The 225307-nt window shown below is 72.2% G+C and carries 181 protein-coding genes and 7 pseudogenes; 95 read left to right on the plus strand and 93 right to left on the minus strand.

Annotated features, from left to right (window positions below; genetic code table 11):
- The first annotated feature begins 232 nt into the window (after window positions 1-232).
- Complete coding sequence (locus tag ACOTKD_RS02600) at window positions 233-772, plus strand: secondary thiamine-phosphate synthase enzyme YjbQ (RefSeq protein ID WP_424887164.1); 540 nt, start codon at window positions 233-235, stop codon at window positions 770-772.
- Window positions 773-800: 28 nt separating this feature from the next.
- Here the strand turns inward: ACOTKD_RS02600 and ACOTKD_RS02605 are convergent, their stop codons facing one another.
- From ACOTKD_RS02605 to ACOTKD_RS02615, 3 genes are read right to left on the minus strand one after another with little or no spacing between them, the layout of a single operon-like run.
- Window positions 801-2114, minus strand: a complete 1314-nt coding sequence (locus ACOTKD_RS02605) for an MFS transporter (protein ID WP_424887165.1) — start codon at window positions 2112-2114, stop codon at window positions 801-803.
- Window positions 2111-2557, minus strand: coding sequence for a nitroreductase/quinone reductase family protein (locus ACOTKD_RS02610; protein ID WP_424887167.1), 447 nt, complete (start codon window positions 2555-2557; stop codon window positions 2111-2113). The genes ACOTKD_RS02605 and ACOTKD_RS02610 overlap by 4 nt, the downstream gene beginning before the upstream one ends.
- A gap of 46 nt (window positions 2558-2603) precedes the next feature.
- Window positions 2604-3143, minus strand: a complete 540-nt coding sequence (locus ACOTKD_RS02615) for a VOC family protein (RefSeq protein WP_424887168.1) — start codon at window positions 3141-3143, stop codon at window positions 2604-2606.
- 310 nt (window positions 3144-3453) lie between these two features.
- Here ACOTKD_RS02615 and ACOTKD_RS02620 point away from each other — a divergent pair, with 310 nt between their 5' ends.
- The 8 genes from ACOTKD_RS02620 to ACOTKD_RS02655 all read left to right on the plus strand — a co-directional run bounded on the left by ACOTKD_RS02620 (window position 3454) and on the right by ACOTKD_RS02655 (window position 14009).
- Complete coding sequence (locus tag ACOTKD_RS02620; RefSeq protein ID WP_424887169.1) at window positions 3454-5103, plus strand: FAD-binding protein; 1650 nt, start codon at window positions 3454-3456, stop codon at window positions 5101-5103.
- Between the two features lie 126 nt (window positions 5104-5229).
- Window positions 5230-6180, plus strand: coding sequence for an aldo/keto reductase (locus tag ACOTKD_RS02625; RefSeq protein WP_424887170.1), 951 nt, complete (start codon window positions 5230-5232; stop codon window positions 6178-6180).
- A gap of 134 nt (window positions 6181-6314) precedes the next feature.
- On the plus strand, window positions 6315-7556 hold the full coding sequence (locus ACOTKD_RS02630) for a sedoheptulose 7-phosphate cyclase (RefSeq protein WP_424887171.1): 1242 nt from the start codon (window positions 6315-6317) through the stop codon (window positions 7554-7556).
- A complete protein-coding gene (locus ACOTKD_RS02635) occupies window positions 7553-9886 on the plus strand; it encodes an ROK family protein (protein ID WP_424887173.1) in 2334 nt (777 codons plus the stop codon). Before ACOTKD_RS02630 ends, ACOTKD_RS02635 begins: the two co-directional genes overlap by 4 nt.
- Window positions 9883-10725: a sugar phosphate isomerase/epimerase family protein gene (locus ACOTKD_RS02640; protein ID WP_424887174.1), complete on the plus strand. Its 843-nt coding sequence runs from the start codon at window positions 9883-9885 to the stop codon at window positions 10723-10725. Before ACOTKD_RS02635 ends, ACOTKD_RS02640 begins: the two co-directional genes overlap by 4 nt.
- Window positions 10722-11414 (plus strand): HAD-IA family hydrolase, encoded by a 693-nt coding sequence (locus tag ACOTKD_RS02645; RefSeq protein ID WP_424887175.1) that lies wholly within the window; start codon window positions 10722-10724, stop codon window positions 11412-11414. Before ACOTKD_RS02640 ends, ACOTKD_RS02645 begins: the two co-directional genes overlap by 4 nt.
- The gene (locus ACOTKD_RS02650; protein ID WP_424887177.1) at window positions 11411-12601 is read left to right on the plus strand and encodes a serine hydrolase domain-containing protein; all 1191 of its coding nucleotides are present in this window, start codon (window positions 11411-11413) and stop codon (window positions 12599-12601) included. Before ACOTKD_RS02645 ends, ACOTKD_RS02650 begins: the two co-directional genes overlap by 4 nt.
- 187 nt (window positions 12602-12788) lie before the next feature.
- On the plus strand, window positions 12789-14009 hold the full coding sequence (locus tag ACOTKD_RS02655) for an MFS transporter (protein WP_424887178.1): 1221 nt from the start codon (window positions 12789-12791) through the stop codon (window positions 14007-14009).
- A gap of 32 nt (window positions 14010-14041) precedes the next feature.
- On the opposite strand, the gene ACOTKD_RS02660 is transcribed toward ACOTKD_RS02655, so the two are convergent.
- Window positions 14042-14701: a TetR/AcrR family transcriptional regulator gene (locus ACOTKD_RS02660; RefSeq protein ID WP_424887179.1), complete on the minus strand. Its 660-nt coding sequence runs from the start codon at window positions 14699-14701 to the stop codon at window positions 14042-14044.
- A gap of 100 nt (window positions 14702-14801) precedes the next feature.
- Between ACOTKD_RS02660 and ACOTKD_RS02665 the strand changes: the two genes are divergently transcribed.
- The gene (locus ACOTKD_RS02665; RefSeq protein ID WP_424887180.1) at window positions 14802-15731 is read left to right on the plus strand and encodes a zinc-binding dehydrogenase; all 930 of its coding nucleotides are present in this window, start codon (window positions 14802-14804) and stop codon (window positions 15729-15731) included.
- 245 nt (window positions 15732-15976) lie between these two features.
- Here ACOTKD_RS02665 and ACOTKD_RS02670 read toward each other — a convergent pair whose 3' ends face one another.
- Window positions 15977-19348, minus strand: coding sequence for a hypothetical protein (locus ACOTKD_RS02670; RefSeq protein ID WP_424887181.1), 3372 nt, complete (start codon window positions 19346-19348; stop codon window positions 15977-15979).
- Window positions 19349-19744: 396 nt separating this feature from the next.
- Between ACOTKD_RS02670 and ACOTKD_RS02675 the strand changes: the two genes are divergently transcribed.
- Together ACOTKD_RS02675 and ACOTKD_RS02680 are read left to right on the plus strand one after the other, a co-directional pair.
- Window positions 19745-20254 carry a hypothetical protein gene (locus ACOTKD_RS02675; protein ID WP_424887182.1) on the plus strand — a complete coding sequence of 170 codons (510 nt, stop codon included), beginning with the start codon at window positions 19745-19747 and terminating at the stop codon, window positions 20252-20254.
- Window positions 20255-20292: 38 nt separating this feature from the next.
- Window positions 20293-22488 (plus strand): trypsin-like serine protease, encoded by a 2196-nt coding sequence (locus ACOTKD_RS02680; RefSeq protein WP_424887183.1) that lies wholly within the window; start codon window positions 20293-20295, stop codon window positions 22486-22488.
- Window positions 22489-22601: 113 nt separating this feature from the next.
- Here ACOTKD_RS02680 and ACOTKD_RS02685 read toward each other — a convergent pair whose 3' ends face one another.
- The gene (locus tag ACOTKD_RS02685; protein ID WP_424887184.1) at window positions 22602-23036 is read right to left on the minus strand and encodes an ArsI/CadI family heavy metal resistance metalloenzyme; all 435 of its coding nucleotides are present in this window, start codon (window positions 23034-23036) and stop codon (window positions 22602-22604) included.
- A gap of 79 nt (window positions 23037-23115) precedes the next feature.
- Between ACOTKD_RS02685 and ACOTKD_RS02690 the strand changes: the two genes are divergently transcribed.
- From ACOTKD_RS02690 to ACOTKD_RS02700, 3 genes are read left to right on the plus strand one after another with little or no spacing between them, the layout of a single operon-like run.
- Window positions 23116-23511, plus strand: coding sequence for an ArsR/SmtB family transcription factor (locus ACOTKD_RS02690; RefSeq protein WP_424887185.1), 396 nt, complete (start codon window positions 23116-23118; stop codon window positions 23509-23511).
- Window positions 23508-24608 (plus strand): ACR3 family arsenite efflux transporter, encoded by a 1101-nt coding sequence (gene arsB, locus ACOTKD_RS02695; RefSeq protein WP_424887186.1) that lies wholly within the window; start codon window positions 23508-23510, stop codon window positions 24606-24608. Before ACOTKD_RS02690 ends, arsB begins: the two co-directional genes overlap by 4 nt.
- Window positions 24601-25014 (plus strand): arsenate reductase ArsC, encoded by a 414-nt coding sequence (locus tag ACOTKD_RS02700; protein ID WP_424887187.1) that lies wholly within the window; start codon window positions 24601-24603, stop codon window positions 25012-25014. Before arsB ends, ACOTKD_RS02700 begins: the two co-directional genes overlap by 8 nt.
- Window positions 25015-25062: 48 nt before the next feature.
- Here the strand turns inward: ACOTKD_RS02700 and ACOTKD_RS02705 are convergent, their stop codons facing one another.
- The gene (locus tag ACOTKD_RS02705; RefSeq protein ID WP_424887188.1) at window positions 25063-25878 is read right to left on the minus strand and encodes an SDR family NAD(P)-dependent oxidoreductase; all 816 of its coding nucleotides are present in this window, start codon (window positions 25876-25878) and stop codon (window positions 25063-25065) included.
- 443 nt (window positions 25879-26321) lie between these two features.
- On the opposite strand from ACOTKD_RS02705, the gene ACOTKD_RS02710 reads away from it, so the two are divergent.
- Complete coding sequence (locus ACOTKD_RS02710) at window positions 26322-27185, plus strand: alpha/beta hydrolase (protein ID WP_424887189.1); 864 nt, start codon at window positions 26322-26324, stop codon at window positions 27183-27185.
- Window positions 27186-27324: 139 nt separating this feature from the next.
- Here the strand turns inward: ACOTKD_RS02710 and ACOTKD_RS02715 are convergent, their stop codons facing one another.
- A complete protein-coding gene (locus ACOTKD_RS02715; protein WP_424887190.1) occupies window positions 27325-28536 on the minus strand; it encodes a pyridoxal phosphate-dependent aminotransferase in 1212 nt (403 codons plus the stop codon).
- 138 nt (window positions 28537-28674) lie between these two features.
- Here ACOTKD_RS02715 and ACOTKD_RS02720 point away from each other — a divergent pair, with 138 nt between their 5' ends.
- Window positions 28675-29328, plus strand: a complete 654-nt coding sequence (locus ACOTKD_RS02720) for a winged helix-turn-helix transcriptional regulator (RefSeq protein ID WP_424887191.1) — start codon at window positions 28675-28677, stop codon at window positions 29326-29328.
- A 68-nt stretch (window positions 29329-29396) separates the two neighbouring features.
- Here ACOTKD_RS02720 and ACOTKD_RS02725 read toward each other — a convergent pair whose 3' ends face one another.
- Both ACOTKD_RS02725 and ACOTKD_RS02730 read right to left on the minus strand, forming a co-directional pair.
- On the minus strand, window positions 29397-30434 hold the full coding sequence (locus ACOTKD_RS02725) for a D-alanine--D-alanine ligase family protein (RefSeq protein ID WP_424887192.1): 1038 nt from the start codon (window positions 30432-30434) through the stop codon (window positions 29397-29399).
- Between the two features lie 333 nt (window positions 30435-30767).
- Window positions 30768-31241 carry an OsmC family protein gene (locus tag ACOTKD_RS02730; RefSeq protein WP_424887193.1) on the minus strand — a complete coding sequence of 158 codons (474 nt, stop codon included), beginning with the start codon at window positions 31239-31241 and terminating at the stop codon, window positions 30768-30770.
- Between the two features lie 81 nt (window positions 31242-31322).
- Here ACOTKD_RS02730 and ACOTKD_RS02735 point away from each other — a divergent pair, with 81 nt between their 5' ends.
- The 3 genes from ACOTKD_RS02735 (at window position 31323) to ACOTKD_RS02745 (ending at window position 33709) form a co-directional block, all read left to right on the plus strand.
- Complete coding sequence (locus ACOTKD_RS02735) at window positions 31323-32000, plus strand: class I SAM-dependent DNA methyltransferase (protein WP_424887194.1); 678 nt, start codon at window positions 31323-31325, stop codon at window positions 31998-32000.
- 93 nt (window positions 32001-32093) lie between these two features.
- The gene (locus ACOTKD_RS02740; RefSeq protein WP_424887195.1) at window positions 32094-32699 is read left to right on the plus strand and encodes a TetR/AcrR family transcriptional regulator; all 606 of its coding nucleotides are present in this window, start codon (window positions 32094-32096) and stop codon (window positions 32697-32699) included.
- A gap of 56 nt (window positions 32700-32755) precedes the next feature.
- On the plus strand, window positions 32756-33709 hold the full coding sequence (locus ACOTKD_RS02745) for a DMT family transporter (protein WP_424887375.1): 954 nt from the start codon (window positions 32756-32758) through the stop codon (window positions 33707-33709).
- Between the two features lie 34 nt (window positions 33710-33743).
- Here the strand turns inward: ACOTKD_RS02745 and ACOTKD_RS02750 are convergent, their stop codons facing one another.
- Window positions 33744-34475 carry a TetR/AcrR family transcriptional regulator gene (locus ACOTKD_RS02750; protein WP_424887196.1) on the minus strand — a complete coding sequence of 244 codons (732 nt, stop codon included), beginning with the start codon at window positions 34473-34475 and terminating at the stop codon, window positions 33744-33746.
- 95 nt (window positions 34476-34570) lie between these two features.
- Between ACOTKD_RS02750 and ACOTKD_RS02755 the strand changes: the two genes are divergently transcribed.
- The 4 genes from ACOTKD_RS02755 to ACOTKD_RS02770 all read left to right on the plus strand — a co-directional run bounded on the left by ACOTKD_RS02755 (window position 34571) and on the right by ACOTKD_RS02770 (window position 37473).
- A complete protein-coding gene (locus tag ACOTKD_RS02755; RefSeq protein WP_424887197.1) occupies window positions 34571-34924 on the plus strand; it encodes a darcynin family protein in 354 nt (117 codons plus the stop codon).
- Window positions 34921-35349 carry a hypothetical protein gene (locus ACOTKD_RS02760; RefSeq protein ID WP_424887198.1) on the plus strand — a complete coding sequence of 143 codons (429 nt, stop codon included), beginning with the start codon at window positions 34921-34923 and terminating at the stop codon, window positions 35347-35349. Before ACOTKD_RS02755 ends, ACOTKD_RS02760 begins: the two co-directional genes overlap by 4 nt.
- Window positions 35350-35360: 11 nt before the next feature.
- A complete protein-coding gene (locus tag ACOTKD_RS02765) occupies window positions 35361-36902 on the plus strand; it encodes a multicopper oxidase family protein (protein ID WP_424887199.1) in 1542 nt (513 codons plus the stop codon).
- 181 nt (window positions 36903-37083) lie between these two features.
- On the plus strand, window positions 37084-37473 hold the full coding sequence (locus ACOTKD_RS02770; RefSeq protein WP_424887200.1) for a hypothetical protein: 390 nt from the start codon (window positions 37084-37086) through the stop codon (window positions 37471-37473).
- A gap of 63 nt (window positions 37474-37536) precedes the next feature.
- On the opposite strand, the pseudogene ACOTKD_RS02775 reads toward ACOTKD_RS02770, so the two are convergent.
- Window positions 37537-37838: pseudogene (locus ACOTKD_RS02775) on the minus strand (response regulator transcription factor); the annotation flags it as partial.
- A gap of 215 nt (window positions 37839-38053) precedes the next feature.
- On the opposite strand from ACOTKD_RS02775, the gene ACOTKD_RS02780 reads away from it, so the two are divergent.
- The 3 genes from ACOTKD_RS02780 to ACOTKD_RS02790 all read left to right on the plus strand — a co-directional run bounded on the left by ACOTKD_RS02780 (window position 38054) and on the right by ACOTKD_RS02790 (window position 42545).
- Entirely contained in the window at window positions 38054-38185 is a 132-nt protein-coding gene (locus ACOTKD_RS02780) for a class III lanthipeptide (protein WP_302858809.1), read from the plus strand.
- Window positions 38186-38298: 113 nt separating this feature from the next.
- Window positions 38299-40995, plus strand: a complete 2697-nt coding sequence (lanKC, locus tag ACOTKD_RS02785; RefSeq protein WP_424887201.1) for a class III lanthionine synthetase LanKC — start codon at window positions 38299-38301, stop codon at window positions 40993-40995.
- Window positions 40992-42545 (plus strand): ATP-binding cassette domain-containing protein, encoded by a 1554-nt coding sequence (locus ACOTKD_RS02790; RefSeq protein WP_424887202.1) that lies wholly within the window; start codon window positions 40992-40994, stop codon window positions 42543-42545. Before lanKC ends, ACOTKD_RS02790 begins: the two co-directional genes overlap by 4 nt.
- Window positions 42546-42572: 27 nt before the next feature.
- Here the strand turns inward: ACOTKD_RS02790 and ACOTKD_RS02795 are convergent, their stop codons facing one another.
- The 3 genes from ACOTKD_RS02795 to ACOTKD_RS02805 all read right to left on the minus strand — a co-directional run bounded on the left by ACOTKD_RS02795 (window position 42573) and on the right by ACOTKD_RS02805 (window position 47597).
- The gene (locus ACOTKD_RS02795; RefSeq protein ID WP_424887203.1) at window positions 42573-45674 is read right to left on the minus strand and encodes an AAA family ATPase; all 3102 of its coding nucleotides are present in this window, start codon (window positions 45672-45674) and stop codon (window positions 42573-42575) included.
- 124 nt (window positions 45675-45798) lie between these two features.
- A complete protein-coding gene (locus tag ACOTKD_RS02800; protein ID WP_424887204.1) occupies window positions 45799-46482 on the minus strand; it encodes a response regulator in 684 nt (227 codons plus the stop codon).
- Entirely contained in the window at window positions 46470-47597 is a 1128-nt protein-coding gene (locus tag ACOTKD_RS02805) for a sensor histidine kinase (protein WP_424887205.1), read from the minus strand. Before ACOTKD_RS02805 ends, ACOTKD_RS02800 begins: the two co-directional genes overlap by 13 nt.
- A 530-nt stretch (window positions 47598-48127) precedes the next feature.
- On the opposite strand from ACOTKD_RS02805, the gene rsgA reads away from it, so the two are divergent.
- A complete protein-coding gene (gene rsgA, locus ACOTKD_RS02810) occupies window positions 48128-49180 on the plus strand; it encodes a ribosome small subunit-dependent GTPase A (protein ID WP_424887206.1) in 1053 nt (350 codons plus the stop codon).
- Between the two features lie 171 nt (window positions 49181-49351).
- Window positions 49352-51322, plus strand: a complete 1971-nt coding sequence (locus ACOTKD_RS02815) for an amino acid permease (protein WP_424887207.1) — start codon at window positions 49352-49354, stop codon at window positions 51320-51322.
- An 87-nt stretch (window positions 51323-51409) separates the two neighbouring features.
- On the opposite strand, the pseudogene ACOTKD_RS02820 reads toward ACOTKD_RS02815, so the two are convergent.
- Window positions 51410-51856: pseudogene (locus tag ACOTKD_RS02820) on the minus strand (inositol monophosphatase family protein); the annotation flags it as partial.
- Between the two features lie 122 nt (window positions 51857-51978).
- On the opposite strand from ACOTKD_RS02820, the gene ACOTKD_RS02825 reads away from it, so the two are divergent.
- Window positions 51979-52152, plus strand: a complete 174-nt coding sequence (locus ACOTKD_RS02825; protein WP_424887208.1) for a CsbD family protein — start codon at window positions 51979-51981, stop codon at window positions 52150-52152.
- A gap of 188 nt (window positions 52153-52340) precedes the next feature.
- Here the strand turns inward: ACOTKD_RS02825 and ACOTKD_RS02830 are convergent, their stop codons facing one another.
- The gene (locus ACOTKD_RS02830) at window positions 52341-52871 is read right to left on the minus strand and encodes a hypothetical protein (protein WP_424887209.1); all 531 of its coding nucleotides are present in this window, start codon (window positions 52869-52871) and stop codon (window positions 52341-52343) included.
- Between the two features lie 403 nt (window positions 52872-53274).
- Here ACOTKD_RS02830 and ACOTKD_RS02835 point away from each other — a divergent pair, with 403 nt between their 5' ends.
- Together ACOTKD_RS02835 and ACOTKD_RS02840 are read left to right on the plus strand one after the other, a co-directional pair.
- Window positions 53275-53682: a peptidase inhibitor family I36 protein gene (locus ACOTKD_RS02835; protein ID WP_424887210.1), complete on the plus strand. Its 408-nt coding sequence runs from the start codon at window positions 53275-53277 to the stop codon at window positions 53680-53682.
- A gap of 77 nt (window positions 53683-53759) precedes the next feature.
- Window positions 53760-54488, plus strand: coding sequence for a DUF2625 domain-containing protein (locus ACOTKD_RS02840; RefSeq protein ID WP_424887211.1), 729 nt, complete (start codon window positions 53760-53762; stop codon window positions 54486-54488).
- 596 nt (window positions 54489-55084) lie between these two features.
- On the opposite strand, the gene ACOTKD_RS02845 is transcribed toward ACOTKD_RS02840, so the two are convergent.
- The 4 genes from ACOTKD_RS02845 to ACOTKD_RS02860 all read right to left on the minus strand — a co-directional run bounded on the left by ACOTKD_RS02845 (window position 55085) and on the right by ACOTKD_RS02860 (window position 59452).
- Window positions 55085-55501, minus strand: coding sequence for a VOC family protein (locus ACOTKD_RS02845; RefSeq protein WP_424887212.1), 417 nt, complete (start codon window positions 55499-55501; stop codon window positions 55085-55087).
- 78 nt (window positions 55502-55579) lie between these two features.
- On the minus strand, window positions 55580-56032 hold the full coding sequence (locus tag ACOTKD_RS02850) for an iron chaperone (protein ID WP_424887213.1): 453 nt from the start codon (window positions 56030-56032) through the stop codon (window positions 55580-55582).
- A gap of 132 nt (window positions 56033-56164) precedes the next feature.
- Window positions 56165-58504, minus strand: coding sequence for an Orn/Lys/Arg decarboxylase N-terminal domain-containing protein (locus tag ACOTKD_RS02855; RefSeq protein ID WP_424887214.1), 2340 nt, complete (start codon window positions 58502-58504; stop codon window positions 56165-56167).
- Window positions 58505-59218: 714 nt separating this feature from the next.
- Window positions 59219-59452 carry a hypothetical protein gene (locus ACOTKD_RS02860; protein ID WP_424887215.1) on the minus strand — a complete coding sequence of 78 codons (234 nt, stop codon included), beginning with the start codon at window positions 59450-59452 and terminating at the stop codon, window positions 59219-59221.
- 421 nt (window positions 59453-59873) lie between these two features.
- On the opposite strand from ACOTKD_RS02860, the gene ACOTKD_RS02865 reads away from it, so the two are divergent.
- The gene (locus tag ACOTKD_RS02865; protein ID WP_424887216.1) at window positions 59874-60635 is read left to right on the plus strand and encodes a class I SAM-dependent methyltransferase; all 762 of its coding nucleotides are present in this window, start codon (window positions 59874-59876) and stop codon (window positions 60633-60635) included.
- Between the two features lie 95 nt (window positions 60636-60730).
- Here ACOTKD_RS02865 and ACOTKD_RS02870 read toward each other — a convergent pair whose 3' ends face one another.
- The 3 genes from ACOTKD_RS02870 to ACOTKD_RS02880 all read right to left on the minus strand — a co-directional run bounded on the left by ACOTKD_RS02870 (window position 60731) and on the right by ACOTKD_RS02880 (window position 63248).
- Complete coding sequence (locus tag ACOTKD_RS02870; protein ID WP_424887217.1) at window positions 60731-61717, minus strand: aldo/keto reductase; 987 nt, start codon at window positions 61715-61717, stop codon at window positions 60731-60733.
- 134 nt (window positions 61718-61851) lie between these two features.
- A complete protein-coding gene (locus ACOTKD_RS02875; protein WP_424887218.1) occupies window positions 61852-62334 on the minus strand; it encodes a TetR/AcrR family transcriptional regulator C-terminal ligand-binding domain-containing protein in 483 nt (160 codons plus the stop codon).
- Window positions 62335-62336: 2 nt separating this feature from the next.
- Window positions 62337-63248, minus strand: a complete 912-nt coding sequence (locus tag ACOTKD_RS02880) for a LysR family transcriptional regulator (RefSeq protein WP_424887219.1) — start codon at window positions 63246-63248, stop codon at window positions 62337-62339.
- 135 nt (window positions 63249-63383) lie between these two features.
- On the opposite strand from ACOTKD_RS02880, the gene ACOTKD_RS02885 reads away from it, so the two are divergent.
- Complete coding sequence (locus ACOTKD_RS02885; RefSeq protein ID WP_424887220.1) at window positions 63384-64421, plus strand: YncE family protein; 1038 nt, start codon at window positions 63384-63386, stop codon at window positions 64419-64421.
- A 103-nt stretch (window positions 64422-64524) separates the two neighbouring features.
- Here the strand turns inward: ACOTKD_RS02885 and ACOTKD_RS02890 are convergent, their stop codons facing one another.
- Window positions 64525-65475, minus strand: coding sequence for an RNA polymerase sigma-70 factor (locus tag ACOTKD_RS02890; RefSeq protein WP_424887221.1), 951 nt, complete (start codon window positions 65473-65475; stop codon window positions 64525-64527).
- Between the two features lie 175 nt (window positions 65476-65650).
- On the opposite strand from ACOTKD_RS02890, the gene ACOTKD_RS02895 reads away from it, so the two are divergent.
- From ACOTKD_RS02895 to ACOTKD_RS02910, 4 genes are all read left to right on the plus strand, one after another.
- Entirely contained in the window at window positions 65651-66136 is a 486-nt protein-coding gene (locus ACOTKD_RS02895; protein WP_424887222.1) for a carboxymuconolactone decarboxylase family protein, read from the plus strand.
- A gap of 160 nt (window positions 66137-66296) precedes the next feature.
- Window positions 66297-67157 (plus strand): YwqG family protein, encoded by an 861-nt coding sequence (locus ACOTKD_RS02900; protein WP_424887223.1) that lies wholly within the window; start codon window positions 66297-66299, stop codon window positions 67155-67157.
- 297 nt (window positions 67158-67454) lie between these two features.
- Entirely contained in the window at window positions 67455-67928 is a 474-nt protein-coding gene (locus tag ACOTKD_RS02905; RefSeq protein ID WP_424887376.1) for a VOC family protein, read from the plus strand.
- Window positions 67929-68234: 306 nt separating this feature from the next.
- Window positions 68235-68609: a hypothetical protein gene (locus ACOTKD_RS02910; protein WP_424887224.1), complete on the plus strand. Its 375-nt coding sequence runs from the start codon at window positions 68235-68237 to the stop codon at window positions 68607-68609.
- Here the strand turns inward: ACOTKD_RS02910 and pip are convergent.
- The 4 genes and pseudogenes from pip to ACOTKD_RS02930 all read right to left on the minus strand — a co-directional run.
- Entirely contained in the window at window positions 68498-69601 is a 1104-nt protein-coding gene (gene pip, locus ACOTKD_RS02915) for a prolyl aminopeptidase (protein WP_424887225.1), read from the minus strand. The genes ACOTKD_RS02910 and pip overlap by 112 nt on opposite strands.
- Window positions 69602-69691: 90 nt before the next feature.
- On the minus strand, window positions 69692-70072 hold the full coding sequence (locus ACOTKD_RS02920) for a type II toxin-antitoxin system death-on-curing family toxin (protein ID WP_424887226.1): 381 nt from the start codon (window positions 70070-70072) through the stop codon (window positions 69692-69694).
- Window positions 70069-70644, minus strand: a complete 576-nt coding sequence (locus tag ACOTKD_RS02925) for an N-acetyltransferase family protein (RefSeq protein WP_424887227.1) — start codon at window positions 70642-70644, stop codon at window positions 70069-70071. The genes ACOTKD_RS02920 and ACOTKD_RS02925 overlap by 4 nt, the downstream gene beginning before the upstream one ends.
- A 59-nt stretch (window positions 70645-70703) precedes the next feature.
- Window positions 70704-70859, minus strand: a pseudogene (locus ACOTKD_RS02930) (helix-turn-helix domain-containing protein); the annotation flags it as partial.
- Window position 70860: 1 nt separating this feature from the next.
- On the opposite strand from ACOTKD_RS02930, the gene ACOTKD_RS02935 reads away from it, so the two are divergent.
- Window positions 70861-71034 (plus strand): hypothetical protein, encoded by a 174-nt coding sequence (locus ACOTKD_RS02935; RefSeq protein WP_424887228.1) that lies wholly within the window; start codon window positions 70861-70863, stop codon window positions 71032-71034.
- A gap of 341 nt (window positions 71035-71375) precedes the next feature.
- Here ACOTKD_RS02935 and ACOTKD_RS02940 read toward each other — a convergent pair whose 3' ends face one another.
- The 8 genes and pseudogenes from ACOTKD_RS02940 to ACOTKD_RS02975 form a co-directional block, all read right to left on the minus strand.
- A complete protein-coding gene (locus ACOTKD_RS02940) occupies window positions 71376-72197 on the minus strand; it encodes a lipase family protein (protein WP_424887229.1) in 822 nt (273 codons plus the stop codon).
- 132 nt (window positions 72198-72329) lie between these two features.
- A complete protein-coding gene (locus tag ACOTKD_RS02945; protein WP_424887230.1) occupies window positions 72330-73535 on the minus strand; it encodes a serine hydrolase domain-containing protein in 1206 nt (401 codons plus the stop codon).
- 302 nt (window positions 73536-73837) lie between these two features.
- Window positions 73838-74563, minus strand: coding sequence for a sterol desaturase family protein (locus ACOTKD_RS02950; protein ID WP_424887231.1), 726 nt, complete (start codon window positions 74561-74563; stop codon window positions 73838-73840).
- Window positions 74564-74566: 3 nt separating this feature from the next.
- Window positions 74567-75778 (minus strand): aminotransferase class I/II-fold pyridoxal phosphate-dependent enzyme, encoded by a 1212-nt coding sequence (locus tag ACOTKD_RS02955; protein ID WP_424887232.1) that lies wholly within the window; start codon window positions 75776-75778, stop codon window positions 74567-74569.
- Window positions 75775-76074 carry an acyl carrier protein gene (locus ACOTKD_RS02960; RefSeq protein ID WP_424887233.1) on the minus strand — a complete coding sequence of 100 codons (300 nt, stop codon included), beginning with the start codon at window positions 76072-76074 and terminating at the stop codon, window positions 75775-75777. Before ACOTKD_RS02960 ends, ACOTKD_RS02955 begins: the two co-directional genes overlap by 4 nt.
- A 297-nt stretch (window positions 76075-76371) precedes the next feature.
- A pseudogene (locus ACOTKD_RS02965) lies at window positions 76372-77123 on the minus strand (SDR family NAD(P)-dependent oxidoreductase).
- A 153-nt stretch (window positions 77124-77276) separates the two neighbouring features.
- The gene (locus ACOTKD_RS02970) at window positions 77277-77762 is read right to left on the minus strand and encodes a hypothetical protein (RefSeq protein ID WP_424887234.1); all 486 of its coding nucleotides are present in this window, start codon (window positions 77760-77762) and stop codon (window positions 77277-77279) included.
- Window positions 77750-78055, minus strand: a complete 306-nt coding sequence (locus tag ACOTKD_RS02975) for a hypothetical protein (RefSeq protein ID WP_424887235.1) — start codon at window positions 78053-78055, stop codon at window positions 77750-77752. The genes ACOTKD_RS02970 and ACOTKD_RS02975 overlap by 13 nt, the downstream gene beginning before the upstream one ends.
- Window positions 78056-78206: 151 nt before the next feature.
- Between ACOTKD_RS02975 and ACOTKD_RS02980 the strand changes: the two genes are divergently transcribed.
- Complete coding sequence (locus ACOTKD_RS02980) at window positions 78207-78443, plus strand: hypothetical protein (RefSeq protein WP_424887236.1); 237 nt, start codon at window positions 78207-78209, stop codon at window positions 78441-78443.
- A complete protein-coding gene (locus ACOTKD_RS02985; RefSeq protein ID WP_424887377.1) occupies window positions 78443-78865 on the plus strand; it encodes a phosphatase PAP2 family protein in 423 nt (140 codons plus the stop codon). The genes ACOTKD_RS02980 and ACOTKD_RS02985 overlap by 1 nt, the downstream gene beginning before the upstream one ends.
- Window positions 78866-78998: 133 nt before the next feature.
- On the opposite strand, the gene ACOTKD_RS02990 is transcribed toward ACOTKD_RS02985, so the two are convergent.
- Window positions 78999-79304, minus strand: a complete 306-nt coding sequence (locus ACOTKD_RS02990; RefSeq protein WP_424887237.1) for a hypothetical protein — start codon at window positions 79302-79304, stop codon at window positions 78999-79001.
- 455 nt (window positions 79305-79759) lie between these two features.
- Here ACOTKD_RS02990 and ACOTKD_RS02995 point away from each other — a divergent pair, with 455 nt between their 5' ends.
- Window positions 79760-80818 carry a hypothetical protein gene (locus tag ACOTKD_RS02995; RefSeq protein WP_424887238.1) on the plus strand — a complete coding sequence of 353 codons (1059 nt, stop codon included), beginning with the start codon at window positions 79760-79762 and terminating at the stop codon, window positions 80816-80818.
- A 40-nt stretch (window positions 80819-80858) separates the two neighbouring features.
- Here the strand turns inward: ACOTKD_RS02995 and ACOTKD_RS03000 are convergent, their stop codons facing one another.
- Together ACOTKD_RS03000 and ACOTKD_RS03005 are read right to left on the minus strand one after the other, a co-directional pair.
- A complete protein-coding gene (locus ACOTKD_RS03000; RefSeq protein WP_424887239.1) occupies window positions 80859-81731 on the minus strand; it encodes an NAD(P)H-binding protein in 873 nt (290 codons plus the stop codon).
- Window positions 81728-82114, minus strand: a complete 387-nt coding sequence (locus ACOTKD_RS03005) for a nuclear transport factor 2 family protein (RefSeq protein WP_424887378.1) — start codon at window positions 82112-82114, stop codon at window positions 81728-81730. The genes ACOTKD_RS03000 and ACOTKD_RS03005 overlap by 4 nt, the downstream gene beginning before the upstream one ends.
- 188 nt (window positions 82115-82302) lie before the next feature.
- Between ACOTKD_RS03005 and ACOTKD_RS03010 the strand changes: the two genes are divergently transcribed.
- Window positions 82303-82911: a TetR/AcrR family transcriptional regulator gene (locus ACOTKD_RS03010; RefSeq protein WP_424887240.1), complete on the plus strand. Its 609-nt coding sequence runs from the start codon at window positions 82303-82305 to the stop codon at window positions 82909-82911.
- A gap of 113 nt (window positions 82912-83024) precedes the next feature.
- The gene (locus tag ACOTKD_RS03015) at window positions 83025-83468 is read left to right on the plus strand and encodes an RpiB/LacA/LacB family sugar-phosphate isomerase (protein ID WP_424887379.1); all 444 of its coding nucleotides are present in this window, start codon (window positions 83025-83027) and stop codon (window positions 83466-83468) included.
- A gap of 42 nt (window positions 83469-83510) precedes the next feature.
- Here ACOTKD_RS03015 and ACOTKD_RS03020 read toward each other — a convergent pair whose 3' ends face one another.
- Window positions 83511-83984, minus strand: a complete 474-nt coding sequence (locus tag ACOTKD_RS03020; RefSeq protein WP_424887241.1) for a flavodoxin family protein — start codon at window positions 83982-83984, stop codon at window positions 83511-83513.
- A gap of 169 nt (window positions 83985-84153) precedes the next feature.
- Window positions 84154-84588, minus strand: coding sequence for a nuclear transport factor 2 family protein (locus ACOTKD_RS03025; protein WP_424887242.1), 435 nt, complete (start codon window positions 84586-84588; stop codon window positions 84154-84156).
- Window positions 84589-84774: 186 nt separating this feature from the next.
- On the opposite strand from ACOTKD_RS03025, the gene ACOTKD_RS03030 reads away from it, so the two are divergent.
- Window positions 84775-85539, plus strand: coding sequence for a hypothetical protein (locus tag ACOTKD_RS03030; RefSeq protein WP_424887243.1), 765 nt, complete (start codon window positions 84775-84777; stop codon window positions 85537-85539).
- A gap of 135 nt (window positions 85540-85674) precedes the next feature.
- Window positions 85675-86046 (plus strand): cupin domain-containing protein, encoded by a 372-nt coding sequence (locus tag ACOTKD_RS03035; RefSeq protein WP_424887244.1) that lies wholly within the window; start codon window positions 85675-85677, stop codon window positions 86044-86046.
- 139 nt (window positions 86047-86185) lie between these two features.
- Here ACOTKD_RS03035 and ACOTKD_RS03040 read toward each other — a convergent pair whose 3' ends face one another.
- Both ACOTKD_RS03040 and ACOTKD_RS03045 read right to left on the minus strand, forming a co-directional pair.
- Complete coding sequence (locus ACOTKD_RS03040; protein ID WP_424887245.1) at window positions 86186-86794, minus strand: hypothetical protein; 609 nt, start codon at window positions 86792-86794, stop codon at window positions 86186-86188.
- Window positions 86795-86904: 110 nt separating this feature from the next.
- The gene (locus ACOTKD_RS03045) at window positions 86905-87792 is read right to left on the minus strand and encodes a LysR family transcriptional regulator (RefSeq protein WP_424887246.1); all 888 of its coding nucleotides are present in this window, start codon (window positions 87790-87792) and stop codon (window positions 86905-86907) included.
- Window positions 87793-87870: 78 nt separating this feature from the next.
- On the opposite strand from ACOTKD_RS03045, the gene ACOTKD_RS03050 reads away from it, so the two are divergent.
- Window positions 87871-89160, plus strand: a complete 1290-nt coding sequence (locus tag ACOTKD_RS03050) for an MFS transporter (protein ID WP_424887247.1) — start codon at window positions 87871-87873, stop codon at window positions 89158-89160.
- Between the two features lie 74 nt (window positions 89161-89234).
- Here the strand turns inward: ACOTKD_RS03050 and ACOTKD_RS03055 are convergent, their stop codons facing one another.
- The 3 genes from ACOTKD_RS03055 to ACOTKD_RS03065 form a co-directional block, all read right to left on the minus strand.
- A complete protein-coding gene (locus tag ACOTKD_RS03055) occupies window positions 89235-89447 on the minus strand; it encodes a hypothetical protein (RefSeq protein ID WP_424887248.1) in 213 nt (70 codons plus the stop codon).
- A gap of 232 nt (window positions 89448-89679) precedes the next feature.
- Window positions 89680-90189 (minus strand): metallophosphoesterase family protein, encoded by a 510-nt coding sequence (locus tag ACOTKD_RS03060; RefSeq protein WP_424887249.1) that lies wholly within the window; start codon window positions 90187-90189, stop codon window positions 89680-89682.
- A gap of 45 nt (window positions 90190-90234) precedes the next feature.
- Window positions 90235-91203, minus strand: a complete 969-nt coding sequence (locus ACOTKD_RS03065) for a MerR family transcriptional regulator (protein WP_424887250.1) — start codon at window positions 91201-91203, stop codon at window positions 90235-90237.
- 302 nt (window positions 91204-91505) lie between these two features.
- Here ACOTKD_RS03065 and ACOTKD_RS03070 point away from each other — a divergent pair, with 302 nt between their 5' ends.
- From ACOTKD_RS03070 to ACOTKD_RS03085, 4 genes and pseudogenes are all read left to right on the plus strand, one after another.
- Window positions 91506-92186 carry a class I SAM-dependent methyltransferase gene (locus ACOTKD_RS03070; protein ID WP_424887251.1) on the plus strand — a complete coding sequence of 227 codons (681 nt, stop codon included), beginning with the start codon at window positions 91506-91508 and terminating at the stop codon, window positions 92184-92186.
- Between the two features lie 208 nt (window positions 92187-92394).
- On the plus strand, window positions 92395-93270 hold the full coding sequence (locus ACOTKD_RS03075) for a DUF692 domain-containing protein (protein ID WP_424887252.1): 876 nt from the start codon (window positions 92395-92397) through the stop codon (window positions 93268-93270).
- A gap of 114 nt (window positions 93271-93384) precedes the next feature.
- Entirely contained in the window at window positions 93385-94386 is a 1002-nt protein-coding gene (locus tag ACOTKD_RS03080; RefSeq protein WP_424887253.1) for a TIGR04222 domain-containing membrane protein, read from the plus strand.
- A gap of 66 nt (window positions 94387-94452) precedes the next feature.
- A pseudogene (locus tag ACOTKD_RS03085) lies at window positions 94453-95486 on the plus strand (cytochrome P450 family protein).
- 58 nt (window positions 95487-95544) lie between these two features.
- On the opposite strand, the gene ACOTKD_RS03090 reads toward ACOTKD_RS03085, so the two are convergent.
- The 4 genes from ACOTKD_RS03090 to ACOTKD_RS03105 all read right to left on the minus strand — a co-directional run bounded on the left by ACOTKD_RS03090 (window position 95545) and on the right by ACOTKD_RS03105 (window position 98885).
- Window positions 95545-96084: an N-acetyltransferase family protein gene (locus ACOTKD_RS03090; protein WP_424887254.1), complete on the minus strand. Its 540-nt coding sequence runs from the start codon at window positions 96082-96084 to the stop codon at window positions 95545-95547.
- Window positions 96081-96698, minus strand: coding sequence for a DUF1707 SHOCT-like domain-containing protein (locus tag ACOTKD_RS03095; protein WP_424887255.1), 618 nt, complete (start codon window positions 96696-96698; stop codon window positions 96081-96083). Before ACOTKD_RS03095 ends, ACOTKD_RS03090 begins: the two co-directional genes overlap by 4 nt.
- A 72-nt stretch (window positions 96699-96770) precedes the next feature.
- Complete coding sequence (locus tag ACOTKD_RS03100; protein ID WP_424887256.1) at window positions 96771-97538, minus strand: DUF4232 domain-containing protein; 768 nt, start codon at window positions 97536-97538, stop codon at window positions 96771-96773.
- 333 nt (window positions 97539-97871) lie between these two features.
- Window positions 97872-98885, minus strand: coding sequence for a winged helix-turn-helix transcriptional regulator (locus ACOTKD_RS03105; protein WP_424887257.1), 1014 nt, complete (start codon window positions 98883-98885; stop codon window positions 97872-97874).
- Window positions 98886-99034: 149 nt separating this feature from the next.
- Here ACOTKD_RS03105 and ACOTKD_RS03110 point away from each other — a divergent pair, with 149 nt between their 5' ends.
- On the plus strand, window positions 99035-101089 hold the full coding sequence (locus ACOTKD_RS03110) for a serine/threonine-protein kinase (RefSeq protein ID WP_424887258.1): 2055 nt from the start codon (window positions 99035-99037) through the stop codon (window positions 101087-101089).
- Window positions 101090-101197: 108 nt separating this feature from the next.
- Window positions 101198-101512: a hypothetical protein gene (locus ACOTKD_RS03115; RefSeq protein WP_424887259.1), complete on the plus strand. Its 315-nt coding sequence runs from the start codon at window positions 101198-101200 to the stop codon at window positions 101510-101512.
- A gap of 115 nt (window positions 101513-101627) precedes the next feature.
- Here the strand turns inward: ACOTKD_RS03115 and ACOTKD_RS03120 are convergent, their stop codons facing one another.
- Both ACOTKD_RS03120 and ACOTKD_RS03125 read right to left on the minus strand, forming a co-directional pair.
- Entirely contained in the window at window positions 101628-102233 is a 606-nt protein-coding gene (locus ACOTKD_RS03120; RefSeq protein WP_424887260.1) for a CAP domain-containing protein, read from the minus strand.
- A 152-nt stretch (window positions 102234-102385) separates the two neighbouring features.
- Window positions 102386-102781, minus strand: a complete 396-nt coding sequence (locus tag ACOTKD_RS03125; RefSeq protein ID WP_424887261.1) for a cupin domain-containing protein — start codon at window positions 102779-102781, stop codon at window positions 102386-102388.
- A gap of 52 nt (window positions 102782-102833) precedes the next feature.
- On the opposite strand from ACOTKD_RS03125, the gene ACOTKD_RS03130 reads away from it, so the two are divergent.
- Window positions 102834-103859 (plus strand): GlxA family transcriptional regulator, encoded by a 1026-nt coding sequence (locus ACOTKD_RS03130; RefSeq protein ID WP_424887262.1) that lies wholly within the window; start codon window positions 102834-102836, stop codon window positions 103857-103859.
- A gap of 81 nt (window positions 103860-103940) precedes the next feature.
- Window positions 103941-105017: a class I SAM-dependent methyltransferase gene (locus ACOTKD_RS03135; protein WP_424887263.1), complete on the plus strand. Its 1077-nt coding sequence runs from the start codon at window positions 103941-103943 to the stop codon at window positions 105015-105017.
- A gap of 93 nt (window positions 105018-105110) precedes the next feature.
- On the opposite strand, the pseudogene ACOTKD_RS03140 reads toward ACOTKD_RS03135, so the two are convergent.
- The 7 genes and pseudogenes from ACOTKD_RS03140 to ACOTKD_RS03170 form a co-directional block, all read right to left on the minus strand.
- Window positions 105111-106187, minus strand: a pseudogene (locus ACOTKD_RS03140) (glycosyltransferase); the annotation flags it as partial.
- Window positions 106184-106999: an alpha/beta fold hydrolase gene (locus ACOTKD_RS03145; protein ID WP_424887264.1), complete on the minus strand. Its 816-nt coding sequence runs from the start codon at window positions 106997-106999 to the stop codon at window positions 106184-106186. The pseudogene ACOTKD_RS03140 and the gene ACOTKD_RS03145, both read right to left, overlap by 4 nt.
- Window positions 106996-107292, minus strand: a complete 297-nt coding sequence (locus ACOTKD_RS03150) for an acyl carrier protein (RefSeq protein ID WP_424887265.1) — start codon at window positions 107290-107292, stop codon at window positions 106996-106998. The genes ACOTKD_RS03145 and ACOTKD_RS03150 overlap by 4 nt, the downstream gene beginning before the upstream one ends.
- Complete coding sequence (locus ACOTKD_RS03155; protein WP_424887266.1) at window positions 107289-111740, minus strand: beta-ketoacyl synthase N-terminal-like domain-containing protein; 4452 nt, start codon at window positions 111738-111740, stop codon at window positions 107289-107291. Before ACOTKD_RS03155 ends, ACOTKD_RS03150 begins: the two co-directional genes overlap by 4 nt.
- Window positions 111737-118975 carry an SDR family NAD(P)-dependent oxidoreductase gene (locus ACOTKD_RS03160; protein ID WP_424887267.1) on the minus strand — a complete coding sequence of 2413 codons (7239 nt, stop codon included), beginning with the start codon at window positions 118973-118975 and terminating at the stop codon, window positions 111737-111739. Before ACOTKD_RS03160 ends, ACOTKD_RS03155 begins: the two co-directional genes overlap by 4 nt.
- A 128-nt stretch (window positions 118976-119103) precedes the next feature.
- Window positions 119104-119493 (minus strand): cupin domain-containing protein, encoded by a 390-nt coding sequence (locus ACOTKD_RS03165; RefSeq protein WP_424887268.1) that lies wholly within the window; start codon window positions 119491-119493, stop codon window positions 119104-119106.
- Between the two features lie 225 nt (window positions 119494-119718).
- Window positions 119719-120438: an NADPH-dependent F420 reductase gene (locus tag ACOTKD_RS03170; RefSeq protein ID WP_424887269.1), complete on the minus strand. Its 720-nt coding sequence runs from the start codon at window positions 120436-120438 to the stop codon at window positions 119719-119721.
- A gap of 92 nt (window positions 120439-120530) precedes the next feature.
- Between ACOTKD_RS03170 and ACOTKD_RS03175 the strand changes: the two genes are divergently transcribed.
- Window positions 120531-121520, plus strand: coding sequence for a helix-turn-helix transcriptional regulator (locus ACOTKD_RS03175; RefSeq protein WP_424887270.1), 990 nt, complete (start codon window positions 120531-120533; stop codon window positions 121518-121520).
- An 11-nt stretch (window positions 121521-121531) separates the two neighbouring features.
- On the opposite strand, the gene ACOTKD_RS03180 is transcribed toward ACOTKD_RS03175, so the two are convergent.
- The 7 genes from ACOTKD_RS03180 to ACOTKD_RS03210 all read right to left on the minus strand — a co-directional run bounded on the left by ACOTKD_RS03180 (window position 121532) and on the right by ACOTKD_RS03210 (window position 139581).
- Entirely contained in the window at window positions 121532-122785 is a 1254-nt protein-coding gene (locus tag ACOTKD_RS03180) for a hypothetical protein (RefSeq protein ID WP_424887271.1), read from the minus strand.
- Window positions 122786-122908: 123 nt separating this feature from the next.
- Window positions 122909-123088 (minus strand): hypothetical protein, encoded by a 180-nt coding sequence (locus ACOTKD_RS03185; protein WP_424887272.1) that lies wholly within the window; start codon window positions 123086-123088, stop codon window positions 122909-122911.
- Between the two features lie 148 nt (window positions 123089-123236).
- Complete coding sequence (locus tag ACOTKD_RS03190) at window positions 123237-129653, minus strand: beta-ketoacyl synthase N-terminal-like domain-containing protein (RefSeq protein ID WP_424887273.1); 6417 nt, start codon at window positions 129651-129653, stop codon at window positions 123237-123239.
- A complete protein-coding gene (locus ACOTKD_RS03195; RefSeq protein ID WP_424887274.1) occupies window positions 129637-135978 on the minus strand; it encodes an SDR family oxidoreductase in 6342 nt (2113 codons plus the stop codon). The genes ACOTKD_RS03190 and ACOTKD_RS03195 overlap by 17 nt, the downstream gene beginning before the upstream one ends.
- 159 nt (window positions 135979-136137) lie before the next feature.
- Complete coding sequence (locus ACOTKD_RS03200; RefSeq protein ID WP_424887275.1) at window positions 136138-137808, minus strand: PfaD family polyunsaturated fatty acid/polyketide biosynthesis protein; 1671 nt, start codon at window positions 137806-137808, stop codon at window positions 136138-136140.
- A 19-nt stretch (window positions 137809-137827) separates the two neighbouring features.
- Window positions 137828-139126 carry a cytochrome P450 gene (locus ACOTKD_RS03205; RefSeq protein WP_424887276.1) on the minus strand — a complete coding sequence of 433 codons (1299 nt, stop codon included), beginning with the start codon at window positions 139124-139126 and terminating at the stop codon, window positions 137828-137830.
- A 221-nt stretch (window positions 139127-139347) separates the two neighbouring features.
- Window positions 139348-139581, minus strand: coding sequence for a chaplin (locus tag ACOTKD_RS03210; RefSeq protein ID WP_424887277.1), 234 nt, complete (start codon window positions 139579-139581; stop codon window positions 139348-139350).
- A gap of 263 nt (window positions 139582-139844) precedes the next feature.
- Between ACOTKD_RS03210 and ACOTKD_RS03215 the strand changes: the two genes are divergently transcribed.
- From ACOTKD_RS03215 to ACOTKD_RS03225, 3 genes are all read left to right on the plus strand, one after another.
- Complete coding sequence (locus ACOTKD_RS03215; RefSeq protein ID WP_424887278.1) at window positions 139845-140834, plus strand: ornithine cyclodeaminase family protein; 990 nt, start codon at window positions 139845-139847, stop codon at window positions 140832-140834.
- A gap of 324 nt (window positions 140835-141158) precedes the next feature.
- Window positions 141159-141314, plus strand: a complete 156-nt coding sequence (locus ACOTKD_RS03220) for a DUF6131 family protein (RefSeq protein ID WP_189382487.1) — start codon at window positions 141159-141161, stop codon at window positions 141312-141314.
- 82 nt (window positions 141315-141396) lie between these two features.
- Window positions 141397-141705, plus strand: a complete 309-nt coding sequence (locus ACOTKD_RS03225; protein ID WP_424887279.1) for a hypothetical protein — start codon at window positions 141397-141399, stop codon at window positions 141703-141705.
- A gap of 248 nt (window positions 141706-141953) precedes the next feature.
- Here the strand turns inward: ACOTKD_RS03225 and ACOTKD_RS03230 are convergent, their stop codons facing one another.
- Window positions 141954-142850 carry a LysR substrate-binding domain-containing protein gene (locus ACOTKD_RS03230; protein ID WP_424887280.1) on the minus strand — a complete coding sequence of 299 codons (897 nt, stop codon included), beginning with the start codon at window positions 142848-142850 and terminating at the stop codon, window positions 141954-141956.
- Between the two features lie 174 nt (window positions 142851-143024).
- Between ACOTKD_RS03230 and ACOTKD_RS03235 the strand changes: the two genes are divergently transcribed.
- The 4 genes from ACOTKD_RS03235 (at window position 143025) to ACOTKD_RS03250 (ending at window position 147153) form a co-directional block, all read left to right on the plus strand.
- Window positions 143025-143762, plus strand: coding sequence for an acetoacetate decarboxylase (locus ACOTKD_RS03235; protein ID WP_424887281.1), 738 nt, complete (start codon window positions 143025-143027; stop codon window positions 143760-143762).
- Between the two features lie 18 nt (window positions 143763-143780).
- Window positions 143781-144965 carry a 3-hydroxyacyl-CoA dehydrogenase NAD-binding domain-containing protein gene (locus ACOTKD_RS03240; protein ID WP_424887282.1) on the plus strand — a complete coding sequence of 395 codons (1185 nt, stop codon included), beginning with the start codon at window positions 143781-143783 and terminating at the stop codon, window positions 144963-144965.
- Window positions 144962-146455, plus strand: a complete 1494-nt coding sequence (locus ACOTKD_RS03245; protein ID WP_424887283.1) for a CoA transferase — start codon at window positions 144962-144964, stop codon at window positions 146453-146455. The genes ACOTKD_RS03240 and ACOTKD_RS03245 overlap by 4 nt, the downstream gene beginning before the upstream one ends.
- Before the next feature lie 128 nt (window positions 146456-146583).
- A complete protein-coding gene (locus tag ACOTKD_RS03250) occupies window positions 146584-147153 on the plus strand; it encodes a pyridoxamine 5'-phosphate oxidase family protein (RefSeq protein ID WP_424887284.1) in 570 nt (189 codons plus the stop codon).
- On the opposite strand, the gene ACOTKD_RS03255 is transcribed toward ACOTKD_RS03250, so the two are convergent.
- Complete coding sequence (locus tag ACOTKD_RS03255; RefSeq protein WP_424887285.1) at window positions 147143-147895, minus strand: hypothetical protein; 753 nt, start codon at window positions 147893-147895, stop codon at window positions 147143-147145. The genes ACOTKD_RS03250 and ACOTKD_RS03255 overlap by 11 nt on opposite strands.
- A 182-nt stretch (window positions 147896-148077) precedes the next feature.
- Between ACOTKD_RS03255 and ACOTKD_RS03260 the strand changes: the two genes are divergently transcribed.
- From ACOTKD_RS03260 to ACOTKD_RS03270, 3 genes are all read left to right on the plus strand, one after another.
- Window positions 148078-148953, plus strand: a complete 876-nt coding sequence (locus ACOTKD_RS03260; protein ID WP_424887286.1) for an NAD(P)H-binding protein — start codon at window positions 148078-148080, stop codon at window positions 148951-148953.
- 107 nt (window positions 148954-149060) lie between these two features.
- A complete protein-coding gene (gene nadE / locus ACOTKD_RS03265; RefSeq protein WP_424887287.1) occupies window positions 149061-149894 on the plus strand; it encodes an ammonia-dependent NAD(+) synthetase in 834 nt (277 codons plus the stop codon).
- Window positions 149895-150409: 515 nt separating this feature from the next.
- Complete coding sequence (locus ACOTKD_RS03270) at window positions 150410-152584, plus strand: hypothetical protein (RefSeq protein ID WP_424887288.1); 2175 nt, start codon at window positions 150410-150412, stop codon at window positions 152582-152584.
- A gap of 171 nt (window positions 152585-152755) precedes the next feature.
- Here ACOTKD_RS03270 and ACOTKD_RS03275 read toward each other — a convergent pair whose 3' ends face one another.
- Entirely contained in the window at window positions 152756-153835 is a 1080-nt protein-coding gene (locus ACOTKD_RS03275; RefSeq protein ID WP_424887289.1) for a hypothetical protein, read from the minus strand.
- Window positions 153836-154084: 249 nt separating this feature from the next.
- Between ACOTKD_RS03275 and ACOTKD_RS03280 the strand changes: the two genes are divergently transcribed.
- Window positions 154085-155032 (plus strand): CAP domain-containing protein, encoded by a 948-nt coding sequence (locus ACOTKD_RS03280; protein WP_424887290.1) that lies wholly within the window; start codon window positions 154085-154087, stop codon window positions 155030-155032.
- 457 nt (window positions 155033-155489) lie between these two features.
- On the opposite strand, the gene ACOTKD_RS03285 is transcribed toward ACOTKD_RS03280, so the two are convergent.
- Window positions 155490-156899, minus strand: a complete 1410-nt coding sequence (locus ACOTKD_RS03285; RefSeq protein WP_424887291.1) for a serine hydrolase domain-containing protein — start codon at window positions 156897-156899, stop codon at window positions 155490-155492.
- Window positions 156900-157060: 161 nt separating this feature from the next.
- On the opposite strand from ACOTKD_RS03285, the gene ACOTKD_RS03290 reads away from it, so the two are divergent.
- Complete coding sequence (locus tag ACOTKD_RS03290) at window positions 157061-157762, plus strand: TetR/AcrR family transcriptional regulator (protein WP_424887292.1); 702 nt, start codon at window positions 157061-157063, stop codon at window positions 157760-157762.
- Here the strand turns inward: ACOTKD_RS03290 and ACOTKD_RS03295 are convergent.
- Window positions 157752-159146 carry a hypothetical protein gene (locus tag ACOTKD_RS03295; RefSeq protein ID WP_424887293.1) on the minus strand — a complete coding sequence of 465 codons (1395 nt, stop codon included), beginning with the start codon at window positions 159144-159146 and terminating at the stop codon, window positions 157752-157754. The two genes, ACOTKD_RS03290 and ACOTKD_RS03295, sit on opposite strands and share 11 nt — an antisense overlap.
- 22 nt (window positions 159147-159168) lie before the next feature.
- Entirely contained in the window at window positions 159169-159429 is a 261-nt protein-coding gene (locus tag ACOTKD_RS03300) for a hypothetical protein (RefSeq protein WP_424887294.1), read from the minus strand.
- A 344-nt stretch (window positions 159430-159773) separates the two neighbouring features.
- Between ACOTKD_RS03300 and ACOTKD_RS03305 the strand changes: the two genes are divergently transcribed.
- On the plus strand, window positions 159774-160202 hold the full coding sequence (locus tag ACOTKD_RS03305; protein ID WP_424887295.1) for a hypothetical protein: 429 nt from the start codon (window positions 159774-159776) through the stop codon (window positions 160200-160202).
- Window positions 160203-160276: 74 nt separating this feature from the next.
- Here ACOTKD_RS03305 and ACOTKD_RS03310 read toward each other — a convergent pair whose 3' ends face one another.
- Together ACOTKD_RS03310 and ACOTKD_RS03315 are read right to left on the minus strand one after the other, a co-directional pair.
- Window positions 160277-160750: a hypothetical protein gene (locus ACOTKD_RS03310; protein WP_424887296.1), complete on the minus strand. Its 474-nt coding sequence runs from the start codon at window positions 160748-160750 to the stop codon at window positions 160277-160279.
- A gap of 118 nt (window positions 160751-160868) precedes the next feature.
- A complete protein-coding gene (locus ACOTKD_RS03315) occupies window positions 160869-161369 on the minus strand; it encodes a MepB family protein (protein WP_424887297.1) in 501 nt (166 codons plus the stop codon).
- A gap of 287 nt (window positions 161370-161656) precedes the next feature.
- On the opposite strand from ACOTKD_RS03315, the gene ACOTKD_RS03320 reads away from it, so the two are divergent.
- Window positions 161657-162778 (plus strand): hypothetical protein, encoded by a 1122-nt coding sequence (locus tag ACOTKD_RS03320; RefSeq protein ID WP_424887298.1) that lies wholly within the window; start codon window positions 161657-161659, stop codon window positions 162776-162778.
- 298 nt (window positions 162779-163076) lie between these two features.
- Here the strand turns inward: ACOTKD_RS03320 and ACOTKD_RS03325 are convergent, their stop codons facing one another.
- Together ACOTKD_RS03325 and ACOTKD_RS03330 are read right to left on the minus strand one after the other, a co-directional pair.
- The gene (locus ACOTKD_RS03325) at window positions 163077-163313 is read right to left on the minus strand and encodes a hypothetical protein (protein WP_424887299.1); all 237 of its coding nucleotides are present in this window, start codon (window positions 163311-163313) and stop codon (window positions 163077-163079) included.
- Window positions 163314-163552: 239 nt separating this feature from the next.
- A complete protein-coding gene (locus ACOTKD_RS03330; protein ID WP_424887300.1) occupies window positions 163553-164224 on the minus strand; it encodes a MerR family transcriptional regulator in 672 nt (223 codons plus the stop codon).
- 134 nt (window positions 164225-164358) lie between these two features.
- On the opposite strand from ACOTKD_RS03330, the gene ACOTKD_RS03335 reads away from it, so the two are divergent.
- Window positions 164359-165663 carry a YhgE/Pip domain-containing protein gene (locus ACOTKD_RS03335; protein ID WP_424887301.1) on the plus strand — a complete coding sequence of 435 codons (1305 nt, stop codon included), beginning with the start codon at window positions 164359-164361 and terminating at the stop codon, window positions 165661-165663.
- Window positions 165664-165832: 169 nt separating this feature from the next.
- Here ACOTKD_RS03335 and ACOTKD_RS03340 read toward each other — a convergent pair whose 3' ends face one another.
- Both ACOTKD_RS03340 and ACOTKD_RS03345 read right to left on the minus strand, forming a co-directional pair.
- Window positions 165833-166381, minus strand: a complete 549-nt coding sequence (locus tag ACOTKD_RS03340; protein WP_424887302.1) for a hypothetical protein — start codon at window positions 166379-166381, stop codon at window positions 165833-165835.
- Between the two features lie 127 nt (window positions 166382-166508).
- The gene (locus ACOTKD_RS03345; RefSeq protein WP_424887303.1) at window positions 166509-167009 is read right to left on the minus strand and encodes a DUF6314 family protein; all 501 of its coding nucleotides are present in this window, start codon (window positions 167007-167009) and stop codon (window positions 166509-166511) included.
- A 283-nt stretch (window positions 167010-167292) separates the two neighbouring features.
- Between ACOTKD_RS03345 and ACOTKD_RS03350 the strand changes: the two genes are divergently transcribed.
- The 6 genes from ACOTKD_RS03350 (at window position 167293) to ACOTKD_RS03375 (ending at window position 177256) form a co-directional block, all read left to right on the plus strand.
- Entirely contained in the window at window positions 167293-168522 is a 1230-nt protein-coding gene (locus tag ACOTKD_RS03350) for a glycosyltransferase (protein WP_424887304.1), read from the plus strand.
- Window positions 168523-168662: 140 nt separating this feature from the next.
- Window positions 168663-170834 (plus strand): RNA polymerase recycling motor ATPase HelR, encoded by a 2172-nt coding sequence (gene helR / locus ACOTKD_RS03355; protein ID WP_424887380.1) that lies wholly within the window; start codon window positions 168663-168665, stop codon window positions 170832-170834.
- A gap of 419 nt (window positions 170835-171253) precedes the next feature.
- Complete coding sequence (locus ACOTKD_RS03360) at window positions 171254-172945, plus strand: sensor histidine kinase (protein WP_424887305.1); 1692 nt, start codon at window positions 171254-171256, stop codon at window positions 172943-172945.
- Window positions 172942-173619 carry a response regulator gene (locus ACOTKD_RS03365; protein WP_424887306.1) on the plus strand — a complete coding sequence of 226 codons (678 nt, stop codon included), beginning with the start codon at window positions 172942-172944 and terminating at the stop codon, window positions 173617-173619. Before ACOTKD_RS03360 ends, ACOTKD_RS03365 begins: the two co-directional genes overlap by 4 nt.
- Before the next feature lie 224 nt (window positions 173620-173843).
- Window positions 173844-174620, plus strand: coding sequence for an ABC transporter ATP-binding protein (locus ACOTKD_RS03370; RefSeq protein WP_424887307.1), 777 nt, complete (start codon window positions 173844-173846; stop codon window positions 174618-174620).
- Between the two features lie 68 nt (window positions 174621-174688).
- On the plus strand, window positions 174689-177256 hold the full coding sequence (locus ACOTKD_RS03375) for an ABC transporter permease (RefSeq protein WP_424887308.1): 2568 nt from the start codon (window positions 174689-174691) through the stop codon (window positions 177254-177256).
- An 89-nt stretch (window positions 177257-177345) separates the two neighbouring features.
- On the opposite strand, the gene ACOTKD_RS03380 is transcribed toward ACOTKD_RS03375, so the two are convergent.
- From ACOTKD_RS03380 to ACOTKD_RS03395, 4 genes are all read right to left on the minus strand, one after another.
- Window positions 177346-178347, minus strand: a complete 1002-nt coding sequence (locus ACOTKD_RS03380; protein ID WP_424887309.1) for an alpha/beta hydrolase — start codon at window positions 178345-178347, stop codon at window positions 177346-177348.
- A 52-nt stretch (window positions 178348-178399) separates the two neighbouring features.
- Window positions 178400-179371 carry an LGFP repeat-containing protein gene (locus ACOTKD_RS03385; RefSeq protein ID WP_424887310.1) on the minus strand — a complete coding sequence of 324 codons (972 nt, stop codon included), beginning with the start codon at window positions 179369-179371 and terminating at the stop codon, window positions 178400-178402.
- 256 nt (window positions 179372-179627) lie between these two features.
- Window positions 179628-181214, minus strand: a complete 1587-nt coding sequence (locus ACOTKD_RS03390) for a serine/threonine-protein kinase (protein ID WP_424887311.1) — start codon at window positions 181212-181214, stop codon at window positions 179628-179630.
- 51 nt (window positions 181215-181265) lie between these two features.
- Window positions 181266-182072 carry a serine/threonine protein kinase gene (locus ACOTKD_RS03395; RefSeq protein WP_424887312.1) on the minus strand — a complete coding sequence of 269 codons (807 nt, stop codon included), beginning with the start codon at window positions 182070-182072 and terminating at the stop codon, window positions 181266-181268.
- Window positions 182073-182384: 312 nt separating this feature from the next.
- On the opposite strand from ACOTKD_RS03395, the gene ACOTKD_RS03400 reads away from it, so the two are divergent.
- Together ACOTKD_RS03400 and ACOTKD_RS03405 are read left to right on the plus strand one after the other, a co-directional pair.
- A complete protein-coding gene (locus tag ACOTKD_RS03400) occupies window positions 182385-183878 on the plus strand; it encodes a peptidoglycan DD-metalloendopeptidase family protein (RefSeq protein ID WP_424887381.1) in 1494 nt (497 codons plus the stop codon).
- 456 nt (window positions 183879-184334) lie between these two features.
- Window positions 184335-184820 (plus strand): DUF5709 domain-containing protein, encoded by a 486-nt coding sequence (locus tag ACOTKD_RS03405; protein ID WP_424887313.1) that lies wholly within the window; start codon window positions 184335-184337, stop codon window positions 184818-184820.
- 133 nt (window positions 184821-184953) lie between these two features.
- Here the strand turns inward: ACOTKD_RS03405 and ACOTKD_RS03410 are convergent, their stop codons facing one another.
- Window positions 184954-185919, minus strand: coding sequence for a carbohydrate kinase family protein (locus tag ACOTKD_RS03410; protein WP_424887314.1), 966 nt, complete (start codon window positions 185917-185919; stop codon window positions 184954-184956).
- 568 nt (window positions 185920-186487) lie between these two features.
- Here ACOTKD_RS03410 and ACOTKD_RS03415 point away from each other — a divergent pair.
- Window positions 186488-186928: a hypothetical protein gene (locus tag ACOTKD_RS03415; RefSeq protein WP_424887315.1), complete on the plus strand. Its 441-nt coding sequence runs from the start codon at window positions 186488-186490 to the stop codon at window positions 186926-186928.
- 211 nt (window positions 186929-187139) lie between these two features.
- On the opposite strand, the gene ACOTKD_RS03420 is transcribed toward ACOTKD_RS03415, so the two are convergent.
- Window positions 187140-188825 carry a purine-cytosine permease family protein gene (locus tag ACOTKD_RS03420; protein ID WP_424887316.1) on the minus strand — a complete coding sequence of 562 codons (1686 nt, stop codon included), beginning with the start codon at window positions 188823-188825 and terminating at the stop codon, window positions 187140-187142.
- A gap of 239 nt (window positions 188826-189064) precedes the next feature.
- On the opposite strand from ACOTKD_RS03420, the gene ACOTKD_RS03425 reads away from it, so the two are divergent.
- The 3 genes from ACOTKD_RS03425 (at window position 189065) to ACOTKD_RS03435 (ending at window position 191431) form a co-directional block, all read left to right on the plus strand.
- Window positions 189065-190057 (plus strand): GlxA family transcriptional regulator, encoded by a 993-nt coding sequence (locus ACOTKD_RS03425; protein WP_424887317.1) that lies wholly within the window; start codon window positions 189065-189067, stop codon window positions 190055-190057.
- A 92-nt stretch (window positions 190058-190149) separates the two neighbouring features.
- Window positions 190150-190773, plus strand: a complete 624-nt coding sequence (locus tag ACOTKD_RS03430; RefSeq protein WP_424887318.1) for an isochorismatase family protein — start codon at window positions 190150-190152, stop codon at window positions 190771-190773.
- A gap of 196 nt (window positions 190774-190969) precedes the next feature.
- On the plus strand, window positions 190970-191431 hold the full coding sequence (locus ACOTKD_RS03435) for a hypothetical protein (RefSeq protein WP_424887319.1): 462 nt from the start codon (window positions 190970-190972) through the stop codon (window positions 191429-191431).
- Window positions 191432-191513: 82 nt separating this feature from the next.
- Here ACOTKD_RS03435 and ACOTKD_RS03440 read toward each other — a convergent pair whose 3' ends face one another.
- Window positions 191514-191834 (minus strand): hypothetical protein, encoded by a 321-nt coding sequence (locus ACOTKD_RS03440; protein WP_424887382.1) that lies wholly within the window; start codon window positions 191832-191834, stop codon window positions 191514-191516.
- A gap of 336 nt (window positions 191835-192170) precedes the next feature.
- A complete protein-coding gene (locus ACOTKD_RS03445; protein WP_424887320.1) occupies window positions 192171-193460 on the minus strand; it encodes a hypothetical protein in 1290 nt (429 codons plus the stop codon).
- A gap of 409 nt (window positions 193461-193869) precedes the next feature.
- Here ACOTKD_RS03445 and ACOTKD_RS03450 point away from each other — a divergent pair, with 409 nt between their 5' ends.
- The 6 genes from ACOTKD_RS03450 (at window position 193870) to ACOTKD_RS03475 (ending at window position 203173) form a co-directional block, all read left to right on the plus strand.
- Window positions 193870-194805 carry a hypothetical protein gene (locus ACOTKD_RS03450; protein ID WP_424887321.1) on the plus strand — a complete coding sequence of 312 codons (936 nt, stop codon included), beginning with the start codon at window positions 193870-193872 and terminating at the stop codon, window positions 194803-194805.
- 61 nt (window positions 194806-194866) lie between these two features.
- Window positions 194867-195235 (plus strand): hypothetical protein, encoded by a 369-nt coding sequence (locus tag ACOTKD_RS03455; RefSeq protein ID WP_424887322.1) that lies wholly within the window; start codon window positions 194867-194869, stop codon window positions 195233-195235.
- 49 nt (window positions 195236-195284) lie between these two features.
- A complete protein-coding gene (locus tag ACOTKD_RS03460; RefSeq protein WP_424887323.1) occupies window positions 195285-196604 on the plus strand; it encodes a hypothetical protein in 1320 nt (439 codons plus the stop codon).
- 3 nt (window positions 196605-196607) lie between these two features.
- Window positions 196608-197639, plus strand: a complete 1032-nt coding sequence (locus ACOTKD_RS03465; protein ID WP_424887324.1) for a polyprenyl synthetase family protein — start codon at window positions 196608-196610, stop codon at window positions 197637-197639.
- A 65-nt stretch (window positions 197640-197704) separates the two neighbouring features.
- Window positions 197705-199378, plus strand: coding sequence for a hypothetical protein (locus tag ACOTKD_RS03470; RefSeq protein WP_424887325.1), 1674 nt, complete (start codon window positions 197705-197707; stop codon window positions 199376-199378).
- A gap of 105 nt (window positions 199379-199483) precedes the next feature.
- A complete protein-coding gene (locus ACOTKD_RS03475) occupies window positions 199484-203173 on the plus strand; it encodes a hypothetical protein (RefSeq protein WP_424887326.1) in 3690 nt (1229 codons plus the stop codon).
- On the opposite strand, the gene ACOTKD_RS03480 is transcribed toward ACOTKD_RS03475, so the two are convergent.
- Complete coding sequence (locus ACOTKD_RS03480; protein WP_424887327.1) at window positions 203170-203793, minus strand: pyridoxamine 5'-phosphate oxidase family protein; 624 nt, start codon at window positions 203791-203793, stop codon at window positions 203170-203172. The two genes, ACOTKD_RS03475 and ACOTKD_RS03480, sit on opposite strands and share 4 nt — an antisense overlap.
- 37 nt (window positions 203794-203830) lie before the next feature.
- The gene (locus tag ACOTKD_RS03485; protein WP_424887328.1) at window positions 203831-204919 is read right to left on the minus strand and encodes a globin domain-containing protein; all 1089 of its coding nucleotides are present in this window, start codon (window positions 204917-204919) and stop codon (window positions 203831-203833) included.
- A 501-nt stretch (window positions 204920-205420) separates the two neighbouring features.
- Between ACOTKD_RS03485 and ACOTKD_RS03490 the strand changes: the two genes are divergently transcribed.
- From ACOTKD_RS03490 to ACOTKD_RS03500, 3 genes are all read left to right on the plus strand, one after another.
- Entirely contained in the window at window positions 205421-206305 is an 885-nt protein-coding gene (locus ACOTKD_RS03490; RefSeq protein ID WP_424887329.1) for a LysR family transcriptional regulator, read from the plus strand.
- Between the two features lie 88 nt (window positions 206306-206393).
- Window positions 206394-207947: an AMP-binding protein gene (locus ACOTKD_RS03495; protein ID WP_424887330.1), complete on the plus strand. Its 1554-nt coding sequence runs from the start codon at window positions 206394-206396 to the stop codon at window positions 207945-207947.
- 117 nt (window positions 207948-208064) lie between these two features.
- Window positions 208065-209648 carry a GMC oxidoreductase gene (locus tag ACOTKD_RS03500; RefSeq protein WP_424887331.1) on the plus strand — a complete coding sequence of 528 codons (1584 nt, stop codon included), beginning with the start codon at window positions 208065-208067 and terminating at the stop codon, window positions 209646-209648.
- A gap of 38 nt (window positions 209649-209686) precedes the next feature.
- On the opposite strand, the gene rox is transcribed toward ACOTKD_RS03500, so the two are convergent.
- Complete coding sequence (rox, locus tag ACOTKD_RS03505) at window positions 209687-211114, minus strand: rifampin monooxygenase (protein ID WP_424887332.1); 1428 nt, start codon at window positions 211112-211114, stop codon at window positions 209687-209689.
- 110 nt (window positions 211115-211224) lie between these two features.
- Window positions 211225-211542 (minus strand): annotated as a pseudogene (locus tag ACOTKD_RS03510) (AraC family transcriptional regulator); the annotation flags it as partial.
- Window positions 211543-211787: 245 nt separating this feature from the next.
- On the opposite strand from ACOTKD_RS03510, the gene ACOTKD_RS03515 reads away from it, so the two are divergent.
- A complete protein-coding gene (locus ACOTKD_RS03515; RefSeq protein ID WP_424887333.1) occupies window positions 211788-212438 on the plus strand; it encodes a CatB-related O-acetyltransferase in 651 nt (216 codons plus the stop codon).
- A 40-nt stretch (window positions 212439-212478) separates the two neighbouring features.
- Here the strand turns inward: ACOTKD_RS03515 and ACOTKD_RS03520 are convergent, their stop codons facing one another.
- The gene (locus tag ACOTKD_RS03520) at window positions 212479-213216 is read right to left on the minus strand and encodes an SDR family oxidoreductase (protein ID WP_424887334.1); all 738 of its coding nucleotides are present in this window, start codon (window positions 213214-213216) and stop codon (window positions 212479-212481) included.
- Between the two features lie 154 nt (window positions 213217-213370).
- Here ACOTKD_RS03520 and ACOTKD_RS03525 point away from each other — a divergent pair, with 154 nt between their 5' ends.
- On the plus strand, window positions 213371-214183 hold the full coding sequence (locus ACOTKD_RS03525) for a helix-turn-helix transcriptional regulator (RefSeq protein ID WP_424887335.1): 813 nt from the start codon (window positions 213371-213373) through the stop codon (window positions 214181-214183).
- Between the two features lie 24 nt (window positions 214184-214207).
- Here ACOTKD_RS03525 and ACOTKD_RS03530 read toward each other — a convergent pair whose 3' ends face one another.
- Window positions 214208-214405: a hypothetical protein gene (locus ACOTKD_RS03530; protein WP_424887336.1), complete on the minus strand. Its 198-nt coding sequence runs from the start codon at window positions 214403-214405 to the stop codon at window positions 214208-214210.
- A gap of 593 nt (window positions 214406-214998) precedes the next feature.
- Between ACOTKD_RS03530 and ACOTKD_RS03535 the strand changes: the two genes are divergently transcribed.
- The coding region (locus ACOTKD_RS03535) for an amino acid adenylation domain-containing protein (protein ID WP_424887337.1) at window positions 214999-225307 on the plus strand (10309 nt) is incomplete at its 3' end.

The following is a 225307-nucleotide window of genomic DNA, read 5'->3' on the forward strand; positions in this document are numbered from 1 at the left end:
CGGCCGCGCGGGGGGGGGCCGGCGCCTGGTTTTTGTGGCTGGCCCGCCCCCCGCCACGGCGGCTTTTGGCCCTTCTACCGGCCCGGACGTGTTCTTGCCGGCCCGGACGCGCCCGAAGCGGCACGGGCTCTGACGCATGGCCGGATCGAGCTCTGCTCCCAACCCGGACGGGCTGCCACGGTAGCTCGTAGGAGCACCGTCCGACCGTCCGCCCCGAGTGCTGGAGGAGCTCATGACGACTGCCGCGCAACCGTGCGTCAAGGTCCATGACCGCGAGGTGCTGCCGGCGGGCAGTTCGATCGCGCTGTCGGCCAGGCTGCGGGTCACGATCGACGAAGCGGAGAGCGTCGTCGATCTCACCGGCCGACTGCACGATCTGGTCGCGGAACCCGGCGTGCGCGAGGGCACCCTGCAGGTGTACTGCGGGCACACGACGTGCGGCCTGGTCATCAACGAGAACGACCCCGGCCTGCACCAGGACGTCCAGGCCCTGCTGGAGCGGCTGGCCCCGCACAGCAGCACCCACTGCTACGCCCACGACAAACACCGCACTCCCGGCGAGCGGCAGCTCCACGGCAGCGAACGGGACAACGGCCACTCCCACGCCCGCGCCCAGCTCGCCACCCACCCCGAACTCAACATCCCCATCACGGCGGGAGCCCTCTACCTCGGCCGCTGGCAAGCAGTGATGCTCGCCGAGTTCGACGGCCCCCGCACCCGCGAACTGCTCGTGCGCGTCCACGACGCCGCCCCGCGCCCTCCGGCCGTCTGACCGGCGTGCTCGCGCGGCATCCGCGATTTCACTCTCGAAGCCCGGCCGGCGGTGCGGGCCGCAGGAAGCGGGTGGCCCAGGACGCGGGGACGGCGAGCGCGCAGATCACCAGGGCGACGACGGGTACGGCCCCCGCGCCGTGGCTCGCCATGACGCTTCCGCCGATCGCAGCGCCCGCCGCGATCCCCGCGTTGCCCGCCGACGCGCCGAGTGTCGCCGCGAGGTTCCCGCCCGGTCCCGCGAGGGTGATGATCCGCAGCTGCAGCGGGGGCACCAGGCCGAAGCCCACCACTCCCCAGACCGTCAGCGCCACTGCCGCGGCCACGGGTGCGCCGCCGGCGACGCTCAGCAGTCCCAGGGCCGGCACCAGCACCACGTTGCCCACCAGGAGCGTGGTCGCCGCGGCGCGGTCCGCGAACCAGCCGCCGCCGAACGTGCCGACGACGCTGGCCGCGCCGAAGACCAGCAGGAAGAAGCTGAGCATGCCGCCGGAGATTCCGGTGACGTCCTCCAGGTACGGGGCGAGGTAGGTGAAGGCCGTGAACTGTCCGCTCAGCACGACGAGTTCCACCGCGAGCAGGGCGAGCACCCGGGGCGCCAGCGCGAAGCGCACCTGGGCACGGGTGTCGCCGGAGGCCGCCCCCTCGGCCGGCCGCACGACGGCGAGCACCGCCACCAGGACGGCGGCGGCGAGCACGGCGACCGCCGTGAACGTCGCGCGCCAGCCGTAGGCCTGGCCCAGCAGCGTGCCCAGCGGCACGCCCACGACCGTGGAGGCGGCGATGCCGCCGAAGATCATGGAGACGGCCCGGCCGCGCCGCTCGGGCGGCACCAGGCCGGTGGCCACGGCGGACGCCACGCCCACGTACAGGCCGTGCACGGAACCGGTGAGCAGCCGGGCGGCCACGAGGAGGCCCATGCCCTGCGCGAGGACGGCGATGACGTTGCCCGCGACGTAGGCGGCCAGCGAGGCGCACAGCATTGGCCGCCGGCGCAGGCGGATCGTCGCCAAGGTCAGCAGGGGGCCTCCGGCACAGATGCCCAGGGCGTAGGCGGTGACGAGCAGTCCGGCCCTGCCTGCGGAAACTCCCAGGTCGTCGGCCACGACGTTCAGCACGCCGACGATGACGAGTTCAGCCGTGCCCACGGCGAAGGCGCCCAGGGCCAGCACGGCGAGGGCAGCGCGGCTCCGCCGGGTCCCGGCCGTGCCGCCCGCAGCGCCGCCACCTGTCCTGACGGCGTCCGTAGCCGCGGTGTCCGGAGTCACGGTGTCCGGAGTCACGGTGTCCGGAGTCACGGTGTTCGCGCTCGCGCTGTTCGTGGTCGCGCTGTCCTGGGTCATGATGATCGCACCAGCCCGATGACGGGGATGGCCCGCGTCGTCCGCTCGCGGTAGTGGGCGAAGCCGGGGTCCTGGGCCGTCTGGCGCCGCCAGAGCTCCTCGTGCTCGCTCTCCTCGGCCGGTACGGGCCGCACGGCGAAACGATCCGTGACCGCGGCCGTACCCGCGGCCGTACCGACCTCGACGACGGCCTTCCCCGCCGCCATGAGGTTGCGGTACCAGGCGGGCGCGGCCGGGGCGCCGCCGTTGGCCGCGAAGACCACCAGGCGCTCCCCGTCGGCGAGGTAGACCAGGGGTGTCGTGCGCTCCAGGCCGCTGCGCACGCCCACGGTCGTGAGCAGGAGCAGGGGGATGTCCCCGAAGTCCGCTACCCGGCCGCCGGTCGCCCGGAACTCCTCGATGACGCGCAGGTTGAAGGGGTTGCTGTTGATGGCGTCGGTCATGTCCGTGTGCCCTCTGTTCGTTCCGGTTGTCGTTCGGCCGGTGCTGTCAGGTGGTGCGCCACGGAATCCGGGGCAGGTAGAGCCGCGCGTCCGTCGTGGTCTCGTACGGCATGCCCGCGGGCATGTTGATCAGCTCCATGTGCAGGCCCCAGGGCGTCGTGAAGTACACCCAGCGGTCGCCCGCGATGGGGCCGTCCTCGATGGTCTCCGGCTCGCCGAGGATCGTGACGCCGGGCTGTTCCCGCAGGTATGCGACGGCCTTGTCCACGTCCTCGACGTAGACGGCGAAGTGGTGCCCGCCCCAGTCGCTGTTGCGGGGCAGCGAACGGTTCTGGTCCGGTGCCGTGTAGGCGAAGAGTTCGAGGTTGGTGACCGGGCCGAGCCGGAGCATCGCGATGTGCGCCGAGGCCCCGGGGTGGACGCCGAGCTTCCGGCGCATCCAGTCGCCGTCCGGGTCCTCCACCGGGCCCAGCCGGTAGACGAGTTCGGCCCCGATCACGTCGACGAAGAAGTCGACGGCCTGCTGGAGGTCGGGGACGGTGTACGCGATGTGGTGAACGGCGCGGGCGCCGGGGATTCCGCTCATGGTCCTCAACGCATTCTCGTGCGACGGGTAGAGGTGGGGGTTCAGCGCAGCGCACGCGGCGGGGCCGGGGCGAGGCCGTACCGGGCAGTCCGTCACGTCGGCCCGGAGCCGGCCCGGAAAGGGCCGATCACCTGACACATTCCCGCCGCGGCCGTGGGTCCGCCGGCCCGGTCCGTGCTGCGCTACGAGGGTCCGCCGGACCGGATCCGCTCCGACGGCGACCCACGAACCACGAACCACGAACGATGAACCACGAACTACGAACCACATGAACGACGACACACCACGGGGGTTTCTGTTGGCTACTGAGATGATCCGGAGGCGCAGCGTCCTCGGCGCGGGAGCCGGTGCGGCCCTGGCCGCGGCCGCGGGCGCGACGCTCGGGACCGCCGTACCGGCCCGCGCCGAGGGCGGCGAGGACACCGCCGCCCTCGGGGGTGTCACGGTCACCGCGAAGGACCCGCGGTACAAGGACCTGCGGTCCGGGATGAACCAGCGCTGGGCCGCCAGCCCCGAGTACATCGTGCTGCCCAGGAGGACGGCGGACGTCGTCGCCGCGGTCCACGAGGCGGTCGCCAAGGGCAAGCGCATCACCGTGACCAGCGGAGGCCACTGCTTCGAGGACTTCGTCTTCAATCCCGACGTCGCGGTCATCCTCAACCTCTCCCTGATGAACTCCGTGACGTTCGACCGGAAGATGCAGGCGTTCTGCGTCGAGGCCGGCGCCGCGCTCCTGGACGTCTACGAGGCCCTCTACTCCGGGTGGGGCGTCGTCATACCCGCCGGCATCTGCCACTCCGTCGGCGTCGGCGGACACGTCACCGGCGGCGGTTTCGGTCTGCTCTCCCGGCAGCACGGCCTGGTGATCGACCACCTGCACGCGGTGGAGGTCGTGGTCGTCGACGCGCAGGGCAGCGCCCGCAGCGTCGTGGCGACCCGCCACCCCAAGGACCCGAACCACGACCTGTTCTGGGCGCACGCGGGCGGCGGTGGCGGGAACTTCGGAGTCGTCACCAAGTGCTGGTTCCGCACCCCGGGCGCGAGCGGCGGCGATCCGCGCGGACTGCTGCCGAACCCTCCGGCCGAGGTCTTCGCCACGAACGTCAGCTGGCCCTGGTCGAAGGTCACCAAGGACGGCTTCTCGAAGCTCCTCGCGTACTACGCGCAGTGGCTGGAGCGGACGAACACCCCGGGCACCACCCGGTCCGCGCTGTTCCCCTGGATGCTGCTCAACCACCGCGAGTCGGGGAGCATGGGCGTCATCATCCAGCTCGACGCGACCCTGCCCGGCGCGGCGCAGGTCCTGTCCGACTACCTGGCGGGCCTCAACGACGCGCTGGGGGTGGGCTGGTCGCCGGTCAAGCGCGCGGGCGTGGTCGACTCCGAGTACTCGGTGACCCAGCGGCTCCCCTGGCTGCGGGCCACCCGGTGGATCGGTTCGCTCTCGCCCACGCAGACGGACCCGACGATGCGGGGCAAGCACAAGTCGGCGCACCTGAAGAAGCCGATGCCCCAGGCCCACGTGGACGCCATCTACGAGCACCTGACCGGTGTGCCGAGCCCGGGCCCGTACGCGGGCGTGAACCTCTCGCCGGAGGGGGGGAAGATCGGCTCGGTGTCGCCCACGGCCACCGCCGTCGCCCAGCGCGATTCGATCATCAAGCTCGAGTTCGAGACCTACTGGCACGACCAGCGGGACGACGACAAGAACGTCGCGTGGCTCAGGAAGACCTACTCCGCGGTCTACGCGGACACCGGCGGCGTTCCCGTGCCCAACTCCGTCACGGACGGGTGCTACATCAACTACCCCGACGCCGACCTCAACGACCCTCGGTACAACCGCTCCACGACGCCCTGGCACGACCTCTACTACAAGGGCAACTACAAGCGCCTGCAGGAAGTCAAGCGGGCCTGGGACCCGAGGAACGTCTTCCACCACCGCCAGTCGGTCCAGCCCTGATCGCAGGGGCGGCGCCCGGCCGGCGATCGTCGGACGAACCGTCGGACGACGACCGCCGGCCGGGCGAGACGGACAGCCGAGACAGACAACGGACAGCTCAGACTGAGACAGACAGGAGAACCGCGTATGCGCACCACCACTTTGGGGAAGAACGGCCCGGTCGTCGGCCGGATCGGCCTCGGCACGATGGGCATGTCCTTCGGCTACGACCCGCACGGCTGGGACGACGAGGCCTCCACCCGGGTCATCCGCCGCGCCCTCGACCTCGGGGTCAACCTCATCGACACGGCCGACGCGTACGGGCCGTTCACGAATGAGGAGCTGGTCGGCCGCGCGCTGGCCGGACGGCGCGACGACGTGGTGCTCTCCACCAAGGGCGGCCTGGTCGTCGACGAGAACGGGCTCGGCCTCAACGGCCGTCCGGAGTACCTGAGGGCCGCCGTCGACGCGAGCCTCGCCCGCCTGGGCACCGACCACGTCGACCTGTACTTCCTGCACCGCGTCGACCCGCAGGTGCCGCTGGAGGAGAGCTGGGGGGCGCTCGGCGAGGCCGTGGCCCAGGGCAAGATCCGGGCCCTCGGGCTCTCGGCGGTCTCCCTGGAGCAGGTCCGGCGCGCACAGGAAGTGCACCCCGTCGCCGCCGTCGAGTCGGAGGCGTCGCTGTTCACGCGGGACGCGTTCGACGAGGTGCTGCCGTACTGCACCGCGCACGGCATCGCCTTCCTGCCCTTCTCGCCGCTCGGCCGCGGACTGCTGACCGGCGCCTTCACCAAGCCCTCCGACCTGCCGAAGGACGACTGGCGCAGCACCCAGCCCCGCTTCACCGAAGAGGCCATGGCCGCCAACAAGGCCATCGTCGACTCCGTACGCGCCATCGCCGACCGGCACCGGGCCACCCCCGCACAGGTCGCCCTGGCCTGGCTGCTGGCCAAGGGCGAGCACGTCATCCCGATCCCCGGCACCAAGAGCCTGCGCTACCTGGAGCAGAACGCCGGCGGCGCGGACCTGACGCTGACGGCGGAAGAGGTCGCCGAGCTGGACGCGCTGCCCGCCCCGGTGGGCGCGCCCGAGGCCTGAACCCGGCCGTGTCCCCGTCGTCGTGCTCCGTCCGCCTGCCGCGCGGGCGGAGCACGGCCGCGCCGCCCCCTCGCCCCGTCTCGTGTGTGTCCTGCGCCTGCGCCCCTGTCCCGACGTCTCACTGGAGGAGACGTATGTCCAGCGAAGCCGCTGCCACCGCGGCCATCCCCTCCGCCCCCTTCGACATGCCTCGTCCCCCCGGCCTCAGCTGGTACGTACAGGCACACCACCACGTGGGATACGAGGTCAACATCACCCGCAACCTCCTGTCGCCCTCCAACCCCACCCTCGCCCGCGCCTGCGGCGGCGACGGCCGGCCCGGCACCCGCTGCCTGGTCGTCGTCGACAGCACCGTCGACGGCCTGTACGGCGCGCGGCTGCGGGACTACTTCGCCGCCAAGGGCATCGAGCCCCACTGGCTGACCGTCCCCGGCGACGAGGACTCCAAGGACCTCGACCACGTGGTGCGGGTCACCGAGGCCATGACCGACATGGGGATCCTGCGGCGCACGGAGAAGGTCGTCGCCGTCGGCGGGGGCGTGCTCCTCGACGTCGTCGGCATGGCCGCCAGCCTCTACCGCCGCGGCGTCCCCTACATCCGGGTGCCCACCACCCTGCTGGGCCAGGTCGACGCGGGCGTGGGCGTCAAGACGGGTGTCAACCAGGACCGGCACAAGAACCGGCTCGGCACCTACTTCGCCCCGCAGACCGCCCTCATCGACACCGCGTTCCTGCGCACGATCGATCCGCGGCACGTCGCCAACGGCCTCGCCGAGATCATCAAGATGGCCCTCGTCAAGGACGCCGTGCTGTTCGGCCTGCTCGAACGGACCGCCGCCGGCCTGACCCCGGACGTGCTGGCCGACTGCGCACCCGCCGTCGGCGAGATGATCTCCCGGGCCATCGCCGGCATGCTGGACGAACTCGAACCCAACCTGTGGGAGTCCGTCCTCGAACGGTCGGTGGACTACGGGCACACCTTCAGCCCTTCGCTGGAGCTGCGCGCGGACCCGCCGCTGCTGCACGGCGAGGCGGTCGCCGTCGACATGGCCGTCTGCCTGGCCCTGGCGCACAACCGCGGGCTTCTCACCCGGGCCGACGCCGACCGCGGACTGGCCCTGCTGCGCGCCACGGGCCTGCCCGTCACCGACCCGGTGTTCACCGCCGACCTTCTGGAGAGCGCGCTGCGCGACGCGGTCAAGCACCGCGACGGGCTGCAGCGGGTGCCGCTCACCGACGCCATCGGCTCCGTGGTGTTCGTCAACGACATCACCCGCGACGAGCTCGGGCGTGCGCTGTCCTACGTCCACTCCTACGCCGAACGCGCGGCGGCCCCCGGCGCCGCCGCCCTGTCCACCCTCAGCGGTGCGCCATGAGCCTCGACTTCGCCCGGCTGGCCGGCCGGCTGCACAGCCGCGGGAGCGGGACGCTCACGGTGATGGACGTGGGCGGCACCCACGTGCGCACGGCCCGGTGGTCCCCGGACGGCGGGCTGTCCGACGTCACCGACCAGCCCTCCCCCAGCCGGCTGCTCAACCCCGCCGCATCCGTCGCCGAGCTCCAGCGCCGCATGGTCGGTGTCCTGTGCGACGCCGTGCCGGCCGGACCCGGAGCCGTCGCGGGCGTGTCCTTCGGCGCGGCCCTGTGCCACCGCCGGGGACTGGTGTACGCCTCCGCACCCCTGTGGGGCGATCACAGCCGCCCGTTCGAGCTCAAGGAGGAACTCCTGGCCCGGCGGCCCGACGTCGAGTGGCACGTCGTCAACGACGTCACGGCCGCGCTGCTGCACCTGGCGTGGTCCCCGCAAAGCGCCGGCCGCCGCAAGATGCTGCTGATGACCATCAGTTCCGGCATCGCCTGCCGGACCATCGACTGCCGCCGCGCGGTCATCCCGACCGACGGCTGGGGCCTGCAGGGCGAGGTCGGCCACCTGCCGGCCACCGCGCGCCTCGCCGGCGAGCCCGTCGAACTGCCCTGCGCGTGCGGGACGACCGGGCACCTCGCCGCGTACGCGTCGGGACCGGGGATCCGGCGCATGGCGGAGGTCCTCGAAGAACGCGTGCCGGTGCGCTGGAAGCGCTCGCGGCTGGCCCGTGAACTCGCCTCGGGGCAGGACTTCGAGGAGGCCTTCGGGACGGCTCTGGACGCCTACGACCCGGTGGCCCACGAGCTGCTGACCGCGGTGACCGAGCCGGTGGCCGCCGTCCTGCGCACCGCCCTGTGCCTGGACCCGGAGATCGACCAGCTCGCCCTGACGGGCGGCGTCGCCCAGGCGCTGGCCGGGCACTACCGCCGGGCGATCCTGTTGTGGCACCTCACGCGCGAGGGCCTGTACCTGACCAGCGAGAGCGCCCCGGAGTGGGTCAGTGAACGCCTGGTGGTACCCGGGCCGGACGAGGTCAACGGACTCGTCGGCGCCGGCATCCACGCCCTGCTGAGCATGGGCGGCGCAGCAGGGGACAAGAAGCACGACGAGGGGCACGACGAGGGGCGGCGAACCACCGTACGGGGCGGCAGCGCGCACGACACCGGCCCCGGCACGCCTCCCGGCACCCACTGCGCCATCGTCTGTGACGAAACCGGCCTGGGCGTCCGCCGGATGCCCACCCCCCGGCCGGGCCCGGGAGAGCTGGTGGTCGCGCCCCAGCTGGCCGGCTTGTGCGGCACCGACCTGCAGATGCTGCGCGGCCTGCGCGACGACGGCGCGCCGGTGCTCGGCCACGAAGGCGTGGCACGGGTCACGGCGGTGGGCGAGGGCGTCGGCCCCTCGCTCGCGCCGGGCACCACGGTCGTCATCAACCCCACCCACCACACCGACGCGGCCTTCCTCCTCGGCCACACCGTCGACGGCCTCCTCCAGCAACGCACGCTCGTCCCCGCCACCGCCGTGCGCGGCGGCCTGGTCGTCCCGCTGGCCGAGCCGCCCGAGGCGGAACTCGCCGCCCTGCTCGAACCCCTGGCGGTCGTCCGCTACTCCTTCCAGATCCTGCAGAGCCTGCGGCCGAGGACCCTGCTCGTCTTCGGTGACGGCACCGTCGGTCACCTGGCCGTCAGGGCCGCCCGGCGCTGGCTGGGCGAGGGCGTGCGCACGGTGCACGTCCACCACACCGAGGAAGGCCGGGCCTGGAGCGCGGCGAGCCGGCACCCCGCCGACCACCTGCTCCGCCACGACCTCGCGGGCATCTCCGGCCTGGCGGACGCCGTGGGCCCCGGACCCGTCGCCGTCGTCCTGGCCACCCCCCGGGACGCCACCCTCACCTGCCTGGAGACCGTCCTCGGAAGCCTTGCCGGCGAGACCGCCCGGGGCGTCGCCGTGGACCTCCTCGGCGGCCTGCCTCCCGGCGCCCGTACCCCCCTGCTGCCCGGCGCCGACCTCCCGGCGATCAGGGCGGAGAACCTCGCGGGCCTGCCCTTCCCGCCCCGTGTGGTCCCCGTGGAGACCGCGGCCGGCGGAAGCATCAGCCTCTTCGGTCACCGGGGCGTCGCCAACGACCACCTCCTGGACGCCTCCCGCGAACTGAACCGGAACCCCGGCCACTACCGCGAACTCGTCACCCACGTGGCCGGCCTGGAGGAGGCCGCCGGGATCATGCGGCACCTGGCGGGCACCCGGGACCGGACCGTCGAAGGCCGCCGCCTGATCAAACTGGCCGTACGGCTCGGCCCCGTCGACGACGGCGCCTCGGCGGGACGGACCGCGGCATGAACGCCCGGCCCCCCGCCGTCGGACTCGCCGCCTGGCGCCTCCCGCGCACCGGGCCCTCCGCGCTCGACACCGCCGTCGCGCTCCGGGCGGACGGCGTCCAGTTCGACCTCGGAGGACCCGGACGCGGGGAATGGATCGACGCCCCCGCAACCGTCGAAGCGCTGCGCGCACGCTCCCGGCACACCGGAGTGGCACTGCTCGGGCTCGCGGTCAACGTGCTCAACGACATCGGCCTGACCGCACCACCCGGCTCCCGCCGCGCCCTGGACGTCCGCCGGACCCTGATCCGGGCCCTGGACGCCGCGCACCGGCTCGGGATGCCGATGGTCTTCGTCCCGAGCTTCCGCCGCAGCGCCGTCGACGGCCCCGAAGCCCTCCGCCGCACCGTCACCGTCCTGCGCTGGGCCGTGACCGAGGCAGCGGCCCGCGGCCTGCTCCTCGCCAGCGAGAACGTCCTGGATCCGGCCGGGGCGGCCGCCCTGGCCGAGGGCGTGGCCCACCCGCGCTTCAGGCTGCTGCTCGACACGTACAACCCTCGCCTGGCGGGCCTGGACGTGCCGGCGCTGGTCGCCGCGGCAGCGCCGCACTGGGCCGACCAGATCCACCTCAAGGACGGCGCGGCCGGTTCCGGTTCCGCACCGCTGCTGGGCGACGGCGACGGACAGGTCGCCGCCACGCTGGCGGCCGTGGCCCGGCACCGCCTCCCCCTCCGCGCCCTGGTCCTGGAGAACGACTACCGCGACGGCGACCTCGTACGGGCCCGTCAGGACGTCGCCCGTGCCCGGACCCTGGCCGCGCGCCTCGTCCCGGATGCCGCACCCACGAGGGAACACCCATGAAGACGCCGCACACGTTCACCGTCCAGGCCCTGCTGTTCGACATGGACGGCACGCTCGTCGACTCCACCACCGCCGTCGCCCGCACCTGGCGGCGGTTCGCCCGGCGGCACGGTCTCGACGCGGAGGAGATCCTGCGGACCTCCCACGGTCACCGCACCGCCGAGACCGTGGCCCGGCACGCTCCCTCCGGGGCCGACGTGGACGCGGAGACCGCGTGGCTCGTCGCCCAGGACGTCGCCGACACGACCGGCGTGGTGGCCGTGCCCGGCGCCGCGGAGCTGCTCGCCACGCTGCCCCCGGACCGCTGGGCCCTGGTGACCTCGGCCGGCCGCGAACTCGCCGCCCGCCGGATGGCCGCCGCCGGGCTCACCCCGCCCCCCGTGACCGTGACCGCCGACGACGTCGCCGCGGGCAAGCCCGACCCCGAGGGATACCTCACCGCCGCACGCCTGCTCGGGGTGCCCGCCGCCGGCACGGTCGTCTTCGAGGACGCCCCGGCAGGCCTGGACGCCGCCAGGGCCGCCGGAGCGCGACCCGTCGTCGTCGGCCCGTACTCCGGCACCGCCGCCCGCGGCCTGTCACGCGTCCCGGACCTGCGTCCCGTACGCGCCGGCCTGCGGGACGACGGGCGCATCGAGCTGACGCTGCACGCCGCAACCCTTCTCCGAGAGGACGTGACCAGCCCATGACCACCGCACCCGCCGTCCGCATCAGCGGCCGCGTCGCCCCCGGCTTCGAGCCGGTGCGGGGCGAGTTCGAGCGGAACTTCGCCGAGCGCGACGACGGCGGAGCCGCCCTCGCCGTCGAGTGGAAGGGCTCCCTGGTCGTCGACCTGTGGGGCGGCACCGCCGACACCCCGGCGGCACGCCCGTGGAGGCACGACACCAAGCAGCTCATCTTCTCCGGCAGCAAGGGGATCCTCGTCACCACCCTGCTGCAGCTGGTGGACCGCGGCGCCATCGACCTCGACGTCCCCGTCGCCCGCTACTGGCCCGAGTTCGCCGCGGCCGGCAAGGAGCGCATCACCCTGCGCGAGGTGGTCACCTTCACCGCCCGGATGCCCACCGTGGCCGCCCCCGTGTCCCAAGAGGACCTCGGCGACCCCGAGGCCGCGGCCCGGCTGCTCGCCGCCCAGGAACCGGAGTCCGACCCCCGCGCCGACGGCATCCTCTACGGCCCCTTCGCCACGGGCTGGATCGTCGCCGAGGTCATCCGCCGTGTCGACGGCCGGCGCCTCGACCGCTACTTCGCCGAGGAGATCGCCCGGCCCCACGGCCTCGACATCTCCTTCGGCATCACGCCCGCCGAGGAGCACCGCGTCGCCCGCACCGAGTACGGCCCCGGCTTCCTCGACCAGTTCACCGGGTTCGTCACCAGCACCGACCCGCTCACCCAGCGCGTCTGGCAGAACCCCCTGCCCTTCCCCGAGGACGAGGAGACCTGGAACCGCCCCGGACGCCGCTTCACCCTCATCCCCGCCGCCAACGCCTACGGCACCGCCCGCTCCTTCGCCCGCCTCTTCGGCATCCTCGCGGCCGACGCCGTCCGCGACCCCGACGACACCCCCCGCCTGCTCTCGCGCCGCCTCCTCGACGACGCCCGCCGGGTGCACGTGCAGAAGACCGACCAGCTCATCGACGTGCCCATGGTCTACGGCGGTGGGGGCTACCGCCTCCGCTCCCACCCCCGCCCCGGTCCGGACGGGAACTCCTTCGGGCACGACGGCGCCGGCGGCTCCGCCAACCAGGCCTGGCCCCGGGTCGGCGTCGGCATCTCCTACGTCATGAACCGGCTCATCGCCCTCGGCCCCGACGACAAGCGGGCCTCCTCCCTCCTGAAGACGGTCTCGCGCGTGATAGCCGAACGGACGGGTTGAGGAGAGGAGATGAGGAGGTGAGGACGCCATGAGACCCGGTACCACCGCCCCCGACCGGCAACCACCCCCGTCCACGCCCATCCGCGGCGCCGGAGCGACCGGCGCCGGGGTTCCTGGCGCCGAAGCACCAGCCCCTCCCGCCACGACCCCGGCGGACCCCCCGGCCCGCCTCGGCCGGTGCACCGCCGTGGTCGCACTCGGAGGACTGCTCTTCGGGTTCGACACCGGAGTGATCTCCGGTGCCCTGCTCTTCCTCAAGGAAGACCTCGCACTCGACTCCTTCGAAGAGGGAGCGGTGGTCTCCACCCTCCTCATCGGCGCGGCGGCCGGAGCGCTGCTCAGCGGCCGGCCCGCCGACCGCTGGGGCCGCAAGCCCGTGCTCGTCGCCGTGGCGGCCACCTTCACGATCGGCCTGCTCCTCGCCGCCCTCGCCACCGGCTTCTGGATGCTGATAGCCGCCCGGACCGTCCTGGGACTCGCCGTCGGAGCCGCCTCCGCCGTCGTCCCGCTCTACCTCTCCGAGATCGCCCCGCCCCGGCTGCGCGGCAGACTCGTCACCGCCAACCAGGTCCTGCTCACCACCGGCATCCTCGTCTCGTACCTGATCAACCTCGGTTTCTCCGGCACCGCGAACTGGCGCGCCATGTTCGCGGTGGGCCTGGTGCCCTCCGTCGCCATGCTCCTCGGCACGCTCACCATCCCCGAGAGCCCCGCCCGGCGCCGCCCGCCCGCACCCCGCCCGCCGGGCGCCGGCGCCGGGACCCGCCGCATGCTCCTGGCGCGGTCGGCACGGCCCGCCCTCGTCATCGGCGTCACCCTCGGAGCCGTCCAGCAGTTCGGCGGCATCAACTCCGTCATCTACTACGCGCCGAGCCTCTTCCACCGGGCCGGGCTCACCGCCGGGAACTCGATCACCTACTCGGTCGTCATCGGCGCCGTCAACGTCGCCGCAACCGCCCTCTCCGTGCCCCTCATCGACCGCCTCGGCCGCCGCCCCCTGCTCCTCCTCTCCCTCGCGGGCATGCTCGTCTCCCTCGTCCCGCTCGGCTTCGCCCTCGCCGCGGGCGGATCCGGCGGCGCGGTCGTCGCCGTCGTCTGCATGGTCGCCTACGTCGCCGCCTTCGCCGTCGGCCTCGGCCCCGTCTTCTGGATCCTCATCTGCGAACTCTTCCCGCCCGAGGCGCGCGCCCGCGGCGCCGGCGTCTGCGCCGTCGTCAACTGGGCCGCCAACTTCGCCGTGGGCCAGATGTTCCTGCCCGTCGCCGACCTCACCGGCGACGGTGCCGTCTTCTGGTTCTTCGCCGCGGTGTCGCTGGCGGCGATCGTCTTCGTCCACCGCACCGTCCCGGAGACGAAGAACCGCTCCTTCGAGGAGATCCAGCAGGACCTGCTCCCCGTCCGGGCCTGACCGCGGATCGTCCCGCGGCGCGCTCGTCGCCGCTACGCTCGCGGGCTCGCGGTCAGGGTGAGGCTTCCGGGAAGGGCCGCACACGCTTCCCGGAAGTGGGCGGCCAGGTCACCGCGCGTCGGTGTGCCCGGGGAGGACACCCATGTGTCCAGTGCACAGTGGAACGCGGCGACGAGCATGTCCAGGGCGAGCCGTGGGCGCAGATCGTCCTCGCTCCCGAAGTCGAACCGGCGGTGAAGGATGCCGAGCGCGGCGCGGCTGGTGTCGTTGCAGAACCGCAGGCCATGCGCATCCATCGACGGAGCGCGGGCGGCCAGCTGACGGCTGAGCAGGACGCGGTGCGCCCAGTCGTCAGCAGTCATGCGCTCCAGGGCGGCGCACAGCGCCGTCCGGAGCATCTCCAGCAGTGGGCGGCGGCCGGGCTCGCGGGTTTCGAGGTCGTCGAGGAAGGCCCGCCACAGATCCTGCGTCGGCGCCATGGCCACGTCCTCCTTGCTGCTGAAGTGCCGGAAGAACGTGCGCTTGGACGTCTCCACCTCGTCGCAGAGCTCGTCGAGGGTCACGCCGTGGAAGCCCCGCTCGGTGAACAGCTCCAGAGCGGTGTCGATCAGGGCTTCCCGCGTACGTCGCTTCTTGCGCTCGCGCAGTGGGAGCCGGTCGCCGTGTTCGCGTGGTGTGAGCACATTCCCCATGACGGACAGCGTACCCGAGGGGTAATTGCCACTTGCAGGCATGCGCCACTCAGTGGCATAACTGTGGTCCTGCGCCACGACTACCGAAGGATTCACCGCCATGCGCGCCTTGCTCGTCGACCGCTCCTCACCTGCCGGACTCCGGCTCGCCACGGTCCCCGACCCCGAACCCGCCCCTCACCAGGCTCTGGTCCGGGTGAAAGCGGCCTCCCTCAACTACGGCGAGGTCCGGTTCGCCCTCCAGGAAGCGCCCGAGGGCACTGTCCTCGGATGGGACGCGGCCGGGGTGGTGGTGCGAGCAGCCGCCGACGGATCCGGCCCGGCGGCCGGCACCCCGGTGGTCACACTCGGCCCCGACGGCGCGTGGGGCGAACTCCGCGCCGTGGACACCGACCTGATCGGCGTGGCCCCGGCAGGAGCCGACTTCGGAGCCCTCAGCACCATCCCCGTGGCGGGAGCCACCGCCCTGCGCGCCCTCCACCGCCTCGGGCCGATCCTGGGACGGCGCGTGCTCGTCACCGGCGCGACAGGCGGTACGGGCCGGTACGTGGTGCAGTTGGCCCGGCGCGGCGGAGCGCACGTCGTGGCCTCCACCGGATCCCCGGCACAGCACGGCGACAGCCTGCGCGGATCGGGGGCGCACGAAGTGGTGGCAGGGCCGCTCGAAGCCGAAGGGCCAATCGACGGGGTGGTGGATCTGGTGGGCGGGCAACAACTCGTCGACGCCTACAGCATGCTGCGCGAAGGCGGCACCCTCGTCGCCGTCGGGCACTCCGCGCACGAAGCCGAAACCTTCCCGTACGGTGCCCTCTTCGGCGACCAGGGCCGGCACGACCGCTCGATCACCACCTTCTTCCTGCTCGCCTGCACAGGCCTCGCTCCGGATCTGTCGTGGCTCGCGAGCCGGGTCGCTTCCGGCGACCTCGACCCGCAGATCTCCTGGCGCGGCGACTGGGAGAACGCCGCGGACGCCATGGACGCCCTGCTCGGCCGCCGCCTCCACGGCAAGGCGGTACTCGACATTCCCTGAGGCACCGCACCGGGTGCGGAAACCGGTCGGGCCGGCGCCCGTCCCGGCCGGTGCCTGCCGGCTCGAAGGCGACGCGTACGAGCTCGTGATGCACGGCACCCGGCCGGCCACTACCGGCAGGCCGAGCTGGAGGTCCTGGCCGATTCCGGGGTCCTTTCGGGAATGCAGCGCACGAAGAGCCGGTGGCACACGCGCGTGCCGCCGGCCCTTCGTACGTACGGCTGTTCCTGCGATCCACCCGCCCGTCAGAAGCCGAGGGATCCCAGCAGTCCGGTCACCGGCGAGACGAGGTCGTGGCCGAACTGCGTGACCTTGGTGACGACCTTGGTGCCGCCGAGCGCACCGATCCACTTGGACTGGCCGAAGGTGAGCACGCCCAGAGCGGTGCCGGCGAGGGACGACTTGAACTCGCTGCTCGTCCACCCGTAGCCGATGCCCGTGAACAGGGTGTTGAGCCCGGCGAACGCGAGGGAGGCGTAGGCGAACCCGGAGGCGGCGGCTTCCACGAACGGCACGGCGGGCGGGAAGAACATGCCGACCGCCAGGCCGCCGATGCCGAGGAGGGCGGAGGCGAAGCCGGTGCCGATGCTGAGCCAGTTGGTGGCGTTGGCCGCCCACCGCGCGCCTTCCTTCCACCAGGGAAGGCCGCCCTTGACGTTGTCGTTGTCGGGCGAGTCCGCCGGGTTCTTCCCGGCCTCCTTGGCCCTGCGCGCTTCTTCGGCGGCCTTCCTGGCCGCCTCCGCGACCTCGGCCTTCCGCTTGGCCGCGGCGATCTGGTGCGCCTGGCTCGCGGCCGCAGCGGCCGTCCGGGCGTCCTTGCCCGCCTGGACGGCGGAGGCACGGGCCGAAGCCGCCGACGCCTGGGCGGAGTTGGCGGAGGCCACGGCGCGGCGGGCGGCGTCCACGGCGCGGTTCGCGGAGTAGTTCGCCGAGCGTGCGGCCGTACGCGCGGTGGCGGCGGCCTGCTTCGCCTTGTCGGCCGAAGCCTGCGCCTCCTTGGCCGACTTCTCGGCGGCGTCCGCGTTCGCGTCGGCCTGCTTCGCGTAGTCGGCGGCCTTCTCGGCGGACTTCTTGGCCTTGTCCGCCCACTTCAGCGCCTCGTCGGCGGCGTCCCTGGCCTTCGCCGCCGCCTCCTGCGCACGGGCGGCGTCTTCCTGCGCCTTGTGCGCGATCTTCGCGGCGGCGGCGATCGCCCCCTGCATCGCGGCGATGTGGGTGGCGGAGTCGTGGTCGAGCTGCGCGGTCTTGTACTGGACCGAGGCGAGGAAGTTGCGGCGCATCCACGCCGGGCCCTCCATCGCGGCCTGGGCGTGGGCCTTGGTGTACGGGCCGGCCTTGCCGATGACGGCGGCGGTGGCGACCGCGTCGTCCTCCCGCTGCGCCGCCTCGTACGCACCGCTGAGGAACTCGTACAGGGCCTGGGCGGTGCCCGCGTTCAGCGCGTCGTTCGCGGCCTTCGTCACCGCGCTGCCGGGGTTGTTGGCCAGGACGCGGGAGACCGCGACGCGGTTGTCCATGGCGGCGGCCCCGACGACGTCGGTGCCGAGGAACTTGGTGGCGGCGTCGAGGTCGTCGCTCTCCAGTGCCTTGGTCGCGGCGTCGGCGACGTCCGGGGCGGAGGTCTGGGCGATGTAGAGGACGGTCTCGCGGTCGTCCTGCTTCTGGGCGATCCGCCGGTCGGCGTCGATCCAGGCGTGGACGTCGGCGTCCGCACCGCACAGGGCGAACCGCGCGGCCTCACGGGACCAGCCGCCGCGGGAGTCCATCAGGGCGATGGCCGCCTTGCGGCCGAGCGTGGCGGCAAGACCCGTGTCACCCGCCTTCAGTGCCGACTCGGCCCGGGAGAGGAGGTCCTTCGTGGCCTGGTCGGCCTGGTCGGACTGCGTACGTCTCTTGGCGAGTTCGGCTTTCTCCTGCTCTTCGATCTGCGCGAGCAGCCGGGCCTCTTCGAGCGCCTGCTGCACGTCCTGGTCCAGGCGCTGCCACTCGGCCTCGCGCGCCTTCTTCTCCACCTCGACCGCCCGGTTGACGGCGTCGGTGGCGGTGTTCGCGGCCTTGGTGGCCTCGTTGGCGAACTCGGTGGACTTCTTCGCGTATTCGACGGCCTTGCCGGCGTACTTCACGGCCCACTCGGCGGCTTCCGCGGCCTTCTCCGCGTGGTCGGCCGCGCTGTTCGCGGCGTCGCGCGCGGTGCGGGCGGCCGTCGCCGCCGCGTTCGCCAGGGACTGCGCCGTGCCGGCGGCGCTGGTCGCGATCGCGGCGTTGGCGTTGGCGATCTGCGCCTGCCGCCGGGCCTCCGCGGCCTCGGCCTGCGCCTTGCCCGCGGCGGAGGCGGCCGTGGCGGAGGCGTTCGCGGCGGCCGCGGCATTGCGGGCCGCCGAGGCGGCGGACGATCCGGCGCTCGCGGCCTGGGCCGAGGCAGTGGCGGCGTAGTCGGCGGCCCTGGCCGCGCTGCGCGCCTTCGCGGCGGCGTTGCGGGCGGCGACGGCGGCGTCCTTGGCGGCCGCGGTCTTGGCGGCGTCCTTCGAGGCGGCGATGGCGGCGCCGTACGCCCGGGCGGCGGCGGAACCGGCGGTGGCCGCGGCCTGGCTCGCGGCGGTGGCGGCGTAGGCGGCGCGGCGGGAGGCCTGGACGGCGGCGTGGGAGGCGCGGATGGCGACCCGGGCCGAGTCGGCCGCGCCCTTGGCGGACTCGGCGGCCTTGCGGGCCGCCCTGCCGGACTTGACCACGTCGTTCTGGGCGGCCTGGGCCTCGGCCGCGGCCTTCTCCGCCGCTTCCTTGGCCTTCGCGGCGGCCTCCACGGCGCGGGCGGCGGCCTCTTCGGCCTGCTTCGTCTTCGCGTCGGCCTTCTTGCCCTCGCGCTCGACGACCGCGACGAGTTCCTCGATCGTCGCGGCCTCCTGGTCGCGGGCCCGGGCGATGTGCTGGCCCGTCTCCAGGAACCATTCGACGTCGTCGGCGGAGCCGGACAGGGCGCGGGAGGCGTACTTCCGCACTTCCGGGCCCGCCTCGACCATGAGCTTGGAGGCCTCGACGCGCATGTCCTCCAGGCGGGCGGCGTACTGGCCCTCGGTGAGGAACTCCTCCAGGGCCGCCCGGGTGCCCGCGTCCAGGGCGGCGCCGCCGTCGCGGCGTACGGCCTTGTCGCCGGTGGCCATCACGGTCGTGGTGGCCACGCGCAGGTCTTCGAGGATCGCGGCCTTGAAGCCGCCCTTGAGGTAGTCGGCGATGGAGGCGTCGCCGCCGTCGATCGCCGCGGCGGCCTCGCGCCGCGTGCCCTTGCCGCCTCCGGCGAGGGAGGTGACGACGGCGACGCGGTTGTCCTCCGCCGTGGCCTTGGGCAGTTCGTCGGTCAGGAAGGCCTGGATGTCGGCGTCGGTGCCGGAGAGCGCGGCCTGGGCGGCGGCGCGGACGGCCTTGCCGCCCAGCAGCCACGCCTTGACGGCCTTGGCCCGGTCGGTGTCGGGCAGGCCGAACGGGTCGCCGTCGTCGTCGGCCGGAGGGGTGTCGGCCAGGGCGGCTACGGGATTGAGGACGAGGCTCGAAGTGGCGGCGACGGCCGTAGTGGCTGCTATGGCGCCGAGAACGCGCCGTCTGCTCCAAAACGTGGTGTCCAAAGCGGTCCTTCGGATCGGTGCCCGGCAAGCGGCGGCGTACGTGCGGTGACGTGGCGCGCTTCCGGACAAGGAGGTGTGTCGGCCGCGCGCATGTCCCCCGAGTGGCACGGGAGTTCAACAGGGACACGGCGGATGCGCGTTCGAGACCATATGCGCAGGAACGGGCCGTTGACCACCTCTGAGGGCGCTGGGAAACGCCAAGAAGGATCACAAGCCCCGTGTGTGGCGCTTTGTCGATCAATAACCCGTCAACGGTCTGGCGCGGGCCGTGGACGCGTGTTTGAATTCCGCCGTCTCCGTGACCGAGCCCCACCTCTTGCGCGCCGAGGCACCGCTTCCGTTCCTGCCCGGCTTCGCGCGACACGGATTAACGAACCTTTGACACAAAGGACTTGTATGAAGCTCGCACGGCGGATCATCGCCACCGGTGCGGCCGCCGCAGCCTGCGCTGCCGCACTCCTCGCCGCCACCTCCTCCTCCCAGGACGGCCCATCGCCCACCCCGGCGACGGTGGCCGACAGCCGGCCCGGCTACGTGGTCGAGGACTTCACCTACCCGGGCGCCGACAAGATCAAGGCCGAGAAGGGGATCACCCTCAAGCGCGGCGACGGCCACGTCACCCTCGCCGACTGCTCCTCCGGCACCGGGCTGATGGAGGTCTGGTCGCGGAAGAACGACAAGATCTGCTTCCGCACCACCGGCACCTCCGGCTACCTCACCCTTGAGATCCCCTCGGTGTTCGCGGTCAAGGGCGCGGCCGACCACACCGCCGACGTCACCCTCACCGCGCCGGGCGCCACCCCGCAGCAGGTCGAGGTCGGCAAGGGCAACTGGACGCCGGTCGGCGAGTCCGCGGACCCGCAGGGCCGGGACTTCGTCCTCGTCGAGATCCGCACCGGCAAGTAACGGCACGTACCCGGAGACCATTCACCATGCGTCGAACCATGCACGGAACCACGCCTAGAACCCACAAGCGGAGCACCGCGCTCGCGGCCGTCCTCGTCGCCGCCGCGCTCACCGCTCCCGCCGCCTCCGCCCACGCCGTGACCGGGCCCGCCGAGACGGACAACACGCGCGGCTTCACCGCGCGCCTCGACATCGGCAACGGAACCAAGGCCTGCAGCGCCGCCCTGATCGACACGGAGTGGCTGATCACCGCCGCCTCCTGCTTCGCCGACAACCCCGGCGAGTCGATCAGGATCCCGGCCGGAGCCCCCAAGCTCGCCACCAAGGCCGTCGTCGGCCGCACCGACCTCACCACGAACGCCGGCGCGGAGCGCACCGTCGTCAAACTCGTCCCCCGCGAGGACCGGGACGTGGTCCTGGCCAAGCTGTCCGCTCCGGTCCCAGGTGTCCGCCCCGCCGAGATCGCCACCACTCCCCCGCAGGCCGGCGAGAAGCTGACGCTGACCGGCTACGGGCGCACGAAGGACGAGTGGGCCCCCGTCAAGGCGCACCACGGGACCTTCACCGCGGCCGCGCCCGGCGGCAACGACCTGGAGGTCACGGGCGACGACGCCGCGATATGTCCGGGTGACGGCGGCGCGCCGGTGTTCCGCACGGCCGGCGACACCGCCCGGATCGTGTCCGTGGCCTCTCGCTCCGACCAGGGCGGCTGCTTCGGCATCGACGCCGCGCAGACGTCTGCCAAGGGCGTCGCGGCCCGCACCGACGACCTCGCCGCCTGGGTGGATGCCACCGTCAAGGCCGCCCCGGTCGTCGACTTCAACGGGGACGGCATCGAGGACATCGCCATCGGCGACCCCAAGGCGACCGTCGGCGGCAACGCCGAGGCCGGTGCCGTGCGCGTCGTCTACGGCGGCGGCAAGGGCAGCACCCAGCTCGACCAGAGCCTGTCGTTCGTGCCGGGCGAGGCGGAGGCCGGGGACCGCTTCGGCCACTCGCTGGCCACGGTGGACTACAACCAGGACGGCTGTACCGACCTCGTCGTCGGCGTGCCCTATGAGGACGCCGGGTCGATCGCGGACGTCGGCATGGTGACCGTCGTCTACGGCTCCGCCGACGGGCTGGGCAAGGGCCGCGCCTCCGACAACTACGTGCAGGGCGAGGGCAACGGCGCCCTGAAGGCGTCCGCCAACGAGAAGGGCGACATGCTCGGCTACTCCGTGGCGGCCGGGCAGACCCGGGAGGGGGATCCGTTCATCGTCATCGGCGACCCGGGCGAAGCCATCGGCGACAAGAAGGAGGCGGGCTCCGTCATCTACGTGCGCGGCGGCACCAACGTGTCCCTGACGCAGGGTGCCGGCCTGTCCGGCGGTCTGGAGGCCGGCGACAAGGCCGGCTGGTCCGTGTCCGCCGACGCGAACAACATCGCCATCGGCGCACCGGGCGAGGACATCGACAAGGCCACCGACGCCGGGTGCGTGTGGGTGCTGTCGCACAAGCTCAACGCCGACCACAAGCCCACCGAGCGGGCGAACATCAACCAGAACAGCGACAAGGTCTCCGGCGGCTCCGAGACCGGTGACGCGCTGGGCACCTCCGTCGCCTTGGTGGAGAACGGCACGAACGGCGACTCCCTCCTCGCCGCGGGCGCCCCGGGCGAGTCGATCACCAACGCCGCCGGGACGGACGTGAAGAACGCCGGCAGCGTGACCACCTTCAAGATCCCCGCCTCCGGCGCCTGGACGCAGTACCAGGTGATCCACCAGGACCAGCCGGACGTCATCGGCGGCATCGAGACGGGCGACCGGTTCGGCGAGACCGTCCAGGCGGTCAGCCTCTCCCCCAAGACCGCCCCCACCTGGCAGACGCTCCAGCTCCTCGTGGGCGTTCCGGGCGAATCCCAGGGTTCCGTGACCGCCGCGGGCGCCGTGCAGACGATGACCCTCATCGGCGCTCCCGGCCCGCACAACGACGTCCTGTACGCCGGGCACAACGGCGTCCCCGGAACGCCGGGCGCGAACCAGCGGATGGGCCAGGCCGTCGGCGCCTCCCCGACCCACATCTACGTGGGCATGCCGACCGGTCCGAACGCCCAGGGCGCGGCCTACGCGGTGCCGTGGCAGAACGTCACCTCGTACGACGCTGCCGGCACCGACCAGCCGGTGACGATGTACCAGCCGGGCAAGGACGGCATCCCGTCGGGCGGCAAGGCGTTCGGAGCGGTCATCCGGTAGCGGTGCCTGTGCACGGGTGAGCAGGATGCGGGTCCCGCCCTCGGCAGGAGGGCGGGACCCGTGTGCATGCGCCCGAAGGGCCGGCCGAAGGACTGACCGAAGGATCTTGTTGATCAGCCGCCGCAGGTACAACTGCCGCCGCTCTGGACGGGGCTCTGAGCGGGGCTCTCTGCGAAGACGTCGGCGTCGGCTTTGACGACGTAGACCTCCCAGGGTTCGCGCCCGGGGCCGTGGACCCAGACCTTGTCCTGGAGGGCGTAGCAGCAGGAGGTGTCGTTCTCCTCGAAGGTGGCCAGGCCGGCGTCCTTGAGGCGTTCGGTGGCGGCGGTGACCTGGTCGGCGGTCCCGACTTCGACGCCCAGGTGGTCCAGGCGGGTGTCCCGGCCGGGCTCACCTTCGATGAGGACGAGCTTGAGCGGGGGCTCGGCAATGGCGAAGTTGGCGTATCCGGGGCGGCGCTTCACGGGCTCGACGCCGAAGAGCTTGGAGTAGAAGGTCACCGACGCGTCGAGGTCGGCGACGTTGAGGGCGAGCTGGACGCGGGACACGTTGATCTCCTCGATTCACTGCATCGATCGATTTCAATGCAAGGTTGCGCCCTGGATCGAAAAACGTCAACATAGAAGCATGTCGAATCAGGAATTCGTGGTGCTCGGGCAGGAAGGCCCCGACGGCTGCTGCCCCGGCCTGCTCACCGCCCCGCTCGCCGAGGACCAGGCCGTGGAGCTGGCGAAGGTCTTCAAGGCCCTGGGCGACCCGGTACGGCTGCGACTGCTGTCGATGATCGCCTCACGGGCCGGCGGCGAGGTGTGCGTGTGCGACCTGACCCCGGCCTTCGACCTGTCGCAGCCGACGATCTCCCACCACCTCAAGCTGCTGAAGCAGGCGGGTCTGATCGCTTCCGAGCGGCGCGGGACGTGGGTGTACTACCGGCTGCTGCCGGAGATGACCGACCGGCTCGCCGGGGTCCTCACCCGCCCCGCCGGGGAGCCGCTGCCCGAGCCCACAGGGGTTTCCTCGTGACCGGCCCGGCCACGTCCCCGGTGGCGGCCCGGCTGTCCTTCCTCGACCGCTACCTGGCCGTGTGGATCCTCGCCGCGATGGGCGCCGGCCTCGGGCTGGGCCGTCTCGTCCCCGGGCTGGGAGGCGCACTGGCGAAGGTGACCGTCACCGGCGTCTCGCTGCCGATCGCGCTGGGACTGCTGGTGATGATGTACCCGGTGCTGGCCAAGGTCCGCTACGACCGCCTCGGCACCGTCACCCGCGACCGGCGGCTCCTGATCCCGTCGCTGGTGCTGAACTGGGTGCTCGGCCCGGCGGTGATGTTCGCCCTGGCCTGGCTGTTCCTGCCGGACCTGCCCGAGTACCGCACCGGTCTGATCATCGTCGGGCTCGCCCGCTGCATCGCCATGGTCATCATCTGGAACGACCTCGCCTGCGGCGACCGGGAAGCCGCCGCCGTGCTCGTGGCCTTGAACTCGGTGTTCCAGGTGATCGCCTTCGCCGGGCTCGGCTGGTTCTACCTCTCCGTCCTGCCCGGCCTGCTCGGACTGCAGACCGCGGTGCTCGACGTGTCGGTGTGGGAGATCGCCCGCAGCGTGCTGATCTTCCTCGGGATCCCGCTCGCGGCCGGATACCTCACCCGCCGCCTCGGCGAGAAGGCCAAAGGCCGCACCTGGTACGAGACGAAGCTGATCCCCCGGATCGGCCCCTTCGCCCTGTACGGCCTGCTGTTCACGATCGTCGTGCTCTTCGCCCTCCAAGGCGACGCCATCACCTCCCGCCCGTGGGACGCCGCCCGGATCGCGCTGCCGCTGCTGGTCTACTTCGCCGTGTTGTGGACCGGATCCATGGCGCTCGGCCGCGCCGCCGGCCTGGACTACCCGCGCGCGACGACGCTGGCGTTCACCGCGGCGGGCAACAACTTCGAGCTGGCCATCGCGGTCGCCATCGCCACCTTCGGCGCGTCCTCCGGCCAGGCCCTCGCCGGCGTCGTGGGCCCCCTCATCGAGGTCCCCGTCCTGATCGGCCTCGTCTACGTCGCGCTCGCCGCGCGGCGTTGCTTCCCCTCACCCGCCGGCGACCTGCCGGCCGTCCCGGAAGGTTCCGCCCGTGCCTGAGTCCAAGCCGTCGGTGCTGTTCGTGTGCGTCCACAACGCCGGGCGTTCCCAGATGGGCGCCGCGTTCCTGGCCCACCTCGGTGGCGACCGCGTCGAGGTCCGCTCCGCCGGGTCCGCCCCGGCCGAAGCGGTCAACCCGGCCGCGGTCGAGGCGATGCGAGAGGCCGGCATCGACCTCTCGCATCAGACGCCGAAGCTGCTCACCACCGAGGCCGTTCAGGCGTCCGACGTCGTCATCACCATGGGCTGCGGCGACGCCTGCCCCGTCTTCCCCGGCAAGCAGTACCTCGACTGGAAGCTCGCCGACCCCGCGGGCCGGGGCATCGACGCCGTACGCCCCATCCGCGACGAGATCGAACGGCGCGTCCGTGCCCTGCTGGACGAACTCCTCACCGACCGTCCCTGACCCGGCTCGGCAGAGTCCGCCGCATGTCAATCGGCGTGGTGGCGCAGTTCAGGCGGACTTGGCGGCGACCAGCCGGTCCGCGAGCTTGCACAGACGGCGCACCGTGCGGTCCTCCATCGCGACCGGGGCCGCCGGGGAGAGGGCCCTGCGGTCGTAGTAGGCGCCGGGGACGAGCTCGGTGGCGGGGTCGCAGAGCCGGACGACCCGCTCGGCGCCCTGCAGCGCGGAGTCGCCCTCGTGGGCGTACAGCGGCAGCAGACCGGTGTCACACACGCCCGGGTGCACGCTGACCGAGGTCCACGGCGCCTCCTCGCGGGCGAAGACGGTCAGTGCCAGCTGGGACTGGGCGTACGCGGCGAGGCGGGAGTAGCGCTTGGCGCGGTGGGGGTCGTTCCAGGCGATGGACGCCGTGCGGTGCATGGAGGACGAGACGTTGACGACGCGGCTGCCGGGGCGGGCGCTGAGCGGGCCGGAGAGCTCGTGGGTGAGGAGGTAGGCGGCCAGGAAGTTGACCTGGAGGGAGAGTTCGTTGCCGTCGGCGGTCATGGTGCGCTGCTCGGGCGCGGCGACGGCGGCGTTGTTGACCAGGACGTCGAGGACGGGGTGCTCCTCGGTGACACGCGCGGCCATGGCCCGTACCTCGTCCAGGCGGGAGAAGTCGGCGACGGCCAGACGCAGGCACAGGGTGTCGACGCCGGATGCCACCAGGCGGGCGATGGCGTCATCGCCGGACGCCTGGTCGGGGGCGTGGACGATGACCGTGTCGCCCCGTTCGGCGAGCAGCCGGGCGGTCTCCCAGCCGATGCCGGAGGTGGCACCGGTGACCAGAACGGTCCTGGAGGCGGGCGAGACGGCAAATGTCATGGGAATCCACTCCGGGAAAGACAGAGCGGCAGCGAGCGCTGTGGGGCGGAGCTGCCGTGCGAGCGTGAAGCGGCGTCAGCGACAGGGGCCGGCGAAAGCCGGAGCCCGCTGCGCCGCGCGATAGGGGCTGCCGTGATCGGGCGCAGCCGGGACGTCAGTGAACAGTCGGCGCGCTCGGCGCACCGTGTGCGATCAGCGCACGGAACCGGGCAGCGCCGTATGAGGCGGCCGGTCGTCGTGTCGCAGGTGGCTGTTCACGAGCACCATTCAAGAAATCCCCGCGCCCGGGCACAAGCGGTACGCCATATCTCTGACGCCGCCCTGACGGTGGGAACCGGAGCGGGAAGACTGATGGGTCGTGGGGGGCAGCCCTGACGTCGCCCGGCCGGGTCGCCGCCGAAAACCAGAGGCTGGGTCGCGGCCCGATCGTTACGATCCGGACCATGAGTACTCACCATGCCGGCGGCCCCACGTTTGTGCTGGTCCACGGGTCCTGCTCCAGCTCTTTCATGTGGACTCCCGTCCAACGGGAGCTCGCGTTGCTCGGCCACCGCAGCTTCGCCGTCGATCTGCCGGGCCATGGCTTCGACGCGCAGTACTCGGTGTCCTACCAGGCCCCGCAGGATCTCGACGCGTGGGCGGCCGAGCCTTCGGCGTTGGCCGGGGTCACCCTGCAGGACAACGTTGACGTGGTGGTCGATGTCGTCCGCCGAGTGGCCCGGTACGGGCCTGTGGTGCTGGTGGGCGCCAGCCTCGGCGGAACCACCATCACGGGAGTGGGCAACGCCGTGCCCGAGCTGGTGGACAGGCTCGTGTACGTGTCCGCGTGGTCGTGCGTCCAGCGGTCCAGCCCGGTTGAATACATGCAGGAGCCCGAGTTCGCCGACAACCTGCTGGGCCCGCTGGCCGCGTTGAACGTGGGCGATCCGGTCGGGCTCGGCGTCGGACGGGCCAACTACCGCACGGCTGACCCCGAGTTGCTCGCCGCCCTCAAGGCAGCGGTCATGGCCGAGGGCACCGACGGGCAATTCCGCGCTTTTCTCAACATTCTGCAGCCCGACGAGTCCCTTGCCGTGATCACGGCCGATGCCCGCGGACACGCCGGCACCTGGGGCACGATCCCCCGCACGTACATCCGGCTCACCGGCGACCGTTCACTTCCGGTGGCGATGCAGGACCGGTTGATCGCCGAGGCGGACGCGCTGACGCCTGACAACCCGTATGACGTGCACACCTTGGACACCAGCCACGTGGGTTACCTCCTGCGCCCGGCGGAGGTGGCGGGAATTCTGGACCGCCTGGTCTGACCGGCGCCGTCGGCGGAGGAGCGCGGAAGCACGCACCAGCGGACGGAACGCGCTCCACACGGCGTCGAGGAGCACGTCACCGGCCGCTGTGCCCGGCCTTCGGACCGCGCCCGCCTCCTGCCCGGACCTCACGCGGCCATCACTGCCGGTACCCGCTCAGGAACCGCCCGATCCGGCTGATCGCCGCGTCCAGGTCGTCGGCGTACGGCAGGGTCAGGATCCGGAAGTGGTCGGGGCGGGGCCAGTTGAAGCCCGTGCCCTGGACGACCTGGATCTTCTCGCGGAGCAGCAGGTCGAGGACGAACTTCTCGTCGTCGTGGATCGGATGCACCTTCGGGTCGATGCGCGGGAACGCGTACAGCGCGCCCTTCGGCTTCACACACGACACGCCGGGGATCTCGTTCAGCTTCTCCCAGGCGCGGTCCCGCTGTTCGAGGAGGCGCCCGCCCGGTGCGGTCAGCTCCTTGATGGACTGGCGGCCGCCGAGCGCGGCCTGGATGGCGTACTGGGCCGGGGCGTTGGCGCACAGCCGCATGGAGGCGAGCATGGTCAGCCCCTCCAGGTAGCCGGCCGCGTGCTGCTTGGGCCCGGTCACCACGAGCCAGCCGGAGCGGAACCCCGCCACCCGGTACGTCTTCGACAGGCCGCAGAACGTGAGCACGACCAGGTCGGGGGCGAGGGCCGCGGCGGAGTGGTGCACGGCGTCGTCGTACAGGATCTGGTCGTAGATCTCGTCCGCGAAGACCATCAGCTGGTGGCGGCGGGCGAGGTCGAGGATGCCCTCGACGACTTCCTTGGGGTAGACCGCGCCCGTCGGGTTGTTGGGGTTGATGATGACCACGGCCCTGGTACGGTCCGTGATCTTGGATGCCATGTCGTCGAGGTCCGGGTACCAGTCGGCCGACTCGTCGCAGATGTAGTGCACGGCCTTGCCGCCGGCGAGGGTGGTGACGGCGGTCCAGAGCGGGAAGTCGGGGGCGGGGATCAGGACTTCGTCGCCGTCCTCGAGGAGGGCCTGTACGGCCATGGAGACCAGTTCGGAGACGCCGTTGCCGAGGAAGACGTCGTCCACCGTGACCTCGGTCAGGCCGATCGCCTGGTAGCGCTGGGCGACGGCCCGGCGGGCGGAGAGCACACCGCGCGAGTCGGTGTAGCCGTGCGCCCGGGGCAGCATCCGGATCATGTCCTGGACGATCTCCTCGGGCGCCTCGAAGCCGAACAGGGCCGGGTTCCCGGTGTTGAGGCGCAGCACGCTGTGGCCCGCCTCCTCCAGCGCGTTGGCGTGCTCGATCACCGGGCCCCGGATCTCGTAGCAGACCTCGCTGAGTTTGCTCGACTGCCGGAACTCCATGCCGTGACCTCCCTGGTGGCCGGAACCCCGGGTGCCGGGATCCCACTGGCCTCGTTCGCACCTCAACCGCATTGCTTGTTACTTGGTTTTACCAAGCTGGAGCTTGGAAAGTCCAACAACTTGTCTAGACTGGGCATCATGTCACCTCGTCAGCCCCGCCGTCGAAGCTACGACCAGTACTGCGCCTCGGCCCGCGCCCTGGACACGGTCGGGGACCGCTGGACCCTGCTGATCGTCCGGGAGCTCCTGGCCGGGCCGCGCCGGTACACCGACCTCCATGCCGACCTGCCCGGCGTCTCCACGGACATGCTCGCCACACGGCTCAAGGACATGGAGGCCCAGGGACTCGCGACACGTCGCAAGCTTCCGCCGCCGGGAGCCGCCACGGTGTACGAACTCACCGCACGCGGCACCGGCCTGCTGCCCGTACTGACCGCGCTCGCCGAGTGGGGCGCGCCCGATCTCGCCGAACGACGGCCCACCGATGCGGTGCGTGCGCACTGGTTCGCGCTGCCCCTCCTACGCCGCCTCCCGGCCACCGGGGCCCCGGCCGTCGTCGAAGTGGCGCTGGACGAGGGCGTCTTCCACGTACGCCTCGGGGGCGAGGGGCCGGCGTACGGCGACGGGCCCGCCGAGGCGCCGGACGCCCGCCTCGCACTCGACGCCGATACGTGCCGAGAGCTCTGCGACGGGATGCTCAGCGTGGAGCAGGGCGTCAAGGCGGGCCGGATCGAGGTGCTCGGCGACGGGACGGTCGCCACTGCGCTGCGCGGCGCAACACCCAGCCCGTGACCGCCGGACCGCCCGGCCGCTACGGCTGCCCAGCCGCCTGATCCGGCGGCCGGCGCCGCGCCCGGCGGTCAGCGGGTCGCCAGGTCCACGATGCGCTGAATGAGCTCGGGGTAGGCCCAGCCCGTTCCGGTCGCCGCGAGCGGCAGCAGGCTCGTCGCCGTCAGGCCGGGGAGCGCGTTCACTTCGAGGCAGACCGGTTCACCGGCGGCGTCGCAGCGGAAGTCGGTCCGCGAGTACGCGTCGCCGCCGAACCCGAGCGCCTGGTGGGCGCGGAGGGCCAGCTCCTGCAACCGGGACGCGAAGGCGTCCGGGACCCGTGCCGGACACACTTCGCCGACCGCCCCGGACTGGTACTTGGCCGTGTAGTCGAACAGCGGGGTCGTCAGCTCGATCTCGACGACGGGAAGCACCTCGTCGCCGACCACGGCCACGGTGAACTCCCGCCCCGCGAGAAACGGCTCCACCATCAGCTCGGCGTCGCCGGAGGACTCCTCAGCGGCAACCTGCGCCAGCTGCGAGAGCGAGTCCACACGGTGGACCGACACGCTCGAACCGTCCGCGACCGGCTTGACCACCACCGGCCCGGCCGCCACCAGCCGCTTCACGTCGTGGGGCACCTCATCCGCTCCGGGCCGCCACAGCACCCGCTCGGCCACCGGCACACCCGCCGCGCCCAGCACCGCTTGCGCCCTGCCCTTGTGCCATGCCGCCCCGCAGGCCGCGCTCCCCGCACCGGTGAACCGCACACCGGCCATCTCCAGGAGCGCCTGCACGTGCCCGTCCTCGCCCCAGCCGCCGTGAAGGGCAACGAACACCAGCTCCGCGCCGCGCAGCAGCTCCCGCACCGGCCCACCGGTCAAGGCGGCGTGCATGCGCCGCCGCAACCGATCCCGGTCCGAGAGGGACGGCGGCTCCTTCCCCACCGCAACGCCGTCGACCGCCTCGCCGGGGCGCAGCGGCCCCGCCAGGACCGGCACCGCGGCGGCCGGGTCGGCCAGCACCACCTCGTGGCCCCGCTCCAGCAACGCCCCGGCCACCGACCGGCCCGACGCCAAGGAGACGTCGCGTTCCGAGCTCTCTCCACCGCACAAGACCACAACACGCATGCTGATTCCCGTCGTCCGTCGATTCGTTCGTCCGCTTGATGTCACGAGCAGCCGGCCTTGCCCCGCGGCATGCCCACTCACGGGTTCGGGCTCAGAACCATCACGTTTCCGGGGGCCGGGAAGGGCACGAAGCCGGCCTTCGCGCAGACCCCGTGGGCGTCGCGCGTGGAGAGCAGGACGCGCTTGAGCCCGTAGGCGGCAAGGCGATCGCGAACGGCACCGCTCGTAGCCGTCCTTCCTGCTTGTGATCATGCTCAGGCAGCATAGTGCTGCTACTTGGTTTTTCCAAGCAAGAACTCTGGAAAACAGAGTGCGTACAGCTGCCGGCCGTCCTTACTGGACGTGGATCAGCGGCTCATGCCGGATGGGGAAGTTCACCGAGCGGGCGATGAAACACACCGCGTGCACCTCACCGTGCAGGGCGCGGGCCTTGTCCACCATCGACTCCTGGGCGACGGTCACCTCGGGGCGCAGCACGACCTCGGTGATCCGGCCTCCCCCGCCGCTCGCGTCCATCGTCATGGTCCCGCGAGCGCGGTCTTCGTAGTCGACAACGGTCACTCCGCCGACAGCGCAGAGGTGGAGGTACCAGAGCATGTGGCACTGGGCGACCGAGGCCACCAGCAGCTCCTCGGGGTTCCAGCGTGCCGGATCGCCGCGAAAGGCCGGATCGGAGGAGGCGGCGATGGGCGTCTTCCCCGTCGCCAGGACTTCATGGGCCCGGCTGAAGGAACGGTAACCGTCGGTACCTGAACCGAGGTTGCCGGTCCATTCAACTGCCACATCATAGGTGTGCGTTTCCGTCATACGGCCAGGATAGGCAGCACCCGGCCCCCTCCCCTGGGCCGAGGGCCGGTGCGCCAGGGCAACCCCCTAATGTCCTCGCTTGTGACTGAACCTTCCTCGCACCTCCGCACGACAGCAGATGCCTACGACGCCATGGCGACCCGATACGCCGAGCTCGCCCGCGATGCACTTGCCCCCCTCCCTCTGGACCGCGCGGTGATCGCAGCGTTCGCCGAGCTCGCGCGGGCCGGCGGCGCCGGGCCCGTCGCCGAACTGGGATGCGGCCCCGGGCAGGTGACTGCGCATCTGCGGGACCTCGGCCTGGACGCCTTCGGGGTCGACCTGTCGCCGGCAATGATCGATATCGCGCGCGAGAGCTACCCGGACTTGCGCTTCGAGGTCGGCTCCATGGACTCGCTGGACTCCTTGGGCGTGGCCGACGGCAAGCTGAGCGGCATCGTGTCCTGGTACTCGGTCATCCACATCCCGCCGCAGGATTTGCCGCCGTGCTTCGCCGAGTTCGGGCGGGTGCTCGCGCCCGGCGGCCACCTCCTGCTCGCCTTCTTCGAGTCGGAGGACGGGCCGGTCACGGCGTTCGACCACAAGGTGACGACCGCCTACCGCTGGCCGATCGGCGACCTTGCGGGGCTGGCCGAGGACGCCGGGTTCACCGAAGTCGGCCGGATGCTGCGCGAGCCGCTCGACGGGGAGCGGTACCGCCGGGGCCACCTGATCATGCGCAAGAACGAGATGCGTTCGCGGAATTCCACGCTCGCATAGTCCGGCGGCGCCGCCCGGTGTCACCTGCTCGGCTTCCGCGACTCCCACCCCCAAGCTAATATAGGTAGACCGACCTACCTAGTTTGGATTGTGATGAGCGAGACCGACGCGAGCACAGCAGGGAGCGGACGGCGGCGGCCCGCCCGCCGGCGGCTGCTGGAGGCGGCGGCCCGCCGCTTCTACGCCGACGGCGTGGCCGCGACCGGGATCGACACGATCACGGCCGAGGCCGGCGTGGCGAAGATGAGCCTCTACAACAACTTCTCCTCCAAAGCGGACCTGGTCCGCGCCTACCTGGACGCCCGGCACGAGGAGTGGCTCGGCCTCTACCGGGCCCGGCTGGAGCACGCCGACGGCCCGCGCGAGGGGGTCCTGGCCGTCTTCGACGCGTACGCCGATCACGCCGCCTTCGCCTACGAGCACGGCTTCCGCGGCTGCGGCCTCCTCAACGCCGCCGCCGAGCTCCCGGCCGGCGACGAGGGACGGGCGGTGGTCCGCGCCCACAAGGAGGAGGTGGAGCGGCTGATCGCCGGGCACCTGGAGCAGCTGCTGTCCGACCGGCCCGGCGCGGCCGGCGCGACGGCCGAGCACCTGTCCTTCCTCCTGGAGGGCGCGATGGCCCGTGCCGGCCTGGAGGGCGACGGTGAGCGTGTCCGGCACGCCCGCTCGATGGCGGCCGCCCTGCTGGACCGGCTGTGAAGCCGGCCTTGAAGGCCACCCATCGCGACCGGTCCGCGGGAATCGGGGCCCTGTGCGTGCTCGCCGCCTCCGTCCTGTGGGGGACGACGGGCACGGCCGCCACCTTCGCCTCCGGCGTGGGCCCACTCGCCATCGGCGCCGTCGCCATGGGCCTGGGCGGACTGCTCCAGGCCCTCGTGGCCGCCCCGCAGATCGGTCGCCGCGCAGCCCGGCTGCGCGGCCGGCGCGGCACCGTCCTGCTCGGCGCCACCTCGGTAGCTGTCTACCCCCTGGCGTTCTACAGCTCCATGCACCTGGCCGGAGTCGCCGTCGGCACCGTGGTGTCGATCGGCACCGCCCCGCTCGCCTCGGCCTTGATCGAACGCGTCGTGGACGGCCGCCGGCTCACCCGCCGCTGGATGCTCGCGGCCGCGCTCGGCCTGCTCGGCACCGTACTGCTGTGCGCCGCCGAGACCGCCCATGCCGCCGACGGCACGGGGCAGGCGTCCCTGGCGACCACGCTGCCCGGCATCGGCCTCGGCCTGGTCGCCGCCGCGACGTACGCCCTCTACTCCTGGGCCGCGCACCGGCTCATCACGCGCGCGATCCCCTCCCGCGCCGCGATGGGCGCCGTCTTCGGGACCGGCGCACTGCTCCTCCTGCCCGTCCTCCTGGCCACCGGTGCCCCGCTCGTCACTTCATGGTCCAACGCCGCCGTGGGCGTCTACATGGCGCTGGTCCCCATGTTCGCCGGGTACGTCCTGTTCGGATGGGGCCTCGCCCGCGTGCCCGCCAGCACCGCCACGACCCTCTCGTTGCTCGAACCGGCCGTCGCGGCCGTCCTCGCCGTCCTGGTCGTCGGCGAACGCCTCCCCGCGACCGGCTGGACGGGCGTCGCCCTCGTCATCGCCTGCCTCGCCGTCCTCACCACGCCTGCCCCTGCCCACCGCCGCTCGCGCCGGCAGTTGCGGCACACCGCGGGCCATGACAGCGAGGCCGGAGTGACCGGCATCGCCGACCACGCCGGCTGAGCGTGCGGCAATCCCCCGCCGCCCTACCCGCCGCTCACCGCCCACGCGGGGCCGGCGGCTCCCCCAACGCGCCCATGATGTCGTCGAGCGTGCGCTCGAAGAGGGGCCCGGGATCGGTGAGGGCGAAGTCGAGGTGGCCGAAGACCTCCACGGCCACCGCCCCGTACAGCCGCGCCCAGCAGGCGACGAAGACGTAGATGACTTCCAGCGGTACGGGCTCGCCCGCCAGGTGCTCGCGCACCTCCTCCAGCTGGGCGGTCCACGAAGAGTCGAGATCGTTGGGCGGCTGGATGCCGCCGCGGCGCCAGAGTTCGACCATCAGGCCGAGGAGGACGGCGCCGAAGCGCCAGCTGGGGTCGTGGGCGGCCGAGCCGGGCGCGGTGTCGGCGTCCGTGACGGGTTTGGCGAACAGCAGCCCGAACTCGCGGGGGTGGGTCAGGGCCCAGCGGCGCAGTTCGCGGCACGCCTCCCGCAGCCGCCGACCCGGCTCGTCGGCGGGATGACGCTCGCGCGCCTCGGTCAGCGCGACGGCCAGCTCGTCGTACAGGTGCGAGGTCAGGGCCTGGATCAGGTCGCGGTGACCGGCGTAGTAGCGGTAGAGGGCAGGTGCGGTCATGCCCATCTCCCGGGCGATGGCCCGCAGGGTGACCGCGGACGGTCCTTCCTCGACCAGCAGCCTGCGCCCGGTGCGCAGGATCTCAGCCAGCGCCTCTTCGCGGACGCGGTGGCGCCGGCCGGTGGACCCGGTTCCCGATGTGCTCGGCACGGCCGCGCACCCACCTTCCCTTGACAAAGTTAACGCCTATCACTTTAGCTTGCGCCGAAAGTGAACGGTGTTAACAAATCTCTTCGGGGGATCTCATGACGTACGGCATCGTCCTGACGTACACGGTCACGCCGCGCTGGCTCGCCCTGTCGCGCGAGCAGCGCAACGCGATGCGCGCCCAGCACCTCGAACCGGTCTTCGCCGCCCATGCGGACCGGGTCAAGGCCCGCTTCTTCGACGCGGAAGCCTTCAACGGACGCATCTCGGACTTCGCCGTGCTGGAGACCGACGACCTGGGCGCCTACTACTTCCTCATCGAGGCCCTGCGCGACACTCCGGTCATCGCCGAGGGCTACCTGGCCTTCAACGACGTCTTCCTGGGCGTCGAAGACGGCTTCCACGCCTACGAGCGGGCCCTCACCGCAGCGAACAGCGAGCGGCACCGGTGACCGGGCGCGGCAAGAGCCACCGGTGGCCGTGGCACGTACTGCGGGTGGTGGCCGTGCTGGTGCTCCTCGACACACTGGCGCAGGCGGCGCTGGCCGGTCTGTTCGTCACCGGAGATCTCGGCCTGCTGGCCTGGCACGCGGCCAACGCGGGTGTGCTCAGCGCGTTGACCGTCGTCCAGACGGCGGTGGCGCTGGTGGTCCGGCGCGCCGCGCGCGGGCCGCTGTGGCCGGCCGTGGCGAGCGGGGTGCTGGTCGTGCTGGTGAGCGCGCAGCAGGGGCTGGGCGAAGCGCGCCTCCTGGCCGGTCACATGCCCCTGGGCATGGCCGTCTTCGGCTGTGCGACAGCCCTGGTGTACTGGGCGTTCACCCATCGCCCCAGCGCCTCGCCGCCGGCGGTCCGGTCCCGGCACGGGGTGGCCGAGTGATTCCCGGGCTGATGAGCCGGCGCGGGCTCCTCGGACTGACGGCCGGAGCCGGAGCGGCGATCACGGTCGGCGCGGCGGGCTGGGCCCGCCACGCCGGGGCATCCACCGGCCGGGTGCTCGCCAGCGCGGGTCCGCGGCCCCGCCCGTTCCGCGTACCGCTGCCGGTGCCGCCGGTGGCGCGGCCGGTGCGCAGCGAGCACGGCACCGACTTCTACGAGGTCGAGCAGCGGGAAGGGACGGTGGAGATCCTTCCGGGCCGGAAGACGACGGTGTGGGGGTACGACGGGATCTTCCCCGGCCCGACCTTCGCCGCGCGCTCCGGGCGCCGGACCGTGGTCCGGGTGCGCAACAGCCTCACCGTGCCGACCGTCACCCACCTGCACGGAGGGGTCACCCCACCGGAGTCCGACGGCTACCCCACCGACCTGCTGCTGCCCATCCGCTGCGCACCCGGCCGGAGGCACGACGGCATGACCGGCGCCCACCCGGGGCGGACGGCCGCGGGATACCGCACGTACGAGTACCCGCTGCCGCAGCCGGCCGCGACCCTCTGGTACCACGACCACCGCATGGACTTCAGCGCCCCGCAGGTCTGGCGCGGACTGGCGGGCTTCTTCCTCATCAGCGACCGGGAGGAAGACAGGCTGCCACTGCCGCGCGGAGGCCGTGACGTACCGCTGATGCTGTGCGACCGCTCCTTCGCCGAGGACGGCTCCTTCCGCTACCCCGCGCACAGCGAGCACGACGCGTTCCCGGACGGCGTGCTCGGCGACGTCCAGCTCGTCAACGGCGCGCCCTGGCCCGTCCTGGACGTCTCCGCCACCCGCTACCGCTTCCGTCTGCTGAACGCCTCCAACGCCCGCCGCTACGGCCTACGCCTCACAGCCGGTGACGGCAAGCCGGGGCGGTTCGTCCAGATCGGCAGCGACGGCGGGCTCCTGGCCGCGCCACAGCCGCTGGACGCCGTCGACATGGCACCCGGCGAACGCTTCGACGTCATCGTCGACTTCTCCGCCTTCCCCGTCGGCAGCGAGGTGACCTTGCGCAACTCCGCGGCCGAGGGCGGCATGCGTGACGTCATGCGCTTCCGCGTCGTACGCAAGGAGAAGGACGACAGCCGCGTGCCGTCCCGTCTGTCGGCCTCGTTCGAGGCGCTTTCCCCGGTCCCGGGCGGATCGGTACCGGTGCGCCGTTTCGACTTCCGCCGTACGCACGGCTCGGACGAGCGGCAGATGTGGACGATCAACGGGCGGCCGTTCAGCGCCGGCACGGTGCTGGCTTCCCCGCGCCTGGGCAGCGTGGAACGCTGGCGCTTCAGCAGCGACTTCCACCATCCGGTCCATGCGCACCTGGCCCGGTTCCAGGTCATCGCCCGCGGCGGCAGGCGCCCGAGGGCCACTGACGGGGGCTGGAAGGACACCGTGGACGTCCGCCCCTACGAAGTGGTCGACGTGCTCGTCAGGTTCGCGGGCTACAAAGGCCGCTACATGCTGCACTGCCACAACCTCGAACACGAGGACATGGCGATGATGGCCAACTTCGACGTGACGTGACGGGGCGGCGACGACACCGCCGGGCCACGATCCGTATCCACGGTGGTTGCCGGACATTCCCGGGCTGTTGAGGAATCACCCCTCAGGAGTGATTCCTCCTGAAAGGAGTACTTCTCGGGGAACACGGGCAGATTCCGACCAAGAGCATGGAGTGAACACCGCTGTCTTCAAGGGGGAATTCATGCCGGAAGATCAGGCGGGCGACGCGGTCCGCGGGGGGAGCCCGGACTCCGCGGTCGACCGGGTGGCCGACTTCTACGGTGCCTACATCGACGCCGTCGACGACGGAACCGATGACCTGGGCACGGAGCTTCGCGCCCACTACCTCACAGAGGACTTCCGTCAGCGTCTGGCCGCCTGGGAGGAGGCCAACCACGCCGACGGCGTCCTCCGCGCCCAGGACGTTCCCACCCACTGGGAGGTCCGCTATCACGACTCCGGCGCCGGACACCTGTTCACCACGGTCACGCTCACCTGGGGCACCGGCCCGGACGCCGGGCACACCCGGCTGGCGGTCCGGAGCGACCTGAGCACCAAGCTCATCTCGGACATCGAGGACGCCGCGGTCTAGGACACCCCGGTCCAGGACGCCCGACGGATGAGAGCCCGTGCCCGGTGGAGGGCACCACCAGCGAGGCACCGTCACCAGCCCCATCTCGTAGGCGGCGATCACGTGCTGGACACGGTCCCGCGCACCCAGCTCGGTGAGCAGGCGTGACCGTGCGACTTGGCCGTGGCCACGGCGATGAAGAGGCCTTCCGCGATCTCGGTGCCCGAGCGGCCTCGTCCGGCCAGGGTCAGCACTTCGCGTTCCCGCTCGGTGGTGCCCTCGGCCGGCCGTGGGGAGCGCTCCGGGGAGCGGGCCGCCTCGGGGCGCCGGGCGAAGCCCGCGATCAGACGGCGCGTCACGCTCGGCGCGACCAGCGCGTCGCCGGATTCCCCTCGCCGGTGCCTCCTACCACACCACGCGCCGCGGGCCCGGGCGTGGTGACCACCACCATTCGCCCTTGGTGGGTGAGGGGGAATTATGCGGGGCCGACGCCCATGTGCGGGCGCCGCGGATGGCGTTGAGTGAGGCATGGCCGATCGGCCGGTACGTCCCACTTCAGCCGCGCGTCCCGCGCACCCGACCCTCCCAGGAGGTAATCCGCATGAGCAGCATCCTCAAGCTTCAGAGCATGGAGGCCCGCACCACGCAGAGCGCTGCCGCCGTCGTCAGCCTGACGAGCAGCGGCAACCGCTGCTGCAAGGGCGAGGAGGAGCGCCCGGGCAACCCGGAGTGACCTGACGGATCTGTGCGGGGGGCGCGGTGTGCCCCCCGCACAGATCCCGCCGTTCCCACCGGCCGCTGCCACCGGCGGCCCCTCGCAGGATCCGCACGATCGCAGAGGCTGACATGCGCAACGAACGATGGGTCTACCGCTTCCTCTTCGCGTGGGACGACACGCTGTTCTTCGACCCGCTCGATGTCTTCTACGAGCCGAGCGCCGACCATTTCCTCGCCGGGCTCGACGAGAAGGTGCGGGCACGGTTCGTCCGCAGCGGCATCTGGTGGAGTCACCGGCACAACCGGGAGCTCCCGGCGCAGGGCTGGAAGATCCATGTGTCGGCCGGCCACCGGCACGTGCGCGAGGTCGCCGCCTCGGTGATCGGGTACCTGACGGAACACGAGATCGACTTCAAGATCGCCCTCGATCCCAACGTCTTCGAGATGCTCAACTCCAAGTCCGCCTCCCGGGGCAGCGGCGGCAAGTTCATCACCGTCTACCCGCACGATGACGACGAGTTCAGGGCGTGCCTGGCCGGTCTGGCCGGCCTCCTGGAGGGCGTGGAGGGGGCCTACGTCCTGTCGGACCTGCGCTACCGGGACAGCAAGGCGCTCTATTTCCGCTACGGCCAGTTCCTCGACACCCACACCGTCGACGTCCTCGGTCGGCGCCTGCCGCGAATCCTCGGGCCGGACGGTCCCGTCCCTGACGACCGGCGCCCGGGGTACGCGCAGCCCGACTGGGTGCCCTGGCCGTTCGACGACTGGAAGCCCGCGGACGAGGAGGACGGCGACGTCCTTCTCGGCGGCCGCTTCCGGGTGACCGGAGCGCTCCAGTTCTCCAACAGCGGTGGCGTGTACACCGCCGAGGACACGGGGGACGACGACCGGCCGGTGGTGCTCAAGGAAGCCCGCCCGTACACCAACCTCAATCCCCGCCAGGACCACGACGCCGTGGACATCCTCGACCGTGAGTGGATGTTCCTGAACCGGCTGGCCGACATCGGTGCGTTCCCCGCTCCGGTCGCGAAGTTCCGCCACTGGGAGCACCACTACATCGCCGAGGAGTTCATCGACCGCACCGACATGCGCTCGGTGCTGCTCGAACGCAATCCCCTCGCGCGGCCGGGGTTCGACGTCGAGCAGTCGCGGGAGTACCTGCGGATCTTCCTCGCGGTCTTCCGCGGACTGGCGCGCGCGATCCAGGCCGCGCACGACCGCGGTGTGGTCCTCGCCGACTTCACCGCCGCGAACCTGCTCATCGACCCGGACACCTACGAGGTGACCATCGTCGATCTGGAGGCCTGCCGGCTGGCCGACGCCGATGCCGGCGCCGATGCCCGGGAAGCCGACCTGAGCACGCCCGTCGAGCTGTACACACCGGGGTTCAGTCTCTCCCGCAACCAGTTCAAGGCGTACGGGCCGGAAGGCGACCGGTACGCGCTCGCCTCCACCATGGCCTACTTCGTCTTCCCGATCGCGGCGATGTCGTACCTGCGCGAGGACGTCCTCGACCTGTACCGGATCTTCATCACCGAGGGCCTGGGCTGGCCGGAGCAGGTGCACCGGCTGATCACCGACCTGGCCCGGAACCGGATCGGCCTCGCCGACGTGCTGTGGGCCCTGGAGGACGAGGCGGACCTGCTCCGCCAGGTCGGAGCGCCACCGGCGCGCCCGGTCGCCGAGGAGCGGCTCGGCCTGGTGGAAACGGAGGCCGGCGTGGCCGCGTTCGTCGAGGCCGTCGCCGACACCGGCCGGGACACGCTCTTCCCCGTGGACCCCTTCGCGCACGTCACCAACCCGCTGAGCCTCGGCTTCGGCGCGAGCGGCGTCCTGTGGGCGCTGCACTCCTCCGGCATCCCGGTCCGGCCCGAGTGGCGCACCTGGCTGGCCGGCAAGCTGGAGCACATCGACGTGGCGCAGTACCCGGACGGCCTCATGAACGGCCTGTCCGGCATCGCCTGGGCCGCCGACGCGCTCGGCCTCGGGACACAGGCCAGGGAACTGCTGACGCAGGCCAACCGGCGTGCGGTGGAGAAGGGCGACTACACCTTCTATTACGGCCTCTCCGGCGTGGGCATGACCAACCTGCGCTTCTACCTCCGCAGCCGCGACCCGCGCGACCTGGACGCGGCGCGGGACTGCGCGCGCGTCCTGTGCGAGACGGCGCGGCGCGACGGCGGGCGGGCCCACTGGCTCAACGAGTTCGCCGCCAAGGGGCCGCTGACCGGCCTGGGCTTCGGACAGGCCGGCGTGGCGATGTTCCTGCTGCGCATGCACCAGGTCACGGGAGAGGAACACTACCTGCGCCTCGGGCGGGAGGCGCTCGCCTGGGAGATGGCCCACGCCAAGCCCGTCCACGACGGCGGCCCCATCATGTTCGAGCACGAAGGGACCATGGAGCCGTACGTCGAGGTGGGGTCCGCGGGCGTGGCGCAGGTGCTGCTGCGCTACGGGGACCTGGACGCGGCGCGCACCGTGCTGCGCGGGCTGGACGTCCGGTACTCGGTGCTGCCGGGGTACTCCTTCGGCATGAGCGGGATAGCCGACGCCCTGCTGGACGCGGCGGAGTTCACCGGCGACCGTGCGTACCGCGACACGGCGCTGCGGCAGCTCGACTTCGTCCGGAGGGTCTTCCTCTTCGAGCCCGCCGAACGCTTCGCGCTGCCGCGCGAGGACGGCCGGACCCTGCTGGGCCTCCCCGGCGAGGGGCTGCTGCGCTGCTCCACGGACTACCTGACCGGCTCGGCGGGCGTGCTGCGGGTGCTCCACCGCGTGAACACCGGGGGCACGGCCGACTTCCTGCTGGACGAGGCCGGCCGGTGAAGCAGCTGTGGCGCACCCTGCGGGGTCACCGGGCCCCGTACGTGCTGATCCTCGTCGCCGAGGCCGGCACGAGCGGGATCGAGGCCCTGGTGCACCCGCTGCTGCTGAAGGCCCTGTTCGACCAGGCGATCCCGGCCGCCGACCTCCGCCGGTTCCTCTTCCTCGGGCTCGGCTATCTCCTGCTCGGGCTCGCCCTCAACGTCTCGGCGTACGCGATCGCCTGCCGGCGCAAGCGGTTCGAGAACGCCTTCGTGCTGGTGCTGGAGACCGAGCTGCTGGGCCGTGCGCTCGGTCTGGACGGCCGGAGGGTGGCGGAGGCGGGGAACGCCTCGTACGTCAGCCGCATCCACAACGACGTCTCCCAGGGCGTCCTGCCGGCGATCGACGTCTCCATCCGCATCGCGCGGCAGGCGGTCACCTCGGTCGTCTTCCTGGGCGTGCTGCTGTACCTGTCCTGGCAGGCCAGCCTCATCCTGCTGGTGATCGTGCCGCCGCTGGTGCTGGTGAGCAACCGGCTGGGCAAGCGGATCGCGAAGAACACCGGGCCCGAGCGCGAGGCGGAGGCGCGGTACGTCAACGTGCTGACCCGGACGCTGGAGTCCTTCCCCGCGCTGCGCGGTCTGCCGTCGCTGCTGCCGGGCACCCGCACGGCGAACCGGGAGGCGTTGCGCGGGTACCTCGGCATCACCTTCGTCAACTTCCGTCTGTCGCAGCGCCAGCGGACCCTGAGCGACCTGGTCATGAACCTGTCGGACACCGCCTCGATGATCATCGGAGCGTTCTTCGTCTTCTCCGGGCGGATGTCGTTCGGCAGCTTCCTCGCCTTCGTGAACTCGCTGTGGCGGGCGGTGACCGGGGTGTTCGACCTCGTCAACATGATTCCGCAGGCCCGCCGGGGCACCGCCGTCCTCATGCGGATCGAGTCCCTGCGCGGCTCCCGGGAGGATCCGTACCACGACGAAGGGCCGCTGGTGCGGGTCCGTGGAGCCCGGGTCGGGTACGGGAGCGGCGACGGCGGTGACACCGGCAGCCGCGGCGGCGGGGCCGAGGTGGTGATCGACGCGTTCGAGCTGCGCGCCGGCGAGCACGTCCTGCTCCGCGGCCCCAACGGCTGCGGAAAGACCACGCTCCTGCACATCATCTCCGGAACGCTCGCCCCCGACGCCGGATCGGTCACCCTGCCGCCCCGGGTGGCGAGCCTGACCACTCCGGTGAACCTGCCCCCGCTGCCGGTGCGCGACCTGGTCCCCGACGAGCGGCTGCGCGCGGCGATGGACCTGGACGGGCTGGCCGACCAGCTGCCCTCGGAACTGTCGTCCGGCCAGCGCCAGCGGACCGGGGTCGCGGCCCTCCTGTGCGAGGACGCCGACGCGTACCTCGCCGACGAGCCGTTCGCCAACCTCGACGAACACGGAAAGGAGCTGGTGCTCCGGATGCTGCGCGAGCGGACCGGGGGACGTGCCCTGCTCGTCGTCCACCACGGGGACGAGGAGCTCGACGGCCGCTTCGACAGGGTGGTGACCCTGTCCGGAGCCGCCGCGCTCTCCTAGCGGACCACGTCTCAGGGGACCGGATCCTCAGGGGACCAGGTCGCGGGCGGCGGTGGCGAAAGCCCTCCGGTCCGGGTGGCCGGTCTTCTGGAGGAGGCTCGCCACGTGCTTCTCGACGGTGCGCGGCGAGATGTGCAGCCGCCCGGCGATGTCCTTGTTGGCGATCCGCTCGGCGACCAGCCGGGCCACCTCGAACTCGCGGACGGTGATGCCGCACCGGCGCAGCTCCGGCGGCACCTGCTCCGTGCCCGTACGCCGTTGCCGGACCGGTGCGCCCATCTCTCGCAGCAGGGCCCGGCCGGCGCCGGCGACCACTTGGAGGCCGGTGTTGTGGAAGTACTCCTCCGCCTCGCGCAGCCACTCGACCGGCGCGCCCCAGCCGTCCTCGTACGCGCTCCGCGCCACCAGACGCAGACACAGCCGGCGCGCCGTGGGATAGAGCCCGGACGCTTCCAGTGCCCGGCCCGCGGCGGCCGTCGCCTCGCCGGGGCGGCCCTCGCGGCCGAGCAGGACGGCGTGCGCCAGGCCTGCGAACTGGCGGTTCCAGCGGGTGCCGCTGATGCTCGCCTGCACGGCAGCGGCGTAGTGCTGCCGGCCCATGCGCCCGGCCAGGACGCCGAGCAGCAGGATGATGCCGTGTTTGCCGAACTCGCCGGTCGCGGGGTTCTCCGCGTCGTAGGCGAGCGCCTGCGCGAACTCGTGTCCGGCCGCCTCGTGCCGCTCCTCCAGCAGCGAGCAGAACGCCCGCGCCAGCCCGTACGACATCGCCCGCAGGCCCGGTGCGGCGTCGATGAGCGGGGCCAGTCGCTCCAGCGCCTCCTCCATCGCGGCGCGCCGGCCCTGGTGGGCGTGGCAGACGGCCTCGGCGAGCCGCAGCATGGCCAGGTGGCGGCCCAGTCCCCGGCGTTCCGCGCCGGCCGCCCCCTCGCGGATCAGGTCCTGGGCTTCCGCGAATTCGCAGCGCCGGATCCGGTCCAGCGCGAGGGCGAAGGCGGCTTCGTACGCGGGTGGCAGCAGGCCCATGCGCAAGGCCTCCTGCCGGGCCTGCTCGACCCGGACAGGCCGTCCGTCGTGGCTCGCCGCGACGGCGGCCAGGTACACCTCGGCGGTCACGCGGAGTACGGGGAGCCGGCGCGTGCGGGCGACCGCACGGGCCTGCTCGAAGTGGGCGGTCGCCGTGGGCTCGTCCTGTTCCCGGGCGAGCTGCCCGAGCAGCAGCAGAGCCTTGCACGCCACGTCCGGCAGGCCGTCACGCCGGGCGGCGTCCAGCGCCCGGCGGGCGAACCGGGCGGCGGTGCGCAACCGGTCGGGGGCCGGCCGGTGGAGCTCCGCGTGCGCCGCAGCGATCTCCACGAAGGTGGCGTGGTCATCGAACGGGTGGTGGACTCCGAGCAGTCGGCGGGCGGCGTCGGCGTGTCGCAGGGCTTCCGCGGGACGGCCCGCCAGCGTGGCGATGCCGCTCAGGCGTGCGTGGATCCCGGCCTGCCGCCGGGCGGGCATCCCGTGCGTGGTGCCATCGCTGTCCGGGACGGTGCCCGGTGCGGGCAGCCGGTCGAACCGTGCCGAGCAGGCGGCCGTGTCCAGCAGCTGCTCCAGCACCGTGGCGTGCAGTTCGGGCGTCGTCGTGGGTCCGAGGAGACGGTGGGCCCGGGTCAGCAGGGCCGTCGCCCGTACCGCCATGCCTTCGCCGCCCTCGCTCATCGACCGCGCCGCCGCTTCGCAGTACAGGCGGACGGCCTCCTGGTCGTCACCGGCGTGCTCGCGCAGCCGGGCGGCGTGTGCGCACCACGCTCCGGGCAGTCCTGGATGGAGTCCGGTCAGTGCGCGCACCAGCCGCCGCGCGTGCCCGGCGCGCTCACCCGGCCCGAGGCCCGCCGCCAGAGCCTCGGCCGCCAGCCCGTAGCGGAAGGCGTACCACTGCGTGCCCGAGCCGTCCGGCGCGATCAGGTACGACGCGATCGCGGCACGCAGGATCGCGGACAGTTCGCCGTGGTCACGGCCGAGCGCGTGCTCCAGCACCGGCAGGGGGAAGCGCCGGCCGAACAGGGCCGCCATGCTCAGGAACTCCAGGCCGAGCGGGCCGAGCCGCTCGGCCTGGCGTCTGACGCGGTCCGCGACGGCGGTGGGAACGGACAGCGCCGGGTCGCCGTGGAGGGCGGCGGGATCACGGGCGAGCTCCTTGACCACGAACGGGATCCCGGCGCTGCCGGCCACCACGCGCTCGACGAGCCCGGGGCAGACCCCTTCCGGGGCGACGCCCAGCTCGTCCGCGACCAGCGGGTGCACGTCGGAGCGTCCGAGGGGCGGCAGGTCGAGCACCTCCGCGGCCCCGTACTGACGCGCCCGCGCGGCCAGCCCGGTCACCGTGCAGGGGGCGCACCCCGCGATGAGCAGGAGGACAGCCGACTGCTGCTGCCCGATGTTGTCCAGGAGGTACTCGACGACCGCCAGCGTCCCGGCGTCGGAGTCGTGCAGATCGTCGAGGACGAGCAGGCAGCCCCGATCCCCCTGTTGCGCCTGTTGGCCCCGTTGCGCCTGTTGACCTGGATGTCCCGGCGGCCCGGCCGGCTGTCCTCCGACGGCGGCGAGCACGCGCAGCATCGTTTCGGCGACCATGATGTGCGAGGCGGCGCCGGAGCCCGGGTCCTGGGTGCCGCTCAGCAAGCGGGTCAGGACCGGCCCGTAGTGGCCCAGTTCGTCCGGGTCCGGCAGGAGGCCGGCGCGGGCCGGCAGGAGCAGTGCTTCGATCATGGGCCGGTACGGGACGGGCGGCCCGACCGTACCGGCCCGCCCGCGCATCGTGACCATGCCCGCCGCGGCGGCCGCGCCGAGGGCCTCGGCGGCGAGCCGGGACTTGCCGACACCGGGCTCGCCGGTGACGACGAGCGCCCCGCCCCGCCCGGACCGGGCAGCGGCCAGCGCGGTCACGACCTGCCCCATCTCGCGCTCGCGGCCGATGAGTTCCCCGCGCCCCCGGCCGTGGCCCCCACGGTCCGGGCCGCCGGCGGCACAGGCAGCACAGCCGTCACCGGCGCCACATTCGTCATAGATGGCACCGTCGTCGTCCGGCAGCGCCGGCCAGCATGCAAACACCGGATCGTCCCCTCCCCCGCGGGCCTTCCGAGGCACCGCCTGGGCCGACGATACGAACGGCGCGAGCGCCCCCTGAAGCCGTCCGTTTGGGGGGCTTGCGCAGGGTGGCCGGCCCGGGTCGTAGCGTGAGCACCCGTCGAGGTGCCGGTGCCGTCGAGGGTCAGCCCCCGTCGAGGCTGTCCTCCCGCACCCGCCGTGCCAGGTCGAGCTTCGTGTACGTGGGGCGGCCCGCCTGCTGGTACTTGGCCTTGACCCGGTCCAGGTAGTCCTTGGCCGTGTGCACCGTGATGCCCGCGCGCCGGGCAGCGGACTTGAGGGTCAGCCCGGAGGCGTAGTCGAGCAGGATCTGCCGCTCCCGGGGCGAGAGCTGCGGGCGGGCGGGGCTGTTGTCGTGCGCGCAGGCGAAGGCGAGTTCCACGGAGTGGGCGCTCCGGCCCGCCGCGAGCTCCTTGACGGCGTCGACCAGCGTCGGCAGGTCGTGGTCCTTGGTCAGGTAGCCGTCGGCGCCCGCCCGGATCGCTTCGATGATCCGGGAGCGGTCCGGCACCGTACTGATCATCAGGACCCGGCTTCCCGTACGCAGGAGCCGCCGGATGTTGTCGGCGGGTGCGGAACCGTCCCGCAGCACGAGGTCGAGGAGGACGACGTCGGCCGGCACGTATCCCGGACCGCTCCCGCCGGAACCGTACGGAAGGTGCCCGTCCGGTGGCGCGCCGAGGAGCTCCGCCACGGTGGCCGCGGTTGCCACGAGCCGCAGCTCCGGCACCCTGCCCAGCCAGGCCTGCAGGCCGTCGAGCAGCATCCTGTCGTCGTCGACGACCGCGACGGTGATCACCCGGGCCATCTCAGCTCCACCCGTACGCCCTCGCCGGGGGCGGTGTCCACGCTCGCCCGGCCGCCCGCCTCCGCCATCCGGTCGCGGACCGAAAGACGCAGTCCCAGGCCGGGTTCGTACCGGTCGGGGTCGAAACCGGGCCCCCGGTCGACGACGGTGACGACGACTCCCCCGCGCGCGTCCGGGTCTCCGGTCGCGGTGAGGTAGGCGTGTCCCGTGCCCGCGTGCCGCCGGACGTTGTTCAGGGCCTCCCGCACGGCGTCGCCCAGCGCGGCGGCGGCCTCGGGCGGCACCTGCGGCAGATCGTGGTACTGGGCGGTGACCCGCAGCTGGAGGCCCTCGACGGAGCCGACCGCCTCCTCCAGGGCCGCGCCGATCTCCCGGTGGTGGACCTCGTCGGCGGTCCGCTGGATCAGCCGGCGCAGGTACGCGGCCTCGCGGGCACAGCGCTCCCTCACCTCGGGGGCGTTGGCGTCGACCCCGCCGGCCGCCAGGGTGGTCAGCGTGGCGAGGACGGTGTCGTGCAGCGCCCGGTGGTGTTCCAGCCGCTCGGCGTAACGGGCCTTGTGCGCTTCGGCGTCCAGCGCGCGGGCGTTGGCCTCGTCGAGAAGGCGTCCTTGGCGGCACAGGTACCACTTGAACACCCAGGTCATCGCGGCCGAGGCCACCAGCGAGTTGAGATGGCCGACGATCACGGCGGGGCTCGCGCCCACCGCCTGGTAGCCGATGAAGTGGGTCACCACGAGGAGCCCGATCACGGCGAGGGCGTGGAACCGGTCGAGGGCGATGGAGGCGACGGCGCTCGCCGAGCCGCCGAGGAGCATCGCCCACCCGATCGTGGCGGGCTCGCGCGCGCCACCCCAGGCACAGAGGGCCAGGGGCAGCACGCATCCGGTCACGAGGAGGTCCCCCCAGACGCTGCGCCGGTCGAACCAGCCGCGCCGCCAGGCCGCGCCGTAGACCAGCGCGCTCACGGCCAGGGCCGCGGCGAGCCCTGCGTACTGCAGGGGAAGGTGCGGCCGGTGCTGGGTCAGGGCAAGGACGCCGACCGTCAGATGGCTTGCGCGGTAGAGCAGGGTGGCCACGATCATGAAGGACTGCGCGCGCTGCAGTCCCGACCCCACCGCGGTCGTCCCGGTCGCCCTTCGCAGTGCCCGTATGCGCCGTACCGGCAAGGACAGCACCGCCAAGACCGCACCTCCCCCGTAACGGTGGCTCCAGGGATCCCAGAGCCGTCCCGCGCGGAACGAGGTGGGTTCGGAGCCACGCGACCCGCAATTGCCAATGACATCGTGACATCGCACATTTTGCCCCAGCAGGTGCACGCCAAGAAGATGCCGACCGGGCTACTCCCGGGCTTGGCCGAGTCGGTACTACCGCTGGCCGAAAGTGATCTACGCCTGACAGCGCCTGATAATTCAGTCGCCACCCTCGGGCCGGCCCGATAGCCTGCTGGCCGATCCGTCGTACACGACATGCACGGCATGCATGACGTATGCGACATGCATGGACAGAAGTCCCAGCCACTGGCATCCCTGGAGGGCCAAATGATGAGCGTCGCTGTGACAGGCCTCCCCGCGGTCCTGTTCTCTCCGGGTGTCCGTCCGAGCTGAGGCTCCGGTGGCCGCCCGCTTCCTCGAAGGGCGCCACTCCGTTGGCTTCTGTCTACTGCAACCTTCCCGCTCTCGGCTGGGACGACGGCTTCGCCGCCTCCCTGAAGCCGGGGCGCATTCCCGCGCGCGTCACGCGCGTCGACCGTGGCACGTGCGACGTGCTCACCGCCGACGGCGAACGGCGCGCGGCCCACAGCGCCGCGCTCAAGCGCGCCGCTGCCACCGATCCGGTCGCCCTGCCCTGCGTGGGTGACTGGGTGGCGATCGACGGCGACAGCCCGATCCGGTTCCAGATCCAGGAGGTTCTCCCCCGCCGGTCCTCGATCGTACGAGCCGGCGTCGCTCCGGGCGTCGCGCAGGGCCAGGTGCTGGCCGCCAACGTGGACGTCGTCTACATCGCGGAGCCGGCCGTCCCCCGCGTCGACCTCGGGCGGATCGAACGGTTCCTGGCCCTGGCCTGGGAGAGCGGGGCCCGGCCGGTGGTCCTGATCACCAAGGCGGACCTCGCCCCGGTGGACCTCACCGAGGTGGAGGCCGCCGCGCCCGGCGCAACGGTCCGGGCCGTCTCCTCGCTCACCGGTGAAGGCCTGGAGGAGGTTCGGCTCCGGGGCGGCCGCACGGCCGTCCTGCTCGGCAAGTCCGGCGCCGGGAAGTCGACCCTCGTCAACGCCCTCGCCGGGGCGGACCGGATGGCCACCCGGGAGATCCGGGCCGCCGACGGGCGCGGCAGGCACACCACGGTCCACCGCGAGCTGCTGATCCTGCCGGACGGCGGCCTGATCATCGACACTCCCGGGCTGCGCAGCATCGGTCTCTACGACGCCGAGGAGGGCCTGTCCCAGGCGTTCTCGGACATCGAAGAGCTCGCCGGCCGGTGCCGCTTCCACGACTGCGCCCACGAGGCGGAGCCGGGCTGTGCGGTGCTGGCGGCCGCCGAGGAGGGCGAGCTGTCCGAACGACGCCTCGCCTCCTGGCGCAAGCTCCAGCGTGAGGCCGTCTGGACGGCCTCACGCACCGACGCCCGGTTGAGGGCGGAGAAGAACCGTGCCTGGAAGATCATCCACAGGTCCATGCGCGGCATGAACCGGCCGTAGGACGGCCTCTGCTCTGCGCACCTGGTCCTCAGGTGCGCAGAGCCCCCGGGTCCGGGGCCGAGCGAGGGGGAAGGAGCGCACGGCCTCCACTGGGAACCCGGCCGGACGGGCAAGCGGGGGTCTGATGGATACTCGCTCTTTCTTCCCCACTGCTCAACCGAGGATCACCGCATGACCACGACACAGGTCGACAAATCGCCTGAACCGGAACCAGTCGCCCGCCCTTGGCGAGCCTGGCTCCTGGAGGGCCTGAGCGAACAGTCGGCACGCCATCCGGGCCCGCACGGCACCCCACCGGCCGAGCACAAGGGCCACCGGTGGTGGCGGGTGATGTGCCTGACCGGAGTCGACTACTTCTCCACGCTGGGCTACCAGCCCGGGATCGCCGCGCTCGCCGCGGGAACGCTCTCCCCGCTGGCGACCCTCGTGCTGATCGCGCTCACCCTCCTCGGGGCGCTCCCCGTCTACCGGCGGGTCGCGGCGGAGAGCCCGCACGGCGAGGGCTCGATCGCCATGCTGGAGCGGCTGCTGCCGTGGTGGGCGGGGAAGCTGTTCGTGCTGGTGCTGCTCGGCTTCGCGGCCACCGACTTCATGATCACCATCACCCTGTCGGCGGCGGACGCCTCGGCCCACGCCGTGGAGAATCCTTTCGCCCCGGAGTGGGTGCACGGCGGCAACATGTGGATCACCCTGATCCTCATCGCCGCACTGGGCGCGGTCTTCCTCAAGGGCTTCCGCGAGGCGATCGACGTGGCTGTGGTGCTGGTGGCGGTGTACCTCGTCCTGAACGTCATCGTGCTGGCCACGGCCGTGTGGAAGGTCGCCGCCGAACCGGTCGTCGTCGACGACTGGTGGCACGCCGCGACCGCCGAGCACTCCTCTCCCCTGGCCATGATCGGCGTGGCCCTGCTCGTCTTCCCCCGTCTCGCGCTGGGCATGTCGGGCTTCGAGACCGGCGTCGCCGTCATGCCGCAGGTCCGGGGCGATGCCGGCGACACGTACGCGAAGCCGGCCGGACGGATCCGCGACACCCGCAGGCTGCTGACCACCGCTGCCCTCATGATGAGCGGATTCCTGCTGGTCAGCAGCCTCGCCACCACCTTCCTCATACCGGCGAAGGAGTTCGACAAGGGCGGCGAGGCCAACGGCCGCGCCCTCGCCTTCCTCGCCCACCAGTACCTGGGCGAGGGCTTCGGCACGGTGTACGACGTGTCGACCATCGCCATCCTGTGGTTCGCCGGGGCCTCCGCCCTGGCAGGCCTGCTCAACCTGGTCCCCCGGTACCTCCCCCGCTACGGCATGGCTCCCGAGTGGACGCGTGCGGTCCGGCCGCTGGTGCTGCTCTTCATGGCGACCGCCTTCACCGTCACCGTCCTCTTCGACGCCGACGTCGACGCACAGGGCGGTGCTTACGCCACCGGCGTGCTCGTGCTGATGCTGTCCGCCTCCTTCGCCGCCACCATCGCCGCCCACCACCGAGGCCACCGCGCCGCCGCTGCCGGCTTCGGCGTCATCACCCTCGTCTTCGCCTACACCCTGGTCACCAACGTCATCGAACGGCCCGACGGCCTGAAGATCGCCTCGCTGTTCATCGTGGGCATCCTGCTCACCTCATTGGCCTCCAGGATCCACCGCGCCTTCGAACTCCGCGCCGCCGACGTCACCTTCGACGAAGCCGCCATCCGCCTCATCGACGACGCGGCCCGCTCCGGGCCCCTGCGCGTCATCGCCAACGAGCCGGACGAACGGGACGCGGCCGAGTACCGCACCAAGGAGTACACGCAGCGCGAGGAGACCCACATCCCCAGCGGTGGTCCCGTCCTCTTCCTCGAAGTGACCGTGCGCGACTCCTCCGACTTCGCCACCGAGGTCTCCGTCACCGGCGAGGAGCGCTACGGGGCCCGCATCCTGCGGGTGCAGGGCTCCGGAGTGCCCAACACCATCGCCGCGGTACTGGTCCAGCTGCGCGACCGGACCGGCCACGTCCCCCACGCCTACTTCAACTGGACCGAGGGCCACCCGCTCAGCCACCTCCTGCGGTTCCTCGTCTTCGGCGACGGCGAGGTCGCCCCGGTCACCCGCGAAGTGCTCCGCCGCGCGGAACCCGACCCCGCCCGCCGCCCCCGCATCCACGTCGGCTGACCCGCTCCGCCGGTCCCCGGCCCGGGCAGGACGGGCCGGACCGGCGGACCGGCAGGGAAGGCCGGCGGACCGGCAGGGAAGGCCCGGTCATCGCCGGGCCGCGGTACCCGCAAAGCCGGTACGGTCCCGGCGCCGCCGGCTTCGGCCGCAGATCACCGACATGAGCAGACCGTGGGTCTCGGCATCGGCAGCCACCACGAGCCCGCGGCCTCCCTGACCGATCGGGCCGCCGTCGATCCCGGTGAGAGGACAGCCGGCGGCCCGGCACAGAGCGATGCCGGCGGCGAAATGCACACTCGCGGAAAGGTCGCCGCCGTCGGTGACGTACGCGGCGCGCTTGCCGGCCGCGACCCAGGCCAACGCCGACGTCGTGGACACAACCCGCGGCCGGTACCGCTCGACGAACCCGGAATGGGCCGGCAGGTCCACGGCCCGGAATCCGGGCGCGCCGGGAAACGGCGGATCCAGGTTGACGTCCACCAAGCGGGTGGCAGGCGTGGGCGCCAACTGTGCGTCAGCCCCTCCGTGCCGCACCCGAATCGCCGTCCACCCCGCCGGGCGAATTCCGCCTGAAACAGCCAAAGGCGCGTTTACCGGAGCCCATAGGTGGAAGGCGCGATGGTGTCCGAACGCCCAGCGCATCTCAGGAGGCATCCATGAGTGCCGAGAAGAAGGCGAAGCACGCAGCCGAGAAGATCAAGGGCAAGGCCCAGGAAGCGGCCGGCGCCGCCACGGACGACGACGCCAAGCGGGCCCGCGGCAAGGCGGAGCAGGCCAAGGCGGACGCGAAGCTGGCCGGGGAGCACGCGAGGAACGCCCTCCGGCACTGACGAGGGCGGCGGCGCGCGGGGCCGCGAATCCATCCTCCCCCTGAGCGGCCCGGCTGCCGCCCTTCTGCCTGCCACAAGGCCCGCAAGGCTCCGGAGAAGCAGTTCCGGACAGCGGTTCCGGCGGGTCGGACCGGTCCGGACAGCTCTCCGGCCGCCAAGCGTCCGGCCCGCCGGCCCAACGCGCGCTGTCAGCCGAAACAGCCGACGGTCTCGTCGAACCCGGCACAGCGCCACTTCCCCCACCAGTAGCAGCCCTCGCCACTCACGGTCAGGCACTTGTTGTCGCCGTGGATGCCCACGGTGAGCTTGCCCAAGACCACTCCGAGGCTCTTCTGCCAGGTGATGCTGCTCATCTTGGAGTTGAGGTTGAAGCCCTCGGACCAGATCACCCTGCCGGAGAGCTTGATTCCCACCTCGGCGCGCGCGACCCAGTTCTCGCCACCGTGGAATTCGATCCCCCCGTAGACACTGACGGGGCCGATGATCCTGATCTCCCAGGGGTCCCACTTGTCCGCCCGGCCGGACAGACGCTGCGTGACTTCGGGAGGTGCCACCCCCTGGTCCTCGAAGCGCTGCGCCTCGGCGATGTACTGCTGCCTCAGCTCCTCGGCCGTCGTGCCGGGTCCGCCGCCTCGCTGGTACTCGTTGATGGCCTGGGCCAGCTGTTCCCAGACGCCGGGATCGATGCCTTGCAGCCCTGTCGAGGGATCCGTCGCCATATCCCTTCATCTCCTCTTGAGAGACCACGTCGCCCGCAGCGCGTGGTGCATGCCGATGGCCTTCCAGGCCGCAGCCGCAAGCCTGAGCGGCGAACGGCCTCACCACGCGCCTGCCCGAGCGGCACGCACCGACCCCCATGACGTTCCGATTCACAAGAAAGTATGGAGATTCGCTTTTCCGTATGGGGCGCGATCCCCTTCCCTCCGCTCCTCATGGCGCGCCGGGCGTGACGGCCGTGCACCGGGCGCCCGGCACGAGGGCCCAGCAGTACGTACGTAACTCGTTCGGACGGACAGACGGTCATGGGATTGCGCTCTGGGAGGAGACCGGGTAGTCCGGGCCCATGCCCTGGATCACCGTCCGCCAGGTCATCCCCTTCCGTCACCCAAGGAGCGTCCGTAGATGAGGAACACGTTGCGTGCCCTGCTCGTGCCGGTGGCCGTCGCGGCTGCCACCGCGCTGCCGGTCTCCACGGCACACGCCGCCGACGGGTACGACCGTTGCCCCGCCGGCTCCTACTGCATGTTCTCCGGCCTCGACGGCACCGGTGACATGATCAAGCTGACGGGGAGCACGCCGGACCTGGCACCGCTCGGCATGAACAACAGGGCCAAGTCGGACTGGAACCGGACCTCTTCGACCATTCGCCTCTGGTCCGATGCGCACTACTCCGGCTGCACGGCCGTCACTTCCTCCGGCCCGACCGGTAAGGGCAACTTCTTCCCCACGTACCGGGACTTCTTCAGCTCGGTCCAGTTCGACGGCCCGGGCGGCCCGAGCTGCGGCACACCGCCCGGCGAAGGCCGCTGACCGGCTCACCGGTACCGCGGGCAAGGTGTCAGCACCCTGCCCGGGAAAGTCCCGGAGGGCGATGAGATCATGCGGGGATGCGTGACCCGTCTCAGTTGATCGATGTAGAAGACCCCGCCTGGCCCGCGCTGCGGCAGGAGCTCGAAGCCGCCGCAGTGCCGGTGGACGCGTCCCCGGCCGATGCCGGTCTGGGACGTGCCACGCTCCACCAATTGCAGGTCACGGCGAAGTCCTACCTCGGCGCATTCGTACTGCACTGCGGCGGCCTCGTCCTCGATCAGGGCTGGCTGCGCGTCTTCGGCAGCCCGGCCTCCGGCGATCCCTGGGGGCTGCCCGGCCTGGCGCACGTCAACGGCTTCCCGCCGGAGTCCGATCCCGCCTGGCGGCCCGGGGCCGGGCTGGTCGTCGCCCAGGACGTGCTGGGCGGCGTCTTCGCGGTCAACGGAGCGGACCCCGAGCAGGCGGGGCGTCCTGGATCTCCGGGAGAAGTCGTCTACTTCGCACCGGATTCCCTGCGCTGGGAAGCGCTGGGCGCGGGCCACAGCGCATGGCTGTCCTGGATCCTCTCGGGAGCGCTCGACCAGTTCTACGAAGCGCTGCGCTGGCCGGGGTGGCGTGAGGAAGTGAAGGCGCTGCGCGGCACGGAGGGCCTGTCGCTCCATCCTCCGCTGTGGTCCGCCGAAGGCAGGAACGACCTGCCGGCAACCAGCCGCCGACCGGTCCCCATGGCGGAGCTCCTGGGGATCGCCCGCGACACGTCCCAGCAGTTCGACGGGTGCGACCCGGGCTTCCTGGGAGCGGTCTGACGTCCACGCCTCGTGCCACCGCCGGTACCGGGACCTGAAGGCCGGCGCAGGCGCCGTACGACTTGCGCAGACCGATGGCGGCGACGGCGACGGACGATTGCGCGAGTTCGCAGCGTCAGGCGTGCTCATGCACATCCAGTATCACGAGATGGCGCCGGATGGCGCCACGCGACACCTTGTGGCGCCGCAAGGAGTTGGCCAGCCCCGCGCGTTGGAGGCGATGGTGGCCACCCGCAGGACGGTCCATTCCGGACCGGACTCCTCGATCAGCCGCTCCATGTCAGCATGGAGCGGCTGATCGGGTCGGTCTGCCGTTCGGCGTCCTCGTCCACCCCTGACGAGGAGAGATGGACGATGCGGCGGGCATGCCGCGCAATCGACTCCAGTACGGCGGACGCGCCCTCGGTCGTAAGGAACGGTGCCCGTGGCCAGGAGCCGAGCCACAACTTGTCGGCCGACATTGCCGGTCGCGCCCGTCACAAGAATCTCATTCATGATCGGCTCAGCCCGGGCCCGGCTCGGAGTATTCCGTCCTGCCGGGCCCTGGCCCTCGCTTCGAGGACGGAAGCCCCTGCCGAGGGCTCCCCGGCTTCCGATCACTCACAACCGTCGTCGGACGTGCCCGCCGCCTTCAGCTGGATCAAGTCCCAGCGGTTTCCGTACAGGTCCCGGAAGACGGCTACCGTGCCGTAGGGCTCGCGCCGCGGCGCTTCTTCGAATACGACCCCGGCCGCACGCATTCGCTCGTGGTCGCGCTCGAACGCGTCCGTGTTCAGGAACCAGCCGACGCGGCCACCGGTCTGGTCCCCGATACGGGCCTCCTGATCGCCGGTTACGGCCCTGGCCAGGAGGACCGCCGTCTCCCGCGCTCCGGGCGGAGCCATGACCACCCACCGCTTCTCGCTGTCGATCCGGGTGTCTTCCAGGAGTTGGAAGCCGAGGGCGTCGCGATAGAAGGTGATGGCTTCGTCGTAGTCGCGCACGACGACGGTCACCAGTCCGAGATGAGGCATTCGCTGATCCTGCCCGCCAGCAGGCAGGACGCGCCACCCCGATACGGTGCCGTCCTCCTGCGGGGACGGGCATCCGCCTCAGCTCACCGCGCGCTTCACGAGCTCACCGATCCGCGCCTCCACCTCCGCCGTCACCTCGGTCAGGGCGAAAGCGGCCGCCCACATCGGGCCCTCGTCGAGCTTCGCCTGGTCACTGAACCCGAGCGTCGCGTACCGCGCCTTGAACTTCTCCGCGCTCTGGAAGAAGCAGACGACCTTGCCGTCCAGCGCGTAGGCGGGCATCCCGTACCAGAGCTTCGGAGCGAGGACGGGGGCGTTGGCGGTGACGATGGCGTGGACGCGCTCGGCCATGATCCGGTCCGCGTCCTGCATCTCGGCGATCTTCGCGAGAACGTCCCGCTCCTCCTCCGCCGCCTTGTCCGCCCGCGAGCGGCGGCGCGCAGCCGTCTTCAGCTCCCGGGCGTGGTCCTTCATCGCGGCCCGCTCCTCGGCCGTGAACCCCTCGTACGCACTGCTTTCGGCGCTGCTCATGACGGCTCTCCCCCTGGAAAATCTCGATGTACGGGACCTGGAAGAGGACCATATCCCTGCCCACTGACACCGGCCCGTCGGCCGGGCGCGGCCCTGTGCGGGGACGCGGCTACGGTCGCGTCCCCGCGCAGTTCAGTCCGGCGCCCCCGGTGTCCGGTCCGGCAGGACGCATTCGATCCGGTAGTCGCCGGTCTCGTCGTCCACCGTGACCCCGTGGGTCTCGCTGCGGAAACCGGGAAAGGCGCGGTCGAAGGACTCCAGCGCGCGCAGGTAGCACAGGAGCGGCCCGTCGTCGGGGCCGACGGACTCTCCGGGCATGAGGACGGGGATGCCCGGCGGCGTCACCGTGATCATCGCGGCGGCCGTGCGCCCCGCGGCGTCGGCGATCCGGACCCGCTCGGTGCCGGAGCGGATCAGCTGCTGGTAGCACCACTGCGGCGGGGCGACGGGCTCGGGGAGCTCCTGGAAGGCACGGTCCAGGAGGGTGACGAGGTCGGCCCCTCGCAGGTGGTCGTGCATGGCGGCGCACAGCTCGCGCAGGCTCGTACCGGCGTAGCGCCGGGGGTGCGCGGCGACGGTGCCCGGCAGGACGTGGTCGAGGAGGGCCCCGTCGTCGTGAAGCGCCTTGAAGTCCATCAGGGCGTCGAGCAGTGTGCCCCACTTGCCCTTGGTGATGCCCATGGAGAACAGGATGAGCGTGGTGTAGCTGTCGGTCTTCTCCACGACGATGTTGCGGGTGGCCAGGTAGGCCGTCAGGATCCGCGCGGGGATGCCGTGGTCGGCCCAGGTGCCCGTGGCGTCGATGCCCGGGCAGGTGAGGGTCACCTTGACCGGGTCGAGCATGCAGTAGCCCTCGGTGAGGCCGGGGAACCCGTGCCAGGCGGCGCCGGGCTCCAGGTGCCAGCAGGAAGGGTGGGAGCGCACCAGGTCCAGCGGGGCGTCGGCGAACGCGTGCCGCTCGCCGGTACCGGGGTCGTGGACCGTGTCGGGCTGCCAGACGCCGAAGAACCACGCGGGCCGGTCTCCGGCCGCGGCGATGCGCCGGCCGGTACGGGCGATGGTCTGGCGGAAGCGGACCGCCTCGGTGACCGCCTCGTCGATGAGCCACCGGCCCTGCGGCCCGTCCATCATCCCGGTGGCCACGTCGAGGGAAGCCAGGGCGGGGTACAGCGGCGACGTGGTTCCGTGCATCATGAACGCATCGTTGAACCGGTCGTGCTCCACGGGCGCTCGCGGCGCCGACTTCACGTGGACCATCGCGGTCTGGCTCAGCGCGGCCAGGAGCTTGTGCGTGGACTGGGTGGCGAAGACAGTGGGCCGCTCCGGCCCCGGGAACGTGTCGGGGCCGACGGCCGTGCCGTAGCGGCCCTCGTAGAGCGGGTGGAAGCGCGCGTACGCGAACCACGCCTCGTCGAAGTGCACCCGCGGGGAACTGGCCGCCAGGTCGCGGGCGACCTGGACGGCGTCGTAGCACAGGCCGTCGTAGGTCGAGTTGGTGACGATCGCGTACTCCGGCTGCAGTGACACGGCGCCGCCTGCCAAGGGGTTGCCGGCGATGCGGGCGCGTACGGCCGCGGCTTCTGTCGCGGCGGGCGGCAACGGTCCGGCGAGCCCGTAGCCGTTGCGGGTCGGGATCAGGTAGACGGGCCGGGCCCCGGAGATCACCAGCCCGTGCAGCACCGACTTGTGGCAGTTGCGGTCCACGAGGGCGATCTCGTCCCGGGAGACGCAGAAGTGTCCCACCATGCGGTCGGCCGTGGAGTTGCCGTGCAGCACGAAGTACGTGCGGTCCGCGCCGAAGACGCGGGCGGCGTTGCGCTCCGCGTCGCCGATCGGCCCGGTGTGCTCGAACAGCGAACCCAGCTCCTCGACCGAGATCGACAGGTCGCTGCGCAGGAGCTGCTCCCCGTAGTGGTCGAAGAAGGCCCGGCCCACGGGCGATTTGAGGAAGGCGACGCCGCCGGCGTGGGCGGGTGTGTGCCACGAGTACTCGTGGGCGTCGTCGAAGCGGCGCAGCGCTTTGAAGAACGGCGGGAGCACGGCTTCGCGGTAGGTGCGCGCCGCTCCGGCGATCCGGCCGGCGATGAAGGCCGGGGTGTCCTCCAGGGGCCATACGTAGCCGACGACGGTCTCGGCGACCCACAGGGGAAGCCGCTCCAGGTCCTGGTCGGCGTCCTCTTCCATGACGAGGAGCACGGGGAGGTCCTTGAAGCGGCGGCCGATCCGGCGGAGCACGGCGGCACCGCCCGGTTCGCCGCCGCCGTGGGGGCCCGGTGGGAGCTCCCAGGCCACGACGGCGGCCGCGAGGCCCGCCTCGGTCCGGAGCACGGCGCGCGCTTCGGGCTCGGTGGCGGCCCAGCGCACCTCCAGTCCCTGGGCTTCGGTCTCCCGTCCGATCCTGCGCAGTTGACCGCCGTGCGCCCCTTCTCCCGGATGCTCCCCCACCGCGAACAGAACCGTTCCGCCGGCCATTCCGCCCCCTCACCGCAACCGCCGCATTCGCAGCCGATGCCACGCTGCCCAGGTCCCAGTTCCGCCAGTCTGACGGCGCCTCCGGAACGGCCTGCGGGAGCCGGGGTCAAACCACCCGTCGGAGGGGCTGCCGGGGGACGGGAGCTATGCGAGGGGCTGGGCTGGTTCATGTTCAACTGGGCCGTGAATGCCGGTCCTTCTGCCTGCCGGGCCGCGCCCGCCGGCATGCCGCCGGCACTGGCAGGCCGTCAACGGCGACTCGCCCGGCCCGTCGGGCCCGTCCGCAGCGACCGCCATGGCCCCCAGGAGGGCGGCGCTGCTTCGCAGCAATGATCGGCGACCGGCACGACGCAGGCCGGTCCGGCCGAGGGTGCCGAGGAGGAGACCGCCACAGCCGTGATGGAGCCCATGATTCCGGCCACGGCAGTGCCACGAACCGCCGCGACCCATTCGGGTGTCAGCAGTCGGGGTACGGGACGGTGCGTCTCCCCTCGCGCAGGCGAGTGACGCTGCCCGAAGGCGCCCGGAAGCCGACGTAGCCGCACGTAGGACGGAGGGAGTGAGGTCCGCTTCGTGCCACCCGCCGGCCACCCCTCGACAACCGGGGTTGACCCTGACTTTAAGGCGTCTCGTGACCCTGTGCGACTGCCGGTACGGCGTCGGCCGGCCCCGGCTCAGGGCCGGCCGACAGGGAAACGCCCGGAATCTGCTGGGTTACCCGCGCAGGAAGCCGTCCCCGTGCGTGGCGATGTGGGCTTCCAGGGCGCTGAGTGCGCTCTGGGTGGCCTCAAGCGTGCCTGATCCGCGCTTCTCCGCGTAGTAGGCCGCGCCGAGCTTCTTCAGCAGCTCACCCCCGGCCCGCTGGGCTTGCACTTCATCCACCTTCTGTTTGCCCTGGGCGAGGGCGTCCTGGGCCTGTGCCTTGGCCCGGTCGAGGAATCCGGCCATGTCAACCTCCTTGATGGGTGTTCGAGTGGATACCCCGGCCCGGTCGGAAATGATCCGGACTCGGGCCGGCTTTCCCGGTTCGGCGGACGTGAAGGCGGCCTTCGGCCGGTCATGCGCTCCGCCACAGAGACACCGGGCCGGCGAAGGCCGTGGAGTGAGTCTGCCGCACGACAGGCGTCCGGCTGGAGCCGTTCACGCTGTCGTCACGCTGTCGGCCGGAGCTGTACGCGTACCTGACCGCGCGTGAGGACACGCACTTCTCAAGCCCACCGGCGCCCCACCACCTTTCGTCGCCGAACAGCTCTTCACCCTCCCCTTCACCCCTGGTGAGGCAGGCGGGCAGACCGTCGGCGCCAGTGCGCCCCGTCGAGGCGGGCGTGGCACCTGGTGCTGTCCGGAGGCGGATTGTTAGCGTCACGGCGTGGTCAACACATACACAGAGTTGTCGGACTACTACGACCTGATCATGACGTCGGGCTACTACGACTACGCCGCATATGCGGCCGAGCTGGCCGAACTCCTGCAAGGCTGCCGGGATGTCCTGGAGCTCGGCGTGGGGACAGGGCTGGTGTGCGAACGGCTCCTCCGGCACAGCATCGACGGGCTGCGGCTGACCGGGTTGGACCACACCGAAAGCATGCTGGCGCAAGCCCGTGCCCGCCTGGGCGAACGCGTGCAGCTGCTGAACCAGGACATCCGGCAACTCGATCTGCCCGCCTCATTCGACGGCGCATTCTCCGTAGGCGGAGTCTGGGCTCACTACCGGACCGGCACCGAGGCAGCGCTGGGCAGCCACCTCCCCGACCACGACAGCAACGTCAGCGCACTGCGCCGCCTGCACGCCTCGCTGCGGCCCGGTGCAGTCCTGCTCATCGCCGTCCAGCGCCCCCACGACGACTACGAGCACGTGCTGCCCAACGGGCTGGTGTACGAGCAGAGAGTCAAGACCCTCTCGGGTGACCGGCTGGTCAAGGACTACTACCTTCGACAGGACGGGCGTGTGGTGGCTCACCAGCAGTGCGTCTTCCGGGTCCTGTCCGAATCCCGCGGGAACGGTCTTCTGCAGCAGTGCGGGTTCCGCTTCACCGGGGTGAGCCCGAAGGGGAACTTCTACGCCTACCGGACCGGACCTCAAGGTCCACGCGCAGGGCACGGAGGCCCCGGAGACACCATCCCCGGCTGACACGCTGCCCACGGTCGCCCCTACGGCTCTCAGCCGGATGATCGCCACCGGCGAGGGCCTGCCCCTGTGGGCAGTGAGGGGCAGGCGCGTACGTCTCAGTGGCCGACGAACGTGAGGCTGGTCGCGTCGTAGCGGGTGCCCGCGATCTGCTCGGGCGGGGCAGCGGACTCGATGGCATGAAGCTCCTCGGGGGACAGCTCGACGGCAAGGGCCGCGAGGTTCTCCTCCAGGTACCGCCGGCGCCGGGTGCCGGGGATGGGCACCACGTCCTCGCCCCGGTGCTGCACCCAGGCCAGGGCCAGCTGGCCGGCGGTGACTCCCTTGGCCGCAGCCAGTTCGTCCAGCTGCGCGACGATCGCCAGGTTCCGCTCGAGGTTGCCGTCGGCGAAGCGTGGCTGGCTGCGTCGCACGTCGTTCTCGGCCAGCCCTTCGACCGAGCTGTACCGTCCGGTCAGGAAGCCACGTCCGAGCGGGGAGAAGGGGACCAGTCCGATGCCGAGCTCACGGCAGACCGGGGCGATCTCCGTCTCCAGGTCGCGGGTCCACAGCGACCACTCGCTCTGCAGAGCGGCGATCGGGTGCACCGCGTGCGCCCGCCGGATGGTGCCCGCGCCGGCCTCGGACAGCCCGAGGTGGCGGACCTTCCCGGCCTGCACCAGCTCGGCCATGGCGCCGACGGTCTCCTCGATCGGTACCTGCGGATCGACCCGGTGCTGGTAGTAGAGGTCGATGTGATCGACCCCGAGCCTGCGCAGGGACGCCTCGCAGGCCTGCCGTACGTAGGCGGCGTCGCCGCGGACCCGGGTGGGCTCGCCCAGGCGGTTGGCGAAGCCGAACTTCGTGGCCAGCACCACCTCGTCGCGGCGGCCGGCGACGGCCCGCCCGATCAGCTCTTCGTTGTGCCCGGCGCCGTAGAAGTCGGAGGTGTCCCAGAACGTCACCCCGATATCGAGAGCATGGTGCAGTGTCGCGATCGACTGCGCATCGTCCGTGGCACCGTAGCCGTGGCTCATGCCCATGCACCCCAGGCCCTGCGCGGAAACCGCCAGACCGCCCAGGTGCCGGGTGGGAACGTCACTCATATTGCCGCCTCCTGATCTCGAACCATCTGTCCAAGACGCTAGGCGTTAGAGCGCGCTCAAGGTCAAATGGCGGCCGAGCACGACCACGCGCGAGGCCCGGGGCCGGCTCATCCCCACCCGGTCCGGAGGATCGGTCAAGGCCTCGGGCCCGGGGGACCAGAGACCTGCAGCCGAGGCACCACCGCGTCCACCACCGACTCCACGAAGCCCTCTTCGACCGGCAGTCGCCGTAGCAGTGCCCGCATCCACACGGCTCCCGCGATCAGATCGATGAGCAATACGGGGTCAGCGTCCGCGGCGAGCTCACCGCGGGCGAACAGCGGGCTTTCGCGTTCGAGGCGGTCGGCGAAGAAGTCCCGGGCGACGAGAGCGAGTTCGCCTCCCCCCCCATCGCTCAGCATGGCGCGGGCGACCGCGCTGGTCCGCTGATCGCTGACCAGCCGCACCATCTGTCCGGCCGGCGCGACGAGGTCTCCGCGGAGGCTGCCGGTGTCGGCGATCTCCACGTCCGGCACCTGGGAGTGGAGCAGCGCCGACCGCAGCAGCGGCTCCTTGGACGGCCACCACCGGTAGATCGTCGTCTTGTTCACCCAGGCCCGCTCCGCGACGGCCTCCATGGTCAGCCCTGGTCGCCGGCGACTTCCCGGACGGTCTCCTGAATCTGCCGGCGCAGCCAGCGGTGCGCCGGATCACGGTCGTTCCGGGGGTGCCATGCCATGCCGATGCTCACCGGCGGAAGGTCCAGCGGAACGGGGAAGGTGGAAAGGCCCAGCAGCTGCGGTGCGCGCCTGCCCGGTCCGGCAGGGGCGAGGGCGACCAAGTCGGTGTCACGGACGATGAACAGCGCAGCGGCGTAGCCGGGTACGGTGACCGGCACGCGCCGCTGGAGGCCGAGCTCCCGCAGCCGGTCGTCGATGGGGCCGGTGACGCGGCCGCGCCGGGAGACGCCGATGTGGTCGGCGGCGGCGTACCGGCGCGGGTCCGGCGGATCGGCGGCGAACGGATGGCCGTCGCGCACGACTCCGACGAGCTCCGTGTCGGCCAGGGGCCGGGTGCGGGTCTCGGGGTCGAGGTGGTCGAGGACGCCCAGTTCGAGGTCGACGATGCCGTCGCGCATGGCCGAGGTGCCCTCGTGGCTCTCGGGCACGAAACGCAGGGTCATACCGGGCGCCCGGCTGCGTACCCGGGCGATCAACGGTGCGGCTATCGAGGTGAGCTGCACGTCGTTGGCCTGGATCGCCACGGTGGCGCGCAGGTCGCCGGGGTCCGCGGTGCCGTGCGGTGCCAGCAGGGTGCGCCCGTGATTGACGAAGGCGTTGACTTCGGCGCGCAGTTCGAGCGCGCGCGGAGTGGGGACCAGGCCGCGGCCGGCGCGGACGAGGACGGGGTCCTGCAGGGTCCGGCGCAGCCGGGCGAGGGTGCGGCTCATCGCGGGAGGCGACGTGTGCAGGCGCTCGGCCGCCCCGGTGACGCTGCCCTCTTCCAGCAACGCGTCGAGGGCCACCAGCAGATTGAGATCGATTCGGGTCATGCGCGGATTATCCGGAGTGGAATGACTGCTGACCATACTTTCACTGGTGGCAATCCATGGGTGGGCCCTAACGTCGGAGACATCACCGAGCAGGCCTCACCAGGGGCTTCATCAGAAGCCTCACCAGGGAGAACGATGAACGACGCACTCGCTGTCATCGGCCAGAACAGCCACCGGATCCACTTCTTCGACGCGGCCGGTCACCGGGAAATCGCCGCTGTGGAGCTCCCGCCGACGCCGCACGAGGTGCTCTACGACGCCGGCCGTCAGGTCCTGTACTGCGTGAGCACCTACCGCAGCGGCTTCTACGGGCAGCACGGGCCGCGCGCGCACGAACTCGTCGTGGTGGACGCCCGCACGCACCACGTCCTCGACACCATCGACGTGTCTCCGGAGCACGCCCCTCACGGGCTGGCGCTGGACAGCGCGCGCGGCCTCCTCTACGTCAGCGTCGAGGCCGGGCCCGCCGGCGAGGGCGGCATCCTGGTCGTGGACGTGGACCGGCGCGCCGTGGTCGAACGCATCGGCACCCGCGCCCCCGGCCCACACTGGTTCGCCATCACCCCTGACGGCACCAAGGGTTACGCCACGAACAAGGAGGCGCCCTTCATCTCGGTCGTCGACCTCAAGACCCGGCAACTCGCGGGCACCGTCCCGGTCGGCGGCAGCGAGGGGGTCGCGGTCACCCCCGACGGCCGGTACGTCGTCGCCGCGACGCCGATGCTCGCCCTCCGCGGCACTCCCGCCGAACCGCCGCGCCTGAGCGTGTTCGACACCGCCGCAGACACACTCCAGCACACCATTGCGCTCCCCGGCCCGGCGGTCCCGGTCCACATCGCCTCCGACGGGACGCTCCTGGTGGGCGAGGTCCGCTTCGTTCCCGCCCAAGACGACGCGGGCGCGCCGCGGTTCCTGCCGGGGCGCGTGCACATCTTCGCCGCCGGGACCTTCGAACCCCTCGGCAGCGTCGATGTCGGGCCCATGCCACTGACCATCGGGTCCTCTCCCGACGCCGCGGTCGCCTACGTGTCCAACGGCGGCGGCTCCACCGTCACCGTCATCAGCCTGACCCACCGCAAGGTCACCGGCGAGATCACCATCGGCAGCGGCGGCGACGGCGACAGCGGCCCCCACGGCTTCGCCTACGTACCGGCCCGCCCCACCGGCCACTGACCGACACCGCCCCGGAGACTGCCACGATCCGGCGGGCAGTGATCGGGTACCGGGTACCCGGTGCCGGATACCCGATACGTCCGACAGGCAGGCGGGCACCGGATCAGCGGTGCAGGGTGGTCTCCCGCCGCATGTGCGACAGCTTCTCGGGATTGCGCACGGCGTAGAGCCCGGTGATGAGGCCCTCGTCGATGCGTACCGCCAGGACAGTGTCGATCTCGCCGTCGAGCCGGAGCATCAGCGCCGGGTGGCCGTTGACCTGCGTCGGCCGCAGCGACGCCACCGCGGCGACCTTGCCCAGCCCGCCGAGCAGCAGACGGCCCACCTTGTCGGCCCCCAGGATGGGACGCGGGACGGCCTGCTTGACTCCGCCACCGTCGCCCAGGAGGACGACGTCCGGCGCGAGGATGCCGAACAGGCTCTGGAGATCGCCCGTTTCGATCGCCCGCTGGAAGGCGTCGAGCGCGTCCCGCGTCTCGGTGGGGGAAACGATCCCGCGCGGCCGGCGCGCCGCGACGTGGGCCCGTGCCCGGTGCGCGATCTGGCGCACCGCGGCCGGGCTCTTGCCGACGGCTTCGGCGATCTCGTCGTACCCGAAGTCGAACACCTCACGCAGCACGAACACCGCCCGCTCGGTCGGCGCGAGCGTCTCCAGCACCAGCATCATCGCCATCGAGACGCTGTCGGCCAGCTCGACGTCCTCGGCCACGTCCGGGGCGGTCAGCAACGGCTCGGGCAGCCAGGTACCGACGTAGGACTCCTTGCGGCGGCCGAGCGCACGCAGCCGGCCCAGCGCCTGGCGCGTGGTGATCCGGACCAGGTACGCGCGCCGGTCCCGCACCGTGCCGAGGTCGACACCCGCCCAGCGCAGCCAGGTCTCCTGCAGGACGTCCTCCGCGTCGGCGGCCGAGCCGAGCATCTCGTAGGCGACGGTGAACAGCAGGTTGCGGTGGGCGACGAACGTCTCGGTGGCGGGGTCCGTGCGTCCACCGCCGGCGACCTCCCCCGTCGTGGCCCCCGTGCGCCCGCCGTCCTCGTTGTACTTGCCGTTCACCGACTGCTCCTGCCTGTCCGCCTTCGAAGGTGTCACGCGCACAAGACGCCGGTCACCGCGGCTTTGTGACACCCGTGAGCGGTGGCTCACCTCACACTGCCGTCCCGTCACAAGGAGCGGGCGGCCGGCATCTCTTGTTCGCCAGCGCAACAACACCACGAGTGAGGACGCAGTCATGGACGCCCGTTTCAACCTGTTCGAGAACGAGCTCGCCACCAAGTTCGCCAAGCGGTTCGCCAACGCCGGCATGGTGATCCACCAGTCGCCGCTGCCGCGGTCCACCCAGGAGCTGGTGTCGCTGCGCGCCAGCCAGATCAACGGCTGCGGCTGGTGCATCGACATGCACACCAAGGAGGCCGCCGCTGCCGGTGAGACCGCGGTCCGGCTCCACCTGGTCGCCGCCTGGCGCGAGTCCACCGTCTTCACCGACGCCGAGCGGGCCGCGCTGGCCCTCACCGAGGAAGGCACCCGCCTCGCCGACGCCCACCAGGGCGTCTCCGACGAGACCTGGGCCGAGGTGCGCAAGCACTACGACGACGACCAGACCGCCGCCCTGGTCTCCCTGGTCGCCCTGATCAACGCGGCCAACCGGCTCGCCGTGATCGTGCACCAGCGGGGCGGCTCCTACGAGCCCGGCATGTTCGCCGCCGCGCTCGACTGACGGCATAGGCAACCGGCCCGGCCCAGGATCATGCGACCCCGGGCCGGGTCCCGCATGTCCGGGCGCGGCTGCAGACGCCCCATCGGAAGGAGCCGGCTGTCATGGCCTCCGGCCCATCGGGAGCGGTCCGTTGTCAGTGGCGTCATGCATCATCGGCGGCATGACACAGAGCCCCACCGACACCCTGCACACGCTCGCCCACGAGCACCTGCCCGCCGAGATCGCCGACCGGTGGATCGGCCTGATGCGACCGGGCCTGCGCCTGGAAAAGGCCACGAGCACCGGTACGGGTGCTGAACCGGTCGCCGGTCGGCTCGGAGGCCTGCCGGAGCTTCCCGAGAGTGAAGAATGGCCCGTATGGGAGGCGCACGGACCGCTCTCCTTCATCGCCTCGATCGACTGTGCCGCCCTCCCCTCCTCCGCCCTCGACATCACGCTGCCCCCGGACGGCACGCTGGCCTTCTTCTATTTCGACGGGCAGGTCAACGACGGCTGTGCGGTGGTTTCGCCCGACGAGCCCGGCACCTGGGCAGGGGCACGTGTGCTGTACGTGCCGGCAGGAGTCCCCGTCACGCGACGGACGGCGCCCGAGGGCATCCAGCCGTATCCCGAGGTGATACTGACGGCGCGCGTGGAGACGACGGCACCGTACCTGTGGCACCCCGCGGTCTACCGGGAGTTCGCTCCGATGCCCGACGACCACCCGCTGTGGAACGACGAATTCCAGGAGGCCCTGTGGGACCTCTCCGAGGGCACCGAGCACCGTATCGGCGGTCACGCGAACCCGGTGCAGGACGAGGTGGAGTCCGAAGTCGCCCGCGGCGCTCTGGGCAATCCGCCGTGGACGGACCCCCGCATCAAGGAGGAGGCGCTGCGCTGGGTCCTGCTCGCCCAGTTCGACACGGACGACGACGCCGACATGATGTGGGGCGACGCCGGGGCCCTCTATTGGCTCATACGCCCGGAGGACCTGGCAGCGCGCCGCTTCGACCGTGCGATGTTCACGTGGCAGTGCAGCTGACGTAGGGGTCCAGAAGGCCGTGGAGGCCATGGAGGCCGTGGAGGCCGTGCCGTGGAGGCCGCCACCCGGCACGAGGACGCGCCCGTCGGGCCGGGCTGTGGCCGGAGTGACCGGTGGCGGCGAGCAACAGCGCTCCGACGGCCGCCGACGCACCGTTCGCGACGGCCGCCCAGCTGTCCACGCCTCGGCCGACCACCTGTTCACTCTCGATGCGGACATGTTCACTCTCGATGCAGACATGCGCGCCCGATGGACGAGCTTTCCGGCCTTGAGTCGGGTCTACTCGTCAACGTGCACATCAATCAGAAGATCAAGCCGTTCCTCTGGTTCGACGGGCAAGCCGAGGAGGCCGCCGCCCACTACGTTTCGATCTTCGACGGCTCGCGCGTCGTCGCGGTGCAGCGCTACGGCGAGGCGGGCCCGGGCGCGCCGGGGTCCGTCATGACCGTCGAGTTCGAGCTCGCGGGCCAGCGCTTCGTCGCCCTCAACGGCGGACCGCAATTCCATTTCACCGAGGCCGTCTCCTTCAGCGTGGACTGCGCGGATCAGGAGGAGGTCGACCGTCTCTGGTCCCGCTTGGGCGAGGGCGGCGAAGAGGGGCCCTGCGGCTGGCTCAAGGACAAGTTCGGCCTGTCCTGGCAGGTGACACCACGCCGGCTCATCGAGCTGCTGGGCGACCCGGACCAGGCCGCGGCCGAACGGGTCATGCAGGCCATGATGGGCATGCACAAGATCGACATCCAGGGGTTGGAGAACGCCTACCGGGGCTGACGCGACGGCACCTCGTGCAGTGCCGCCGTTGACAGTGCCCCTTGGCATCATGCCGGTACGGACTTCCGCCTCGCCCCTCCCAGCGGCATCGGCATCGGCGCGCTGCGCAGCGGCATGCCCCGGAACGAAGCCGATACCGTACTGGACTCGTTCCGCGACCGTTCCTCGATTCCGGATTCCGACCGATCCGGGCAGCACACATTCCGCACCAGCGGCCTGATGATCAGTATCAGGATAAGCATGCATTTATGCGCGCATAGAGCGCCAACGCAATAAGTGAGAACCATCTCGGCGTATCTTGGCCTTATGGAGGAGAACCGAGCGCTTCACGTCGTAGACGCGTTGCGGCAGCGCGGCGTCAACGCTCACCTGGCTCGCGAAGGCGTCTACCAGATCGGCGTACGCGTGGTGCTGCGCGACGGTCGCGAGGCCGTCTGGGACACCGACGACACCGCCGGTCTCGAAGCGCAGGTCATGCGGGACGGGATCCTGGTCGGCTTCGTTCCTGCCATCGAGGGCTCCGGGAGCTTCGACCTCGGCCAGACCGTCGACGCGATCGCCCGGGCCGACTATGACCGGCCGATCGCCCGCGAGCGGCCCACCGCTCCTCCGCCGTCCGCCCCGCTGCCCCCGGAGGGCGGCGTCTTCCGCCGCTTCCTCGGAGGCTTCCGCGAGCGCTGAGCGCCATCGCGCTCTACGATGCAGGCCCGGGGCGCCCTCCGACAGCGGGCGATCGCATCCAAGATCGCGTCTTGCACGGCAGGACTTCCCGTGTGGCCCGCATCGGTGATCACTTTCAGTTCCGCATCGGGCCATTCCCGGGCCAGTTCCCACGCGGACCGGAGCGGGCTCGCCAAGTCGAGCCGGCCGTGGATGAGCGCAGCCGGGATCCCGGCCAAACGATGGGCGTCACGAAGGAGTTGCCCGTCCTCGAGCCACGCGTTGTTCGCGAAGTAGTGGGCGCAGATCCGGACGAAGGCCATCATCGCCTGGTCGGGCTTGCCGCTGTACTGCCCGGGGCTGCCCAGGGCCTCATGGGCGATGACCGCGTCCTCCCAGGCGCACCAGGCCTTGGCCGCCGCGGCCCGGACCGCGGCGTCCGGGCTGTTGAGCAGCTGGTTGTAGGCGGCGACGAGATTGCCGTGCCGGCTGTCCTCCGGCAGCGCGTCGCGGAACCGCTCCCAGGGCCCGGGCAGCAGGCGCCCGACACCGTGGTAGAGCCAGTCGGTCTCCTCGGGGCGGGTCATGGTGACGCCGGCGATGACGATCTCCGAGACCCGTTCGGGGTAGCGCTCGGCGTAGGCGAGGATCAGCGTCGAGCCCCAGGATCCGCCGTAGAGCAGCCAGCGCTCGATGCCCAGGTGCTCGCGGAGGCGCTCCATGTCGGCGACGAGGTGACCGGTGGTGTTGTGGTCGAGGCCGACAGCCGGGTCCGAGGCGTGGGGCAGGCTGCGCCCGCAGCCACGCTGGTCGAAGAGGACGATCCGGTAGACCGCAGGATCGAACAGCCTGCGGTTGCCGGGGCGGCATCCGCTGCCGGGGCCGCCGTGGACGCACAGAGCCGCCTTTCCACTCGCGTTGCCGCTCGTCTCCCAGTACACCTGGTTTCCGTCACCGACGTCGAGGAGCCCGTGGGCGTACGGCTCGATCGGCGGGAACAGCTGAGCCACCATGGCCTCTTTCTGCGTCGTGCTCCGGGGGTGTTCCGGGCGTCAGCATCTCAAGGCCACGGTGGTCACGCACGTCTGCAAGCCGGCAGTCGCTCACTCCGACAGGTTCCACAGCGCGCTTGCGATGTCGGACACCTCTCGGATCTCGCCGGTCGTCACGCCGATCACCAGGCGCTCCGCCGCATCGATGTCCGGGCGCAACCGGACGCCGTTGAGCGCCAGGAACGTCACGCAGGAGAGCCAGGCCGTGCGCTTGTTGCCGTCGAAGAGCGGGTGGTTGATCGCGACGGCTTGCAGCAGGGCGGCCGCCTTGTCGAGGAGGCCGGGGTGGATCTCCTGCCCGTACATCTCGGCCGACGGGCGGTGGGCCGCGGAGTCGAGCGAACGGGCGTCGCGGACGACGAGTTCGGTTTCGCCGCAGGCCGGCTCGGCGACGATCAGTACGTCCTGGACGTCCAGGTAGCGGGGGGTCATTTCAGTCGCTCCAGAAGCTCGTGCCATATCGCCGCCTGCTCGGCGGCGGCGCGCCGGACGTCGGCCCGGTGGGCGTCCCGGTCCGTGGACAGGTGTTTGACCATGACGTGTTCCTTGCGGCCGTCGGGCAGAGGGTCGCCGTGCGGGCCGGTGTCGCGCAGGCCGACGCGGCGGTAGAGCGCAAAGGCATGCGCGTTGCCGGGCATGACGGCGAGGTGGAGGCGTTCGGCGCCCGCGCCCGCCGCCCACTGCTCCACTGCCTGCACCAGGGACTCGCCCACTGCGCGGCCCCGCGCGTCGGCCGCGACCCACAAGGAGATCAGCTCGGCGGTGCCGGCGTCCGGGCCGGGAATTCCGCTGACCATGCCGACGGGCTTCCCGTCGAGTTCGGCGATCAGGTTGAGGGAACCCCGAAGTTCCAGCCGGGCCCGCCAGCGCTCCTCCCGGTCGCCGTCGCCCTGCCAGTCGGCGAGGCGCGAACTGAATGCGTACGGCGCCTCCGCGAGTGCGGCGAGACGGAGTTCGCGCCACAGCGGCCAGTCGTCGGGAGACAGCGTTCTGATGTTGATCACGGGGTAAGCGTCTCCGACCCCGTGGGGCAGGACAACGGATTTTCCCGCGGGGAGAGCCGTCAGCCGAAGGTCCGCGGGTAGGCGTGGGGGGTGACGCCGGTCGTTCGATTGAAGCGGTCGCGGAAGGCGGTCAGGGAGCCGAATCCGGCCTGGGCGCCGATGCGTTCGACGGAGTGCTGCGTGGTTTCCAGGAGGTGCTGGGCCCGGTGGATGCGGATGGCTGGTCACCGCGATCGTCCTGACCGCCGCGGCCGCCGACGTCCGGCCCTGCCGATCCTGCCCGCGCAGGAACGCGAGCTCGCCTCCCACCAGGGCGCGGGGTCCGGTCCGGGCGCCCGCGGCGCGGACCGTCGGCCGGCCGTGCTCACCGGCGTCTTCAACCTTCTGTGAGCGGCGGTCACTGTCCTGGTGGTCGTCCGCCCCGGCTCCACCACCGGAGCGTGACCGTGCGCCTCCGCCCTCTCCGCATCGCCGCGAACGCCGAACTCGCCTCGCTCGTCGTCATGCCGGCCGGCCTCGTCACTGCTCGCCTATGGCCCGTCTCGTCCCTGATGGGCCCCGCTCACGGATGTGCGTACCTCTTCGCGATCGGGGCGACGTGGGGTCTCGACCAGGCCTCGACGGCCAACCAGGGTGAGTGTCGTCGCCCCCGGCATCGGCGGCCTCCTCGCCCTGCGTCGGCTCCCTCACTCCCCCGGCGAGGACGGACGTCCGCAGTGCGGCACGGCCGGTCAGGCCAGGTTCTTCTCCAGCGCCGCGATGTACTTCAGGATCGAGTGGTCGCGCACGCCGTCGCTCGCGGGCGCGAACGCGTCGGCCGTCAGGCCCTTCGCCCGGTCGGCGAGGCCGCCGAGGAGCGACATGGTCTCGTGGACCTTGCCGGCGGAGTCGATGTACCGCAGGGTCTCGACGTGGGTGTACGCGGGCTCGGGCGGCAACTGCGGCACGATGTCGTTGTTGTTGACGAACCGGAAGAGGCGTTGCTTGAAGCCCTTGTTGCACGCTGCCGCCAGCAGTCGGTCGCACGTACGGGGTTGGCCGTACGTGTAGACGCCGTCGGCCAGCAGCTTCGGTTCCTCCAGGTACAGCCGGGCTCCGGCGAGCATGGCGAGCGCGCCGCCCAGGCTGTGACCGGTGAACCACACGGTCTGCCCGTTCGTCCGGTACTCCTTGAGGGTGTCCTTCACGTCGGGGAAGATGGATTCCAGGGCCTCGCCGAAGCCGTAGTGGATGTATCCCGTCTTCGCCGGGCCGGGCCAGGGCGGGGTGGTGGCGTCGGAGAGCCAGTCGCGGATCTGCGCGGGTTCCGTGCCCCGGAAGGCGGTGATGATCATGTCGTCGCCGGCCATCGTGAAGGCCTGGGTGTCTTCCAGCGGGAAGGGCGGAGTGAACCGCGTCTCGTGGTGGCGCACCCGGTCGAAACCCCAGTCGCGCGCCTGCTTCTCGATGGTGGCGTTGTCCTTGTAGGAGAGGTCTGCGGCCCGCGCGAGCCAGTAGGCGTGCGCGAGGCTGTACGTACGGGCCTTGTGGTCGATCGCGGTGGGCACGGACACGGGGGTGCTCCCTTTCTCGGACCGGTGGACGCGGTGACGCGGCACAGTCGTCACGGTAGGACATGCGTGACGAAGAACCGGTGTACCGGACTCGTGTGCCGGAGTGAACATGGCCGTGTTCGACCAAGCGGCTCATGGTGTGCGACGCCCGTGCGGTACCGGTGCCGGTGCCGGCATGCTGCCCGCGACGGGCCCGGCCGGGTAGGGCGTCCCGCAGAAGTACCGGTTGAGCGCGTCGACCCCGTGGATCAGCATCTCCCCCGCCTTCGGGTCGTTGCGCTGCACGTTGACCGAAATGGTCATGCGCCTCTTCCCGTCGCGGTCGGCGAAGGCGAACGTCACGTAACCGGGGATCGAGCCGGTCCCGCCCCACTTCTCGCCGCAGGTCAGTCCGGCCGTTGCCAGGCCGAGTCCGTAGTGGGGGAAGACCGGCGCCTGCCGGGTGTCCACCGCGGTGCGCATCTGTTCCAGGGACGCCGGCCCGATCAGCCGCCCGCTGAACAAGGCTTGGTAGAAGCGGTTGACGTCCCGTGCGTCGGAGACGAGCCCGTACGCGGCCCAGGCGAACGACGGGTTGATCTTGGTGAACGGCTCGAGCGCGCCGGGATCCGTTGCGTCCGCTCCTTCGGGCAGGAGGTACCCGGTGGCGTGCGGGCCGTGCAGGTGGGGGTCGGTGAGCGGCAGGCGGGTGCGGGTCATCCCGGCGGGCCGGAGCACACGGTGCTCGATCTCGTCGCCGAGCCGGTTTCCCGTCACCTTTTCGATGAGCAGGCCGAGCAGGATGTATCCGGCGTTGGCGTAGGTGAACCGTTCTCCTGGTGGGTGCGCGCGGGGAAGGCCGTCCGCGAGTGCCACCAGTTGCTGCGGCTGCCAGGTGCGCCGGGTGTAGGACTGGGGGTCGCGGAAGGAGGGGTGGTCGAGATAGTCGGCGAGCCCGCTGGTGTGGTTGAGGAGCCGGCGCACGGTGATGCGGTCGGCGTCGTGGATCGCACCGGGCAGCCAGGTGGCGACGGGCCGGTCGAGTTCCAGTCGTCCGGTCTCGGCCAGGCGCAGGATCGTGGTGGCCACGACGCCCTTGGTGAGGCTGGCTATGCGGAACCGGGCGTCGTGCGGGATGTCCCGGCGCGTGGTGAGGTCGGCTGTTCCGCTGGTGAGGGTCCAAGAACCGGTGGTGTCGTCGACCCGGGCCAGCGCCCCGGGGGCTCCTGCTTTCACCATGGCGTCCAGTGCCTGCTGCACCTGGACGTGGGTGTCCGTACCGGACCGGTCCGCCGCCGGTAGCGCGTGCGGGATCGGGACGGGGAGTGCGGCTGCCGCCGGCGTCGCCGCTGCCAGCACTCCTGCGATCGTTGCCCACCCGGCGATCGCCCTCCTCAGAGCCCGGCTCCTGCCCCTGCCTGCCATCGGCCTGCCCCCTGACGTCCCTCGCGTGGCTGTCTCCTCTGCCCGGGACAGGAGCAGCCCTACTGTTCCCCCTGCCGGGACAGCTCTGATGAGCCGTCATTCTCCGGCACGGCGGCAGTGCGGAGCATCCAACCGGGAGCTGATCGTCCGGTCGTCCGAAGGGGGCAGTCCGCGTCATCCCGGAAGAGGACACCTACAGGAACACCGGCAGGGACCTCCTGTGCCAGTGCGCAGTGTCACTCGGCGGGAATCCCGTCCCCGGGCCGGCGGCGGGAGCCGGCGGCCCGGCGGCCACCCGCTGTTCCGAAGACGAGGTCCCACCACGGCGCGCTGACGCCGAAGCGCCGGCTGTCGTCGGCGAAGTGGTGCAGCATGTGCCACCTGCGCAGGGCTCTCCCCGCCCTGGAACGCGGGCGGGGATGGTGCACGTGGTAGTGGATCATGTCGTACAGCAGGTAGCCCACGGCGTAGCCCGCCATGAACCCCATCCAGTGCGCTCCGAGGGCGAGCCTGGAGAGGCCGCAGAGGAGCAGGGCCATCGGCATGGTGACGGCGAGGGGCATGACCAGTCGCCGGCGGTCGTCGGGGTGATCGTGGTGGTGCCCGTGAAGTGTCCAGTGCAGCCGGGCCATCGCCGTCCCCGGTGCCGCCACCCAGTGGAAGAGTCCGCGATGAACCCAGTACTCGGTGAGCGTCCACGCCGCGTAGCCGACGAGCACCAGCGCCACCCCGGCCACCGGCCCCGAGGCGGTGAGCCCGGCCGGAAGCAGGAGGGTGATGAACGACGTGAAGACGACGAGCGGCCCGGAAGGGTGCTGGCGCGTCAGCCGGTCCAGCGAGCGCCACCGCACCACTAGCGGTGAACTCCTGCGGAAGGCGGCGCGGTCGACGGGGTCGACGCCGGGGATACCAGGGGTACCGGGGATACCAGGGGTGCCGGAGACGCCGGGGAACTCACTCACGGTTCACTGCTCCTCGGCCACTGCTGTGGCGATCAGCTGAGCGGCTCGTTGCAGCTCGGCTTCGGAGTGTGCCGCCGTGACGCCGAGCCGCAGCCGCGCGCCTCCGATGGGCACCGCAGGCGGGAAGAGAGGGCCGACGAGCAGGCCCTCCCCGACCAGTCGGCGGGCGATCCGCGCCGTACGGTCGACCGTCCCGGTGGGCACGACGACGTGCGCCTGCGATGCCCCGATGCCCACTCCGGCCGCCCGCAGCATCTCGTGCAGGGCCGCGGAGAGCTCCACCGGACGACGCCGCCGCTCGGCTCCCTCCCGGGCCACGACACCGAAGGCTCCGAAGACCGCGCCGACGGTCGCCGGTGACAGGCCGAGCGTGAGGAGATAGGCGCCCGCTGCGTGCCGCAGCAGATCCGCCACGCGTTCGTTCGCGCAGACGCATCCGCCGGTGGAAGCGAAGGACTTGCTGAACGTACCGGTGATCACGTCGACCCGGTCCAGCACTCCCAGGAGCTCGGCCGCGCCGCGCCCCCGAGCGCCGAGGGCGCCCGCGCTGTGCGCCTCGTCCACGATCAGCAGAGACTGATGGCGCTGCGCGAGGCCGGCGATCTCCCGCAACGGCGGCAGGTCGCCGTCGGCGCTGAACAGTCCGGCCACGACGATGAGCCGGCGGCGCGCTTCCTGCGCTTCGCCGGAGTTCAGCAGTTCCTCCAGATGGGCGGTGTCGTTGTGGCGGAACATCCGCACGCCGGCCCCGGACAGCCGGGCCCCCATGGTGATCGAACCGTGGTCGAAGCGGTCCAGGAACACCATGTCTCCCGGCCCGGCCAGCGCGCCGAGCACCCCCAGGTCGGCCTGCGGCCCGGAGGGGAAGAGCAGTGCGGCGGGCCGGTCGAACCACGCGGCGACGGTGCGCTCCAGCTCCTCGTGCAGTTCCGTGAACCCGCCCACCGCCTGACTGCCGTAGGTGCCGGTGCCGAACCGGCGCGGCGCGTCCGCGGCGCGCTCGCGCACCTCGGGATGGTGGGCCGGACCCAGGTAGTCGGCCGAGGCGAGGACGGTGACGTCCCGTTCGGCCGCGCAGCCCGCGGCGCGGACCCGGGCGCGGGTCGGCCCGGCCTGGGCCACCACGGGAAACAGCGGGTAGCGGTCCGCTTTCCGCAGCCGGTCGGTCAGTTCGAGCACGCTGTTGTGGACCGCGCCGAAGTCGGTGGTCGTCATGGGGTGCGTACGCTCCTGGTGAGTTCGTCGACGAGGACGGCCAGCGGCAGCGTGGGCGTGAGCCTGTCCCCGAGGAGCGCCAGGTCCGGGTGGACGTCGTACCGGTCCTGCAGCGCGACCACCGTCTCGGTCAGCAGGAGCGAGTCCAGGCCCAGGGACTCCAGGGTGGCCTGCTCGTCCAGCGCCGCGGCGGAGACGCACAGCCGGGCGGCGAGGAGCCGCTTGACCTCGCCCCGTACGCCTTCCCCCTGTGCTGCTTCGATGCCGGGTGCCGCCGCCGTGCGCACAGGCCGCATTGCCTGTTCCGGTTCCAGTTCCAGCTCCTGCTTGCCTGGTCATGTGGTCATTGCTCCTGGTGTCGCCCGGCCGTGGAGGGCGTGTCGCGGGCGCCGGGGTGACGACCGTCCCTCCCGCCGGAACGATCTTGTCCCCGACGCAGCGGCCCGCCTGGACAGCCGGATTCAGCAGCCGCAGACTCTCGTTGCTCAGGAGCCAACTTTCCTACCCAGTACACGGATCATCCCCAAGCACAAAAGGTGTCCAAGGAGCGATTACGTGCGAACAGTCATCCGTTCGCTTCATCCGCACGGGGCTCAGCGCTTGTGACGCTGCGCATCGGCGATGTGTTGCAGCGTCTCCGGGCTGACCGCCCGGCGCTGGACGTTCTCGGCCGGGGCGGGGAACAGCCCGCCCACGGCGCTGCCCAGCCTGAGGGACAGCGGGGCGACGTTCACCTCGGCCCGGTTGCGCTCGATGGCGTGCAGCGTCTTCATGGCCACGCGTTCAGGACTGACGGTTCCCGTCCCGCGCGGTGCGGCGGCTCCGGTGTCCGCGAACATCCCGGCGTCGCGGACGAAGCCGGGCTGGATGAGGGAGACGCCCATGCCGGAAGGGTGCAGGTCCTGGCGCAGGCCGAGGGCGAAGCCGCGCAGGCCGGACCTGGCGGCGTTGTAGAGCGAGACGCTGGGGGATGCGGCGCGGCCGGAGATCGAACCGATCATGGCGAGGTGGCCCCGTCCGGCTGCGACCATCCGCGGCGCAAGCAGCCGGGCCAGGAGGACCGGGGCCCGCAGATTGACGTCGAGGGCCCGGTCGATCCGCTCGGGGCAATAGCCCAGCACCTGGCCGCTGGCCGGCAGTGCCGCGTTGGCGACGAGGATGTCGACCGGCCCGGCGGCCCGGACGAGCCGTTCGACGCCCTGCCGGTCGCTGAGGTCCGCGACCACCGTCTCGGTGTCGGTGCGCCCAGTGCCGAGGCGAGTGCGGTCAGCGCGTCCGCGCGACGGCCGGTGAGGACGAGCCGGGCTCCGCGGGAGGCCAGAGCATGCGCGAGGGCGTGCCCGATGCCGCCGCCGGCGCCGGTGAGCAGGACACGGGCTTCACTGATCTTCACAAGCTGACTTTCATGAGCTGACTTTCATGAGCCGATCTTCATGGGCTTGCCTTCCATGGGCTGATCCTCATGGGCTGGTCCTCATGAGAGGACTGCTCCTGGAACTCAGCCGGCAGGCCCGGCATCGGCATGTGCGGCAAGGCCGGCTGCGCCCGGCCGGACCGGCCCGGGCTGAGCACTCGTCCGGACCACCGGACGGAAGCCTCTGCCCAGGGTGCCCTCGCGGTGCGCCGCGGCAAGGCCGAGCCGGCGGACTTTGCCGCTGGTCGTCCTGGTCAGCGAGCCGCGCCGCCCCAGGTACACCTCCGGGACGGGGATCCGGAAGTCCCGCAGCACCGCGAGCCTCACGGCGTCCGCGAGCCGGGCCGTGGCCTCCTCGTCCACTCCGCGGGACAGCTCCAGGAAGGGGACGAGGTCCTCGCTGGAGTCCCGCAGGGGCAGGGAGACCGCGGCGGCGGCACTCAGCTGCCCGGGCACGGCTGCCAGGACGGTCTGCTCCACGTCGACGGGAGAGATCGTGCGGCCCGCATAGGACAGTGTTTCCTTGGAACGCCCGATGACGTACAGCTCGCCGTCCATCATGGCGCCCATGTCCCCGGTCGGGACGAAGCCGCCGTCGTCGCGTGCGGGACCCGGTCGGCGGTGCACTCGAAGAAGCCCACATAGCCCTGGCGCTCGTCCGCAGGGCTGTCGGGGTTGACGACGGCAGCGATCCGGCCGAGCGCGGTGCCACCACGGCGCGCCAGGAAGCAGGCTGCCTCGGTGCGTTGCAGGAAGGGGTTGTGGCGCGGGTCGAGGAACCGGCGCCGCTCCCATTCGAGCGGGGGCACCCACTGCGGATGGTCCTCGTACAGCGCGTAGGGAACGCGAAGGAACTCCGTCATGTCAGCCCGGGACTGCACCTTGAGGATGCGGGGGGGGGGCGTCCGGCGCATGAGGAGCGTTCGACGAGGGAGCAGGCACGGGACCTTCCGTACGAGCCGGCCGGGACCGAAGGCCCCTCGACGGCTCCGGCTCACGGCGTCAGAGAAGGCGATGCTCGGACACCTGGGCATCGCCACCGCGGTGGTCCTGCTCGGCCGCCATCACCTCTCCGGGGTGCGGCCGATCCTCATCGTCTACGCAGCACTTGCGCTCTTCGTGCTCGGCTGCGCCGCGGCGGAGCGGCGGATGGGCTCGCGTGCCGTACGACGGGTGCGCACACTTCACCCGCTCGTGTTCGTCGGCCCCCTCTTCGCGGTGGCCGGTCAGCAGGCGCGCCGGCCTACTTGATGCTCCGCGGCCTGGACCGCTACGTCCTCTGCCTGTGCCTGGCTTCCTACCTGTGCTTCCTCGGGTTCATCGCGCTGCCCCTCGCCGGCCCCATCGCCTCTCTCGCCGGCGCCTTCTCGCCCCCGCAGCTCCACGGCTACCTCGCGCAGCCGCTCCAGGCATGGCTCATGGAGAACGCCGACCCGCCGGGCACGTGCTTCCCCTCGTCCCACGTGGCGGGCGCCTGGGCCGGCGCCCTCGCCCTGCGGAGGAGTGACGTGCCGGGAGCGGCCGCGCGCGTCATGACAACCGCGGCCGCCGTCGTGACCGTCGCGGTCGTCTACTGCCGCTACCACTACGTGCTCGACGCGGTAGCCGACACCGCCGTCGCCGCGCTGACCGTGCGGCTCGCCAAGTCGAGCACGCCTGAAGAACTCACCTGAGGAGCTCGGCTGAAGTAGCCGGCTGACGGCGCAGACGCAGAGTCGAGCGCCGCCGTGCCCGGAGGACCGCGGCAGCGCCGGTGGCCGTCCGCTGCCGCTTCGCGTGCTCGCGGCCGGCCGGGTCGCGGCTCTGCTAGTGGTAGTACAGATGCCACTGGTAGTCGTAGCGGCCGGGGTGCCTCTCCTCGCGCTTGCACTGGTACTCACGCCATTTGTGGTCCTGCTTGCCCTGCTCGCCCGCCTTCTTGCAGGACGCCTCATCGTCGTACCAGCCGCCAGGCTTCCAGTTCCCCTGCGCCTCCTCGCTCACGGCACTGCTCGTCGGGGTCGGGGACTCGTCCGACGGAGCCGCGACGGCCGTCCCCGCCGTGCCGGCGAACAGCAGTCCCGCAGTGGCCACCGCCATCGCCGGGGCGAGGCGGAAGTTCCTCGAGTTCACGGGTTTCCCTCTCTCGTTTTTCGGCCTTCGCCCTGATGGTGGGCTCGGAACCCCGCCGTCGGAAGCCGGTGTCCCGGGCGTGCGGAGGCGGGGGTCCCCACCACTCCCGCGCGGGCGGGTTCGAACCTCACGCGGCGTGAGGAGAGGGGGCGGGACGCCGCCCGGGGGAGGCCGAACCCCGGCAGTCCGTGCGCGTGGCCATGTCCGTGCAGGGTGTGCCGCCCCGCGCGGAGCCTCGTCGAGGGAGCGCTGCACACGGGCCACTGTGCTGCGCCGACGTCGCCTCCATCAAGACCGCGGACCAGCAGCCAGGGACACTCCGAGCCGGGCTGCTCGTTGAACCCTGCGCCATGCAGATCTTCGCCCTGAGGAAATGCGCCGCAGCCGCCGTATTCGCCGTACTGTGCGCTTTCCTTCCTCCGGGGTCCGCCCCGGCCGCGGAACCGCCCCGCGTCGTGGACGTCCACACCGCTGACGCCCTCAACGCGGCCTTCGGCACATACGCCGACCGTGACCGTTCACCGCAGCATTGGACCGGCGGGGACAGCACGTACTCCGTACCGACCCCGGCCGGTGAACTGTGGGTGTTCTCCGACACGTTCCTCGGCACCGTACGACCCGACGGCTCCCGCTCCCCCATCGCCGCCGAGGGCGGGACGACCCCCTTTCTGCACAACAGCTTCGTCCTGTCGACCACACGCGGTCTGCGCACTGCGACCGGCCGCGACCAGGCCGGTCAGCCCGCACCTCCGATGGCCGACCCCGACCGCGCGTCCTGGTACTGGGCACGCGCGGGCATCCCGGACGGTCATGGCGTGAGCGTCGTCTACGCCCGCTACACGCGAACGGGCAGCGGCTCCCTGGACATCGCCTGGCAAGGCAACGCGCTGGCCAGGTATCGCACGAACGCCTACAGCAGACCGGCGTCCGTCACCCCGCTGCCGTCCTCCGCGCGCATCGCGTGGGGTGCGTGGCTGGAGCCTCAGGGCAAGTACACGTACATCTACGGAACCGAGCGCACCCGCGAAGGCCGTAGCCACTTGCGCCTCGCCCGGGTGACCGGCCGTGATCTGAGCCGCTCCTGGCAGTACTGGACGACGCGCGGCGTCTGGTCCGGCCGGGAGGCGGACGCCGCCCGGCTGGGCGGCCCCGGAGGCGCGCTGTTCACCTCGGACGAACTCAGCGTGGTGCGGCACGGCTCCTGGTACGCGCTGGTGACCCAGCGCGCGGATGTCCCGTTCAGCGCCGAGACGCAGATCGCCTGGTCGCGCTCCCCCGGCGGCCCCTTCACCCGGCCCCGGACGGTGTACACCGCGCCGGAAGCCGGACCGGCAGGCACCTACCGCAACCCGAACGTCATCGCCTACAACCCCCACGAGCACCCCGAACTCGAACACGGCCCCCGTGACATCGTGCTCTCCTACAACGTCAACAGCCTCGCCCCGGCCGATGTCATCCACCGCGCCGGCATCTACCGGCCGCGATTCCTGCGCCTCACCCTCGCTCCGCACTGACCGGTCAGGCGGGTCTTCGCCGGCGTGCCGAGCCAAGCCCTCACAGGCGGGGCGTACGGAGCAGCTCCCGTTCGGCGACCGCCCGGAAGCTGTTCGGCGGGCGGCCGGTGAGGCGCTGGACGGTGTCGGTGGTCCGGTCCTCGGCCCCGGCGGCGATGGCGCGGTCCATGTCGGCGAGCATCGCGGCGAACGCCGGCGGTATCTGTGCGGCCAGGCGGTCACACAGCTGTTCGCGGGTCAGGGAGCGATGGGCCACGGGGCGGCCGGTGACCTCCGTGAGGATGGTGGCGATGTCGTCGTGGCTGAGCGCTTCCGGCCCGGTCAGCACCAGGTCGGTGCCGGGTGCGCGGTCGTCGGTCAGGGCACGCACGGCGACGGCGGCGATGTCGTCGGCGTCGACGAATCCGACGCGACCGGTTCCCGTGGCGGTGAGGATGACGCCGTCGTCGCGGATGCTGCGGGCGTGGGTGTGTGCGCCGGTGAAGTTCTGCATGAACCAGGAGGGCCGCAGCACCGCCCACTGGTCGAACAGGTCCGGCAGGGCCCGGTGCACCTGTCCCACCGCCGGCCCCCCTTCGGCGATGGCCGAGGCGCTGAGCAGGACCGCGCGGCGCACGTCGGCAGTACGGGCCTGCTGGAGGAAGGGCAGCATGACGGGCGCCGGGTCCGGTTCGCCCACGGGCGGGACGAGGTAGATCCGGTCGGCTCCGGCGAGGGCGTCGCCGAAAGTGGAGGGGTCGTACCAGTCGAAGCGGACGGGTTCCGCACCCGTGACCGGGGTGGCACGGCGGCCGGCGGCCTTGACGCGGTGGCCGGCGGCGACGAGCTGCGCGGCGGTACGGCCGCCTGTGGTGCCGGTGGCGCCGATGACCAGGGTGGTTCCGGTAGCGGTACTGGTGGCGGTGGCGGTCATCGGGCGCTGCTCCGGGTGAAGTCCATGCCGGGTTCGTGGACGGCGAGGGGGTTCCAGTAGTCGCGGTAGGAGGTGAAGCGGCCGTCCTGAACGGATACGACGGCGATGTAGGTCATGTCGAAGGGACCGCCGGTCTTCACCATGCGGCCCACGCCGCGCATCTCGACCACGATGGTCCCGGGGTCGGTGGTCTCGTGGATCCGCACGCCGGGGAAGTCGTGCAGATCGATGTGGTCGGGATAGCCGCGCATGTACGCGGCGACGGCCGTCCTGCCCTCAAGGCGCGCGGGCCAACCCGGTGGGGCGAAGGGGAACTCCATGACGCCGTCCTCGGCCCACAGGCCGAGCCAGGCGGGAATGTCCTTGCCCAGCAGCAGGCGCAGGCTGTGACGGTAGAGATCCGCCGGTGAAGTGGCATCCGTGGAAGTGACGTCCGGTGAAGTGACGTCCGTGGAAGTGCTGGAGGTTCCGGTTGCGGGCACAAGTGTCTCCATCCCGTACGATGCGGACCAGCAGTCCGCTTCCAGGAACAATACGGACCGCCGGTCCGGATTTCAATGAGAGGCACCGCATGACCGAACGCAGGCCGCGCAAGGACGCCACCCGTAACCGCGCAGCCGTGCTCGCAGCCGCCGACGCCCTCTTCGCCCGGTGCGAGCACCCCGAAGAGGTCACGATGGCCGACATCGCCGCGGCGGCGGGCGTGGGCAAGGGAACGCTCTTCCGTGCCTTCGGCGATCGCACCGGGCTGATCCGCGCGCTGTACGAAGCACGGCTCGAACCGGTCAGGAACGCCGTCGAAGAGGGCCCGTCACCACTGGGGCCCGCAACCCCACCGCTCCAGCGCGTACCGGCCCTGCTCGACGCGGTCCTGTGCTTCAAGCTCGACAACCGCCACCTCGCACTGGCCCTGGAGCAGACCGGCGCGGACAGCCCCTACCGCGCGGAGCACTACGGGCGTTGGCACTCCCTGCTCCGGGACCTGCTCGAGCGGATTCCCGGTCCGGCGGACAGCGACTTCACCGCCCACGCCCTGCTCGCCGCCACCCGGGCCGACCTCGTCGAATACCTGGCGGGAGAGCGGCGCACGCCCCGGGAAGAACTCCGCAGGAAACTGGCGGACTTCACCGCGGAAGTCCTCGGCGCACGGGCGCGCACGGGGCCTGCCGCCGAAGGCTGACAACCGACCGGGCGGGGGCCTCCCGGCCCCGGCCGGGCCTGCGCAGGCCGCAGTCGCGGCAGTGGTGTACTGGAAGTATCGCGACGAGAACAGGAGGTGCGGTCATGGCGAGTCTGCGGATCTCCGTTTCCGCCGACTGGGACAAGGGCGTGGCTCGGCAGCTCACCGAGGAGCTGGAGCGCCGCGGTCACGAGGTGATTCCCCACGGCGTGCTCAAGCCCGGCGAGAAGGACGACTGGGCGTTCTGCAGCGAGGCCGCCGCCCGGGACGTGGTGCAGGGACGGGCCGACCAGGCCATCGTGTGCTGCTGGACCGGCACCGGCGCCAGCATCGCGGCCAACAAGGTCCCCGGCGTGCGCGCCGCCCTGTGCACGGACGCCTACACGGCCGGCGGGGCCCGCCGCTGGAACGACGCCAACGTGCTGGCTCTGAGCCTGCGGCTGACCTCCTCCTCGGTGCTCGGTGAGATCCTCGACGCCTGGTTCGAGACCGCACCGAGCGAGGACCCGGTCGATCGGGAGAACATCCAGCAGGTGGAGCGCATCGGCCGCGCGTGAGAGCAGCGAAGGGACGGAACCCGGCGAGCCCCGCCGGACCGGTCAGGACACCGCACCGATCCGAGCTCGCAGCCCTTCGGCGAAGGTGCGCGCCGCCTCCAGGTCGGTGGCGCCGGGCCGTCCCTTGTTGATGCCGCCGACGAGCCGGAACGGAAGCCAGGTGTCGAATCCGCGGCACGAGAAGGTGTCGTTCACTTCCCATCCCTTCTGTTCGAGAACCCGCACGAGGGGCCGGGCGAAGGGCCGGAACCGCGGTTCGGGCAGTCCGCTGGTGGCGAAGACGAACGCCCTGCGTCGTTCCACCTGCGGGAGCGATCGGACGAACTCGCGCAGCCGCGGATGGAACTTCCCCAGGAAGATTCCCGAACCGAATCCCACGAGGTGGCAGGCGGAAAGCTCTGCCACATCGGCCTGTTCGGGGCTGACCACCGAGGCCTCCAGCACCTGGCCCATGGCGTCGGCGATCCTCTTCGTGTTGCCGTGAGACACGGAGGTGCACACGATGACGGCCTTCATGATGAGGCTCCTTTCGCTTCCACGATTCCCGCTGCTGGATACGTTCGGCGAACTCCGCCCGGGGATCGGTCACGCCTCTGGGACACCGTCCGAGCGGCGACCGTGACACCGAAGGGGTGTGATTGCGATCACAAGGCGATGCCGGCGGGCTGGGCCGGCCGGGCGTGGCTCACTCGTCGCCGGCGGGCCGGCGGGCGTCGAAGTCCGGGAAGAGGGTCGCGGCGACGTGCCGGGTGTCGGCGTATTCGATGACGGAGGCGATCTTTCCCTCGCGGACGGTGTAGATGCCGATGCAGCGGTTGTCGTAGGTGCCGCCGTGGACGGTCTCGGCCCGGGAGGTCCATTCGGCGACCACGCGCTCTCCTTCGGCGATCGTGCTGACCAGTTCGACCTCCATGGTGCCGGGGACGAGGATCGGCCCCATGCCGCCGAGGAAGTCGTTGATGATCGCGTCGCGGCCGCGCCACACCTTGGAGATGGGCAGGTCGCCCGGGTAGTGCCAGGTCGCGTCCTCGGCGAAGCTGTCGCGGATGACGCCGGCGTCGCCGTCACGGACGGCCTCGACGTAGCGGATGACGACGGCCCTGGGGTCGGTGCTGGTCATGGTCGTGCTCCTTCGGTGGTTGCTGCTTCCCGGTCGTGCGGAGGACGCGGGCGTCCGGGGACCATCTGACAAGGCGGGGTGGCGGCTCGGCCAACAACACATCCGCCCGGCCGACAACGGATGGTTGTCGCACGGGGTACGCCCACCTATTGGCGCGCACACTCCCCCTATGCCATAAAGGGCGACATGGGGGACACGTTCAGGAACGCCAAAGCTGAAATCAAGATCATCTTTGTCGGTGAGGCAGCGGTGGACGCCTGCCGTTCGCTGGCTCTCGCGCCCGAGGACGGGAAGCACCTCAACGTCTACTTCTGGGACGCCCCGCAGGCGGAAGGCAGCGGCATCCGCCTCCCCCTCGCGGAGGCCGGGGCCATCATCCGGCTGCGCAAGCCGGCCGGGGACGACAAGAGCGACCTCACGACGAAGCTGCGCCCGTGCGACCCGGCCGCCCTGCCCGCGAGGTGGCGCGAGAACCGCAACGGGAAGGGATGGAAATTCAAGATCGAGGAGGACTGGAACGGCTCCGACCGCGTCTGGTCGGCCTCGCTCAAGGCGGACGGGCCCTTCGAGCATCCCGTCGACGAGAACGGAGCCGCCGCCGCGCTCCGGCTCACCCCGGACCAACGCGACCTGCTGGCGAGCGCCGGGGTCCTCGACGGCCATCTGCAGGACACCGTCGCTCTCGGGCCCGTCCGGGCCATCAAATGGAAGCTCCCCCTTCAGGGCCTGCCCCACCCGCTCACCGCCGAGTTCTGGCGGATCGGCGACGACGGGCTGCACTTCCTCGAACTCTCTCTGCGCGCCCGGTCGGCCGACGCCCCGCACGCCCAGGACCTGCTGCGGCGCACCGCCCTGGAACGGGGCCTCAACTGCGCCCCGCAACAGGCGTCGAAGACCCAGACGGTCATGGCCGAGCTCGCCCGGAACCATCTGCGCCGGGCGCTTCAGTGATTGCGCTGAGCGGGTACCGCCCCTGTTCCGGGTGCCCGCCCCTGCCGGGCCACCCGCCCGGACCGCAGCGCTCGCCGTGCGCCGGCGCCCGTGGCTAGATGTTCTGGACAGCCGATTCGCCGGAGGAGAGTGCTCGTGGCCGGACTCGTACGCAAGAACTTCGCTTCGCCGGAGGAAGTGCGCCCCTTCGAGGACGGCAAGGGGCAGCTGGAGTTGGTGGACGTGGGCGCCGGGCCGGTGGGCCGGGCGACGTTCGAACCCGGCTGGCGGTGGTCCCAGCACGTCAAGCCGATCGCCGGGACCGACAGCTGCCAGGCTCCCCATCTGGCGTATGTCGTCTCGGGCCGGATGAAGGTCGTCATGGACGACGGGCAGGACGACGAGTTCGGCCCCGGCGACTGCATGTTCTGCCCGCCCGGGCATGACGCGTGGGTCATCGGTGACGAGCCGTGCGTGGTGATCGACTGGCAGGGCTTCGCCGAATACGCCAAGCGCCGGGCGGGGTAGGCGAGGTCGGTCAGGCCCGTGAGGCCCATTGAGGCCGGCGCCTCCTCTGGCCCTGCCCCTGGCCCTGTCTCTGCCCCTGGTCCTGGTCCTGGTCCTGTCTCTAAACCTGGTCCTGTCTCTGACCCTGGCTTCGGGCGGTTCAGCCGATCGGCCAGCAGCTGACCGCCTTGTAGTGGGTTCCATTGCAGCCGTAGGTCAGGCCGAAGACGCACGGCCCGAGGTTGAACCAGTCGCCTGCACAGCATCCCCAGCAGACTCCGGCGGCGTCGCACTTCGTGTCGCCGTCGAGACACGCAGCCCCGGTGTCGGCAGCAGCGGCTCCGGCGGGCTCCGTCACGCCGCCCGGCACGTGCCGTCCCGGTGGGAAGAGGTCGACACGGGCGGGTTGCCGAGGCGCGGGTGCGGCGACTCCTGCGCGCCGAGGCGAGGTTCCGCACGGCGGCGCCTGCTGCCGCACGAGTCGCAGCAACGAGGTGAGAACCGTGAACTCCGGTGTGCCGGTGTCCTTGAGCGTGAGCCGCACGAGCGGATGTGCGTGATCGTCACACGGTACGTGCTGGAGGGGTTCGACATGATCGATGAGCGGGACGGGGATGGTGATCCAGTCCTTGCACGCCGTCCCCAGGGCGAACCGGATCGCACCCGCCGCATCGGCCGTCTTGGCCATGCCGGTCAGGGTGAGGGGAACCGTGACGGTGTCGGTGCTGAGCGCTTGGAAGAACTCTTCTCCCGTGAATGTCCTGTCCATGATGGGCACCTCACCCGGAAGGCGACTGTTAGGCGGGAATATTCCCCTTGCACTGCTTGATCACTGATTGCGTTGATCGCCCGCTGCAAGCCCGGCGGACGAACAGGTGATCACGCAGACCGTTCGGACGGGTCGATGCCGAGGCCGGAGAGGAATGCCGCGGCCGCCGGGGAGGGCCCGAGGTTGTTCCAGACCAGGAGTTCCTCGCGGGTGGGGGCGTTGCGGACACGGAGGACGTGCAGGCCGCGCAGTTCGCCGGCGACGGCCTCGGGGACCATGCCGATGCCGAGATTGGCCCGGACGAGCTTGGCGAGGGATTCGACGGAGGTGATCTCGAAAGGGGCTTCGGCCGTGAGGCCCGCGGCTTCGAAGGCGGCGTCGCGCTGGCGCCGTGCCGCCGATCCGGTGGGGAAGTCGACGAACGACTCCTGGGCCAGCCGTTGCAGGTCCGTCCGCTTCGTACCGGCGAGCGGGTGTTCCGGCGCCACTACGGCGACCAGTTCGCCGTGCGCCATCTTCTTGACGCGGACGCCCTTGGGACGCGTGCCCGGCACCAGCCCGATGAAGGCCACGTCGAGCGCACCCTGCCGTACTCCTTCGATCAGTTCCTCGCTCATCCCCATGCGCAGGCTGATGCGCACCTCCGGATAGCCGGCCCGGAAGCGACCGAGGACGTCGGCGAGGTCGACGGCGGCGACGGTGGAGATGGCGCCGACGGCCAGCCGGCCCCGGACCACTCCGGTCGCCGCCTCGACCTCGGCTCGGGCCCGGTCGGCCGCTTCCACGGCCTGCCGGGCCACCGGCACGAAGGCCTCTCCGGCCGCGGTGAGGCGCACGCTGCGGCTGGTGCGGTCGAACAGGCGGGTTCCGAGGTCCTTCTCCAGGCGGGCGATCTGGTGGCTGAGGGCGGACTGCACGACGTGGCAGCGCTCCGCGGCACGCGTGAAGCCGCCGGTCTCGGCCACCGCGATCACGTAGCGCATCTGCTGGAGCTCCATCCATCCATCGTAAATCGAGATGGTTTGCATGAAAACAATGTGTTGGACTCATCGATCGTCGCGACGGAAACTCCTTACATGCCATCTGCACGAATACCTGACACACCGGTCGGCCGACAGGGCCTGGGGCGCGGCACCCTGCTCCTGATGGCCGTGGCCTGCGGCCTGTCCGTCGCGGGCAACTACTTCGCACAGCCCCTGCTGGAGATCATCGGTCGCGATCTGCACATGAGCGCCGGAGCTCTGGCCCTGGTGGTCACGGTCGGACAGGTCGGCTACGCGCTCGGCCTCATCCTGCTCGTGCCGCTCGGCGACCTCGCCGAACGCCGCGGGCTGGCCACGGGCCTGTGCGCCGCAACGGCCGCCTTCCTGGTCGTGACAGCGAGCGCGCCCAACGCCGCCGTGCTGCTGACCGGCATCGCACTGACCGGGCTCACCTCGGTGGCCGCGCAGGTGGTCGTCCCCTACGCGGCGACCCTGGCCTCGCCGGAGAAGCGCGGGAGCACCGTGGGCACGGTGATGACCGGCCTGCTGCTGGGCATCCTGCTCGCCCGCACCGCGGCCGGTCTGCTGTCCGGTCTCGGCGGCTGGCGCACGGTCTACTGGGTCAACGCCGTCCTCATGGCCGTCATGGCCGTCCTCCTGTACCGCGCCCTCCCCCGGCTGCGCACCCCCGTCGGCCTGTCCTACCCCCGGCTGCTGGGCTCCACCTTCGCGCTCTTCGCACACGAACCGGTGCTGCGGCGCCGCGCTCTGATGGGCGGGCTGTCCTTCGCCGCCTTCAGCGTGCTCTGGACCGCCATGACCTTCCTGCTCTCCGGTCCCTCCTACGACTGGTCCGCTTCCGCCATCGGACTGCTCGGCCTCGTCGGCGCCGCCGGATCCCTCTCGGCCTCGGTGACCGGGCGGCTGGCCGACCGCGGCCTGGTCCACCGCGTCACCGGCATCGGCGCCGTCCTCCTGCTCGCCTCCTGGGGACTGCTCGGGCTCGGGGGCTTCGGCGGAGCCTGGTCCCTGATCGCCCTGCTGGCCGGAGTGATCGTGCTGGACGCCGCCGTCCAAGGCGTGCACATCAGCAATCAGAACCTCGTCTACGCGCTCCGCCCCGAAGCCCGCAACCGGCTCAACTCCGCCTACATGACCTCCTACTTCGTCGGCGGCGCCCTGGGCTCCGCGCTCACCTCGGCCGTGTGGAGCGCGTACCACTGGGCCGGAGTCTGCGTGCTGGGCGCAGCGCTCTCGGCGGCCCTGGTCCTGGTCTGGCTGGCCGAGCCCCGGTCAACACGCCACCAGGCATCGCGCACCATCACCGTCGCCCGGTCCCCGGTGGCCCGTCCGAAGCCGACTGCGGCGGACACTGCCCAGTGACCCAGTGACCCAGTGACCCGGTGATCCGGCCCGGTGAGCCGGTGAGCTGGTGAGCTGGTGAGCTGGGACGAGCTTCAGTCCGGGGGTTCGTCCTCCGCTGCTTCCCCGGTGCCGCCCTTCCTGCCGGTTCGCTCGCCAGGGGCCTCAGCGTTGGCGTTCTTCCGGCCCCGGCGGGCAGGCGGGCCCGCCGTGCCGCGCTCCGGAGCCACCCTCGCCTGCTGGTCCTGCATGTCGCGGGGCACGGCCTTGCCGCGTCCCGCTGGTTTCTCGTCGCGCCGGCCGCTCATGGCCGAGTCCTCCTGCCGTGGCCGGAGCGCGCCCCCGGCTCCCGTGCCCCACGAGCCCGTTCGCGAGGCTCGTGGCGTGCGTCCTTGGGCTGGTGCCGGGCCATCTCGGCCACCTCCGTGATCACGAGCGTTCTCCCCTCCGCACGGACGCGGTGGGACGTCACCCGGGTACCCGGAGGCCGTCAGCACATGCAGGACCGACGCCGCCCGCGGAGACGACGACCCGATCGGCCTATCGGGCCTCTGCCGCCTCGATGCGGTGCAAGGTCACCTCTGTGAGTGTCCCGTCCACCGCACAAGCCGTCATGTACGTACGGTAAGGCTGGCGGCGCCGGTCGGTGGGAGAGCCGGGATTCAGCAAGCGCAGGCCACCGGGTGCAGTGGTGTCCCAGGGAATGTGGCTGTGGCCGAAGACCAGGACGTCTGTGCGGGGGAAGCGTTCGGCACAGCGTTTCTCCCGGCCCTGCGCCGGGCCGGTCTCATGGACGACCGCGAAGCGCACTCCGCCGAGCTCGGCATGAGCGATCTCGGGCAGGCGGGCGCGCAGGCAGGGACCGTCGTTGTTGCCGTAGACGGCGACAAGGAGGCGCGCACGGGCGGTGAACAGTTCCAGAGTGGCCGTATCGGTCCAGTCACCGGCATGGAAGACGGCATCCGCATCGTCGATCGCGTCGAGAAGCGGCTGCGGCAGTGCCCGGGCCCGGGCGGGCACGTGGGTGTCGGACGTCAGGAGCAGCCGCATGAACGGCACTGTATCCCCGGGCCACGGCCGCGGTTGGCAGGAGCGCTACTCCGCAGGGTTGTCGCGCAGCCATGCCAAGACCTGCTGGGCATGGGCGTCGGGAGGGAAGACCGGGTAGAAGACGTGCTCGATCGCCCCGTCACGGATGACGAGAGTGAGCCGCTTGAACAGCGTCACCCCGTCGAAGGCGAACGTGGGGAGGCCGAGCGCTGCGGCCAGGCTCAGCCGAGGATCGGAGAGCATCGCGAACGGCAGCCGGAGCCGCTCGACGACCTCGCGCTGATAGCCGGTGTCCTGGCTGGACAGGCCGAAGACTCCCTGCGCTCCGGCCGCGAGAAGCTCATGGTGGTGGTCGCGGAAGTCGCATGCTTCCGCGGTGCAGCCCCGTGCTCCGGGAATGGCCTCCCAGCCGTGCGAGATGTCGGCGTCGGGGCGGCCCGTGAGCGGGTAGACGTACACGATCGTGCGGCCGGTGCCCAGTGCATGAATGCAGACCTTCTCGCCTGTGGTGCTGGCCAGCTCGATGCGGGGCACCACCAGGCCCGGAAGGTGGTCGGCCGCCCCGTCGTCTTCCGGAACAGGCAGATTCTCAGGCAGCCGGTGCAGGTCGCTCATGGGGTGTTCTCCGTGCTCTCCGTCGTCGGGGAATGGGATGCTGCTGTTCCGATAGGCGGCCTGCCTCAGGTGGTGCATGAGGATCGCGCGGCGGGCGGTCAGGGCCTCGATCCGTTCGGTCAGCTCGTCAACGGCCTCGCGATAGCCGGCCAGCGACTCCGGGCAGTCGTCGGCATGCTGCCGTCCGGCCGCCAGGCACGCCAGGAACGGCCGCGTCCGCTCGACCGGGATGCCGAGACTGCTGAGAGTCCTGATCTCGCGCACCAGACGCGCGTCGTCCTCGGTGTAGTCCCTGTACCCGTTGGCCAGACGGCGTGGGGCGACCAATCCCAGCGATTCGTAGTACCGCACCGCTTTGATCGTCACGCCGGCGCGTCCGGCCAGCTCACCTATCTTCATGCCGCTCACCGTTCATCTCCACGAACGCTAAACCTTGCCCTCAAGGGCAAGGTCAACTCCTGTCCGGAGGCTTTCACGGATCGCCGTTCATGGACTCCACACCCCCGACCCCGGGGCGGGGCTGCTACCGGCCTCCGGCAAGCCGCGGAAAGAGGGCTTCCGCATTGGCGCGGTTGACGGCGTGCAACTGTCCGGGCGTCCCGGCCGGCCGTGGCCTCGTACGCGCGAGAAGCGACGCGAGAAGCCGGTGGCATGGGGAACTGCGGCAACACGTGCTTCGTTGGCGGGGCATGGGGACGACCATGAGACCGGGACATCACGGCACCGGGCCCGGGGAGATCACTCCGGACGGCTGTGCCGTCGAGTTCTACGCGCGTCTGCCCGTCGGGGAAGAACCCGACATCATCGCGGCCGCCGTACCGGCGCGTGCGCGCATCCTGGAGCTGGGGTGCGGGGTGGGGCGTGTGACCCGGCCCCTGCTGGAGCGGGGCTTCACGGTCACGGCCGTGGACGAGTCGCCGCAGATGCTCGACCGTGTGCGCGGGGCACGCACGGTGTGCAGCCCCATCGAGAACCTCGACCTGGGCGAGACGTACGACGTGGTGCTGCTCGCCTCCTTCCTCGTGCACACCGGAGACGCCGGACTGCGGCGGGCACTGCTGCGCACCTGTGCCCGGCATCTCGCGCCGGGCGGCTGCGTACTGATCCAGCGCGAGGGCGAGGATTACCACACGAACGTGCCGCGCGAGCGCACCGACCCCAGCGGTTTCACCACGCGGGTCGCCTCGGTGGAGCCGGCCGGTGACGGGGTGAACTCGCTCCGCGTGGAGTACGAGTTCCCGGACGCCACGTGGACGCAGACGTTCCTGGCCCGGCCTCTGACGGCAGAACAGTTCGAGGCCGCCCTGGCGGAGGCCGGCCTGAAGGTGGACGCGTACCTGACGGAGGACCGCATCTGGGTACGCGCGGTCCTCGCGACCTAGGGAGCATCCACCAGGCCCGCCCGCCGGCCCCGCCCCTGCCGTCGGCACTGTCGCCGACGCCGGCGACGTCGTCGCGGACGGCCGGCGCTCGGCGCACGGTTCAGCGCGGTGCCCACCTGCCCGGTTCCCTCACGCATGCCGTCGTTGGCGTACCGTCGGAACGAAGCCGTGTTCGGGGGCGGCCGACGGGCACAAAAGGGGGATGGTCATGGACGAACCGTATGGAACCTGGCCTGCGCTCGGGGTGGGCATCGGCTGGCGGGACGAGATCGACATCGTCGTGGAGCACCTCCCGGGCGTCGAATGGATCGAGGTCGTCGCCGAGAACATCTGTCCGGAGCACCTGCCGACATCGATCCGGCTCCTGCGTGAGCGTCAAGTCCCCGTCATTCCGCACGGCGTTGCCCTCGGCCTGGGCGGCGCCGACACTCCCGACACGGCGCGACTGGAAAGGCTCGCCCGGGTCGCGACGGCTTTGGACGCTCCGCTGGTGACGGAACACGTGGCCTTCGTGAGGAGCGGAGGGATGGAGGCGGGGCACCTGCTTCCGGTACCGCGCACCCGCGAGGCGCTGGAGGTGATCGCGGAGAACGTCCGGATCGCACAGCAGGAGCTGCCCGTACCGCTGGCGCTGGAGAACATCGCCCCTCATTTCGCCTGGCCCGAGGATGAGCTGTCCGAAGCGCAGTTCCTTGCCGAACTCGCCGATCGGACGGGCGTGGGGCTGCTCGTCGACGTCGCCAACCTCTACACCAGGCAGGTCAATCTGGGGCTGGACGCCGCGGCCGAGATCGCCGCGCTGCCGACGGAGATGATCTCGTACGTCCACGTGGCGGGCGGCCGGCTGATCGACGGGGTGTGGTACGACACGCACGAACACCCCCTCTCCCATCCCGTACTTGAACTGTTGGCGGAACTGTGCGGGCGCATGAAGCCTCCCGGAGTGCTGCTGGAGCGGGACGGCAACTACCCCCCGCCTCGCGAACTGGCGGGTGAACTGGAGATGATCCGCAAGGTGCTGCAGGGAAATGCGGCGGAACGCCCCCGGCCGCCCGCACTGCCCGCGCTCCCCGCCTCCAAGTGACCGGGGACCGCAACAAGCAGGAGAAGATGACGGAGCAGACCCGCACCGCGGGCCGTATCATCTCGATTGCCCGGCTCATTCGGCGTCAATCGCCCGGAGAACCGAGGGGAATTCATGTGGACCATACCCTTCCTCATCTGTACCGCACTCGTGGTTGCGGGCACATGGCACCTCCGTAAAACGTTCTTGTCCCTGCAGCGCTCCTCCGCCCCGGGTGGACTCCCGGCGCAGGAGCTCTCTCTGTACGACGCCGCCTACCTCCACGGCGGTACGGCGCACGCAGCAGTGACCGCCTTCCTGGCCATGCGCCTCGAAGGCAGGCTGATCCTTTCCCGCTCCGGCACGGCCACGGTGACGGATCCCGCCCCGCGCAATGGCGTCGAAGCCGCGATCGTCGACGCGGCCGGTCCCACCCGGCAAAGGGCGCTGCGTGAACTGGCCCGTGGCGTGCGCACCAGCGAGGCAATCCGGGCGATCGGCCTACGGCTGACCCGTGAAGGAGTTATGCCGCAGCCCGTCGGGGTGGACCGGTTCCGCAAACTGGCCAAGTCCCGGGCATTCCACGGCTGGATGCTCGTCGCGGCGCTTGTCGTCGGGGTCGTGACCGTACCGCTCGCCACGGCGACCGGAAATGGAGGCCTGCCCTCCCTGCTCGCTTTCCTTCTCCTTCTGGCGCTGGGCTCCGTACCGGTTGTTCGCTATCGGATTCCGGACCCCTTCAGGATCGGCAACGGCCACCGGCAACAGCTCGCGTCGCTGCAGGGCGACGCTGCCTGGCAGCCGGCCGATGCGGGGCTCGCCACGGAGACCACCGCGACGATCAAACCCTTTGCGCTGGGCAGTACCAGCCACGTTCCGGGTATGGCGGACGACGAGGTGCAAACGCTTCTCGACGAGTTCAGGACTGCCGCATCCGTCAGCAGTCGGCGGTCGGCAGCCACCGCAGCCACCGCCACCGCCGCGGCGAGTGCGGCTGCCGCCGGCTATGCAAGCGGGTTCACGCCATCGAGCCGGGGCGGATGCGGTGGCAGCAGCGAGCCGGCCGGAGGCCATAGCAGTTGCGGGGGCCACAGTTGCGGCGGATGTGGAGGAGGGTGCGGCGGCTGCGGGGGCTGACAGAGCCCCCTCCGTCTGCTGCAGACCTCGTCGTCAACCACCGTCCGCACCCACGAGGAGCCCCCGATGCCGGACCCGTCCGACGCACCGCACCGCCTCGATCCCGCAGGAGCCGGCCAGCACGCGGCCAACGAGCGATTACGTGCGCAGGGCCCCGCCGTTCCCGTCGTCCTGCCCGGCGAAGTCGCCGCCTTTGCGGTCACCCGGTACGAGGAGCTGAAGGAGTTCCTCACCCACCCCGACGTCGCCAAGAACGCCCGCCACTTCACGGCACTGCGCGAGGGAGCCGTACCGCCGGGGTGGCCGCTCACCACCGTCGCCACCGTCGAGAGCATGACCACCGCGGACGGGAACGACCACCGGCGGTTGCGCGGACTGGTCACCCAGGTCTTCACGCCTCGCCGCATCGAGGGGTTACGGCCACGCGTGGAGCCATGTCCGACGTCCTCGGCATCGTCGTCGCGCGGCGCCGCGCCGCCCCGGGTGACGACCTCACCAGCGCCCTCCTGGCCGCGCAGGCCGAGGCCGGCGACCGGCTCACCGACGGTGAACTGACCGGCACCCTGCTGCTGATGGTCATCGCCGGGCACGAGACCACCCTCAACCTCATCACCAACGCGGTACGGGCACTGTGCACGCACCCGGAACAGCTCGCGCTCGTACGCGCCGGAAAGGCCGACTGGAGTGATGTGGTCGAGGAGACCCTCCGCTACGACAGTCCCGTGAGCCTCTTTCCCTTCCGCTACCCCGTCCGTGACCTCAAGGTCGGTGACACGGTCATTCCCCGGGGCACCCCGGTGCTCGCCTCGTACACCTCCGCCGGTCGCGACGAGCGGGCATACGGCCCCGGCGCCTCCCGCTTCGACGTCACCCGCCGGCCCCCGGTCCGGCACCTCTCCTTCGGGCACGGCCCGCACTACTGCCTGGGCGCGGCGCTGGCCCGGCTGGAAGCGACGACCGCCTTGGCGGCCCTCTTCGACCGCTACCCGGACCTCGCCCTCGCCGTACCCGACGATGACCTGCCCCGGCACCCGGGCTTCGTGGGCAACAGCACGGAGATCCTTCCCGTCCGGCTGCGTCCGGAGCCGGCACCGCAGTAGGGCCGACGGGGCGGCCACCCTGCCCCCCTTGGGCGAGGGGGAGGAGGGGACATGTTCTCTAGGAGATCCGCTTCTCCAGCCAGGCCACGTCCCAGAAGGTGCCGAACTTGCGGCCCACCTCCCCGAGCAGGCCCACCGGGCGGAAGCCGAAGCGTTCGTGCAGTCGCATCGACGCCGCGTTCGGCTGCGTGATGCCGGCGTACGCACGGTGGACATCCTCGTGCGCCAGGGTTTCGAGGAGGCCGCGGTACAGCAGGCCGCCCAGGCCACGCCCTGTGTGGCCGGGTCCCAGGTAGACGCTGGTCTCCACCGAGGTCTCGTACGCACGCTTGGCGCGAAACGGGCTGCTGGTGGCGTAACCCAGGACCCGGCCCGCCTCCTCCGCCACGAGCAGGCGGTGGCGGCCGGTGGCGGGGTGGGACTCCAGCCAGGCGCGGCGCTCCTCGACGGTGACCGGATCGATGTCGAAGGTGACCGGGGTGTGGACCACGTAGTGGTTGTAGATCCCGGTGAGCTCGGCGAGATCGCCTTCCGCCCCGGGCCGGACGCGGATGCCCGGTGTGATGCCCGCGGTGACGCCTGCTGTGCTCCCCGTCATGCGATCGCCTTCACCTCGCGCTCCAGCTGACGCCGCTCCCGCCCCTTCGGATGGCGGACGACGACGCCCGCCATGCCGCCCGTGCCGGTGACACGAACGAAAGGGGAATCCAGGACGCGGTCGGGAGTGGTCCTGTCCTTGACGCCGCCGAGCCCGGGGTCGATGTCGTCGGTCTCGGCGGACCAGCTGTCCGGTATGACGATCGTGACGCCCGCCATCTGGCCGTGGACCTCGATGTCGACGACGTGCAGGGAGCACTCGACCCGGGTGAAGTCGAGGACGACGCCTCCCATGCCTCCGTGAGCGGTCAAGCGGGGCGGGACCGTCCAGCGGCCCTTCCGGACGACACCGTGCAGGCCGCCCTTGAGAACCAGGGGGCGGCCCTGCGCACTTCCCCTGCCCTCCCCCTCCGTGCCCGGCAGATCGGCCGTCAGGGACGCCAGGTCGCCGTAGGTCTTCGCATTGAGCGCCTGTTCGAGCCGTCCGTCCAGCTCATGGAAGTCGATGCGGCCCTCGACGGCCGCCTGCTGAAGGCGCCGGACGACCATCTCGCGGTCGGTGTGGGACGCGCGCTGCTCGCTCCGGGGAGCGACCTCTGAGAACCCTGCTGTCATGGACACAAGCGTAGAGAGGCACCTGCCCCGGCCGCCCCGGGGAAGACCCTGGAACGACCCCTGATCCACCCCCTACGGGGCGGGTCGGCCGCCCGCCGCTCCGGACGTACCTTCGGCACCCGGCGCGCGCGTGTCGTCCTTCTTCCAGGGTCCGACACCGAGTTTCCCCGTCGTGCCCAGGTCGAGTTCCGGGGTCACCATCACGGGGGCGGCGCCGGACTGCGCCCGCACCCGGGCGTAAGGGGCGTTCACGGCGGCGCCGCCTCCGGTCGTATTGCGCCAGACCAGGACGGCGTAGGCCCGCTCGCCCTGCTTCAGGGCCATGGGCCGAGGCACCCCGTCGGCCCCGGTGCTCTGCGCGACGTCGCTGCCCCGGACGGTTTCCACACCGCTGACGACGTGATGCTTCTCGTCGAGGACTTGCAACTGCGGGTAGCCGTTGAGCCGGTAGGGCTGGGTGCCACAGTTCTCCAGGTGGAGTGCCAGGACGCGCAACCCCATGGCGGCATCGCCGTCCTCGTCCGCGTACACGCGCACTCCCGAAGAGGGGCAGGGGCCGCCCGTGGACGGGGCTTCGCCGGCGGGGACGCTCCTCACCGTCGTGATCCGCACACGCGCGCCGTCCTGCGTGCTCGGAAGGAGTTCGCTCATGTCGACGATGCGCTGTGTGGTTTCGCCGGGCTTCACCGCCGGCACTGTCTGTTTCGTCGTCTTCAACGCGGCCCCGGCACCCGACAGGAGAGTGAAGGTGACGGTGTAGCTGAGGGCTTCCTTCTCCTCGTTGGTGACCTCGAACCCGAAGCAGGAATGCGGGCCGCGGCCGACACCGGTGATCCTCACACCGTCCTTTCCGGGCTCGCTGCCGCCGCTTCCGGACGGGGCGGCAGCGGCGGACGCGGTGGCGGCACCGGAAGGCTGCGATCCGCAGGAGAACGCGCCGGAAGGACCGGCCGAGCCGGAGGCCCCGGCCGGTGACCGGCCGTCCTGCCGTGAACCGGCCGGTTGCGATCCGCACGCTGTGAGGAGCAAGGCACCGGACAGGGCAACGGGAAGAGCGCGGAAGACGCGGAAGATACTGCGCACGGAGTGAGTGGAACAGGTCTGGACCATGCCCTGTTATAACTCACACCACACTCTTGTGTCACAGTCAGGACATAGAGGGCGGAGGGTGGTTCAGGCCTCCGCAGCCGTATCGGCAGCGGTGAGCGGCACTCCGAAGACCCTCGCCATGCGCAGTCCCGCGCCCGGATCCCCCATGCCCGTGGCGGCCCCCGTGGCGAAAGCGCTCTCCAGAGACAGCGTGCCTGCTCCCAGCTTGAGGAACGTGGCCAAGTCGGTGCTCAACGTGGCGTCCGCGTCGTCGGCGGGGCCCGGGCACATCTGCAGCGTGCCGTCTTCCACCCGGGCGTGGAAGGCGAACTCGCCGAGGAGGAACCCGTACGTCTCGTGGACGCCCCGCGCCGCCTCCGGCCGGAAGGTGGCGCCGACGGCGCCGATGATGCCGTGCCGGCCTCCCGTGTCGTCCAGGTGGGACCCGACGATGCTGACGGCCCGGCGGACGGCGTCGACGGCGCCGGGCCCTCCTTCGATGCGGGCGAGGCCCCGCCGCAGCGCGTCCGGGACGTCCAGGAGCCGGGCGCCCAGCGCCATGAACGTGGCGAGATCCGTGGTGAGGACGCAGGCCGCGGCGGGCCCTGCGGCCGGGCCGTGGCGCACGTCGAGCGTGCCGTCCTCGACACGGAGGTGGAAGACGTCCCCGTCCACGTCGACCTCGTACGTCTCGCTGACCCCACGGGCGAGTTCAGGACGGAAGCCGGCCCGTACGCAGCCGAGGAGCCATCCGATCCGGAAGCGCTCCCCGGGGCGCGGCGGGACGTCGAGGAAGCGCAGCCCCCAGCGCGTGAGCTCGTCGACGACGGGGCGCATGGCCGCGCCCAGTTCCGTCAGCTCGTAGACCGTCGTCGCGGCCGGGGGCGGGAGCTTGGCCTGGGTGACGACACCGGCCTCGCGGAGCGCGCGCAGCCGCTCGGCGAGGACGTTCGGGCCGATGCCGGGGAGCCCGTCGGCGAGGTCGGTGTACCGCCTCGGCCCCAGGAGGAGCTCGCGCACGATCAGCAGGGTCCAGCGGCCACCGACCACGTCCAGGGCGCGGGCCGCGGGACAGAACTGGTCGTAGCTGCGCCCCATGCCGAAGTTTCCTTATCTATTGATAGTTGCTCCTTAGCTTTTCTACAGTAGCGGCCAACCGGCTTGAGGGACAGGAGAGTTGATCAACCAGCGAGAGTGAAACGAAGCGTCTGTGCGGGGCCCGAGAGGGCGAGCAGAGGGGACGGGGGATGGCAGGCATCGGCATCAGGCCACTCGGTGCGGACGATCCGAAGAGACTCGGGCCGTACCGGCTCCTGTGGCGGCTCACCACAGGTGGCATGGGACGGCTCTACCTGGCGCGGTCCGCGGCCGACGGGCCGCTCGTCGCGGTCAAGACGCTGCTTGCCGAAGGGTTCGTCAGCGACATCGACCGGAAGCGGTTCGCCCGCGAAGTGGACCTGGCCCGGCGGATCGACAGCGAGTACACGGCCCGCGTGCTCGACGCGGACCCGCGCGCGGACCGCCCCTGGATGGCCATCGAATACGTCCCCGCGCCGTCGCTCGGGGATCTGGTCCGCGAGGCGGGGCCGCTGCCGCCGGCGGCGCTGACCCGGGTCGCGGCCGGGACGGTGCAGGCCCTCATCGCCCTGCACGGCAAGGAGGTCGTCCACCGCGACATCAAGCCCCAGAACATCCTGCTGCCCCTGACCGGCCCCCTCGTCATCGACTTCGGTATCTCGCACGCCAGCGACAGGACGAGCACGTCGCTGACGCTCGGCACCATCGACTACACCTCGCCGGAACAGGCTCTCGGTCAGCGATCCACCAAGGCGTCCGACGTCTTCTCGCTCGGCGCCACGCTCTTCCATCTCGCCGTGGGCCACCCGCCCTACCCCCGGACCGACGACGGACCCCTGCAGCGGCTGGCCCGCGTACAGTCCAACCGGATCGCTCTGGAAGGCCTGCCCGCGGAACTCGCCCCGCTGATCCGCCCGTGCCTGAGAGCCGAGCCCGGCCGCCGCCCGAAGCTCGACGACCTCCTGGTGAAGCTGCTGGAGATGGCCGATCAGACCTCCGCCTCCGCACGCCGGCGAGCCGAGCACCGGTTGCCGGCGCGGTGGACGGCGCTGATCACCGCCTACGAGGCCCACGGACGGGCGTTGAGCGCGGACCGGGGCGGCACGACGGCGATGGCCGACGACCACACCTGCCCCTCGCCGCCGGCGCCGCCCACCCTCCTCGACACCTCGGAGCGGGAGGCGCGCCGGGAGCGGGAGCGGGAGGCGCGCGAAGCCCGTGAGCGCAGGGAGCGGGAACTGCGCGACCTGGCTGAGGCCACCAGACGTGCCAGGGCGCAGGAGGCCGAAAGGCAGCGCAGGGAAAAGGAGAGGCGCCGGGCCGAGGAGGCGAGGCGCCGGGCCGAGGAGGAACGGAACCGGAACCAGAACCGGAAGAACGCTTCGAACGCCGGCGTCTGGGCGCTCGTCGCGCTGCTCGTCGTGGCGTTCGCGATCTGGCAGCCGTGGAAGAACAGCGACGCCGCGTCCGACCGCGCGAGCGACGCGTCGCACCGCGCGTCGGACAGCCCGTTCCGCAGCAGCGGCGGCGGAAGCACTTCTTCGGGCACCACCCTGGGCCTCGGCGGCAGCCCGTCACGGTCGCCGGGGCGGCCGGACACCGACAGGCAGTCGAACACCGGGACCGCGACCGGCAGCGGCAGCGGCAGCAAGGAGCGCGACGATCCCGAACCGGGAACGTCCGACCGCCCTCGCGACACTGCTCCCGACCGTAAGGAAGAGGCGTTCAAGGCCGTCTCCGCCGGTGACTGCCTGCCCGTGTACGACACCGGCCGCGGCGGCGGTGCCATCGCCTGGAGCGCCGATGTCCCCCCGAAGCCGGTGTCCTGCAGCAGCCAGTGGGCCGGCCTCGTCCGGGTGACCAGCACGGCGGGCAGCGTCTGCCCCAGCGGCGTGGGCAAGGCCTCGTGGACGTACGCCTCCTCCGGCTCCGGGAGGACCACGAAGCTCTGCGTGACCCGGATCTACCTCAAGAACTACTGTCTGCTCGGCAAGCAGTCCGGCGACAGCATCACGATCGGCCCCATGACGGCCGTGGACTGCCGGGCGCAGCGCGTGCCCGCCGCGTACAACCAGGTCATGCACATCAGCGGCGTCTACCGGGCCCCCTCGGGCGCCAACGCCGGCAACTGCCGCCAGGGTGCGTACGACCGGACGCGGTACTGGGCCTGGCTGGTGAACGACGACGAAGTGCTGCTCTGCACGACCGTCTTCCGCGACAGCTGAGCGGTGGCCGGGTCCGGAATCAGACCGTTTCCTTCGGTTCAGCTGAACCGTTGGTTCGGGTATCGGCGCTTTCTGCCGTATTTTCCGCAGCTCACGAAGGACACCATGATGCGCATTCTCCGTCCGTTCGCCGTCGCACTCGCCGGGCTCGGCCTCGCCATGGCCGGCACGGGCTCCGCGGGCGCCGCGAACGGGACGTTCGCCTGGGTGGGGCCCCAGGGCCGGCCGTACTCGATCCAGAACCCGCCGGACAACAAGTGCTACGACCTCGGGCAGGAAGCGCGCGGCGCGCACAACGCCACGAGGCAGCCGGTCGTCGTCTACTCCCGCAAGAGGTGCAAGGGGACCGCCACGCGGCTGGCGTCGGGTCAGGCCGCGCCGAGTCGCGCGCGCTTCGCCAGCGTCATCTTCAATCCGCACTAGGGCAGCAGACGATCGAGGAACGGTCCTCCCCCACGGCCACCGAAACCGGGCCTGCCGGTGGCGTGTCGCCCCGGCTACGGCCGGCCGTGGGGGCGGGGTCCGTCCGGACGGCCGGTCAGGCGCCGCCGCACGACGACGGGCGGGTCACCAGCTTCCGGTGCTTGCCGACGAGGACCACGTCCCAGTACCGGTTCTCGTAGCCCACGCCGACCGCCACCGTGTCGCGGTTCATCAAGCCTTTGTACAAGTCGTTGCCGGGGTCCGGATCGGTGGCCATGTCCGCGAAGTAGCCGTCGTGGCTGTAGCCGTAGAACAGGTACTCGAGGATGTGGGAGGAGAACACGTTCGCGTCGTTCAGCCGGGCGCGCAGGTCCTGTCCGTCACTGCCGGTCGGGGTGAGCCGCCCCATCCGGGCCATGTCGCGGGCGTGGCTGCGCGCCGCGTTGGAAACGGGCTCCGAGATCAGCAGCGCGGCCAGCCCCCGGTTAGCGCGTTCCTTGTTCATCTCGCAGACGATCCGGTCCACGTTCGGGTAGTAGGCCTGCCGCGCGGGTCCGGAAGGCGCCCGGTCCACGGCCGCCGTCCCGGCCCGGGGCCCGGGCACGGCCGCGTGCACGGGCGGCACGGCAACGAGCAGGGCGGCGGCGGCCAGGGCGGCGGTCAGGACAGACGCGGAGACGGCGGCGCGTCGCGCGCTGTGCTTGTAGCTCGGTGTGGTCATGCCCGGCACAACGTGCGCCCCGGCCCAGGGTTTCGCCCCGGCCCGGAAGACGCTCCCGCACCACCCCTCGGACGCCCCGGCACGCCTGGAACGACGTGCCCGGCCCGGTGCTCGGGCGTTGCGGATTCGGCTACGACCGGCAGGGTCGCCCGTCAGCAGTCGAGGAGGTGGCCGGTCGTCGCGTCGACATGGTCGGGGATCCCGTCGTGGCGGTCGCCGACCGTCGGCGTCCCGGTGGGCTCGAACATGAGGATCTCGGCGCCGGTGGCGGAGGACGGCTTGTGCTCCGTACCCCGCGGGACGGTGAAGACGGTGCCCTGCGGCAGGCGGACCGTGCGCTCCCCGGCCGGTTCCCGCAAGGAGATGTTCAGTTCGCCCTCCAGGACCAGGAAGAACTCGTCGGTCTCGTCGTGCACGTGCCAGAGGTGCTCGCCGCGGACCTTGGCGACGCGGACGTCGTAGTCGTTGACACGGGTGACGATGCGGGGGCTCCAGAAGGCGTCGAAGGATGCGAGGGCCTTGCCGAGGGCGATGGGTTCGTTGCTCATGCAGGCATCGTCGCCGGTTGAGCCCGCCCTGCGTGAGTGCTAGGAATCGCACATGCCGCAAGATTCCTCGCACCACCGCTCCCCGCCTCCGTCCCAGCAGCCGCGCCCCGCACGGGAGACGGGACCGCACCGGGTCGTCGTGATCGTGGACGAGAACTCCAACCCCTTCGAGCTCGGCTGCACGACGGAGGTCTTCGGCCTGCGCAGGCCCGAGATCGGCCGCGCGCTGTACGACTTCCGCCTCTGCTCGCCCGAGCCGAGCACCCTGATGCGGGACGGGTTCTTCACCCTCACCGGAGTCGCCGGCCTGGAGGCGGCCGACGCGTCGGACACCCTGATCGTTCCCAACCGTCCCGACGTCGACGTGCCCCGCCGACCGGCCGTCCTCGACTCGATCCGGCGGGCGCACGCGCGCGGTGCGCGGCTGGTCGGCCTGTGCAGCGGCGCCTTCACCCTCGCCGAGGCCGGGGTCCTCGACGGGCGCCGGGCCACGGCGCACTGGCAGTGGGCCGACTCCTTCCGGGCCCGTTTCCCCGCCGTCCGCCTGGAGGAGAACGTGCTCTTCGTCGACGACGGGGACATCCTCACCGCCGCGGGCAGCGCGGCCGCGCTCGACCTCGGGCTGCACATCGTCCACCGCGACCACGGGGCCGATGCCGCCAACGCGGTCAGCCGGCGGCTGGTCTTCGCCGCCCACCGGGACGGCGGGCAGCAGCAGTTCATCGAACGCCCCGTCCCCGACCTCCCCGACGAGTCCCTCGCACCCGTCCTGGCCTGGGCCCAGGAGCACCTGGAGATGCCCCTGACGGTGTCCGACCTGGCGGCGCGCGCCGCGGTCAGCCCGGCGACCCTGCACCGCCGTTTCCGGGCCCAGCTCGGCACCACCCCCCTGGCCTGGCTCACCCGGGAACGCCTCGCTCTGGCGTGCCGCCTCATCGAGCGCGGCGCCACCCAGGTGGATGCCGTCGCACGGCGCAGCGGGCTGGGCACGGCCGCCAACCTGCGCGCGCTGATGCGCCGCGAGCGAGGCCTCACGCCCTCGGCGTACCGGCAGCGGTTCGGCCCGGGGACGAGGTGAAGTCCGGTGCCCCGTCCCTCCTTGGGGTGGCGCCGGGCCGTAGTGACCCGATGCGGCCTCGGGTGCGGTACGAAACCAAGGGTGACCACGCGAGCCGAGAAGGCCGAGACGGCCGAGAAGATCGCTGCCCTCCGTCCCCTCTATCAGAAGGACCTGGCCTCCGGCGTGGAGCGGTTCTTCGCGCCGCGCCGGACGACCTGTCCCTGGTGCGCGTCGGACCGCTTGCGCGAGCGGGTGCGCACCACCGACCTCCTCCAGCACAAGCCCGGCACCTTCGTCATCGACCGGTGCCGCGCGTGCGGCCACCACTTCCAGAACCCGCGACTCAACGACGAGGGACTGGAGTTCTACTACCGTGACTGTTACGACGGTCTCGGCGCGGAGACCGCGCAGAGCCTCCTCGGCGCTTCCCGCAGCCTGAAGCGCCACCGGGCCGTCGCCCGGTCACTGCGGCCGTTCGCTTCTCCCGAACGCTGGCTGGACGTGGGCACCGGGCACGGGCACTTCCCGCAGATGGCCGGGGAGGTCTTCCCGGACACCGTCTTCGAGGGCCTGGACCAGGGCGAGGGGGTGGAGAACGCCGTACGTGAAGGCCGGATCGAGCGGGCCCTGCGCGGGTCGTTCACCGAGCTCGCTCCCACCCTGGCAGAGGCGTACGACGTGGTGACCATGCACCACTACCTGGAGCACACCCCTGACCCCCGTGCCCAACTGCGCGCGGCTCACACGGCGTTGCGTCCCGGGGGGCTACTCCACATCGAAGTGCCCGACCCCGAATCGGCGTACGCGAGGCTGCTGGGCCGCTGGTGGATGCCGTGGTTCCAGCCCCAGCACCTGCACATGACGCCCGCGCACAACATGCGGCGGGCGCTGGAGGAGTGCGGCTTCACGATCGTGGCGACCGAACGCTCCGCGGCGCACCGGCCCGTGGACCTATGGGCCGCTCTCCTGTACCTGCTCTCCCGTCTGATGCCCCGAGGCGACGCCCCTTGGCATCCACAGCCGCCGTCCGCCTCCGCCCGGTTCGTCCGGGAGGCGATGTGGAAGGTCGCTCTGCCGGCTGTGGTCGCGGTGTACGGTCTCGATCTGCTCCTGAGCCCGCTCGTCCGACGCATCGGATTCTCCAACGCCTACCGGTTGCTCGCGCGCCGCGACTGAGCGACCGCGAGGGCACGCCCGTTCCGCGAGCGCTTCGAGGTGATCCGCGGCCGCGCCGGCGCCTCCGGCGGCATGCAGGCGGACCTGCAGCCGCCGGGCGGCGGCGCGGTACGCCGGTTCACCGAGGACGGCGTCGAGCGCCTCGCCCAGCCCGGTGCGGTCGGCGCGGCCGAAGCGTACGCGTACCGCCGCCCCGGCCGCCGCGACCTGGGCGGCTACGAAGGGCTGGTCGTCGCGGATGGGGGCGACGACGAGCGGGACGCCGTGCCACAGCGATTCGGCGACGGTGTTGTGGCCCGCGTGGCAGATCATCGCCGAGGCCTCGGGCAGGAGGGCGAGTTGAGGGATGCGCGGCAGGGCGAGGACGGTGTCGTCCGAGGTCCCGGCCAGGAACCCGCCGGGGTCCGCGACCACGGCCTGCAGGCGATGCGCCCGTTCCCGTACGGCCGCGGCGCACTCGGCGAGGAAGCGGGCGCCGACGTCGGTGTTGACGGTGCCGAGCGAGACCAGGACCGCGGCCCGGGCACGGTCGCGCCAGCCCCGGGGGAGATCCGCGGCCGGGGTCCGGGCGGGAACGGCGGGGCCCACCCACCGCAACTGCGGGCGCGGGGCGTGCCCGGCGGCCAGCTCCGCGACGGTGTAGGCGAGCACGAGATCGGGAGAGAAGCGGAGGTCGTGGGCCGCCCCGGGGTCGCCGTACCGCTCGCGCAACCGCCCCAGCAGGGCACGGATCCACTCTTCGGCCTTGGGCAGTGCGGCGAGGGCTCCGCCGACCTCGGCCGGGGTGGTGGCCGAGGTCGCCCAGCACACGCCGAGCCGCTCGGCGGCCAGGGCTCCCGCGAGAGCCTGCTGATCGGCGACGACGGCATCCGGGCGGAAGTCACGGACCGCGTTCTGCGTGCCGGGGGCCATCGCCTCGGCCAGCGGGACGAGGACGTCCTGCCACAGGAAGCGCAGTGCCGCGGCCCCGCGCAGTTCGGGCGGCCGCCGCAGCTCCTCCGGGAGCGCGCAGGGGTACACGTCGGCGCCGGGCCCGGCCGCTTCCCGTACGAGGCCGGGGACTCCGGCCCAGGCGACGCGGTGGCCGCGCGCGGTCAGCTCGGCGGCGACCGCGGCCGCCGGGTTGGTGTGGCCGGTCAGCGGCGGGACGACGAAGAGGAACCGGCTCATGACGCACGCATACAGGGCTGCTCGGGCCGGCTGACGTCCTCGCGCAGCCAGTCGAGCAGCAGGGCGCCGACCGTCCGGGGCGCGTCGACGAGCAGGGTGTGTCCCTGACCGGGAACGACGACGGTGCGGCAGTGCGGCAGCAGGTCCTCCAGAGCCGGGGCCGATGCGGCGAGGGAGGAGTCCGCGCCGTAGAGGGCGAGGACCGGTACCGCGAGGGAGCGCAGACCGTCCTCGCCGGGGATGCGGCCGGCAGCGACGTCCTCGATCAGGGTGGTCTCGTCCAGCAAGGGGCGGACGCGCCGGGCCAGCCGGGCCGCGAACCACCCGTGGTCCTTCTCCATCCGGTCGGTTGCCCGCGCGTCGCGGAACGTCTCCGCGCAGCGGGAGAGGAACCCGCTCATGCGCTGCGGCCAGTCCCCGGTGGGCGGTGCGGACTCGATCAGGACGATCCTGGAGACGCGGTGCGGGTGGCGTACGGCGAAGTCGAGCGCGACCGCTCCGCCGAAGCTGTTCCCGACGAGGTCGACGGGACGGTGGATGCCGAGGACGTCGAGGAGGTTGCGGAGATCAGCGGTGAAGTCCTCCAAGCGGTAGCCGGTGGCCGGCCTTTCGCTGCGCCCGTGACCCCGCTGGTCGTACATCACGACGCCGTGTCCGGCGGCCGCGATCCCGGCGGCGACGGTGAAGTAGTAGCCGGCCAGACTGTCGGGGCCCAGGCCGTGGACGAGCACTACGGGCGCCCGCCCCGGGTCACAGGGGTCGCCCAGCCGCTCGGCGTTCAGCCGGACCCGCCCGGCCTGGAGTGACGTCACCGCAGGGACTTCACGACATGGCGCACCAGGTGTCCGACCGTGAGACCGATGATCTCGGAGAGGTCGAGGGAGGCGAAGTAGCCCGGGAAGTCCACGCGGTCCCCGTAGGCTGCGCGCAGCTCGCCGGTGAGGACGACCAGGTCGATGGACTCCAGGTCCAGATCCTCTACGAAGCGGGTCTCCATCGTGACGGCTCCGGGGTCCAGCACACCGTCACCGAGAACGGTGCCCAGGGCCTCCGTGATCCGGGCCAGTACGGTGGCCTCACCGGCTTCTTCCACGCAATTGGTCATGGCTGCTGCCCTTTCTCGGATGCCGGGTCCCGGCTGACGTGTCCGCTGTCTTCGCCGGTCCAGGCGACGATGTAGTCCCGCGGCGGCAGTCCGGGCGGGTTACTGATTCGCGTGAGGCGGACGGGGTGGGAACGGCCCGACGGCGTACGGACGTCGAAGGCGTCCGCGTCCCCCGGGCCCGCGGCCGTCGTCACGACGAAGCCGCGGGGATTGCCGCGCAGTCCCGTCCCCTCGGCCTTGGCCGCCGCCTCCTTGGCCGCCCAGAACCGGGTCAATGTCTCCGGCCCGGCGCCGAGCCGCTCGAAGAGGGCGTGCTCGCCGGTGTCCAGCACCATCGCGACGGTGGTGTCCGGCCGGTCGGTGATCTCCTCGACGTCGATGCCGGCGGGTGTGCCGCCGGGCCGGACGAGTGCGACGGCCGCCTCCCGGCAGTGCGCGAGGGACAGTTCCAGCGGGGGCAGCTCGCGTCCGTGCACGCCTTCCGGGCGGGGGCGGCCGCCGGGCTCGTTGCGCACCCGGACCTCGCCGGGGAAGACCGGCCCCGCGCCCCGGTCCCAGAGATGGCGGCGCACCGCGTCCTTGGCGGCGATCCGGCCGAGCAGCCATGCCCGCCTGCCGCGCGGCGGACGCCGCGCGTACTCGGCCCGCTCCTCCCCGGCGAGCTGGCCGTGCATCATCAGGTCCCAGGAGGCCGGGTCGGGCCAGTGGTCGAAGAGGAGCTGCCAGCCGCCCGGCTGCCGGGCGGAGAGGGGGCACCGCTCCGGGTGGCGATCGGCCGCGACCGACTCGGGTGCCGCGTCGAACCGGCGGTCCCGCCAGCCGCGGATCTCGGCCCACACGCGGCCGTCGTGCGTGAGCTGGACGTCACCCTCCAAGGTGGTCGCGTCGAGCCCGGTGATCCGGATGTGGCACCCGACGCGGGAACCGGGGGCGGGGGGCGGACCGTAGAAGTCGGCCTGCCGGATGCTCACGGGGAGCATCACGAGGCGTTCGGTACGGGTCGCCATCAGCCAGTAGCCGAGCAGTTGCCCGGCGCTGTCGAGGAGAGCGCCGGGGGTGCCGGGGGCCGTGAGCACTCCCCGGACGTGCCGCTCGCCGAGCGCGGTGATGGCGGTGACCCCTTGGAAGCGCGGACCGTGGAACATCCACCGTTTCTCGTACATCTCCCGGGCGGAGACCGCGGGCGGTCTCTCGGGCCGGTCGCAGGCCCAAGGAGCCGGCGGTGCGGGATAGTCGCCGGCGACCTGCACGTAGGCGCGCGCGTACCGGCCGAACTCGACCCGGTGTCTGCGGTCCCGCCCACCGGTCAGCGTGAGCTGCACGGTGACCGGCGGCGCGGCGACGGCCCATGCGAGGAAGCGGGCGTCCCGTACGGCGACGGGTGTGCCGGCGGCGCCGGCGGCGTCCATCATGTGCTGGACGATCGTGGTGGCGGGGACGACGGGCCGGCGGTCGGCGAGGTCGGGCCAGCCGGGGCGCTGCCGGTAGAAGCAGTGGTCGAGGAGGTACGGCATGCGGGCCACGCCGACCTCCACGGTCTTCACGAGGGTCCGGGAGGCCGTCACGGCGGTTCGGTGAACGGGCCGGGCGGAGGACTCGGCGGCGGCGAAGAGGGTGGCCGCTGCAGCGGCCGTCTCGGTGATCAGCGCGTCCAGTTCGGCGGCGGCCGGGATGCGGCGGGCGAGGGCACGCAGCGGGGCCGCGTCGGTTGCCTCCCGCCCGCCCGGGTCCTGCCCCTTCCGGTTCTCGCCGGGCGGACGCTGACTGCTCAGCAGGGCGCGCAGCCGTTCGCGGGCGGCCGGCTCCAGCGAGACCGGCCCCGCGCCGAGGTCGATGCTCATCGTCGTCCGGGGTGCTCCGAGTGCCGTGAAGTCCGGCTCTGCGCCGAGCGCCCAGAGGCCCAGGGCGACCCGGCCGAGCTGGGACGGGCCGTCGCGGCGCGGCGAGTCGGCGGTGACGGCCATGTGCGGGCGGCTCCCCAGGGTGTCGCCGACCAGTGCGGGGAGCTGGCCGGCGCCGAGCTGGACGAAGGCCCGGAAGCCCGCCCCGTACAGCGACTCGGTCAGCTGCCGGAAGCGGACCGGTTCGAGGAGGTGGCGGAAGAACAGCTCCCGGATGCCGGCCTCGTCGTCCGGGAAGGGGGCCGCCACCGTGCCCGACCACACCGGTGTCCTCGCGGCGCGCACGACGGCGTGGCGCACCAGCTCCCGGAGGGGGTTGAGGTGCGGGGCCAGCATGGGAGTGTGGAAGCCCGATTCGAAGGGCAGGACGCGGCCGAGGACGCCTTCGCCGCGCAGGCGGGCCGCGAGTGCTTCGATCTGTTCCCTCGGACCGCAGACGACGCACTGGTGCGGGGCGTCGTCGTGGGAGAGGGCGACACCGGGATGGCCGGTCAGCACCTGCCCGGCCCGTGCGGCGGAGGTTCCCAGGACCAGGAAGGCCAGCGGGGGCAGCCGCATCCGCCGCACGACGGCCTCGGCCAGCGATTCCCCCGGATCGCCCGACCCGAACATCCCGGCCACGGCCATCGCGGTCCATTCGCCCGCACTGTGGCCCGCGAGCGCGTCCGGCCGGACGGCGATGCGGTCCAGGGCGGTCGCGAGCAGTCTGCCGGTGCTGATGAGGGCGACGGTGCGACCGGCGAGGTCCCCGGCCCGCGCCCGCCGCTCCGGGAGCGGCTCCGGCCCGGAGGGGGCGGCGACGTCGTCCCCCCGGGGAGCGGATCCGGCCTCCAGGCCGGGGAACAGGAACGCGGTGCGTCCGCCGCCGCTCCCGAGGAGCGGGGCCGGCGCGAACCACACGTCGCCGCGCCCGCCCCACAGCCGCCCCCGGGCGACTGCCTTGCGGGCCAGGGCGAGTTTCCGGGCGTCCGGACCGGCGATCGCCAGCCTGGCCGGTCCCCGCCCGCGCTCCCCCGCGCCGCGCAGGTCCGTGTCGTCGGCGTCGAGCAGCTCGGCCAGGCCCTCGGGACCGGGGGCCGCGAGGCGCAGCAGCGGTTCGTGTTCGGTGACTTCGGCCCGCGGCCTGGGCGTCGGACGGACCGCGGGCACGCGCGTGGCACGGACCGCAGTCGGCACGGGCGGCAGTCCCTCCAGCACCGCATGGGCGTTGATGCCGCCGAAGCCGAACGCATTGACCGCGGCCCGCCGTACGTCGGCCTCCCAGGGGCGGGCGGTGCGCGCCGGGCGGAAGCGGGTGTCCAGGAGCGCGGGGTGCGGCACGTCGCAGTGCAGGGTCGGGGGCAGGACACCGTGGTGGATCGCCAGGGCCGCCTTGATCAAGCCCGCCGCGCCCGCCGCGGGCATCGCGTGCCCGATCATCGACTTCACCGAGCCGACGACGGCGTCCGGCCCGGTGCCCCGGCCGAACACCTCGGCCAGCACGGCCATCTCGGCCCGGTCACCGCGGGGCGTGCCCGTGCCGTGGGCCTCCAGGAGTCCGAGCGCGTCCGGGGCGGCGGGGTCCAGGCCGGCCGCCGCCCAGGCGAGCCGCACCGCGCGCGCCTGGCCCGCGGGGTCGGGGGTGACCAGGGAGGCGGCGCGCCCGTCGGCCGCGACCCCCACTGCGCGGACGAGCGCGTAGACCCGGTCCCCGTCCCGCCGCGCGTCGGCGAGCCGCTTGAGCACCAGGACGCCCGTGCCCTCCCCGAGGAGCACGCCGTCCGCGTCCCGGTGGAAGGGCCGGATGCGCTGGGTCGGCGACAGGGCGCGCAGCTCCGCGAAGACGCTCCACAGCGTGATGTCGTGGCAGTGGTGCACGCCGCCCGCCAGCATCACGTCACACCGGCCGCCCTCCAGCTCCTTCACGGCGTGATCCACGGCGACCAGGGAGGAGGCGCAGGCCGCGTCGACGGTGTAGGCGGGGCCGCGCAGGTCGAGGCGGTTGGCGACGCGGGAGGCCGCGAAGTTGGGGACGAGGCCGATCACGGACTCGGGGCTGTGCGGGCCGAGCGCGTCGAGGAAGGCCGCGCGCAGCCGGTCGAGCCGTTCCCCGTCCAGTTCGGGCAGCACTTCCCGCACCGTGCGGATCAGCTGGGACGAGGTGCGCACCCGCTGGTCCAGGCGGGCCAGTCCGGCGGTGAGGTAGCCGCCGCGGCCGAGGACGACGCCGATGCGGGAGCGGTCCGCGGGCAGGGCCCCGCCCGCGTCGGCGACGGCCGCGGCGGCGGTGCGCAGGGCGATCAGCTGGTCGGGTTCGGTGGTGCGGACCGCCGCCGGCATGATGCCGAAGGCGGCCGGGTCGAAGTCGGCGAGGCCGTCGACGAAGCCGCCGCGGCGGCAGTAGACGGCGTCGGGCCGGTGGCATTCGGGGTCCAGGCGTCCGGGCGGGACGTCGGTGATGGCGTCGACGCCGCCGGTGATGTTGCGCCAGTACGTGTCCAGGTCGGCTGCGCCGGGCAGGGTGACGGCCATGCCGACGATGGCGACGGGCTCGCGCCCCGCCGTCACGGCAGCCGCCCCGCGGTGAGCACGACCTCGTCGGTGTCCGGGTCGCCGTGGGCGAGTTCGCGGAACAGCGCCCGTACGCCTTCCTCCGGGTCGATCAGGGCGAGGCCTCGCCGGGCGAGTTCGCGGGCGAGCTCCGGGCCGACCATGCCGGGGTGGCGCGGGCCGGGCGCCCATGGGCCCCAGTGGACGGTCAGGGTGCGGCTTCCCGTGGTCCGGCGCCACTGCCGGCCGAGGGTGGCGAGGGCGTCGTTGGCGGCGCTGTAGTCGCTCTGGCCGCGGTTGCCGAGGACGGCGGCGACCGAGCCGAAGAGCACGGTCAGCGGCGGGGGTCCGGGCAGGCCGCGCAGTGCGGCGAGCAGGGCGCGGGCGCCGTCCACCTTGGTGCCGTGGACGCGGTCGAAGGAGCCGGGCTCCTTGTCCGCGAGCAGCCGGTCCTCGACGACGCCCGCCGCGTGCACGACGGCGTCGATGCGGCCGGCGTCGATGCGAACGTCCTCGACGACGCGGCGCACGGCCTCCGCGTCACGCAGGTCGAGGCGGTGGTAGCGCGCCCGTCCGCCGACGGCTTCGATCTCCGCGAGGGTGGCGGCGACTTCGCGCCGGGCGAGCATGCGGTGGGCCTCGCGTTCGATGTCGCCGAGCGCGCGCCGGCCGCGCGCGGCGAGCGCGGCGCACAGGGCCGCCTTGTCCACGGCGCCCGCGAGGTCGGGCGGTTCGGGGGCGCCGGGCGGTTCCGTACGGCCGAGGAGCTCGACGCGGCAGCCGGCCCCGGCCAGGGCCACCGCGATGCGGGCCGTGATGCCCCGGGCGCCGCCGGCGAGGACGGCGACGGTCCCGGGCCCGAGCCCGGCGGCGAGCGCGTCGGCGCCGTCGCACGGCACGAGCGGGGCCCGGTACGGCTCGCCGCCCCATCGGGTCCCGTCGGCGGCGTGCCGGACCACCGGGGCCCGGTCCGGGGCGAGGAGCTCACCCACGATGCCGTCGGCGAGGACGGCGGCCGGGCGGTCGGAGGCCAGGGAGACCACGCGGGCGAGGGTGCCGGGGTATTCGCGGGCGACGGTCCGGAAGAACCCGCCCAGCCCTGCCGTGTCACTGTGCTCCTCGTCCGGCCGGGCGCACAGCAACCACTTCGGGGCGCGCCGCAGCACGGCCTGGAACCAGGGGAATCCGGCGGGGAGCAACGGCCCCCCGTCCTGGGCGAGCGCGGCGAGGTGGACAGCACCGTCGAGAGGGCCGGGGGGAACGTCCGTGCCGTCGTCGGCCCGAACGGAGACGGCCCCGAGAGCACCGAGACGGTCGACGACGGCCCGGACGAGGGGCGTGTCCTCTCCGACGACGAGGAAGCGCCGACCGTGCAGGGCCGTGTCGCCCGGCGAAGGGGCGGGGGCGGGGGCGAGCGGCACTTCCCGCAGCAGGTAGCGCTCGGGGGCGGCGGCCGCGGGGACGCCGTGGGCGCGCCCCTCCGCAAGGGCGATGCGGCTCGGGCCCTGTCCCGGGACGACGTCGCGCAGCGGGCCCTCGGCGGGGACACCACCCGGCGGGCCCTCCGATGGGACGTCGCGCAGTAGCTTCTCGTCCGGGAAGGCGTCGCGCAGCGGGCCCTCCGCAGAGACACCACCTCGCGGGCCCTCCGAAGGAACGTCGCGCTGCGAGCACTCCGAAGGGACGTCGCGCAGCGGGTTCTCGTCCAGGAAGACGTCGCCCAACCGGCCCTCCGCAGAGACACCACCCAGCCGGTCCTCCGAAGGAACCCCATGCTGCGCACACTCCCGAGGAACCTCGCGCAACGGGTTCTCGTCCAGAAAGGCGTCGCGCAGCAGGCCCTCCGCAGAGACACCACCCAGCGAACCCTCCGCAGCGACGTCGCGCGGCAGGCTCCCCTCCGGGAAGCCCTCGCGCAGCGGAGCCCGCTGGGGCGTGGGCCCCGTGGCCTCGCGGGGATCGGGGGCCGTCAGCCGCTCCGCGAGTGCCGCGGCCGTGCGGGCCTGGAGGAGCTCTTCCAGCCTGGTGTCCGCCCACGCTCCCGGAGTCTGTCCCGCCACTCCGGCGAGCCGCCGACCGAGCTCCCCGACGATCTCGGTCCGTTTGATCGAGTCGATGCTCAGGTCGGCCTCCAGGTCGAGGTCGGGCTCGACCAGGTCCACGGGGTAGCCCGTGCGTTCGCTGATCACCGCCCGCACCGTGCCCAGCACGTCCGGCACGGCGGCGGGGTCCCCGGCCCTCGGCCCGGTAAGGGGGCCCGCATGTCCCGGGCCGGAGGCGGGCCGCGGCTCCGGCACGTTCGCCGGCGCCGTGGGAGCGCTCCCGGTGCCGAAGTACGCCAGCAGGACGTCCCGCTGTGCCGCCACCATCTCGCGGCTGCTGCGGAGGAATTCGACCAGCAGGTCGGGCCGGTCGCCGCTGCCGTCCGCTCGTGCGCCGGGCAGTGCGAGAGGCCCGATCCTGCGGGCCGGTCCCAGCCCGCAGGCCGGTGGTTCCCCGTCGGCGGTGCGGACGAGCCGGCCGTCGACCGTCCAGCCCGGCGCGGCCGGGACCGCCTCCGGGTCGGCGACGGCCGCGTCGCGCCCGGCGAACAGCCGCTCCGCCTCCACCGGCACGCCGGCCACGGCGAGCCGGGCCAGCGCCTGCAGGTGCCCGGCCAGCCCGGCGTCCGGGGACGGTTCGAAGGGGACGGCGATGTGCGGCCGGTCCCCGAGGATGCTCCGGACCAGTCCGGTGAGCACGGTGCCGGGACCGGCCTCCACGAAGACGCGCGCCCCGGCCGCGTACATCGCCTCGATCTGCTCGCAGAACCGCACGGGCGCGGCGATCTGCGCGGCGAGCAGCTCCCGAACGTCCGCGGGGTCGGGGCCGTAGCGGTCCGCCGTCGTGTTGGACCACACCGGGACGTCGGGTGTACGGACCGGGCAGCCGGCCAGCGCCTCGGCGAACCGTTCGGCGGCCCCCGCGACGAGCGGGCTGTGGAACGCGCACGGGGCGGGGAGGCGCCACGCGTCGATGCCGGCGTCCGCCGCGGCGGCGAGGGCCCGTTCGACATCCGCCTCGGGCCCCGAGACGACGCTCTGCGCGGGGGCGTTGTGGCAGGCGACGACCACCCGGCCGGCCAGCCCGGCCGAGGAGAGCAGCACCTCGGCCTTGTCCGGTGCCGCGGCGAGGGCGGCCATGGCGCCGGGTTCGCCCTCCGCCGCCTCGGCGACGGCCTCGGCGCGGGCGGCGCTGAGCTCCGCCACGGCGTCCGGGGGGAGGGCGCCCGCTGCGCCGAGGGCGACCAGCTCACCGTAGGAGTGGCCGGCCGTCATGTCGGCGCGTACGCCGAGCGAGCTGAGCACGTCGTAGGCGGCCGAGGAGACCGCCGCGAGGGCGGGCTGGGCGTGCCGGGTGTCGGCGAGCCGGGCCCGCTGCGCCTGCCGGGTCCCGGCGTCGAAGGCGGCGGGCGGGAACATCACGTCGGCCGGGGCCGGGCGCAGACGGCGCTGCGTTCCGGGGAACGCGGTGAAGAGCTCGCCGAGCATGCCGGGCCGCTGGCTGCCCTGGCCGGGGAAGAGGACGGCAACCTTGCCGCCCGGGGCGGGAACGGCGCCCGGGGCGGCGGTGCGACCGGCCGCGCCGCCCTCGACGCCCTGGTCGCCTTCGTCGCCCGGCGGCGCGTCCACCGTCCCGTACCGTTCGGCCGGAGCGGGGCCGCCTTCCGCGAGGAACACTCCCGGCCCCGCCTCCCCCGCCACGACCGCCTGCAGCAGCTGCGGCAGTGCGTCGAGCGACGGCGCCACCACGGCCGCGCCGGCCCGGCCCGCGCCGGTGCGCCGCGCGGCGGTCAGGGCGAAGTCGCGCAGCCGCCACGGGCGCCCGGCCCGGTCGTTGATCCCGGTCAGCCGCAGCAGCTCGCGGGCGTCGTCCGCGGACCGCAGGACGAGGAGTTCCGCAGGCCAGGCGTCGTGGCCCCACCGCGGTGGCGGGGCTTCCGCACGGTTTCGCAGCACCACGTGGAAGTTCGTGCCGCCGAAGCCGAACGCGCTGACGCCCGCGACCCGCCGCCCGGCGGCCCACGGCAGAGCCTTGTCGTGGAAGACGAACGGGCTCTCGTCCGGCTGCCAGACGGGGTTGGGCCGGTTCAGGTGCAGGGTCGGCGGCCGTACGCCCGTGTACACGGCGAGGGCCGCCTTGATGAGACCGGCCAGGCCGGCGGCGCACTTGGTGTGCCCGATCTGGGATTTGACCGAGCCCAGGACGCATGCGCCCGGAGCCGCGCCCGCCGCTGCGAACACGTCGGTGAGCGCGGTCAGTTCGGTGCGGTCGCCGACCACCGTGCCCGTGCCGTGGGCTTCGACGAGCCCCACGTCGGCGGGCGGGATACGGGCCTGGGTGTAGGCCCGCTCCAGCGCGGTCCGCTGTCCCTCGCGGCGGGGTGCGGTCAGCCCGAGCGAGCGTCCGTCGCCGGAGCTGCCGACGGCCTCGATGACGGCGTACACGCGGTCGCCGTCGCGCTCGGCGTCGGCGAGTCGTTTGAGGACCACGCAGGCGATGCCCTCGCCGAGCGCGATGCCGTCGGCGTCCGCGTCGAAGGGGCGGCAGCGGCCGGTCGGCGAAAGGGCGTGCACCGAGGAGAAGAGCAGGTAGTCCTTGATGCCGTTGTGCAGGTCGGCGCCGCCGCACAGGGCGAGGTCGGCGTTTCCGGCCCGCAGTTCCTTGCAGGCGGCGTCGACGGCTGCCAGGGAAGAGGCGCAGGCGGCGTCCACCGTGTAGTTCGCGCCGCCGAGGCCGAAGCGGTTGGCGATCCGGCCCGAGATGACGTTCGCGAGCATGCCCGGGAAGGAGTCCTCGGTCAGCGGGGGAAGCTGCGCGGCCAGTTCTTCCGGGAGACGGCCGAGGTAGGAGGGCAGGACGGTGCGCACGGTCACCGCGTCGGTGGTGTCGCTGCCCGTCTCGGCGCCGAAGATCACGCAGGTGCGGTCGCGCGGGAAGTCCCGGCGGTCGTAGCCGGCGTCGGCCAGTGCCCGTCCGGCGGCTTCCAGTGCCAGCAGCTGGGCGGGGTCGATCGCGGGCAGGGAGGCCGGGGGGATGCCGTACCGCAGTGGGTCGAAGGGGATCCGGGGCAGGAAGCCGCCCCATTTGGAGGCCGACACGTCGTGGGCGGCGGCCTGCTGTCCGTGGTGGAGGGAGGTGTCCCAGCGTTCGGGCGGGACCTCGGTGACGGCGTCGACGCCGGCGAGCACGTCGGCCCAGAAGGCGGGCAGGTCGGGCGCGTTCGGGAACATGCCGGCCATGCCGACGACGGCGATGCCGAGCGGCGCGGGCACCGGCCGGCTCCCGCTCCCGGTGGAATCCGGCCGCAGTGCGGTGGCGCGGCGCTCGTAGAACCCGGCCGCTCCCTCGCTCACTTGCCGGTGGAGTGCGGCGATGCCGGTGGTGGCGGTGCGCAGTACGGCCGCTTCGCCGGCCATGAACAGGCCTTCGGCGAGCTGTCGTCGCTCGTCGACGCCGGTCAGGGCGTCGCCGACGCGCTCGATGCCCTTGCCGGCGATGCGCAGCCGCCCGAGGTGCAGGCGCTCCAGTTCTTCCCGGGCCTGCCGGTCGGGGACGCCGCGCTGCTTCAGTTCGTCCTGGACGGCTTGGTGGGTACGGCAGAAGGGGCTGGGCAGGCAGCGGGTCGCCTGTCCGGGGCCGGTGCGCAGGACGGCGGTCCGCTCGGCCGCGAGCGCCTGTCGCTGGTAGACGGGGCGGATGGCGCCGTGGGCGACGGCTTCGTCGGTGAAGAGGTAGGCGGTGCCCATGAGGACGCCGGTGGCGGCGCCCCGCGCGGCGATGCCGGAGGCGAGTGCGGCGACCATGGCGGCGGAGCGCTCGTCGTGGACGCCGCCGGCGAAGAGGACTTCGGGGTGCGGCCCGTCCGGATGGGCGTCCAGGAAGTCGTTCAGGACGGCGAGCTGGGCCTCCCAGAGAGGGAAGCTGTTGCGCGGTCCGATGTGGCCGCCGCACTCGGCGCCTTCGAAGACGAAGCGCCGGGCGCCTTGCGTGAGGAACTGTTCCAGCAGGCCGGGCGAGGGCACGTGCAGGAACGTACGGATGCCGTGTTCTTCGAGGGCCGCGGCCTGGGCGGGCCGGCCGCCGGCGATGATCGCGTGGGTGGGGCGGCGTTCCCGTACGGCCGCGAGCTGGGCCGCGCGGACGTCCTCGGGCGCGAAGCCGAGGATGCCGACGCCCCAGGGGCGCTCCCCCAGTGCGGCGCGGGTCTCTGCCAGCAGGGCCCGGGTGCGTTCGGCACCGGCGAGCGCCAGGGCGAGGAACGGCAGCCCGCCCGCGTCGGCGACGGCGGCCGCGAACCCGGCCTGGTCGCTGACCCGGGTCATCGGTCCTTGGGCGACGGGCAGCCGGGTGCCGAGGACACGGCTCATCGGCGAGCCGGGGCGCAGCGCGTCCGGGGCGCGCCGGTCGGCCACGGCCCGGTCGATGCCCTCACGGACGGCCCGGACGGCAGCGGCCGCCGTCCGGTACTCCTGCGCGAAGCGACGGGCGAGGAAGGCGTCCTGGCCGAGCGGCAGCGGCCGGCCGTGCAGGGCCGCCGGCAGGCCGGGCCGCCGGGGGTCCAGGGTGCGGTATCCGCCCTCGGTACGGGTTTCCGAGCCGTCCATGATGCGCAGGGCGGCGGCGATGCCGGGCGGAGTGTCCGCCTCGCCGAGGAGGGCGAGCTGAACGTCGAGGACGACTCCGGCGGCGCCCGCGATCACCGCGGCGGGGGCCGTGTGCGGTCCGATGCCGCCGCAGGCCCAGACGGGAACGGTCACCCGGCCGTCGGCGAGGAGCTGCTGGAGCAGCACGTACGTGGACAGCTCGCCGGCCGGGCCGCCGCACTCGCTGCCGCGGGCGACGACGCCCGCCGCGCCGGCGTCCACGGCCGTACGGGCCTCATGCAGGCTGCGCACCTCGGCGATGACCGTGCCGCTCCGGTACCGGCCGGCGGCCCACGGGGAGCCGGGGGCGAGCAGCACGGCGTGCGGGCCGGGGGCGCCGGAGGCGTACAGCTCCTCGGGCGGGAGGGTGCAGCCGGCGGGCACGCGGACGCCGAAGGCGCCGGGAGTCCAGGCCCGGGCGAGGCCGAGGGCGTCCCGTGCGGGTGCGCGGCCCGCTCCGAGGTCGACGACGCCGAGCCCACCGGCTCTGCTGACGGCGGCGGCGAGTCGTACGTCCGGCTCCCCGAAGGGGCCGATGCCGATGACTGAGCGCGCCCAGGCCGCCAAGGGAGCCCCTCTCTCGCCGGATAACCGGACAACATGATGCCGAGCGGGGGCGATCAAGTGCGATGAAGATCAGGCGAGTTCACCCTATGGAGGAGCGGTGCGCTCACTCGTACGCCGGCCCGCGAAGGTCACCAGCGCCCCGTTTCGCTCCTTGCTTCGTCCTGGTTCCCGTCCGGCCACGGCGGGATCGTCACCGCGACGGCCCGCAGACCGCCGGTCCCTGCCCTGAACTGGAACGTGGTCCCGAGGGGGATGGTCAGACAGACCCCCGGCTCCAGCACCGTGGCCTCTTCCCTGCCGCCCTGTCGCCTCCACATCTCGCCGGATCCGGCCGTGACGAACCAGATCTCTTCGACACCGGCGTGGGACACGGCCTTGGAGACCTGCTGCGGCCCGAGTTCGAACTGTGCGGAGCTCGCCGTCCCGGGCAAGGAGCACAAGGGCCGGACGGTGGCACCGTCCGGCGCGGTGATCTCGACCGCGTCGGCGATCCGTGATGTTGCGAAGTCCGCTGCCATCCCGCCAGGGTACGAACGGCGTCCCGCCGGGTGAAGGGGTGCCGGTCGGCCGGGGCGGGCGCGGCGCCGCACGGCGGTGGCGCGGGGGAGGCCGGCGATGTACGCCGCGCGGGCCACGCGCGCTGCGGGTGTCAGTAGGTGCCGTGGATGCAGAAGGGCCGGCCGGAGGGGTCGAGCAGGACCCTTGCGTACGGGCAGGCGGACGGCGCGTGCGGGTCGCGCGGGTCAGCGGACGACCTTGATGCCGAAGTGGCCGCCGAACCGGTGACCCAGTCCGAAGCCGATGGCGGAGTGCATGTGCGCGTACATCTCCATGCCGCGCGCGGCGACGAGGGGGCCGAGGTCGAGGACGTCGCTCCAGCCGTACGCCTTGAGCAGCTCGGTGACCTGCTGCTTGGCGTCGGCGTCCGCACCGGCCACGAACATGGTGTGGTCGCCGCCGCCCACGCTCGCCGGGTTGACCACGGTGCTCTGCTCCTGGGTGACGAAGGACTTCACGACCTCGGTCCGGGGCAGGGCGCGCTGGATCTGCTCGCCGAGGCTGTCGGTGTCCACCGGCTCCAGCTTCGGCATGATCCCCCACGGCGCGGTCCAGGGGTGCTCCGGCTCGTGCCGGTAGACGTACGGGACGGCGTAGTCGATCAGGGTCTTGCCCGCGAGCTCATCGGCGATGGCGGACAGGGCCGCCACGGCGTTGTGGCCGTCGATGCCGTTGATCACCAGGCCGTCGGAGGCGGCCGCGGCGTCCCCGAAGGTGTGCAGCGTGATGCCGGGGTGCTCGGCGAGGAACCGGGCGAAGGGCGGGGTGCCCATCATGTCGGGCTCGGTGCGGGCCAGCGTGGCCTCCGGGTCGCGGGTGCCGACGTGGACCTCGTGGCCGAGTTCGGCGAGCTTGGCGATGTGGGCGCGGGCACCGCCACCGGTACCGAGAACAGCAATTTTCATGGTGAATCTCCCGTTTTGCTCCGTGCGGACAGATCCACCGTAGAGCGGTTTCAGGACAGCCCGTGTCCTTTGACACCGGCATCATGGAATGCATGACGAGCGACATGACCGCCCGCATGCTGCGGCTGCTGTCCCTGCTGCAGACCCGCCGGGAATGGTCCGGGGCCGACCTCGCCGACCGCCTGGACGTCACGGTCCGCACCGTACGCCGCGACATCGACCGCCTGCGCGAGCTGGGCTACCCCGTCGACAGCACCCGTGGACACGCCGGCGGCTACCGCCTGGCGCCCGGCACCGACCTGCCGCCCCTCCTCCTCGACGACGACGAAGCCGTCGCCATCGCCGTCGCCCTGCGCACCGCCACCGGCAGCGGGCTGTCCGGCATGGAGGAGAGTGCCCTACGGGCCCTGGGCAAGCTCGAACAGGTCCTTCCCCGCCGCCTGCGCGGCCAGGTCACCGCCCTTCAGGCGTCCCTCGCCGGCATCACCTGGGAGGAGCGGGGGCCATGCGCCGACCCGGCCCTCCTGGCGGCCCTCGCCGTCGCCTGCCGCGACCACGAGATCGTCACCTTCGGCTACACCACCCGCCACGGCACCGCCGCCCTCCGCCGGGCGGAGCCCTGCCACCTCGTCGACTCCGGGGGCCTCTGGTACCTCCTCGCCCACGACGCCGACCAGGACGACTGGCGCCTCTTCCGCCTCGATCGCATCAGCGACCTCACACCCACCGGCCGACGCGTCCCGCCCCGCCCCGTACCCGGCGACGACCCCGCCGCCTACGTCGCCGGCCGGCTGTCGGCCGCCCCCACCCGCTACCGCGCCACAGCCACCGTCCACGCGCCCGCCGACCGGATCCGTGCCCGCACCCGGGGCCTGGCCACCCGCCTGAAGCCCGTCGACGACCGCACCTGCGTCGTCGACGCCTCCGACGACTCCCTGCCCCGCATCGTCCAGGCCCTCGCCGGCCTCGACGCCGACTACACCCTCGACGCCGACCCCGACGTCCTCACCCACCTCCGCACCGCCGCCCGCCGCGCCCTGCGCGCCGCGGCCGCCTCGTCTCCCGGTGGGGCCGGAGGCTGAACGGGCGCTGTTCACCGGGGCCTTCTCGCCCCTGCCCTCTCGAGCAGTTCGGTCACCGAGCCGGGGAAGAGGCGGCCCTCGACGATGCGGCAGCCGATCGTCCAGGCGCCGGGATCGTCTCCCAGGTGGTGATCCGCCAGCTCCGTGATCCCCCGGAGCAGTCGCATCGGCCCCTGCTCGTCCTGACGCGTGATCACGCACTGCATCGGATGCCGCCGCACGATGCCGGGCAGCCCTGCCGCGTCCCGCAGGACGAGGTCGGCGGGGTGCGCCATGCCGAGGATGTCGCCAACGCCGACGCCGCCCTCGCTCACGTACGACAAGGGCGCCGCGAGGGAGCGGTCCGGCTGCATCGGCAGCGTGCGCAGGAGGTGAAGGCCTGTGGGACGGTCCGAGAGGAGCCGGGACCACAGGAACCGGTCGGACCACTTGGCCGCCAGCAGGACACGCAGGTCCAAGGGGCATTCCGGGTGGGACGCGAGCTCGGGAGCGCGGTCGCGCAGTGGCTTTCCGCCCGCGTCCACGGCACGCCGGACAGCCTCCCAGTCGACCGTGATCCACCGCTGGTCCGGCTCCGGGTCGGGCTCCGCGGCGTACGTGCGGAAGAGGTGGTCGCGGCGGCGCCGGTCATGGGCCAGGGCCTCGCGCAGGGCCCGTATGCTCCGCTCGCGCAGGGAGGCCTCGAAGGCCGGACGCACGTCGTCCAGGAGCGCCCGGGCACCGGCCTCCACGACCTGTCCCAGCAGGTCGTACCGGTCGCTGCGGGCCAGCAGCAGCCCGGCCGCCAGTTGCTCGCCTGCGTCGAGGTGGATGCGTTCGCGCACGTAGCCGGGCTCGGGCCAGTCGGGCAGCAGGGCACGCAGCCGCAGCAGTGGGTCGCCGGCCAGGAGGAAATCACGAGGGAAAGGGGCGTCGCCGAAGGGCCAGTCGGCCTCGCCGTCGCGCCAGGCCGTCATGAACGCCGGCCAGTCGGAGCGCGTGAAGACCCCCGCCAGGGAACCCGGGGTGAAGCGCGTGGCCTTGCGGGCGTATTCCTGCCGGGGGTCCCACAGCAGGTCGTCGAACCAGTTGCCCCGCCGGCCCTCCTTCTCCTCGTCCTCGGCCGCTTCCTTCGCGTACCGGCGGACGGTGCTGTTCTTCTGCCACAGCCTCTCGGGGACCGGCTCGCCGGGGGCGATCAGACGCAGTCGTGCGGCGACCTCCTTCAGCAGGCCGTACGAGCCCGCGTAGTACAGGAGTGAGGGAATTCGGTGGGCGGCAAGCATGCCGGACACCGTAGATCCACAGCCCGACGGGGCGTCAAGCACCCTGGTCGGCTGGGCTGGTGGCACGCGTTGAGCCCTCACCGACCACGGGTTGTGAGGGCTCAACGCATGCCGACCGAACGGTCAATCCTCCAGGTCTTCACACCCTTCGAGTTGTGCCGGGGCGTAGCCGAGCCTCAGGACCCCGCAGACAAACTTCGCGACTTCGCTGTCGGCTTGGGCGGGCGTGGCCACGACCGCGCCGCACACGGTGAGCATGATGCCCGCCGCAGCTGCGGCGACGGCGCGACGAATGTTGCTCATGACGGCCTCCTGCGAATGATGATGACGGTGTCGCCGCCAGGAGAGGCGGTGCTGCAGGAGGCTCTCCGGCCGGCGGTTCCCGGAAACGGGCCTTCCGGGGACGCACAGGTGCCAGGCCAGGCGCGTCCCGCCACGCGCACCCCCGTCGTCACGCCGATCCCCCGCGTCCGAGCCGCATGCCCAGCCCCCGCACGCGGTAGATGCGGCGGTCGTCCACCCACAGCCAGCCGTCGGCCCGCGCGAACCGTCCTTCCTCGTCCTCGCCCTCCTCGACGACGTCGATGCCCACGCTGACCAGACCGTCCGCGGGCACGATCTGGCCGCGGTACCGCCAGGTGAACTCCCGTCCCGTCAGGGGCACGAGCGTGCCGCGGGCGGCCTCGTTCCGCGGCACGGAACCCAGGAGGTGGACCTGCAGCAGCTGGGCCATGGCCTCCACGCCGAGGGAGCCGGGCTGGACGGGGTCCATGAAGAAGTGGGACGTGAAGAACCACGCGCCGGGGTCGACGGGCTTCTCCGCCCGCAGCCTGCCCAGCCCCGCGGAGCCGCCGCCCGGCCAGCGGCCGGTGACGCGGTCGATCATGCGCAGCATCGGGCCGGGCAGCCGCGCTCCCCCGGGTGCGCGCTCCCCCGTGAGGTCAGCGGGCTCGGTGAGTTCGTCGCAGGGCGCTGCCCATTCGGCGCGTTCCCCTGCCTCCGGGGGAATGCCGACCTGCCGGGCGAGCGCGGTCTGCGGGAAGAAGCCGAAGGACGAGGCGATGCTCATCAACGGTGCGCCGTCGGCGGTGCATTCGACGGTGAAGGAGACGATCGTGGTGTCGCCGTGTCCGGCGGAGGCGACGAGTTCTACCCGGGTGCGCAGGGTGCGCACGCCCGGCCGGACGAGCCGGTGCAGCGTCGCGGTGCCGTCGAGGTTGCGGAAGACGAGGCGCGGGCCGGTGGCAATGGCCGGGTCGGCGGTGCGGACGGCGAGCCAGCCGCAGGGCTGCAGCGCCACTTCCATCAGGACCGCGTAGGGCATCACGGGGGTGCCGTTCTGTTCGAAGTACCAGACGTCCTGCGGCACGTCGTACTCGGCGACGACCGTGCTGCCGGGCCCGGGCACGGCGGGGGCGGCGTCGAGGGACACGATGCGGCTCATGAAGTGGTAGGGCGGGCCCGGCAGGCGGATGACGGTCGCTGCCCCGTCCAGGGCGGCGGCCGGGGGTCCGAAGGCCTGGCTGGGGCTCCCCCACGCGCAGGCGAGGAGGGACGGGTAGCCGAAGGCGAACCCGTTCTCGGTGGCCGTCGGGCGGGGCTCGCGGTGCCCGGCGAGGCCGCCGAGCAGCCGGGGTTCGAGGCGGGTGCCGGTGGTCTGTTCGCGGTGCGGCCCGAGGTGCTGCCAGTGCTCCAGCGGCGCGTCCCGTACGAGGCGCAGCGCCAGGTTGCGGCCGTGGAAGGCGTGGACGCCGTCCACGCTCACCATGACCTCCGCGTGGATCTCGGGCTGCGGGCCGGCGCGCAGGCCCCCGACGTGGACCTCGTAGACGACGTGCCGGCTCTCCGGGGTGGCCTGGGAGCGGCAGCGTGCCGTGGCGGTGAGTCCGGGCACCGCTTCGAAGGCCGCTCCGTCGTGGTCGATGGTCAGGCCCAGGGCGGCCAGGTGGAAGGCCATGGCCTGCTGGGCGCCGTGGATCATCAGGGTGCCGGGCAGGACGGGGTCGTTCTTGAAGTGGCCCTCGAAGTACCAGGCTCCGGGGTGGATGCGGGCTTCCGCGCGCAGGTACCCGCGGCCGCGTGCGCCTCCGGCCGGGTCGAACGCGGTGACCTCGTCGATCATCAGGAGCCTGCCGCTGTCGATGCGGGGTGTCCGCACGTGGGCGCGGGTGGCGTTCCAGGCGGGTCCGAAGCAGTCGTACGGCCGGCCGTCGGCGAAGGCGCGCACGGCGGCGGCGTCGAACCGGGTCGCGGCGGTGGGCGGGGGGACCGGCTCGAAGGGCAGGTCCGCGGGGAGCGCCTCGCCGGGAGTCCACCGGATGCCCTCGGCCGCCGCGAGCTCGGCGGCGGTGAAGAACCCGGCCTGTCCGTTGCGGATGGTGGCGACGAGGGTGTCACCGGCGTAGCAGTCGGAGTGGAAGAAGAACAGGCGGGTGCCACGGTGTTCGGCGTGGCCGTCGATGTGGATCGCGTAGCGCAGGGTCTGCCCGAGCCGGGGGGCGGCGCCGTGGTAGGTGGCTTCGCAGCCGAGCAGGCGGTAGACGCGCTCGCCGCGGTTGAGCAGGTCGACGCCGAGCCAGCTGATCAGGAGCAGGTCGGCCTGGCCGGCCTCGATGAGGAGGGCGCCGGGGATGCGGCCGGTGGAGTCGAGGAACCACCGGTCGGACGTCAGATCGGTCTCGGTCCAGATGGTGCCCGTTCCCATGGAGGCCGGCTGCGCGTCGATCCCGGTGACGCGGTCGACGAGCAGCAGGGGCGGCCCGGGGAGCCTGGTCTGGTGCCGGTGGCCGTCCTGGGCGGCGAAGAGCGGCCCGAACAGCGCGGAGACGGGCCCGTCCGCCAGTTGCTCCAACTGGGCGCGGTCGAACTTCGGGCCGGGCAGGACCGGTTCCCGGAGCGATGGCCTCGGCGGGCGTACGGCGGAGGGCTGGTGGGCGGGCGGCGCGGGCAAGGGCGCGGGGGGCGGCAGGGGGCCCGACATCAGCTGCCGTCCCTGGAGGTAGCGCAGGTGCAGGGCGGTCTGCTCGGTCAGGTACTGGTGGTGCAGGGCGGTGACCGTGGCCCGGTGCCGGGCGATGGCCCCGGTGCGGGTCGTCCGTGGGGGCAGGAGCGCGTTCCGGGACGGCGTGCCGGGCGCGTGCGGCTGCCCCGCCGGGACGTCCCGGGTGGCCCGGGAGCTCTCGATGACCGGCGCGTTCTGCCCTACCGGAGGAAGTGCGGGAGCCGGGCTCATCACGGTGACCAGCGGGTCCGGGACGGGCAGGCGGACTGCCGGGAGGTGGGCCGGCAGGGTGAGCCTCCGCCGGGGAGTCCGGGGAGTCCGCGTGCCGTCGTCGTCCTCAGGCCCGATCAGCCGCAGGAGGCGTTCCGGTTCGCACAGCCCCGCCGCCTGCAGTCGCGCCACCGACCGGCGCAGCCTGCGGACGGACCGGCCGCCGGGCTCGTCGAGGGCCACGGCCAGGTGGTCGCGGCCGGCGAGGATGCGGCCGATCCAGTCGGTGCACAGCGAGCGGGGGCCGTGCTCGATGAAGACGCGGACGCCGTCGGCGTAGGCCCGCTCGACGACGGCCGGGAAGTCGACGGTGCGCATGGCCTGCCCGGTGAGGGCGTCGGCCGCGCTCTCCTCCGTGGGCAGATACGGTTCGGCGGTGTCTCCGCGGTAGAAGCGGACTCCGGGGACGGGCACGGTGGGCCGGCGGTGCAGTCGGTGCCAGGCCTCGCGGACGGATGCGAGCTCCGGGGCGTGGGCGGCGATGTCGTAGTCGAGCCGGATCGCGTCGCGGGGGAAGTGGCGCCGCACCACGGCCGCGCAGGCGCGTTCCTCCCCGCCGATGACGCAGATGCCGGGGGCGTTGATCGCCATGAGGTGGACGGCGGGTTCGCCGGCGACGGCCTCCTTCACCCGCTCCAGGGGCCCGGTGACCAGGTAGTTCTGCCAGCGGGTGCCGGTCAGTCCCTTGGCCTGCCAGACGCGGCGGATCGCCCGGTAGTCACCCGTCACGTCGCGGGTGAAGAGCTCGCCGTGCCGGGCTTCCTCGGCGAGCGCGACGGCATCGGGCCAGGCCCCCAGCGCGATGAGCGCGGAGGTCTCTCCCGAGGAGTAGCCGATGGCCGCGTCGGGCTGCAGCCCCAGCAGGTGGCGGGTGACCATCGTGTGCATGAAGGCGAGACAGGTGGTGGTCCAGATCCTGTCGAGGACGCCGCTCCCGCCGAAGTCCGCCGGCGGCCAAGGCGCGTCCACCATTCCGCACCCGCGGCGTACGGCTTCGGCGAGGTCGGGCAGGACGAGGGACAGTTCGCGGCCCATGTGCGGGTAGGCGGCCGCACCGTTGGTGTAGACGAAGGCCACTTGGCCGTCGCGGCGGGGACGTCGCGCCGCCGTCCGGCGGACTGTCGGCGGCGCGGCGTGGAGGCGGATGCGCCGTGCGGGCCCGTCCAGGAGCGGGACGACGACCTCGGCCGTCCGCGCTTGCGGTGCCGGCAGGCAGTGCAGGCCCGGTCGCGGCCGGATGCCCTGGTCGAGGCTGGTGACGGCGGTGGCGACGGCGAGCAGGCCGCAGGCGGCGTGAGGGATGCCGAACAGTGCGGAGTTGTCGACGCAGCCCGCTTGCTCGCCCTCCGGGAGGGAGATGCCGGTGCTGACACACAGGTCCGGTGCGGTGGTCGCGGTGCCGTCCGGAGCCGCCGGGACGGGGTCCCCTGCCTGCTCGGTGCGGGCCTCCTCAGTGCCGGCCCCCTCGGCGCAGACGCCTTCGGTTCCGTCCAGCACCGCGAGGACGGGTTCGCCGGCCCGCTCGGCGTCCTCCAGCCGCTTGAGGACCAGGACCACTGCCGCGTCCCCGGGTTCGCGTACGAGGCCGAGTTCCTCCAGGGCCGCCCGGTGCACGGGGTCGTGGGAGAGGTCGGCCGATCCGACGATCACGGCGTCCGCCTCGTCCGCCCGTAGCCAGCGGGCCGCCACGGCGAGGGCGACGGTGCCGGAGTCCTCCTCGGCCGAGACGGTGAAGCCGGCGCCGGTCAGGTCGAGCCCGCTGTTGATGCGGTTGGCAGCGATGTTGGCCATCGCTCCGACGACCCCTGCCGCGGTGCCCGGTGCCGTGAAGGCGTCCTCGATCTGTGCCGGAGCACCGGCGGGCAGGGGAAGGCCGGCGCGCTGCCAGTGGCTGCCGATGCGCCACCGGGCGTAGTGCCGGGCGATCCGCGGATCGACGCCCGTGCCGACGAGGACGGCCGTCCGGCCGGCAGGAAGGTGCACTCCTTGGGCGGCCTCCCGGGCGGCAGCGAGGATCAGCACTTGCTGGGGCAGTGCTTCGCGCAGGTCGCTGGGCGGGAACCGCAGCCCCTCCAAGTCGAGTTCGACGGTGTCGCGCGGTGCCCGGTCCGGCTGTCCGGTGCGCAGTGCGGTGACGAAGTCCTCGGTTCCGCCGTGGCGTCCGACGCGCGCCGCAAGGGCGACGACCGCCACGGAAACGTCATGGACGGGCCCTGTCCGGCCGACCGGAGGAAGGGGGAAGGGCGAGGACGGCGCGGCGTGGACGTCCCACGCGTCGAGGACGACGTGGGCGTTGGTGCCGCCGAACCCGAACGCGCTGACGGCGGCCCGGCGGGGCCCGTGCCAGTCCTCGTTCTCCGTCACGAGGCGCAGGGGCGCGCCCGCCAGGGCGGTGGGGGTTCCGTCGTGCGGTGTGGCCGGGCGGATCCCGGTGCGGAGCGCGCCGATCGTCTTGAGCAGCGCGGCCGCTCCGGATGTGGTCAGCAGGTGGCCGACGTTGGCCTTCAGCGCGCCGACCGGCAGGGCGGGGCGGTCGGAGAAGACCCGGCCGGTGGCGCGGGCCTCGACCGCGTCGCCCACGGTCGTCCCGGTCGCGTGGCACTCCAGCAGCCCCACCGATTCCGGGGGCACGCCCGCGGCGGCGTAGGCCAGGCGCATGACGCGTTCCTGGCCCGCCTGGTCGGGGGCGATCAGGCCGGAACCGCGGCCGTCGTTGCCGATCCCGATGCCGCGCACGACCGCGAGCACCTCCCGGCCCCGGGCCAGGGCGTCGGAGAGCCGCATGAGCGCGATCAGGGCGGCGCCCTCGGCGGGGACGAGGCCGTCGGCCTCCTGGTGGAACGGGCGGCTCCGGCCGGTCGGGCTGAGCACGCCCATCGACCGGAAGCCCCCGTGGACGAGCAGCGCGTCGGACCGGTTGACGGCGCCTGCCAGCATCAGGTCGGCCGTGCGGTCGTGGAGGCGGTCGCAGGCGAGCTTCACCGCGTACAGCGACGAGGCGCAGGCCGCGTCCAGGGCGTGGGCGCCGGCGTCCAGTCCGAGGGCGCGGGCGGCGAGCAGGGCCGGCAGGCCGGAGGAGAAGCGGTTGAAGGGGTGGGGCCGAGGGGGCAGCGACGCGCGCAGCAGGTCGCGCAGCGGGGGCTCCTGGGCCGAGAGCCATACGTGCTCGGCGTGGCGGACGGCTGCTGTCGGCGGGTACATCAGGTTGCCGAGCACCAGGCCCGTGCTGCGGGGTGCGGTACCCGGGAGGGGGTGTCCGGCTTCGGTCAGTGCCTGGCGGCCCGCGTGGAGGACCCAGTGGAAGAGGGGGTCCAGGCGAAGGATCTCCTCGGGCGCGAGGGCGTAGCCGGTGGGGTCGAAGGCGTCCGCGAATCCCCGGACGAAGCCGCCGGTGGTGCTGACGGCGGAGGGCGTAACCGCATGGGCGGACGGGGCGGGCGTGCCCGCTCCGGAAGACGGATCCCAGCGATCGGGCGGGGCGGGTCCGAGGCTCACCCGGCCCGTGGTGACGTTCTGCCAGAACTGCTGCGGACCGAGGGCGTCCGGCAGCACGCACCCGCGCCCCACGACGGCGACGGGCTCAAAGGGCACCGGCATCTCGCCTCCCGTTGTCCCCGTTCCCGGGCATGAGCGGCCTGTCCGGTCGCCGGATCAGCTCTACGTCGAGGAGATCGGCGAACGGGGTGCCGTCGTGGCAGACGAGCCGCAGGTGGCACACCGGTAGGAAGTCCGAGGCCCGGACCGGCAGCACGGTGCAGGTCACGGGCCCTTGGGCGGGTCCCCGGTGGTGGAGGCGGAACGTGCCCACGGCCATCGGGAAGGGGACGTGGCCGACGGCTTCGCGCGCCCAGAGCGCGGCGAGTTGCAGGGCGCCGTCGAGAACGGCCGGGTCGGTCTGCCAGGTGTCTCCGGGCCAGCCCAGCGCGGACAGCCCGACGAGGCCGCCCCGGGCGCCCGCCGGCGCCACGCCCTCCACCTCCCTCAGCGCGTGCAGCATCGGGCCGTGGAAGAGCAGGTGCCCGTCGTAGATCTCATCCTGTTCCCAGGGCGGCAGGATGAGGCCGGCTCCGGTCCCGGGCCCGGCTCCTGCCCCGGCTCCCGTCCCGGCCTCGGTTCCGGCTTCGACGCGCGCGGTGCAGTGCAACCGGTCTCCGCCCCAGCGCATCTCCATGGACAACGATCCGCTCGCCCCCAACAGACCGGGCGTGCCCGTAGCGCTCGCGCCGGTGAGCGTGAACACCGTGTCCTGCGGCTTCCGCCCGTCCCAGCTGACGGGTTGCAGTACCCGGACGTCGCGCAGTGCCACGGCGGCGCCCGGATGCCAGTTGCGGGCGCCGGCGAGGAGCCATTCGAGGGTCAGGGCCAAGGGCAGGACTGTCCGGCCGAGGATGACGTGGTCGGCCAGCTGCGGGTGTGTCTCGGGGGTGACGCGCACCTGGGCGGGCTGGGGGTACCGCAGTCCGGCCGGCGGCAGTACGGCGGGGCGTTCCTCCTGTGCGCCGGCCGGGGCGGGTACGGCCGTGAGGAGGACCCGGCTGTCCGTGCCCGGACCGGTCACCTCGTCGACGAAGGCCTGTGCGCCGGCCGGGATGCTCAGCAACGGCACACCGGCGGACGCGAAGTGGTCCGCGAGCGCGGGGGTGACCATGCCGCCCTCCCACGGGCCCCAGGCCGGCGCCTGGACCCGGCAGCCGGGCCGGGCGGCGGCCTCGACGGCGGCGACGTGGCCGAGCGTCTCGTTGGCCATCGCGTAGTCGCTCTGTCCCGGGTTGCCGAAGCAGCCCGCCACCGAGGAGAAGAGGGAGATGGTCCGCAGCGGGTCCTCGGCCGTGGCGTCCAGGAGGACGCACAGGCCGGCTGTCTTGGTGCCGAAGACGGCGTCGAACTGCTCGTCGGTCTTGTCGGCGATCCGCTTGTCGGCCAGCGCTCCGGCGCCGTGGACGATGCCGGTCACCGGCCCCCACGCGGCGCGGACGGAGTCCAGGGCGGCCCGTACGGCGCCGGGGTCGCGGATGTCGGCCGGGAAGTAGCGAACGGGGGCGCCGGCCTCGTCGATCGCGGCCAGCGTCGCCCTGATCTCGCGGACGGCGAGGACGCGGCGGGCCTCCCGGCCCAGGGCGGCCGGGGTGTCGTCCGGGTTCCGCTCGGCGAGAGCTCGTACGAGGACGGGTTCGTCCGCATCGGGCGGCAGTCCCGGGGGCTCGTCGTCCAGTGCCGTGCGGCCCAGCAGGGCCAAGTGCGGGCGGCGGGCGCGGGCGAGCGCGGTCACGGCGGCCGCGGTCACGCCACGGGCGCCTCCCGTGACGACGAGGACGTCCTCCGGGCCCGGGCCGTCGTCGGCGTCCGTTCCGGCCGCCGAGGGGAGGGCGGAGAGGGCGGCCGGGACGAACACCGTCGTCACCCGGCTCCCGTCCGGGGGCAGGCCCGCCTCCAGCAGCGGCCCGCCGTCGAGGAGTTCGGCGACGACGGCGTCCGCGACCTCCTGCGGCGAACGACCGGAGCGGGCGCAGTCCACGGCTTTGAGCACCGCCTTGGGCCACTCCGCGGCGAGTGTCCGGACGAGGGCCACCAGACCGCCGAGCCAGGCCCGCTCCCCGTGCGTCCCGCCCGCGCCGAAGTCTCCGCCGGTGTCCTGCACCGTGACGAAGACCCCGCCCGCCTGCGCGAACCGCGGGGCCAGCAGGCGCGCGGCTGCGAAGGCATCGCGCTGGACGTCCAGCATGGCATCGCGGGTGAGGCCCTCGGTGAGGCCGCCCAGGAGCAGGACCGCCCTCGATTCCGGGGGCGTGCCGACGACTGCCTCGGCGGGCACTCCCCGCGCCTCCAGGCGCTCGGCCACCAGGGCGGCGAGGCCGGAGCCCCCGTCGACGACGTGCAGGGTGTGCTCCCCCAGCCTGGGCATGCGCAGCCCACCGGGCGGGACGGGCACGATGCGCGGCACGTAGCGCCCGAGCACGGGGGTGGCCGGCCCTGCCGTCAGGGCGGGGCGGACGGGGCCGGGCTCCTGGGCCTGCGGCAGGGCCGGTGCCGCGTCGTCCGCCACGGACCGCAGCCGGTCCACGACCTGCCGGAGCGTGCGCAGGGAGACCAGTTCCGCCGGATCCCCCTGGAAGCCGGGCGGCTCGCCCACGCGCCGGCGCAGCAGGGAGAGGATCTCCACGCGCTTGATGGAGTCGATGCCCAGTTCGGACTCCAGCTCCATGTCCGGGTCGAGCATGTCGACGGGGTAGCCCGTCCGTTCGGCCACCACCTCCAGCAGGACCTCCTCCACCCGGGACGGGTCGAACTCCACGGCCGGCTGTGCGGGGCCCGGTTCACCGGCCGGGGCGGGAGCAGGGCCGGGGCCTGGGACTGGGACTGGGACGAGTGGGTGCGGTGCGGGCGCCGGGGCCGAGTCGTCGCCCGTCTGCCACGGGACCGGCGGCGCGGCGCCGGGCGGTGAGCCGGTGTCATCGGCGTCCGGTTGCGGCAGCAGCGGCACGGCTCCGGGAGAGCCGGCGAGCGCCGCGAAAGACGTCTCCGACATCCGCAGGAAGGCCATGTGGGCCTCGCTCACCGACCGCAGGTAGACGGCGTGGGCGTCGGCGGTCTGCCGCTGGGCTTCCTCGATCTCCGCGAGCCGGCCATCCGGTCCGGCAGCGGCACCGGCCGGTCGCGTGCCGGGGAGAAGAGACGGAACGGACGGCGCCGGAGGCATGAGCGTCCCGGACGGATTCGCTGCCGTGCCGGGTGATGCATAAGGACCGGGGGAAACGGGAGGCTCAGGCGGCGCAGGTGGCCAGGGTGGTGCCGGGGCGGCGGATGTGCCTTCCGGTAGCGATCGGCCTTCCGGCAGGGCCGGTGCCGCCGGTGCCGCCGGTGCCGCCGGTGCCGCCGGTGCCGCCGGTGCCGCCGGTGCCGCCGGTGCCGCCGGTGCCGCCGGTGCCGCCGGTGCCGCCGGTGCCGCCGGTGCGGAAAGCACGGGAACCGCTGGGGACACGGGAGTCCCGGAGGCCGCGACCCGCCGCGCCGGGGTGGCCGCCCGCTGCGCGTCCGCCGCCTGCGGCGGGTAGCGGCGCCCGAGGTTGCCGCCGTCGATCCGTACGGTCGCACGGTGCCGTCGCTTCCCCACCTCCGGTTCGGGCACGGCGTAGTGCCGCCAGTAGGGCGCGAAGTCCACGGCGATCCCGTGCACGGACAGGCGGGCCAGGGCCTCCTGCAGTGCCGTCACTCCGTGTGTGCCGCGGCGGTCGAGGGGAACGGCCAGGTGGGGGCGGTCGCCGAGGATCCGGCTCACGAGGCCGGTGAGGACCGATCCGGGTCCCACCTCGACGAAGGTCCGCACACCGGCCGCGTACATGGCCTCGGCCTGCTCCGCGAACCGCACGGGTACGGTCAGGTGCCGGGCCAGGCGGGCGCGGATCCGCTCGGGATCGCCGGGGTAGGGGGCGGCGTCGGCGTTGGCAAGCACCTGCACGTCGCCGGGTGCCGTGACCTCGGCGGCGGCCAGGGCCTCGGCGAACGGCCCGGCGGCGGCTGCGACGAGCGGGGAGTGGAAGGCGGCGGACGTCGCCGGGCGTACGGTGCCGACTCCTGCCGCGGCCATACGGCCGGCCACCGTCGTGATGGCCTCGGCCGTGCCGGAGACGACCGTCTGCTGCGGGCCGTTGACGTTGGCGATCCACACGTCCGGTACGCCCCACTCGTCCAGCGCCGCCCGCGTGTCGCGCTCCCCTGCCTGTACCACCAGCATCGCTCCCGGCGTGGCCGCCGACGCGTCGCGCATCGCCTCTCCCCGGCGGCGGGCCAGGTGCATGAGCGTTTCCGCATCGTAGGCGCCTGCCGCGTGCAGGGCGGTGAGCTCACCGAGGCTGTGGCCCGCGAGGCAGCCGGGCCGGAGGCCGAACTCCTCCAGCAGGGACAGGAGCGCGAGGCTGTGCGCGGCGACGGCGGGCTGTGCCCATTCGGTGGCGGTGAGCAGGGCCTGCTGGGCCGCGTGCTGTTCCGGGGGCGCGGGAGGGGGAAAGACCACGCGGTGCAGGGGCGTACCGTCGTGGCCGGCTCCGCCGTGCGCGTCCCAGGCCGCGAGTGCCGCGGGGTGGTGCGCGGCCAGGTCGCCCCCCATGCCGGTGTACTGGGAGCCCTGGCCGGGGAAGAGGAAGCCCACGCGGCCCGGTGCGGCCGGCCCGGCTCCGAAGTACAGGGCCGGGGGCGTGGAGGAACAGTCCCCCGCGCGCAGGGCCTCCGCGGCCCGCTCCAGTTGCCCGGCGAGTGCGGGGGCGTCGGCGGCGATCACCGCGAGGCGCTGGTCCGCGCCGGGCCGGAAGCCGTCCTGGCTGCTGCGGGCGAGGGCCGCGAGGCCGCGCACCGCTCCCGCCCCGTCGCCGGCGTTCGCGTCCGCGGCCCGCCGCAGTTGCCCGATCCGCTCGCGCAGTTCGTCGCCGGAGCCGGCACTGAGGAGGAAGAGTTCGGTGGGGGCGGTCCGCAGGCGGGGCCGGACGCCCCCGCCGTCCTGTACGTCGCCGGACGGGCGGTGTTCCTCAAGGGTGACGTGGAAGTTGCTGCCGCCGAACCCGAAGCTGGAGACGGCCGCGCGTCGCGGTGTTCCGCCGTCCGCGTGCACCCAGGGGCGGGTGCTGGTGTTGAGGTAGAACGGGCTGGTGCCGGTCCGCAGGGCGGGGTGCGGGCGTTCGGCGTGGAGGGTCGGCGGCAGCACCTTGTGGTGCAGGGCGAGGACGGCCTTGAGCAGCCCCGCCGCTCCTGCCGCGCTCTTGGCGTGGCCGATCTGGGATTTGACCGACCCGAGGGCGCACCACGGCCCGCCGTCCCGTCCTCCTGCGGCCGCCCCGTAGACCTCGCGCAGGGCCGTGAGCTCCGCCTGGTCGCCCGCCTTGGTGCCGGTTCCGTGCGCCTCGACGAGCTCGACGGTGCCGGGAGCGTAGCCCGCCTCGTCGTAGGCGCGGCGCAGGGCCAGGACCTGTCCCTGTGCCCGCGGGTTGTAGATGGCGGCGCCGCGCCCGTCCGAGGAGGTGCCCAGGCCGCGGACGACCGCGTAGATGCCGTCTCCGTCCCGCTCGGCGTCGGCCAGCCTCTTGAGCGCGAACATCACCACGGCCTCGCCGAGCATGGTGCCGTCCGCTTCTTCCGAGAACGGCCGGCACTCCTGCGTCGGTGACAGCGCGGGGGTGGCCGTGAAGCAGCAGAACATGCCGATGTCGTTCGTGACGTCGACGCCTCCGCTGATCACCAGGTCGGCCCGCCCCAGGGACAGCTCGTCCAGGGCCGTGGACAGGGCGGCCAGCGAGCTGGCGCAGGCCGCGTCGGTGGTGTGGTTCGTGCCGTGCAGGTCGAAGTGGGCGGCGATCCTCCCGGCGATGACGTTGCTGAGCAGGCCGGGGAACACGTCCTCGTTGGAGTCGGGGTAGTGCGCCGCGACCCGGTCGCAGACCGCCTGCGCCTCCGTCTCCGGGAGGCCGTGCTCCCGCAGGGCCTTGAGCCAGACGGGGCGCTGGGTGCGGGCGTTGGACTCGGTGAGCAGGCCCAGGGCGGAGGAACCGAGGACCACGGCGACCCGGTCACCGGGCGGGCCGACGGCGTCGCGGCCGCCGGTGGCGTCCCGCAGGACCTGGTCGGCCACCAGCAGTGCCAGGAGCTGCGCGGTGTCGGTGGAGGCCAGGGTCTGCGGCGGGATGCCGTAGGCCAAGGGGTCGAAGTCCACTGCGGGGACGAATGCCCCGCGCCGGCTGTAGACCTTTCCCGGGATGCCGGGGACGGGGTGGTAGTAGTCGTCGATCAGCCACCGGGTCGGCGGGATGTCCTGCATGGGGTCGCGGCGGCCGAGGATCAGCCGCCAGCTCTGTTCGAGGTCGCGGGCGTCCGGCAGCAGGGCGCCGAGGCCGACGATCGCGACGGGCACACGGCCGGGTAGCGGCTGGTTTGCCATGGGTGCGTCCCTACGGTGGGGGGTCTTGACCTGGGTGATTCCTTACGTGGGGGCGCCGCCGCAGCGGCGAGGCGGATCGGGCGGCCGGTGTGTGCGACGGGCTCCGCTGCGCCGGACGGGCCGAGCGGGCGGGCACGGGAGTCCTGGCCGGGCGGGTGGCTAGGCGAGTCGTCGGGGACGGGGGGCGAAGGCGGCCGCGGGGACGGGGACGCCGTGGCTGCGCAGTTGGTGGGCACGGGTGATGAGGGCAGCGCCTTCGAGGAAGTTGAGGGCGATCTGCACGACGTCCCGCTGCTCCGGGTCGGCCAGGAAGCTGTGGGCGGCCCAGCGGTTGAAGGCGCCCATGGCGGGTCCGCACCAGATCTGGTAGTCGGCGCGCCGCTCGCTGTGGCCCGAGACCGCCCACCGGCTCGACATGCCCATGTACCAGCGGAAGACCAGGGCCATGCGGTGGCGGGCGTCCTGCTCGGCGCGCGCCGCCTGGGCGGGGTCCCGCTGCTCCCAGAACCGGCGGGTCTCGGCCCACACGGCTTCGAAGGGGGCCTGCAGCACGTCCCGTTCGACCTTCTCCCGTTGTCCCGGAGGGATGTCCTCCCAGCCGGCGTGGTCCCGGTAGAGCTGGTGGAGCCGGGCCGAGCGCTGTGCGAAGAAGGTGCCCCGGCGGAGGACCTGGACCTTGACCCCGAGTTCGAACATGTCGGCCGCCGGCGCCATGGTCACGTCGGCGATGTCGGCCTGGGCGAGCATCCGCTTCGCGTCGTCCGACAGCCCCGCCTCCCGGGTGGCCTGGTTGACGGAACCGGTGACCACGTAGGCCGCGCCCAGGGCGAAGGCCGCGGCCACGGCCGCGGGCGTGCCCAGCCCGCCCGCGGCGCCGACCCGGATGGCCCGGTCGTAGCCGTGTGCGGCGGTCAGTTCGTCCCGCAGGGCCAGCATGACCGGGAGGAGGACGGCGAGCGGCCGGTTGTCGGTGTGCCCGCCGCTGTCCGCCTCGACGGTGACGTCCTCCGCGACCGGCACGCGTGCGGCCAGTTCGGCCTCGGCCGCCGTCAGCTGCCCCCGCTCCACGAGGGTGCGCAGGAGCGGTGGCGGTGCGGGGGACATGAAGGGCCCGGCGACCTCGGGCCGCGACACCTTGGCGAACAGGCGGGTGCGGCGCAGGATCCGCCCGTGCGGCCCGCGGTGCAGCCCGCGGGCGGCGACCCGGACGACGGCGGGCGTCAGGGCCATGAACGCCGAGGCGGAGACGGCCGGTACGCGGTGGCGCAGGGCGATGTCCGCGATCCGTTCCTCCAGGGCGGGGGCGCCGGGTGAGTGGATGAGGTTGATGCCCCAGTTGGGTCTGCCCGCGAGGGTGGCGGACAGTTCGGTGACCGCCCGTTCCACGCGGTCGGGGTCCAGGCCCGCCGCGCCGAGGAAGCCGAGCATGCCCGCACCTGCCATGGCGCGGACCATGGCCACGGTCGCGATGCCGTTGGCCATCTCCCCGGCGGCGTAGGGGAAGCGCACGCCGTGGACTTCGGCGAAGGAGCGGTCCCCCAGCCATTCCGGGTAGAGCGGGGGCAGGGTGCCCAGGAGGGGCAGCCCGGGTTGTCCTGTGCCGGCCGGGGTCGTCGAGCCTCCGACGGCGATGCCGAGGCCGGAGCCGGGAACGGGGCCGGGGCCGGAGGGGAGAGCCACGATGTGGACGGCCTCCCTGATGCGGGCTGCCGCAGCCAGGATCTCCGGCGGTGTGCAGGCGGGCGGGGAGTCGGCGGGGTACCAGAGCGACGCGGACGGGGCGGGCGGGGCGGACGCGGAGGTGGCCCGGGGCGGGCCGGTGGCGGTCATGGCTCCGCTCCCGGGCGGTTCACTTCGTCACCCCCGGTCGGACAGCCGTCGTCAGTCGCAGCGATGTGTGGTCGACGGTGCGGGGCAGCGGGCGTCCGGGGCCGAGCCGGTGCCGCGAGGACAGCCGCCACTGCCGGCGGAGGAGTTCGGCGAGGAGGGTGGCGCTGGTGAACAGCACCACGTTCCTGCCGGGGCACTCGGCGGGGCCGCGGCTGAACGGTGCGATCGCCCAGTCCGCCTCGGCCCGCCCGTCGAGCCACACCTCGGGCTCGAACCGGTCGGCGTAGGGCAGGCGCCGGGCGTCGCGGTGGAAGTACGAGCTGTAGAAGATCACCGCCGTTCCCGCGGGCACGGTGGTGCCGCCCGGCCAGTGCGTCTCGACGGTGGTGTCCCGAAGGATGGCCAGGGACGTGGGCCACAGCCGTTGCGACTCCAGGACGCAGGCCCGGAGATAGGCGTCATCGGTGCGGGCTCCGGCCGCTTCGGTCCGGTGGCCGGCGAGGAGGCCGAGGGCGAGGTAGGCGCCGATCGGGGCGGCATCGAAGGCGAAGAACCAGTGCTGTATCTGGGCCACGGGCTTGACCCCGGCCCCGGCCGGGGTGGCCCGGACCGCACGGGCCAGGCCGCCCGGCTCAGGCAGGTCGAGGTACTCCTGCGACCGGACGAAGAGCTCCGTGCGCAGCCGGTGGCGCTTGCGGTGCAGCATGAACCAGTTGCCGTCGCCGCGCAGCTCGTCCCGGAGTTCGGTGATGCGCTCGTCGTCGCGGGCCGCGTCGCCGAACACGATCCGCCGCACGATGCGCTGGTACGCGGCGTGGAACCGCTTCCAGTCGAGGGTGTCGTGGCGGAGGAGCGGTCGCGCCTCTTCGCGGACGGCTTCGCGGAAGGCTTTGTGGAACCGGTGTTCGGGGGCGGGGTGGTCGAGCGCGGTCTCGTTGAACAGGCGTCGTGGCTTCCTGGAGGCTCCCCGGGTGATCAGCACCGCGTCCGGTTCGAAGTGCGAGAGGGCCGCCGTCTTCTCCTTGTTGGCAGCCGTGAACGACGCCCCGGTCTCGCCGAGCACCCGGCGGACCTCCTCGACCGAGAGGAGGACGAGCCCCTGCCTGCCGGGCACGGAGACCAGCACCGGCCCCGGGCCATAGCGTTCGCGCAGCCCGTCCAGGGCCCGGCAGGCCCACGCGTTGCTGTCGAGCGCGGCCGCCACCCGGAGCGCGTGAGGACGGCGGATGATGGGCCCCTGGGCGAGGTTGGGCAGCAGGCCGAGGGCGATCAGGCGGAGAACATCGGTCCGACGGGCTCGGGTGACTTCGTGGACCACGACGGAGCCTCCTCGTTCCGGCCGGTCTTGTGAGGGAGACTGCCCCGAGGATTCGCCCCTGATGCGCGAAATGCACGGCATCAGCCGCACGGGGGTGCACGCCGCGGCAGCACGGGCAGACGGAAAGGGCCGCGCGCCCGACGGAAGGTCGGAGGGCGCGCGGCCTGCCGCAGGTGCCCGTGCCCATGCCCCTGCGGCCCCTCGGCGGCTGGAACCGGGGCTTACTTGTTGATCAGCGTGTTGCCCTGGCTGAGGTTGCCGATGCCGACCACGGAGATCACGTTGCCGCCGACGTTCGGGGAGACGTGCGGCGTGACCTGAAGGACGTTGCCGGCGGCCACGCCCGGGGAGTTCTGCGCGCAGCCGTCGGCCTGGTGCGCGCTCGCGGCGGTCGCGCCGGCACCGAGGGCGGCGGCGGCGAGAGCGGTCACGGCGGCGGCGTTGCGAATGCTCATAGCTCTTCTCCAAAAGGTGGAAGGGGGGAAGTAAGCCAGTGCAAAAGCTCTGGCAAGAACGAGTCTTGCGTAGGAAAAACCGCTGGCACTACCAACTGCCCGTATGTTCATCCTCCTCCGTGATCACGGCTCCGGCATTGACCCCCTACGAGTGCGGGCGGGCAACGGCCTGACGAACAAAGGCAGTTGGCAGATGCGTGCGATGAACATGCATGCATGACACATCAGCCCGTACAGGCGGGGCGGACAAGAGGGAGTAAGAGATGCTGGTTCTCGGACGCTCGCACATCGAGACCCTGCTCGACATGGACGCACTGATCGACGCCCTGGGCCCGGCGATGGCAGACCTCACCGCGGGCAGCGCCTCGGCGCCCGACCGCGTCGCCGCCACGGTGCCCGAACGGCAGGGCTTCGTGGCGGCCATGCCGGGCTACGTGCCGTCGGCGGGCGCGCTCGCGAGCAAGCTGGTCTCCCTGTTCCCGCACAATGCCGGAACCTCGCTGCCCACCCACCAGGCGGTCATCGTCGCCTTCGACCCGGCCACCGGTGAGCCGGTCGCCTTCCTGGACGGCACGGCCATCACCTCGGCGCGAACCGCCGCCTGCTCCGCACTCTCGGCACGCCTGCTGGCACGTACGGATGCGACGGTGCTGGCGCTCCTCGGAACCGGGGTGCAGGCCCGCTCACACGCCCGCGCCATCTGTCGCGTCCGCCCGATCCGGCAGATCCGGGTCGCCGGCCGGAACCCGGCGAAGGCGGCCGCCCTGGCCGGCGAGCTGTCGTCCGCATTGGACGCCGACGTCCGCCCGGCGCCCACCTACGCCGAGGCGCTCGACGGCGCGGACATCGCCGCCGCAACCACCCACGCCCTCGAACCCGTGGTCCGCCGCCCCTGGCTGACGCCCGGCGCGCACGTGATCTCGGTGGGCTACAACCCGGACGGCCGCGAGGTCGACGACGCCACGGTCGCCGAGGCACTGGTCTGCGTCGAATCACGGCAGGCCGCACTCGCCCCCTTCCCCGCCGGCAGCAACGACTTGCTGCATCCGATCCGCGACGGCGTCATCACGGCCGGGCACGTGTACGCCGAGCTCGGCGAGCTCGTCTCCGGCAGCAAGCCGGGGCGCACTTCGCCGGATCAGATCACGCTGTACAAGTCGGTCGGCGTGGCGGTGCAGGACGCCGTGGCCGCGGCCCTGGTCGTCGCCGCTGCCCGCGAGAAGTCGGTCGGCGAGGAGATTGCGCTGGGGTGACCGCGCCGGGGCTGTCCGCGGCGCCGCGATCGTGAGCCGGACGGCCTGCGGCGGCGGCCACGGCAAGGACGCGAAGGGGGCGGCGGACGGCAAGGCCGCCGCCCCCGGCACGTCGGCGGCGAAACCGTGAGCGGCCGCGCCGCCCTCTGAAATCAGGTGCTGGCCCGAGCATCCGGGCGGCGATATCCTGAAATTCAGGACACCTGTCGACCGTACGGTCGGCTCGCGCGGTGTAAGGCCGCTTCCGCGGTCTCACACCGCCTGAGTGGCGCTCGAACGACGATGTCCGACGGAACAAGAAATACGGAAACTCGGGAGATCACCGTGATCATCCTTGGTCTCATCCTTCTCATCGTCGGATTCCTCATCGGCATCCATATTCTGTGGACGATCGGCATCATCCTGGTCGTGATAGGCCTCATCCTCTGGCTCCTGGGAGCCGTCGGACACGCGGTTGGCGGCCGGCGCCACTACTGGTAGGAAAGGCACAGCACTGCGCGTCACGCCGCCGAGCCGGGCCTGACCAGCGCGAAGGTCATCAGAACGGCACGCCGCTGTCGGAGTGGTAGCGGCCCCGGCCGTCGTTTTCCTCACACCATCTGTCGAATTCTTTCCTGTAGCTGACACGCCGTCGCCTGCCACCGCCGCCGCCAAGGCCCTTGATCAGGAGCACCGGCATGAAGAGGAGGGCACTGGTGGCGAAGGCCGCCAAGAGGAGGTCGAGGACGAAGGCCAGGACGAACTTGCCGCCATAGAATCCGGCGACCGCGAGGGCCGCTATGACGACGGCCTTCCAGGCGACCGGCAGGCGCTTGAAGCGGATCAGGAAAAATGCCCTACAGGCAACCGCTCTCCGCCTTGGCCGAGTTGATCGAGTCGATCTGGTTGATCTGGTTGATCTGGTTGATCGAGTTGATCTGGTTGATCGAGATGACATACCGCCACTTCCCCCGTCCGAACGCTCAATTTCGGCCCGCGGGCCGAAACGTCACTCGGAGAGTGTGACAGCGCGCGCCCCTTCCGGATCAGTGAGTTCGGAACTCCGACGCCTCGGAGTTCCGTTCGAGAACCCTGACCTGCCGGCGAACACGGCCGAGGCGAGAAACCCGAGGCGGGGATTCAGGGACGGGAATGGCGGATGACAAGGTCCAGGAGGCGGTGTACGGCCGCATCCGCGTCGGCGCGGCGCACCGCGGCGACGGTCGTCCGCAGGTACGCCGATGATCCTCGAAGCGGCACGAAGGCGATTCCGGGGACGGGGAAGTCGCGCAAGTCCTCCGGCATGAGGCTGACGCACAGCCCGGCGGCCACGTAGCCGAGCAGGCCGGTGAGGTCGTCCGCATCGGCGCGGCAGCGCGGCGTGAACCCCGCCTCCCGGCAGGCGAGCCGGGCCTGAAGGGCGAGGCCGGGCAGGGCGGTTCCGCTGAGGAGGACGAAGTCGTCGTCACGGAGGTCCTCCAGGCCGATGGAGCCGGCTCCGGCCAGCCGGTGCTCGTGCGGCAGGGCGGCGACGACGTGCTCGACGGCGAAGTCGTGGGCGGCGAGTTCGTCCGACACGGGCAGGGGGTCGCGGATGAACGCGAGGTCCAGGGTGGCGGCGCGGAGCATCTCGACGAGCGTGGCGGTGGAGTCCTGGTGCAGGTGGATGCGCAGGCCGGGAAGTTCCTCTGCGGCGGCTCGCAGCAGCCGGGGCAGGTGGCGGTGGCTGAGGATGCTCACGTACCCCACCCGCACGTCACCCTCCAGGCCCTGCGCGACGCGCCGCACGCGCTCGACGACCGCGGACTGGGCGTCCAGCAGCCGCCGCGCCTCCACGGCGAACGCCGCACCCGCGGGGGTGAGGCGCAGGCCCCCGGGCCTGCGGTCCAGGAGGGTCGCGCCCAGGCCGCGCTCCAGCCGCTGCATCGCCTGGCTCAGCGGCGGCTGGCTCATCGAGAGGCGCTCCGCCGCCCGGCCGAAGTGCTTCTCCTCGGCGAGGACCAGGAACTGCTCCAGCAGGCGCTTTGTGAACTCCATACGATCAAGGATATCGAATCGGCCTGCAACATATATTGGACAGACATCGGCTCCGTGGAGTGCAGTGGTTCCCAGCGCTGAGCGGGCGGAATCCGCTCCCCGCACTGACAGGCACCCCTGCCGGAGAACCCCTGGCAGGCGCAGGCATCTCCAAGGAAGCCACGGAAGCCACTCATGCACATGCACGACGTCGCCCAGCTGTTCACCACCCCGCTGGACGCACCCGCTTTCGCCCCCACCAGGTACCGGTTCACCGACCGCGAGTACCTGAGCATCACCTACCGCACCGACCCCGAAGCCCTGAGGCGGGTCGTCCCCGAGCCGCTGACCGTCCCCGAGCCGCTGGTGCGGTTCGAGATCATGCGGATGCCCGACGTGACGGGCCTGGGCGACTACACGGAGGCGGGCCAGGTCATCCCCGTCGAGTACGAGGGCGAGCGCGGCGAATACAACCTGGCCATGTACCTCGACAGCGTCCCGGCGATCTCCAGCGGGCGGGAGCTCAGCGCCTACCCGAAGAAGGCCGGCTCACCCAGGCTCTACGTCGACTCCGACACCCTGGTCGGCACCCTCGACTACGGCTCGCTGCGGGTGGCCACCGCCACCATGGGCTACAAGCACCACCCGATGGATCCGGAAGAGGCGCGCGCGGAGATCTGCGTGCCCACGTTCATGGTCAAGGCGGTGCCCGGCTACGACGGCCGGCCGCGCATCTGCGAACTGGTCCGCACTCAGATCACCGACATCACCGTCAAGAGCGCCTTCCGCGGCCCGGCCCGCCTGGAACTCTTCGCCCACGCCCTGGCGCCGCTCGCGGACCTGCCGGTACGCGAAGTCGTCGCCGCCGGCCACATCCTCACCGACCTCACCCTGAGCCCGGCTGCGGTCGTCCACGACTACCTCGCCCACTGAGAAGGCGGTGCACCCACCATGAACGCACACGCATCACGCGCCGCGGACGCCCGCGCCGCGGACGCCCACACCGCGGTGGACGCCCGCACCACGGACGCCCACACCACCGACTCCCGCACCACCGGCACACTCGCCGGATACCGGCAGGCGGCCGTCATCGGCGGCGGCGTGATCGGCATCTCCTGGACCGGGCTGTTCCTCGCTCACGGCCTGGACGTCGTCGTCAGCGACCCGCGCCCCGACGCACAGGACCAGGTCCTGGCCGGCCTGGCAGAGATCACCCCGGCCCTGGCGGAACTCGGGCTTCCCACCGAGAACCTGACCGCCCGGCTCCGCTTCGAGCCGGACCTGGCCCGCGCGGTCGCGGACGCCGACGTCGTGCAGGAGAACGGCCCCGAGCGCCTTCCGGTCAAACAGCAGATCTGGAAGACCGTCGAGCAGGCCGCCCCCGCCCACGCGCTGCTGGCGACGTCGACCTCCGGCATCCCCGCCACCGCCATCGCCGAGGCCATGCGGCAGCCGGAGCGCCTGGTCGTCGGCCACCCGTTCAACCCGCCGCACCTCGTACCGCTGGTGGAAATCGTCCCCGGCGAGCAGACCTCGGCGCAGACCCTCCGCCAGGCCCGCGCCTTCTACACCGCGCTCGGCAAGAAACCGCAGGTCCTGCGCAAGGAAATCCCCGGATTCGTCGCCAACCGCCTGCAGTCCGCGCTGTTCCGCGAATGCGTGTACCTGGTCGCCGAAGGCGTGGTGACCGAGGCCGAGCTGGACGAGATCGTCACCGACTCCATCGGCCTGCGCTGGGCGGTCGCCGGTCCCTTCCGGACCTTCCACCTCGGCGGCGGACCCGGCGGCCTGCCGCACTTCCTCCAGCACCTCGGCCGCGCCATGGAGGCGGCATGGCCCGGCCTGGGCAACCCGGCGTTCGACGAGCCCACCGTCGCGCTGCTGACCGCGCAGGCGCGGGAGGCCTTCGCGGACCAGCCGGTCGGCGAACTCGTCGCCCACCGCGACCACGCGCAGATCGCCCTGATGCGCGCCCTGGCCGAGACCGCCCACGCACGGCCCGCACAGCACGGACAGCCCGCACAGCACGGACAGCCCACACAGCACGGACAGCCCACACAGCACGGACAGCCCACACAGCACGGACAGCCCACACAGCACGGACAGCCCGCACAGCACGGACAGGCAGCCGCATGAACCTCACCGACAAGATCAACGCCGCGCTGGACAACCCGGTCACCGACGAGTCCGGCGACGACTTCGACATCCACGCCGCGCTGAACGACGTCCTCGGCGGCGTCGGAATGAGCGAGCAGGACGCCGGGGGCACCGTCTCCTTCACCGGCGCCGACCCGGTCGTCCCCTCCGCCCTGCGGCTGGCAGCCGCCCCCGCCCTCGGCCTGACCGCCAAGTCCGTGGCCCTGGCCAAGCTGTGGCAGCACCGCGGCGGTCCCGGCCAGGACATCTCCATGGACCTGCGGAAGGCCCCCCACCGGCTCTGCCCCTTCTACGACGGCAAGTGGGAGAAGCTCAACGGCTACCCCGTCGCCGCCCCCGACGACCCCTTCGCGCTCTCCTTCTACCGTGCGGGCGACGGCCGCTGGGTGATGCCGCTCAACGTCTACCCGGCGCTCAAGTCCCGCACCCTGAAACTGCTGGGCGTCCCCGACGACGCCCTGGCCATCGCCAACGCCGTCGCCCGCTGGGACGGCGCGGAACTGGAGCGGGCCGGCGCCGACGCCGGCGTCGTCATGCCGATGCTGCGCGGCACCCGGGAGTTCCTCGGCACCCGGCAGTACCGCGACGTGCTGGCCGGCATGCCCCTGATCGAGATCGAGAAGATCGGCGACAGCGCACCCGAGCCGCTGCCGCCCGGCGCCCGCCAGCCGCTGGACGGCGTGCGCGCCCTGGGTCTGGGCCACGTCATCGCCGGCGCCGCCATCGGCCGCACCATGGCCCAGCACGGCGCGGACGCGCTCAACATCTGGCGCCCCGGCCAGTTCGAGAACGACATCCTCTACTACACCGCCCAGGTCGGCGTCCGCTCCGCCACCCTCGACCACGCCCGCGACCTGCAGGCCGCCGCCACCCTGCGCGAACTGCTCCGCGGCGCCGACGTCTTCTACGCCAACCACCGCGCCGGCTACCTGGAGCGCATGGGGCTCACCCCGCAGGAGGCGGCCGGGATACGGCCCGGCATCATCCACGCCACCGTCAGTCTCCACGGACAGCACGGGCCGTGGGCCGGCCGCGTCGGCTTCGACCAGACCGCCGGCTGCGTCAGCGGGATGATGAACCTCGAAGGCACCGACGACAACCCGGCGCTGCCCCCGATCAAGGTCGTCAACGACTACCTGGTGCCCTGGCTGGCCACCACCGGCATCATCGCCGCCCTGATGCGGCGCGCCACCGAGGGCGGCAGCTACCGCGTGCACGTCTCCCTGACGCGGGTCGCCCTGTGGATCCTCAGCCTCGGCATCCTCGACAAGGACTACGCCCGCCGGCTCGCCGGCACCGGTGGACGCCACGCCTACCTCGACCCGGACACCTTCACGGCCGACACCCCGTGCGGCCACTACCAGGGAGTGACCGACCAGGTCGTCATGTCCGAGACGCCGGGCGCCTTCCGTACGGTCCTGATGCCACGCGGCGCGGGCCGGCCCGAATGGCTCGCGCGCGGCCGCTGAACGGCGGCACCAGGGCCCGGCGGCGGGCCGGGTCCCGGGCATGTGTCCGGGACCCGGCAGGCGGTCGGCAGGCGGAGTCCGCGCGTCAGGGGGACCATTGAAGACCGCGAGGTCAGGAGGGATCCGCCATGCCGGCACAGGGGCAGACGCAGGAACCGCGGACCGACCTGGACGCCCGTTACAGCTCCCCGGGCGCCGCTGCCATGTCCTGGGCCGAGGCGGTCGCCCGCCTGGAGAAGGCCGAGATCTTCTGGCTGTCGACGGTCCGCCCGGACGGCCGTCCCCATGTCACACCGCTGATGTCGGTGTGGATGGACGGGGCGCTCCACTTCGCCACCGGTCCGCAGGAGCGCAAGGGGCTCAACCTCGGCTCGAACCCCCATGTCGTCCTCACGACCGGCGCCAACGCCTACGGCGAGGGCTGCGACCTGGTGGTCGAGGGCGAGGCGGTCCGCGTCAGCGACGAGAAGCGGCTGGGTGAGCTGGCGGCGGCCTGGGAGGCGAAGTACGGCCCGGGCTGGCACTTCGACGTGCGGGACGGGGCCTTCAGCACCGCTTCGACGACGGCGGCCCCACCGCCGACCGAGGAGTCCGCGGAAGCGGGCCGCGCGCTGGTCTTCGAGGTGCGGCCCCGTACCGCCTTCGGGTTCGGCAGGGACGAGCGCTTCAGCCAGACGCGCTGGCGCTTCACCCGCTGAGGGAGGGTTTCTCCGCACCCGGTACGCATGAGGAGGCGCCGCGCCGGGTCTGCGCGAGGTAGATGCCGATGTACCGGACGAGGGCCGGCACGTCCTGGGGGTCGTCGGCCCGGAAGGTGACGCGGCGAAGCAGGCCGACGCTGTTGAGCGCGACGCCCTCGCGGGCGAGGACGAAGACGAGGGCGAGGAAGGCGGACCGGGCGTGGTCAGGACGTGTTGCTGCCGGCCGCGGAGCAGCTCGAAGCCGAACGAGGCGCCCGCGCGCGGCGTCGGCCCGCCCCGGTTCCAGGGCGGCGAGCAGGGCCTCGGCGCGGGCGGGGTCCAGGGCGCCGTCGAAGGCCCGGATGTCCTCGGCGGCGCCGTCGCGCCCGGGGGCGACTCCCCAGCGGCCGAGGAACCAGGTGAGCACCTGCCGGCAATGCCCGTACCAGCCGCTGCCGCAGCCGGTGCGGTCGACGACCTGCAGGGTCAGGTTCCGGGCGGCGCGCTCCCACAGAATCTGCTGGTCCTCGACAGCGGCCAGGTCCAGCGGGTACGCCTCGAACCATCCGGCGAGACTCTCCGGCCACGGGGCGTACGACGTGGCGTCAGCCCAGAGCTGAGCCTCGCCCCGGCTCCAGGCACCCCGCCGGGCCGGGCCGAGCGAATGTACTGCTTGCGCCGCCGACGCGCAGTCGAAGGGGTGACGGGCGGGGTCCACCTCGTCCCAGCGCAGATAGTGAGGGCACCACTCCAAGATCACCACGTACGCCTGCCACGTCCCCTGGGGCCCGCCTCAAGCGGATTACCGCAAGTAACCACTACGTCGTGGCATCGGGTTCGGGCCTCCCCCGCGCGGGCACGCGGATCCCTGAAGCGCTCGGGTCCCTGAGCGCTCGGAAAAGCGCTCTGAGCGCTGGAGAAAGTCCACGAAACGGAGTCTCGATGAGCATCGTGGTCACCACACCGACCGGCCACGTGGGATCACGCGTGGTACGGCTGCTGCTCCAGGCCGGCGTCCGTCCCCGCGTTCTGGTCCGTGACCCGGCCCGCCTGGACGAGGCGACCCGCGAGCGGGTCGATGTGCGCCGGGGCGATCTGACGGACGCCGGATTCGTCCGTGACGCCATGGCGGGGGCGCGGTCCGTCTTCTGGGTCGATCCCACTCCGCACTCGGCGGCGGATCCGGTCGAGACCTCACTGCGCACCGCTACGCCCCTGGTGGAGGCCGCCCGGGCAGGTGAGGTGGGGCGGGTGGTACTGCTGAGCAGCATCGGGGCGGAGAAGCGGCACGGGGTCGGCCACATCGACGCACTGGCGGGCATCGAGGAACGGCTGGATGCCACCGGGGTGGATGTGCTGCATCTACGGTGTGCGTACTTCTTCACCAACCTGCTCCTGGACCTCGAAGGACTCTCCAAAGGCGTCCTGACCACCGCGTTCGATCCCGGCTTCCCGATGCCGTGGGTCGATCCGCGCGACATCGGCGACGTGGTCGCGGCCCGGCTGCTGAGCGAGGCGTGGCGCGGCCGGGTGGTGCAGGCCGTCCACGGGCCGGAGGACCTCAGCTTCAGCCAGGTCGCACAGATCCTCGGCGAGGCGATCGGCCGCCCGGTCCGGCTCGACCCCGTCGGCGACGACGCGGTGCGGGACGCGCTGCGCGCGGCCGGGATGCCTCCGTCGGCCGTGGAGGGCATCGTCGGGATGACCACCGGATCGCGCGACCTGGTGCCCGAGCAGCCGCGCGACGTGCTCACCACCACGCCCACCTCGCTCGGCGGGTGGGCGCATGCGCAGCTGCGGCCCCTGCTGGAGAGGTGACGAGAGGCGAAGAGCCCCAGGCCGTGGACGGCCTCCGGTGCCGTGCCTCCTGCTCGCTCTGGCTAGGGTGGGCGCCAGCACATCGTGAACCGGAACAAGGAGCAGACGTGAGCGAGCCGGCGTCCATCGCCCTGCAGCAGGAGATAGCCCGGGAACTCGAGGTCGCCGAGACCTTCGAGGCCGAGCGGGAGATCGAGCGCCGGGTGGCCTTCCTCACCGAGCGGCTGACCTCCACCGGTCTGCGGTCCCTCGTGCTCGGCATCAGCGGCGGCGTCGACTCCACCACCGCCGGCCGGCTGTGCCAGCTCGCCGTCGAGCGGGCCCGGGCCGCCGGGCACGAGGCGCGGTTCTACGCGATGCGGCTGCCCTACGGGGTCCAGGCCGACGAGCACGACGCCCAGCTCGCGCTCTCCTTCATCCGGGCCGACCACGTGCTGACCGTGGACATCAAGCCCGCGAGCGACGCCGCGCGCGACGCCGCGCTGGCCGCCGGCGTGGCCTTCCGCGACGACCACCACCAGGACTTCGTGCACGGCAACATCAAGGCCCGGCAGCGCATGATCGCGCAGTACGCGGTGGCCGGCGCGCACGACGGCCTGGTCGTCGGCACCGACCACGCCGCGGAGGCGGTCTCCGGCTTCTTCACCAAGTTCGGCGACGGCGCCGCCGACCTGGTCCCGCTGACCGGCCTGACCAAACGCCGGGTGCGCGCCGTCGCGGACGCGCTGGGCGCACCCGCCGAGCTGGTGTGGAAGACCCCGACGGCCGACCTGGAGACCCTCGACCCGGGCAAGGCCGACGAGGACGCGCTCGGTGTCACCTACGACGACATCGACGACTTCCTGGAGGGCAAGCCGGTGGACGAGCGGGCCTTCGAAACGATCGTCCGCCGCTACCGCCTCACCGACCACAAGCGTCAGCTCCCCCTCGCCCCCCAGTAGCGATTCGTCGGCTTCGCCGCTGACCGGTTCCGTGCGGCGTCACAGGACCGGACAGCGGCGTCCGTGCGGGTGCCGGCCGGCAGCGACCGTCGGTGGCATCCTGGCCGGCAGGGCCGTCGGACGCCTCACCCTCATGGTCGCCGACCAGGGCGGGCGAGCGGCGGGCCGCACGCTCTCGACCACCAGCTGGGCGGACCGCCACCCTGACACGAGATCGAGCCCCACGCGCCCGCGCCACGCTCCGGCGAATGACAACGGGCTGCCACAGCGCAGTGGCCGTGGTCACGTGCGGCGGAAAGTCTCCACGGGCAGGCCCGGGCGCCAGAGGCGTTCACGTTCACGCTGTCCCGGCGCATCCTGCCGTGCACACGAGCACCACCCCTCCTCCGCCGGCACGATCCCCCCCTCTGCCCTGCGGCGGAAGGGGCGGGTGCCGCAGAAGGATGGCCCGTCGGTGCACGTCGTGTTCGAAAACCCGCATGCGCCGGCTCGCGCGGGTCTGGGATCATTCCCGGATGGTCCACCGTCTCGAACCCCTGGTCATCCGGCATGCCCACCGTCTCCCCGCGCCCTCCGGCCCTGCCGGGCAGGGTGGTGTCGTGGCGCGGCAGTTCGACGCCGCGCTGTTGTCCGTGGGCTTCAAGCTCTCGGCCGGCCTGCTGGAGCGGCTGTCGGGGCTGGCCGAGGAGACGGTCCGCCAGGTCGCCGCGCGGACGCTGGACACCGTCCGCGAGACGGTCGGCGACCACGTCCAGCACAACGTGTACTTCGTCGGCTTCCCGGCCAACGTGCCGGACACGTTCGACTTCTGGATGCGGTGCATCGCCGAGGCGCTGGCCGACGACGCGTCACACGACCGTACGCTCGCCCAGCTCAGCACCGGCGTGGTCGATCTGCTCACCCTCCCCTCGTACGGCACCTACCAGCACGCGTACGCCGAGATGCTGGCCGCTCACGACGAGCTGATCGCTGCCGCGGGAGACCGTATGACGGTCCTGCACCTGGGCGGCACCTTGGAGGACGAGGTCACCACCCTGTACCTGGCCCTTGCAGGCAGTACCACCCCGCTGGGCGAGGAGGGACTGCGCGACCTCCGGCTGCTCGCCGGGCACTGCGTCGACGGCCCCCAGCCCGAGGCGATCCCGGTCCGGGAGAACCGCGCCGTCGTCAACCTCGCCCGCCTCGACGCCGGCGCGGACCTCCTGGTGGACACCGTCACCGATGTGCTCCGCCTGGCCTGCGCCCTGTCGGACGGCGACGTGACCCTCACCGAACCGACCCGGTTCCGGTCGCTGTCGCGGCCGGTGCGCCGCGCACTGCTGGCCGCCCTCGACGCGGTCGTCGAGCAGGCGCCCGCCAAGCTTGCCGACGTCACCGCGCACCGAGAGATGTTCAAGCGCCTCGGCGAGCGCCTCCACCCGCACGAGTACCCGCGCCGGCCGCACGCCGCCGACGTGTTCGCCGTGGCCCGGGGCGAGAAGCAGGCCAGGTCCTTCGACAGCCGCGTCGAGGAACTGCTCGGCGCGGACGACGTCACCGGCGCGGCGCGACTTCTGACGGCTGCCCCGGGCAAGTTGTTCCGCTCCCTGGACCGCCTGCTGCGCACGTGCCGCACCCAGGAGGAACGGGACGTTGTCGTGACCGCTGCCGAGCAGGTCGCCCCGCAGGTGTCCGGCCGGGTCCTGCTGTCCGTCCGCGAGCACTTCCACAACCGCCCGGAGCGGGAAGCCGGCGATCGGCGCGTGTTCGTCAACCGTCTCGGCCGGGCCTGGGTCACCGCCGACACCCGCCCGTCCGTGCTGCCGCCCGAGCGCGAGCGCCTGATCGCCGCCCTGGACGCCGAGACGCGCCGCCGCCTCCCTCTGTCCGGGCACCTGCTGATCGATCCCGACGTCCTCGATGTCGCGCTCCCGCTCAGCGGCAAGGCGACGGCCGCCGGTCCGGGCGTGCTGCCCCGTGGCTCCCTGTCCCCCGTCGACGGTGAACTGCTGCGGTTCTTCGTCTACTGGAAGCAGACCGGTCAGAGCACCGACTACGACCTGTCGGCGCTGATGCTGGACGACTCGTACGCCACCATCACCTGGCTGTCCTACACCAACCTCACCGCACTCGAAGGCGAGCACTCCGGCGACATCACCAACGCCCCCGACGGCGCCTCGGAGTTCATCAACCTGCGGCTGGGGGCGGTGCGCGGCACGTTTGTCGTGCCACAGGTCAACATCTTCTCGGGTGAAGGCTTCGAGGAGGTCGAGGAATCGTTCTTCGGCTTCATGCTGCGCGAGGGCGAGCAGCAGGGCCGCCCCTTCGAGGCACGCACCGTGCGCATGAAGTCGGAGCTGCGCGGCCCGGGCCGGGTCGCGCTGCCGCTGGCGTTCCTTCGTGACAGCGACGGCAGCTGGCGAGCCAAGTGGCTGCACCTGTACCTCAGGGGCACCCCGAGCTCCAACCGGGTCGAGGGAAACCGCGTGTCGGTCGCCACGCTGCTGCGTGGCGTCGTGGAGCGCGACTACCTCACGGTCCGGTACCTCACCGACCTGATGGCCGGCCAGGCCACGGCCACCACCCTCTGGGACGGCAAGACCGTCCCGGACGAGCCCGTCACGTACATCGGCCTGGAACGCCCGGACGGGCTGCACCCGGGCTCCCGGGTGATCACCCCGGAAAACCTGCGCGACCTGATCCCCGCCTGACTGCTAACCTGAGCCTCGGCGAGGCCATGAACGGGCTTCCTTCTCAAACTCCACTGAATTAGTCCGTTCGCTTTCCTCGCCTTCGATGTCGGGCCGGGGTGCCGTCAGGTACCCCGGCTTCGTCGTCCCCCGGCCGTAACGGGATACGGGTTACGGGTTCTCTGTTGCGGGTTACGGGTTCTCCTGCAAGGTCAGGCCGTAGTAGTCGACGTGATAGTCCCCCACCCGCTGCGCGTGGTCGCTCAGGCTGAGGTCCTTCGGGGAGGAGACACCCAGGTCGCGCAGGGTGTCGACCATCATCCGGGCCAGCCGGCGGCCGTCCGCCTCGCCGATGCCGAAGTCCCCGGAGTGGTAGGGCGCTTCGAGCCAGTGATCCAGGGCTGCCGGGCGGGTGGTGTGCGGTATCCAGCCGAAGGAGCTGGGATCGGCGGTGCCCTCACCGGTCCGTACCGGTTCGTAGACGATCTCCAGCCGTTCACCGCAGACGAGGTGGAACAGGATGGGCCCGTAGGTGCCGGGGACCAGGGCGTGGAAGCCCAGGTCGAGTTCGATGCCGAGGGCGTGGGTCTCGGCCGGGAGGGTGTGGAGGAAGTCACCGAGGGTGCCGGCGAAGACGTCCCAGTCGTCGGTGCGCCAGCGACCCGGGTAGCCCAGGCCCGCATTGGCGGAGACCCGGCGGGAGCCGAAGAACCCGCCCAGGGCGTAGTGCTCGCCGTGCCCCTGCCTCCAGAACCAGTTCTCCACCGGGTCGGTCGGCTGGAGCAGCAGTTCAGGACCGTGCTCCCCGGCGTGCAGCTCCAGCGTGTTCTCCCGCTCACGCCAGCGGAGGAACGGACTGCCCCACAGCGGGGCGGAGTCGTAGAACGGCCCGGGGTCGCCGTACGCACCCATGACGGGGGCGGGGCCGAACTCCTGCGTCAGCACATCCGCAACCGCCCGGAAGGCCGCGGCCTTCCCCACGGCACCGTCGTCGGGCAGCGCGACGGGTACGTACAGCCCCACATACTCCTGGCCGCCGTGCACGTAGTCCTTCTCGAAGCGGCCCACCGGGCGCAGCCGGGGCGTCCATCGCGAGGACGCTTCCGGCTCCGGGCCCGTGACCAGCCGCGGTCCGGCGGGATCGTCCTGCCACTGCCAGCCGAGGCTCTCCACCACTGCCCGCAGCTCCGCCCCGCTCCAGCCGCCGGTCTCCGCCTTCCTCAGCCGCCGCGCCAGCTCCACCACGCGCGCCTCGTCCCAGGCCCCCGTCATCGCGCACCCCTCGTTCCGTTCGTTCCGTGCTCGTGCGAAGACCTTGCCATACGGCACTGACAAGCGCTCACCCGCGAGTCGGGCCGGGACGGGAGCAGTGCCGTGCCGTGCCGTGCCGTGCCGTCGAGCAAGCCCTCTCAGTCGGCGGGAGGCAAATTCGTTCACGAATTTTTGTTATCGGGTCCCGGTCCCGTCATCTCCTGAGGTGTTGGACCAGTACGCAGTGACCCCACACCGGAAGTGATCCACGTGAATCGTGAACTCCAGACTCCGTCGTTCGACCCGGCATCCGACGGTGAGCGGCGCCCGCGCCGGCACCGTGGCCGGCGGCCCCGGCGGGCGATGGTCATAGGCGGGACGGTGGGTCTGATAGCCGTCGTGGGCGGCGGATACGGCGTGGCCCAGTCACTGTCGGGCGGCGGGGAGACCCGCGCCGGCGCTCCGACGGCTTCCGAGCCGGCCGCGAACCAGTCCACCGAGCCGCTGAAGGACCGTTCCTCCGTGGGAGAGGCCGCTCCGTCGGCTCCCGGCACGCACAGCGCTTCCCCCGGCGCGAGCGCCTCGAAGGCCCCGGAGAAGGACCGGAACCAGGAGAAGAAGGACCGGGCCGAGGCCGGGACCGAGGCCGGGACCGAGGCCGGGGCCGGGGCCGGGGCCGGGGACAAGCCGGCTGACCGGGCATCCGGCGCCAAGGCCGAAGATCCGCCGTCGACGAACCGTGGCAACGGCAGCGGAAGCGGCAGCAGCAACGGCTCCGGCAGCAATCGCAAGCCCTCGGCCGGCGGTGGCGGCGCCCAGGCCGGCGGTGCGAACAGCAAGTACGTGCAGCAGGTCGTCGACATGGTCAACGCGGAGCGCGCGAAGGCCGGCTGCTCCCCGCTGACCATCAACGCGAAGCTGCAGGCGGCGGCGCAGGGCCACTCCGACGACATGGCCGCCCGGGACTACTACGACCACACCACCCCGGAGGGCAGGAGCCCCGGCGACCGGATGACCGCCGCCGGGTACCACTGGAGCACGTACGGCGAGAACATCTTCAAGAGCCCCAAGGACGCCCGCACGGCGATGGACGGCTGGATGAAGAGCTCCGGCCACCGTGCCAACATCCTCAACTGCTCCTTCAAGGAGATCGGCGTGGGCATCAACTTCAAGTCGAACGGCCCCTGGTGGACGCAGAACTTCGGCGCGTCCTCCTGACCTGACCCCGCCCCGCCCCGCGCTGTCCGTGCAGGCCGACGGCAACCAGCCGTCGGCCGGTACGGGGGCAGGCGCACCTCTGGACTCCGGTCCGCTCCTTGAGGCGGCTGCCGCGCGGCAGGGCGACGGCCAGGATGTCGCCGGGGGCTGCTGCTCGGCGCGTACCTGGCCGCCCTGGCGAAGATGAAGGGCGAAGGCGGACGCGAAGAGATCGATCGGGGACGCGGCCGTGCCGGGACGTCCTTCCCTGGGAGCCGGCCACGACGGCCTACTCGGCCAGGGCTCGGCGCAGGACCGCGGCGAGTTCGGCGATCTGCACGCTGCGACACCTCGGCGGTCAGGATCGCCTGTGACCTGTGGAACGTTCCGGGCCACTGGTGCAGCTCGACCGACACGCCCGCCTGCAGCAGGCGCAGCGCGTCCGTCGCCCGGACGCTCCCTCTGCCGGCCCCGTCGCTCAGGACGCGCCCGGGACACGGCCGAAGAGCCTGCCCGCCAGGTCGACGCCGATGACCGTGCCGTTGCCGTCCCGGGTGAAGAAGCCGCGCTGCCCCTTCAGGCCGCCCTCGGTGATGATGTACTCGTCGCCGTCACCGGGCAGGAAGCCCATGGCGGCCGCCGGGTAGTCCGAGGGCATCTCGGTGTCCGACGCCTTTCGTATCTCCGGCTTGATGCCCACGGCGAGCGTGAGCCGGGGCCCGCCGGCGGACCCGTCGGCAGACCCGTCAGCAGACCCGCCAGCGGAGCTGTCGGCGGACTCTTCGACGGCGATGTCGAGGTTCATGGCGTCGATCTCGTAGCGTCCGGTCACCGCCTGCGCCCGCGTCTCGTCGTACGGGACCGGCTCCGGGTCGTCCTCGGTCAGGCCCAGGTAGTGTGCGAGCGCCCAGCGGGTGACGGACTGGTTGAGGGGGTAGCCGTCCGGGCCGGCGTTGGCGAGGGAGACGACGGCGAAGTTCCGTTCGGGCACGATGAGCAGCTCGGCGAACTGGCCGTGTCCCGACCCGCCGTGCCCGATCGTCCGGACGCCGTCGACGTCGCGCAGGAACCAGCAGATGCCGAAGGCGTCGCCGAGGGTGCTGCCGCGCAGCGCGACCGTCTGCTCCTGCATGCGGTGCAGCGCTTCGGTGGGCAGAACGCCGTCTCCGGTGCCGAGGTGGAAGCGGGCCCAGCGCAGCAGGTCGCTCGCGGAGGAGGCGATGCCGCCGCCGGGGTTGTTGCCGCGTGCGCCGACCGGGTTCGCCCGCCACGGCCGCGCGGGGCGGAGTTCCCCGTTCCCGTCGGGGTTGTGGCCGACGGCGAAGCGCCGGATCATGATCTCGTCGATGTCGAAGAAGGTGTTCGACAGGCCCGCGGGCTCCAGGACCAGGGCGGCCACGGCCTTCTCGTAGGCGAGACCGGTGGCCTTTTCGATGACGCGCCCGGCCAGGTTGTAGGCGGCCTGGCTGTACGAGGCCCGGGCGCCGGGCGGTGCGATCGTGCCCAGCTCGGACATCTTCGCCACGAACGCGGCGAGGCTGCCGTCGTCCTCGCCGCTGTCGATCAGGTTCCAGTCCAGCCCCGAGGTGTGGTTGAGCAGGTTCATCACGGTGATCTGCGCCGCGGCCCGTTCGTCGGCGAGTTCGAGCTCGGGCACGTACCGGCGCACCGGCGCGTCGAGGTCCACCTTCCCCTCCGCCGCCAGGCGCATCAGGGCGGTCGCCGTGAAGGTCTTGGTCACTGACGCCACGTGGAACAGCGTGTCCTCGTCGACCGGCTGCGGGTTCCCGACGTTCGTGACGCCGTGGGAGGCGTAGATCTCCTGACCGTCGATCAGCACCCCGACGGCCACGCCTGGGACGCCGAACTCCTCGGCCTTCGTCCCCACGAAATCCGACAGCGTTCGCTGAGATTCCCGCGTTTCCTGGGTTTCCTGCTTCATCGTCTCCCCCTCCGGGCTTCACTTGAACTAAGTGCAAGTGAAGCGTAGGGCCACGCTTGAACAAAGTGCAAGCCCTGGATGAACTTAGTTCAAGTAGGCTGACGGCCATGCCCCGAGACACGCTGACCGCAGACCAGATCGTCCGTTCCGCCATCGAGCTCCTGGACCAGGAGGGCCTGGACGGCCTCAACATGCGGAGCCTGGGCAAACGGCTCGGGTCGGCCCCCACGGCGATCTACTGGCACATCAAAACCAAGGACGAGCTGGTCCGGCTCGCCGGCGACTCGATCTGGACCGAGGTCGAACTCCCCGACCTCGCCACCACCGACTGGCGTACGGCCGCCACCGCCATGGCCACCGGCACGCACGCGATGCTCGCCCGGCACCCGTGGCTCGGGCAGGCGTTCGGCAGTCATCTCCTCTACGGTCCGGGCAAGGCCCGCCACGACGACCACCTCCTCGCCCTCTACGAGCAGGCGGGATTCGCTCCCGCCGATGCGGACCGGGCGGCCGCGGCCGTCTTCACCTTCGTCCTCGGCAACGCCCTCGGTCCCGCCGCGGAGGTCTCGCTGACCCGGCGCCTGAGCAAGAACGGCGGCGACCCGCAGCAGCAGATGGCCGGCGCCTTGGCGCACGCCGCCGAAGCGGCCGAGCCGTTCCCGCGGCTGCGCGAACGGCTCGGCACCCCCGCCCCCACGGCAAACCAGGCGGCGCCCGAGAGCAGCTTCGCCTTCGGCCTGCAGGCCATCCTCGACGGCTTCGAAGCCCGTCTCGCCGCCGGTCAGGAGGGCCGAACTCCTACGCGGTGAGGAAGGCCGGCGATTCCTCCCGGGTGCCCAGGTGGACGGGCAGGCCGCAGACCAAGGCGTACGCCGCACGGAACTGCTGCGGGGATGCGGGGCGGGCGAGCCAGTTGACGATCGCGGCGAGCGCCCTTCCCCGCGTGTGCGCGGCGGGCCGCGGGCGGTCCGGGGGCCGGGCCAGTACGCCCGTCACGGGCGTGCGCCGAACGCCCCCGGTCAGCGGCGACGGGTGGACGAGGACGGGCCGCGCGCCGTCCGGGTCCCCGCCCGGGGCGGCCTCCAGGAGCACGTACGGGTCGGGGCACGGCCGCCAACCGGACGTCGCCAGCGGGGAAGAACGTACGACGAAGTACGAGAGCCAGTTCCGCGGCACGAGCACGGCCCGGCCGTCGGCGTGGACGAGTGCCCCGCACAGCAGCCGGTACTGATGGTCTTCCGGCGGGCCGAACCCGGCGACGATCCGTCTCAGCAGGGACAGGGTCTCTTCCGCGCTGCGGGAGCGGGCCACCAGTTCACCGCCGCGGAAGATCAGCCACACGTTGCGCGGGCGCTCCACCCGCAAGGTGACGGGCACGTAGCCGGTGCCACAGACCGGGGCGGGCTCCTCGGCCGCCAGGCCGGCCACCAGGCGTACGGGTTCCGGACCGCGCGCGGCGACCCCCACCGTCCTCCCCCGGGCGCGCACCGTCACCAGTGCGTCGACCGGGCCGGCGCCTACCGTGGCCGAGCAGGACGTCGGCACCTCGCGGACCGTACGCCCGGGGTCTCCCCCGCCGAGCCCGACCAGAGCGGCGGACACGGCGCCGAACCCGCGCAGGATCCTGGGGTTGTCGCCGGGAGCCAGCAGAACGGCCGAAGGCGTGCCCAGCCTCGCCACGTCCGCCCAGGCCCCGTCCAGCTCCTCCATCCGGCCCGGGGCCGGCCGGGCGCCCCACGCCGCGGGGCTGCCGTCGCCCACGAGGAGGACCGAGGCGTCCAGGCGCGCGAGGGCTTCGCGGTTGGCTGCGAGATCGGCTCGCAGGTGCAGGCAGTAGCCGCAACCGGGAGACGACACGATGACCAGCACGGGGCGGTCAACGGGACGGTCGACGGCCGGGTGGGCACGGCACAACCCCGCCTCGGCGGCGAGGAGGTCCTCCCCGGGGAGAGGCGGATCCTGTGGGGCGGTGTCCTGCAGGAGACCGGCCGCGCGCCACGCCTCCAGGCACCGCGCGTACGCCGCTGCGTGCTCGGCCGGTACCGCCGCGCCGCGGGCCGCCCAGTGCATCGCGGCAGGGGGAACGTAGGCGGCGACGGGCGCGCGGCAATGCAGCAGCACTCCGTCGCCGCCGGTCGCGAGCAGGACGGTGCCCGGCGTCAGGCGCAGGCCGGTTTCGGCACTCGCCCGCACCGCCGGGAAGCCTGCCCCGTCCTCATCCGTGGCAGTGCGCCTTCACCTCGCCGGGGGCCTTGAAGCAGAACCCCGAGCAGCAGACATCGATGCCGGGCAGGCACTCGGCCCCCTCCGGCAGGCAGATCGCCACCGGAGCCGAGCAAGCGGCCGGGGCGATCCAGAGGTCGGTGAACACATCGCCGGCGCCGATCGCGGTGGCCGGGCCGGGCTGCCTCTCGCACGTGTCCGTGCCGGTGCCCGTACTCCGTGATGCCGGTGCACGGGCCGTGAGCGTCTCCATGGCCCCATTGAGCCTGCCGCGCCCCGCACCGTCAGCGGCGCAAAGAGCGCACACCCACCGCGTACGGGGGCACACGGCCATTGCGGTGCCTGGGGCCGGCCGGCTCGTGGCGGTACGACGAGGGTTGCAGGCACCGTGAGCGCTACCGTGCCGGGTTGAGACGGACATCGAACACCGGCGGGATGTCCCGGGAAGGGCCGGTCCATAGGGTCTGTTGTTGTGGCGTCGCGCAGCGGGCCCGGGCACCACGGGCCCCGGGCCTCCGGATCCGCGCGGACGGCATGCCCGAGGTGATGCGCCGGACGGCGCGTCACCCCCTCTCGAAGTCGGCAAGGGAGATTGTCTTGTCCGGACACAGAAAGCTGTTCACCGCAGTGGCCGCCGCCGCTCTGCTCGGCGCGCCCCTCGTCGTGAGCTCCCCGTCATCCGCCGCATCACCGTCCCACTCAGCAGCGAACGTGGCCGCCGCCTCCTGCATCGGCGGCGCATGGAAGTACGACAAGCCGGCCGGATGGAGTTACGCCCCCACAGGCAGCGGCTACTACGTGACGACCAACCGTTGCGCGGACATCCAGGTGAAGCCGGACAACGACACGCAGATACAGCTGTGCTACCTGAAGAACCACGACCCCGGCCAGGAAGTCTGCAAGGGCTGGGTGACGGTGAAGACGGGCCGGTGGACCGTTCTGGGAACGGGCTTCAATGACGGCGCCTACTTCTACTTCAAGTTCACCAACACCAACGCCCAGAAGACGGGCCTGGTAGCGGCCTGACAGCTGCACAGCGCCGGCCTTCCCGACCCGTCGCGGTCGTGAAGGCCGACGTCGTGTTCACCATGTGGCGGCCGTCAGTCCCAGGAGTTGAACAGCGTCGCGCCGAGGGTCTGCGGCCGCCAGTGCTTGATCTGGCGCCACTCCGCCTTGGACAGAGCGGAAGTGTCCGACTCCTCCAGCGACGACAGGAGCTGTTCCGCACTCAGGACGACGAAGCCGGCGTCGCTGAGGGCGGTGGCCCAAGCGGGAGGTTCCCGGAATTCGTCGGTGTACCAGTAGCGGCGGTCGCCGACGAAGGCGATGAGCGGGTGGTGAGCGTGGAACAGCGCGGTGTGCGCGCCGTTCCGGCCGCTGAGCGTGGCGCTGTGGAAGCTCTGCGGGTACTGCTGTTCCGTGAAGTCCTCGACCTGGCCGCCCGCGGCCCGCGCCGCGGCGTACCAGGCGGCACGGCATGCACTGGGGTCGGTGCTCGGCGCGGGCGGGTCATTCCGGTCGAGGAAGCCGGTTGCGCCCCTCTCCAGACGGAAAGCGGCCTGCGGCCGGTCCACCTTCACCCTCCGAACAGGTCGTTCAAGCAGGTCGTTGAGTCTTTGACGCACAGGCCTGCCTACCGCAGCACCGCGTCCATGGCCCGGTGCCGGCGTTGCGCGTTGTCCCGTGCCGGCCTCAGGGGTGGTAGAGCACCCGGGCACGGACCGGGTCGGCCGGGCCGTCGGCGGGGATGGGCAGGAAGTACCGCACCTGCCACTCCTGGGTGCCGGCGGCCTGGCGGCTGGTCGTCGTCACCCACGGCGGGTAGACGCGGAAGCCCCGCTTCCCACCCGCGCCGCCGCGCGAGAGGATGCCCCGCTCGCCCAGCACGTCGCGCGGAAAGACGAAGTGCCCGTGGTGGTTCCCCTCGCGGCTGCTGATGACGAAGAGGTCGACGGCGTCCTCGACGCCGAACGGCCGGATCGGGCCACCGCCGTCGGGCCTCTTCCACACCGTGACGAACTGGCCCGCCTTCGTCGGGGTGGTCTTCCCCACCCGGAACCTGACGGCCAGCCCGTCCAGGGTGAACGCGTGCGCCCCGTACTCGGCGCTCTCCGCCTCGGGCACCGGCTGCGAGCAGACGAAGCCGCCCGGTTCGTACACCGCAGCCCGGGCCGCGCGAAGCTCGTCGTGCATGCCGCCATCATGCCACTGCGTCACCACGGCCCGGCGTGCGCCCCCAGCAGGCGGATCCGGCGGCGCCATCACCCTCGTCCGCTGCGTCAGGACGGCCCGGGCAAGGGCCCCGTGACCGGGTAGGAGCCGGCGGATCCGATGGCGACATCCGCATCACCCACAAGGAGGGATCCGCCGGATCCACCATCTGATGATCCGGCCGGCCGCTTGCATGGATGCGACACCTCGCCGAAGGCCGCGCCCACCAGGAGAGCCGCTTGGACCGCCGCACTTTTCACAGCCGACTGATGTCCCTGGGCAGCCTCGCTGCGGCCGGGACGCTGCTCGGGACGCCGGGCACCGCGACCGCGGGACCGCGCCGCGGGGAAGCCCTCTCCTCGCCGGCGGGTCCGTCCCGGCGGACGGTGGTGGAGTACGAGCTGCCGCCCGCGGACGAGACACATGAGATCGTCAAGCTGCCGGACGAGCCGATGGCCCTCGTGTCCCAGATGTCCAACAGCCGGTTGGTGAAGCTCGCGCTGGACCCCCGTACCGAGCAGGTGACGGCCGTCAAGGCGTTCCCGCTCGGCTCCTCCGGCGCGATGCTGCACGGGCTGGCGGTCTCCTCGTACCATCCCGGTCGGATCTGGGCCACGCACGAGGGCGCCGACCGGCTGCTCCTGGTCGATCCGCGGGCGGACTCCCTCGAAGCCGCCCCCCGCATCGAACGGGAGATCCCCGTTCCGGGCGGCGGCCGGGGGCCGCACTACGTCAACGAGTACGGCGACGTCCTGTGGGTGACCCTGAAGGGGAGTGACCAGGTCCTCGCCCTGGACCATACGCGTCCCGGACGCCACCGCCTCTTCGACGCGAGGCCCCACCCCATCTTCGCCGCACGCCATCCGCTCAGCGGGGACTTCTACGTCAGTCAGGACGGCGCGAGTTCCCTGCTGCGCATCGACCCGCGCACCGGGCACACCACCCAGATCCCCGTCCCGGCGGAGCAGGGCAGTACCCCGGTCGGGCTGATCGGGGGTCCCGGGGGCATCTGGCTGGTGCTCCTGGGCACTGCACAGGCGGGAACCGGCACGTTCGGACGGATCGACGCCGACGGGCGGATCTCCTGGCACCGGCTGGCCGGCCCGCTGGGCCGGTCGGCCTCGCTCTTGCACCTGGCCTCCGACCCGCCGGGTACGGCGCGAGAGCCCGGGCTGTGGCTGCTGGCGTCGACGATCATCTCCGAGCAGGCCCGCGATCTCATCGTCCACGTACGGTTCGATCCCTCCTGGACCCGCATCACCGGGGAGGAGTACGCGGCGCTGCCGACGCAGTTGTGCAAGGCGCACCGTCTGCTGCCGCTGGAGCGCAGCGTGCTCGCCACCGAGCTGACCAGCGCCAGGGTGGCCCAGCTGATCAGCGCCGAGGGGTAACGGGGGACGGCCGCGGTCCGGCAGATCGCCGCGATCGAGCGGGCGGCAGGCATGGAGTTGCCGGAGCGGTGGCGTGACGGAGCGCGCCGGAACGCGGCCGGCTGCGTCATGATGCGCCGCGCGACGAGCGTGCTCGGCGAGATCGACGCGACAGCGCGCGAACTGCCGGGTCTGCTGGGCCTGCCGGGCAGGCCGGGACGGTCCGGCACCGGGCCGGCTGCCCAGTGCCGGGACCGACGCCCGCTCCTGGCCCGGCTCTCCCGCCCGCCGGCCGAACCCGTGACCCGCGTGGCATGCGCTATTGGCCGTGCCAGCTGCTGTACATGACGAAGAGCATCAGGAGAAGCCCGGCGAGGAGTACGCCTCGGCCGGGCCAGGGTTCGGAGTCCTGGGCCCGGATGCCGTCGCCGTCCGGGACGCCGCCGTCGTGGGCTTCGCGGCGGTGCCGGTCGCGTTCCTGCTCGGCTTGGCGCCGGTTGGCGACCTCGTCCCAGGTGATGCCGCACACGGCGCACCGGTACTGATAGCTGGACACAGTGTTTCCCTTCCGCACGTGCCGGCCCCGCGCCGGGGCCGCGAACCTTAGGGGCTCCCGAACCTTAGTGCGGGCCGAGGGTGGCGGGGTGCTCACTCGGGCAGGGTTCCCACGTTCGAGCGAGAAGCCGTGACAGTCACGTGGTGGGCGTGGGGCCCGCTCGCCGGGTGCGTACGGATGCGCAGGGGCGTCGTCCGCACGCGAGCAGATGCGTACGGACGCCGTGGCGGCCGCCGCGGCTATTCGGCGTCGGCACCGGTGTCGTCACTCGCGATGCGGCGGCGGACCTGGTCCTCCTGGGCCAGCCGCCGCAGCAGCTCGAGTACGGGAGCGGAGAGGGCGAAGACGATGACCGCCTGCTCGGCCAGGGCCACCGGGTCCTCGTCGAAGGTGGCCGCACGATCGAGGTCCAAGCGGGCGGCGGCGCGGGCCAGCTCCGCGTAGGCGGCGAGTTCGCCGGGCCGGTAGTCCGCGTCGAGTCGCTTGAGCTCTCTCAGCGCCGCCGTCAGTCCCTGCACGTGGGGCGAGGTGCCGGGCGCCTGCCAGTCCATGGCCGCGATCAAGGCCGCTACCTCCGCCTCCGCGGCCGATCCGATCTCAGCCTCCCGGTCGGCGTCACCGACGGGGGACTCCGCGACGGGCACGGGCAGGGCGTAGCTGACCGCCCCCAGGGCGCTCTCGGTGCTGTGCGCCTGGTCGACGGCCGTCAGGACGTCGCGGGTGGCGGCGATGGAGAGCCCGCCCAGAGTGGTCAGCGCCTTGATCAGCCGCAGGCGCTGGACGTGCTCCTGCCCGTACTCGGCCAGGGTCGCGGCCGTCGCCTTGCCCGCGGGCATCAGGCCTTGCCGCCGGAAGTACTTGATGCTGGCGACCGGCACGCCGGTCGTGCGGCTGAGCTCCGAGATCTTCATGCGGCTTCCTCGCTGGTGTTGCGCCGGCCGGGCATCCTGCTGCACCGACTGGACACCCATGCAAGATACTGCCACTATCTAGCTACTGGATACCTTAAGTATCCAGTTACTCTAGGTAATAACTCGGAGCGAATATGCCTTCCCCCGAGCCCTCCTCCGTACTCCGCAGCCCGAAGCTGTGGATCGGTTCAGGCCTCATCGTCGCGGTGGTCTCCATCCTGTTCGCCCTGCTCTACGTGGGCGGCAACGTGAACCCCAAGGGCAACCTGCGCGACCTGCCCATCGCACTGGTCAACAGCGACCGCGGGGCCGACGCCAACGGCAAGCACCTCAACCTCGGTGACCAGGTCGTCTCGGGGATCGAGAAGTCCGCCGCGGACAACCACAGCTTCTCCTGGCAGGTCGTCAGCCGGCAGGAGGCCGACAAGCGACTCGGCCAGGGCAAGGTCTACGGCGCGCTCGTCGTGCCGGAGAACTTCACCGCCACGGTGGCCGGGCTGGGCAGCCCGAAGCCGGCGGAGGCCACCCAGCCGACCCTGACCGTGCTGACCAACCAGTCCGCCGGCAGCATCGGTTCCTCCATGGCCAGCCAGGCGAACCAGAAGGCGGCCCACGCCGCCTCCGCCCAGCTCGGCAAGGAGCTCCTGGGCCGCGCCGCCGCCCAGAAGGCCGAGCTCGCCCCGGCCGCCAAGCTGATGCTCACCGACCCGGTGAACGTCGAGGTCGCGGACGGCCACCCGCTCGGCACGCACAGCGCCATGGGTCTGAGCGCCTTCTACTACGCGCTGGTCCTCGTCGTCTGCGGCATGCTCGGCGCCAACGCGATCGTCTCCCAGGTCGACACCGCGCTCGGCTACCTGCACACCGACTTCGGGCCCTTCCGCCAGCGCATGCCCGTCCGGCACACCAGCCGGGTCCGCACGCTGGCCGTCGGCACGGTCCTCATGCTCGGCCTCTCCCTGGTCATGGGCTCCCTCGTCGAGCTCGCCACGGTCGGCATCCTGGGCATGGACGCCTCCCACCTCGGCCTGCTGTGGCTCTACTCCGTGGGCACGATCGCGGCCGTCGGCGTCAGCGCCCTGGCCCTGCTCGCCGTCTTCGGCACGCCCGGCATGCTGGTCTCCACCATCGTCTTCGTCGCCATGGCCGTCCCGTCCTCCGGAGCGACCGTGCCGCTGGAGGCGCTGCCCGGCTTCTTCCGCACGCTCTCGGAGTTCGAGCCGCTGCGGCAGATCACCGGAGGCATGCGCTCCATCCTCTACTACGACGCCCAGGGCGACGCCGGCCTCACCCGCGCATGGATCTCCATGGGCAGCGCGTTCGTCGCCGCCGTGCTCTTCGGCTTCGGCGTCACCCGCCTCTACGACCGCAAGGGCCTGCACCGCATCCCCCGCGCCGCCGAGTCCACCGAGGCCGCGGCGGCACCTGTCGCGGCCTGACGGGCCCGGCACAGCACAACGCGGTGAGCCCCAGCGATCGTTCGCTGGGGCTCACCGCGTTGTGCTGGGGCTCACCGCGTTTTTCGGACCGCGCTTCCCGCGCGGGAAGCGCGGGCTCTCCCGGTCGAAGCACGGGCTCTCCCGGTCGAAGTGCCGGCCGAGCTCCCGGTCAAGAGGGGCTCTTCCGCGCGGTCACGTAACGGAACGGTCCGCAGACTCCGGCGCTGTGGTGCCCGGCGGCCGCGAGAGCCAGCGCCAGCCGCTTGCGCGCCGGCAGGTCCAGGCCCGCGGTGGCGTGCAGGGCTCCGAGCGCGAACTCGTCCCCGCAGCCCACGGCCGCATATCCGTCGGCGGGCTCCGCTATCTGGTAGTCGTCGTAGACGGCGAACAGGCGGCCCTGTATGCCGACGAGGAACGTCCCGGACTGCTCCTGCTCGGAGTCCTTGCGCGCCCAGCCGCCGTCCTTCAGACAGCTGCGCAGCTTGTCGACGAAGACGGTGGACATGAACCGGTCCAGGTCACCCTTGGGCTTCGGCGCCTTGAACGCGTGGTGCAGCAGCTGGCCCATGCGGAAGCTGGTGGTGAACCCCATGGCGTAGGGACCATTGCGGAAGATCTTCGGATCCCGGCGCACGGTGAGTCTGAGGCCGGCGACACCGGCCGAGTCCCCGCCCAGGTGCACCCGCCCGTTGTGCACGAGCCCGACGATCACAGTCACGGTCTCCCCCTCCGCCGACCCACCTTTCGATACTTCGCCCGGGGGGACGGGTGGAAACCGGACTGCCGGCCCGGTCGAGGAGGAAGCCGCGCTCACGGCCTACGAGGAGTGACGCTCCTCGTCCTGCTCACGCCCCCGCAGCAGGCGGGCGCCGGTAGACCGAACGCTGCAGGTGGTCCTTGGCCGGGCCGGTGGTGCGCCAGCGCGCGTGCCACTCGTCGCGGGAGACGGCGGCGAAGGCCCCCTCGTAGCGGTCGGCCGCACAGGGATGGCGGACGGCCCACTCGCCGGCGCGCAGGTCCAGGTCGTGGAAGAACCTGCCGTCCGCGAACGTGACCTCGCAGGTGCCGTCCGGCCCGGGAAGCAGCACGAGCGTGCGGCCCGCGCGGCCCGGCGCGCCGTCCCAGCACAGCTCGCCCTCCTCCGTGTGCAGCACCCGGCCGTCGCCGGCCGCCCGGAACACGGCCGTGCCGCGGAACGACCCGCTGCGTCCCGCCCCCAGATCGAGGAGGGTGCGCTCGACGGTCCACTCCCCCATCAGGTAGTCCACCGCGTCGGGGACCGGGTACAGGTCCGGCACGCCGGGCCATGCCGGACCGGGAAGCGTGACGGGGACGGGAGACTGCATCCCCTCATTATCCCTGCCCCGCGAACCCCACGGACACGAAGCCGTCCTCGCGGGTCGGTGTTCAGTCGCCCGGCGAGCTGTCGCATCGTCAGACAGCGACCGGGCGCATCCCCGTGGTCGCGCGTGCGCAGCGGACGGCAAAAAACAAAGGCAAGGAGATTCGCACTCCTTGCCACTCTTAACTTATAGCGCACCGGGGGCCTTGCGGCAAGGCCCCCGTCATGCCGCAGAATCACCGGCCTGGGCCGGAAAGCTGCGAAAAACGGGGAGTCACGAAGTGCGCGTGTTGTTGTCGACGTACGGGTCGCGCGGGGACGTCGAGCCGCTGGTGGCGCTCGCGGTGCGGTTGCGGGCACTCGGTGCGGAGGTGCGGGTGTGCGCGCCGCCGGACGAGGCCTTCGCGCAGCGGCTGGCCGGTGTCGGCGTGCCGCTGGTGCCGGTCGGTCCGTCGGCCCGCGAGCTGACGAAGGCGGCGCCGCGGCCGTCGTCCCTGCCTCAGCGCGCGGCCGAGCTGATCGCCGGGCAGTTCGAGGCGGTCACCGCGGCGGCCGAGGGGTGCGACGTGCTGGTGGCGACCGGCATGATGCCGGCCGCGGCCGGCGCGCTGTCGGTGGCCGAGAAGCTGGGCATCCGCTCCGTGTCCGTGACCTTCCAGCAGCTCACCCTGCCCTCGCCGCACCGCCCGCCGCTGGCGTATCCGGGCCGGCCGTTCCCGCCGGAGGTCACCGACAACCGGGTGCTGTGGGATCTGGACGCGCAGAGCATCGACGTGCTGTTCGGCGAGGCGCTCAACACGAGCCGGGTGGCGAACGGCCTGGCGCCGGTGGACCGCATCCGCGACTACGTCGTCGGCGACAGGCCGTGGCTCGCGACGGACCCGGTCCTGGACCCGTGGCCGCAGAGCCCGGACCTCGACGTCGTCCAGACCGGGGCGTGGGTCCTGCCCGACGAACGGCCGCTCCCGGAGGAGCTGGTGGCGTTCCTGGAGGCCGGTGCGCCACCGGTGTACGTGGGCTTCGGTAGCATGCCCATGCACGCGTCGGCGGATGCCGCCCAGGTGGCCGTCGAGGCGGTCCGGGCGCAGGGCCGCCGCGTGCTCCTCTCCCGCGGCTGGGCCGACCTTGCCCCGGCCGGCGACCAGGACGACTGCTTCGCCGTCGGCGAGGTCAACCAGCAGGCCCTCTTCCGCCGGGTGGCCGCCGTCGTGCACCACGGCGGCGCGGGCACCACGACGACGGCCACCACGGCCGGAGCGCCCCAGGTGGTGGTCCCCCAGGCGGCGGACCAGCCCTACTGGGCCGGCCGCGTGGCCGGGCTGGGCATCGGCGCGGCGCACGACGGGCCGGCCCCGACCGCCGAGTCCCTGTCGGCCGCGCTCGGGACAGCCCTGGCTCCCAGGACCCGTGCGCGGGCGACCGCCGTGGCCGGCACGGTCCGCACCGACGGAGCGACGGTGGCCGCGAAGCTGCTGCTCGACGTGATCAGCAGGGGAAAGCCGCACGTGGCGGCGTGAACCGCACGGGGTCACCGAGCCGGGCCCGGAAGATCCCGTAGATCCAGAACACGAGACACCTGCACACCCTGGGGTCGCGAGCGCCCCCAGATCGGAGCCATGCCGTGAACGCCCTGAACTCCCTCAACACCCCGGACACCGTGAACCCGCCGGCCACCGGCGCGTTCGACCTGCCCGGCCGTCTTTCCCCCAAGGCCGTCCCGGCACTGATCGCCGGCGACGAGCGGCACTTCGCGGCCATAGCGGAGACGCTCGAGCAGACGATCGCCGAGCTGTCCGACCGCCTCGAGGCCGCGCGCAAGGCGCCCGGCGGCATCGGCCGGGAAGCGATGGACCGGGACGCGGAGATCCACCGCCTGACCAGTCGCCTGCGCACCTTGCGTCGCTTCGGCCTGGACCTGTGCCTGGGACACATCGTCCCCACGGACAGCCCCGGCCCCGTGTACATCGGACGCCTCGGCCTCACCGACAGCGAGGGGCGCCGGCTGCTGCTCGACTGGCGCTCCCCCGCGGCCGAGCCGTTCTTCGCGGCGACCCACGCCAACCCGATGGGGCTGGCGAGCCGCCGCAGGTACCGCTGGACCCGCGGCCGGATCAGCGACTACTGGGACGAAGTGTTCACCGCCGACGGGCTGGAGGGGCACGCCGCGCTCGACGACCAGTCCGCGTTCATCGCCAGCCTGGGCAGCAACCGGTCGGCCCGGATGCGCGACGTGCTGTCCACCATCCAGGCCGACCAGGACGCCGTCATCCGGGCGGGATCCCGCGGCACTCTCGTCGTGGACGGGGGCCCGGGTACGGGCAAGACCGTCGTCGCGCTGCACCGCGCCGCCCACCTGCTCTACTCCGACCCCCGCCTCGGTCACCGCCGGGGCGGCGTGCTGTTCGTCGGTCCGAGCCGGCCCTACCTGGCCTACGTGGCCGACGTCCTGCCCAGCCTCGGCGAGGAGGGCGTGCAGACCTGCACCGTGCGCGACCTCGTCGCCGAGGGAGCCGGAGCAGCAATCGAGGCCGACCCGGGCGTGGCCCTCCTGAAGTCGTCCGCGGACATGGTGAGGGCGATCGAGCCGGCCGTCGGCATCTACGAGGAGCCGCCCACCGAGGGGATGACGGTCTCGACCCACTGGTCCGACGTATGGCTGAGCGCCGACGACTGGGCCGCGGCGTTCGCGGCCGTGGAACCCGGCACCCCGCACAACGAGGCGCGCGACCAGATCCGGGAGGAACTGCTCACGATCCTCATGGACAAGCACACGGACGAGTACGAGGACGACGACGAGGTCTCGCCCCAGCTGCTCCGCAGGTCGCTGCTGCAGAACCGGGAGCTGATCGGGACCCTCAACCGCGCGTGGCCGATCCTGGAGGCGACCGACCTCGTGGGCGACCTGTGGTCGGTCCCCGCCTACCTGCGCAAGTGCGCTCCCTGGCTCGGCCCCGACGACGTTCGCAAGCTGCAGCGCGAGGACGCCCAGGCCTGGACGGTGTCGGACCTGCCGCTCCTGGACGCGGCGCGGCAGCGGCTCGGCGATCCGGAGGCATCGGTGCGCAAGCGCCGGCACGAGGCCTCGGTCGCCGCCGAACGTGCGCGCAGGGCCGAAGTCATGGACAGCCTGCTGCAGAACGTCGTGATCGACGAGAGCGAAGGCGCGCTGGGCATGCTGCACGGCCGGGACCTGCAGGACACCCTCATCGACGAGAGCGCGCTGCCCGGCACCGAACCGGACCTGCTCGCCGGCCCGTTCGCCCACATCGTCGTGGACGAGGCCCAGGAGCTGACCGACGCCGAGTGGCAGATGCTGCTGCTGCGCTGCCCGTCCCGGAGCTTCACCATCGTCGGTGACCGCGCCCAGGCACGGCACGGGTTCACGGAGTCGTGGCAGGAACGGCTGGAGCGGGTCGGGCTCGACCGGATCGACGTGGCTTCCCTGAGCGTCAACTACCGGACGCCGGAAGAGGTCATGGCGGAGGCCGCGCCGGTCATCCGGGCCGCGCTCCCGGACGCCAACGTGCCGGCTTCCATCCGCAGCAGCGGCATCCCCGTGGTCCACGGATCCGTCGCGGATCTGGACTCGGTCCTCGACTCCTGGCTCGCCGCGCATGCCGACGGAATCGCCTGCGTCATCGGCGATCCCGCGTTCCGGGCGACGTCCCGCGTCCGGTCGCTGACGCCGGAACTGTCGAAGGGGCTCGAGTTCGATCTGGTCGTCCTCATCGACCCGGAGAGGTTCGGTGACGGCATCGAAGGAGCCGTCGACCGCTATGTGGCGATGACCCGCGCGACCCAACGGCTCGTCATCCTCACCAGCTCCTGATACGTTCCACTCCGGTTTTCCGGCCGCCATCCGCGTGGTGGACGGCACCCCGCAGTACGGCAGCGGCTCGCGACGTCTTCGGCACCCCGGGCCGGGGCATCACGTACGTCGCCGGACTCTCCGTCCTCGCCGGACCGGCGGCCCTGTTGCCGCTGCTGCTGGTCAGCGACCGGTGGCGGCCCTTGCGCCCCCGGACGCCCGCCACCGTGGCCCGGACCGCCTCGGCCGTCCTGGCCCTGGTGGCGCCGGGGCAACTCGTGGTCGCCTGCACCGTCGAGAGTCAGACCTCCCATGGCGGACGGTACGGCGCACACCGTCCGGGGCCTCGTCGGCCCCGCCCGGTCTCTGTCTTTCGGCAGAGCCGCGGATCGGCCGTGAGGCGCATGCCGTCGCGACTTCGGGCATTGATACTGGTCAGCGTGGCACGCACTCGTCCCTTCCCGCCTTTCCCCGATCACGGCCGCCCGCCCGAACGGCTTCCGGGCGGAGCCGTGCGCGCGGCGGCGGAGACGGCCGGGGTGGTGCTCGCGGGTCTGGGCGTGTGGGGCGCGGTCGCGGGCCTCGGGTTCCTGCCCCACCCCTCTCTGCAGGTGCCCGCGCTGGCCGCCGGAGCCGGGCTCTTCGCGCTGCGTCACCGCTTCCCCGTGGCCGCGCTCCTCGTCCTCGCCGCGCTGACGGGTCTGTCGCCCTGCGTCGGGCCGGTCACGGCGGCGACCGCGTACGCGGTGGCACGGCGGACGGTCCGGGCGCGGCGGCGCGGCCGCTTGCTGGTCGCGGCGGCGGCCCTGGTGGTGCTGTGCGCGACGGTGTCGGCGCCCTGGCTCGGTCCGGGACCGGTGCCGTACGGCCTGGCGCTCGGCCTGATCCTCACGCCGACCACCGTGCTCGTCCCCGGTCTGGTCGGCACGTCGTACGGGCAGCAGCGGCGTCTGGTGCGGGCGCTGCGCGAGCGCGGGGACGCGGCGGAGCGGGCCCGCCGGTTCGCCGACAGCGAGGCCCGTCTCCACGAGCGGTCCCGCATCGCCGCCGAGATGCACGATCTGGTGGGGCACCGGCTCAGTCTCATCTCGCTGCACGCCGGCGGGCTGGAGCTGGCCCTGGAGCGGGCCGATCCCGAGCTGCGCGAGGAAGCCGTTCTGGTGCGGCGGACCACCCGGGACGCGATGCGCGAGCTGCGGCAGGCCCTCGGGGTGCTCGGGCCGCTGGGCCGGGACACCGGGCCTGAGGCGCTCACCGACGCGACCGGTACCCGCGCCGACATCGAGACGCTGGCGGCGGAGTCCCGGGACGGGGGCATCGCCGTACGGCTGGACTGGACGGGGCCGGACCTCGACGCGCGTCCCGCGCCGGTGCGCCGGGCGGTGCACCGGGTGGTGCGGGAGTCCTTGACCAACGTGCACCGGTACGCGAGCGCGGCACACGTCACCGTGACCGTGGTGCACGACGACGAGACGGTACGGGTCACCGTCCGCAACGGCGCCCCGCCCAGGGTCTCGGCCCCCGCCGGAAGCGTGGGCACCGGCCGCGGTCTCACCGGCCTCCGGGAGCGGGTGGAGCTGCTGGGCGGGACGTTCGACGCCGCCGCCCTGGCGTCCGGCGGCTTCCAGGTGGACGCGACCGTGCCGGCCGAGCCCGGCGACGCCCCCGCCCCCAAGCGGTCCGGCACCGAAGGCACCGGACCGGAGGGGGGCGAGGCCGTGGCCGAGGGGGGCGCCGCGCCCGAACGCCGCACCGCGCACGTGCTGACGCTCGCCCTCGGGCTGGTGACGCTGAGCGTGCTGATCGCCCTCGGGACCGCCTTCGTGTATGCCGGCGCGCCGCATCAGGGCGCCGGGCCGCGCCCGCTGCCCCGGGTCGGCATGGCCTACAGCGACGTGAGGGGGGCCGGTGTCCTGGACAACAAGGCGGTCCGGGCCGCGGCCACCGGCCACGAACCGCCGCGCCCCGCCGGCACGGCCGGCTGCGTCTACCCGTTCAACGGCGCCACCGAGACCCGGCCCGGCGCCCTGACGATCGCCCGCTACTGCTTCGACGCCTCGGAGCGTCTGATCGCCATCGACCGCTTCACCGTCCCGTCGGTCCGGGACGCCGTACCTTGGGAGACCCCGTGACCGAGCCCGCCCGGCCGATCCGTGTCCTGCTCGCCGACGACGAGACGATGATCCGGCACGGAGTGCGCCTGATCCTCCGGCACGCCGACGGCATCGAGGTCGTCGCCGAGGCCCCGGACGGCCGCCGGGCCGTCGAGATGGCCGCCGCGCACCGCCCCGACGTGGTGCTGCTGGACATCCGGATGCCGGTGTACGACGGGCTGGCCGCGATCGCCCCGCTGCTCGCCCTCGACCCCGCGCCGCGCGTGGTGATGCTGACGACCTTCGGCGACGACGACAACGTGGTCCGGGCGCTGCGGGAGGGCGCCACCGGGTTCCTGCTGAAGGACGAGGGCCCGCAGGAGCTGATCAGTGCCGTACGGGCGGCGGCCGCCGGGGACGCCGTGCTCTCGCCGGGCGTGACCGGGGCGGTGATCTCTCGGATGCTGCACGCCGGTGCCCCGCAGGGCGCCGGCGACGCGCTCGCGGACGAGCGGATCGCGCGGCTCACCGGCCGGGAGCGGGAGGTCCTGGCGATGCTCGGCGAGGGGCTGTCCAACCAGGACGTCGCGGCGCGGCTCGGCATCGGGATCGGCACGGTGAAGACCCACGTCGGCGCCATCCTGGACAAGACCGGTTCGGCGAGCCGCGTCCAGGCGGCGCTGCTGGCCCACCGGACCGGCCTGGCTTCCTGACGGAACCGGCAGCCGGCTCCTGCCCCCCTGCCCTGCCCCGGGACAGAGTCTCCCGTTCCGGGCCTCTGCCCTTCGGTGGAGAACAGGCAGGCGCCACTCTCCTTTCGGCAGAGGTCAACTCCCGCCTTCAGGGCGATGTTTGCGCAGGTCAGGGCCGTGAGGATGGATGCGTCCCCCGGCTCGCGGAACTCCTCGCGGGCCGTCGCACGCCAGGCGGAGCATCCATGTCACAGACCTTCCCTTCCTCCAGCACAGCTCTCGCGGAGCCGGCCGCCCGCGCGTCCGGCCTGACCAAGACGTACGGGAAGGGCGAGACCCGGGTCACCGCGCTGGACGCGGTGTCCGTGGAGTTCGCGCGGGGCAGGTTCACCGCCGTGATGGGCCCCTCCGGATCCGGCAAGTCCACGCTGATGCACTGCATGGCCGGCCTGGACCCGGTGACCTCGGGTTCGGCCCGGATCGGCGGTGTCGAACTGTCCGATCTGAACGACCGGCAGCTCACCCGGCTGCGCCGCGAGAAGGTCGGATTCGTCTTCCAGGGCTTCAACCTGCTGCCGACGCTCACCGCGCTGGAGAACATCACCCTGCCCCTGCGGCTGGCCGGCCGGCAGCCGGACGCCGCGTGGCTGGACACCGTCGTCGCCACCGTCGGTCTCGCGGGCCGGCTCGCCCACCGCCCCTCCCAGCTCTCCGGTGGTCAGCAGCAGCGCGTCGCCGTGGCCCGCGCCCTGGTCTCCCGCCCGGAGATCGTGTTCGCCGACGAGCCGACCGGCAACCTCGACTCCCGCTCCGGCGCCGAGGTGCTCGGCTTCCTGCGCGACTCGGTGCGGGAGCTGGGTCAGACCGTGGTGATGGTGACCCATGACCCCGTGGCCGCCGCCCACGCCGACCGCGTGGTGTTCCTCGCCGACGGGCGCCTGGTGGACGAGCTGCACGAGCCGACCTCCGGCGCCGTCCTGGACCGGATGCTCGCGTTCGAAGCCCAGGGCCGCACTTCCTGACCGCGTTCACCGCCGTCCCCCACACCTTCGCATCACACCCCTCGCATCACACCCTTCGAAGGCTCACCATGCTGCGAACAGCCCTGCGCAACGTCCTCGCGCACAAGGCCCGCCTGATCATGACCGTCCTGGCGGTCGGTCTCGGGGTCGCGTTCATCTCCGGCTCGCTCGTCTTCGCCGACTCCACCACCGCCGCCTACCGCGCCTCCATGGCACGGAACTACGCCGGCATCGCGGTCACCGTCGACCCGAAGTCCCCACCCGGCGCCCCTGCGGACGGGCGCACCGACGTCCTCGACGACGCGCTCGTGTCCAAGCTGGCCGCCGTGCCCGGAGTGTCCGCGGCCCGTCCGACGGTCGACGGCTCGGCCACCCTGGCCGCCAAGGACGGCTCCCCCATGCGTGCCGACAACACGATGGGCAAGCCGGCCGCCGCGTACGTCCCCGGCGCCGACGGCAAGGACAGCCGCTTTCCGCTGACAGCCGGCCGCGCGCCGCGCACGGACGGCGAGCTGGCCCTGGACCGCGGCACCGCCGCCGCCGGCAAGTACGCGCTCGGCGACACCGTCACCCTGGCCACCGACGGCCCCGTCCTGCGGATGCGGCTGGTCGGCATCGTCAGGACCGACGACACCCGGGTCACCTCCGGTGGCACTCTCACCGTGTTCGACAAGGCCACCGCGCAGAAGCTGTTCGCCACCCCGGGCCACTACACCGGGATCGACCTGTCCGCCGAGCCCGGGACCGACCAGTTCGAACTCGCCCGCCGCGTCGGCGCGCTGCTGCCGGCCGACCGGGCCGAAGCGACCACCGCGACCGCGAAGGCCGGCCGGCAGTCGGTCTTCATCGACACGAAGACCAGCAGCTACTCCCGGCTGCCCATGGTCTTCGCCGTGGTGTCGCTGTTCATCGGCTCGTTCCTCATCATCAACACCTTCACCATGCTCGTCACCCGGCGCTCCCGGGAGATCGCGTTGCTCCGCGCGATCGGTGCCACCCGGCGCCAGGTGGTCGCCTCCGTGCTCGCCGAGGCGGCCCTGGTCGGCCTCGTGGCCTCCGTGCTCGGCTTCGCCCTCGGGCTCGGCGTCGCCACCGTCCTGCCCGGGGTGCTCGGCACCGCCGACGACCTGCTGCCCCGAGGCCCGCTGGTGGTCGGCCCCGCCCCGGTCCTCGCTTCCCTCGCCGTCGGCGTCGGCGTCACGGTCCTCGCCGCGTGGCTGCCCTCCCGCCGCGCGGCCGGGATCGCGCCGGTCGAGGCGATGCGCACCGCCGGGCAGCCCCCTTCCGCGACGCTTTCCCGGATCCGGGGCGCGGTCGGGGCGGCCGTGCTCGTCCTCGGCGCCGGCCTGTTGTTCTCCCTGAGCGACGCGAAGGACGCCTCGGACGAGAACCTGCAGACCGCGATGTCCGGCTGCGGCATTCTCGTGACCGGTCTGATCCTGCTGGCCCCGCTGCTGGCCGGACCGGTGATCCGCCTCCTGGGCCGGCTCACCGCGCGCTTCGGTGTCGCGGGCGACCTCGCGAAGGACAACGCCCTGCGGGATCCCCGCCGCACGGCCGCCACCGCGGTCGCCCTGATGATCAGCACCGCCCTCGTCTCCGGCCTCGCCGTCATCGACCACTCCTCCGGCCGGGCCCTGGACGCCCAGGCCGCGGCCGGTCTGAGCGCCGACTACGTCATCAGCACCCGCAACACCACCACCGCCGTCGACGCGGCCGCCGTCCAGCGGGTCGCCGCCGTTCCCGGCGTCGCGACCGCCTCCGCCGTCGCGGACTCCACCATCTCGACCGGCGCCTTCGCCCGGGAGGTCTCGGGCGTCGACCCGAAGACCGTGGGGGCCGTCATGAAGCTCCGCTTCACCAGCGGCTCCGCCGAGGACATCGGACCGGGCCGGATCGCCGTCTCCAGCAGCTTCGCCCGCGAGAACCGGATCAGGACCGGCGGACAGGTCAAGGCGAGCATCGGCCCCGGCCAGGGCGACCGCAACCGCCCCTACACCGTCGTCGGGATCTACCAGGACAACCCCACCGCCCGGGACGTCCTCGCCTACCGCGGCGACGTCCAGCAGCACGGCTTCCTGCGCGACTCGCTCCAGCGCATCCTCGTGGCCGCCGACCGCGGCGCCTCCTCCCCGGCCCTGGAGAAGCGGCTGCGCGACGCCGTCGACGGCAGCCCCCTGCTGAAGGTGCAGACCCGTGCCCAGCTCGTCCAGGAGCAGGCCGGCGTCGCCGGTGACCTGATCACCATGGTCTTCGGACTGCTCGCCATCGGCGTGATCATCTCCGTGCTCGGCCTGATCAACACGCTCGCCATGTCGGTCTCCGAGCGAACCCGGGAGATCGGGGTCCTGCGCGCCGTCGGCATGGACCGCACCGGCATCCGCCGCATGATCCGCCTCGAGTCCCTCATCGTCGCCGCCTACGGCACCCTGCTGGGCCTCGTCTGCGGCCTGTTCGGGGCCTGGAAGATCAGCGGACTCGCCAACGGGGCCGTTCCCCAGTACGCGTTCGCCCTCCCCTGGGGCACCCTCGCCCTCGTCGTCGCCCTCTCCCTCGCGGTCGGCGCCGCCGCAGCCGCGCTCCCCGCCCGCCGGGCCGCCGCGCTGAGCCCTCTGCGGGCCGTCGCCGACGCCTGACACGCGCGTGCGAAAAGGCGCCTGGCCGGGCTGCCGCCCGCCAGGCGCCTTCCGTTTGCCTCGGCCCGTCTGCCTCGGCCGCCTCCGCTCTACGCCTTGCGGAGCCGGTCGACGATGCCGTCGAGGTCCTGGCGGAACAGGTCCGGGCGGACCCAGTGGCCGCCGGGCACCTCGTGCCACTCGTGCGGGATGCCGGCCCTGCCGAGGAAGCCGCGGAACTCCCGCTGGGTGTCGAGTACGGCGGTCTCGTTGAACCGGTCCCAGAAGGTGGGCAGGGGGCTCGTCCCGGCAACCATGAAGATCCGCTTGTTCCGGTAGCTCTCGACGCGCTCGCACGGGTTGTCCATGCTGACCCTGTTCTGGTCCCACGGCACGCCGTAGACCGTGCCGCCGCCCAGTTCGACGGCCGCGGAGGACAGGTTGGCCCAGTGGACGACCGCGCCGGCCAGCCCGCCGGCGACACCGCGCAGGCTGGCCGGGCCGGAGTGGGAGCTCACCGAGGCGAAGTGGCCCCAGTACTTGGCGGTGTACTTCAGCGCGCCGAAGCCTCCCATGGAGAACCCGGAGACGGCGCGGCCGTCGTACTCGGCGTACGTCCGGAAGTTGTCGTCGATCCACGGGATCAGCTGCTCGATGTGGAAGAACTCCCAGTTCCGGGCGCCGACGTTGGAGCTGACCGGGTTGGAGTACCAGCCGGCCTGACCACCGTCGGGCATCACGACGATGAGGGGCTTGCCGGCGGTCCACGCCCGGATGCCGCCTTCGGGCAGGCGGTCGAACTCGATGAAGTCGCCCTTGCCCCCGTGGAGCAGGTACAGGACGGGATACCGGCGTCCGCTGGTGTGGTAGTCGTCGGGGAGCAGGACGTTGACGGCGGGGTTCCAGCCGCCGATCGCCCCGGTCTGGAAGCGGTAGTACCACATGCGGGGATCCGATTCGCCCCGTTCCGTAATGCGCAGTCCGCGGCCGTCGCCCGCGGCGCTGGCGGTCGCCGCCGAGGCGAGGACGCCCCCGCCGCCGAGCGCCAGTGCCGCGGAGGCACCGCCGACGGCCTTCAGGACATTTCTGCGGGTGGGGCGGTGCTCGCTCAACAGGACCTCCTGGTCAGTGGCTGATCGGTACGTGAAAGAAGGCAATGTCTGGTCAGTTGTCGGTGATCCAGGTGCCCCTGGACGCGTTCCAGTGGATCGTGGCCTTCTGGAACTTCTGGGCCTTGCCGCCCGCCTCGTCCGTCTCGTCGGTCACGGGATAGCCGAGCGCACGCTCGTGACCGGCGGCGTGGAAGGCGTCGTAGATCGCACCGTGCACGGGGTGCGCCCCGGTCGGCGGCGACCACAGGAACAGGCCCCGCTCGAAGAACTGGTAGCGCCCGCGGGTCCCGTCCGGCGCCTGCGCCGCATCCGCCTCGTCCATCGTCGGGAAGCCCCAGCGCTGCTCCGAGTCGGTGTCCCAGAACTTCTTCAGGATGTCCCCGTAGATCGCGTAGGCCGCGTCCGGGTGCCAGAGGACGATGCCGTTCTGGAAGAGCTGGAAACGTCCGCCGAGCGCGGCGTTCTCCTCGGCGCGGACCGGCCGGCCCAGGGGGCCGCCGGGGCCGCCCAGTGCGGCGTACTTCGCCCCGATCGAGCCGTAGGGCTGGAACGCCTCGGCCATCAGGTCGCGTGCGACGCCCTCCGCCCGGGGGTACCGCTCCGGATAGGCGGAGCGCTGCACGGCCTGCGCGAGCTCGCCCGCGGTGTCCCAGTTCGGCTCCATCTGCTGGGCCACCTCGAAGAACTTGTTCGCCGCGTAGTCGACGTCGAGGCACTGGTCGGGGTTGCACCACCCCTGCGAGGGCCGCTGCTGGAAGACGCCGAGCGAGTCCCGGTCCCCGCAGTTCAGGTTGTTCATGCGGGACTCGACCCAGCCCGTCTCGAAGCCGGCGAGCATGACCTTGTCGGACACGCCGCGGCGCTGGCCGACCTCGTAGACCTTGCGGGTCACCGCGATGTCCCGCTCCGCGGGGATGTCGCAGAAGAACTCGGCCGTCGCGGTGTGCCCGAGGGGGCCGGGCACGTCCTTCGCGCTCCGCGCCCACGCCGGGCCGGCCAGGGCGGACACGACCGTGGTGACCACCAGAAGCAGTGTTCCGAATCTCGCGCGCCGTGCGGCTGAGCCATGCACGTGCCTACTCCTTCGCGGGTAGCCCGGTGTCGTACGAGGGATGAGCGCGGTCGGGGGACCGCGGGTCCGCAAGGTAGTCACGGGAGCACCGGGCCGGGCATCCGGAACGATCCGGAGTGACAGGCGAGACGGTGTCCGATGGACTACGGCCACGAGCCACGGGCCGGAGCCGTGAGCGCCGGAGCTATGAGCTACGGATTGCGGCCCCTCACCGGACGGGTGCCGGGCGCGGGCACTCGGGGACCCGTGGGCGGTCCTTCGTGCGCACGGCGGGCAGCCAGGCAGTGGGCCGTGCGGAGCCCCGCGGCAGACGCACGCGGTACCAGGCGGCGGACAGTGTGTCCGCCTCGTCGATGATGGGGATCCCTTGAGGGAGGACGCAGTCGGCGGCGAGCTCGTCGCCGTGCCACACCCGCGTCGTGACGACGTTGTCGATCGTGTAGGGCCGGCCGGGGTCGATCGCCAGGCCGAGGCTGCACTCCGGGTCCCGGTCCGTACGAGCCCGGCAGCTCCGCTCCGCGTTGAACACCCGGATGCGGGCGACGGCTTCGACGGCCGAAGCACCGGACGCACTGGTCGTACGGGACGCGTCGTTCGTGCCGGATGCGCCGCCGCGCACCGCGTACGGCCAGAGCGCCGCACTCACCATGCACAGCGCCACGGCCGCGAGGGCAACGCGGGTCCTTCTTCGCCGGCTGAGCAGGCCCACGCGCCAACGCGTTCCCAGGCCCGTCGCCGGATGCCGATGCCCGGCCTCCGTCTCAGGCTCCGCTTCCGCGAGCTCCGTTCCTGCGGGCTCCATTCCCGCGGGCTCCGCTTCCGTGAACTCCGTTCCCGCGGGCTCCACTTCCCTTGCCTGCCGGTCGACGATGCGGGCCAGCAGGCTCCCGGCCGTGTGCGCGGCGCGTGCGGCGTGGGTCGGGGCCAGGCAGTCGGCGGCCAGCGCACGCCAGAACGGAGGGACCGCGCTGTCCAGGCGGAGCGGTGCACGCCCCTCGGCGTACTCCTGGGTCGCGGCGGCGCGGGCCATGGGCGTGGCGCCGTGGAACGGCGGGGCACCGGAGGCGAACACCTCGTGGATCACGATGCCCAGGGCCCAGATGTCGGCGCTCGGGCGCACCTCCACCCCCTGCTCGCCGAGCGGTGCCTTCCAGCGCTCGGGCGGGAGGTAGTCGAAGGTGCCCATCGGGGGCGCGTACCCATGGGTGCCGCGGGTGCCGGTCAGCTCGGTGGCGAGGCCGAAGTCCGACAGCTTCACCGAACCGTCGGCCATCAGCAGGATGTTGTCCGGTTTGAGGTCACCGTGCACCCAGCCGCTGCGGTGCAGGTGGGCCAGGCCCTCACAGATCCCGGCGAGCAGCCGGGCGCCCTCGGCCGCGGTCACTCCGGCGCCGAGCAGGTCGCGCAGGCTGCGCTCGGCGCGCTCCATGACCAGCACGACGGCGCCGTCCAGAAGCGGAAGGTCCGGTTCGCCGAGGACGACGGAGTCCAGCAGGCGGATCAGTCTCGGGTGGGAGGACCGGCGGCCGAACTCGACCTCGCGCCGGGCGGTTTCCGCGGCCTTGCGGGCCTGCCGCGGTGCCAGCCCGGCGGTCGGCAGCACCTTGAGCGCGACGTGGCCGTGGCCACCCGGCTCCGTCTCCCGGCCCGCCCCGTCACCGGCGGCTCGCCCCGCATAGACGGTGGCCCAGCCACCGGCTCCGATCGGCTCGGTGACCTCCCAGTCCCCGATGCGGTAGCCGCGCGGGAGCAGTTCCGTACGGTCATCTCCCGATGTGCCGGCCGTGCCACGCACCGCGTCCCCCTTCGGTCCGCGGGCCGCGTCGCCGTACGGGTCCGCCACGTCTCATCTCGCCGGCCCCCGCTCCTGTGCGCCCGTTCCGGGCCGGGGCGGCAGCAGCGCGAGGTGCTCCTCCCGTACGAGCCCGAACCGCAGCACGAGTCCGACGATCGTCTCCCGCTTGCCGTTGCGGCGGGCTTCCCTGCGGGGTCCGTGCTCGGCGGGAGCACTGATCCGCATCTTCTCGTCGGCCAGGTAGTCGATGTGCGAGCTGACCGCACGGGCCGTCAGCTGACCGCACGCGGGGTGGCCCTTGAGCCTCTCGACGATCTCCGGGGTGGTGGGCACCGCGACCGGGGACTCGTCGCGCAGCCGCGGTTCGCAGAGCGCGACCAGGACCAGGAAGTAGAGGGCCGTCTCGTCCAGGGAGTACGCCGTGACGGTGCGGCTCCCCCACGGGTCGCCCGTGCCGTCGGGGTCCAGGTAGACGTGGTCGGGCGCGAACACCTGGAAGGCGACCGTGGTGTTGCGGCGGGTGGGCAGCACGACCCGCGAGAACTCGAAGGGGATGGGGGCTCCCGCCCGCCGCGGCGGCACCCTCAGGTACTCCCCCGCTCCCTCCGGGTTCTCCACCAGATAGCTCTGGGTCGTACTGAGGTTGCTCAGCTGCCAGTGGTCGTCCGTCACCCGGATCTCGCCCGCCAGCCGGGATATCGCCTCGTCCTCGAGACGGAGCTCGACCGGGCACGTCGCGGACCCGCGCCCGAAACGCGCCACCTCCCCCGGGCCGAGCCGTAACGTCACCGCATCGCCGTGCGGCTCCCCTCCGGCCCCCGCCGTCCCCTGCGGCAGATAGATCACTACCCCGCTCACTGCCCCCTCCTCGTCCCCCGGTCACCGGCCTCACGCACGCCGAACGTTACACATCCCGGCCGGGCGCTCCCACTCCTCGGCTTCGGCCGGTTCCGTACGCCTCGGGACGGCTGCGGGCGCGGTCCCGCGTCCTGACCGGAGTCCGGTCCGTCTTGTCAGCCCGTAGCGTTCCGGATGCCCTCGCGGGGCAGCCGTGGCTACCGTCCAACCTCCGGTTCCACATGACCCCCGAGGAGGGAGGAACGCCACGTGCTTCACGGTCTTTCCCGAAACCGAAACCGACACCTAAGCCGAAGCCGAAGCCGGCGTACGCTGCGCTTCGTTCTCGCGGCGGCAGCCACCGTCCTGCCGTCGCTGCTGACGGCGTCCCCGGCCGCTGCCCGAGCCTCCGGCTTCACGGCCTCGTGCCCCACCACCGGCTTCGTGTCCCAGCACTACAGCGCCGACCACGACGGCATCGACATCGCCAACGACTACGGCACCCCGATCTACGCCGTCGGCGACGGCGAGGTCATCAACTCCGGCCCCGCCCAGGGCTACGGCCAGTGGATCCGCATCCTGCACCCCGACGGAACGGTGACCGAGTACGGGCACATGTACCAGCGGGACGTCGTCGTCGGCCAGCAAGTGGCGGCGGGCCAGCGCATCGCGCTCATGGGCAGCGAAGGCCAGTCCAGCGGCCCCCACCTCCACCTGCGCGTACGGGTGGGCACGTCCACCGACATCCGCGGCATCGACCCCGTGCCCTACCTCGGAGAACGCGGCATAGGGCTGCCGTGCACTCCGGGCGGCGGCCCCGGGCCCGGGCCCAGGCCGCTGGTGTACCCGGTGGAGTCGGGCCGGGTGGTGTCGGCGCGGTCGGCCGACGGACGGCTGGAGGTGTTCGCGGCCGGGGCCGACGGGGTGCACCACGCGTGGCAGTCGCAGGTGAACGGCGCCTGGTCGGAGTGGGAGCCGCTGGGCGGGCCCGCCACCGCGGAACTCGCGCTGGCACCCAACGCCGACGGCCGCCTGGAACTGCTCGCGCTCAGCGGCGACACCTTCCGGCACCGCTACCAGACCTCCCCCTCCGGCGGCTGGTCGGGCTGGGAGGACTTCGGCACCGGCGGGCGCCACGTCGCCGCCGGGGCCAACGGCGACGGGCGCCTGGAAGTGTTCGCCTCCGGGCCGGCCGGCGTGTTCCACAAGTACCAGACGGCCCCCAACAGCGGCTGGTCGAACTGGGAACCCACCGGCGGCGGCCCCGCCGCGGGCCGGCTCAAGATGGAGAAGTCGCCCGACGGCCGGCTCGAGGTCTTCGCCCTCAACGACAACGTCTTCCAGCACCAGTACCAGACCGGCGTCAACGGCACCTGGTCGTCGTGGGAGGACTTCGGCGGCGGCGGGCACGACCTGACGGTCGACCACAACGCCGACGGCCGCCTGGAGGTGTTCGCTTCCGGTCCGGCCGGCGTCTTCCACAAGTACCAGACGAACCCCACCAGCTGGTCGGAGTGGGAGCCCGTGCGCGGCCCCGCCGACTCCCGGCTGACCAGCGACCGGACCCCCGACGGGCGGGTCGAGGTGTTCGCCATCAACAATGACGTCGCCATGCACATGTGGCAGACCGGGGTCAACGCGCCGTACGGCGACTGGGCCGCTTTCGGCGGCGGCGGGACCGGAGTCGCCGCCACCACCAACGCCGACGGCCGCATCGAAGTGTTCGGCACCAGCCGCACCGGAGTCCACCACAAATGGCAGACCGGTTTCAGCACCTGGTCCGAATGGTCCTGGGTCAACAGCAGCTCCGGCCCCGCCATCACCTGACCGACCCGGTACCCGCCGCCCGAACGCGCCCCCGCCGGGACGGCCGGCCTCGGCTGGCTGGCTGGCTGGCTGGCTGGCTGGCTGGCTGGCACCACGGTCGGCCCGCCGGAGGCCCGCCGGAACCACGGCCGCGGTCAGCACCCGCGCCGTGGTCCCGGCTCGCTCCGGCCCGTAGCGGCCTCCTGCCCCCTGCCTCCTCACCGGGACCCGCCCGCACCGGCACCCGCTCTCGTACAGCCGTATCCGCGGCCGTCTCCGCTTTCGTACAGCCGTCAACGACCAGCCGGTCCTGCCCCTGAAAACCGGCGCGCCGGGCCCGGAGAGGCGGCATTCGGCCCCCGGATACCGGCAGCGGCATCCGGCTTTCGCGCCGTCCGGAGAGCGCGAGACCGCCGTACAGGGGAGAGTGGAAGTAGGCCGTCGCCGCGGAACCGTGCGGGAGGAGGCTGGATCACGATGTCCGATGACGTGATGGGTGACGAGGTCTACCAGCCTGCCCGGTCCGACCGCCGGGACAACCCAGGTGACCTGGACCTGGAGAACGCCCTCGACGGCGATCTCTACGACACGGTGCTCGACGCGGGCTATTCGCCCCCGGAGAGGCCCCTCGGCGTGGGGCACCACGGAACGACGGCCCGCGAGCAGAACGAGCGCGAGAGCCTCGACCAGCGGCTCGCCGAGGAGGTCCCCGACATCGAGGTGCCGGACGGGGACGGCATCGGCGACCTGCCCGGCGGGGAGGGCGAGCCCCTCGACGAGGAGGTCGGCGGCGAACGCGCCGGGCGCCTCGCCGCCACCATCGACGCCATGCCCCCTCGGCGCAACGACGTCTACGCCCGGGACGTGGGAATCGACGGCGGGGCGGCTTCCGCGGAAGAGGCCGCGATGCACATCGTGCCCGATGAGCCCGTGGCCGAGGCCGGTGACGACCTCGGCGTGTGACGGCGACGGCACGCTGCGGCCCCGCCGTCACCCGGTCGGCCCAACGGCACGCCGGGGACGATTTCCGCGCCCGCGCCGTCACCCGGTGTGATCAAAGCGGGCTCGGTCCCGAGAGGGCAGGGCCCCGCCCACCTCAGACAACAGGTGACGAAGCAAGCTCCGTGGCGTACGGAGGCTGCGCACCGGCGCGGGAGCAGGTGACCGCGGCCGCGCGGGCCGCGAAGGCCAGGATGTCGCGCCACTCCTCCGCGCCGAGGGCGGGGGCCGCGGTGAGGGCGCCGTGGCTGTCGAGCCGGTGCATCAGCGCGGCGTTGACGGTGTCGCCCGCGCCGATGGTGTCCACGACCCTCACCCGCTCACCGGGGACGGACAGTTCGAGGCCGTCGCGGGTGAGCACGGTCAGCCCCGCGCCACCGCGGGTGAGCACGACGGCGTACGGGCCTGCTGCCAGCCACTCCGCGGCGGCGGACACCGGATCGCCCTCGCCCTCCGGGCCCGCGAGCCAGGCCGCGTCCTCCTCCGAGAGCTTGAGGAGGGTGACGTGCGGGAGCCACGAGCGGAAGCGGGCCCGGTAGGTGTCCGCGTCGGGGATGAGACCGGGGCGGACGTTCGGGTCCAGGGCGGTGAACAGGCCGCGGCCGGACGCGCGGCGCATCAGGTCCTCGTAGGCGCTCGCCCCGGGTTCGAGGACCAGGGAGCAGGTGCCGAAGGAGACGGCGCGCGCCGCGTCGGGCAGGCTGTCCGGGGTGGTGAACAGGCGGTCCGCGGTGCCGCCGACGTGGAAGGAGTACTCGGCCGAGCCGCCGTCGCCGACGTGTGCCACGGCGAGGGTGGTGGGTTCGGGGCCGCGCTGGACGAGGGAGGTGTCCACGCCGTCCGCCGTCAGGCCGCTCAGCAGGGCCCGGCCGAAGTGGTCGGTGGAGAGCCGCGAGCAGAACGCGGTGCGGGAGCCGAGGCGGGCCAGGGCGACGGCGGTGTTGTAGGGGCCGCCGCCGCGCTTGGGCAGCAGGGCGGGGAGTTCGTCGCCGGTGGGCCCGTCCTCTTCCCGGGGCCCCGCGGGAACGAGGTCGATGAGGGCCTCACCAGCAACGATGATCATGAAGTGATGCCTTTCGGGAGGGTGCGCGGGCGTTCGGGCGGCGGGGCGGCGGGAAGCCACGGGGCGGTCAGTGGCGGGAGGGCCACGGGGTGGTCAGGCCGTGCGGCCGCAGGAGCTGCGGTGCACGAAGGTGCAGGGCAGGTGGACAGTGCGGGGGCACGCCCGGCTCCCCCCCGTACGCCGTCCTGACCGGTCGCCACCAGCGACGGCACCGTCCAGCCATGGGCTCTCCGGGAAGAGCGCGTCGCCCGCAGCGTCTGCGCCCGCAGCCTACGCCGGGGACTCGAGAACTGGTCAAGCCAGCACCGGACGTACCACGGCCAGCAGGTGCCCGTCCCACAGAAACATCAGCCAGCCGACACAAAAACCTTCCCCGCAAGTGCGCCACATCGCCGCGTTGACGGATCCCAGCCCTGACGTCGACCTACACCGAAATCCGGAAGGGCAAATTCACTCTTTCGTGTCACATTCGCACCGTTTTGGCGTGTCGCGCTTGCGGAAGTTTACGAGGAGAGTCCGGCTCCGCTTGAGTCCGGAAGGTCCTTCTCGTGAAGGGAACGTGCTCGTCATGGACAGCATGAGGAGAAACCCCGCCCCTGCGCGTACGACAACTCGCCGCTGGGCCGGCCGGCTTGCCACGGCCGCCGCCACCGCGGCACTCCCCGCCGCGCTGCTGGCGGCCCCCGTCCACGCGGACGCCCCCCGCTCCGGCAGTTCCGCCGCGGTGGCACTCTGCACGGTCAACGGCGTGTCCACGGCCGGCACGGTCATCAACGGCACGTCGGGGGCCGACACGATCAGCTGTTCCTTCGTCGGCGCCACCGACACCGTCAACGGCCTCGGCGGCAACGACACCATCACCGTGGTCGTCAACCGCGGCCACGTGAACGCCGGCAACGACAACGACCGCGTCACGGTTCTGGACAACAACGGAGGCGTCGTCGACGGCGGCGCCGGCTTCGACGTGTGCTCCGTCAACGGCGGCACGAAAGTGAACTGCGAGCTGTAGGCGGCCGCGATCCCGTTCCGTCCCCGAAACCCCCACCAGCGCGAGCAGGGGCTTGCTGAGGCTTCGTACGGAAGCCGACCCGGCATGCCGGCGGGGCCGTCCTCCGCGGCCCGCAGCAGCTGCCGGCGGTATGCGACGGCTTCCGCCCGGACGGCGTCACACATCCGGGCGCAGCCAGGCCTGCCCCTGCTCCTGTCCGGCCCCGGTCCGGTCAGACGGCCGTTGCCGGCGCCGGCAACACGTGGTCGCCGATCCTGTCGGTGCTCAGGCACAGGGAGCAGACCACCGCGTCGTGGGTGCGGCAGGCGGCCACGTCCGGGCGCTCGAACTCCTGCCGGCACACGTGGCACCGGTAGACCGTGGCGCTCGGGTTGCCGTCCGCGTCGAGCAGGGGTTCGTCGATCCCGTCCGTGGTGCGGCGCAGGTAGTAGCGGCCCTTGGTCAGGACGGCCATCAGCGGCGTGAGGACGAACGCGATCAGTGCCGCCGCGACCGGGGAGTACGGCTGGAGGGTGTCACCCAGGGCGTGGAAGTACATGGCGATCGACAGGCCGGAGGCGGCGACGAAGGCGACCGTGCCCACGGGGTTCACCGCGTACAGCATGCCGCGCCGGAATTCCGGTGCGTGCGGGGAGAGTTTCAGCACGTACTTGTTCACCATGATGTCGGTGGCGACGGTGACGACCCAGGCGATGGCGCAGTTGGAGTAGAAGCTCAGGACGCGGTTGAGGAAGCTGAACATGTCGGCCTCCATCAGCGCCAGTGCGAAGGCCAGGTTGAGGAGCACGAACACCATGCGTCCCGGGTAGCGCCCGGTCAGCCGGGTGAAGGAGTTGGTCCACGCCAGCGAGCCGGAGTAGGCGTTCGTCACGTTGATCTTGATCTGGCTGATCACGACCAGCACCACGGCCAGCGGGACGACCAGCCAGGAGGGCATCATCGCGTCGAAGGCCGCCTTGAACTGCTGAATGGGCTCCGCCGCGGCGGCCGGCCCCACGGAAGCGATGACGTACACGGCGAGGAACACCCCGATCGCCTGCTTCAGCGCACCGAGCACGACCCAGCCGGGGCCGGCCACCACGACCGCCGTCCACCAGGCGCGCCGGTTGCCTTCGGTACGGGGCGGCATGAAGCGCAAGTAGTCGATCTGTTCGCCGATCTGGGCGATCAGTGACAGGCAGACGCCGGAACCCAGCAGCACCGAGGCCGTGTTCACCCCGCCCCGGCCGCCGGTGCCGGCGTAGGACAGCCAGCGGTCCACCGTGCCCGGGTCGGTGGCCACCAGATAGACCAGCGGCCCCACCATCAGCAGCAGCCAGACGGGCGTCGTCCACACCTGGAGCTTGCTGAGCGCCTTCATCCCGTACACGACCAGGGGGATCACCATGAAGGTCGAGACCAGATAGCCCAGCCACAGCGGCAGCCCCAGGCCCAGCTTCAGCCCCTGCGCCATGATCGACCCTTCGAGGGCGAAGAAGATGAACGTGAAGCTGGCGAAGATGACGCTGGTCAGGACCGAACCGTAGTAGCCGAACCCGGAGCCCCGGGTGATCAGGTCCAGGTCGATGTTGTACCGCGCCCCGTAGTAGGCGAGCGGGAAACCGGTGACGAAGATGACCACGGCGGCGACGAGGATCGCGGCCAGGGCGTTCCCGGTGCCGTGGGTGAGGCCGATGCCGGCGCCGATCGAGAAGTCGGCCAGGTAGGCGATCCCGCCCAGCGCCGTGGTGGCCACGACCATCGGCGTCCAGCGGCGGTAGCTGCGCGGGGCGAACCGGAGGGTGTAGTCCTCCAGGGTCTCCCGCGCCGCTCCCCCGGGGTCGGCGGCGCGGGCCCCGGTCTGCGGAGACTCTTCACGGCCGGCGGGTTCTCTCGGTCGTCGCTCGGTGCTGCTCATGCTGTCTCCTGGTCGTGCAGTGGCTGCAACGGCTTCGCAGCCGGGCACCGGGAACGCTAGGCAGCGCGTATTTCCTGCCGCCGCCTCGAACGTGAAGGCGATGTTTCGCGCGTCCTCCGGGTGTTCCGCCCGGTCACCGGCCCGGCGCCGCTCCCGGCGCCCTGCCCCGTGACGGCATGTCCGAATGTGACAGATCACCGTCATTGCCGTCATGGCCGGTGGCGGTGAGGATGTTGTCCATGCCCCTTCCGCACCGTGTCGTCATCGCGGTCTTCCCCGATGTCGATCTCCTCGACGTCACCGGCCCGGCCGAGGTCTTCGCCCTGGCCAACAGGGAGACCGCGGGCCGCGCCGGCTACCAGGTCCGCCTCGCCGGGCCGGCCGCCGGCGAGGTGCGGACGTCGGCAGGTGTGCGGCTGCTGGCCGATCTGGCCTTCGACGAGGTCGGCGGGCGTGTGGACACCCTGCTCGTGCCCGGCGCGGTCGACATGACCGACGACGGCCCCGTCGCCCGGATCGACGCCGGCGTCGTGGCCTGGGTGAAGCGGACCGCCGCGCAGGCGCGGCGGGTGGCGTCGGTCTGCGTGGGCGCGCACGTGCTGGCGGCGGCCGGGCTGCTGGACGGGAAGACGGCGACCACGCACTGGTCGACCGCCGCCCGGCTCGCCGCCGAGCATCCGGCCGTCACCGTCGACCCGGATCCCATCTTCGTGCGGACCGACCGCGGCCGGCTGTGGACGGGCGCCGGGATCAGCGCCTGCCTGGACCTCGCGCTCGCCCTGGTGGCCGAGGACCTGGGCGAGGACGTCGCACTGGCCGTGGCCCGGCAACTGGTGATGTACCTCAAGCGGCAGGGCGGGCAGAGCCAGTTCTCCGTACCGCTCAGCCGGCCCGCCTCCGCCCGCCGCGACATCGACGAGCTGCGGCTGTGGATCGCCGACCACCTCGACGAGGACCTGTCCGCGGAGGTGCTGGCGGCCCGGATGTGCCTGAGCGAGCGGCACTTCGCCCGCGTCTTCGCCCAGGAGACCGGCCTCAGCCCCGCCGCCTACGTCGAGGCCGCCCGCATCGAGGTGGCGCGGCGCCTGCTGGAGACCACCGACGACCCGCTCGGCCACGTCGCGGCCGCGGCCGGGCTCGGCTCGGTGGAGACCCTGCACCGGTCGTTCAGACGGCGGCTCGCCACCACCCCCGCCGCCTACCGCCGCCGCTTCCGCACCCGCGACACCTGACGGACCTCCCCCGCGCGCAGGCAGGACGGACGGCTCCGCCATGCCCGCGTGCTCCTGTGAACCCCGGTGAAATCACCTACGAAAGGCACCCGATGAGCAGCCCCCTGCCCTCCACCACCCTGCGCGATGTCATAGGCCTGGACAGCCTGCCGCCCAAGCTGAGCGACTCCGTCCTGATCATGATCGACTACCAGAACACGTACCGCACCGGCGTCATGGCCCTGGAAGGCGCCGAGGAGGCCCTCGCGGCCGGTGCCCGCCTCCTGGAGCGCGCCCGTACCGCGGGCGTCCCGGTCGTCCACGTCATCAACGACGGCGGCGAGAACACCCCCTACGACATCCGCGCCCGCATCGGCGCCATCAGTGACGAAGTCGCCCCGGCGGACGGCGAGGCGGTCGTGGTCAAGCAGTTCCCCAACGCCTTCCACCTCACCGGCCTGGAGCAGACCCTCACCGGCCTGGGCGCCGCCCCGGGCAGCGGGAAGGACCTGGTCATCGGCGGCTTCATGACCCACATGTGCGTCAGCTTCACGGCCCAGGGCGCCTTCAACCTCGGCTACCGCCCCACCGTCATCGCCGAAACCACCGCCACCCGCGCCCTCACCGCCCCCGACGGCACGGTCCTGCCCGCCACCACCCTCCAAAGCGCCGCCCTGACCACCATCACCGACCTCTTCGGCACGGTCGTCCCCACCGTCGACGCCCTCCCCGCCTGACCCCGGCTCAGGCCGTGCGCGGCGGGGGTGCGTACCCCGCCGCGCCGGCATTGCCGGTCACGGACATGGCCGGTTGGCGCCCTGTCGCCGGCGGTGCCGGCAGGACAGGCTGCCTCCAGCGGTACTCCGGCACATGGGCGGCCCCGGAGGGAGCCCCCGCGGATGCCGGCGACCGTCTACGGAGGGAGAACGCAGGATGACTCGGGAAGGCGTGCCGGAGAATCCGGAGACCGTCGAGCCGACCGGGAGCGAGGCCGCTGGCGAAGGCCTGGCGGGGGAGACATTCGATGTGGAGATCGTCCCCGGTGCGGACATCTCTCCCTATCCCAAGGTCAGCAAAGACATCGTGAACGACTGCACGGTCCTCGTCAGCAAGATCGACTACGCCGATCTGTGGGGACCCCAGAAGAGCAACGTCAAGACCTACCAGTCCGTCCGTCTCGACCGGCAGACCCCGCCACCGGATTTCCAGAACGTCCAGATCCAGATCAACAATCGTCCGGCCCCGTCGACCATGGCCGGCATCCTGGTGGATCACAGCCTGGCGGAGAAGTACCTCAAGGAGGGGCAGAAGGCGTTCGTCCAGCGCAAGGCGCGGGACGCCATGCTCCAGAGTCGCGACAAGAAGAAGATGATGACCGTGCGGAGGAAGAAGTAGCCGCACGCGAGGGCCACGCAGTGACCGCCCCCGTTCCGGGCCCTGATCCGGCGTCGGTCCGGGGGCGGCGCCGCACCGCGTCCTACGCGGCGCCGGGGCCGTCGAGGAAGCGGAGCAGTACGGCGGCCTCCGCGCGGAGCCGGGCGGCCCGGTCAGCGTGCGCAGGTGCGGTCAGCCGTTCCGCAGCCTCCAGCCGCTCGGCGGCCTCCGCGCGCACGACATCGACCACGTTGCTCTCGCTCAGTTCGCGCCGCGCCGCCTCGGTGGTGCCGGCACCGACCGGCGAGTGCTCGAGGGCCACACCGCGGAGCCCGGCCTCGCCCACGGGCACCGCCTCGGCGTTGTCCAGCGCAGCGAGTGCCGAACGCAGGGCACTCACCGCGGACTTGTCGCGGTCTCGCATCGCTTCGGGCAGTGCTTGACGCATACGAAGACGTATAGCCATACCGTTGGACATGCCGCGACCCTATGGCCGTACCCATGGCCTCACAAACGATATCCGCCCGGCGGCCCCGCGCTGCGAACGCACCGCAAGACCGGGGCACCAGGACGTAAGTCGCAGCCGGAGATCCGTACAGCGACGGTGCCGCGGCCCGGTGGGCGGCTGGAAGGGTGTCGATCATCCGCCGTTCCCGAGGGCGACGTCCATCTCCTCAAGCACGTCCTGCCGGAAGCGGCCGCGGGCTGAAACACCCCGCGGCCCTTCTTCGCGCCCGCGCCCTCGCCCTCGCGCCGGCTGCTACCGCTTGGTGATGGTGACGTCGCCCTGGAGGGACAGGGCGTCGCCGAAGCGGCCGAGGGTCAGGCCCGTCGGGGTCACGTCGAGGTGGACCGGGTCCACGTCGACGGGAATGGCCGGGAGGCTGCCCAGCTCGAACTCGATGCCGCGGAGCGCGTCGCCCACGAGCCCGCCGAGGGTGGAGGAGAGGGCGTTGGCGACCCAGGCGGCGATCTCGCTGACGATGTCGCCGTGCGGAGAGAGCTTGAGGTCGAAGGAGCTCACGCTGTCCGTCGTGGCCTTGAGCGTGGTCCCGGACATCGACAGGGTGAGGGTGACGGTCGGGTCGGGCTCCAGCCGCAGGTCGTAGAACGCGTCGGTCGATCCGCCGATGATCCAGTCGATGCCGGCGCTTCCGCTGCCGGTGACGGCGGCGTGCACGCGTACGGCAAGGACGTCACTGCCGACGATCTCGCACCGCACGTTGTGGATGACGATCGTCGCCTTGTAGTAGGCGGTGCCGACCCCGATGTTCTTGGAATCACCGGCGGGAAAGGTCTTGCCTTCGAGGTACGCGGTGGCCGCCTCGGCTATCCGCTGAACCGTGTCCGTGCCGAGCAGGGCGAAGAACGGGCTGGCCGGCCAGGTGTCCGGGAACGGCGGCTGCGGGATGCCGTGCTCCACCAGGTTCATGGCGGCCACGGCCCGCTGCGGCTGGATGACGGGGACCGGTACCGACAGGTCCAGCAGCGGGATGTCCGGCTTGGGCAGCGTGATGCCGGAGAGGACCTGGCGGGCCTGGTCGAGGAGGGCGGGCAGCACGACGTTGTCCAGGATCACCTTCTGGACCTGGCTGGTGTCACTGGCCACGGCCTTGAGGGGGTTCAGGGTGAGCAGACCGGACGGGGACGTGGTGGCCTGGACGTCCACCGTCACGGTCACGTCCCCTTCCACCAGGTTCCCGCCGCCCGTGTCCACGGTGACGTGGACTTGGCGAAGGACGACCTGGAAGGTGCTTCCGTCCAGCGAGTTGTGGAGGGCGGCCGCGTGCTCCGCCACCTGGTCGTCGGTGAACCGGCCGGCGACGGCGCCCTCGGTGAAGCGCGCGCGTAACTCCTTCTCGGAGTACGCGGCCGGGGTGAGGTCGAAGACGGGGGCGGTCTTGACGTCCCAGGTCACCGTGACACTGGTGCCTCCGGCGTCGTAGGGCTGGGAGCCGGTGAAGTAGCGCGGGTACAGCTGGCCGTAGACCTCCTCGGCCGCTTTGTTCACGATGCTGACGTCGGCTCCGACTGCAAGGTCGTAACTCATGGTGCGACTTCCTCTGTCCGAGGTGGTGGGGATGGTGATGACGGCCCTGAGGTGACGGTCATGGGGGTTTTCGCCCGAGCGGCCTCACATCATCGACCGGTGCCGCCGGATCCGGCAATACGGCCCCGTACGCGAAGGCGAACGCCCTCCGAAGCCGTCCGAGGCCGGTAACAAGCCTTGTTTTCAGCCGAGTTGGTCACATTAACCTACCGGCTACCCAAAGTGTCCATGCCAAACCATGAGGCCGCTTCCCCTGGTCGCATGACGTGACACCGGGCAAGCGCTCCTCTCTCACGCCCCCAACGCGCCTGCGCGACCCGCGGCTAGTTCACAGCCGCCGGAGCACCGGTTTGCGACAGCGCACGGGAAGCCGTGGTCCGGCCACCGGGCGGTGTCCTTGGATGGCGGCGTGAGTGACTCGAATTTCGATCTCGCGGTCGGTGTCGGCGGCGACGCCATCAACTCCGGCCTCGGGACGGCATACCAACAGCATCGCGACGCGTTCCGGGGCAGCGTGACCCCGGACCCCATCGAGGGCACGACCTACACCTTCGCGTGGGACTTCCTGGACGCCCCCTCCCTCACCCTCGCCCCGCCGGACGCGGACCTCTGGGGCAAGATGATCAAGGCTGACGGCGTCACGGCCCTCCCGGACTCCGGAGTGCTCCAGTTCACCGCCCAGCAGCTGCAGGCGGACTGCAAGGTGGGAGACACCCCGCTCCCGCAGGTCACCGGCAAGGTCACGGTGGCCCTGCAGCTGAAGCTGGACGGCGGCGGCATCACGGTCGTCCCGCTGGGCGCCTGGCTGGAGAACCTGCCGGACGGCCCGACCAGCATCATCGTCAAGAACGTCGTGGTCCCCACGCTCCTCACGCAGGGCGCCACCCTCCTCAAGGGGCTGAAGATCCCGGCCCAGGACCTCTTCGGGCAGACCGTCACCCTGGACCTCGTCCGCGTGGACGTCATCCCCACGCACCTGGTCCTCGCGTCGGCCGCCGCCGTGGGTCGGAAGGCGGCGGCGCTCGCCACCGACCCCGTGGACTGGCCGACGGACAAGCAGGTGTTCACGCTCATCAGCAAGAGCCTGCTCACCACGCTCCTGACGGCTGCGATCAAGCAGTACGAGAACACGCAGCTGGCCAAGGGCGACAAGACCGTCCAGTTCGTCGCCTCGGCCCGCTGGGACGCGACCTTCCGGCGGGCCACGAACCTGACGGTCGGCGACGACCCCACCACCGCCTCGGCCGGAGTCGACATCGACTGGCACGCCGAGCTCGACCTCGTCCCCATCTCCCCGGACGGCAGCGGCGGCTGCGCCCTGTCCAAGGCGGGCCACGAATCCTGACCCGAACCCGACGGCTCGTCGGACCATCTCGGCGCATCGACCACCCAGGAGAAGCACCACCATGGCAGCCCCCATCGAATTCGACGTCACCTACGACCCGAAGTCGCCCGTCGTCACGGTCAAGGCCACCGGCATCACGAACTCGGCCCTCACCGTCCAGGTGACGGCCCTCGACCTCCGGACGGTCACCTTCAACCCCAGGACGCCCCTCTCCGACGTGCTGTCGGGCATCGTCAACGACCTGGCCAAGAAGGCGCCCGGCGCCGTCAAGGACAAGGTCAAGGGCCTGTCCCCCGACATCCCGATCGGCAAGCCCATCGGCTGCGACATCCCGGTCGGCGGCGCGACCGTCCACGTCGGGCTCGCCTCGCCGGAGCTGGGTTCCCACGGCGGCATGCTCATGATCAGCGGCACCGCCGACGTCTCCTGACCGGCCCGGCCCCCTCCGCAACCAGCCCGACTCACCGCAGGAGACGTACGTGAGCAACCCGCATCCCGAACCCCGGCCGCTGTACCTCGCGGACACCCCCGGCTACCCCCTCGCCCGCACCGTGGAGATGCCCGGCACGGTCGGCTACCCCACCGGTTCCCTCAGCATCCGCTTGGGCGCGCTCCAGGTCCGCGCCGAGGGACTGCCGGAGGCCGTCGCCGGAGAGGAGGGCACGTACCGCATCCCGGCCCTCGTCCTCACCGGCCGGTACGCGCTCGACGCCCGCCCCGACGAGATCCGCGACCTCGACACGGCCGGCAACCTCCGCCCGCTCTCCGAGGAGGCGCAGACGCCCACCCTCCCCGCCGCGAGCCGCGCCGCCGTCCCGCACGACCCGCCGGACCCGGACACGCTCGGCAAGTGGCGCGACCGCGCCGACGCGCACCGCGACAAGCTGATGCAGAGCGAGAACGGCCAGCAGCTGCTCATCAAGTACGGCCGGCACAACGAGAGCTACTACGACGCGTTCGACGACCCGGACGACACCTACGGCCTGAGGCAGCTGTGGCGCGATCAGGGCGTCACCCGGCGGGCGTCCGAACAGACCTACGACACGACGAACCCGGGATCGGCCCTCACCGCTCAGCCGGCGGTCAACGACTGGAGCGACTCTCAGACCGGCACCACCTACAACGGTCATGCGTTCAGGCAGCAGAACAACCTCGCCACCACCCTCGGCTTCATGGCGGAAGACGCATCGGACGAGGTCAAGAAGCAGAAGTACACGGCCGCCGCGCTGGAAACCGTCAACTTCGCCAAGGTCGTCGGCACCACCGGCAACACGGACAAGGACACCGAGCCGATGTCCCAGTCCGCCGTCTACACGGCCATCGACGCGCACACGGGCGAGCTGCCCACCACGACGGAAGAGGAATTCGCGCGCCACATGGCCCTGGCCGACGGAACGTACGCCCTGACCGAGGCGGACGAACCCGAGGACTGGCTCACGCTGTCGCCGGACATGCGCGCCCACATCAGGGGGTTCGGGAAGAACGCCTACCGGCTCAAGGCGCAGCGCCGGCCGGCCGCGACCGACACGCTCCACCTCGGTGCCTGCTCCGCCCGGCTCGAAGACACCCTCATCACCGTGGACCCGGACCGGGGCGACGTCACCGTCACGCTGCCCGCCCTCGCGCTGAGCATCGAGGACGAGGGATGGCACGGGCCGGCCGGAGAAGTGGCCAGGGAGCGGCTGCGCACCATGCGCTTCGTCCGGGAACTGCTCCGCGACGCGATCAGCGAGACCGTCCGGCACGCCGCCCTCACCCGTATCGCGGGTTACGCCCCTCCCCAGGACGGGCGGTCCTGATCCGTGCTCATCCTCGACACCTCCACCGCTCCGGCCCAGGATGTCACCGCCGGCATCTGGACGGAGCTCCTGGCCGGCGACCAGCAGCCCTTCGACGAGTTCCTCACCGAGGCCCTCGCACCGCAGCAGGACTACCTCAGCGACACCGAGCGCAGCCTCTACCGGCACGGGAAACGGCTGCGCCCCGCCGTCCTGCTGCTCGCCGCCAGGATGGTCCACGGCTCCGCCCCGTTGCCGCGCAAGGCGGTCCAGGGCGCCGTCTCCCTGGAGATGCTCCATGTGGCGACCCTGATCCACGACGACATCATCGACGGCTCGGCCCTGCGCCGCGGCCTTCCCTCCGTCAACGCCGCGCGGGGCACCGAGACCGCCGTCCTCGTCGGCGACCTCCAGTTCGTCCAGGCCATCCGCGGCTTCGTCCGGGCCATCGACCGGGACCGTGACATGGCGCTGGTCGAGCTGGTCCTGGACACCGCGTTCCAGATCGGCTGCGGGGAGCTGGACGAGCTGCGCACCGACATGAGCCTCGCCCCCGAGCGGCTGATCCAGCGCTACTGGCACACGGCCGACCGCAAGACCGCCGTCCTCTTCGGCCTCGCCGCCGAAGCGGGCGTCACCCTCGCGGGCGGGCGCACCGGTGACGCCCGCCGGGCCGGCTTCTTCGGGCGCCGGCTCGGCCGGGCCCTGCAGGTCATGGACGACCTCTTCGACCTGGCCCAGGGCGAGGCCGACTCGGGCAAGCCGCGCGGGATGGACCTGCTGCGGCGCCGGGCTTCCCTGCCGCTGGTGTACGCGATGCAGGAGCTGGGCCCGGACCACCGGGTGAGCCGTGTGCTGCGCGGGGAGCCCGTGGACGCCGAGGGGCTCGAGCGGTGCGTCGCCCAGGTGCGGGCCAGCACCGGCTTCTCCCGCGCCTACGCCGATGCCCGCACCCAGGCGCTGGAGGCCATCGAGCTGCTCCGTCCCTTCCCGGCGAGCCGCTACCGGTACGCCCTGGAGGACCTGGCCCTGCACGTCGTCGACCGGAAGCCCTGACCGGGCGGCACCCCGGCTCCCGTACCGCACCCCACCCTTCGCACGGTCCCAGGAGGAGCATCGCCATGACCACGGCCCTGGTCGACTTCGTCTACGCCACCATGCACAAGCGGGTCAACGACCCCGACAGCCCGTACTGGCTGCCGAAGATCCTGGAGCAGATCCGCACCCCTGACGACCACACGCTGTCGCCGCTGACGGTGGACCAGTGGGCCCTCGGGGCACTCACCGGGGACCAGGGCGTGTTCATCGCCGACACCATCGCCGACGCGTGGTGGATCTTCGTGAAGCGGGCCTTCAAGAAGGCCAAGGACGCCGGCGTCTCCGGCCTGCCCGCCAACCTCAACGCCTTCATCAGCCAGCGCAGCAACACCGACCAGTACCCCACGCTGGCGCTGAACGGCGTCACCGTGGCCGGCCTGCCGAACGCCGCGGTCGGAGACCTGACCGGCCTCACCCCCACCGAGAACGGCTACCGCGGCACCATCAGGGTCACGACCGCCGCGTACGACTCGCACGGCTACCAGCCGCAGATCACGATCACCGGGAAGTACCAGCTCGACCAGCACGTCGTCGTCATCGACGCGCCACGGGCCTCCGACGTCAAGCCGCCGACCCAGGTGGTGCTCAAGGGCCTCGACGCGTACGGGGTGGACTGGCCGTCCCAGGGCATCGAGGGCCGCGGGCAGTTCCTCTTCACCGTGACCGGTCTCGTCTTCGACGTGCAGCTGAGCATCGAGGCGACCGGGACCGGCGCCGGCCGCACGGCGAAGGTCACCGTGGAGTCGGTCGCCACCGTCGGCACTCCGTCCTTCACCCTCGACAAGGACCACCTCACGATCGAGGGCGACACGGTCTCCGACCTCAACAAGCAGATCTGGATACAGTCCGCCGTGGCGGCGTTCAACACCCCCGACGCCGCCAAGGCCCTCACCGCCAAACTCGCCGACGCCCTCAACGCGGACGACTTCCGCACCCAGTTCTCCGGCTCCGTCACCGAGCAGCTGGACAAGGCGCTCGACAGCGTCTTCGGCACGGGCACGCTCCCGGCGGACAGCGGGCAGCCTCCGGCGGGCGACGGCCCCCTGGAGGTCTACCTCTTCGACCGGGTACGGGCCTCGCTCAACGACACGGGCTCCGGCTTCTACCCGCCGACCGTCGTCACGTCGTCCAGCGACCCGAAGCTCGACCCGCTGGCGATCGACACGATCGACCTCGGTGACCAGCAGGTCATGGGCGTCCCCGTCAACTTCAAGCTGAACGACGTCACGGTCGGCGGCATCTCCGACGTGCTCGTCCCCGCCGGGGACGCCGCTCTCGTCGCCGAAGGCGTCGACGCGACCCTGCGGTTCGGCCGGATCTCCGGGACGCCGATCACCGTCAAGGCCGCGGTCGTGGCCACCTTCGTCAAGTCCGGCGATCACCTCGACGGCACCATGAGCACCACGGCGCAGCAGCCCTCCGTGGCCCTGGGCCTGTCCTTCTCCGGCCCCGACGCCGACAGCCTCACCATCGGCCTGCGCTCGCTCGCCGTCGACGTCGACCCGGCCCGCCTGGACATCAGCGTCCACGTCGAGGGCCTGCCCGACGACGCGCTGCACAAGATCCTCAACACCGCCGAGATCAAGGCCGGCTTCATCAAGGGCATCCAGGACGGCGCCGCCCAGCGCAAGGACGACATCGCCAAGGCCCTGACGGACAACGCCCGCAAGGTCATCGCCGAGAAGCTGTCGGGCTGACCGCAGCGCGGATGCGGGTCCGTGCGCCGAGCGGACCGTACGCACACCCGCTCCCGTACGAGCCGCTCGGCACACGGACCCGCCCCGCCCCGGAAGGCCTCCCGCATGCAGTTCACCGAGCTCCAGGCCATGCTCGACCAGCACACCACCGGCGACACCCTCACCCTCGCGGCCGCCGACCTCGGCCGCGGGCCGGCCGCCGCGCTGGTCGGCACCTGGCTGGACGACAAGACCCTCACGATCAGCGCGCTCCACCGCGAGGACCACCCGGAGACGAAGACCGTCGTCGTCAACGGCGAACTCAGCGCACTGGGCATCACCGGAGCCCAGGTCACCGGCATCGAGTTCGGCCTCGACCCCGTCGACCGGGCCCCGGCCCTCTTCATCCCCCTCACGGCCCCCGGCGGCTGGACGCTCGCCACGTCCTTCCCCGACACCGAAGGCAGCGACCTGGCCGGCCTCGCCTTCGGCAGCCGCCTCCCCGAGCTCCTGCTCACCTCCGCGCCCCGCCCCGCCCGCGACGGCCGCCCCGCCCTCGGCCGGGGCCTGACCTTCCACGCGCCCGAGGTCCAGGACCCGGCAGCGCTCGGATCCCTCGTCGCGCTGGTCCGCCCCGCGCGGGGATCCCTCTCGCTGACCGGGCCCGTGCGGCTCCGGCCCGTCGGCGACAAGGTCGTGACGGACATCGCGCTGCGGTCCGTACCCGAGCCGTCGGGGGAGTTCGGCGGGGACTTCCTCCTGTGGGCGGGATCGCGCGGCGACGGCCCGCCACTGACGTACGGGCTCCGTCTGGCCGCGGACCTCGTGCTGGCGCAGGACGTCGGCGTGGCCGTCAGCGCGCCGGTCCCCGTGTCCGGGAACGAGATCGTGCTCGCCGTGGACGCGCTGCCGGGCGGTGACGTGGGCACCGGCGTCCTCGCGGGGTGGTACGGCACCGGCGCCGCCGTACAGCAGCTGACCTCCCAGGGGTTCACCCTCGGGGACGCCGTCCGGCTCACCGAACTCGGCGTGACCATCGACGTGACGAAGATCGGTCAGGGCCCGGCCGAGGCCCTGACCGCGATCACCGTCAAGGCCGCGGCGAAGCCCGGGGTCTCCTGGCCGATCGCCGGTGACGACCTCGCCGTGACCGGCGTCGGCGCCCAGCTGACCGTCACCGCACCGCTCCGGCCGAGCCGCTCGGCCACCGTCACCGGATACGGGGACTTCGCCGTCGCGGGCACGGTCGCCCTGCACGCCTCCGCCGCGATCCCGCCCGGCAGTTTCACGCTCACCCTGGACGAGGGGACGCCGGCGCAGCTCAAGGACGTGATCCGGCACTTCCTCCCGAAGGCCGACCTCAACGGCGTGCCCGATCTGACGCTCAAGAAGTTCGACGGCACGGCCGTGCCCACGAAGGGCGAGTACGAGGTGTCGGCCGCCGTGGCCACGGAGTGGCACATCGACGTCGGAGCGTCGCGCCTGCAGCTCGACGAAGCCTCCTTGGCGCTGCAGCACAAGAAGGAGGAGGCGGAGGCGGAGGCCCGCAAGGGCGGCAAGCACCGGGGCGCCCGGAAGTCCTGGCGCAAACCGCGGGCCGTAGCGGCGGAAACGCGGGCCGCGGCCCTCACGAGCGACGCCGCCGCCGCCACTGCCGCTGCCGCCGCGAAGACCACCGGCACCCTCGCCGCGAAGGCGACGCTCGGCCCGGCGGCCGATCGCGACGGCGCCATCGCCTTCGACGCCTCCTGGCACCTCCCCGGCACCTTCGAACTCGGCGGCACCTTCCCCGAGATCGACCTGACCGCCCTCCTCAAGGCGCTCGCCTGCGAGATCGACGTGCCGCTGCCCGACGGCCTGCCCACGGTCGAGCTGCGCGACTCGACGGTGAAGCTGCGCCTCGGCGGGGCCCGGGTGGGCGAGCCCGCCGAGGGCAAGGGCTACGAGCTCGCGGTCGGCAGCACGGTCGAGTTCGCCGGGGCCCACGCGCTGACCTTCGTGGGCAAGGCGGCGAAGGACAGCGGCTCCGGCACCCTGTTCGCCGCCGCCTTCTGGCAGGACGGCTGGACGTGGGCGCCGAACCAGGTCCAGGGCTGGTCCGAGGTCCTGGGCATCCTCGGCGACATCACCTTCGCCAAGTCCGGCCTGGCCGTCTGCTCCGCCGACGGCGTCAGCCTGGACGCGGGCTCCCCCCCGGACACGCTCCCGGCCACCCTCGACAAGGGCCTCACCTTCTTCACCGAGATCGGCTTCACCGGGCCGCTGGAGCCGCTCAAGGCCCTGTTCGAAGGCGTGGCCACCGGCGTGCACCTGCAGGCCGTCCTGACCTCGCCGGTGCGGAACTCGGTGTTCAGGGCGTCCATAGCGGAGCAGAAACTGCGGCCCGGCTTCGGCGGACTGGAAGTGGAGATCCAGCCGGCCCAGCTCAGGATCACCCTCAAGACCTCGTGGAACTTCACCGTTCCCGCGATGGGTTCGTCGCCGGAGACACTGCTGCAGTTCGTGGCCGGGGGAACGGTGTCCCGGGAGGGCTTCTCCCTCTTCCTCACCCTCAAGCCCGCCGACGCGGCCCTCGGCACGATCGCCGGGCAGCTCGCCCCGGGGCAGTACGCCTTCGCGCTGGAGGAGCCGGGTCGTACGGCCCTGTCGGCCGTCCCCGTGACCGGCACGGACGGGCAGATCGTGTACGACGCGACCCGTCGGCTGACCGAGGCCGCCGCGCCGCAGGGCGGACCCGCCTGGAAGAACGCCTTCGGCATCGAAGGCTTCGACATCGAGGCGTTCTGGGCGCAGATCGGCACCGGAACGAGCGGCCTCACCCTGGGCATGGGCGGCTCCATCCGCGTCGGCGAGGCCGGGCTGGAGCTGGACGTCGTCGGCGCCCTGGATCCGGAACCCCTCGTCACGGTCTTCCGGTTCTCCCTCACCACCGCCGACAAGGACAAGGGCGTCTCCCTGTGGGACGTCCTGGCGATCGTCGTTTCTCCGCCGGAGGCGCTCGCCTTCCTGAAGAAGATCGTGCTGCACGAGCTGATGTTCTGCGCCGTGACGGTCCCCGGCGGCTGGACGAGCCCGCTGGGCGAGCACTGGGACCAGGGCTTCTACGGCAAGGGGAACATCGACTTCCTCGACAACAACTGGCGCTTCGAGGTCGCCGTCGGCAACGACGGCATCTACGCGAGCAGTGCGATCGCCCACCCCCTCGCCATCGGCGAGGTGTTCACCTTCTCGAACAGCGACGGCACCAAGGGCCCCCAGTACCTCCTCGACACCCGGGGCATCAAGGGCGGCCACCTCCCGGAGAAGATCTTCTGCCTCTCCGGCAAGGTCGCCCTCCTCGGGCTCTCCGTCGCGGTCGAGGCCCGGCTCGGCGGCGAGGGCTTCGCTTTCACCCTCGAAGCCCACCTCCTGGACATCCTGACGTCGGAGATCAGCTGCACCCTCGACACCGGCAGCGGCCTGCACGCCGCCGCGTCCGTCGGCCTGGACTTCAGCGTCGACCTCCCCCGGGGCGTCCTCCTCGGAGGCATCCCCATCGCCGGCGGCACCCTGGTCGGCATCAAGGCGCACGGCGGCTTCGACCTGAAGATCGACGGCAGCGGCGCGAACCTGCGCCTGACGGCCGGCTGCGACGCGTACCTCGCCGGCGTCCACCTGGTCGGGTTCGACCTCGACCTGACCTTCGGCATCCGGAAGTGGGACGACATCGTGGGCTACCTCCAGGACCACCCGGAGAAGCTCTTCGAGAGCCTGGGCCAGGGCATCTGGGACGCCATGAAGGACTGCGCCACCACCAAGGCCGCGGAACTCACCTAGGCCGGATCCACCCGGCCCTCCGGTGCCGTACGGGGCTTGGTGAAGTAGTCCGAGTCCCGGGGGCGGGTCGCGTCGCGGCCGGAGGGCCGGGGTGCCGGTTCCAGATGGGGTATGTGTTTGGAGCAGTGAATGTAGGCCTCCTCGACGGTGAGACGGACCCACATCTCCGGACTGCGCCCGGGCGCGACGTCAGTGGGCAGGCCCGGATGGATACGGCGCAGGTCGCTGTCGCCGTGGAGGCGGGCCACGCCATTGATGTGAAGTCCCACGTGGTGGTGGGTGAAGTCCACGAAGAGCATGCCGAGATGAGGGTTCTCGATCACGTTGCCGGCGCTGGCCATCACGCCGTTCCCGCGGAATTCGGGGTAGGCGAGCGTGCGGGCGTCGATCACGTGGACGAATCCCGGTGGCCCGGCCCGGAAACTGGCGTCGCATTCGCCCCGGGAGTCGGCGGTGGCCAGGAAGACCATCGCCTGCCGGCCGATGAAGTCCCGCATCTCGGGGGTGAGATGGCGCCGCACCTGCTGGTCGTAGAACCGGTCGGCGCGGTCGGCGGTGCCGAAGTGCTGCTGGAGCTGGCGTTCACCCGCTGATCCGAATGGCGGCGGCGGCAAGGTCACGAGGGAGTTCTCCTGGCAGGGGGAAGGTGCTGCGGGATCAGGAAGCGGACAGCACGGGGGTCTCGAACGGGTCGTGATGGATGCGGTCGGGCCGGGTGCCGCTGAGCGTGAGCGTCTCCTTGGCGGAGACGACCATCCGGGCCGGGCCGCTGAGGAAGACGTCGCACTCGTGCCACGGCCCGTATTCGGCCAGCACGTCCGGGAGCGTTCCGCGGATCCCGGGGACGTACTCGTCGGAGACCGCGCCCCTGATGGTCAGCCAGTGGTACCGCTGGGCCATCCGGAGCATGTCGTCGACCCCGTACAGCTCCGCCCCGGTCCGGGCGCCGAGGAACAGGTGCACCTGCCTGCGTCCCCCTCGGCGGGCGACCTCTTCGATGAGGGCGCGGATCGGGGCGAGACCGGTGCCGCCGGCCACCAGGAGCAGGTCCTCGTGCTCGGCCGCGTCCAGGACCATGTCGCCCATCGGGGGCCCGAGCCTGATGACGTCCCCCACCGCCGCCCGTTGCACCAGCGCCTCGCTCACCGAGCCGCCGGGCACGGCACGCACGTGGAAGGTGAGGGTGCCGTCCTCACGAGGCGCGTTGGCGACGGAGTAGTAACGCCACTGCTTCGGCCACCACGGCGTCTCGATGCTCACGTACTGGCCGGCGGCGTACTCGTACGGCATGTGGGGACGTACGGTGATTTCGGCGATGCCGTGGCCGCGCGCGACGCGGTGGACCACCGTGGCGGGCCACACGGCCGGCCGTACCGCCTCGTCCTCCTCGGCCGCGCTGATCATGACCTGGGCGACCGCGCCGTACGCCTTCGTCCAGGCGGCGGCGATCTCCGGGGTCCACGCGGAGCCGGCGTACCGGGCCAGAGAGGCGAGGAGGCATTCGCCCACGGCCGGGAAGTGCGCGGGGAGCGTGCCGAACTTGCGGTGATCGCGGCCGAGGTGTCCGCAGAAGCGGACGAGGTTCCGGGGATCGTCGACCAGGTCCACGACGCGCAGCAGTGCGCGCAGGAGGCGATCGCGCTGGGTGTCCATCCCCGGCGGGAACATGGCACGGACTTCGGGGTAGCGGGCGAAGAGGATGGCGTAGAAGTAGACCGTTATCTCCCCCGCGAGGGGTTCGACCACTGACAGGGACGTCCTGATGAGTCCTATTTCGTGGTCCGACAAAGGCGCTTCCGGCGCGTCCGGGGCGTCTGGCGCATCTGCGGTCTCCGGCTCTCCGTCGTACGCGCCGGCCAGGGCGGGCGCCGGATAATGCGGGTCCGGGTACTCGGGGGCCGGGTGTACGGGGGTGCTGTTCGGACGACCGATCCGGAATCTCAACGGGACAGTGCTCTCCCGTTCGCCGTGCATTCTGAACGCCACTGGGAGCCGAAGGGGATCAACACAAAGACCTCATGGGGTGCCGAGGCGATGAAACGGACTAGCCGCTTCCGGATGCCCTCAGATCCTTGGCGAGGAGAACGGGACAGGAAAGAGGGACTTCTACTAGAACTCGGAGCGAGAACTTGTGGAATCACCCTGACCACCCGTGACCGTTGTGCTGATTTAGGTAACTGTTAGGGAGAATCACCCCCGTTCCCCGACTTGATCACTGACAGTGGAAAATCCGGCGAGACTACCGCCATGGATCTGCTGTCTCTGCGTTATTTCCAGGCCGTGGCCCGCCACCAGCACATCAGCCGCGCGGCCGAGGAGCTCCGGGTCGCCCAGCCGTCGGTGAGCCGGACCATCATCCGGCTCGAGTCCGACCTCGGCGTCCCGCTCTTCGACCGCCGGGGCCGCCGGATACGGCTGAACGAGCACGGCGCGGCCTTCCTCCTCCGGGTCGAGCGGGCGCTGGCCGAGCTCGACGACGCCCGGCGGGAGATGGCCGACGCCGCCGGTGCCGGCCCGGGCCGTGTCGCCGTCGCAGCCGAGACGCTGCTTCAGCTGGCCGGAGTACTGGCCGCGTTCCGCGCACACCGCCCCGGGGTGAAGGTGCACGTGTCCCAGGCTCCGGTGGGCTCGATGCGGCAGCGCCTGAACTCCGCCGAGGTGGACTTCGCCCTGGCCTCCCAGCCGCTGGCAGGGCCCGGCCTGTGCTCCGTGGAGCTGGTGCGGGAGGAGGTGCTGCTGGTCGTCCCGCCCGGCCATCCGCTGGCGGGCCGGGAGCGCGTCACGGTGGCCGAGCTGGCCGACGAGGATTTCGTCAGCACGCGCACCGGGCACTGGCAGCGCGCCCTCCTGGACAGGCTGTTCGCCGGGGAGGGACTCACACCGCGCATCGTCTGCGAGGGCGACGAGGCCGCCGCCACTCCGGAGCTGGTCGGCGTCGGCCTGGGCATCGCCCTGATGCCCGCGATCGCCCGGCGGACGCTCGCCGAGCGCAGCCCGGTGTCCTGGCTGCGGCTGGACGCCGAGGACTGCCACCGGACGCTGACCCTGGTGTGGCGCGAGAACGCCTACCTCTCCCCCGCCGCCCTGGACTTCCGCCGGCTGGCCATGGAGCTCATACCCAGTGAGTCATGAGCACATGACGAAACCGGTCGTGGAACGCATGAGCCCGCGGCACTAGCGTCGAAGACGGCCACGGGGGTTCCGACGAGGGAGAACAGCGATGAGTCATGGACACGGCACCGCGGAAGGCGGTTTCCGCAGCTACGTGGAGGCCGTCCTCGACGTGCTGTCCGCCGACCCGGAGCGCGAGGTCATCACCGACGCCGAGGGGGCGGTGACCCGGGCCGCGGAGTTCCGGGACCAGGTCCACCGGCTCGCCGGGGAGCTGATCGAGCGCGGGGTGGGCCGCGGCGCCACGGTCACCCTGCTCACCGGCAACACCGCCGAGGCCCTCGTCGCCCGCTACGCCGCCAACCTGTCGGGGGCCCGGGTGGTCGGCCTCTACGAGGGCATGAGCGCGCCGGCCATGGCAGGCATCATGGCGAGCGTCGACTGCTCCCTGCTGCTGGTGGACGCCCAGCGGCACGCCACCGCCGGTGAGCTGCGGCAGCTCACCGACCCCGCCGGAGTTCCCCCGATGCTGTCCCTGGGGCCGAGCGGCTTCGCCGAGGACGTACTGGCCGTGGCCGCCCGCCGCCCGGCGCGGCGGGTGGGCGCCCCGGTGGGCCCGGACGACGACTGGTGCATCCGGCACACCGGCGGAACCACCGGCATGCCCAAAGGCATCCGGATGACCCACGGCTCGTACCGGCGAACCCTGGACCAGCAGCTCGCCGACGCCGGCGACCCGCCCCGCTACCTCGCCTGCACCTCGCTCGCCCATCTCGCCGGCATCGTCGCCGACATGACCCTCTTCCGGGGCGGCTCGGTGGTCCTGCGGCACGGTTTCGAGCCCGGAGACGTGCTGGCCGCGATCGAGCGCGAGCGCATCACCCACACCTGGCTGCTGCCGCCGCTGCTCTACCGGCTCCTGGACCACCCGGACCTGTCCGGCACCGACCTGTCCAGCCTGAGCCGCATCACCTACGGGGGCACCGCCGCCTCACCGGTCAGGCTGCGGCAGGCGGCCAAGGTCCTGGGGCCCGTGCTCTACGGCTGGTACGGGCAGTCCGAGGCGCAGTCCATCACCGAAGCGGGACCGGGCGAGCAGGAGCGGACGGGCTTCGGCGGGCACCTGACGGTCGGCCGGGCCATGCCCGGCGTCGAGATCGCCGTCCGGGACGCCGGCGGCACCACCCTGCCGCCCGGGGAGCGGGGCGAAGTACAGGTGCGTTCGCCCTTCATGATGCACGGCTACTGGAAGCAGCCGGAGCTGACCGCCGAGGTGCTGCGGGACGGCTGGGTGCACACCGGTGACGTCGGCTACCTCGACGAGGACGGCTACCTCTACATCGTGGACCGGATCAAGGAGATGATCGTGGTCGTCGGGGGCCACGTCTATCCGGCGGAGCTGGAGGACCTGCTGCTGAGCCATCCCGCCGTCGCCCAGTGCACGGTCTTCGGCAGCCGGGACGAGGAATCGGTGGAGCACGTCCACGCGGCCGTGGTGCCCGTCGCCGGTCAGCACCCCTCCCTGGAGGAGATCCGGGACTTCGTCACGTCCCGCAAGGGGCGCCTCTACGCTCCCGAGGCCCTGCACCTGGTGCCCGCCCTTCCGCTGACGGCCGCGGGCAAGCCGGACAGGCAGGAGCTGCGGTCCCGGCTGTCCGGCTGAGGCGGGAGGCGGCGGCCGCCCGGCCCGGTTCGCACCCTTTCGGGTGGACAAGACGCCCGGCGAGCCGTTCACGCACCCCTTCCGGCCCAGGATGCGAGGGACCGCTCAGGAGGACCCGTGCCCGATCCGTATCGCAGGGAAGTGCTGGGGCTCGCGGCCAAGGGCGCGCTCGCCGGCATCACCGGAGCCGTCCTCGGCCCGCCCGGCAGCCGGGCCCTGGCCGCCGCCGCGTCCCGTACGCACTTCCGTGCCCTGGTCATCGGCTCGGGCTTCGGCGGCTCCGTCGCGGCGCTGCGGCTGGGGCGGGCGGGGGTCGACACGCTGGTCGTGGAGCGCGGCCGGGACTGGCCCACGCTCCCCGCCCGGCCCGTCTTCGGCTCGTCCACCCGGATCACCAGCACGATGTTCTGGTTCCGCCGCACCACCCGGTGGCCCGGCATGCTCCCCGTCCCCGTCACCCCCGCCCCCGGCGTCATGGAGCTGTCCGAAGAGCGCAACCTCGACATCGCCTGCGGGGCGGCCGTCGGAGGCGGCTCCGTCGTCTACACCGGCGTGACGATCGCCCCGCCGCGGCGCTGCTTCGAGAGGCTGTACCCGCCCGGCCTGTCCTACGACGAGTTCACCGGCCGGTGGTTCCCCGCCGTGCGCGCCATGCTGCGCGCCGGCCCGATGCCCGAGGACGTCTACGACTCCGCGCCGTTCACCCACTCCCGGCTGTGGGACCGGCAGCTCGCCAACGCGCGGATGACGACCCGCCCCGCCGACTCGGCCTTCGACTGGCACGCCGTCCGGCAGGAGCTCGCCCACGCCCTCCCGCCGTCGGCGACCATCGGCGAGTCCGACTTCGGCTGCGGCAACGGAACCAAGCGGGACCTCACCCGCACCTACCTCCCGGCGGCCCTGGCCACCGGCCGCGTCCAGCTGCGCGCGCTGCACGAGGTGCGGTCCGTCGGCCGCGGACGCGACGGCACCTACTCCGTCGTCGTGCGGCGCCTGGGCGAGGACGGCGCCGCCCTCGGCACCACCGAGTACACGTGCGAGATGCTCTTCCTCGCGGCCGGCACCCTCAACACCAACCGGCTTCTCGTGGCCGCCCGCGAGGAAGGCCGCCTCCCGGACCTGCCGGAGACCGTCGGCACCGGATTCGGGGACAACGGCGACCAGGCGAACCTGCGCTCACAGCCCCTGGAGCCCATCGGCCCCGCCCAGGGCTCCCCCTGCGCGTCCACCGCCTTCTTCCCCACCGGATTCGGGCTGCCCCTGCGCGTGGAGAACTGGCTGCTCTCCGGCTACGCCTCCCTCCCGGCGACCGCCACCTTCGCCATGACCGCGGACACCGACCACCGGGGCACCTTCCGGTACGACCGGCCGACGCGCCGTGTGGTGCTGGCGGACTGGACGCGGGAGAAGTCGGCGGCCGCGGCCCGCGCCTTGCCGGCCTTCAGCACCCGGGTCATCGAGGCCAACCCGGGCAGCCTCCCGGTGACGGTGAACAACCCCTACCCCTTCACCGGCCACCCCGTCGGCGGCTGCGTCATCGGCCGCTCCACGGACCTGGAGGGCCGGGTCAAGGGCTGCAAGGGCCTGTACGTCGTGGACGGCTCGCTGCTGCCGGGAAGCGTGGGCGGAGCCAACCCGTCCCTGACGATCGCGGCCCTCGCCGAACGCGCCTTGGCGGGCATCGTCGCCGCGGGCGGGTAAGGCAGGCAGGGCCGTGTCAGGGCCGAGCTGATTGCCGGTCAGCCGGCGGCGGTGCCGAACCACTTGGGCAGGTGGTCCCGCAGATCCTGCTGGTCCTCGCCCACCCACGCCACGTGACCGTCGGGCCGCAACAGCACCGCGGGCACGTCCAGTTCCTCGCTGACGTCGACGACGTGGTCGACGCGGTCCGCCCAGCCCTCCACCGAGAGCCGGCCGGTCTGGTCGAGCAGCAGACCGCGGCCGCCGTGCATCAGCTCGTAGAGGCGACCGCGCTTCAGCTGCACGTCCCGCATCCGCAGGCCGAGCAGCTCGTGCCCCTCGCCGAGGTCGTAGCGGATCCCGATCGCGGTGATCTTCTCGATCAGGTACCGGTTCACCTCCTCGAAGTCCATCAGCTCCGACACCAGCCGGCGCACCGCCTGGGCACCCGGCTCGGTGGACATCAGCTCCATCTGCGCGCGGGTGTTGTCCAGCACGTCGGCGGCTACCGCGTGCCGTTCGGCGTGGTAACTGTCCAGCAGCCCCTCGGGCGCCCAGCCGCCTATCTCGGCGGCCAGCTTCCAGCCGAGGTTGAACGCGTCCTGCACGCCGAGGTTGAGGCCCTGCCCGCCGGTCGGCGGGTGGATGTGCGCCGCGTCCCCGGCCAGCAGCACCCGGCCGACCCGGTAGCGCTCGGCCTGGCGGGTGGCGTCGCCGAAGCGGGAGAGCCAGCGCGGCGAGTGCACGCCGAAGTCGGTCCCGGCGGTGGCCCGCAGCTGCTTCTTGAACTCCTCCAGGGTCGGCGGGACGGTGCGGTCCTCGGCCACCCCGTCGGCGGGCACCACGACGCGGTAGATCCCGCCCCCGAACGACCCGGCGCCGAACCGCTTCTGGGTCTTGCGGACCTCGGCCATCACGGCGGCGATCTCCTCCGGAGGCACGCCCACCTCCATCTCGCCCAGCAGCGTCTCGACCCTGGTGGGCTCGCCGGGGAAGCCGACGCCGAGCAGCTTGCGCACCGTGCTGCGGCCGCCGTCGCAGCCGACGAGGTAGTGCGAGCGCAGCCGCGTGCCCTCCGCCAGCTCGACCGTCACTCCCTCTTCGTCCTGGCTCAGCCCGGTCACGGCGACACCGCGCCGGATCTCGGCACCGAGTTCGAGGGCACGCTCGTTGAGCAGCCGCTCGGTGACCGGCTGCGGGATGCCGAGGACGTACGCGTGCGCGCTGTCCAGCCGGTCGGGCCACGGTTTGTCGATGGCGGCGAAGAACCCGCCGACCTGGTACTGCTTGCCGTGCTCGAGGAACCGGTCCAGCAGACCGCGCTGGGCCATCACCTCGACGCTGCGCGCGTGCAGACCGAGCGCCCGGACGTGCCCGGCCGGCTCCGCGTCCCTCTCCAGCACGACCACGTGCACACCGTGCAGCCGCAGTTCGCAGGCCAGCATCAGTCCGGTCGGTCCGCCGCCGGCAACGATGACGTCGATCATCACAATCCCTATTTCCGCAGGTCCAGGCTTTGCCCGCTGATTCTGCGGCATGACGGGGGCCTTGCCGCAAGGCCCCCTGTGCGCTATAAGTTAAGAGTGGCGAGGAGTGGTCAGCACTCCTCGCCTTTGCCGTTCGCCGTTCGCCGTTCGCCGTTCGCCGTCCGTGCTCCGTCGTCCGCCGTGGCCTGCAACCGCGCCCGGTACCGTCCCGGCGTCGTCCCGAACTCCCTGCTGAAGGCGTGCGAGAGCGCGTACGGGCTGCCGTAGCCGACGCGGCGCGCGATGGAGGCGAGCGTGTGCCGGGGGCGGGAGACGCCCGCCTCGGCGGCCAGGCGCTCGTCGGTCCACGGCGCTGCCGGATCCGTGTGCAGCGCAGGCAGGGCGGCGGCCGTCACCTCGTCGTCCAGGACACCGGGCCACGCTCCGGTCGGCATCGCCTTCTGCAGGTCCTCCGCCCCTCCTGCGACAGCGGCTTCTGCCTCGGCCAGGAGCAGGCGACCGCCGGCCGCCGCCGCATCCTCGAACGGGCCGCGGCCGAGCGCGAGCTGATCGTCCCCGCGCACTTCGGCGGGCCGGGTGCCCTGGAAGTCCGCAAGCAGGGCAGCGGTTTCGCCCCGCCCGGTTTACGATCATGGAACGCAGACCCACAGGCGACGAAAGAGTGGTGCCCCTCATGCCGGCCGTTCCCGCCGATCCCACCATGATCCATCCGATGCCGGGTCAGCCGCGCGTGGTGCTGCTCAAGCCCCTGGTCGCCTCTCCGCTCATCGAGGTCGGCGAGTACTCCTACTACGACGACCCGGACGACCCGACCGCGTTCGAAACCCGGAACGTGCTCTACCACTACGGGCCGGAGAAGCTGGTCATCGGCAAGTTCTGCGCTCTGGGGACGGGGGCGCGGTTCATCATGAACGGCGCCAACCACCGCATGGACGGCCCGTCGACGTTCCCCTTCCCCATCATGGGCGGCTCGTGGGCCGAGCACATGGACCTCATCACCGGTCTGCCCGGCCGCGGCGACACCGTGGTCGGCAACGACGTCTGGTTCGGGCACGGGGCCACGGTCATGCCCGGTGTCCGCATCGGCCACGGCGCCATCATCGCTTCGGGCGCCGTCGTCGTGGACGACGTCCCGGACTACGGGATCGTCGGCGGCAACCCCGCCCGGCTGATCCGGCGCCGCTACGACGACACCGACGTCGCGCGTCTCCTCGAACTCGCCTGGTGGGACTGGCCGGCCGAGCACATCACCGAGCACATCCGCACGATCATGTCCGGCAGCGTCGACGCCCTGGAGGCAGCGGCTCCGCCGCGGACGCGATGAGCCGGTCCGGGCCGCCCGGCGGATCGTCGCGTGAGCGGAGTCAGGTCTGGGCGGTGGGCCGGACGACGATCTCGTTCACATCGACGGTCGCGGGCTGCTCGATGGCGAACGCGACGGCTCGGGCGATCGCTTCGGGCGGAATCGCGATCCGGTCCCGCATCTCCGCTATCCGCGCTCTGACTTCCGGATTCGTCGAGGCGTCGGCGAAATCGGTGGCGACCGCACCGGGCGAGACCGTCGTCACCCGCAGGGAGTCACCGGCTTCCTGACGCAGGCCCTCGCAGATGGCGCGGACCGCGAACTTGGTGCCGGCGTAGACCGCCATGGCCGGCACGACGCGGAACGCGGCCGTGGAGGCAATGGTGATGAAGTGGCCCGTGCCCTGGGCCCGGAAGACCGGCAGCGCGGCGCCGATGCCGTGCAGCACGCCCTTGACGTTGACGTCGACCATCCGGTCCCACTCGTCGACGCGCAGGTCGTCGAGGGGCGAGATCGTACCGGCCCCGGCGTTGCTGACCAGCACGTCGAGCCGGCCGAACCGCTCGCGGGCCAAGGCGACCAGGGCGTGCAGGTCGTCGCGCCGGGTCACGTCCGTACGGGTCTGCACGGCTGCGCCGCCCGCCTTCTCGATCCGCGCCACCAGCTCCGCGAGGCGCTCGGAACGCCGTGCCCCCAGGACGAGCCGCGCCCCCCGTTCGGCCAGCAATAGTGCGGTGGCCTCGCCGATGCCGCTACCGGCCCCTGTGATCACCACGACCTTGCCGTCGGTTTCCGGCATCGTGTCCCCCTTCCTTCCGGGCACCGGTCGCGTCCGCGTGGGTACCCGTTCCGTCCGCGCGCCGGCCGGTCGACCGGCGCCGGATGCCAGTCTGCGGTGGCCCTAACCTGGTATCCAGAGCGTGTTTATTCTGGAACCAGAGGTGCCACTCATCGTGCAGCAGCAGCCGGATCAACGTCGTGAGCTGGGGGCTTTCCTCCGCAGCCGCAGAGAGCGGATCACTCCCGATGAGGTCGGGCTGCCGCATGCCGGGCGCCGCCGCCGGACGCCGGGCCTGCGCCGGGAGGAACTCGCGCTGCTCGCCGGGATCAGCGCGACCTGGTACACGTACCTCGAACAGGGCCGGGACATCCGTGCGTCGGAACAGGTGCTCGACGCCCTCGCCTCGGCGCTGCGGCTCGGCCGGCACGAGCGCGGTCACCTCTTCCGGCTCGCCGGTCACGCCCCCGCCTCCGAGGCCGAAGCCGATGAACCCGAGCCGCTCGCTGCCGAGGTGGCGGCCGTCCCGCTCCTGCTCCAGCCCCATCCGGCGTACATCATCGGCGGCAACTACGACGTGCTCAGCCGCAATCGGGCGGCCGACGAGCTGTTCCCGAACCTCACCGCCGCGGCAGCGGAACGGCCGGCGAACTTCGCCCGCTGGGTGTTCCTCGAGCCCGCGGCCCGGGACGTCCTGGTCGACTGGGAGCTCGACGCGCGCGGCCTGCTCGCCCGGCTGCGCACGCTGGCCGGCCGTCACCCGGGCGACCTCCGGTACACCCGGCTGATCGACGAACTGCGTGCGGGCAGCCCGGAAATGCGTGCCTGGTGGCCGCAGTACGACGTACAGGCCCGGCGCAGTGGACGGAAGCGGCTGCGGTGCCCGGGGCGCGGGGTGGTCGAGTTCGCCTACACCGCGTTCCATCTCGCCGAACAGCCGGACCGGACACTGGTGATCTACCGCGACGACCGGGAGCCGGCCGGATGAGCCCTCAGGCGGCGCCGTTCCTTTTCATACGCCGGGAATCAGCAGGCTGAGGGGATTGATGTCCATCCCGACCACCTGAGCCGGTACGGACACCTTTCGTCCGACGTTGCCGCTGTCGGGCCCGGGAACGCTCTCGAAAGCGCGGTCCACGTCCTTGTCACCGACAGCATGGGCTGCCGTCACAGCCGACAGGACGAGCGCTCCACTGACAGCGCCCAGCACAGAAATCCTTCGCAGAGACACCATGACCTCCTCAAAAACGGGACCAGCGGAATTGCGGGCGGCGGCACGCTCCGCCCTCAAGGGCGGAACCGGCACCTCGCTGAAAGGCAACCGCTTCCGGCGGATACAGTTGCGCTCATTCCGCCACATGGGGGACGCCCGCCACCCCGCCGGGCACCCCCGCCGCCGTCCGGGGAGGCGGGCAAGGCGCTCCGGCCGTGCGGCACCGAGCCGATGGGGCAGCGACTCGAAGCAGCCAGGCCCCCCGACGGCACGAAGGCGCGAGCGGCGATGCAACGGCGGCCGGCCCCGGACTGAAGTCCGACTCAAGTCCCTTTCCGGCCACGGGCGTTGGCCGATGCCGGCCCATTGACACCATCCGGTCTCACCCTCAACAATCGGCAGATCGGTCCAGGCCTGAAACGATCACACCAAAAGCAGCAATCGGGCCACCAGCACCGACACCCTGCAGGCTTCTTACCCCCCTCTTCACCTTTGGTGATTCGCGTTCATCACGCCCACCGACGTCGGCCGCGTCGGTCACTGGACCCCACGGGGAGAGCATGTTCGATTCTCGGGATGCCCGTCTTCCTTTGTCGGCTGCTCAGACCGGCATCTGGTACGCCCAGCAACTGGCCCCGGAGAACCCGACCTACATTCTCGGGGAATACCTGGAAATACACGGCCCGGTGAACACCGCGTTGCTGGAGGAATCGGCCCGGCGCGCCATCGCCGAAGCGGAGGCGCTCCGGGTCCGCTTCGTCACCGACAGCGCCGGTCCCTGGCAGATCGTCACCCCGCTGGCCGGCCTGACCGTACCGCTCATCGATGTCAGCGCGGAGCCCGATCCGCGCGGGGCCGCCCTGGCGTGGATGGAGGCCGACCTGGCGCGGCCGCTCGACCTGGCCTCCGTCCCGCTCTTCACCTGCGCCCTGTTCCGGGCGGCACCGGACAGGTTCTTCTGGTACCAGCGCGTTCACCACCTCGTCATGGACGGCTACGGAGCGGCGCTCGTCATCCGGCGGCTCTGCGACATCTACACCGCGTTGTCGCGCGGCCTGCCGGTCGACGAGGAGACCTTCGGTCCCTTGCGTCTCCTCCTGGAGGAAGAACGCACCTACCGTTCATCGGAACAGTTCGCTCAGGACCGTGAGCACTGGACCGGGCGGTTCGCCGACCTGCCGGAACCGGTGACCCTCGCCGGCAGGTTCTCTCCCACGTCCCCCAGCGTGCGGCGGGCGACGGCACAGCTCCCCCGGTCGGGCATAGAGCGGCTGCGGGCCGTGGCCCGTGGCGCACGGACGACCTGGCCCTCGGTCGTCGTCGCCGCCACGGCCGCCTATCTGCACCGCATGACAGGCGCACGCGACGTCACGGTCGGCCTGGGCGTCACCGGCCGCGACACGTCGCTTTCCCAGGAGATACCGGGAATGGTGTCGAACGTGCTGCCCCTGCGTCTGGCGGTACGGCCGGACACGGTCTTCTCCGGCCTCGTCCAGCAGGCGTCGCAGGAAGTCTTTTCCGTACTCCGGCACCAGCGCTACCGGTACGAGGACCTGCGCCGGGATCTGGGCCTGTTCCGCGACGACCGGAAGCTGTTCGGCCCGGTCGTCAACATCATGCCCTTCGATTACGACCTCCGGTTCGGCGACTCCCGCGCGACGTCCCACACCCTTTCGGCCGGGCAGGTCGAAGACCTGTCGATCACCGTCTACCAGCGGGCGAAGGAGCAAGGCCCGCGCATCGACTTCGACGCCAACCCCGCGCTGTACGAGGACGGTGAGCTCGCGGACCACCACCGGCGCTTCCTGCGGATCCTGAACGCCGACGCCGGCCTGCCGGTCGGCGCGATGGAACTGCTCTCGGCGCGGGAGCACCGTCTGCTCGCGGCCTGGAACGACACCGCGAACGCGACGCCCGACGCCGGGAGCAGCATTCAGCAACGGTTCGCCGGGCAAGCAGCGCGCACTCCGCACGCGGTGGCCGTCCGGTCGGACGACGAGGAACTGACCTACGGGGAACTGAACGCCCGGGCCAACCGCCTCGCACACCGGCTGATCGGCATGGGAGTGGGTCCCGAATCCCGGGTGGCCTTTCTGCTCCGGCGGTCGGCCGGCCTCGTGGTGTCCGTCCTGGCGGTGCTGAAAGCGGGTGGCGTCTACGTACCGCTGCACCACAGCCACCCGGCAGCGCGACAACAAGCCATCATGGCCGAGACCGAAGCCGACGTACTGCTCACCGACCAGTCCTCACAGGCCGCACAGAGCGCAGAGGGCCGCGCATTCCCGCACGGCGCACGGGTCGTCGTCGTTGATGCAGATCAACTCCTCGCCGGCGAGGACGGCGAGGACGACAGTGATCCCTCCGTGGACACCCACCCGGAGCAGCTCGCGTACATCATGTACACCTCCGGGTCGCTCGGTGCGGCGAAGGGCGTGGCCGTCACCCACCGGGACGTGCTCGGCCTGGCATCCGACCGCTGCTGGCGAGGCGGCGACCACGAGCGGGTGCTGCTGCATTCCCCGCACGCTTTCGACGCCTCGACGTACGAACTGTGGGTTCCCCTGCTCAACGGCGGCCAGGTCGTCGTGGCCCCTCCCGGTGAGGTGGACACCCGCGTTCTCGCGCGCCTCGTCGCCGGCGGAAGCGTCACGGGCCTGTGGCTGACGGCGGGCCTCTTCCAGGTGATGGCCGAAGAGTCCCCCGGCAGCTTCGCCGGTGTCCGGGCGGTGTGGACCGGAGGCGATGTCGTCCCGGCCGCAGCGGTCCGGCGGGTGCTGGACCACTGCCCGCGGACCGCGGTCGTCAACGGTTACGGCCCCACCGAGACCACCACCTTCGCCGCACACCACACGACGCGGGCACCGGACCAGGTGCCGCACAGCGTGCCCATCGGCCGCGCCATGGACGGCATGCGGCTGTACGTCCTCGACGGAGGCCTGCAACCGCTCCCGGTCGGCGTGGTGGGCGAGCTCCACATCGCGGGGGCAGGGCTGGCACGCGGCTACTTCGGCCGGCCGGGCCTGACCGCCGAGCGGTTCGTCGCTGATCCCCTCGGCCCGGCGGGCTCCCGCATGTACCGCACGGGCGACCTGGTGCGGAGGCGTTCCGACGGGGCCCTCGATTTCGTGGGCCGGACCGATGACCAGGTGAAGATCCGCGGCTTCCGGATCGAGCCGGGCGAGATCGAGGCCGTGCTGTCCCGGCACCCCGGCCTGGCCCAGGCCGCCGTCGTCGCCCATGAGCACCGGCCGGGAGACCAGCGTCTCGTCGCCTACGCGGTGCCGGTGACAGCGGCCGGACCGGTGAGCGACGAGCCGGCGCAGGTCCAGGCACAGCCCCAGACGCAGACCCGGACCCGGCCGCATGCCGAGGCACAGCAGGTCGGCGAATGGCAGTCGATCTACGACTCGCTCTACGAAGACGCCGCCGCGCACCTGCCGGGCTCGAACTTCACGGGATGGAACAGCAGCTACGACGGACAGCCCATCCCCCTGGCCGAGATGGAGGAATGGCGGGCGGCCACGGTCGAGCGCGTCCTGTCGTTACGGCCCCGCCGCGTGCTGGAGATCGGCGTCGGCACCGGCCTGCTCCTGGGGCCGGTGGCCCCGCGGTGCGAGGAGTACTGGGCGACCGACTTCTCCGCCCCGGCCGTCGAGGCACTGAGGGCGCACGTCGGCCGTACCCCCGGGCTCACCGGCCGGGTGACCCTGCTGCACCAGCCGGCACACGACTTCGACGGACTGCCGACCGGATTCTTCGACACCGTGATCATCAATTCGGTGGTGCAGTACTTCCCCAACGCCCGCTATCTGGTCGAAGTGCTGCGCAAGGCGACGGAACTGGTGGTCCCCGGCGGGGCCGTGTTCGTCGGCGACATCCGTAACCTCCGTCTCCAGCGGTGCTTCCACACCGCCGTACAGGCCCACGCCCCCGCCCCCTCGAAGGACGCGGCCCGCATCCGCCGCGCGGTCGAGCAGAACCTGGCCCGGGACAAGGAACTGCTGATCGACCCGGATTTCTTCGTGGCACTGCCACGCGCCCTCGCCGGTGCCGACGGCACCGGGCTGCGCGTCGATCTGCGCGTCAAACGCGGCCGGCACCACAACGAGCTGACCCGGCACCGCTATGACGTCGTACTGCGCAAACAGCCCGAGGCGCCTCTCGCGCTGAGCGAGGCGCGGCGCCTGCACTGGGGACAGGACGTCGACGGACTGCAGGAGCTGCGCGAGCAGCTGTCCGCCCGGCGTCCCGGAACGCTGCGGCTCGTGGGAGTCCCCAACGCCCGCCTGTCGGGCGAGCTCGCCATGATGCGCATGCTGGACAACGGCGGCGAGCCCGTCGGCCCTCACGAGAAGGCCCCCGACCCCGAAGCCTTCCACGAACTCGGCACGGGGCTCGGCTACCGCGTCGCCGTGACCTGGTCGGGCACCGAGGACCACGGCAGCCTCGACGTCGTCTTCGCCGACGCCGCGCAGACCGCGTCCGCCACGCCCGTGGACACCTATCTCCCGGCGGCCACTGAGCACGGGGAGCTCTCGGCCTACGCCAACGACCCCGACGCCGGCCGGCGGTCCGGCGCACTGGTCACCGCCCTGCGCTCGTACCTCCGGGACCGGCTGCCGGACTACATGCAGCCGTCCGCCGTCGTCGTGCTGGACCGCCTGCCGCTGACCGTCAACGGGAAGCTCGACCGCGCGGCCCTGCCCGCGCCGGACTTCGGCGCGGCATCGACCGGCCGCCCACCGCGCACCGCCCAGGAGGAGCTCCTGTGCGGGCTGTTCGCGGACGTCCTCGGCCTGTCCGCCGTCGGCGTCGACGACAGCTTCTTCGACCTCGGCGGGCACTCCCTGCTGGCCACCCGCCTGGCCGGCAGGGTCAGGTCGGAGCTGGGCATCGAGCTCCCGGTCCGCCTGCTCTTCGAGACACCGACCGTCGCCGGCCTCGCCGAGCGGCTGCCCACGGCACGGCCGGCCCGGCCGGCGCTGCGCCCCGTGGCCCGCCCGGAAGAGATCCCCCTGTCTTTCGCGCAGCGCCGGCTGTGGTTCCTGCACCGGCTGGAGGGGCCCGGCGCGACGTACAACGTTCCCCTGGCCGTGCGGCTGTCGGGCGTCGTGGACCGCGATGCCCTCAGCGCGGCGCTGGCCGACGTGGTCGCCCGGCACGAGAGCCTGCGCACCACGTTCCCGGAGCGGTCCGGGCGGCCGCGCCAGCTCGTCCTCGACGCGGCCGCCGCGCAGCCCGTACTGGAGATCTCCGAGATCGAAGCATCCGGCGGATCCGACGGGGCCGACGGCGCCGGCGGGCCCGGCAGGGCCGCCGACCAGGCGAAGCTGGCGGAGAAGGTGGCCGACGCGGTCCGGTACGAGTTCGACCTGGCCACCGAGCAGCCGTTGCGCGCCACACTGTTCGTCCTGGGCCCGCGGGAACACGTACTGGTCCTCGTACTGCACCACATCGCGGGTGACGGATGGTCGCTGACGCCCCTCGCCAGGGATCTGGGCACCGCCTACCGCGCGCGGGTCGCCGGCACGGCACCCGCGTGGTCGCCGCTGCCGGTCCAGTACGCCGACTACACGCTCTGGCAGCGCGAACTCCTCGGTGACGAAAGAGGCGAGGAAGGACAGGGAAAGGAAGAACGGGAAGGCACAGCGGTCACCCTGGCCTCGCAGCAGCTCTCGTACTGGCGTGACGCCCTTGCCGGGCTCCCCGACCACCTGGAGCTGCCCACCGACCGCCCGCGCCCGGCAGTGACCAGCCACCGAGGCGCCAACCACGGCTTCACGCTCAGTGCGGAGCTGCACCGGGGGCTCGTCGACCTCGCGAAGCGGAACCAGGCGAGCGTCTTCATGGTCGCCCAGGCGGCCTTGGCAGCCCTGCTGACCCGGCTGGGTGCGGGCACGGACATCCCGATCGGCTCCCCGATCGCCGGGCGTACGGACGAGAGCCTGGACGACCTCATCGGGTTCTTCGTCAACACCTTGGTGCTGCGCGCCGACACCTCCGGGAACCCGAGCTTCCGGACGCTGCTGGAGCGGGTGCGCGAGACCGACCTGGCCGCCTACGCCCACCAGGACCTGCCGTTCGAACGCCTGGTGGAGGACCTGCGGCCGGCTCGTTCGCTGGCCTATCACCCGCTGTTCCAGGTCGCGCTGGCGTTCCACAACACCGCCGGGCCCGACCTGGAGCTCCCGGGTCTACGGGCCGAGGCCGAGGGTGTGCGGACCGGCACGACGAAGTTCGACCTCACCGTCGAGCTCACGGACCACGGCACCGCCGACGGCATGGACGGCCTCGTCGAGTACAGCACCGACCTGTTCGACGCCGCCTCCATCAGGACGCTGGTCAGCAGGTACCAACGGCTGCTGGAAGCCGTGGTGGCCGACCCCGGGCAGCCGATCGGCCGGATCGAGATCCTCAGCCGGGAGGAGCGCGAGCAACTGCTGGGGAAGTGGAACGACACCGCACGCCCGGTGCCGGAGTCCGACCTGCCGACGCTGTTCGAGACGCGGGCCGCGCGCAGCCCCCGGGCCCTTGCGCTGCTTTTCGAGGGCACCGAGCTGACCTACGCCGAGCTCAACGCCCGGGCGAACCGGCTCGCGCACTTCCTGATCGCGCGGGGCGCGGGGCCCGAACGCGTCGTGGCCGTCGCCCTGCCGCGGTCGGCGGAGCTGGTCGTGGCACTGCTGGCGGTGCTCAAGACCGGCGCCGCGTACCTGCCCGTCGACCCGGCCCAGCCCGCCGAGCGGACCGCGTTCATGCTCGACGACGCGCGACCGGTGACCGTACTGACCACGACCGACGAGCTCGATGCGACCGGCGCCCTGGACGCCTGCCCGGACACCAATCCCGTTCGTACGGGCCGGCTCACCCCGCTGCACCCGGCCTACGTCATCTACACCTCCGGCTCCACCGGCAGGCCCAAGGGCGTTGCGGTCCCGCACACCGCGATCGTGAACCGGCTCCACTGGATGCAGGCCGAGTACCGCCTCGACGCGACCGACCGCGTCCTGCAGAAGACGCCCTTCACGTTCGACGTCTCGGTCTGGGAGTTCTTCTGGCCCCTGATCGAAGGCGCGACCCTGGTGGTGGCGAAGCCCGAGGGCCACAGGGACCCCGCCCATCTCGCCGGTCTGATCCGTACCGCACGGGTGACCACGGTCCATTTCGTCCCGTCGATGCTGCGCGCCTTCCTGGAATCGCCGGCTGCGCGGGACTGCCGGACGCTGCGCCGGGTGTTCTGCAGCGGTGAGGCGCTGCCACCCGAGCTGGTCACGCGGTTCCAGGGCACGCTGGACGCGCCGCTGCACAACCTCTACGGACCGACCGAGGCCGCCGTCGACGTCACGGCCTGGGCCTGCCCGCGGGACTTCGCCGGGACGGTGCCGATCGGCGCACCGATCTCGAACACGCGGGTCCACGTGCTGGACGACGCCCTGCAGCTGGTGCCGCCGGGCGTGGTGGGCGAGCTGTACCTGGCCGGGCGGGGGCTGGCCCGCGGGTACGTGAACCGGCCCGGAATGACGGCGCTGCGGTTCCTACCCGATCCGTTCGGCCCGGCGGGTTCGCGCATGTACCGCACGGGGGACCTGGCGCGCCGCCGCCCGGACGGAACGCTGGAGTTCCTGGGCCGGTCGGACGACCAGGTGAAGGTCCGGGGCTTCCGCATCGAGCCCGGCGAGATCGAGGCGGTGCTGGCACGGCATCCCGGCGTGGCCCGGGCCGCGGTGGCGCTCCGGGAGGACGGGCCGTCCGGGCGGTGGCTCGTGGCGTACGTGGTACCGGCAGCCGGCTCCGCCGCGGATGCCGAGGCCGTGGATGCCGCAGCGCTACGGGAACACGCGCAGGGCCTGTTGCCGGACTACATGGTCCCGGCCGCGTTCGTGCTGCTGGACGAGCTGCCCATGCTGCCCAGCGGCAAGCTGAACCGTGCGGGACTCCCCGCCCCCGAAGCCACGCGCGCGGCCGGAGGACGCCCGCCGCGTACCCCGCGTACACCTCGGGAGAGGATCCTGTCCGATCTGTTCGCCGAGCTGCTGGGTGTGGCGGAGGTCGGTGCCGACGACGGCTTCTTCGCGCTCGGCGGGGACAGCATCGTGTCCATCCAGCTGGTGTCGCGGGCGCGCGAGGCAGGCCTGGTCATCACCCCTCGCGACGTGTTCCTGCACCAGACCGCGGCGGGCCTGGCAGCGGCCGCGGTCGCCGTCGAGGAGAGCGGAACGAGCCCGGGGCTGCCGCTGATCGAGCTGACGCAGGACCAGCGCGAGAGGCTGGCGGAAGCATGGGGTGGGCCGTCGGAACTGCAGGAAGTGCTTCCGCTCTCGCCGCTTCAGGAGGGACTGCTCTTCCACACGGTCTTCGACCGGCAGACGCCGGACGTCTACACCGTCCAGCTGGTCTTCGAGCTCCACGGACGGGTCGACGCCGCGGCGCTGCGGGCCGCGGTGGCGACGTTGCTGCACCGGCACCCCAACCTGCGGGCGGGGTTCTGGCAGCGGGGTGCGGATCAGCCGCTGCAGGTGATCCCGCGAGAGGTGGAGTTGCCGTGGCGTGAGGTGGACCTCACGGGCCTCACGGATCTCACGGATCTCACGGACCGCACCGGCAAGGTCAGCCAGGAGCAGGAGCTGGCTCGGCTGGTGGACGAGGACCGGGCCGGGCGGTTCGATCCGGCTCGCCCGCCGCTGCTGCGCTTCACTCTGGTCCGGCTCTCTTCCGAGCGGTACTGCCTGGTGTTCCTGAGCCACCACCTCCTGATCGACGGGTGGTCGCTGCCGAACCTCGTCCAAGAGCTGTTCACCCTGTACTCCCGGCGCGGGGACGGCACCGGGCTGCCGGCCGCCGTGCCGTACCGGAACTACCTGGCCTGGCTGGCGGGGCGGGACCGGGGCGCGGCCGAGGAGGCCTGGCGGGAGGCGCTGGCGGGGGTGGCGGAGCCGACGTTGCTGGCCCCGGCAGGCGCCGGCGGCACGGTGACGCCGCCCGAGGAGCTGGGGTGGGAGCTGCCGGAGGAGCTGACCTCGGCGCTGGCGAAGGTGGCGCGCGGTCACGGGCTGACGCTCAACACCGTGGTCCAGGGGGTCTGGGGAGCGCTGCTGGGGCGTGCGCTGGACCGGCACGACGTGGTCTTCGGAGCCACCGTCTCCGGTCGTACGCCGGAGATCTCCGGCGTCGAGGCCATGGTGGGCCTGTTCATCAACACCCTGCCCGTTCGCGTGCGCTGGGACGAAGCCGAGCCGTGGCGGGACATGCTGGCGAGGCTGCAGGACGAGCAGTCGAAGCTGCTGGAGCACCAGCACCTGGGGCTGGCCGAGATCCAGCGCGTGGCGGGGATGCGCGAGCTGTTCGACACCACGACGGTGTTCGAGAACTATCCCCTCGACACCAATGCCGTTCAGGCGTCCCTGGCCGGCGTGGAAGTGACCGGTCTGACCGCCCACGACGCGACGCACTACCCGCTGACCCTCATCGCGTTCCCGGGCAAGAGCCTGCGGTTCACGCTCGGCTACCGGCCGGACCTGTTCACTCCGGACGCGGCCGAGGCGATCGCGACACGGCTCAACCGGCTGCTGGAAGCGGTGGCCGCCGACCCCCGGCGGCCCATCGGGCAGAGTGACGTGCTGACCGCCGAGGAGCGGCACCGGCTGCTGGTGGAGTGGAACGACACGGCGTGCCCGGTACCCCCGGCGAGCCTGCCGGAACTGCTGCGGGCCCAGGCCGCCCGCACTCCGGAGAAGGCCGCGTTGGTCTTCCCGGCCACCGTACGGTCGTCGCCTGGGGACACCGTGCCGACCGCCCATGGCGACACCGTGGTGTCGTACGCAGAGCTCAACGCGCGAGCCAACCGGCTGGCACGGGAGCTGGTCCGGCGAGGGGCCGGCCCCGAGCAGATCGTCGCCCTCCTCCTGCCCAGGTCCGGCGAGCTCCTGGTGGCGATGCTCGCGGTGCTCAAGGCGGGGGCGGCCTACCTGCCGCTGGACCCGGAACACCCGGCCGAGCGCATCTCCTTCATCCTTGAGGACGCCGGGGCAGCGCTGATGCTGACCACGTCCGCGGTCGAGGCCGGAACTCCCGGGGCGGGGAGCGCGGGAGCTGTGCCGCGCATGGTCCTCGACCACGACGACACCAGGGCTCTCGTCGGCAGCCGGTCCGGCGCCGATCTGACCGACGCCGACCGGACCTGCCCCCTCTCGCCGCACCACCCGGCCTACGTGATCTACACATCGGGCTCCACCGGCAGACCCAAGGGCGTCTCCATGACCTGCCGCGGGCTGGTGAACCTGCTGGCATGGCAAGAGACGGCCATGCCGCTCAGCGGAGGCGGGAGCGGGAGCGGCGGTCGTACGGCGCAGTTCACCACGATCAGCTTCGACGTGTCGGCGCAGGAAATCCTCGGCGCGCTGACGTCCGGACGCTCATTGGTGGTCACCACCGAAGACGTCCGCCGTGACGCCGACGAGCTCGCCCACTGGCTGGAGCGGAACGAGATCAGCGAGCTGTTCGCCCCGAATCTCGTCGTGGACGCCGTGTGCACGGCAGCGGTCGAACAAGGCCTGCGGCTCCCGGCGCTGCGCCACATCGCCCAGGCCGGAGAAGCACTGACGCTCACCGACGCGGTGCGCCGGTTCTTCGGCGAGGGGACGCGGCGGCTGCACAACCACTACGGACCCACCGAAACGCACGTCGTGACCGCGCACCACCTGCCGGATCGCGTCTCGGAGTGGCCGTCGGCAGCGCCCATCGGCGCTCCGATCGCCAATACGCGGGTGTACGTGCTGGACGGTGGTCTGCGGCTGGTGCCGCCGGGTGCGGTGGGCGAGCTGTACGTGGCCGGGGCGGGGGTGGCGAGGGGATACGTGCATCGCCCCGGCCTGACGGCCGAGCGCTTCGTGGCGGATCCCT

This window comes from Streptomyces sp. XH2 (assembly GCF_049725035.1).
GTDB lineage: Bacteria > Actinomycetota > Actinomycetes > Streptomycetales > Streptomycetaceae > Streptomyces > Streptomyces roseoverticillatus.

Excerpts from the sequence above, each read along its gene's own strand:
- ACOTKD_RS02600 (WP_424887164.1), top strand. The coding sequence starts at position 233 with ATGACGACTGCCGCGCAACCGTGCGTCAAGGTCCATGACCGCGAGGTG.
- ACOTKD_RS02605 (WP_424887165.1), bottom strand. The coding sequence starts at position 2,114 with ATGACCCAGGACAGCGCGACCACGAACAGCGCGAGCGCGAACACCGTG.
- ACOTKD_RS02610 (WP_424887167.1), bottom strand. The coding sequence starts at position 2,557 with ATGACCGACGCCATCAACAGCAACCCCTTCAACCTGCGCGTCATCGAG.
- ACOTKD_RS02615 (WP_424887168.1), bottom strand. The coding sequence starts at position 3,143 with ATGAGCGGAATCCCCGGCGCCCGCGCCGTTCACCACATCGCGTACACC.
- ACOTKD_RS02620 (WP_424887169.1), top strand. The coding sequence starts at position 3,454 with ATGATCCGGAGGCGCAGCGTCCTCGGCGCGGGAGCCGGTGCGGCCCTG.
- ACOTKD_RS02625 (WP_424887170.1), top strand. The coding sequence starts at position 5,230 with ATGCGCACCACCACTTTGGGGAAGAACGGCCCGGTCGTCGGCCGGATC.
- ACOTKD_RS02630 (WP_424887171.1), top strand. The coding sequence starts at position 6,315 with ATGTCCAGCGAAGCCGCTGCCACCGCGGCCATCCCCTCCGCCCCCTTC.
- ACOTKD_RS02635 (WP_424887173.1), top strand. The coding sequence starts at position 7,553 with ATGAGCCTCGACTTCGCCCGGCTGGCCGGCCGGCTGCACAGCCGCGGG.
- ACOTKD_RS02640 (WP_424887174.1), top strand. The coding sequence starts at position 9,883 with ATGAACGCCCGGCCCCCCGCCGTCGGACTCGCCGCCTGGCGCCTCCCG.
- ACOTKD_RS02645 (WP_424887175.1), top strand. The coding sequence starts at position 10,722 with ATGAAGACGCCGCACACGTTCACCGTCCAGGCCCTGCTGTTCGACATG.
- ACOTKD_RS02650 (WP_424887177.1), top strand. The coding sequence starts at position 11,411 with ATGACCACCGCACCCGCCGTCCGCATCAGCGGCCGCGTCGCCCCCGGC.
- ACOTKD_RS02660 (WP_424887179.1), bottom strand. The coding sequence starts at position 14,701 with ATGGGGAATGTGCTCACACCACGCGAACACGGCGACCGGCTCCCACTG.
- ACOTKD_RS02665 (WP_424887180.1), top strand. The coding sequence starts at position 14,802 with ATGCGCGCCTTGCTCGTCGACCGCTCCTCACCTGCCGGACTCCGGCTC.
- ACOTKD_RS02675 (WP_424887182.1), top strand. The coding sequence starts at position 19,745 with ATGAAGCTCGCACGGCGGATCATCGCCACCGGTGCGGCCGCCGCAGCC.
- ACOTKD_RS02680 (WP_424887183.1), top strand. The coding sequence starts at position 20,293 with ATGCACGGAACCACGCCTAGAACCCACAAGCGGAGCACCGCGCTCGCG.
- ACOTKD_RS02690 (WP_424887185.1), top strand. The coding sequence starts at position 23,116 with ATGTCGAATCAGGAATTCGTGGTGCTCGGGCAGGAAGGCCCCGACGGC.
- ACOTKD_RS02705 (WP_424887188.1), bottom strand. The coding sequence starts at position 25,878 with ATGACATTTGCCGTCTCGCCCGCCTCCAGGACCGTTCTGGTCACCGGT.
- ACOTKD_RS02710 (WP_424887189.1), top strand. The coding sequence starts at position 26,322 with ATGAGTACTCACCATGCCGGCGGCCCCACGTTTGTGCTGGTCCACGGG.
- ACOTKD_RS02715 (WP_424887190.1), bottom strand. The coding sequence starts at position 28,536 with ATGGAGTTCCGGCAGTCGAGCAAACTCAGCGAGGTCTGCTACGAGATC.
- ACOTKD_RS02720 (WP_424887191.1), top strand. The coding sequence starts at position 28,675 with ATGTCACCTCGTCAGCCCCGCCGTCGAAGCTACGACCAGTACTGCGCC.
- ACOTKD_RS02725 (WP_424887192.1), bottom strand. The coding sequence starts at position 30,434 with ATGCGTGTTGTGGTCTTGTGCGGTGGAGAGAGCTCGGAACGCGACGTC.
- ACOTKD_RS02730 (WP_424887193.1), bottom strand. The coding sequence starts at position 31,241 with ATGACGGAAACGCACACCTATGATGTGGCAGTTGAATGGACCGGCAAC.
- ACOTKD_RS02740 (WP_424887195.1), top strand. The coding sequence starts at position 32,094 with ATGAGCGAGACCGACGCGAGCACAGCAGGGAGCGGACGGCGGCGGCCC.
- ACOTKD_RS02755 (WP_424887197.1), top strand. The coding sequence starts at position 34,571 with ATGACGTACGGCATCGTCCTGACGTACACGGTCACGCCGCGCTGGCTC.
- ACOTKD_RS02765 (WP_424887199.1), top strand. The coding sequence starts at position 35,361 with ATGAGCCGGCGCGGGCTCCTCGGACTGACGGCCGGAGCCGGAGCGGCG.
- ACOTKD_RS02770 (WP_424887200.1), top strand. The coding sequence starts at position 37,084 with ATGCCGGAAGATCAGGCGGGCGACGCGGTCCGCGGGGGGAGCCCGGAC.
- ACOTKD_RS02780 (WP_302858809.1), top strand. The coding sequence starts at position 38,054 with ATGAGCAGCATCCTCAAGCTTCAGAGCATGGAGGCCCGCACCACGCAG.
- lanKC (WP_424887201.1), top strand. The coding sequence starts at position 38,299 with ATGCGCAACGAACGATGGGTCTACCGCTTCCTCTTCGCGTGGGACGAC.
- ACOTKD_RS02800 (WP_424887204.1), bottom strand. The coding sequence starts at position 46,482 with ATGGCCCGGGTGATCACCGTCGCGGTCGTCGACGACGACAGGATGCTG.
- ACOTKD_RS02815 (WP_424887207.1), top strand. The coding sequence starts at position 49,352 with ATGACCACGACACAGGTCGACAAATCGCCTGAACCGGAACCAGTCGCC.
- ACOTKD_RS02825 (WP_424887208.1), top strand. The coding sequence starts at position 51,979 with ATGAGTGCCGAGAAGAAGGCGAAGCACGCAGCCGAGAAGATCAAGGGC.
- ACOTKD_RS02830 (WP_424887209.1), bottom strand. The coding sequence starts at position 52,871 with ATGGCGACGGATCCCTCGACAGGGCTGCAAGGCATCGATCCCGGCGTC.
- ACOTKD_RS02835 (WP_424887210.1), top strand. The coding sequence starts at position 53,275 with ATGAGGAACACGTTGCGTGCCCTGCTCGTGCCGGTGGCCGTCGCGGCT.
- ACOTKD_RS02840 (WP_424887211.1), top strand. The coding sequence starts at position 53,760 with ATGCGTGACCCGTCTCAGTTGATCGATGTAGAAGACCCCGCCTGGCCC.
- ACOTKD_RS02845 (WP_424887212.1), bottom strand. The coding sequence starts at position 55,501 with ATGCCTCATCTCGGACTGGTGACCGTCGTCGTGCGCGACTACGACGAA.
- ACOTKD_RS02850 (WP_424887213.1), bottom strand. The coding sequence starts at position 56,032 with ATGAGCAGCGCCGAAAGCAGTGCGTACGAGGGGTTCACGGCCGAGGAG.
- ACOTKD_RS02855 (WP_424887214.1), bottom strand. The coding sequence starts at position 58,504 with ATGGCCGGCGGAACGGTTCTGTTCGCGGTGGGGGAGCATCCGGGAGAA.
- ACOTKD_RS02860 (WP_424887215.1), bottom strand. The coding sequence starts at position 59,452 with ATGGCCGGATTCCTCGACCGGGCCAAGGCACAGGCCCAGGACGCCCTC.
- ACOTKD_RS02870 (WP_424887217.1), bottom strand. The coding sequence starts at position 61,717 with ATGAGTGACGTTCCCACCCGGCACCTGGGCGGTCTGGCGGTTTCCGCG.
- ACOTKD_RS02875 (WP_424887218.1), bottom strand. The coding sequence starts at position 62,334 with ATGGAGGCCGTCGCGGAGCGGGCCTGGGTGAACAAGACGACGATCTAC.
- ACOTKD_RS02880 (WP_424887219.1), bottom strand. The coding sequence starts at position 63,248 with ATGACCCGAATCGATCTCAATCTGCTGGTGGCCCTCGACGCGTTGCTG.
- ACOTKD_RS02885 (WP_424887220.1), top strand. The coding sequence starts at position 63,384 with ATGAACGACGCACTCGCTGTCATCGGCCAGAACAGCCACCGGATCCAC.
- ACOTKD_RS02895 (WP_424887222.1), top strand. The coding sequence starts at position 65,651 with ATGGACGCCCGTTTCAACCTGTTCGAGAACGAGCTCGCCACCAAGTTC.
- ACOTKD_RS02900 (WP_424887223.1), top strand. The coding sequence starts at position 66,297 with ATGACACAGAGCCCCACCGACACCCTGCACACGCTCGCCCACGAGCAC.
- ACOTKD_RS02910 (WP_424887224.1), top strand. The coding sequence starts at position 68,235 with ATGGAGGAGAACCGAGCGCTTCACGTCGTAGACGCGTTGCGGCAGCGC.
- pip (WP_424887225.1), bottom strand. The coding sequence starts at position 69,601 with ATGGTGGCTCAGCTGTTCCCGCCGATCGAGCCGTACGCCCACGGGCTC.
- ACOTKD_RS02920 (WP_424887226.1), bottom strand. The coding sequence starts at position 70,072 with ATGACCCCCCGCTACCTGGACGTCCAGGACGTACTGATCGTCGCCGAG.
- ACOTKD_RS02935 (WP_424887228.1), top strand. The coding sequence starts at position 70,861 with ATGGCTGGTCACCGCGATCGTCCTGACCGCCGCGGCCGCCGACGTCCG.
- ACOTKD_RS02955 (WP_424887232.1), bottom strand. The coding sequence starts at position 75,778 with ATGACGACCACCGACTTCGGCGCGGTCCACAACAGCGTGCTCGAACTG.
- ACOTKD_RS02960 (WP_424887233.1), bottom strand. The coding sequence starts at position 76,074 with ATGCGGCCTGTGCGCACGGCGGCGGCACCCGGCATCGAAGCAGCACAG.
- ACOTKD_RS02970 (WP_424887234.1), bottom strand. The coding sequence starts at position 77,762 with ATGGGCGCCATGATGGACGGCGAGCTGTACGTCATCGGGCGTTCCAAG.
- ACOTKD_RS02975 (WP_424887235.1), bottom strand. The coding sequence starts at position 78,055 with ATGACGGAGTTCCTTCGCGTTCCCTACGCGCTGTACGAGGACCATCCG.
- ACOTKD_RS02980 (WP_424887236.1), top strand. The coding sequence starts at position 78,207 with ATGCTCGGACACCTGGGCATCGCCACCGCGGTGGTCCTGCTCGGCCGC.
- ACOTKD_RS02985 (WP_424887377.1), top strand. The coding sequence starts at position 78,443 with ATGCTCCGCGGCCTGGACCGCTACGTCCTCTGCCTGTGCCTGGCTTCC.
- ACOTKD_RS03000 (WP_424887239.1), bottom strand. The coding sequence starts at position 81,731 with ATGACCGCCACCGCCACCAGTACCGCTACCGGAACCACCCTGGTCATC.
- ACOTKD_RS03010 (WP_424887240.1), top strand. The coding sequence starts at position 82,303 with ATGACCGAACGCAGGCCGCGCAAGGACGCCACCCGTAACCGCGCAGCC.
- ACOTKD_RS03020 (WP_424887241.1), bottom strand. The coding sequence starts at position 83,984 with ATGAAGGCCGTCATCGTGTGCACCTCCGTGTCTCACGGCAACACGAAG.
- ACOTKD_RS03025 (WP_424887242.1), bottom strand. The coding sequence starts at position 84,588 with ATGACCAGCACCGACCCCAGGGCCGTCGTCATCCGCTACGTCGAGGCC.
- ACOTKD_RS03030 (WP_424887243.1), top strand. The coding sequence starts at position 84,775 with ATGGGGGACACGTTCAGGAACGCCAAAGCTGAAATCAAGATCATCTTT.
- ACOTKD_RS03040 (WP_424887245.1), bottom strand. The coding sequence starts at position 86,794 with ATGGACAGGACATTCACGGGAGAAGAGTTCTTCCAAGCGCTCAGCACC.
- ACOTKD_RS03045 (WP_424887246.1), bottom strand. The coding sequence starts at position 87,792 with ATGGAGCTCCAGCAGATGCGCTACGTGATCGCGGTGGCCGAGACCGGC.
- ACOTKD_RS03050 (WP_424887247.1), top strand. The coding sequence starts at position 87,871 with ATGCCATCTGCACGAATACCTGACACACCGGTCGGCCGACAGGGCCTG.
- ACOTKD_RS03055 (WP_424887248.1), bottom strand. The coding sequence starts at position 89,447 with ATGAGCGGCCGGCGCGACGAGAAACCAGCGGGACGCGGCAAGGCCGTG.
- ACOTKD_RS03060 (WP_424887249.1), bottom strand. The coding sequence starts at position 90,189 with ATGCGGCTGCTCCTGACGTCCGACACCCACGTGCCCGCCCGGGCCCGG.
- ACOTKD_RS03065 (WP_424887250.1), bottom strand. The coding sequence starts at position 91,203 with ATGAAGATAGGTGAGCTGGCCGGACGCGCCGGCGTGACGATCAAAGCG.
- ACOTKD_RS03070 (WP_424887251.1), top strand. The coding sequence starts at position 91,506 with ATGAGACCGGGACATCACGGCACCGGGCCCGGGGAGATCACTCCGGAC.
- ACOTKD_RS03075 (WP_424887252.1), top strand. The coding sequence starts at position 92,395 with ATGGACGAACCGTATGGAACCTGGCCTGCGCTCGGGGTGGGCATCGGC.
- ACOTKD_RS03080 (WP_424887253.1), top strand. The coding sequence starts at position 93,385 with ATGTGGACCATACCCTTCCTCATCTGTACCGCACTCGTGGTTGCGGGC.
- ACOTKD_RS03090 (WP_424887254.1), bottom strand. The coding sequence starts at position 96,084 with ATGACGGGGAGCACAGCAGGCGTCACCGCGGGCATCACACCGGGCATC.
- ACOTKD_RS03095 (WP_424887255.1), bottom strand. The coding sequence starts at position 96,698 with ATGACAGCAGGGTTCTCAGAGGTCGCTCCCCGGAGCGAGCAGCGCGCG.
- ACOTKD_RS03105 (WP_424887257.1), bottom strand. The coding sequence starts at position 98,885 with ATGGGGCGCAGCTACGACCAGTTCTGTCCCGCGGCCCGCGCCCTGGAC.
- ACOTKD_RS03110 (WP_424887258.1), top strand. The coding sequence starts at position 99,035 with ATGGCAGGCATCGGCATCAGGCCACTCGGTGCGGACGATCCGAAGAGA.
- ACOTKD_RS03115 (WP_424887259.1), top strand. The coding sequence starts at position 101,198 with ATGCGCATTCTCCGTCCGTTCGCCGTCGCACTCGCCGGGCTCGGCCTC.
- ACOTKD_RS03120 (WP_424887260.1), bottom strand. The coding sequence starts at position 102,233 with ATGACCACACCGAGCTACAAGCACAGCGCGCGACGCGCCGCCGTCTCC.
- ACOTKD_RS03125 (WP_424887261.1), bottom strand. The coding sequence starts at position 102,781 with ATGAGCAACGAACCCATCGCCCTCGGCAAGGCCCTCGCATCCTTCGAC.
- ACOTKD_RS03130 (WP_424887262.1), top strand. The coding sequence starts at position 102,834 with ATGCCGCAAGATTCCTCGCACCACCGCTCCCCGCCTCCGTCCCAGCAG.
- ACOTKD_RS03150 (WP_424887265.1), bottom strand. The coding sequence starts at position 107,292 with ATGACCAATTGCGTGGAAGAAGCCGGTGAGGCCACCGTACTGGCCCGG.
- ACOTKD_RS03165 (WP_424887268.1), bottom strand. The coding sequence starts at position 119,493 with ATGGCAGCGGACTTCGCAACATCACGGATCGCCGACGCGGTCGAGATC.
- ACOTKD_RS03170 (WP_424887269.1), bottom strand. The coding sequence starts at position 120,438 with ATGAAAATTGCTGTTCTCGGTACCGGTGGCGGTGCCCGCGCCCACATC.
- ACOTKD_RS03175 (WP_424887270.1), top strand. The coding sequence starts at position 120,531 with ATGACGAGCGACATGACCGCCCGCATGCTGCGGCTGCTGTCCCTGCTG.
- ACOTKD_RS03180 (WP_424887271.1), bottom strand. The coding sequence starts at position 122,785 with ATGCTTGCCGCCCACCGAATTCCCTCACTCCTGTACTACGCGGGCTCG.
- ACOTKD_RS03185 (WP_424887272.1), bottom strand. The coding sequence starts at position 123,088 with ATGAGCAACATTCGTCGCGCCGTCGCCGCAGCTGCGGCGGGCATCATG.
- ACOTKD_RS03190 (WP_424887273.1), bottom strand. The coding sequence starts at position 129,653 with ATGCCGGTGCCCTTTGAGCCCGTCGCCGTCGTGGGGCGCGGGTGCGTG.
- ACOTKD_RS03195 (WP_424887274.1), bottom strand. The coding sequence starts at position 135,978 with ATGGCAAACCAGCCGCTACCCGGCCGTGTGCCCGTCGCGATCGTCGGC.
- ACOTKD_RS03200 (WP_424887275.1), bottom strand. The coding sequence starts at position 137,808 with ATGACCGCCACCGGCCCGCCCCGGGCCACCTCCGCGTCCGCCCCGCCC.
- ACOTKD_RS03210 (WP_424887277.1), bottom strand. The coding sequence starts at position 139,581 with ATGAGCATTCGCAACGCCGCCGCCGTGACCGCTCTCGCCGCCGCCGCC.
- ACOTKD_RS03215 (WP_424887278.1), top strand. The coding sequence starts at position 139,845 with ATGCTGGTTCTCGGACGCTCGCACATCGAGACCCTGCTCGACATGGAC.
- ACOTKD_RS03230 (WP_424887280.1), bottom strand. The coding sequence starts at position 142,850 with ATGGAGTTCACAAAGCGCCTGCTGGAGCAGTTCCTGGTCCTCGCCGAG.
- ACOTKD_RS03235 (WP_424887281.1), top strand. The coding sequence starts at position 143,025 with ATGCACATGCACGACGTCGCCCAGCTGTTCACCACCCCGCTGGACGCA.
- ACOTKD_RS03240 (WP_424887282.1), top strand. The coding sequence starts at position 143,781 with ATGAACGCACACGCATCACGCGCCGCGGACGCCCGCGCCGCGGACGCC.
- ACOTKD_RS03245 (WP_424887283.1), top strand. The coding sequence starts at position 144,962 with ATGAACCTCACCGACAAGATCAACGCCGCGCTGGACAACCCGGTCACC.
- ACOTKD_RS03250 (WP_424887284.1), top strand. The coding sequence starts at position 146,584 with ATGCCGGCACAGGGGCAGACGCAGGAACCGCGGACCGACCTGGACGCC.
- ACOTKD_RS03260 (WP_424887286.1), top strand. The coding sequence starts at position 148,078 with ATGAGCATCGTGGTCACCACACCGACCGGCCACGTGGGATCACGCGTG.
- ACOTKD_RS03270 (WP_424887288.1), top strand. The coding sequence starts at position 150,410 with ATGGTCCACCGTCTCGAACCCCTGGTCATCCGGCATGCCCACCGTCTC.
- ACOTKD_RS03275 (WP_424887289.1), bottom strand. The coding sequence starts at position 153,835 with ATGACGGGGGCCTGGGACGAGGCGCGCGTGGTGGAGCTGGCGCGGCGG.
- ACOTKD_RS03290 (WP_424887292.1), top strand. The coding sequence starts at position 157,061 with ATGCCCCGAGACACGCTGACCGCAGACCAGATCGTCCGTTCCGCCATC.
- ACOTKD_RS03300 (WP_424887294.1), bottom strand. The coding sequence starts at position 159,429 with ATGGAGACGCTCACGGCCCGTGCACCGGCATCACGGAGTACGGGCACC.
- ACOTKD_RS03315 (WP_424887297.1), bottom strand. The coding sequence starts at position 161,369 with ATGCACGACGAGCTTCGCGCGGCCCGGGCTGCGGTGTACGAACCGGGC.
- ACOTKD_RS03320 (WP_424887298.1), top strand. The coding sequence starts at position 161,657 with ATGTCCCTGGGCAGCCTCGCTGCGGCCGGGACGCTGCTCGGGACGCCG.
- ACOTKD_RS03330 (WP_424887300.1), bottom strand. The coding sequence starts at position 164,224 with ATGAAGATCTCGGAGCTCAGCCGCACGACCGGCGTGCCGGTCGCCAGC.
- ACOTKD_RS03335 (WP_424887301.1), top strand. The coding sequence starts at position 164,359 with ATGCCTTCCCCCGAGCCCTCCTCCGTACTCCGCAGCCCGAAGCTGTGG.
- ACOTKD_RS03345 (WP_424887303.1), bottom strand. The coding sequence starts at position 167,009 with ATGCAGTCTCCCGTCCCCGTCACGCTTCCCGGTCCGGCATGGCCCGGC.
- ACOTKD_RS03370 (WP_424887307.1), top strand. The coding sequence starts at position 173,844 with ATGTCACAGACCTTCCCTTCCTCCAGCACAGCTCTCGCGGAGCCGGCC.
- ACOTKD_RS03375 (WP_424887308.1), top strand. The coding sequence starts at position 174,689 with ATGCTGCGAACAGCCCTGCGCAACGTCCTCGCGCACAAGGCCCGCCTG.
- ACOTKD_RS03405 (WP_424887313.1), top strand. The coding sequence starts at position 184,335 with ATGTCCGATGACGTGATGGGTGACGAGGTCTACCAGCCTGCCCGGTCC.
- ACOTKD_RS03410 (WP_424887314.1), bottom strand. The coding sequence starts at position 185,919 with ATGATCATCGTTGCTGGTGAGGCCCTCATCGACCTCGTTCCCGCGGGG.
- ACOTKD_RS03415 (WP_424887315.1), top strand. The coding sequence starts at position 186,488 with ATGGACAGCATGAGGAGAAACCCCGCCCCTGCGCGTACGACAACTCGC.
- ACOTKD_RS03420 (WP_424887316.1), bottom strand. The coding sequence starts at position 188,825 with ATGAGCAGCACCGAGCGACGACCGAGAGAACCCGCCGGCCGTGAAGAG.
- ACOTKD_RS03425 (WP_424887317.1), top strand. The coding sequence starts at position 189,065 with ATGCCCCTTCCGCACCGTGTCGTCATCGCGGTCTTCCCCGATGTCGAT.
- ACOTKD_RS03430 (WP_424887318.1), top strand. The coding sequence starts at position 190,150 with ATGAGCAGCCCCCTGCCCTCCACCACCCTGCGCGATGTCATAGGCCTG.
- ACOTKD_RS03435 (WP_424887319.1), top strand. The coding sequence starts at position 190,970 with ATGACTCGGGAAGGCGTGCCGGAGAATCCGGAGACCGTCGAGCCGACC.
- ACOTKD_RS03440 (WP_424887382.1), bottom strand. The coding sequence starts at position 191,834 with ATGCGAGACCGCGACAAGTCCGCGGTGAGTGCCCTGCGTTCGGCACTC.
- ACOTKD_RS03445 (WP_424887320.1), bottom strand. The coding sequence starts at position 193,460 with ATGAGTTACGACCTTGCAGTCGGAGCCGACGTCAGCATCGTGAACAAA.
- ACOTKD_RS03455 (WP_424887322.1), top strand. The coding sequence starts at position 194,867 with ATGGCAGCCCCCATCGAATTCGACGTCACCTACGACCCGAAGTCGCCC.
- ACOTKD_RS03470 (WP_424887325.1), top strand. The coding sequence starts at position 197,705 with ATGACCACGGCCCTGGTCGACTTCGTCTACGCCACCATGCACAAGCGG.
- ACOTKD_RS03475 (WP_424887326.1), top strand. The coding sequence starts at position 199,484 with ATGCAGTTCACCGAGCTCCAGGCCATGCTCGACCAGCACACCACCGGC.
- ACOTKD_RS03490 (WP_424887329.1), top strand. The coding sequence starts at position 205,421 with ATGGATCTGCTGTCTCTGCGTTATTTCCAGGCCGTGGCCCGCCACCAG.
- ACOTKD_RS03495 (WP_424887330.1), top strand. The coding sequence starts at position 206,394 with ATGAGTCATGGACACGGCACCGCGGAAGGCGGTTTCCGCAGCTACGTG.
- rox (WP_424887332.1), bottom strand. The coding sequence starts at position 211,114 with ATGATCGACGTCATCGTTGCCGGCGGCGGACCGACCGGACTGATGCTG.
- ACOTKD_RS03515 (WP_424887333.1), top strand. The coding sequence starts at position 211,788 with ATGCCGGCCGTTCCCGCCGATCCCACCATGATCCATCCGATGCCGGGT.
- ACOTKD_RS03520 (WP_424887334.1), bottom strand. The coding sequence starts at position 213,216 with ATGCCGGAAACCGACGGCAAGGTCGTGGTGATCACAGGGGCCGGTAGC.